A 230,686-nucleotide genomic window follows, 5' to 3' on the forward strand; every position below is an offset into this window, starting at 1 on the left:
CTCCAAGCGTCTGACGATACAGTGAGGCGGCATACTGGAACTTCCCCTGCTCAAAGGAGACCTGAGCAAGCTTGAGTTGAGCGATGCGCCGGAAATAGCGATTTCCCGCCGCCTCACAGAGCTTCTGCGACTCCAACAAAGCCTGCTGAGCCTGCTGAAATTTGCCCTGCCTGATCCATTCCTCAGCCACAATGCACAGGCTGAGACCGCGCCAGATGGATTGTGTCTGAGCCAATCCATCCAACGCCTGCCGCGCATAACTGATGCTGGCCTGCGTATCGCCCTGTCTCAAGGCCAGCAAGGAGCGAAAGGCCAGCACTTCACCAACTTTCAATACATTGGTGTCGCTACGGAAACCATGCTCTGCTATGTGCAAGAGCTTCTGCAACAAGGGCATGGAAGAGGCGTCGGGCTGCCATGAAGCGCTTTGAAACAGCAGCGTGGTAGCATAACTCAGACAGAGAACCGGCTTCTGCCCCAGGATGGAGGCTGGAATCTGCTCAAGCCAGCGCCGCAGGGTATAGGGCTCATGTATTTCGCCCGGAAAAGTATGTTCCTCAACCGAGCGAGCAACCAGATTCGCAGCCCGCTCATAGACCCCACCCGCCAAAGCAGCCTCAATAGCCTCATGCAGAAAACCATGCATCTCGTACCAGTCAGAGGCACGCGCAGAGAGCTGACGCAGGTGATCCGATCCCAGGCGCTGGCGTGCTTCAGCACGCATGGCCTCGGCGAACAACGCGTGATAGCGATACCACTGCTGCGTGGACAGCAAAGGGAAGGGAGCAACGGCATCATCGAGGGCTTCTTCGAGGAACAGATTGCCGTTCTCCAGCCGTTTGAGCATGTCCTGGCCGTTAGATCTCCCAGTCACAGCATCACACAGCGGGCCCGTTAGACGCGTAAGGAGGCTGGTCTGGAGCACAAATCGTTGCACCTCCTCCAGTTGCGAGTCGAGTACCTCAGCCACAAAGTATTCCTGTAACGATGCATTGCGGGCAAGGAGCGCCACAGCCTGCTCTCCCTGCGCCTGAGTTGTGGTCCTCTGCAGAGCCAGTTTCATCAAGTGCAGTCCAGCTGCCCACCCCTGTACCTGGGACTGAAACTGCTGAATGGTCAGGGGGGCCAGGTCGAAGGGATAGAACCGGTGAAGAAAGCTGGTCGTCTCATCCAACGAAAAACGCAGATCGGAGGCGCGCACCTCACACAGCAACACGCCGCGAGTACGCAAGCGGGCCAGAGAAAAAGGAGGATCACTACGCGTGACCATAATCAGATGGAAAGTAGCAGGCAGATGATCAATGAAGAAAGACAGCGTTTCATGGATCGTTAGATCGCTCACCGCATGATAATCCTCTAAAACCAGCATGCCCCCTACCAGACTTCGCGCCAGCGCATTAAGCAAAGAGGTCAGTACTCTCTCAAAGGAGGAAGGAAGAAAAGGGGGCTGCGGGATCATAGCCAGCAATGCGTTTTGCGCCTCTTGCAGATCGACCTGAAAAACCTGGCAGGCCGCTATCAGATAGCGCCAGAAGCGCAAAGGGTCATTATCAGACCCCTCCAGTGAGATCCAGCCAACAGGAGGGAAAGCAGCATCGATGCGGCGCGCCGCCAACCACTGGCAGACCAGCGTCGTTTTGCCACATCCCGCTGGCGCCGTAACGAGTGTGAAGGCCCCCTCGCGTCCGGCATCAAGCAACGCGAACAGGCGCGAACGGTCCAGCAAAGAGCTCTGTAAGCGCGGAGCAGAGAGCTTGGGAAAGAGAAGTGGAGCTGTCTCACTAGAGGAGACAGCACAACCGTCCTCCACTTGTGCAGCAGCTAAGGTCATATCCCCGGCAGTCTGCTCGGCTTCTGATAACTCCAGGGCATGCTGATCCACGTTGGGCAAACCTTCCAACCGATGAGCGATCTCTTCTAAGCGTGCCAGCGTAAGATCAGCCGATCTGCCAATATACCGTTTGATGATACGCCCATGCAGGCGCCGATATGCGTACCAGTAGCTTCCTCCACGCTGCGCCCGCTGCCTGCGCACCGTATAATGCATGCCCCATCGACTATGAAAAGCAAAGGAAGCAATCTGCTCCAGCCAATCGCTGCAGAGAGACTGCTCTGTAGCCTGCTCATCAATGAAAATGAGATAGCGCTGTGCTGGCTCAGACCAGCGAAGCTGAGCATGAGCGTACCTGGGCATACATAGCTACTTTCTACGCGCAAACGATGGTACACAATAGAACTTGATAGGTGTTGCCCAACGAGTATAGCACAGCTTAATTTGTTAGGCAACAAAAAGATCATCCAAATCTCAAGCATTTTATCCGGCTTATACATCCCGCGTACAAACGGTATGCAGAGAAACATGTAAACGTACAATCGCCGTCGATGTCTCCCGATAGGGGCTACGTCTTCATCCTGGAGAAAATCCTGTTAAAGAAAGATGAGAGGAATATTGAACAAGGAATATATTTAAGAAGGGAATAAGAGCTAACAATAGATTCTAACCATTCAAACAGGAACAGGTTCATCCACCCATCTGATAGGATTATGCCTTGGCTGAAAGATTGGAAGTATTGGAAAACCTTTTCTTTTCTGTCACTAAATCCTATAATACAAGCAAATCTTTCATTCCATTCATACACACTGATGTTAAACATTGAAAAAGAGTAAGGCATGAACATTAATATACATGAGGATCAGACACTTCAGGCTCTCATAGATCGGGTTATTCCCGCTGATGAGTATCCTTCCGGCTGGGAGGCCGGTGTTGGTGACTTCATTGAGCGCATCCTCTCCACAGATCTCACGGTCAGGATCCGGTTTGTTGAAGAAGGGTTGGGTCTACTACAACAGGAGTCCCGTGCCCGTCACAATGATACCGACTTCGCCAACCTTCCACATGAGGCACAGGACAAGATCATCGAGGACTTGCTAGCAGGCAAGACTGCCATTGATTGGATGATATCGGCCACCGAATTTATCATGTTGATCATTCGGCTCACTATCCAGGGATTTTATAGTGATCCCGATAATGGAGGAAACCACGATGCTATTTCATGGAAAATGATCAATTATCACATGGGTCCAAGAGATGCCTTCTGGCCAACAATTGACGCGACTCCACCACAGACCATATCCTGGGATACTATTTCTTCATCCTATGAAATCATTGTTGTTGGGGCCGGTGCTGGTGGTGGTGTGGCCGCTTGTGTGCTGGCTGAAGCCGGGCATCGCGTGCTCCTCATCGAGCGTGGAGATTGGTTAACTGCAACCATGCTACGGCCCGATCATCTGCGCAACCAGCGAACAATGCTGGGGTATGATACGCCAGCCGGGCCACCTGCGGATGGAAATCCGCGCGTGCATTCAACCTCTGCGGGTGACGCTATCGTGAACCCCACAGATCCGCAGTGGAGTAATAATGCGATGACAGTTGGTGGAGGAACAAGAGTCTTTGGCGCTCAGGCATGGCGCTTTTGTCCGGAAGACTTCCGCATGGCCACCACCTATGGCATCCCTGAGGGGAGTTCTCTCGCCGACTGGCCAATAACGTATGAGGATCTTGCACCCTTTTATGATCGAGCAGAATGGGAGATCGGTGTGTCTGGTGATCCTTCAGGTGATAGCATCGCTGGCCCTCGCGCACGTGGCTATCCTATGCCACCACTCCATAGCAATACCGCTACCACCGTATTGCGCCGCGGTGCGGAGGCACTTACCCAAAAGACCGGCCCTGTTCCATTGCTTATCAATTCAGTGGCACGCGATGGCCGAGGTGCCTGCCTTCGTTGCGGCGCGTGCGTCGGCTTTGGTTGCCCCGGTGAGTTTAAAAATGGGACACACAATACCGTCATTCCACGAGCGATTGAGACCGGTCGCTGTGATGTCCTCATCAGCACCCAGGTCGAACGGCTCCTCACCGATACAAACGGCGTCGTCACAGGCGTTGCTATAGTGACTGATGCCAATGGATATATCCAGCGGCGCACAGTGAATGCAGGCCAGGTTGTACTCAGCGCTGGTGCTATCGAAACTGCACGCCTCCTGCTCAACAGCACCTCAACCCAGGAACCCAATGGAATCGGCAATAATTACGATCAGGTTGGGCGTAACCTGCAGGGGCATGTCTATACTGGTGCTCTTGGCATATTTGATACACCTATTCAGGATTGCTACGGACCAGGGCCAACTATATCTACCAATGATTATCGTCATCACAATGATGGCATTATTGGGGGCGCAATGCTGGCAAACGAATTTGTACCGACTCCACTCAACGTCTGGAGCACGCTCACCACATCGCATATTATTTCCCTCTGGGGAATCGCCGGCAAACAGGGGATGCGTGATCTTTACACGCGACTCTCTCTTATCCAGGGACCGATCCAGGAGATACCCAACCCAGAAGCACGTGTCACACTCGATCCCAAAGTACGTGACAAGTTTGGTATGCCAGTGGCCCGTCTTAGTGGCAACATTCATCCAGAGGATTATAAAGCAGCCGATTTCATTGCGAATAAGGCAGCCGAATGGCTCACAGCGAGTGGTGCAAAGACTGTCATCCCATTATCCAGGAGTAAAAGCGAAGGACCAAGCGGAGGCCAGCATCAAGCCGGTACATGTCGGATGGGAACAGATCCAGCTACATCAGTGACGGATAAATGGGGAAGACTCTGGGGACACCAAAATGTGCATATAGCTGATGGGTCAATTCATGTCACCAATGGTGGCGTGAATCCGGTTCTCACCATTCTGGCCAATGCATATCGCATCAGTGATCACCTTGCAATCAAACTTGCGGCAGAGGAAAACGTCATAGAGAACACGTCAAAAAATAGTGTCAACGTAGTGAGAGAATAGAAGAGCTTTTCTAAAAAGAAGGATGTGAGGAAAGGAAGAGACGGAAGATTGAGGAGCAAAGTTCTCTGTTAAGCTGCTTGCAACAAATGAAGGAGGTCTGGTATGTCTGCACTCACCGAATACAGATATAATCGGCTCACATGGCCAGAAATGAATGATGCCATCAAAATGCAAAAAGTGGTCATTTTACCAACCGGTTCAACAGAACAGCATGGCCGACACCTGCCACTCGATACAGATGTTTTTCTAGCTGAAGAGGTCTGCCTGGAAGTGGGTCGTCGGGCATCGGACCGTGTGCTGATACTACCACCTATTTCTTATGGGCTCAACATGCATCATATTGACTTTCCAGGTACCATTCATATTGAGCCAGATGTGTTTATCAACTTCTGCTTGAATATCACGAAAAGCGTAGCTTATCATGGTTTCCAGAAGATTCTCCTTATCAATGGTCACGGCTCCAATACTGCGTTGATTGACATTATCGCACGCAAAACCATTCTCGAAACGCAGTCGATATGCGCGGCACTGACATATATTCCTTTAGGAATGGACGCATTCAATCAAGTAAAGGAAAGTGAGACGATTGCCCATGCCGATGAGTATGAGACCTCACTCTACCTTTACCTTGCCTCAGAGCGTGTACAGGTACATGAGATGCGAGTAGACGATGATGTGACTGGTAAGTATATGAGCTCTGATAGCACGTCTAACTTCCCTGTTCGCATGAGCGATTATTGGGGGAGATGGACAAAGCATGGGGTACATGGTGATCCCTCCAGAGCAACGAAGGAGAAAGGAAAGATCATCTTTGATGCGGTGACATCCCGTCTTATTGAGATCGTCGATGAATTGCGTGCCTGGCCAGTCGCTGAACGTGTTGATCAGCATATTTCCCCGATCCAAAGTCAGATTCGCTGGTAAAGATTCTTGTGGAGGATGTTATGAAGATACGAGAGATCCATGCTATCGGCTTACGTGGTGGTACCCCTGAGGGAGGGTGGAGTCATGAATTGAAACCAGATGAATGCGTGCATACGCTCCTTGTTGTGCGGACAGACGAGGATCTTTTCGGTCTGGGCAGTGTGTTTTCTAATGATGCACTTGTACGCAGTGCCCTGGAAGTGTTAGCGCCTTTGTATACAGGTGAGAATGCGTTAGAGCCAGAACGTGTAAGTGAGAAGTTGCATCAACACACATTCTGGCTTGGGCGAGGTGGAACAATTACCCATACGATTAGCGGTATCGATATTGCCCTCTGGGACCTTCTTGGCAAAGCAACGGGGCAACCTGTTGGGCGCCTGCTAGGGGGATATTATCGTGATCGTGTCCGCCCCTATGCCTCCTTACTTATCCAGGATCCAGATCCGCTAGCTGAAGAGTTGTTACATTATAAGATGCAGGGGTTTCGAGCATTTAAGATTGGCTGGGGGGATTTTGGACGCCAGAGCGACACACGAGATGAAACAATCGTGCGCGCCGCGCGCGAAGCCATTGGAGAAGATGCGCTTCTGATGGTGGATGCTGGTGGTAGCGATGCCTTCTGGAATCAGGGGTACAAGTGGGCGTTGCGCACGGCACAGATGCTGGCAGACTATAAAGTGACCTGGTTCGAAGAGCCGCTGAGGCCTGATGCCATGGAGGATTATGCACTATTACGGCGTGCGGCACCGCTCCCTATTTCTAGTTGTGAAGTTCTGACACGCCGTCAAAGTTTTCTTCCATGGTTACAGACCGGTGCCGTTGATATTGTGCAGCCTGATGTGACCAAAGTCGGTGGTCTTAGTGAGTCACGCCGCATCGGTTGGTTTGCTCAAGCATATGGTATTCGGCTCATACCGCATGGGTGGAATACTGCAGTAGGGCTGACTGCTGATTTGCATCTCGCAGCAGCTTTATCTGATACCGATCTTATAGAATATAAGACGGGTTCGCCCTACATAGATGAGATTGCCGTTGACGATTGGCATCTGGATGCAGAAGGGATGTTATCCATTCCCAGGACACCGGGCCTCGGTCTGAAACTGGATGTAGATGCGCTGATAAAATACACTGCCAGCGAGGCACTGGCTCCAGAGCTACGTGGCCTCCTTCAATCCTGACCGGATGGAAGGAGCCAGTATCGATCTATTGGCTCCTTATTCTCATTCTTCTGGTTAAACTTTAGAATATGCGTAGCATACTTATAGAGTACTACATGCTAATTCACGCAAATATTTAACAGCCAAGAAAGAAGGATCTGCAATGCGAAAGAATCATGTCAAGCAACAACTTAAGCAAGGTGAACCATCGTTGGGTGCATGGTTAAGTCTGGCCAGTACCACGGCGACGCGGGTGATGTCACGGATTGGTTTTGATTGGCTTTTGATTGATATGGAGCATAGCGCCCAGAATCCTGTGCTCATGGCAGAAATGGTGGCAACTATTGCCGATGCGGGTACGAGTGGGCCTCTCGTGCGCCTTCCCTTCAATAGAGTTGAATGGTTCAAATGGGCCCTGGATGCCGGTGCATGGGGTGTCGTCGTACCTATGGTTAATTCGCGTGAAGAGGCGCAATATGCGGTAGATTGTGCAAAATATCCTCCCTTTGGGAATCGCAGTATCGGCGGGACATTTGCTCCCTATGGATTTGGCACAACCAATCGACCCCAGTACAATCAGGCTGCCAACGATGAGACGCTCCTGGTCGTACAGATTGAAAGCAGGGAAGGACTCGAGCACGTGGATGAAATCCTGTCAGTTCCAGGGATTGATGTTGCATTCGTAGGGCCAAACGATCTTCATGCGCAACTCGGTTTTCCTCCCAGTTATGAGGGGACAGAGCCTGAATTTGTCGCTGCGCTGGAGACCATCAAAGCCGGAGCCATAAAGCATCATGTTGCTCTGGGCATTATGAGTGGGGATGGGAAAGCTGCAGCCGCGCGAGTGCAGCAGGGCTTCCAGATGGTCTGTGTCACCGCGGATGTGGGTAGCATGATAGCTGCAGCAACCCAGAATCTGGAAATAGCGCGGAGAGCTGAGAAGTAGCCGAGGCGGGAAAGGAGATGCTGTTTTATGACTCCACAGGTTTGGACAGGCGTGGTGCTGCAGCCGCAGCCTCTGGCATTACTTGAGGACATCGCCACTGTCATCACCAGCGCCATAGGGGAGAGCGCTGAGTGGTATAGAGAAGCCATGAATGCTGACGTTATTTTCGTGCGAGGGTCCATCTTCGTGACCGGTGAGGTAATGGATCATATTGGTCCACGTTTGCGTCTCATTGTCCGCGCTGGAATTGGGGTCGATCGGGTTGACCTTGCTGCGGCGACCGAACGTGGTATTATGGTGATTAATACGCCTGATGGTCCCACAGAATCTACCGCGGAACATGCCGTTGCGCTTATTCTGAATCTCTGCAAACAGGTCGCGGTGGGTGACCGTCGTCTTCGCTCGGGTCGTCCATTTCCGCCACTCACAGAGCTGATGCCAGGGCTAGAAGTTGCCGGGGCCGTCCTGGGACTTATTGGTTTAGGCCGCATTGGGACGCGTGTGGCGGCGATCGCGCAGGTCCTTGGTATGAAAGTACTCGCATACGATCCCTTTATTGATCCTGCACGAGCAACGGATCTTGGTGTGGAACTCCTTCCCGATCTTGCTACATTGCTTCCTCGTGCCCGGGTCATCTCGTTACATTGTCCTGCTATGCCAGAGACGCACCATATCATCAATGCAGAGACGCTGAACCTGATGACACGAGGGAGTTATCTTGTCAATGTTGCGCGTGGTGCATTGATCGATCATGATGCGCTTTTCGATGCCTTGCAATCGGGCCAGCTGGCAGGAGCAGGACTGGATGTCTTTGATCCCGAGCCGCCAATAGCTAATCATCCCCTGTTTAGCTTACCCAACACCATTTGTACCCCGCATATTGGCTCATATACGACAGAAGGCTTGTTCCGTATGCAAATGATGGCCTGTGAGCAAGTGGTAAGTGCCTTGCATGGAAATCGACCAGTCAATCTTGTCAATTCAGGCGTGTGGGGGCACCAGCGACGCTGAACCCACAAGGACTTCGACAGAGAGGCCAGTAGTCAATCATACTGGCCTTCTTTTATGCAAAGGTTAGTAAATAGCTCCGCCTGGAAGCACTTCATCGTCAGGGTGCTGTATCGCCACTTCGATAGCAATCTTGGCTGCGCTCAAAACATCCGCATAACTCATGGCTGGCTTTGAAGAATCAGTGATGATGTCCTCTGTATAAGGAACATGGATAAAGCCACCGCGTGCGCTAGAAGCCCTGGTGTAGTGCCGGAGAAGGTAGAAGAGTCCATTGCACAGATACGTGCCAGCAGTATTAGAAACAGAACCGGGTATGCCGGTATGTTGCCAGGATGCTTGAATTCGCTTAATGGGAAGTCCGGAAAAATAGGCATCCGGGCCTTCCGGAACGATAGGGGTATCTATCAGTTTCTTACCATCGTTATCGGGTATTGAAAAGTCGAAGCAGTTAATGGCCACTCTTTCTATAGCCATGCCTTTTCTTCCACCGGCGAGACCAAAAGCAATGACCAGGATCTCGTCATCAAGACTCTCTTCATAAAGCAATTTGGCATAATCATATATTCCCTGAACGGTAACAGGCAAGAGATGCAACTGAAGTGATGCGCCGTCAATACAGTAGCTATCAAGGTCTTCAATCAAGCGGGCCGTGGGATTTGTTTTTTCCTTTCCAAACGGTCCGAAGCCAGAAATGTGTACTTTCATGATTTTCAATCGTGCGGATACCCCTGACTTCAGGCAGGGGAGGAAACACGCCTCCTTTTTTCAATACAGTTCTTCAAGAATGCCCCCGAAGGGGAGGAGAAGAAATATGCGGTTTCTCCTCCTAACCAGAGATGGCTGGTACCCTTTTCCGCACAAAGTAACGTGTGCCTCGCCGAGGATACCGGGCTGCATATCCGCTGAGCACTGCCTCGAACCCCGTCTGGCTGATGAACTCAGTAGTTGTAGAGCTTGGGACTGGCAAGCATCCCAAGGTACGTTCTTGAACACTCCCGATATCATAGCCCGATAGCTTTCCGAAGAAAGCCCTGGCTGGGGCTGGTCAAGTCCAGGCTTGCAATAGCCGGGCAGAAGTCACCCCTATTTACAAGTCTCCGCCTTCAGGCGTGGGGTACTTGACGCGATAACTAACCTTCCATCTTTTTGTCTTCTCTCGTCTGTGATAAGTGGATGCACATCTATATATATTCCTCGTGAAGCTGCAGTGATAACATCAACTGCTTCGGCATCGCACGCCGACTGTTCGAACTCCGGACATATATGAGACATATATGAATAGCATACGGTATGCAGGCAGTCTCAAATCGTATTTCGGCTGGTCTCCAATGGTGGTTCAGTCTGGAGTAACGCTCGACTCGGGTGGGGAAAACGCGTGGAGGGACATATATCTCGCCTCAGAGAATCAGGCAGGAGCGCATGAACAGCTTTGTTCCCTCCAACTTCACCGATATATTCTTCCAAACGGGAACATCTATATTATAACATGGAAAGAATACCAGAATTCTCCAATCTTGTTCAAAGTCTCCAGTAGCTCTTCGCCCATGAATATACCTGGTGACGTGTGGGCTAAAAGTCCTGGTTTGATGAAATTGCTCCCTTTTTACTGGTAATAAACTGTATAGTGGAGCAGAAAAAAGAACAAGGAACATTGAAGAGCACCGAGATAGTGCTTCTCACAAATACAGTGTGCCTGATACCTTCTGTGAGGAACGAGAAGTGGCAGAGCCGGTCATGTCATATTTGTACGTGCGCCCTGCTATTTCCTGCTAACCTGGAATAGGCAAAATAACATATTTGGATGACGAAGCATAGAGGCAGGCGCGTATCTAGCTATCTGGTGCATTTTTCTCTGATCCTGCTTTGGGATTATTTTTCATGAGTAAAGAACATGTTACACCGCCACGGCGGCAGTTCATTGATCCAACGACAACATTTTATGGCAACCGGCTCGTACATGCTTCTCAGGCATCGAAGCCTGTATTACCGTCTCCTCTGTTGACAGAGGAGCAGGCCGGTCCGGTCCAATCGGCTGCAACCGCAGAGCCAGCGTCCTCGCTTTGGACCCTCATTCAAGACAGCCAATTATCGGATGCCTGGCAAATCGGGCCGTATGGAACGCCAGTACAGAACCAGCGGGATACAGAGCGGCCACGGATGCATTCGTCTCAAACACGAAACCGCCGACCGGCACAGAAGGCCAGACGACGGCCATCCCGTAAGAAGCATGCGCTCCCCTGGCTGATAGTGTGCAGTATTATCACGATCGTTGTGCTTGTACTCACCCAGGGCAACGGTACGGTAGGCGCCTGGAGTGCCGACGAGTTCCGAGAAATCGCCGGTCCAGTTGCGGCGGCACAGGTTGAGGCCTGGTACCTCGATCTGCAAAATAAGTTCAATCAACTACAGTATCAACTGGGTCTGCAACATATCACTGCGCCCTCACAACTACCATTGACAATGGCAAAGTCCGCTCCGCCTCCAGCACGAGTTGCATGGAAGGCCATGCCCCTGCCTTCCATGCAACCACTCATCTCCCCTGTCCTCAAGGGTGAAGGAAGCTGGAATATGCTGGAGCAGGCGCCGGGCCCCTATGCCTACCTGCCTATTGATGCCAGTGCATTTATCCGGCCTGATCCTCACTACCCCTATGCTATTGTTACGCTCTTGCAGTTCGATATGCGCTTTTCGCGGCTGCATATCGTTGCTGGCACGCAGGAACCGGGCGGACCACTCCACGCTTATGGCACAGGAAGCATTGCTCAAGCTGATCAAGCAGGCAACACGCTCCTGGCCGTTTTGAACGGAGGGTTTAAGTACGCAGATGGTGCCTATGGCCTCATGACCGATGGTAGAGTCTATGTGCCGCCACAACCAAACGTCGCTACGATTGCCATTACACGTAACGGGAAACTGATAATAGGGTCCTGGGGCGTCGATCCAGAGCTCAATAGCCAGAATAAGAACCTGCTCGCCTGGCGTCAGAACGCTTCACTCCTGATCGATCACGGGGCGATCAATCCTCTAACAAGGGATGGCGCGGCTTGGGGAGGTACAATATTGAATAAGGAATATACCTGGCGTTCAGGCCTTGGCATCACCGCCCAGGGGAATCTAATCTATGCGGCCGGCAATGCGCTGCTGCCGGAAACACTGGGAAAAGCGCTATCGGCGGCCGGTGCGGTTATGGCAATGGAAACAGATATTAACCCATTCTGGACCCGCGCTTTCTTGTATCAGCGCAATAACAACGGGACGCTAACCATCAACAAGCTCAATACCCAGATGCAAGGCACGGGCAACGAGTATCTACAGGCGGATCAACGCGACTTCTTCTATCTGACGCGCTATACTCCAGCCACTATAACGGCAACTAACAGGTATCCGTCACGATAAGGCGAGGCTTGAGATGGACTTCCCCCGTGTCCATGTGGGAGCAGCATTGCAGAGACGCGGCCGGTAAAGGTTTGCTCGCCAACCATTTCCGTTATAGACTTATCCTTGTGGGGCAACAGGAGAGATAGGACTGGCATGCACGTTTTTAGAAGGCTTTGTGTTTTTCCATCTCTACCATCTCATTCGTCGCACGGCAGGGAAAATAAAGACTTCCTTCGCAGAAACATGGCAATACTTGCCACGTTCTCCCATGCAAACAGAGGAAAGAGCAGTTGATGTCAGACACAAGAGAAGGAACGCAGTCAATGCGATCTACTCCTGCAGAAACATTCCCAAACATCCTACCAGTCCACCCAACGACCTTTATCGGACGGGAGCAGGAGATCGCTCGGTTTTGTGCCTTACTCCCGATTACCGCGCAATTCCGTACGACCCTGGTGTTCGTGAAGCTCCACGGCTCCTTTCAACTGGCTAGCTCCCAGGTGAGCGCTCTTGGTCGATCACCCAGCTTCGTACAAACCGCGCCCACTCCTTAAGATTTGACAAGGATTTACACACACGCATAGCAAGGGGTTCGGCAGGAACATCTCACTGTGTGAGATATCGCAGCTAATAGCCCATAAGGAACGTCTATCGGGCTATTAGCCGGAGTGAAGCAACGGTCGCTGAGCGCATCGATACGTTCCCAGGCACAGGGAATCATTGTTTCCCTTGGCGATGGCGCATCGGGTTCTGGTCACCATCTCCCATCTCCTTAAGGAGCACGAGCCGTATCACGAACGAGGGGAACTAATGCGCCTGGTAATGGGCTTCGGCAGCTTTGAGGGCTGCGCCGGGTTGGGAGAGTGTGTAGCCGCATTGAGGCAGGACATGTTCCAGGGTACTCAAGACAGTGTAAACATTCTGGCGGCTGGCGTTGTAGCCCATCAGTCCGATGCGGATGAGGCGGCCTTTCAGCTCACCGAGTCCGCCTCCGACCTCGATGCTATATTCGTTAAGGAGGGCCTTGCGCACCGCTACCTCATCGACGCCTTCGGGAATGAGGATGGCCGTGAGCACTGGAAGCTGATAGCCGGGCTGGGCAAGCAGTTCCAGGCCCATAGCTTTGATGCCGGCCTTGAGGGCATCTCCATGGAGCTGATGGCGCGCAAAGCGGGCTTCGAGTCCCTCGGCATGCGCGATGCGCAAGGCTTCGTACATCCCATACACAAGGTTGCTACAGATCGTATGGTGGTAGGAGTGATCACCGTTCCAGTAGCGATTGAGCGCCAGGAGATCGAGATAATAGCTCTGGACGGGCGTGCGGCGCTTCTTGATTACCTCAACGGCGCGCTCATTGAGCGTCACAGGGGCCAGGCCGGGCAATGCGCCGATACACTTCTGGCTGCCAGCATAGGAGGCGTCAATATGCAGAGCGTCGACCTGCACGGGCAGACCGCCCAGAGCACAGACGGTATCGACCACAAAGAGCGCGTTGTGAGCGTGGGTCACACGCTCAAGGTCTATGAGTGGCTGATGCAGCCCTGTCGAGGTCTCCGCGATGGCGGTGGCAAAGATTTTCGCCTCGGGATGTTCCTTGAAAGCTTGCTCAAGGACTGCGGCATCCAGGGGCTGGCCTGGCTCAGTTGCCAGCACAACGACATGAGCCCCGGCGCGGCGCGAGATATCAACAATCTTGCCGCTGAAGTAACCCAGGCTTCCTGCGATCAGGGTATCACCAGGCTCAAGCAGATTGGTCAGCACGGCCTCGGCCCCCGAGAAGCCCGAGCCAGATACGCAGCAGGTCAACTCGTTCTCGGTCTGGAAGAGCCAGCGCAGCAACACAGCGGTCTCCTGCATAATCGCAAAGAGCTCTGGATCGAGATGTCCCAGTTGGGGTGCGGCGCCCACACGCAGTACACGCGGATCAACATTGCAGGGACCAGGCCCTAGCAGCAGACGATAGGAAGGATTCAGTTCAGGAGGCGTAGCCCCCTCTGAGGAACTTGTATAGGTGTGGGCACATATTTGTGACATAGGGAACATTCCTTTCTCGTCATGTTCTAATGTGGTACCAGGTGGTTTTCAACTACCCGGCACCACACCAGAACGGATTATCCATTGACCTGGTTGGGTGGACGCTGGCCCTGGACGTGGGCCACAATGTTCTCAGCGGCCATCATTGCCATGCGCGTGCGCGTTTTGAACGAGGCGCTGGCAATATGGGGCACGAGAACCACGTTCTCCATACTCAGAAGCTCAGGTTCAACGGCGGGTTCGTGCTCGAAGACATCGAGACCAGCCCCGGCGATCCGCCCTGATTGGAGGGCGTGTACAAGAGCCTTCTCATCCACCACGGGTCCGCGCGCGGTATTGATGAGGATTGCCGACGATTTCATCAGCGCCAGCTCGCGCTCGCCGATGAGGTGGTGGGTAGTGGGTGCGTAGGGAACGTGCAGGCTCACAAAGTCAGACTGGCGCAAGAGTTCCTCCAGTTCAACATAGGTAAGCCGATAGGAGGCCTCGATATCTGCCGGAAGACGACGCGTATTGTAGTAGCGCACGTGCATATCAAAGCCTCCGGCACGCTTTGCCATGAGTTGGCCGATACGGCCGGCTCCAATGATCCCCAGCGTCGAGCCGTGGACCTCGGCCCCGCAGAAGAGAAGAGGACCCCAGCCAGTGAACTTGCCTGCACGCAGGAAACGCTCAGCCTCGGGTACGCGCCGGGCGGTTGCCAGGAGCAGGGAGAAGGCCAGGTCGGCGGTCGTATCCGAGAGAACACCCGGAGTATTGCTGACCATAATCTGCTGGCGGGTCGCGGCCTTGACATCGATATTGTTATAGCCGACCGCCATGTTCGCCACCAGTTTGAGGCGCGGTGTGGCGCTGGCGCAGGCCTCCAGTACGCGTGCGTCAATGGTATCGGTCAGCAGGCAGAGCAGATAGTCATGGCTGGGGGCACGACGCAGCAATTCTTCCGAGGACCAGATAACGCCCTCGTCCATATTGGCCTCAACCTCGCCAATGGAGTGCAGGAGGGAATAGGCATCGGCGGGAATTTTCTGCGTCACAAGAATCTTCGGTCGCTCAGACATGCAAAGACCTCCAGGAAAAATAGGAATGGGAAAAAGGAGTAGCTGTACTTCATTCTAACAAACGAGTCGCTGGAGGTGCAAGCTATAGTATATATTTTGAAAAAATTCCCTTGATGTTCTCCTAGGGATAGTGCATCAAATTGGAAAAGAAAGCTGGAATAGATGAGGTTTCACCACTTTTGCAGCGGAGTGAAATCTTCGAATATACCCTTCTCTGAGAAGGAAAGAGCATGCAGAGTCATGCTAAAGGAAAGCACTCGTCTCTCCCTGATTATGCCGGTGCCTTCTCGCTGTCCAGTGCAGCATGAACACATACCGTTCCACCATTAAACCATTCTCCGGTCTCCACGCAAACACAATCAAAAAACCCGCACCTCAGCCAGGCTTGAAACAAGATCAACTATCCACACGAAACCATCTATTTTGACATTCGTTCCACAAAACTTGCTGCGAAGCGGTAGAGAAAGGACCAGAGACCATTATACGTAGAAGACAGATACAAAAAATGCCTGGACATATCCAGCACCAATCTCGCTGAGGCGGAAAGTGATATACTAGAGATGAGCTGTCTCGCTGTTCCTTTTGATGGAAAGGATACCTCATGGCAGATCAGTCAGTGGTCGAACAACTCAAACAAGGAACACCCATCTGGAATGAGTGGAAAGCCAGGCAACCCAGAGACCCTTTGCTCGATCTCAGTGGAATCAATTTTGCTGAGGCCAATGTCCACCTGGAGGGGATTGACCTGACCTTCTGCGATCTTCGAGGATGTAACCTGAGCGGGTTTCAGGCACCAGCCGCTCACTTCAATTTTGCTGACTTGCGAGGAGCAAACCTGAGTCGAATGAATCTCCGCTCGGCCAATTTTGAGTTTGCAGACCTCAGTGGAGCCATCCTGGCAGGGGCACTCCTGGAAAGAGCTTCCTTTGGAGTAACCAATTTGACCGGTGCAAACCTGAGTGGCGCAAACCTCGGAGAAGCCAATTTGAGCAATGCCAATCTTCATCACACGACGTTGGCGGGTGCAGATCTATGGAGAGCTTTGTTCCTCCAATCATCACTTAAAGGGACGGATTTCAGCGCCTGCCTTCTCTCGAGTACCGTGTTTGGGGAAGTCGATCTGCGTGAAATCCGTGGTCTGGATCACATCAGGCCTGATGCAGAGGTGTATCTGGATATTCACAGTCTCTATTGGTCGGAAGGGAACATTCCTGAACCGTTTTTGCGCGCAGCTCATCTTCCCCCGTCCTTTCTTGCTTTGCTTCCGACCCTCAATTTTGAAGAAGATGATGATGACAGAGAGGGGAATGAACCTGAACCCCCTGAAGAAAACGTGAAATCACAGACTTCCTGAGCTCATTATTGCCTTGCTTTCTCTGGATCACCCAGAAAATGCGTCAATACCATGTCTGATAACATTCACAGAACGAAGACGGCCTCGGTTGCCGATTACCAGGACTGAGCCTGCAAAGAATTTTTCATAAACCCATCCTTCTGAAGCCGTGTTCTTAACCGCGAAGCTTTGTCAGCTCTTTGATCAGCACATTCATGGTATACATGATCTGCTCTTCCGTGTGAGTGCAAGAGATGAAAAAGCGCAGGCGCGCGGTAGCATTTGGCACGGATGGATAGACCATAGGCTGGACGCTGATACCTTCCTGGAAGAATACCTGGGCAAGATACATCGCATCCCTGGAGCCACCAACAAATACCGGGATCACGGGGGAGTTTTTGCTTGCAGGCGTGTTCAGATGAGCTTCCCGCGCTAACTGTGCAAAAAGATTGGCCCGTGCCTGAAGGCGAGTGACTCGCTCGGGTTCCGCTCTGAGACATTGGATAGCAGCCAGTGCTGCTGCGGCATTTGCCGGTGTGATACCCACACTGAAGACGAAACCCGGATCGGTATATTTGAGATACTCTATCAAAGCATGACTACCCGCGATATAGCCTCCACAGCTTGCCAGTGCCTTACTCAACGTGCCCATCCACAGGTCAACCTGGGTCGTTTCGATGCCGAAGTGCTCGCCAATGCCACGCCCATTCTGGCCAAGTACGCCTATCGAGTGGGCCTCGTCAATCATCAACAATGCTTTGTGGCGTTGCTTGACCTCTATAAATCTCGGTAACTCAGGGATATCGCCGTCTGCGCTGTAGATACCTTCGAGGACTACGAGTACGCGCTGGTACTGATGGCGTATATTGCTCAATATGGAATCGAGGGCTTGCCAATCGTTGTGCGGGAAAGGTATGTGACTGGCTCCCGACATTTTACTCCCCTGGAGCACACTGTTATGGATGAAAGCATCATAGACAATCAAATCTTTCGGTCGCAATAAATGACCGATGGCATTGATATTTGTCGCGTGCCCCCCTACATAAACGAGGGCATTTTCAGTTCCTACAAGTGCTGCCACGGCCTTCTCCAACTCACGGTGCAGCGGCGTCTCTCCTGAGGAAATTCGGCTTGCTGATACAGAGGTGCCATACCAATCAATCGCTGCTTGCGCCGCCTGCGACACACGTGGATGGCCTGACAGGCCCAGATAGTTATAGCTTGAATAATTGATGAGCCTCTGCCCTTTGCTGAGGGTGGTATCGCTGCTGACGCCTTCATGCACTCTAAAGTAAGGATTATCGACGCCGTGCTGCTCGACCTCTTCCATTCTCTGTCGCAACATGCGATATTCGGGGAACAGTTCAAAACGATAGTGTTCAGGTGGGACTTCATCTGATATGCATTGATGCGCGGATGGCTCCATTACCATCCTGGATGCTATATACTGGGAGAGGGTCTCGATAGTTGGATAATCCCATACCATGGTCTCTTCTAAGCGTAATCCTAGCCAGGCCTCGAGGTCGCCAACCAGACCCAATGCTGCTAGCGAGTCAAGCCCGTACTCTGAGAAAGGCTGTGTACTATCAATGTGCGTCCGATCAACCCCGAGAGACTCGGCAAGATGCGCGATGAGCCAGTTCTGGATCGTTTCTGGCGTGATCTCGTCTTCTTGTGTTTTTCCTTGCGTGCTCATGTTATCCATGGCAGTAAAAGCGTAGCGTTGCTGTTTGCTAGAGTCCAACATGCGCATATCCTCATTATTGACGTGTTTCCCTCCCGCTTAGCGGGAAGGAGTGTATCGAAAAGAGCTTGTTTTCTGTAGTTAGCTTGAAAAGCTGGGCGGCCAGCTTTTCAATATACGAGTCAGGAATGGAATGCTTAGAGATCTGTAGCGGTTTGAGTAAGCGATGAAGACTGAATACCAGCCATTCTCCGCTCGCGAAAAATTCCCCCAGCAGTTTGTGGTTATGCAACCATATCTGTAGGCAGGCAGAGGCGGCATGGAGAGTGACCTGATCTTTTGCCAGTTCATACAACCTGGGTGATTGGTTCAATGCCTGACCATAGGTTTGCGCAAGCTCGAGTAGAAGTTCATCCTGGGCGTGAACCTGCGTCAAGACATCTTTGGCAAGTTCTATGATCCTCTCCAGCACCTCGCGCGTCACTGCACCTTCCGGCTTCAACGATTGTAGCGCCTTCAATGTAGGCTCTAAGCCTTGCATAATATCGTCTTGCCCGTGATTAAAAAGCTCAAGATGTTTTGCATCAAAACGTTGCAGTGGCTTTTCCAGGCAGAAAATCGCTTCGAGGCGCGTCCATAGGGGTGTGTTCTGGCTGCCCTCAGTTCTGGCGCGATGGTGTACCAGAGAGCGCAGTTGCAGTCCGATTGCCTGCAAGTTGACCACGGTGCTGCCATCAAACAGACTTGTAATAGCATTATCCCGCACAATTTTTTGAAAAATGCCCGCGTTGAGACCAGTTCGCAGGTAGTAGCGCGCGCCAAGGACGATAGATAAGTTGTGAATGATGCCTTCAACTGTTGTGGGCACAAAATATTTCACTACCGCGGACCAGACACTCATCTGGGCTGGAGCAATGTGAAGTAATCGCACGGCACTGATAGCGACGCACTCGCTCATCAGCACATCCGTAAAAGCCTCAATGAGCAACATACGCGCGTATGGTATCTCGAAGACGGTATGACCATATACCCTGCGCTCAAGAGCAAAATCCATCGCAGTGCGTAGCGCCGTATCCGCAGCTCCCAAAGAGAAACCTGCGACTAACGTGCGCGTAATCTGTAGGCCTTTCAGTGTAATTTCCAGGCCATAACGTGCCGAACCTATTACTGCTGAATGGTCAATAAAACAGCTGTGAAAACGGATACCGCTGATATCGGTTCCTCGAATGCCCAGCGTTTTTTCTTTCGGTAAATAGGTGAATGATGCTGCATCCAGCCTGTCTTTTTCCACCAGCAGCAGCGAGAAACCACGTGGGCCAGCGCTTTGTTGTGTACGCGCGAAGACAGTTATGGCTCGGCTATGAGTAGCATTGCCTATCAGCCACTTTTCCCCGGATAACAGATAGCCACCTGCAACGGGTGAGGCCAGGGTTTCGTTCGCCAGCAGATCACCACCATGTTGCCGCTCTGTGAGCCCAAGCGAAATCCTTCCCCTGGCTTTGACGATGCGAGCAAGCTGGTGTTTTTGATCCTCGCTGCCTGCTATCCAGATGGCTATTGCCCCCAGAAAGGTCCCTCCATGGGCTATCGCTATCGTCAGATCACGCCGGGTGACGACGCGCATCAGTAACAATAGTTCTTCGAACGAGGTCAGTTTTCCGCCATATTCCTCCGGAATGTAGTAAAGATGCACACCCCAGTTCTCAAGGAAAGCACAGGCTTCCTCAGGATACTGCTCGTGCTCATCCCGCTCAACGGCACGCTGGAACGAAAATTCATGCTCTGGATTGGTGGGATCCCCCAGGTACGCTTCAAGTTCCTGAGGGGCACGGAAATAGCTAAATGCCGACATGTGACGCTCCTACCGTTTCCAGCGACCCGGCAAGATATTTCTTTCGACAAAGATGGCGTTGAGTTTTGCCGCTGGAGGTCTTCGGGATACTCCCTGGTCTGAGCAGTGAAACTGCATGTACCTGCAGCGCATATTCTTTCCACACTGCCTGACGTATAGCACTCACGATTGCGCTGGCATCTGAACGTTGAAATGCACGTTCTACTTCCTGGGCGATAATGAGCCGTTCTTCTCCCGCTATCGTAATGGAAAAAGCTGCGCTACAGCCAGCGCGAAGCAGGACATGGCTGCGTTCAACCGCCTGTTCGATGTCGTGTGGATACACGTTGCGACCTCGAATGATGATCAAGTCTTTGAGGCGCCCCGTGACAAAAAGTTCACCGTTGTGCAAATAGCCCAGATCACCGGTACGCAGAAAAGGACCTTCTCCTGTAGTAAGGTAAGCATGAAAGGTAGCTTTTGTCTCCTCAGGTTGCTGCCAATAGCCAGTAGCAATGCTCGGTCCCGACACCCAGATTTCGCCCACTTTATCACTCTGACAAGGTATCAGAGTTGTCGGATCAACTATATTGATGGATTGATCACCCAGTGTTCGTCCACAACCTACCAGCGTTTCCCCCTCTTCATCTGCCGTTGCTGTCATAATAGTATTCAGCTCTAAGGCTGCCTTTGTAACGGTATGCAGTACAGGTGCAGCAGCTTTTAAGCCACCAGAAACGATCAATGTTGCCTCGGCCAGTCCATAGCAGGGGTAAAAGGCTTCCCAACGGAAACCACACGACTTGAAGGTCTCGGCAAATTTTTGCAGGCTGACAAGTTGGATGGGTTCTGCACCGACGAATGCGACACTCCAATTACTCAGGTCGAGGTTGGCTCGCTGCTCGGGGGTGATCTTGCGTGCGCACAGTTCATACGCAAAGTTCGGACCGCCACTGTTCGTTGCCCGTGTCCGCGAAATAGCCTCAAGCCAGCGTACGGGACGCTGCGCGAAGGCAGCCGGCGACAGAAGCGTCATCAATCGCCCGGCATAGAGCGGCTGCAACACACCTCCTAACAATCCCATATCATGGTAGGGCGGGAGCCACATCACACCTCGGCTCTCAGCCGTATGCTCCATACCTTGTTCGATCAAGGCGGCGTTGTGTAGCAAGTTACCGTGGCTCAACATGACCCCCTTGGGATCATTGGTGGAGCCGGAGGTATATTGTAGAAACGCGAGATTCTGGCTCTCCACAGCCGGCCGTTGCCATTCATTAGCCAGTTCGCAGGGAAGATCTTCGGTGCTTAACCAACACATGCGACGAAACTCCGGCGCGTATTTGAAGAGCGCGTCGACCTCGGACAGAAGAAGAGTGGTTGTCAATGCAAACTGCGGTCGTGCGTTGGCTACGATGGTCTGCAGCCTGGTCAGCGTTCGATCCTGACGATTTGGCCGGGGAGGATAGGCTGGAATAGCGACAACGCCAGCATATATGCACCCGAAAAAGGTTGTAATATAATCTAGCCCAGCAGGAAATAGCAGAAGCGCACGTTTCCCCGTCGCTCCCAGACGCTGAAGCCGCGCTGCAATAGCTCGTGCCCGCAGATCCAAATCCCCATAGGTAAGATGAACTTCTTCCCTCTCTCCATCGAGCAGGAAGGTATAACCTGTCTGCTCATATTGATGTCGCGCTCGCCAACTCAACACATCTATGAAAGTGCGCACCCCCGACGTCAAATTTTGTATATGGTGAGTCATCGCGGCCTCTCCCTGACAGTGTTTGGAGCAATTCGATCTCGAAAAGTGTCAATTGCTTTCTTGCAACGTCACTCAGATAAACGCTCACACGAGCATTTTTCAGTGATCTAAATCAGCAAAGGATTTTCATAGGGGAACCACAAGGAAAAGCGCTGACGAGAGGGTTGACGACAGCAAGTAGGCGGAATATAATACCCTGCGGTGGAACGGAAAACAGACCGTTCTCTGGGTGAAGCATCTTCTATTGAGAAGGAGTGTCACAAGTGCCAGAAATGCTAGCAACCGTGGATCAGATCTAACAGGATGCCCTTGTGCAGAACTCTTTCTCATTCCATCCCATCAACATATGCATGTCATCGCGGTGCATGAACGCATTGCTGAAAGACTACCACAACGCTTCAGTGTATAATGCGCGCAACATGCACTGCAAACCGCTTCAAAAGTTATGAAAACTGAAAAGAAAAAGGAAGGTGGAACACATGGAATCAACTGAAGGGCATGAAGAAATAGTGGAACCCATCCAACTAGATGAAGCACGCGAAGACGAAGGGTTAACCATTTTGCAGATTATGCCGGCGCTGCCAGGCTGGGGAGCTGTCTGGGGCAATACCCAGGAACCAGCTGAGAGCGAACCTGGCTTCTTTACCGAACAGGTGGTCTGCTGGGCCCTGGTGGAAGCCAGTAATGGGCGTCGTTTTGTGACGGCAATGGCTCCGGATCTGGAAACCAGTGAACTCAAACTCATGCTCGACATGGGCAACTTCCTCGGATATGCGAGCCCAACCTATTCGCTTGACTGGATGCAACGTGCCTCCGACAAGCGTACGGAGCAACAAACAAAGAAGAGCGCACCTCTCTCATAAGAGCGTAGTATACCAGGGCGGCATTCCTCGAGGAGGAATGCCGCCCTGAGCATGACCCGCTTTTGTAGACTCTACAAAAGCGGGTCATGCTCATAATACCGGCCATGGATATGCGGCTGACGTTGTTCTATCTCTGCGCGGCTTTATCACGCACGCCCCAGGATCTCTTCGATCTGGTTCATCTGGTGCTGACTTAACGGACCATACTGCATGGCTGCAACATTCTCCTCCACCTGTTGTACGGTCTTGAAACCAGGGATAGGGATACACTGCTTATTAAATGCCCAGATCCATCCCAGCGCTCCTTGTGCCAGGGTGCGCCCATCAGCAGTTAAAATATCGCGCACCTGTTCCAGGCGAGTGAGGAGCTCTGGAAAACGTGCGCTATTGAAGTAATTCCAGGTGAGCTCCGAACGCCGAATATCTTCTGGGCCAACCTGCTCGCGTGACGTATATTTTCCGCTCAACAAACCCATAGCCAGAGGACCACGGTTGATGCACGCGAGATGGTAGTCCTGACACACCGCAAGCACCTCCGGGTGGTGGTCAAAGAGATTGAGTTGGGTCTGGATGGCCAGACAATGCTCTCCTTGGGCAAACAAGCGCGCTCGTTCGGCATCATCAGTGCTCCAGCCATAGAAGCGGATCTTGCCCTCCGTTACCAACTGCTCCAGAATCTCACGGACCTGGAGCGCACGTTCAAGATCATACCCGCCCAGGTGGAGTTGATACAGATCGATGTAATCAGTCTGTAAGCGTCGTAAGCTCGCTTCACAGGCCTGGCGCACGTAGGTGTGAGGATGTTCCATGTCTCCAGTCTTCGTGCGCGTAGCTTCGTCAAACTGACTCCCAAATTTCGTGGCGATGAACACTTGATGACGGTGTGTTCCCAGTGCCTGTCCAAGGAGACGTTCGCTATGTCCACAGCCATAGACATCGGCGGTATCGAAGAGCGTTACCCCAAGCTCCAGAGCTCGATGGATCGCGCGAACAGACTCCTCATCATCGACGAAGCCATAGCCACTGATCACGTCTTGTGATGAGAAGGGCCCGCCGATGGCCCAGCATCCTAAACCAAGTGCGCTCACCTCGATAGCGCTTTTCCCAAGTGTACGTCGCATCATTGCATCGGTCATGTTGTGTTTCCTCTTTTCAGGTATGTGGGAACAAATCCCGTTGATTTGCGTACCACCGGCCGTGTCGGCATGATCAGCGGCTCTGGCGGCGTTGAGCCTTCACCTGCTGCTAGCATCTCTATCAGGCGGCGTACGGCGCCTCCTCCTATGGCCGCACGGTCCTGCCACATCTCGTCAGCGGCGGACTCGTGCCCTCCCCAAAGTCTCTCCCGTCAAAGCTGGCCAGCGACATATCCTCCGGCACCCGCAGCCCAATGTTCACTCAGCGCCCGCAGCGCTCCAATCGCCACCACATCACTGACGACCACCACGATCGTCGTGGAGTCTCGCCGCTCATCCATTTCGCGGCGTACACGCGCTGCTCTTTGGCCATTGGACCCTCCTGAGTCGAAGTCTATCACACTTTTCTTCCTCAACTCCACAAAAACGGGGGAAGTCCAAACTTGCCCACCAACACATCTGCAAATATGGCAACGCGTCGTCACATGTACCCAAACAGCACAAAGCCATCGCACCATTCATCCCTCAAAGGAGGTTCCTCTGCATTGATACGTAGATGATACGCCATTGCTATCTTCTTCTCACCAAAAAGCAGCTACACTAGAGAAAAATCAGGCAGGGCTCACGGCACAATAGCTGCCCGGTAACTCGGATACAGTCCTGATAGGACACATACCTATTCTTCACGTCATAGGGGGCGTAAGTGCGACCGCGATGGGCATGCTTTTCCAGAGAGGAAAAGCTCTCTTACAGAAGCACAACACATAGAAGTTCGAGCATGTCGTGATTGTGAGCTGGTGATATCCGGGACAATTTCCCGTTGACACAGGACTTTGTCCTATACAATTTCCCAGGAGAATGAGGATAAAGTCCCTTCTTTGTCAGCTCGGTTACATGTTATGCTGAGATTATGGTTTATATGCTGAAAGAGAGGAAATAGACCTTGAATGACCTGCAATTCTACAATTCAACCTTTGTGGATACTGCTGAAGCGCTTTTCAGCAAAGAAGAGAGCATACCGGAGGCGATGAGCATGCTGTCGGCCCAACTGCAGCATCTTCGTACTAGCCTGCCCGTTCATGCATGGAAAGAGTATATCGTCCAGGAGTTTCGTCGTCATACTTTACTGACAACATTACATAATGATCCTCTCTCGCGGCGAGCGTACATAAAACCTCGCGGCTATGCGGGGGATGCCGTGATGCTGGATTATATCTATAGCATGGATGAAGGGGCGCTTCCCCAGGATTTGAGAGAATGCACATCGTCTGCTCAACGCATGTGTGCCTCTATTGTACAGGCAGATGCAGGTCAGGCGGTATGCGCGCGCAAACGTCTGCTCGCTCAAAAAATAGATGAGGTAGCGGAGCACGTATCGCATCCACATGTGTTATCCCTGGCCTGTGGGCATCTGCGTGAGGCTGCTAGTAGCAGAGCAGCGCGCACAAGGCGCCTGGGTCGTTTTGTGGCCGTTGATCAAGATCAAGAGAGCCTGAAGATCGTAGAACAGGAATTTCGTCCACTTGGTGTAGAAACGCTGCGCGCTTCTGTCCGAGATATATTGATGGATCGGGTTGTGCTCAATGGATTCGACTTTGTCTATGCAGCTGGCCTCTACGATTATCTTGCGCTACCTGTAGCACAACGCCTGACTGCTCAGTTGTTTCGCATGCTCAATCCAGGTGGTCGTATCCTGCTCGCCAATTTTATGCCCGGCATTACCATGGCTGGTTACATGGAAGCGTGTATGGATTGGTGGCTGATCTATCGTGACAGGGCCGAATTATTGCAATGCGCCCAGACATTGCCTGAGAAACAACTGGCTCACCTTTCTCTCTTCGCGGACGACTATCAAAATATCGTTTACCTGGAGATCACGCGAAAAAAATAACTCAAAGAATTACTATAGCGCAACATGAACAGCGAAAGAGAATAGCCAGCATGGGCGAAACACTGGCGAAGCGTCTGTTTGCGATACATCAACCGTTTCTTGATAAGCACGATGTGCCTGGCAAGTTCAGCGGGGTGGAGACAACAAACATTCTTCAATTCACGGCGCTTGAGCAAATTCCAAACGCCTTCTTGAGGGTTCAATTCCAGTGCATAGGCTGGAATCGCTCCAGATGCAGTCGTTGGGCTGCCCCTTGCACCAGAAAATCCTTGGCACATTGGCAGGAATGGATGCGCGCCCCATCCCACACGAGCAGAATCTTGCCTGGAATCTCACGCAAGAGCAGGCGCAAAAAACGAACGACATCGGGCCCTTTGTAGGATGAATCTTGCCATTGCATGAACAGGTGACCTTCTGGGGCCAAGCCTCCAATGACCGAGAGATGATCACGCGTCAAGGGGACGGAGAGCTCAGGCGTTTGGCCCTGGAAGGCATAGGTACGCACGACCATCATATTCATACGGATTGGCCTTGAGCGTTTCGGCGAGGCTTCCGCCCACGAAACATGAGAATGGAAGGCGTGTAAGAACACATGATTTGGTATCGAGTCGCTCTACGAAGGAACCATGCGGCTCCCTTGCGCTGGAAGTCTCCCCTATACAACTCCCTGCATGGCGTGTTAGGCATATGAATCTCTATCGAGCGGTGCCAAAGGAACACATCCGTGTGTTTCTCTTCACCTCAACAGAGCAGATGGATGTGATGCTCCAACGAGCAAATCAGGAGAAACAATCCACCGCCATTACAGTGAAACAGCTCTGGGATGCTCACTCCATACATTGGATACAAGTCAGACGACTGGAGATCGAACTGGGAGAAGGAGGTGATCATGATCAGCCCTATGATGGACACATAACTTCCACTCATATCCAGACACTCGCCTGGACCAGATTACTTGCCAGGCGGGCATGTGGGGAACTCCTATCCTAATCCATTTCCGTTACGCAGGTTTTTGTAGAGAAGTGCCTCTGAAGACGTAGGGAGAGCCAGGAATCTGTGGGGACCTGGCCCTATTCTTGTTCATGACGAAAACGGTCAAGCTCAAGGGGACTTGAGCGAGACAAAAAGACTGTCCTCACCGGGTGAAGCAGAAGCATTCTTTCCTTCTTACGAACAGCAAAACCAGCGGTTTGTAAAAACATCTTCCATCTGCTATTCTTGTAGAAGAACGTGTACAATCCTCGACGAAACGAACAAAGAGGAGAACTTTGAAGAATGCATTCATTTTGACGGACCCTCCCGCTTCTGGAAAGAAGACGATTGCGACGCGCTTGCACATCACCTGGAGCGTTGTGCAGGTATCGAGAAGGATTATTTAGCGGTCGCTGCACCGAAAGTCGTTTTACTCTTTCTATTGATAAAATAGGCAATATCAATGTATTTTCGAACAACTGGTCAGGTAGTTTCTGGGCAGATATTCTGAATGGGACCAATTATATTCTTGAATACGCATACACTATTTCACCAAAGCGATATATGGGTCCCGAAATGATTCAAACAACAGGCATGTTCTTTTTTGAGAAAAACGGCTTTGCACAGCCCGCATGTGTGTATGCAAGGAGAATCAATACCCGGCAGGATATCCTTCCAGGGCCTTAATGGAATAAGCAGAAAGGGATATATTTTATGCAAGACATTGTGCGCACGAAGCGCAAAAAGAGACTGGCGGGGCTTGTTGCCTTGCTTATGCTGGTGAGCGCCGTCGGCCTGGTGGCCCCTTTTTCCCCCACTACTGCCAGAGCTGCGGCTTCCCCGCGTGTGACTGTCGCCGCGATCGACCCGTCGCTCGTCGCAGGACGCGGCTCCCAACTCGGTATCGTTCAGCAGGAGGCCGAGAACGCCACGACGAATGGGACGATACTCCCGTTCGACACGTCGGCTTACACGCTGTCGGGCGAGGCATCAGGCCGGCAAGCTGTGCGACTCACTCCTGGGCAGGACGTTGCGTTCACGCTCACACAGCGGGCGAACGCGGTGACGATACGTTACGCGCTCCCCGACGCCCCGACTGGCGGTGGAATCGACGCCCCGTTGACCGTGAGCGTAGACCACAACAGCCGTGAGAACACGCATCCGCAAACGATCACACTGACCTCAAAGTACTCATGGCTCTACAACCAGTATCCGTTCACGAACGACCCCAATGCAAACTTACTCCACCCGGACTGGTGGATTACCGAGTGTTCGTGCGTCCCGGCATCTACGACACCGCCACCAACCATAACGAAACCGTTCAGGCCAATGCACTTCTACAACGAGCAGCGCCTGCACCTCCATAACACCTACCAGGCGGGAGACGTCGTCCACCTGACCATGCCTGCCAATTCGAACGCAGCATGGACGGTCATTGATCTCGTCGACTTTCAAGAGATCGCTGAGCCCGCGCCACAACCGAAGGACTCCCTCTCTGTAACCACCTTCGGCGCCGATCCAAGCGGCATCCGGGACTCCGCGGATGCGTTTGATCGCGCGATTGGGGCAGCGAAAGCCTCAGGGAAATCAGTCTATATCCCAACCGGCACGTTCCAGGTGAACAGGCACATCATCGTCGATCAGGTTACTGTCGAAGGCGCTGGCAGCTGGTGGTCGATCGTCAAAGGTCATCAGGTCACGCTCACCTCACCGGCGCCCGACGGCTCTGTACACACAGGCGTCGGTTTCTACGGCAAAGAGGCAGCCGACGGCGGGAGCCATAACGTGCACCTGTCGGACTTCGCAATCGAGGGCGACGTCCGAGAGCGAATCGACACTGATCAGGTGAATGGTATCGGCGGGGCGCTGAACGACTCGACGATCGATGGCCTCTACATCCATCACACGAAAGTCGGCATCTGGCTCGACGGACCGATGCACAACGTGACGGTCGAGAACACCGCCATCGCTGACCAGATCGCGGACGGCATCAACTTCCACCAGGGAGTGACACACTCGAGTGTCGTCAATTCGCTCATCCGCAATACGGGTGATGATGGACTCGCGATGTGGTCAGAGGCGGTGGGAGGACAGCCCGGAATTGAGGACGCCAACAACGTGTTTGACCACAACACGGTACAAAACCCGGTGCTCGCGAACGGAATCGCCATCTACGGCGGCCACAACAACACCGTATCAAACAACATTGTCGCCGATCCTGTACGCGAGGGCAGCGGCCTCCACGCTGGATCGCGCTTCGGCTCGACCCCGTTCGCTGGTTACCTCAGGTTCACGAACAACACGACCGTACGTTCCGGCTCGTTCGAGCTCAATTGGAAAATCGGCCTTGGCGCTATCTGGCTCTATGCGCTCGAAGGCTCTCTTACAGCGGACATTGAGGTTACCGGCGACAACTTCCTACAGAATACGTACAACGCAATCCTGATCGTTGCTGATTTCCCAGTGAAGGATCGCTACTCCATCTCAAACGTCCATTTTCAGGACGTCCACGTCGACGGAACGGGCACGTCAGTACTGAGCGCGCGTTCCGCCGGAAACGCGACGTTCCAAAACGTCATCGCGCGCAATGTCGGCGCCGTCGGCATCAACAACTGTGGTTCCTTCCACTTCACGTCGGCGGGCTCAGAGTTCAATGTAACCGACCTCGGCGGCAATACCGGAGGCGGAACCACCGGCCCTTGGCTAGCGCCATGGGAACTACCGAACACGATCACCTGCAACGATCGACCGACGGTCGTTCCCCCACCACCCCCTTCCACCTGGTAAGTGGTGAGATCGCGAACGATGAGTTATCCCTGATTTTTCTGGCGACCCACAATGGAGCAGGCGCAAGAAAAAAGAGGTGAACCACAATGGATCTGCTCGTTTAAACTGTTGAGTCATCAAACCAATCAACAGTTTAAACGAGCAGATCCGTTGTGGTTCTGCCAGTGCGCTCTGTTTTACCTATCTTCTGGTATGATTCGAAATCTTTGGGAGCTTAACATGGTAAAATTCTCTGGTGGGCCTAAGGGATCAATTCAGCGTATTCTTTCGTTCCATTGTTCATTAGAGACAAATTAGCGCATCATTGAAGTCTTATCAGAAAAGGAGCAATTATGTGATTGCAAGACGGCACATCCATATACTCGCTCTCATTATTATTTTAGGCCTATTTATTCCATCTGCAAATGCAACGCCACCAATTCCCTCTCCCGCCATATCTTCATGCCTCATCAGCACGCCACCGCATGCCATTGGGAAGGCAACCACACCACCACCCTTGAACCTGGGTCTGGATGCCTACAGCCAGGTGGATAAGCTCTCGTATCTGGAATTGGGGGATCGCGTCGAAGGGCAATCGACGGCCGATCCTCTTGGAACTAACAATGATAAAAGCCACGTCCTGTACACAACGTCTGATGGTGGGAATGTGCTCTTCGATCAAACGGGTCCGGGGCTTGTCTCATTTATGCGCATGCAAGAAACCTATGGAGGACCCTGGAACCTCTCGCTTGATGCGTCTGCGCCAGTGACCATCCGGCCGCAGGATCTGGGCTCGATGCATACGGCGAATCCCTCGCCCATAACGCCACCCTATCCACTATCCCTCGATACCAGGGAGAGCCAGGGGAGCAGTATTCTGGCAGGTGCGCTTCCCTTTCAGAAGAAGATCCAATTGACATCGACGCATCCCAATGGCAATTTCTATGCCCTGTACCGGAAGTTGCCGTTTGGAACTCAGCTTCCTCCATTGCACAATGCTTCCCAGCTTACGGCTGTCATTCGTATGCTGCGTGAAGCTGGAGGCACCATCGCGCCACGTAGCACCTCCTGTCAGCAAGGGAGCGCCACGACTGTCTCCGGGGGTCCTACCAGCATTGCCACGCTTCAGGGTCCGAGCCAGATTCGCGCACTCACCTTCCAGGTGCCATTCAATGAGAAAGTGCGCTTTGGAAATAGCCGTTTGGAAATCTACTGGGATGGTGAGACAACGCCCAGTGTGAATGCGCCGGTGAAGTTTTTGGTTGGCGATGGTGCGGGCGTCTATCAGCCGAGCCATCGTCCGCTCGTTGGTGGATGGTTAGCCGGAGCCAATGGAGATGGTCAGACATATATGAACTATCATCTCTACTGGCCGATGCCCTTTGCTTCACAAGCCCGCATTGTTCTTGTCTCAGATAGTGCGTTAAGCCATATTTCCTGGCAGGTGCGCTACGAACCTTTCCAGGTTCCAGCGAACTGGTATGGGATCTTTCATGCGACCTATCGTGACATCAGCCATCCAACGCCGGGCCAGGACATGACATTGCTCGATGTGCAGGGGAGCGGCAAACTCGTTGGAACGGTCATCAACTTTCACAAACCAGACGGCACGCTCGAAGGCGATCCTCGTATCTATCTGGATGATAGCACCACGCCTCAGATCGCTGTTACCGGAACCGAGGAATGGGGACTGGGCGGTAACTACTGGAATCATGGCGTACAAACAACGTTGCCGTTGGGTGGAATGCCCAGTAGTATCAGCAATCCTTCCGGAACCGACGTCGATGGGTCCGCATTGTATCGTTTTCTCGTTTCCGACAGTATTCCCTTTAACCGTCATCTCGTTGCCCGTTGGGAACATGGAGGAAATGATCAGAGCACCTATCCCTATCGTAGTACGATGCTCTGGTATGGCAATGCTGCTCAGACCGCAACGTTGAGCGATACCCTCCAGGTCGTATCGAGTATCAGTCGGCAGCACCATCATTACTCGGCTCATGGAGAGAAGCTCTATACCGTGACGGCCGCTAATGAGTATAGTGTCAAGAGTACAACCAGGACCTCAACAAGCTCAATGATCACGAACAGTGCCAGCTTTACCATGGCACTCGATCCCCACAACGTTGGAGCCTACCTGCGGCGAACCTTTGATTACTGTCAGCCAAATCAGCGAGCAAACATCTATATTTATAATCAGTTCGCGGGTACCTGGTATAATGCCGGGGGCATCACCCATCAAGATGCAGCGGGACATCTACGCTGTTGGCGCGATGAGGATTTTCCTTTACCACCTTCGTTGACACAGGGAAAATCCTCAGTCAATGTGCGTGTGGTCTATCTGCCGACGACCGCACCAGCGAATAGCGGTTGGACAGCATCCGATTATCAGATGTACAGCTTTGTTATGCCGACGAACTAGTTGACACTCCCTCTGGCTAAAGCCCCGATTCTTACCCTCATGTAACATTCACTGATCCGTAACACGGAATGCCCTGAAAACTTGTAATTACATTAATTCATGTTTATACTATGAAGTAGGATGCTCATATTTTTGTTTCCCCTCAGATCTACTGTGGCTTGAATGATCTTTACAGAAGCCTGCACCTGTATGTATTTTCAAGGAGGAAAATATGCTCAAAGGACCGAGCCTGCCACTTCTCCGTGTTGCTACACCTATTATTTTCGTATTGAGTCTGCTTCTCTTCTCGGTTCCATCAGCATTTGCCGCCACCCATGCAACCACACAGGCAACCATGGTTGGTCCCATGGCAAACTACCTGGCGGTTGGTGACTCACTGGCCTATGGATACCAGCCCAATCTCAACTACAGCCATGGCTATGCAGATGACTTTTACGCCAATTTGAAGAGCCATGGTGCAACAAGCTATGCCAATATGGCTTGTCCGGGCGAGACCACAACCTCGATGATCAATGGTGGTTGTACCTATTCGGTTTTGCGCAAATATGTCTACACCGGATCTCAGCTCAATGCAGCAATCTCTTATCTGCGATCACATGCAGGCACAGTCAGTCCAGTCACGCTGGATATCGGAGCCAACGATATGTTGCACGATATCAACACATCGACGTGCACAATTAGCTCAACGTGGGACAGTGATCTGGCAACGATGGATGCCAATCTGACACAGGTCATTTTGCCGAAGTTGACCGCCGCCATGACGGTAAATGGACAGCGCAGCGGTGATCTGTTGCTGATGAACTACTATGATCCCTATCAAAATATCTGCCCAACCATGGTGTCATACTCTCAGGAGATCAATCAGCATCTGGCTGCGGATGCCAGTGGCTACGCGACCGTCGTTGATGTATTCACACCCTTTGGCGGTGCGGCGACTCCTAATCCCAACACTTGCAACTACACCTGGATGTGCAGCATCTTCAAGGACATTCACGCGACCTCGACCGGCTATAGCGTTATGGCGAACGCGTTTGAGCAGACAGCTGGCTATTAGACGTTGCCCAGAGGTATCTCCGTAATGCGCCCACGAGGGGCGCATTACGCCCTCGCCGCGAGAGGCAATACATTCCATTTACAAAAGCATCGAAGAACCTCTCTCGCACAGAAGGCTGAAAATGGTGCATGCTCTGCGAAGTTGAGCAAGTTAGGCCCTCAAATGTGAGCACTTGCTCCCACCTCTTCGCGATCCCATAGACAGACAATACAATGGAGCAAGATCCATTGTATTATGAAAAAAGGCTTTGTCACGAGCGCCACTGCTCCCTACTATCCTTCATACCCTGTTCATCGCCCAACAGTTTAGAACTGCCAACTCCCACACCACAGATGGCAAACGTATCTCTACACGCCATTCATTACCAAGAAGGAACCTGTGTTTGCTCTCGCGAACGATCTTTTTGCACTCCAAAGAAAACTGACAATGGGTTCATGGAAGATGGATTTTTTACTCATATTCGAGTATACTTCTCTTGGTGCTTTTTTATTTCTAGAAGCTCCTTTAACACGATTTATTTGATATGGCTTTATACAACCTCGTGTCTTACGAAAAGGCGAGCGCTTTCCTCAAAGTCATTAAAGGATGCGAAGAGAACGTGCAGAGACCTCATCACCGCAGGTGTTCCAGGAAGGAGAGGCAATATGAACCATGACATCGAACCATTCGGCTTTTTACGAACCTGTATCGATAGACGCTTTGTCGAAGCCAGCCGGAGGAAATTTGAGGAAGCGACTGGCCTCTTGCCCGTCGCGTACTGGCATGAAGCCTACGCCGGTGGCACAGCCAGAGATCCCTCTCTGGTTGCCAACGATGCCAGGACGGGGAACAACATCTATGCAGACCAGTATGCCGCCGAGCATGGTGCGACCATTTTCGGCTGGCAGGCCCATATCGATACGTGTGGGGGCCTACCCGGTGCCAACAACACAGAGATTGTCAAGGCGTTGGATGAACACATCCGTGCAATGATAGCTAAATATCCCAACTCCTTGCATTATCGGATTCTGGCTTCAAACAGCGGCATTGAGATCACACGAGTTCACCCGAACTGAGTAAAGCTGTGAGACACATACTTCGCGTCAGTACCTATTTCACTCTATGATCTTTTCGTATGAGATCTTCATCACCACTCTGCCTATCAATGAATTCCTCTTCGCATCACGAAAAGCTAACATGAAAGCACCTGGGAGTAACCAGGTGCTTTTTAATTAATCCTTACATCAAACTTCTTAAGCTAAAGCCCTTAGCTGGGCAGTTCTCTACTCTTCATCTGATGCGAGTCCTTTGAGGTGTAAACGCTGACGTTGTCGACAACCATAGAGGCTCCAGAGGCAGTTGCGGCGGTTGGGCCACCACCGAATGCTGCAGGGAAACCGCCGCCCATTGCCAGGTCAAAGATAATAAAGAAACCATGATCTATCGCCTTGGTCCAGGTAGTCGGATCGACTTGATTGGCATTTACCGTGAAGTAATTCACTCCATCCAGATACCAACGAACCTGTTCAGGCGAAACGCTGCGGTCAATAATCACTGAGTAGGTGTGGAAAGCAGTCTGGCAGCCAGCGCAGGGACGCTGCCCACTCCCAATACCAGTAAACTCGTTGCATGGTCCGCCTGGGGATACGCCACAGTGGAGAGTCCCAAACACAGAACTCAGCCCATTGATGTCCTCCATAATATCAATCTCGCCATCTGTGGGCCAATTTTGATGAGAGCCGAGCAACCAGAAGGCCGGCCAGTAGCCAGCAGCCGCTGCACCTGAGACATTCGGCTGCTGAATCGATGCGGTGATCAACAGTTTACCACCGACAGGTGCCATGAAGTCCGTGCGCTGCGACTCGATGCGCCCTGAGGTCCAGTTACCGCTCGCATCGCGTATTGCTTTAATGACGAGATGACCGGATCCATCCCGATAGACGTTCGATGTGCTGCTTGTCATCGTCTCGATCTCACCGGTACCAAAGTCAGTTCCGGTATCGTATAACCAATTGGACGGTTTAACGCCCGATCCAGCGGGTCCATTGAAGGTATCGTCCCAGACTTTGTGCCAATTTTTGTCCAGACTGGCAGCGTTGGCTGTTGGTGTTCCGACTCCACTGAAACTCAATGGAAGCACAGCGGAGAGCAGTGCTACTGCGAACATGTATAAGAAAAGCTTGCGTTTCATCCCTGAATTCTCCTTGTAATGTAGGAAGCGAAAATGCCTTTTCGCATGATGAGCATAAGGTGTGCTCTCAAGGCCAGAACAATGGAGACATTGCTATCCAGAATATCCGAGACCGTGTCATTAGGATCTTTTGCTGGTCGAACGACATCCTGTATGGTCAATGTGTCTTACATATACTCATCTCGCTTCCTTGCAATGAATACGTTGAAGGTAGGCAGTGTATCAGTTCTCTCAATGACTGAGTAGGGAGCGGTTTCTTTACCCGAAAATATGGTTTTCATTAAACCAATTTTCATAGCATTTTGCATATTGTACTTTTAAAAAGCATAATCAGGAAACCGGCTTATGTCAAGTTTATCAATGGTTTTCATTAACCATGCGTTTCTACAGAAAAAAATGCTGTAAAGGAAGGCGACATTAGAAGCCCCCACAAAATGATGAGCTTATGAGGCATTTCTCGCAAGCTCATACTTGAGAAACGGCAACTGAAGCCGTCTTTATTCTGCGAAAGTTACATGAGGGTAAGAACTCAGGGCTTTAGCCATGGGAGTGTCAAACTTTCACCAATATGGAACGCGCAATTTACACAGAACCGAGATTGTTGAATTCAGTGGCCACATGTAACCCGAAATTTTTCCCATGCCCTGACCTGCGTCGCATCCGAGTGGATAGTGTCTGTCACCCGGCCACCACCACCCACAGCCGTGAGAAAATGCCCGTTGATCGTTTCGATGGCATACACCCCGTTTCCCAGAGAATCCAGGCTGAATTTCTCCCATGCTCTGAGCTGCGTCGCATCCGAATGAATCACGTCCGTGATGCGTCCACCACCGCCAACGGCAGTGAGATAGAAACCATGGAATGTCTGTAAACCGTAATGGATATTCGGACTTCCGTCTCCGGAATCGATGAGCGTGAACTTCTCCCATGAGCCGATGCGTGTCGCATCACTGTGGATCACATCCGTTGTGCGCCCACCGGCACCGACCGCCGTCAGGTAGTGCCCGTTGCTGGTCAGGAAAACACAGCCAGCAATTGGTCCATTAATGGCTGATAAAACGGATCCAGCACGGTGTGACATGGTCCTGGTTGCCGCCGGATGGGTGATACTTGCCGCTGCCACACCATCCAGGCACAACCAGACGATCAGGACAGCGGCACCCAAGATTACAGATCGCATGAACGTGTTATTTCCAATACTGATGGTCATCCATCTTCTCCTGCTGTTCACGTTACAATGAAAGAGCTCATGTGCCCAGCAACAAGATGCTGGCTCGTCCCCTCTCTTTCGCACTTCAAGGACAGCTCAATAACTCCTCCCCACAGGGAAGACGCTTCGAGTGCACATCGAAACACAATCCTTTTTGAGTGGCGTGGACGTAAGTGCCAGAGATACAGGCGAACGCTGAAAACCGCAGATGAACTTCCCGATCCCCTTTGGCATTGGCACTTATTCCTTCTTCCACCCTCACTTCCAATGTACACATTCAACCAAATTGGATCAGGCATATGCTCTCTCCCATGTACCGGGCGACCTGTGTTTTTCTGAAATAGCTTTCCGCTTTTTGCACATCCAATGGTATTGATCTTGTAGACGCCTGTTACAATTTCCCCTCTCTATGGGTAGCCGCGGTGAGCTCGGCAAGGTCTGCACGTAGCTTGAGCAGTGCCAGTTCCTTCGCCTTACACTCGAGCATCACATCATAGTCGGGCCAGGGTATGTTGATCATAAATGTGCGAAACGTAAGCGCATCGATGTAGTCACTATGCGCTCCGGGTCGTTTGCCAGGATTTTGCTCTGAGTAGTGCAGCTTTGGCAAGCGGCCACCCCAGGTGGCCAGGATACGTGACCAGGGCAGTTGCGCGAAAGGGACACCGCCCTCATTTAGCTGATGGTGCAGGGAATCAACGATCAGTGGTACTCCTACCTCCTCACAGATGGGCAGCAGATCGGTAACGGACCAGGACCGTTCGTCGTTCTCCAGGCGTAGGCGGCGATGGATCTCAGTTGGCAGGGAGAGAATGTTCCGCTTAATGCGCTCGGCCGTTGCTGCGCGATCACCATACACACCACCACCATGTAACACAATATCCCCATCGATACCAAGCATATCCATCAGAGCCGAGTGATACTGCAGATCCTTCACGCTCCTCTCCCATACATCACCCTGCCCGGATGGCAGGGTAAATTGCCCCGGATGAGTTGAAAGGCGCATCCCCTGAGCCAGTTGCGCTATATCACCATAGGCAGAAAAATTCAGGTCACGCAGATTGACCGACTGATGCGAACCAAAGGGAACCAGGTCCGAAGAGAGCCGGTACATCATAATGTCATGCGTGCGATTCCAGCGCAGGATCTCGCTAACTAACGCCATATTCTCATCAACCAGCCGCTGGAGATATGGCATTCCTTGCGCGTTAAGCGTAGCCAGCCGCAGCGTGCGAAACGTTTTCTCAAGTGTCAGATTAATACAGGCATAACCAAGACGCATACATCCTCCATCTATCGGGCGCTCTGCAAAAAAGCTTTTCTATTCAGGTATGCATAAACGTATGCATAGTCAGACGCTCGAGAAAAACGTTTTGTGTAAGTTCGTGCCTATCAAGGCAAAAAGATGGATACAGCGCACCCACATCTTGCAAGTACACACTGTATCCCAGCAGTCTGCTTATGAAAACTGTATGATAGTCTTGATTCCTTGGCGGGATCGTAACGTTTCTAGCGCCTTTCCATAATCCTCCAGGGCAAAGGCATGCGTGACCATCTCATTTACTTTCACCTTCCGGCTTTCCAGATAGGCCAGTGCGCGATCAAAACAGTGTGTCTGCGCGAAGGAGCCGGTGATGGTCAGTTGCTTCTGGAAGATTTCATATGGATTCCAGTGGACCTGCGCATCTTGCGGATAGACACCATACACCACGACATGGCCACCAGGGCGAGCATATTGCAATGCTCCGTCAATAAGGTAAGGCGCTCCCGTCGCCTCGATCACGTAATCGAAGCCGCGTCGATGGTTCCGCAATAAATGCTCCCGGTGAGCCTCAGGCGCTTCGCGGTCAATCTGCACCACTTCGTCAGCCGCCAGGCGCGAAATCAGATCAAGCTTGGGACCAGCAGGGGCCGCGACAGTAAGATGGGCGGCTCCGTTCAATTTGAGCAGTTGAGCCAGAATGATGCCCGTTGGGCCCGCTCCAAAGAGGAGCACCTCACTCCCTGGCTTCAATGCGATCATGTCCATCCCATGGATGGCGCAGGCGGTCGGCTCAACCAGGGCCGCCTCCTCCCACGATAAAGTCTGGATGGGGAAAACTTTTTCGGCCTTGATGGTGACATATTCGGCCTGTCCACCCGCGATATTGCACCCATGTGAGAGAAAGTTTTCACAGAAGAGCGGCTCGTCCCTCCGACAATAAAAGCAGTGACCGCACAATTCGGTATTATCGCAGACAACCCGCTCTCCAATACGCAAGTTGCTGACAGCGGACCCGATTGCCTCGATTTCTCCGGCAAATTCATGACCAGGAATCAGAGGAAACTGAGCCAGGAACTCACCTTCATGAATGTGAAGATCGGTGCCACAAATGCCACAGGAACGCACACGAATGCGTACTTCGTCTGACTCGATCTCTGGCGTTGGCACGTCTCGATAGCTGAATTGCCTCGGTGCATCGTATACAATCGCTTTCATGGTCCCACCTCTCCATAAGCATGAATATGTTCGCAGATGGTGCGCAAACTTTGTTCGATATCTCCATCCGCCGCTTTAAATGCATCGGCATCTATAGTGAGCGGAGCCCCTAGCACGACCAGCGAAGCCCCGTATTCAGGAGTACGGATGGCCTGCTCCAGAGAGAGACCGCCAACAGCCTGCACCGGAATATGGACCGCGTCAACAACCGCTCTCAATTCATCAAGGGGGCTGGGCTGTGGCAATCCGGCGGCGGCCAGGCCGCGCCGCTCGTCGTAGCCAATATGGTGAATGACATAATCACATCCCAGATCCTCCAACATACGAGCTGCCGCGATCTTGTCTGGAGTCCCCAGATTGTCGCCCATCACTTTCAGATCATGGTCTCGACCAGCCTTGACGACGGCTTTGATCGTCTCTGGATGCGCGCGCGCCATGACTACGACATGCGTTGCGCCGGCGCGTGCCATCATCTCCGCCTCCAGCCAGCCACCATCCATGGTCTTGAGATCAGCCACAATCGGCACTCCGGGAAACGCCTCGCGTAGAGCCCGCACGCCGTGCATGCCTTCCGCTATGATCAGTGGCGTACCCGCCTCCAGCCAGTCTACGCCGGCGCGCCGAGCAAGCTGAGCCGTTTCAAGCGCTTCCGGAATCGTGGTGACGTCTAGCGATATCTGTACAATGGTTTGCATGGTCAATGTTCTCCTTCCTGCCACAGTTACTCATGGTCCATCTCCAGGGAGAGGAACTTACAGCTTCACACACGCTGGAGCCGCTCGCGGATGCACTGTCCCATCTGCTTCGTGGTGGCAGTGCCGCCCAGATCTGGAGTACGTATCTGCCCATCTGCCAGCACACGCTCGATAGTGCCCATGAGCAGCGTGGCCGCCTCGTGTTCACCAAGAAAGTCTAGCATGAGCTGTCCTGACCAGATCGAAGCGATGGGATTTGCGATACCCTGACCCACGATGTCAGGCGCGGAACCATGAATGGCCTGAAAGAGACTGGGATAACGTCTCTCCGGATTGATGTTGGCGCTGGGCGCCAGCCCCATACTACCAGAAATTGCCGCGCCGAGGTCTGTAAGGATATCTCCGAAGAGATTCGAGGCCACCACCACATCCAGGCTTTCGGGACGGGCGACAAAACGAGCACTCAGCGAGTCGATCAGCTGTTGCTCGTGGGCAATATCTGAATAATCGGCCGCGACTTGTCGAAAAACATCGTCCCAGAAAACCATGTTGAATTGCATGCTGTTGGACTTGGTAGCGCTGGTGACCTTTTTTCGCCCATACTGCCGCGCATAGTCGAACGCATAGCGAATGATGCGCTCGGTGCCTTTGCGCGTAAAGATCGTCGATTGAATAGCGACCTCGTTGTCAGTCCCCTGATGTATTCGACCACCTGCCCCGGCATACTCACCCTCGGTATTCTCACGAATACATACCATATCAATATCCTGAGGCCGCTTATTGGCAAGTGGACTCTGAACGCCGGGCAGCAGGCGCATCGGCCGCAGGTTGACATACTGGTCAAATGCCTGGCGAATGGGCAAGATCAAGCCCCACAGGGTAATGTGGTCTGGTACACGAGGATCACCTACAGGTCCAAGCAAGATACCATCAAAACCCCCATGCTCAAGTATGGAGAGTCCATCGACTGGCATCAGCGCCCCTTCACGCAGGTAACGCTCTGTCCCCCAATCAAAGTGCTGACTCTCAAATTGGGTACCTCCGTGTATCTCCGCGAGATGAGCGAGTGTCTGCTCACTCTCCGCGATAACCTCTGGCCCTATACCGTCACCTGGAATGACGGCGAGATGATAGTGTTTCATAAACAATCCCTTCAATCTGCGGTGGCACGCTCTTTCCGGCTGCCTGGTTGACGGAAGCCTTGCGCGGTATTATCTAACACAAGCACCCAATCCGGGCCTTCTGACGGTGTAGTAAACGTTTGCTGCACGACGCGTGCAAATGTACCGCACGGCGTTGCGCTCCCCTCCCGTGGATCATACCACCAGGCCTGAACGCTCTCACCCGCCAGGCTACTCAAATCCAGCGTGAAGGTTTGCCCGGCAGTGGGAATATATACAAACGCATAGCTTCTATCAGCGTTACGAGTGGCTTGCATGTGGAAAAGTTCCCAGGCCGTATCTCCTAGCCAGAAAAACGGTTCATTACGCTCTGTGACAATAAACCGCTGATTCTCACTGACATGGAGATGTCCCGGTTGGCTTGTGCTCATTTACCCACCTTTCATTGAAATATATGACAATTTCGATGGAAAACACCTGCCTTTTTAACATTGTACATGCTAAAAAAAATGGGTACAGTAAAATTACTGTAACATCTGAAGCTTTTTATTGTCAAGAATAACGCTTTTGTTGATAAATTACTATTTTATGTGGGCCCTTCACATTCCAATATTCAGGATACTCAGGACGATGCCGCGCTAGAGTCGCGCAAGACGATCAGCTGCCCGCTCATGAAGGGCATATGCGACGCCATGTTGCAGTAAAAGGTAAAGCTCCCCACCTTACTGGCAACGAAACTCACTTTGGTCGTAGCCTGAGGTGCGAGCGCAAGGTCCACGCCGAAGTCCCGAAGGGTGAATGTGTGATTATCATCTTCTGGATTGACAATGGTCAGGTCTACCTTGTCCCCCTGATATACTGTAATGTGATCAGGTGAGAACGTGTATACTTCCTTGCCGCCCAGCACACCGCCTTTGGCAAAATCTTTGTGGAGGAAATCAAATGTCGTCGCCGATTCTTTTACCAGGAGTGGAATGGTAATCAGCGTAAACGCCCGTGTGTGCGGCGTGTATTGCGCATCAGAGGTTAGTCGCTGCGTCTCACAAGCTATAAGAAGAAACACTATAATGGATATCAGACAGAAAGCCACTATCCACCTTTTCATCCTCTCCACCTTTCTTCATCACACTGCGTCTAACTGTCTTTCTCTTTATAGTATAGCGCTGTGACGGAAGCCACGCTGAAGCGATCACATATCCTCTCTATGTTGACTGGTAGGCAGATTATGGCGATCCTGGCTGTCGAAAGCGACCAGATACATAAAGATCCCATACCTGGCCGCATCCCCAGTCAATAAAGCTTGTACATAACATATGGTTAAAGGAAGATGCCACCTGAAGCTTCTATTTTCTGACCATTGACCCAGCCCATCTCTTCGGAGAGCAAAGATGCGACAACTCCACCAATGTCTTGCGCCTGACCGACGCGACCCAGCGCCGTCTGCGAGGACAGTCGCTGGTTAACTGCTTCGTTGTCGCGAACCATACCACCTCCGAAGTCTGTGGCAATGGGACCCGGGGCAACCGTGTTGACGGCGATCCCTCGCGAACCCAACTCGACAGCCATGTAGCGCGTCAGCACCTCTATCGCTCCCTTTACCGCTCCATAAACGCTATTGCCGGGTAGCGAAAAGCGCGCCAACCCTGATGAGATGTTGATGATGCGCCCACCATCTGCCATCAAGGGAAGCAGCTTCTGCGTGAGAAAGAAGGCCCCTTTGAAATGAACATTGACTAATTGATCAAATTGCTCTTCGGTCGTCTCGGTGATAGGCGAGTTGAGGCCGAAACCAGCATTATTGACGAGAAAGTCAAATGTATCTCTTTGCCACGTGTGGTTGAGCGCTGCCTTGACCGCTTCAGCAAAGTCAGCGAACGACTTTGCGTTGGATGCATCAAGTTGTAAGGCGACGGCTTTACGGCCCTGCCGCTCGATCTGGGCAACGACCTCTTCCGCTTCTTCTTTCTTGCTGTTGTAAGTCAGGATAACGTCCTGCCCTTTGGCGGCAATATTCATGGCCATGGATTTACCGAGTCCTCGGCTTCCGCCGGTAATAATTGCAACTTTCATCAAGCACTCCTTTCAAGCGCGTTTTACTTATCTTCAATAATCTGTCTGATCAGGCCAGAAGTAATCTCGCCTATTTCTCGTGCCTTCGCGTCGTCGCCGCTCTGAACCGCCTTCCAGAATGCGACTTTGTGCTCCAGATAGCGCAGGTGCTCTCGCTTCCGTGCCAGCTCTTGCTCCAGCGCTTTTCTCTGCCCTTCGAAAAGCTCCAACTGTTGATCGGCGGCCGCTTTTCCTTCTTTCAACAGAGCAAAGTACATGCGCATATCCTCGATCGACATGCCGGTTGTACGTAAACAGGCCAGCGTCTCGATTTTCTGGACATCTTCAGCGCTATATCTCCGATGGCCACTACTGCTATCTCGCTTCACCCTATCGAGTAAACCGATGCGCTCATAGTAGCGGAGGGTGTCTTCACTCAACCCGCTTCTCAGAACCACTTCCTGGAGCGTAAAGTAGGGAAGCGTTTTTGTATCTTTATCGTTTGCCATAGCAGCATTATGCAATACCTGGAGTGCTCCAGGTCAAGAGTTATATTGTGATATTCCGCTATGCTTTCCCATTTTGTGATGAAACCGGATGACCGCATTGCTCTTGAAGAATTTGAGAACGAAGAGATGGATAGCACAGCACCTGAGTGCTTACCAATACACACGCGAGATGTCGCCCGCAGAGGAATACCAATGTTATGCTTTGAGCAGTTGAAGGATCGACGCACAGCCGATACAGACGCTTTGAGAAAGAGAAAGCGAGAAAGGCTTCATTATCACATGAATGTCACAATCAAACAGCCCAGCGTCTTTTTGCCAGTCGTCATGTCCCTTGCGGCCCTTGCCCTGGTATTAGGCCACGTTGCTTTATTTGGCGTTGTTCACCAGGCCGATGAGGGAGCCGCCGCCCACATCTGGCAACTCCTCATGGTGCTGCAGCTACCAATTGTAGGCTTCTTTGCCATTAAATATTTACCACAAAAGCCCAGACAGGCCCTGCTGGTTCTGGCTATTCAGATTATTGCCGCCCTGGCGGCCTTCGCCCCCGTTTTCTTTTTCAAATTATAAAGATGGCAGCTATACAATGGTCACAGCACGTTGTTTGGCTGTGACCATTGTGCCGTTACAAGCACTTATGCTCGTATCGCCGGGGTAAAGGTCTCCCATAGCCACTCGGTGGAGAGTCTGTGCCAACCACTGATATGCTCATCCTGGCCGGTGCCATCATCTGTCTCATCCGTTGCCAGTGAGAGGCCATGGGCACCATTGGGGTAGATATGAAGTTCAAAGGGGATATGCTGGGTACGTAAACCCTGCGCGAAGAGCAGTGAATTTTCAACGGGTACAGCACTATCAGCAACGGTATGCCAGAGGAACGTTGGCGGCGTCTGGGCATTGATGTGGTGCTCAAGCGACATTGCATGCATGTCTTCGGGCGACGCATTTGGTCCCAGCACATTCTCAAATGAGCCGCGATGGGCGAAGGGACCCGATGAGATCACTGGATAACACAAAATAAGCGCATTCGGCCTGTTTTGGCCACGCGCCAGGCCAGAAACATCCGAGCAGTAGGGCTGGTCCCAATAGACCCCCAGGCTGGCTGCGAGATGACCACCAGCCGAAAAGCCGCATACAGCGATGCGGTGCTCCTCAATGTACCAGTCATCGGCATGTGCGCGAATAATGTTCATCGCACGCGATACGTCTCGGAGTGGTTGAGGATGGCGCGCGGGGGCTACGCTGTAATGCACCACAAAGGCGTGGAAGCCGGCGGCCGCGTATTGTAGGGCCACCGGTTCGGCCTCGCGCGGTGATGTGAAGCCATAGCCGCCTCCGGGACAGATCAAGACCGCCGGGCGCTTTTGGGTGCTCTCCAGCACATACGTGACCAGCGTCGGCATAAAATCGACCTCTCCCTTTGAGGTATACTGACCCTGTTCCCACAATGGTATTGTCTCTGAAAACACAGCAGGCCTTTCTTGCTAGAAAAACAGATCATTCATCGCTAAAATCATAGCACATGCTGGTGCAATAACGCATTGCGCCCACTGCTATTTCTAACATAGGACACCAGTACGCACGCCAGGACAGCACGCTAACTATCAGCGACATCTCTTGTTGTCAGTGCAAAATATATCGTAGTATCCGGAACAATATCACCCGTTGTGTAGCGTACATCGTAGTAAGCGCCCCCCGACGTCGGGGTCGCCTGTATAGCACAATCGAACGTTGCACGCGTGTCTACATCAACCGTCAGGCCACTCAATTGCCATCGATCCTGTTGCAGAGAATGCCGGGAGCCATCTGGCATAAAGATTCGAAAGAAAATATCTGGATGATCACCGTCGACTCCCATGATGTTGCAGGTAATCATGTTCTTTTCAGCGCGGGCATTAATCACTATATTCGTATGATACACCAATCTGATCCAACAGATCCTGCCCTGCTCTCCTACCCACTGAATGGTGGCAGGATGAAATTGGCCGCTTGCTGGCTTGTTATACTCCGTCTCTTCGCCACCCAGAAGAATATGCTGGCCAATCCAGGCATGTGCTACACGATGCGGACGATTGGTGATTGTACGTACGACCTGGCGTTCACACTGGAAAGATCTGAGGTGGGGTAATACATCATCCGGCACGCTGATGCCTACACCTATATAACATGGCACAAAGGCAAAGTCATGCTGATGTGCGAAGGGTCGGGTGACATCTGGAAAGGGAGCGCACTCCTTTGCCGTCGCCATCCATATCCACAGACCGATCAACGAAGCATACGATTGCATGTCCATCCCATAGGCACGATCGAACGGACCCGCCATATTTTTCATCCCCGCGTGATACATCAGTGCAACGTCTCTCCATAGGCTTGCTTCCATGTCAGATCCTAACCGCTGCAGCAGGGAAGAAAAGGAGTAGCGGCGCCACAGACCCAGCGCATAAAGGTCCACGCCATAATAGGTGGGAGCATTAAATTCTGCGAAAGCATGGTTCGGCTCGAACAGCTGATAAATTTCGCGCGCATATGCCTCACCCCTGCTTTGCCAATCTGGATCATTGAATCGGTGACCGGTAAAGTCCAGTAGAAAGGCATGCATCAGCGCGATATTCGTATATGAGGCGGGCAATCTGCGCACCAGAGCTCCCCGCATGGCCCGGCGTAATGCCCGCTCGATACCCATCACCAGTTCTGGGGGCAAATTCGCTTCATAGTCCAGCAGAATGATCACCAGGGTACTACCAATGAACTCACGCCAGTTTGGATCATAGTCGCGCCAGATCCTGGCATCCTCGCTGGGATGCGGCTCCTCCGACAGACGATACCAGGTGCCATCATATGGCTTCCCTGGCTCATCAAACTGATAGGATAGCACTGTTTGTATGGCCTGCAGTGCGCGCTCGTAATCGCCTTCTGCCTGGCGCTGGAGCAAACCAAGCGCATACCAGATCGTTTCACGGATATGGTGCACCAGAGGAACTGGCGTGGTCGTACTATCCTCGTCTTGCTCTGCCTCCATTTTGAGCAAACCCACTTCAGCGTCCCAATAGCGATCCAGCCACGCTAGTGCCATCTCCGCCATCTCACAAACCACCGGATCCAGATTCGGAAACTGCATCGCCATCATTTTTCCACCTCTCAGATATTTTTCTACAGCATATCATACATCTCGCTTCTCTGTCGCACCATCCCGATTGGGGCTATTCATTTTTGCGCGAAGGGAAAGTGACGCGAAAAGAGATGGAGCCTCGCCTTCCCATCATCCACTAGAAGTGGAAAATCTGGTAGGGCTACTATCAGTAATCAGTCACTTCTGATTTCAACAACAGATGAACAGCAGCAACGACTTCCTTCGCCGTGCATGCGTCGGAAGCCGTGCATGCGTCGGAAGCCGTGCATGCGTCGGAAGCCGTGCATGCGTCGGAAGCCGTGCATGCGTCGGAAGCCATGCATGCGTCGGAATAAGATATAAGCTAGTCGTATTTATACATATAATTTTTAGTATCTTTCAAGTACATTTAAACTATCGATATGCAACTTACCCTTTTAAAGGAGAACCGACACATATACCGTCAGCAGTATGTATACTCTTTAAGGAGAAACAATAGAAGGAAGTAAAATGAACCAAACTCGGACAACGTCTGCGGCGGAACGGGATACGCCACTACTGTTATGGTATCGTCAACCAGCCTCCCAATGGTTGGAGGCTCTCCCGGTGGGCAATGGTCACCTGGGCGCGATGATCTATGGCGGTATTAAAGAAGAGGTTTTGCAGCTGAATGAAGATACGCTCTGGGCCGGTGAGCCATACGATAGTAACAATTATGAGGCGGCCCAGCACCTGGCGGAACTGCGCGAACTGGTCTTCGCGCGCAAGTACGTGGAGGCGGACAAGGTTGCGCGCCACATGCAGGGACCGCGCAACCAACCCTATGAGCCGCTAGGTAATCTGCGTCTCACCTTTCAGCATCAAGATGTGACGAACTATCGCCGCCAGCTTGACCTGCGCACAGCCCGCGCTGAAGTGCGCTATCGCAGCGGTGACACGACCTTTACCCGCACCATCTTTTGCTCAGCCATTGATCATGTGCTGGTTATCCATCTGGAGAGCGATCAGCCGGGAGCGCTCTCGTGTACCGTGTCGCTTGATAGCGAGTTGCATGCCAGCAGCGAGGCACAGGACAGCAACCGTATCACGCTCCACGGTCGCTGCCCCAGGCACGCCTCGGTCCCCGAAGGCTCCTCTAACCGTCCCATCGAGTACGATGATCAACCAGACGGCAAGAACATGCGCTTTGAGGCCCAGCTCCATGTAACCCTGAACGATGGTCAGTGTGATACCAACGCTGATGGGTCATTGACCATCAGAAACGCCACCGCTGCCACCCTGCTGCTGACGGCGGCTACAAGTTTTCGTGGCTTTGATCAAAGCCCCAGTGAACAGATTCCTGATCTGGCGGGCCAATGCTCCACGCATCTCGATGTAGTAGCCAGCAAAGACTATAAGAGTATCCTCAATGCTCATGTGGAAGATTACCAGCGGCTGTTCGCGCGCGTGGAACTCGATCCTGGCGATGATCCTCATAACGATCAAGCAACAGACGAACGCCTGGAAGCGGTTCGCGCGGGAGGTCACGATGAGCAGTTGATCTCCCTGTATTTTCAGTATGGACGCTATCTGCTGATCGCCAGCTCTCGGCCCGGGACCCAGCCCGCCAATCTGCAGGGCATCTGGAACGATCGCATCCAGCCACCCTGGAACAGCAACTGGACCACCAATATCAATACTGAGATGAACTACTGGCTCGCCGAGACCTGCAATCTGTCAGAATGCCATGAACCCCTGTTCTCCTTTGTCGAGGACCTCAGCGTAAACGGAGCAAAAACAGCCCGCGTTCATTACAATTGCCAGGGCTGGACGGCACACCACAATGTGGATCTGTGGCGCATGACCTCACCAGCCAACGGTTCGCCAAAATGGGCCAACTGGCCGCTCGCTGGCGCATGGCTCTGCCAGCATCTGTGGGAACATTACGCCTTCACAGGTGATCGTGATTTTCTGGAATACCGTGCCTATCCCCTCATGAAGGGGGCCGCACAATTCTTCCTTGACTTCCTGGTCGAGCACAACGGCTGGCTGCTGACCAATCCATCAACCTCGCCCGAGAATGTCTTCATCACCGAGGATGGTAAAGAGGCAACCGTTAGCGCCGGTACAACTATGGATATGACGATTATTGGCGAGCTGTTCACAAATTGCATTCAGGCAAGCCAGATCCTGGCCACCGACAGCGATTTTGCCAGCGTGCTGGAAAGCCAGCGTACTCGCTTACTCCCACCACGCATCGGCAAACATGGACAATTACAGGAGTGGAGCGAAGATTTTGATGAACAGGAGCCGGGACACCGCCATATGTCACACCTGTATGGACTCTATCCTGGTGAGTCCATTACAGCCAGGCAAACACCGGAGCTCTTCCAGGCCGCGCGCAGGTCGCTGGAGCGCCGTCTTGAGCATGGCGGTGGCTACACCGGTTGGAGCCGGGCCTGGGTGATCGCGTTATGGGCACGGATAGGAGAGGGAGACCTGGCTCGTGAGAATATGCTCCAGCTGCTCAACATCTCAACGTCAGCCAACCTGTTTGATCTGCATCCGCCGCTGATCTTCCAGATCGATGGTAACTTCGGGGCCACGGCTGCCATCGCCGAGATGCTGCTGCAGAGTCATGCCAATGAGATAGCCATCTTGCCCGCCCTACCATCCGCCTGGAGCCATGGCTCCGTACGTGGCCTGCGCGCTCGCGGCGGCCTCGAAGTCGACATCGTCTGGCACAATGGGCAGGCACAATCTATCACCCTGCACGCCCATGCCGATGGTCAGCACCGCCTGCGCCTGCCAGCAAATCAGCAACCGACTGAGATTAGAGATCAACACGGCCACGGCCTCTCCTGGCAAACAAAGCAGGATCACATCATCCTGACCGTTCAAAACGGCACGCGTTACACTTTACAGCTAGCCACACAACATTAAACATCGCCCTTACAAGGCGTACGGGGTTCACAGGGCCTGACAGGCCCTGCGAACCCCGTACGCTTTTTTTTGTCTCTAGCCTTTGTTACCCTGCGCCAGTCCTTTGCTGACCAGGTAGGTGTAGCTCTTCTCCACCGCCTCCAGCATGTCGGTGGCGCACTCGTCCAGCTCGATAATCAGCCATTGGGCCGAATTCTGCGCAGCCTGGATAACACCCCCAAGATCAACTTTGCCTTCACCGGCCGCAGTCATAGGCTGCCCCTGTACGGCGGGTCCATCCTTGATGTGCAACAGCGGCGCACGCGAGCCCAGTGCGCGAACCTCGGCAATGGGATCGGCCCCACCGGTCTGAGCCCAGTAGACATCCACCTCAAAGTCGACGGTCGGTGCGACATAGTCACGCAAGACCTCATGGGCGCTTTTGCCATCAAAGCGGTTCTCGTACTCCCACCAGTGATTGTGGTAGCACAGGGTCAGGCCCGCGCGGCGAATAATCTCGTCGGCCGCGTTTAAGCGCTCCGCCACCCCTTTGACGCCCTCGATGCTCTTAAAGTCATCAGGAGACTGAGAGACCATGACGTATTTACAGCCCGACCGGGCTGCGCGCTCCAGGAGTCGCTGCCCCGCCTCACTAATAGGGAATTTCCCTATTCCAATGCTCGGTATCTGCAGCCCAAGATCGTTGATGAGGCGCAGGCGATCACTTTGCTCATCTGAGAAGAAGTCCGCACCACCCTCTACGCCAACATACCCGATGTCCGCGATCCTACGCATGACTCCTTCAAAGTCGTCCGCGGTCTGGCGGCGCACGGTATACAACTGCAGGGCGATTGGTTTTGCCATATTCAATGCTCCTCTTTCCTCTAATGACTGAGCGCTACAATAAATAGGCCTTCTAAGTTCACATGGAAGCAGGCATTGAGAAGAGAGGAGCGAAATAATGCATGTGCAGGTGCGTTCTTGTGTGGAGATAGAACGCTAGTATTTATAGTGTTGGATGGGAGCCGTCGTGCATTGCATCGTCCCTGAACTCTTACGTCCCTGCTTCTGCGCAGGTCGGAAAAACCCGTTTCCCGGCTACTATCGTAGTGTATACGGCTCGTGATAACGTTGTCAATCGGAAATTACGACAAAAAGTTTTTTCGCTCGTTCCTCCATACATCATATTGGAGGGAATGCGCATTACACGCATTCCCTCCAACACTACGGGTCGCACCAGATACTATGATTAGCGTCCGGTCCTCTGGCGCTCCCAGAGGCGCAGTGGTGTATAGATCACCACCGCCGCTACCACTGCGAGCGGGAAACCGATATCAGCATCGGATAGCATATGCGAGAGGGGTCCTTCGTACCCGATCACAGATGCCTGATTAATACCGAGCGCAGCAATCACCAGAGCTACGATCAGCGCAATAACAGCGGCTGCGCCCAATGGCAACTTGCCTGGTGTCAGATAGTCCTCGACATTGTACTGACCTTTACGTAGGATATGCTCAATGATTACGATGGCGCTGAATGCTCCCAGCCAATACGCCATCATCAGCAAGAAGCCTTCCAGGTTGAAGTTCAGGTTGGTCGAGACAAAGATGCCCACGGCTGTATACAGGATCATGCCAATAATGGTCAGGACCCAGCGTGGGACGCGCGCACCAACAACTTGCGAGGAGAGCGCGAAGCTATAGTCGGTCGGCGCATTGTTCGAGATGATGCTCAGGCCCAGCAACAAGATGATGATGCTTCCAAGTGCTCCATTGCCAACGATACTGGTAACCAGTGACCCGGCATCTGGCAGCGTGTTGCCTTTCAGTGGGGTAATCAATAACACACCCAGAATTTCCAGAACAACGTTAGCGACGAGGATCCCGAGGAAAGAATACCAGAAAACTTTCGAGCGCGACACCGTTACCGGCTGGTGACGTGTATAGTCGGCCGCGTACGAGGCCCAACCGATAGCATAACCAAAGACCGCTCCACCAAAGGTCAGCACGCTGGAAACAAGCGCACCACCAGAAACGGTAACAGGAACATTGATATTGAAGTGTTGGGCATCCATCACACAGATAATGGCGAATACGATCGCGATAGGGATCCAGGCAATGCGCGAATAACTATGCACAATAAAGTAGCCGAAAAGGCTTACCACACAGGTCAGGACCACAATGATGATCACACCTACCCAGGCCGGGATCTTCCCACCACTCCAGGCAGTTAACAGACTGGCACCCAGAGCGGAGTTGACAGCGGTCCAACCTACACATGAGAGTGCATTGAACAACGCAGGCAATTTTGCTCCCCAATAGCCAAAAGCGAAGCGACCCAACGCCATCTGGGCCAGACCAGTTTTAGGGCCCCAGGTACTCAAGAAGCCAATAACCAATGCCGCCAGGAGGTTGAAGACGAGGATGACAGCCGCCGACCCCCAGAAGCCAAGGCCGTAGTAAAAACTGAGAGTGCCCAGGGCGACAGTGGCGATCACGGTATCGGCGGTCCACCACAACCACATGGTGTCCAGCAATTTCGTATGCTGGCGCGCGTTTTCTGGAACGCGTTCGATTCCAATCACCTCAAAGCCATTCGCGGTGGTAACCGCGAGTTGCTCTTCGTCCTCTACTTTAGGCTCCGCGGCCAGGACCGCGGCCGCGTTTTTATTGGAAGCAACAGCTTCATCAACTGCGACCTGCTTCGGGGTCCGGCTACCATTATTGGTCTCAACCATACGATCCTCGCGAGCCAATTTGTCGCGCCGCACACCGCTATTTGTTCTAGCAGAGCTGCTCTTTACAGGATCTTTACGGACAGCAGATTTGACATTCGTCGAACGTTTTTTACTCTTTGCCACAAATTTCTCCAAAATAAGTTCTAAATTCTGAAATAATCGTGAAAATATTTATTGGACAGGGACAATTTTCCAGGCGTCAACGTCGAGTACTCCAAGATCAGTGATCTTAAGCGATGGCACAACACTGAGCGCCAGGAATGAGAGAAAACCAAATGGATGCGCGATTTCGACACCCATCTCGGCCACGGTGTGGTCGAGCCGTTCCAGTGTCTGAGCAACTTCGCTGGCAGGCAGCGGCGAGACGATGCCACCAAGGGGCAACGGTAGGTTATCAACCACGGCTCCATTTGCCGTGACCACCAGTCCACCTTGTAGACGCTCAATCTCGCGCACTGCCAACGCCATATCCTCATCATTTGTGCCCACAACAACGATGTTATGGGCATCGTGAGCAACGGATGAGGCCATCGCCCCCCTTGCGTAACCTCAAACCATGTAGCAAACCAACGCCGACCCGTCCACCACCATAACGCTCAACCACCGCGATCTTGAGAATGTCGCGCTCTGGATCGGAAATGATCTGACCATTATGAGACTGCACTTCCACGCGCCGATCTTCGGTCACAATCTGGTCGTGGATCAAACCGATGACGCGCGCCGTCCCACTCTGACCCGGCAAGCGCAGACGTTCAACGCTGAAGTCGCGCAGGCGGACCGTTCGCTCGACCGCCTCTGTCCAGTCCGAGGGCAACGCAGGAGCGGTGAAGAGCGCCTGACCATCCTCAGCGATCAGCTGACCACCAACATAAACCTGCCTCGGCCGAAAGTTTCGTAGATCAGGCACCACCAGCAGGTCTGCAAGGTAGCCAGGTGCAATGGCACCGCGATTGGTGAAACCAAAATACTGCGCTGGATGCAGGCTCGCCATCCTGATAGCCTGAATAGGGTCAAGCCCCTTGCCAACCGCTTTGCGAATAATGGCGTCCAGGTCTCCCTCGCGCAACAGATCCCCCGGTGTGCGGTCATCCGCGACGAAGCCGCAGCGCTCGGGCGCATGCTCTAGAATAATCGGCAGCAACTCATCCAGATTGCGGGTCGAGCCCTCACGCACCCAGAGCCACATCCCCAGGCGCAACTTTTCGAGCGCTTCAGCCGCCGACACCGATTCGTGATCGGACTGTACCCCGGCGGCGACATAGCCACATAGGTCAAGGCCCATCAATTCCGGCGCGTGCCCATCAACCGCCAGTCCACGTGGCGTGACCGTCGCGGGCTGACTGAGAGCGATCACGTCGAGCAATGTTTGATCACCTTCAAGAACGCCAGGATAGTTCATAACCTCGCCAACCGAGGCAATGAGCGGATGCGCCGCCAGAGGTGCCAGGTCCGAGGCGGTCAGACTGGCTCCCGCGCTTTCATAAGGGCTGGCGGGCACACATGAAGGCAGCGTGAGCATCAGGCGCAAGGGGAGATGTTCGGAGGCCGCCAGCATCCAGCGTAGCCCTGGTACACCAGACACATTGGCGATCTCATGAGGATCACTGATGCAGGTAGTGGTACCATGTGGTGCCAGCGCTCGCACAAACTCTCCAGGTACCAGCAACGCGTCCTCTACATGCGTATGCGCCTCGATCAAGCCTGGTACCAGGTAGTGACCACCACAGTCGATGCTCTTTACGCCCGTATATGTGCCAGGACGCCCGATCCCTGCGACTCGACCATAGGCAATCGCCACATCCGCCTCATAGACTTCGTTCGAGAAGACATTGACGACCCGGCAATTGCGGAATACGCTTTCTGCCGCCTGCTTCCCGCGCGCAATTTGAATAAACGCGCGCCTCTCAGCGGCGGAAAGAGCATCATTGCCCGATGGCCCGTTGTGCGGCTCATCCATGGACGCTCGTGATTGACTCATAATACTCGCTTACCTTCTTTCAATAACCTGATAAATAATACCCATCATCTTCTACAGCCTCCTCCGGTCAAGAAGTCCATTGCATTACCTGCACTAACATATCAGCAGTTCCGATCACTACTACGCTCTGTCCAGAGGCTCCATCCGCGGCCGTTGGCGCCAGTCCTATTGAGATTGGCTGACCTAATGATGCTCCAAATGGCGCGATCGTACTCCAACAGCGCAACATACCATCTGCTGCCAGTGCTCCCACCCAGGGAGCGCCTTTGGGACCGAACAGGCTAATGATCTCGCTCTTATGCCCCTTTAGATCACCCACCTTTCGGCCCGTCTGTGTATCCCACAGGGAGGCATTCAAATCCTTTTTACCCGCGCTGGCGATCAGCAGTCGCCCATCAGAATCCCAGTACAGATGACGTATCTCGTCTCTATGGCCGGTGTACGTTCCCATAGAGCTTCCATTCTGGGCATTCCAGAGGTGAATCGCACCATCGCTCCCACCAATCGCGATGACATCCTGCACTGGAGACCAGGCCAATGCCGTAACGCTTCCATGCCCCGGTAGTTGCCAGGAGGTAATGTTGCTGCCATTCCAGTCCCAGAGCCGCACCATGCGATCCTTGCCTCCCGACGCCAGTAGCTTCTCCCTTGACCAGTCCAGAGCCGTCACCGGGCCATCGTGCCCCCACCAGGAAGTGGCCAGGCGGGCCTCAAACTTGGGAACAGGAGAAATATTCCAGATGCACATAGAAGCATCCGCGCCCGCCGAGGCCAGAAAGCGACCATCGGCTGACCAGCTAAGCGCATTCACGGCGCTCGCGTTCTCTTTTAGTGTAGCCAGGGGCGTTCCTACGCGCTGACGGACATACCAGAGCCGTACATTGCCATCGCGTCCGGCCGAGGCTAGATGATTGTTATCACCAGCCCAACGTACAGCGGTTACCGTCGCCGTATGACCAGGCAAACGGCATAACGCGGTCATCTTAGTGGGCGGATCAAACCCTGGCGCTGCACCCATATCGCGAGAGGATGAATGCCCTGGCTGTTCCAGGTAATGACTTCCGCTCTGATGTGGTCCAGGCTGCGGCGATAGATAATGGCTTCCGCTCTGATGTACACCAGACTGTGACTGACCACCAGACTGCGGCACCGAGCGTGGGCGAGGCAATTCGCTGAGGCGCATCTGGCTGCTGGCTCGTTGAAGCGCTAACGCGAAATCAAGCATTTTAGGAAAACGCTCTTCAGGCTGGGGTGCCAGCGCCTGAGCAAATACCTGCTGCACGCGCACTGACAGGGGTGTCAGAGCGTTTACCACAAAACGCGGATAGGGCTGCGTCGATGTTGGAGGCATACTCTCCTGTTGAAAAGGAGCGCGTTTACCACTCATGAGGTGGCAAAAGAGCATCGCCAGAGCATACTGGTCTGATGCCGGAAATAATTGGCTATGCCGCTGCTCCGGCGCTATGTATAGAGGCTGTATGCCAGCTATATCCCGACCTAAAAGGGTAGGTGCAAAATCACAGACCTGAATAGTTTCGGGGGCCACAACAAGGCAATTCTCTGGCTTGAGATGACCGTGCACGATACGCTGCTCATGAGCTTGCTGCAAAGCCTGAGCGATCTGCCAAACCGCTGCCAGCGCAGTCTGTAACGAAAATGGCACGCTGGCTTCAACATAGCGTGCCAGAGACCCCCTCTCTTCGTAGCGCATCAATATGTAGAAGATGGCTTGCTCTTGATTCAACCACCCGGCATGCTGAATAGGATGAATATAGGGATGCTGCAGTGAGAGTAATCTCTCCAGGCGCACAAGCGACCCGGGCGCACATTTTTTCAGGACCTTGATCAGCACCTTACTACCTTCGGCAGCTAGTGGAACTGCAAGATACAGATCTGTGGATTCACTATGCCTTATCAGTGCCGTTATCTGCCATGAGCCGAAGACAGCCCCATTGAGAAGATATCCACAATGGGGCTCTGGACACATAAGAGTCTGCCCGGCTATCCCTTGCGAGACATGGCGCTCAGATGGGTTTAAGCAAAAACTCATGACCTATCACAATCCTATAATTTCGGCTTATTTGCATGCTGCACGATGGCACAAAAGGGGCATCTCACCACGGCGTGAAATCCATGCTTCATCCAGCACTGACACTATTACATCTGTGGTTTGTTGGTTGAAATCAGGTCCTTCACAGGCGATGGCTCCAGGTACACAGCCGTTTGCTGCTGCAGTTCTCGTAGGGCATCTTGATTGTTCGCCAACCCTCTTTCCAGAATAGTGAGCATCTGCTCGGTCTGCTGCTGGGTGATGGACCGGGTTTCTGACGCTTGCTTCAACTGCGATGTGATCTCACTCAAGGTGTTCATGCGTGATATGAGCAAAGCCAGCGCTTCCTGAAGACGACGGAAACGCCATTGCAAACGTTTCTGCAGGCGCGTGATACCTAACAAAGCAGCACCAGTAGGCAGAGAGCTTGGCATAGTCGAGGTGGACGAGATGTTTTGCCCCTCACCCAATTTTTCCAACTCACTGGCGAGCAGCCTTGCCTCATTCTCCATGACTTTGTTTTGCTGAAAGACCTGCGACCAGCGGTTAATACGCTCTACCAACAGATTTAAGCTATGGGCAACCGGAGAGAGCGGTCCTTCTACGCGGGCGCGCGCGCTCATGTCGCCTCGGGCCAGGGCGGCATGCACCTCTTGCAGATTTTGAATACCTGAGCGCAACTCTTCATAAAGTTCGGCCTGTGTCGTCGTTGTGAGCAGTTCCTGCTGGCTTTCCTGGAACGCCTGCTGTGATTGATCCAGCGCCACGCGCAGACGTTCGTTAAGCAACAGGTTATCAACCAGAGTCAGCGCCTGGCGAATAATAGGCAACAGGAACAGGCCTGCGCAGACAAACACAATCTGGACGAGCGGAGCCGTCTGGTGGAACACAACGGTTAGCAGCAACAGAGCACAGGTCAGGAGCGCGATCACCATCGGAGCAATGGCACGAATCACAGCACCAGTGCTGCGCAAGCGCTGAGTATTGGCGCCGACCGGCTGACGTTGCGCCGAAATATTGGAAATGTTGTGAAGATAGGTCAGAAGCGCCCAACCGATAAAGAGCCAGCTCATCGGCCAACCAACGTCTTGTAGTAAACCGGTATGATAGGCGCCCTGCAACTGAAAATAACCATAGAGCGAGTCCGTCCCCGCAAGAATGGTAACCCCTAATGCCAATCGTCCGATCATAGCACTGAAGGATGCTGAGCTAGAGGTACCAAACAGCAAGATAGCCGCGGCAACACAAAGCGAGAGATCTCCCAGGGGATATGCTAACGAAACAGATTTCTCGAGAAAACTACCACTGAGGGACCCGATGGTAGGACCAAGGATGAAGTACCATGAGATCGCCAGGAAAGAAACAACAGCAGTCGCGGAGTCCAGCAGCAGACGTATACGACCTACCGCTGTGCTGCGCTGTGGAACGAGCAGGGCAATACCAACCCAGCTGAATGGGTACACCGCCAGATAAAAGAAATCGTAAATCGCCGGATAAGGAAACTGCGAGGGGGGATAAAGGGCTTCATAGACAGTCCAGATGACTTGCCCAATGGTATAAACCGTGGCAGCACACCCAAGACAGGCAACAGCTAGCCAGGCGCGTTGCACCATAACATCTGCGGCATTTCGGCGTAAAGCGAAAAACCTCATCAGGACATACACACAGATGCATGTACAGATAAGAGCTCCAATAACTACAAATATGTCTCCAGTGACACGCCACCCTGTTCCTGCAGGAGTGGCTACATCGGTGCGTGTTTGCAAATACACCAGGTAAAGAAAATAAACAAGAAAGAAAATGCCCATCAACCATTCGTAGCGTCTGATGAATTGTCGCAACACTACCTGCGAAGATGCTGCATTTGACCCAGGACCGGTCCCTGCACCAGTTCCACTCCTTGTTCGTGCAAACTGAGGCTGATTACCAGGGGTGGGTACATTTTCTCTCTGACCCGGGTAAGATTTCATAAGGCCTCCATGCTATTATTAATTGAATAAGAAGACTCTATTTCTTATGATATAAGAAATTCAGTCTAAAAATCAGCAATGACGCAATAACCTCTTTGTATTTATTTCAACACATACCCGAGATATTGCGTATCTGATACATAACTATACCAAGCGCATTAAGCCTAAAAACTGCCGCAATGGCTCCTGATATAATCAAAATAACATGTTTGCAGCAACATGTTATTGAAATAGGTATTCAAGTTACTTTGCAAAAAGCAAGCACATGTTGCTTAACAAGTATAAATTTTCGAACATCTAAATTCAATATCATATATATACAATGGTTAACGAAATAGCACCATAAATGTAAACTAGCACAACCTCAACTTCCTGTCAAGAAAGGTGCAAAAATAGCCCAGACTTTTTTAAAGTTCCGGCGGCTCATAGTGCATATGATGATAATATATCTAAAAGCAACCAGGCATCTTTCTTTGCATATTCAACTATACATGCATAATCTTCAACATATCTTTTCCATTGAACACGCAATTCTCGATAATCTTTTGAGTCCATTGATGACAACGCCTGCGCGAAGAAGTCCAGACAAAGAAGAAGGATACAACAAAAAGCAGTACCACGTATAAGCAGCGTGGTACTGCTTTTTGTTGTAGATGCACATATGCGCAAAGAATCATTCACAGATCGCCGGGGGAACCGAACCTAGTGATACTCGTTGTATGCGTTCGTCTTGCGATTGACAGCGGGGGGATTCTCTTGCTTCTTCACACCGCTTTGCGCTTTCGCGAGATTTTTTTCTGCCCTGACATTCGGATGGTGCGGTTGCCCTCCCTGCCCCTCAGCATCGGTTGGAGGATGCACTTCCTCTCCGTGCTCGACATCTATCACGCTATGCACTTCCTCATCAGGCGAGACAAACAGGTTATGGCGTATATCTTGCTCTTGCTTTTTGTTCTCTTCCTTTGCCATCAACGCTTCCTCCTGTTTCTACTATAACTACATGGCAACCGCACTCAGCTTAGAGACTCGAACCATTATCCGCCCCTCCACCCATATATGCGCTACCACCCTGGTGAATATGGCTCTTTTTGCGGTTCGCCTCCTCAGTACTCTGCTCAACGGCGTCAGGAGTGTCAACACCTCCACCTGTAGCGGCACCACTTGCGTCGTACAGCGTATCTTCGCTAATAGCGTCGCCAGCATCGTTGGTTTCGGGCATCTCCGCATCGTTATCGGGCCCGTTCCGCTGCACTCTGGTGCTTTCTCTGCCAGTATCAGCTTTCGCGGTTAATCGCTCTTTTTGTGGATCCGCCTGGGACTGTTTTCTCTGTTGCTGTCCCATCTATACTCCTTTCCAGACCTTACCAGAATTCTTATCAGCATAGTGGCCGGATGCCATGCTCTCCGTTTAGCTGCCTATGGCAGACATTATGGAGAGCATGGCCGGCAACCGCTTATCTGGTCGCGACAGCTAGTACCTGTTGCGTAACGGTCGGCAGGTTTTGCTGCAGCCAGTTGGCCATCGCCGCATCCTCTTGTAGGATTTGCTGGCAGACGTTGGCTACCTGCTGCTCACCCAGAGACTGGGCAGCTGAGATGAGGGATGTATACGATGCGACCTCAAAGTTCTCTGCGGCATAATCAGCCAGGGCATTCTTCACCAGTTCATCCTTTGCCGCACCGGTTGAGTGCGCCTGCACCTGTCCAAACAGTGAGGCCATGCCAGCCTTGACGGCCGACGTCTTGCCACCAAGCGACTCAACACAGCCCTTGACCAGGTCGGCATGACGGCGTGTCTCTTCTAAGTGTGACTGTAACCGGGTCTGCACCTCTGGGTAATCCTTGGCATCCTTAATCTGATGCTCCAGGATCTTCACGAGAGAATTTTCCATACCATACGCATCATTAAGCCAGGAGATTAACATATCTTTAGCAGTCATGTTTGCCTCTCTTTCTATTGAACATTACCAGTACATTTAAACGCTCGCACTACTTCTCGTTCTTTACCTTTTTGACGGCATCCATCATTTCATGCTCAGCCTGCTGTTTGCTCATCTTTACATCATCTTTTCCAAGATCTTCAGCAGCCATCTCCTGCGCAGCATGCCTGGCGGCCTGGCGAATCTCTTGCTGCTCATGCTTACGCTCGGTCGGACTTACCGGCTCCTCTGGAGTATATGGTTTAAATTGTTCTTTATCATTACTAGCCATATTATTTATCCCTTTCATTGCTGCAAAGGTTTTCTGGTTACATAGCTATTTCATAGCATTGAATGTCTTCTGCTTGTTCATCAGACATCCATATATTTACCACGATGTAGAAGTGTATTTGTGTACAATATATAACCAGAATCGATATACAGTTGAAAAAAGCCCATCCAGCGTAAGCCAGTACAGGCCTGGCTTTACTTCTTCACCGATGAACCTTGCATCTGTCTCCAAATCCAGACGGCCAGCAGGATAACAGGAAGAGCAGAACTTGCCATTAAGGTTGTTCGGCGCGTCGTAATCTTTTCTTCTCCATGCCATCCATCACTTTCACCATTGCCAGTCTGCATCGGTTCAAACAATGCTCCCCTACTGGGTGCCGCTGGCTCGGGCTTAAAATGCCCTTTATCAATCTGTTTCGCCATCATTGGTTCGGCCAGAGCAGGAGCGATGGCATGAAAGGTCCCCATCATACGACCCATGCTGCCGACAAACACCTCGCGCTGAGGCCGCAGCACGCACTTCAGCATAGTCAGTGCTACCTTTGAGGCAGGATAGACAGGGGGCAATGCGTTAATGGCACGGCCGGAGTAGTTCGCTGCGTGGCGGAAGAAGGGCGTGTCAATCGTCGCCGGCATGACGGTACAGATGTGAATGTGGGTCTTATCCAATACCTCTAGCTCATCTCTCAGGCTTTCTCCCAGCGCACGAATACCAGATTTGCCGACGGCGTAGGCGCTATGGCGAGCAAATTCAAGTGCCGTAGCCCGCCCAATGCCACTAGAAGCCCCGGTAATAACGACCACATTCCCCTGTAAATCATTTCAGGCTGTTAGAAATCTAATGTTACGCGTATTGATAACGTTGTCATAAGTAGAAGGAGATGCATATAATGACTAGAGAGGTGCGTGGATGTACCCGTTCCTTTGTAGGAAATATTCCATCAAGGAGGATTTATATGCCCCGATCGATATTCCACATTGGCCGTCCCCTTATTGTCGTCTGCTTTATTTTGAGCACGCTCGTCTTTGCTATATTTTTCCCGGCTCAGGCACAGGCCGCTGCTGGTAAAAAGGTAAATGTCTGGCTCACCACGCCTGACCAGAGCAAGCTGCTGGCGCAGCAACCTTCCCTTTCTTTTTCGAGCCAGTCCAGTACAGCTACTCCGACCGTTAGCGTCGATGATGCTCAGAAATACCAGCGCATGACAGGTTTCGGCGCTTCTTTGACCGCGTCATCGGCGGTGGTGCTGTCCCAATCCAATGTCGCACAAAACAAAGTGATGCGCGACCTCTTTGACCCTCATACGGGAATCGGGCTGAGCTACCTGCGTCAGCCGATGGGCTCGTCTGACCTGGCACCGCCACAGGATGCCAGCAAGGGCTGGGTCGGCGAGTATACCTATGACGATATGCCTGCCGGTCAGACTGATCCTACTCTCAGTCATTTCTCGATCGCACAGGATGATCGCTATCATGTCACTTCTTTGTTACGCGAGGCCCTGCGCATCAATCCTAACCTTAAGATTATGGCTACCCCGTGGTCTCCACCCGCCTGGATGAAGCTGCCCGGCAATAGCTGGGGCCATTGCACCAACTGCGATGGCAGCGGGCAGGGATTTTACAACGGCAGCAATAGCTGGGATAATACCCCCAACGACTATGTGTCCGTTACTTTTAATGGTACGCAGATCAAGTTTTACGCCGTCGTTGGCACGGATCATGGTATCGGCGCTTTTTCGATCGATGGTGGCTCCGAAACGATGGTTGATTTCTACTCGCCCACCAATGCCGGCAATACCCTGGTCTACACCAGCCCGGTTCTGCCAGCGGGCCAGCATACACTCAAACTACGCGTCACCGGTCAGCAGAATAGCAGCGCCCACTGGAACGGCATCAATCCCGATCGCGTCGATATTATCTCGGCCAGTGGCGTGACGACCATCGACGATAGCGTGCAGGGATCGGGCCTTAATCAGTTCCTGTATGGTGGCTCCGGCACCGCCAGCATCAACCAGGGCAACCTCAACCCAAAGTATTATCAGGCCTATGCCCAGTACTTCGTCAAATTCATTCAGGCCTACCAGCGTGAGGGTATTCCGATCTACGCCATCACTCCACAGAATGAGCCGCAGAACGGCAATTATATGCCCACCATGCTCTTGCCCGCGACCAGACAGACAGCTGGCAATCCAGACATCGGCAACGAAGCGGACTTCATCGTGAACCTGGGTCAAGCCTTCCAGCAGAACCACGTCAAAACCAAAATCCTGGCCTTTGACCATAACTGGGATACCCCGGAGTATCCGAGCGCCATCCTCAATAGCCCGGCCAGCCAGTATGTCGACGGGATCGCGTTCCACTGCTACGGTGGCGATGCCAGCGCGCAGGATCAATTCTACGGGAAGAAGGATATCTATGAGACCGAGTGCTCCGGTGGACAGTGGGAGAACAATAACAATCCTACCTTTGCCGCGACCCTCAAGGACGTGATGGATCTCGGCATTAGCTCGACCGCCCATGGGTCCAAAACAGTGGTGCGCTGGGGCCTGGCGCTCGATCCCAATGGTAATCCTCATTTGGATACCTCCGGATCGTGCGGCACATGTCGCGGCGTCATCTCGATCGCCGCGGATGGTACCGTGACGAAGAACTCTGACTATTATGGTCTGGGTCACTTCAGCAAGTTCGTCGTACCCGGCGCCACGCGCGTCGCCTCGACGAGTAGCGCCAGCAGTCTGGAGAACGTGGCCTTTGTGAATCAGAATGGCTCCCATGTGCTGGTCGTTTACAACAACAACGCCAGCGCCACTACGTTCCAGGTTCAGGTGCAGCACCGTACCTTCTCGTACACGCTGCCCGCTGGTGCGGCAGCAACCTTTACCTGGTCTGGAGAAGACGACTAACGTAATCATCAAATACCTGGTAAGGGAATGAAGAAGAGGTCAGTACAGCTGCGCTGTACTGACCTCTTCTTCATTCAAAGCAAGGAATGCTGTAAGCGATGCCCGATATAAGGTGGAGCGACATGGAGATCTACAACTGATTACTGCTCTCAAACCTGCTGTACTCGATGATCAACTTACTATCCACTTCGAATAGTGAGAGTGTGTGGCGTTACTCGCAACGCCACACACAAATGAGAAGCTATGGTGTTACCTGTTGCTTATGCAACAAAGTATAGAGCTCGTTGACGAGGTTGCTTCCATTGGGGGTGCCCAGACCGGAGCAGGCATCCCAGCCGGGTCCGGCACTGTAGGCGCCGTTGTTGCCCTGTGTTATGTCGTGAAAGGCGTTATTTTGCTGCAACGCCTGGTAGTTCTGGTAGAGTGCAGGATTAAGGAAGCCAGCGGATTGTCCGAGCCGCTGGTTTAACAGGGCAAGCAAACCAGCCCAGAGCGGCGCGACCGCGCTGGTTCCACCGATGACCATATCTTGTCCATCAACACGCACTTTGTAGCCCGTTTGAGGATCAGCATCTCCCGACACATCGGGCACGCCCCGTCCAACGAACTTGCTTGGGTTAGCCGATGGAGGGACGTTAGCGTTAGCCTGCCAGCTGGGCAAGGCGAATTTTTCGCTCACGCCGCCGCCGGTCGCTGAACTGGCTCCTTCGTTCCATACGACCTCGCTTGTGATCTGCTGACCGCTCGCCTCCAGCCGGGTACCACCACATCCCATAACATAAGGATCGGACGCGGGAAAATCAACGTGCGCCTGCCCATCAGTCGCCCCGTCGCTGGAACCACTATCACCTGCCGCGACACAGACAGTGACCCCAAGTGAGGCCGCAGTCTGAAATGCCTGATCCATCGTCTGTCGGCTCTGGTCCGTCCATTGATCTTCAGCGCTCCCCCAGCTAATCGAGATCACAGAGGGTTTGTTGGTGGTGTCATGGATCGCTGTGGTGATCGCATCTACGAAGCCGCGATCTGTGTTGGGCGCGAAGTAAACAACGATATGCGCCCCTGGCGCGATGGCCCCAGCCACCTCGATATCCAGTTCCACCTCTCCATCTGCGCTATTGGGATCGCCGCCAGGCGCATTGTTGGCTCCATCAACTGATACGCTGGTAACCTGTGGAACAGCAATATTCAACTGCTGAAAGTAGGTTGTAAGATCACTGGTATTGTAGCCACCTCCCAGTTCGATGATGGCGATGGCCTCCCCCTGTCCATTCAGGTCTGAGGGAAAATTATATAGTTGGGCCAGCGTACGTGGGTCATAAGAAACAGCGTTCGCGCTCGGCCTCGCGATAGCCGGGTCATAGAAACGCAGATGATAATTGGCCTGAGGGCGATCATCAAGGCCGAGGACGCTCTCTACCGTCTGAGCAAGATCATGTGGAACCATTAATGGCCCGGTGCGCCCACGATAAGTGATATCGTCATATTCATAGTGGTGCAGTTCAGTCTGAAAAGCCGAATTGAAAGCGGAGGCTGTTCCGGTCAGGACTACGCGTCGGCTCACGGGATCTATCTCTGTAACAATAAGGTTGTGCTGGCGCGCAAAATGCTCGATTTTCGTAATATCTTCAGGTCTCGCGCTATGCACCCTGGCATATTCTTCTCTCGTGAGCCGGGTGGAACGACCCTGTATCTGCTCCTGGAGATTTTGCTCCAGTTCTTTTCTAGCTGGGTCCTTCAAGTAGAGACTGACCTCGATAGTCTCATCGGGTGCGACAGGAGCAACCCGGCGTGCGCCTGGTAATGGCTCTTTCCCACTTCCCGGCAGTTCTCGGTATCCGTAATGCGATGTATTGCTCACTTCCTCTTTCCTTACCTTTCAAAACCATCCTTTTCATGCTCTTACTAAAAAAAAGGCATATACCAATAGTTACATTGTTTTTCTAAACAAAAACAAATATACCCTATACACACCTTTTACGTTCCCTTCTATTACGCATTTCCAGCCCTATTAGATGTCGAGCTTAACGGTTATATAGATCACGCAATAGATATACACAGCCCGCTTGTTTATTATCCAAAATACGCATTTTCTTTTAAAAGATTATTGCGAGACAAGAGTGTTTAACTGCTTTCCAATATTGACAAATGATGATTTACATGTCATTCTTGAATGAGGATGACATCGTTGTCATCTCTGTATCGGATGCGTTCCGCACATTTATGGCACGAGCTAATCACCTTCAGCCATAAGATGGCAGGCGCTTGATCTGTTGATAGCTCATGCTTATGAGAGGATACGGATGCATCCATATATACAGCCATAACTATAGCGCTCTATATTTTAAGCGGCAGCAATCGGTGCGCCCGTTGCAGTATAGGTTGTTGCCAGCAAAGACAGGGAGGTCTCTGATATGAAACGTCGTACCATGCTCGGTGTGCTCGGTGGCACTATTCTCGGTATAGCTGCATCCCCTTCCCTTATCGCCTACGCTTATGAAGATAGCCGCGCACAGGCCAGCGCTTCGTACGATGCGTTGCAAAAGTATTTCTATGTTCCCAATGGCTCTCACCTGTACCACGAGCAGTACCCGGTGGCGACAGGCGATAATCCTTACTCCTACGAATGGCCCTTTTCACAGGCTCACATCGCGACACTCGATCTGGCCAATATCCCCGGTTCTACCGGTCGCTCCTATCTCACAGCTTTGCAGGACCGCTGGCTGGGACAGGAACGGTACTGGAATACGACCGGGGCCACCGGACTCCCCGGCTATGATTCATATCCTCGTCCACCTTATGGCAACGGTGGCGATAAATTCTACGACGATAACGAATGGGTGGGGCTGGCCTGCATCCAACGCTATTTGATGAATGGCGACGTCGTAGCCCTGGAACGGGCGAAACAGATCTTCGCCCTGGTGGTCTCCGGCTGGGACACAAACGCGTCGCATCCAGCACCCGGCGGCGTCTTCTGGACGCAGGCATCATGGAGCCACGATCGCAATACGGTCTCCAATATGCCTGGAGCGGAACTGGGCCTGCGACTGTACCAGTTGACCAGAAACAACTACTACTTTGATTGGGCGCAGAAGATGTATACCTGGACCAATACCTATCTACTGGCCCCCAACGGTCTGTATTGGGACCACATCGACCTGGCAGGCAATATCGAGAAGACACAATGGAGCTATAATCAAGGAGTACCGGTAGGAGTGAACGTCCTCTTCTACCAGGTGACGGGTGACGTCACCTATCTACAACGTGCCCAGAAGATTGCCAGTGCGGCTCTGGATTTTTATGGAGCAGATAATAAGCTCTATCAGCAGCCGCCTTTCTTCAACTCGATCTTCTTTAAAAATCTGCTGCTCCTGCAGTCGGTAGATCATAATCAGCGCTACGTTAAAGCCATGCAGAGCTACGCGGAACAGGTATGGCAGACGTCGCGTGACGCCACCACCGGCCTCTTCCATTTCGGTAACTCATCATCCACCCAGATGATCGAGCAGGCGGCCATGACCCAGATCTACGCAGTCCTTTCGTGGAGCCCATCACAGTATCGCATTCTTTATTAGCCTTACCTCTTAAATAGGTAAGCATAGCTTTGAGCACCTCATCATGAGGTGCTCAAAGCTATGCTTACTGTTAGATTAGTTACATAATTGGCTATGACTGGCCCTTGATATGCTATAAATTGATATACTATAAACAGAAGTGTATATGAATATATCACACTTTATCTTATCTACAGCTTGACGATCCCACTGATGACGTTTGTCTAGATGCTATGTATAATTACTTCAGCATGAAAATTTTGTTAGCTACGCATAACCCATCAAAATTTGAGAGATATAACAATCTTTTGCGAGAAGTAGCAAATCTTGAGCTCGTTTCGCTGCAAGGTGTGAGCATTAGCGAAAAAGTCGATGAACCATTTGCAACAGCAAAGGAAAATGCAATTCACAAAGCAGTAAAGTACGCAAGGATCTCTCAATTGCCCACGCTCGCCGTTGACGAGGCGGTAACAACAAACTTTCTCCTACGTTCTTTAGTCCATTGAATGACTCTCCCCGCTATACGAAAGCTGTGCAGATTACATCTGTAGCGAGTGAATTTTCCGAAAACAGGCAAAAAGGGTATCCCATGTCTAGTTTCCTTGTTGTTGCTGGAACAGCGAAGCCTAATGCGGATCTGAGCAAAAGAGAAAAGCTAGAAGTAGATCAACATACATTCCAAAGTTTCCTTTCAGAGTTTCCTGATTGGTTAATGAGCTAAATTGTTCTGGCGTAATCCTAATCAAGCACAACCTATTTCAGGCAAGTAAGGCCAGTATGCAATACTGCACATACTGGCCTTACTTGTGTAGTTATCGGCGGTACAAACAGGCTGGCAGCCTACCACCAACCCCCACACATACCATATAATAAACGAAAGTTTATTTATCGAAACATAACAATATGATCCATTGGCTTGGCAGGATAGGAGCACCCATGATTGACGCACAGCAGATTCGACATTACGCAGCCCTGTCGCTCGAGCGACTGTGGCCGCGCCTGGAAACTATTCTTCACGACGAGGTCAGCGCCGCGCCCGCAGACTGGCGCGCGTTTGAAACACGGCTACGGCGAGAATGGGATCGACTCTTCGACCTGCTGTTTGGCCTCTATGGCAGCCACTATGACTTTTTCTATCATCTTGAGGAGCTGCTAACCGCGACGGCGCGCAGCTGGTTGACACGCGCGTCCTGGCTCAAGCAACTGGACGAGCGGCGCTCTGCTACTCCCGAATGGTTCCAGTCACAGCAGATGGTCGGAGGCATGTGCTATGTCGATCTCTTTGCCGGTACCATCCAGGGTCTACGTGAACGGCTACCACTGTTCAAGAAACTGGGCTTAACCTATCTACACTTGATGCCGCTGTTTGAGTCACCAGAAGGCAATAGCGATGGCGGCTACGCGATCAGCAGTTACCGCCGGATCAATTCAGAACTGGGCACGGTCGCAGATCTCTCCGAACTGGCTCGCGAATTTCAGGAGCAGGGCATCAGCTTGGTACTCGATTTCGTCTTCAACCATACCTCTGATGAGCACGAGTGGGCACGGAGCGCTCAGGCCGGTGATTCAGAGTATCAGCAATTTTATTTCCTCTTCCCTGATCGAACCATCCCCGACAGATATGAGCAGACGCTGCGCGAGATCTTTCCTACCGTGCGCCGTGGCAGCTTTACCTGGCGCGAGGACATCCAACGCTGGGTCTGGACGACCTTCAATAGCTTCCAATGGGATCTGAACTACGCCAATCCAGCCGTCTTCCGCGCGATGGCGGAAGAGATGCTCTTTATCGCCAACCTTGGCGTAGAGTTTCTCAGGCTCGACGCGGTCGCCTTCATCTGGAAACGCGAAGGAACCAGTTGCGAAAATCAGCCGGAAGCCCACCAGATCATTCAGGCCTTCCATTCACTGGCGCGCATCGCGGCTCCCGCGCTTCTGTTCAAATCCGAGGCGATCGTCCATCCCGACGATGTGATGAGCTACATCGGTCCACACGAGTGCCAGGTCAGTTATAATCCTCTGCTCATGGCGCTGCTCTGGGAATCACTGGCGACGACCGAGGTTAAGTTACTCGACCACTCAATGGGCCATCGTTTCCGCCTACCAGCAGGGACGGCCTGGGTAAACTACCTGCGCTCGCATGACGACATCGGCTGGACTTTCGACGACAACGACGCCCGCTGGGAGTGGATCGATCCCGTTGGGCACCGGTCATTTCTGAATCAGTTCTACATGGGACGCTTTCCGGGTTCTTTCGCGCGCGGCGTCCCCTTCCAGGAGAATCCTGATACTGGCGATGCCCGCGTCTCGGGCACTTTGGCCTCGCTGGCCGGACTCGAGCAGGCCATCCAGTCTGGCGACGAGCAGCAGGCAGATCTCGCAGTTCGGCGTATCCTGATGCTGTATAGTATCGTCCTGAGCATCGGTGGCATCCCCTTGATCTACCTGGGCGACGAGGTGGGTACGCTAAACGATTATACCTACAGCACAGACCCCGATAAGGCCAACGACAGCCGCTGGATCCACCGTCCTCAGGTCAATTGGACATGGCACAGGCAGGTTGAGGAAGACATCAGTACGCCACACGGCCAGATCTTTGCTGAATTGACACGTCTCATCGCGCTGCGCAAACAGCAACCGGCAATCTTCGATGGTGAAGCCGAGTTCGTGGAGACCGGTAATGGACACCTCCTGGGCTACGTGCGCCACGGTGGCGGTCAGCGGCTCTTCGTCGTGGCCAGTTTCTCTTCACAACCTCAAAAGATGAATGCCGATCTGCTCCGCGAGTATGGAACTGGCTACCACTTCATTGATCTAATCACCGGTCAGGCATTCAACACCGAGCACGCACTACAACTGGAACCGTATCAGTGCCTCTGGCTTGAACAGGAGACTACAACTACTATAAGCTGATATCTTCACCTGTAACATAAAACATCCAGGCGACCCGCTTAAACCGTGTTAATGAGGAAATGTCATGAAAAAATCTTGTTAGTCTGGAAGGAGCTTATGTAGCATGCGTATCAGCATTGGATTGCCCGCCACAATTCCAGGGGTGCCGGGCGAGTTGATCTTTGATTGGGCCCGACAGGCGGATACAGGACCCTTTTTAAGTCTGGGAGTTATCGGTCGCCTGGTCTACCCCAACTATGAATCGCTGATGGCGCTGGCCGCTGTTGCGGGCGTGACCCGGCGCATTCGTCTGATGACCGCCGCCCTGCTGGCACCGCTGTATAACTCCGGCGTACTGGCAAAGCAGGCCGCGAGCCTGGATGCCCTTTCAGGCGGTCGCCTCACTCTGGGGCTGGGCATCGGCATGCGTGAGGAAGACTACCTGGCCGCGCCCGCCACATTTACCAGGCGCGGCAAAACGTTCGATGAACAGCTTGCTCTTATGAAGCGCGTCTGGTCCGGACAGCCACTTAGCGAGCAGGTCGGCCCAATTGGTCCGGCCCCTGTGCAACCAGGAGGTCCAGAATTGTTAATTGGTGGACGCTCACCCGCCGCCTTTCGACGCGTAGCGCGCTGGAGCGCAGGCTATATGAGCAGCGAAAGCAGCATACAGTCAGCCCTGGACAACTACAACGCGGTGAAAGAACAATGGAAAGCCACCAGGAGAGAGGGAACACCACGCTTCGTAGGCATCACCTACTTTGGTCTGGGTACCGGCGCCCAGGAGCGCGTCAATCGCTACCTATCAACATACTACGCGTTCCGTGGGCCGGCCGCCGACATGGTGGTGCAGGCAGCCTCAACCACACCCGCAAAGGTTAAAACCACCATCCAGCAATTCGCCGACATTGGCATGGACGAAATGCTGTTCTGGCCCTGCATCCCCGAACTTGATCAGATCGATCGCCTGGCAGATCTGGTGCACTAAACTGCACAGCAATAAAAACGTTTTCACACATCGTCGCTTCGCAAAGCGGATGGCTTATAATATGTCTCTCTCATGGCAATGATTCTTGGTTTTTCCGCTTCAATTGCGCTATTACACCCTCGTATTCACCCTAAGAGAGCTTGACAATACGTGCAAATCTAATCTATACTCGTTTTATGGGAAGGATAGCGATTACCTTTTTTATCACTCTTCTTGAAAACGTTTTCACACAATATCAAGAGGGTGGTAGAGGCGCTATTCTTCGTGCCCACGTTGAGATGTACTCCCTATTCCATAGAAACGCATGGATCAAGCGTTGGCTTTGCTTTTGAAAGGAGTATTTGTCAGATGACGAAAATCGGTATCCTTACTTTCTCTGATGGGCGTCCCTTTGTGGCGGAAGAGGTTGATGCGTTCAATCGAGATGCGCAGAACCGTCTCAAGAATCGGCTGGAGGCGGATGGCTACCAGGTAGTCGCGGGAGAGGAGATCGTCTGCACCAATGAGCAGGCGGTACGCGAGTCGAAGCGACTGGCCGCCCAGGGCTGTGACTGCACCATATTTCAATTCGCCGTCTGGGTCTTTCCACATCTGCCGGCGCTGGCATCGCGCTTTGCTCCAGGCCCCCTGCTACTTTTCAGCAATATCAATCCACGCTATCCAGGTCTGGTTGGGATGCTGGCCAGCGCCGGTGGCCTGAGTCAGGCCGGGACGAAATATGCGCGCGCCTACGGTGATATTGGTGATGACGCGATCTACGCGAAGATTCGTACCTTTATCCGCGCCGCTGGCGCGGTGTCAGGTCTACGTGGGCAAACCTTTGGCCTCTTTGGCGGGCGCCCAATGGGTATGTATACCGCGACCGCCGACCCGGCTACCTGGCTCTCTGTATTTGGGGTCGACGTCGAGCATATCGATCAGGGAGAGATCGTACGCCTGTCCGCCGAGGTGCCACAGAGCAAGGTTGACTCTGCTTTTACCTGGCTGGAGGAGAATATCGGCCACATTCACTACGATGACAAGCAGTTGACCCCCGACAAGCTAAAAACCCAGATTCGCGCCACCTACGCGGTGAAGCGCCTGATCGAGGAGTATCGGCTGGACTTCTCGGGCATCAAGGCACAGCCCGAGCTGACCAATAATTTCTGCACCATGGATGTCACGGAAGCTTTCCTCAATGATCCTTACGACTGGGATGGTCCGCATGAGCCGCACGTCTGCGCGACTGAGGCCGACATGGACGCAGCGCTGACGATGCAGATCTTTAAGCATCTCGCCCATACACCGGTGCTCTTCGCGGATGTGCGCCACTATCATGCCGACCTGGGTATCTGGGATCTATGCAATTCTGGTGAGCATGCCACCTACTTCGCCGGGCACTCATTCGATCCTAAAGATAATCTGCCTCATGTACATTTCTATCCCGAAAGCTTCTATTTCCCCGCCGGCGGCGCGAGCGTTCATCACTTGGCGCATCCTGGTGAGGCCACCTTCTCACGCCTGACGCGCAATAATGGAACTTACTGGCTGGCGATCTTGCGCGGCGAATTCCTGCAATATGAGGCGGACAAAAATATGGAACTGATGAAGCAGACCGATCTGGCTTGGCCACACGCCTTCACTCGCTTTACTTGCTCCGCCGACGAGTTTGTGGCAACCTATTCAAGCAACCACATTCACGCCGTCTATGGAGATTGGGTGAACGAATTACGTACCGTGGCCGAGTTGCTTGGTATCGAAGCACGCGTCTACGGTGAGCAATAGAGGGAAGACGCATGGAGAACGATCTTGTACTAGGTATTGATGCCGGGACAGCGGGTGTACGCGCCGGCATCTTCAATCTGCAGGGACAACCCCTTGGCTTCTCAGAGCAAAGCTACCAGACCTTTTATCCGCAACCGGGTTGGGCCGAGCAGGATCCTGCTCACTGGTGGGCGGCCCTGGTACAGGCTGTCAAACACTGCCTGCATGTCAACAGCATCGATGGCCAACGCGTGGCGGGACTGGCCATCGATGCTCCTTGCAATATTCTGCTGACCAATCACGCCGGTGAGCCGCTGACGCGCAGCTTGATCTGGATGGATCTACGCGCCACCGAGCAGGCAAAGAAGCTCACCGCTACCGCCGATTCTGTACTGCGCTACTGCGGTGGAGATGTTCCCGCCGAGTGGCCTGTTCCAAAAGCGCTCTGGCTGAAGCAGCACGAGGCAGCGCTATGGAACCAGAACACCTACCTGGTCGATCAGATGGGCTGGCTTACGTGGAAGCTTACAGGAGAGTGGGCGGTCTCGCTCAACTGTGCCGCGGCCAAGTGGCACTATCGGGCAAGCTCCGATGAGATGACTCCAGCGGGCTGGCCCATCACCCTGCTGCGCGCGGTCGGACTTGAGGATCTGGCCACCAAAATTCCCGGCCGGGTGTTGCCGATGGGCGCGCAGGCCGGCGAGCTCACTAACGAGGCAGCCGAACAGTTGGGGTTACGTCCCGGCATCGCTGTCTCTATGAGTGGGATCGATGCCCATGCGGGCATGGTAGGCCTGAACGTACTGGCCCCGGGCACCCTCGCATTGATCACCGGAACCTCGACCTGCCAGTTAGTGCAGTCATCGTCTCCAGTGGTTGATCGTGGCCTCTGGGGACCCTTCGAGAGCGCCGTGGTGGTCGGCGACTGGACGCTGGAGGCGGGACAGGCCAGTACCGGCGGCACGGTACGCTGGTTGCTCGATACACTGGGTGGCGCGTTACCCGCGGGAGATGAGCGCTATTCCGCCGCCGATGCCGCCGCAGCAGCCGTCAAGCCAGGCGCGGATGGCCTGACCGTCCTCGATTTCTGGCAGGGCAGCCGCACACCGATCAAAGATCCCCATGCGCGCGGCACGATCTGGGGGCTGACGTCCGCCCATACACCGGGCCACTTGTTGCGCGCCGTCTACGAGGGCACAGCCTACGGCAATCGCCATATCCTCACCCGCCTGAACGAACTACAGGTGCCTACCAACCAAATTATCGCCTGCGGTGGAGGAACGCGTAGTTCCCTCTGGCTGCAAATTCTGGCGGACGTCGCGGGACTGCCGATCAGCCTGACAGCGGTGCCAGACGCGGTATCGCTCGGTAGCGCGATCTGTGCGGCGGTCGGCGTTGGCGCTTTCGCTGATCTACGCGCCGCCGGTCAAGCCATGGTGCGGCTCGAAAAAACAATCGAGCCAGATCCGACACATCGAGCCATCTACGATGAGGGCTACACGCGCTATCGCGCCACGTACGAGGCCATGGCACCACTCTTTCAGCGCGCGGCGTTTGCCGAAAAATAGAAAAAAATAGGAAGAAGGATATAACCACATTGGCTACCAACTACTCTTTTAATGGTCTTGGCATGGGATTGGGTAACCTCTCGCGTTTGTCTAATGCCAGAACGCGCTCCATCAGCGCGGAAAACTTTACCGGTGAAAAAGGAAAAGGAGGTATGGCTACCGAGGGAACAGGGGCTTCGTGCGCCCGTGACCTGGGACAGGGATGGAAGGTCTCTCCTTCGATTGTGATCGCGCCACATAGTACCGTCACGCTGGCCGACATCGAGGGGTCCGGAGCGATCCAGCATATCTGGCTGACAACATTCCCAACGAACTGGCGCACGCTCGTCCTGCGTGCCTTCTGGGACCATGAGGAACAGCCATCTATCGAAACGCCCTACGGCGACTTCTTCGCGCAGGGTTGGGGTGAGCGCGCCAACGTCAACTCGCTGCCCATCGCCGTCAATCCTGCTGGCGGCTTCAACTCGTACTGGGAGATGCCATTCCGCCAGCACGCCCGCTTCACCATCGAGAACATTAGCTCGCAAGAGGTAGTCCTCTACTACCAGTTTACCTATACCCTGACCGAAGTGCCCGAGGATGCCGCGTACTTTCACGCCCAATGGCGCCGCAGCAATCCATTGGGCTATAAAGAGGTGCATACCTTGCTGGACAACGTACAGGGCAAAGGTCACTACGTCGGCACATACCTGGCCTGGCAGGTGAACAGTCCCGGCTGGTGGGGCGAGGGCGAGATCAAGTTCTACCTGGATGGCGACAATGAATTTCCGACTATCTGTGGCACCGGAACAGAAGATTATTTCGGCGGCGCCTGGGATTTTGAGCAGCCACGCGGCCAGTATTGTGCCTTCTCAACACCTTTCCTGGGACTGCCCCAGATCATTCAACCCGATGGCACCTATCGCAGCCAGCAGCGCTTTGGTATGTATCGCTGGCACATTATGGACCCCATTCGCTTCGATGAGGACCTGCGCGTCACTATCCAGGCGCTGGGATGGCGCAGCGGCCGTCGTTACCTGCCACTACAGGACGATATCGCCTCAACCGTCTACTGGTATCAAACCGAACCCCACGCTCCCTATCCCACCTTCCCCGATGCCGACACCCTGGAGGTCTTTAGCGGCGAGGGCCCTGCTCCGGCCTAGCAACCCTGACTACAATATCCTTTCATTACAATGTATAAATGAACAGCCAGCCACGCTGAGCGCGCCTGGCTGTTCATCTGCGTATAAATGCGAGAAACAGAGATATTGTTAGTAGGAACGCGTTAATCGCTGGCTATGCTCCTTTTAGAGATGGACGTGGACGCGTGGAATCGCGCACCTGTAGCGTGGGCGATAACACAATCTCTTGCTTACTCAAAGACGTTGGATTTTGCAATCGCTGGAAGAGACGCAGGGCCGCGCTACTTCCTAACTCGTAGACAGGCTGGGTTACTGTGGTCAGCGAAATAGCGCTGAGCGCCGCCCAGGGCATCTCATCAAAGCCCACAATGGCAATATCATCAGGAATGCGTAAATGGCGTTCATGGATAGCTTCAAGCGCTCCCAGCGTCATCAAGTTATTGGTCACAAATAACGCGTCAATCGGAGGCGTAAGGTCTAGAAGCTTAAGTGCCCCCTGGTAACCACCCATGCTCTTAAAATCGTCGACGCATTCAAGGGCGGGCTCAAGAGCTAGTCCCGCCTCTCGCAACGCTTTGCGATATCCCTCCAGGCGTTCACGACCCGTGGTCGTGCTAACAGGTCCGGTAATCACCCCGATACGATGGTATCCATTGGTAATTAAATGCGTGACCGCTTCATATGCACCACTCACATTATCGATGAGGATCGCATCCGTGGTGCGATCCTTGATACGCCGGTCGACGGAGACAAAGGGAATGTCATGATCCCGAAACAGGTGTAATTTCTTCGGATTCTCGCTGGTCGAAACCACGATCGCGCCTGCTACTCGCTCAGAGCAAAGCACCTCAATGTACTGCTGCTCTTTACGAGGATTTTCGTCCGAATTACATAATATCAGGCTATAGCCATTGCGATTGGCAACATCCTCAACGCCACGAATGAGTCCAGTAAAAAAAGGATTTTGAATATCGCTGATGAGCAAGCCAATTATCTTCGAGCGATGAGCCCTTAGAGCCTGAGCGGCTCGGCTGGGCTGATAGTTCAGTTCTTTGATGGCCGCTCGTACACGCGAAGTGACCTCTTCATTTACATATGTGGTTCCGTTGAGAACCCGCGAAACAGTCGCGATCGAGACGCCAGCATGTTTAGCGACATCCTGAATAGTTGCCATTTTCCACTTTTCCTTCTACCCCCTTCTTCACAATGAAACGGTGGCAGATGATATAAACACGAGCAAAGAGAACCCATGTAATGATAATACCTTCAGCGGTTTTTGCCAATAATGACGATCAGCGTCCTCCCAGACCACTGAGAGCGATGCCACGAATAAAGTAACGCTGGGCAATGAAAAAGATCAGGATCAAAGGCAGAACAGTCATGGTTGATGCGGCCATACTCAAGGGAACACTGACAAAAGTTTCGCTGCCACCACTGGTGAAACTCGCCAACCCCAACGTCAGGGTCAGCACTGAATCGCTCTGCAACATTACTAGCGGCCACATAAAATCATTCCATACTGTCATAATAGTAATAACAGAAAGAACCGTCAGAGCCGGCTTGCACAGCGGCAGCACGATCTTCCAGTAGATATAAAATGGACTGGCTCCGTCGAGCATAGCGGCATCATCCAGTTCACGGGGAATCGAGAGCATATACTGGCGCAGCATAAATGTGCCAAAGGCGCTTCCCAGCATGCCAGGGATCGTCATGGCCCAGATGGTGTCCAGCCAGCCAAACGTTTTCATCATAATAAAGCTCGGGACCAGCGTGACGGTTGCCGGTATCAATAACGTCGTCAGGTAGAGCACAAACAGAACATTGCGTCCAGGGAAATCCATGCGCGCAAAAGCAAACGCGGCCAGCGAACAGCAGACAAATTGTCCCACCATGACGGCCAGGGCATAAAAAATGGTGTTCGAGAGATAGTTCAGAAAGGGCACCGCCTGAAACACGTCTGCATAGTCGTGCCACTGGGGAACAGATGGCAAGAGCGAAGGAGGAAAGGTCGAAGACTCAACGACCGTCTTCAGCGAGGTCGATACCATCCAGAAAAAAGGGATCGCTACAATCAGGCTGATAATGATCAGTAGCAGATAAATGATGACCTTCAAGCTCAGGCGCTTCACCAGGACACTCCCGCGCGTATGTGTACGTGGATGTGCCAGCGACTTTTTTGACTCTATTCCTACACGCATATTACTCTCTCCTGCGTATTTAACACACTAGACTTCAAACTCGGCGGCCGCATTGACGCTGTTACGGCTGAGGCGCATCTGCAGCATAGTTACCGCAAAGATAATCGCGAACATAACATATGAGAGCGCGGCAGCTTCACCAAAGCGGTTCTGCACGAATGCGCGTTGAAAGACCAGAAAGGTGAGCACCGAGGTTCCGTAGTCGGGACCTCCATTCGTCAGATAGTAGATCTGAGTAAAGACCTGGAACGAGCCGACGAACGAGATGATGGTCACAAACAGCAATGTTGGAATGATCAGAGGAACGGTAATCTGCCAGAAGCGCCGCCATGCGCTGGCACCATCAATGGCGGAAGCCTCCTGCAAAGAATCAGGAACGTTCTGGATGGCGGCCAAAATCAAGATTGTGGTGAAGCCAAATCCTTGCCAGATGCCAATAATACAGAGCGCGATCAAGGCCCAGGTGGGATCGCTCAGCCAGGGAACCTGCGGCAGGTGGAGCAGTGTAAGCGTATCATTGATTAATCCATTATCGTAATCATAGATCCATTTCCAGATGACCGCGATGGCCAGACCAGAGGTCACAACTGGAATAAACATGATGGTGCGGAAAAAGGCTAATCCCAGCACGCGTTGATTGAGGAGTTGAGCAACCCCCATGCTAATCAAAGTACCAATCGGCACGGTTACAATCGTGTAGACAATGGTATTGCGAAAGGTCACCCAAAAAATCGGATCCTTAAATAAACTTATATAGTTGTCCAGCCCGATAAACTGCGGAGCCGTCAGTCCATCCCACTGTTGCAGGCTCATGTAGAGCGCAAACAAAACCGGAAAAGCGATAAATATCAATACACCCAGAAAGCTCGGGGTAATAAAGAGATACGCTATCAATGCATGCTTCGTGCGTTTCCGTTGCCAGAACTGGTTGCGGCCCGGTTTGGTAGCAATGATTGCCATAATCAACCTTTCTTCCCTGTAATAATAGGTTACCCGTAGCAGGCGTTGTGACGCCTGCTACGGGCTTCATGGGTCAGCAAAAATCTTTTTATCCAAATTTCTGGATGTCCTGGTTGATCGTCTGATCCAACGCCGCCAGAGATTGACTGGTCGTCTTCTTCCCATCCCAGATGTCTGTTGTCACGGTGTTCCAGGGCACGCTAAACGTGGCCCAAGCGGGACTGATTGGCAACGAATGGGTGTTCCCTGATTTCAGAACATCAAGGAAGAGATTGGCATGCTGCATCGCCGCATTCGACTGCTTGTATGCATTTGAATAGCCGATGTTCTGCAGAGGGGGTAACCAGATATTGCGCATGGTGGTGGCCTCAACACCTCCCCAGTACTTGGCGAAGCGCCAGGCCTGCTCTGGATACTTCGTTTTGGAAGAGATAGCGATGCCGGTGCCTCCAGTGTTGGTGCGTGAAAAGCTGCCACCGTTCGGGCCTATAGGAATGGGAGCGATATCAAAATTGAGTCCCGACGCCCCCGCAAATGCTCCATAGAACCAGTGCCCAACCACTCCCATCGAAACCTTTCCACTCATAAATAACTGATACCCGGCCTGTGCCGTGAGTGATTTCGAGGGAGCCGCTACATGATGGACGTTGGTGAGATCAGCGTACCATTGGATAGCCGAGGCGATTTTAGGATCTGTCAGGTTGCTGGAGTTTGCGGGTGGATTGACGGGATTCTCAAACCAGTTTCCACCATTGGCGGCCGCAAATACGTTACAGGCGGTGAGCCCCCACCACCACATCTCGGCATATCCATAGCGCGTCACACGACCACCCGAGGTCTGGGTCAATTTCTGAGCGTAAGAAAGAAACTTGTCCCAGGTCCAGCTGCTATCATCCCAGGAGGTGGGCATCTGCAGACCCGCTTCCTTTACGTGATCCTTATTATAGAAAAGAACCGTATCTGTTACCTGCTCGGGCAACACATAGAGCTTGCCATCCCAGGTAAACATATCAAGTACCGGTTTATACTCCTGAGAGAAGACCTTGTTCTGGAACTCCGAGTCGTTCTTGATAAACTGGTGCAGATCGGCGAAAACCCCTTTTCTCGCGTAGCTACCATAATCAAGCTCCCACATCATTGATAGATCCGGAGGAGAGCTGCCCGCCAGTTCAGTATTCAGCTTCTGTAAATGGTTCGCACCATTCCCCGTCTGAATTACGATCTTGATATCAGGATTCTGAGCCATGAATTTGTCGGTAATCTTCTTGGCGAGAGCAATCTCATTAGGATTTCCCTCGCGGTACCAGACAAGGGTTACCTGGCTCTTGCCACCGCTGGAAGAGGTTCCACAGGCGCTGGCCAGGGCTCCTAATGATGAAGCACCTGTCAGTGCCAACGCGGATTTAGCAGCGGTTCCTAAAAATTGACGGCGTGTCGTTCCTTGCTGTAAAGAGTGATGAGTAGCAGACGTTTGCTGAATACCTGTCGTATCCTCAACTGGGGCGGTGGGCACTTCATTGATAGGGTCCTGGAAAGTCATTAGCGTTCTCCTTTTCCTGTGAAATCATTTTCACATCCCCTTATCACTATGTTTAAGAGTATAAAGTGCAAAATCAGCGTTTGTCAAGCCTTGAAAATCTCTATTTGCGGCTATCAAGCGCTTTATTGCTGCTCATAAAGTCATATCATTATCTTTTTATCCGCTACAATAGATCTACACAGCTCACTTCATCGCTTTTTCATGTAAATGATTTCACAAAATAAAAGAAGCGATGTATGACAAAATCTGTTAATTTCCCACCTTTTCTTTTACTCTTTTTATAATGAATTTTACCTTTATATAAAATATTTTTTATTATGCCAGATAGTACTACATATATTATGCTCTCGTATATATCTCCACTTCTGCAGGGAGTATCATATGATTATGTGTTGTTTATGTGTGTATTGAGGAGTGGAGAATGAAAATATTATCAAGAACCTCTCATAGGCTGAATATACGCTTTAATGCACTTTTCAAATTACGAACAGGAAATACTGTAGATCCAACCCGGGTTGTCGTTCTGGTATTCATGCTTTGTAGTCTGCTCATGTCAACCAGTATGGGAGTCACCATTCCTGTTTTTGCCCATCTGTTTAAAGAATCCTCTTCCGGTTTAAGAAATCTAAGCTTCATGATGATGGTCCCTCATCTGGCTATGCTGATCCTGGGTCCTTTTATTGGTGAATTGGAGGATCGCTATGGCAAACGTCCATTCCTACTGCTTGGCTTTGTCGGGCTGGTTGTCGCGGATATAGGATTTCTCTGTGTTCATGCCGCTGGGGCATACATCGGCCTGCGGCTTTTCCAGGCCGTCGCCAGCGTAGGTATTATGCCAGCCATGATGGGAATGTTCGCGGATGTCGTGCCCAGTCAGCAGAGAACGCATCGCATCAGCCTGATGATGACAGGCAGCGCCGGTGGCATGACACTTGGCCCTGTCATGGGAGGATTTCTCCTGACACACTGGGGAACTATCGCTCCTTTTGGCATGGCCGCGCTCTTAAACTTTAGCGTGCTTTGCGTGGTCTGTATTATACTTCCCAAAGTATTCACCAATCAGCCATGCATACAACAGGTCTCCAGGCGCAAAGTTGCAGTATGGCGACCCTCAAGAAACATGCTCATACCTTTTATGGTCCCACTTTCCTTCTTACTGGGTCTGCTCCTGCTTGATTTTGTGTCAGCGTTTGGACAGTCATTCGTCGCCCCACAGAGAGCTCTCTATCTTTACAAAGTGCTACACCTTACACCCATGCAGTTCGGTCTGCTTACAAGCACCCATGGATTATCCATGTTGCTGGGCCTCATTGCCTTGAGCTTATGGGGAGAAAAAACAAACAAACGCACAACGATTGTGCTTGGCTTCTTGAGCCACGCCTTCCTCATCTTTTCGCTGCTATTTGTCCACCAATTTAGCTCCCTGTTTTTGATCTCGCTCTTCGCAGGCATAGGAGGAGGAATGGTAAGACCACTGCTCAGCGCCTACTACCTGGATCGCACCACACCTGAGCATCGCTCAAGCTTGATCGGCATCAAGGAGGCCGTGACCGCGCTTGGCGAGATCGCCGGTTCCCTGACCGTCGTGCTTGCCAGCGCCTGGCTCATCCCCCACAGAACCTTTTTACTTGGGGGCAGCATCATCGTCATCGCCAGCATGATCGCCTTCATCATCCTGAAGTCACATCGCATCGCCTTGCCATCACCAACCATACTCGCTCATGCCATCCACACGGATGAAGCGCTAAACGACATGCTGCCAGAAGTCGCCCTCGCCACCGAGCAGATCTGCCCATCCCACGAATCCACCAGCAGATAGATCCTGCCTTCGAGCGATGCGAACATTCCTGCGCTATCTATCATAAGAATGTTCGCCTCGCCTCAACTTCCCCGCTTATACCCTTTTTTGTGTGAGGCGTGGAGCCTGCGCCGCGGCGCAGGCTCCACGCCTCACACAAAAATAGATTCGGGCGCGTCAGCGCCCTCCGCCTCAACAGACATACCGATTTCATAGTCATGAAATCGGTATGTCACAATTTTCATTGCTGTACGATATTAGGGATGAAAATCTCAAGAGAGGAAACATCCAGGTATGCAGCACCATCCTCCCACCCAGGAGAGTGACGCCTATCCGACCGATGAGTCGGCGCTCTTTGATCGCTATGGCTCCTTTATCTTCTCGTATATTCTCAAACATATAAGCTCACGCGAAGATGCGGAGGATCTGACGTTAGAAGTCTTTACAGCCGCGCTAGAACAAAACACGCTGCGTCAACTCCCACCAGAGAAGCAACTGGCCTGGCTGACCCGGGTCGCCCACAATAAACTGATAGATGCTTACCGCAAGATGCAGCATCGCCAGAACGTCAATATCGATATATTCAGCGACATACTCTATGGTGATGACGAACCAGAACAGATCTTGATGCAGAAAGAGATTGACCATCAATTACATCAACTCATTCAGCAATTATCCCCATTCCAACAACAGCTCTTATATCTCCGCTACGCCCACAATCTGAGCTCGGCTGAGATCGGCGCCCTGCTAAACAAAGGTGAAGATACCATTCGCCAGCAGTTGTCGCGCATCAGAAAACACCTGCGCGACAGCTATCTCAGACACGAACAGAAAGGAGGCCGCTAATGTCTAACCCAGAAGATCTGATCCGGGATGAGGTTGAGTATCCAGCCCAAACCCAACAACTACAAAAACACTATATGCGTTCACAGGACAATCAGCGCTCCCTGCTGAGTATCCGCACCCGCCTGCTTGAACTGCAAACAACACAACACACTACATCAACGGCAACAGAAAAATCTCAACCCATACCAACGGCAGATCTACCCGATGAATCGTTCGATAACCCGGTGATTGGACAATTTCGCCAACCTTTAGATATTCATCCAAACAGACAAAGGAAAAACACGATGCGTACCTGGTATCGGGCAGCACTCATTGCCGTGCTATGTATAGCCATACTCGGTAGTCTATGGTATGCCCTGCTACAATTGCCCCACCAGGCAGGACAACCAGTCCAACCACACAAGACACCACAACAAGATTCTTCTATCCTTGAGATTCTCACAATGACGATGACCAGCCCTACCAGCGGATGGGGGGTGGTAGTAACAGCACAAAACGAGACGATGACGCTCGCCCACACAACTGATGGGGGAAAAACATGGCAGCCCTTTAATTCCATACAGCGCCAGGTCAGCCGGATGGTTACCTCTGCCTTAGATGACCAGACAGCCTGGATCATCCTGAATACCAGTTCTGATCCCCATGCGTATGGGTCGGCCATGCGCACGACAGACGCCGGAAAGCATTGGACCGATCTACGCCTGCCTCCCGAGGTACAAGATGTTACCTTCATTGATCACCAGCATGGCTGGGGCTGGAACATTAATCCAATCTCGCAAGTAGAAAGTTCACGCACAATATATGCTACCGCGGATGGTGGTACCACATGGCACAGCGTTAGCGTGATGGACCCCAACCGCAAACCAGGCGATACGGTCACTGGAGCGTTACCCTTTGACGATGTTCTTGATATACAATTCGTGACCGCGCAGCATGGCTGGGCCATTCTCAGTGCTCTTAACGGCATCCCACACGCATACCTCTACCAGACACAGGATGGTGGGAAAACCTGGACATTACAACAGCTGCCTCAACCGGCGTCTGGCCCAATCTCCGGCATCCATGTGCCAATGCAAGAAGATAAGTCAGCTGGCGCCAGCCTTTTTGTGCGACCGCCACAATTTTTCAGTCCACAAACAGGGATCTTAAGCGTTACATCGCAGCAGAACGCGCAAAGCCCACTCAAGCTATACTTGTATGCCACTAACGATGGAGGCCAGCACTGGTTGCCACTGGGAAATACTATCGAAAACGAGGGCAATCTGCTTATGCTGGATACTTCACACATTTTGCTAGCAAATAGAACGGCGATCACCCCGTACACACTCATAAACAACCAGTGGCAAAAGCAGCCTTCCCCAAAGATAACGGGACCAATAACATTCGCTATTGCCAATGGCAGCCATGTCTGGATTCACACCCAGCAAACGTCCGGCAAACAGATGGTTGAGACCCTGTATATGAGCAGCGACAAGGGGAATTCCTGGCAGCAGATCCTGCACAGAACTGTCCCTCCACTCACATTGACATATCCTTAATCCTCTATACAAGAATGAGGTCGTGCTGAGAGCATAGGTGAATACGATTTATGCTCCCAGTACGGCTTAAGTTAGCGAAGAGATCGAGATATTATATGTCGACCGACATGCGAATTGGCAGGAGCAAACCAAAGGTGAGGATAATCCCTGCGGCCAACGCTAACGGGAGAAAAGCGATTATGGGCACATAGGTAATGTCCCACAGCCAGCCTCCGATGAAAGGACCCAGAAACGAGAAGAGATAGCCTACAGTCAACATTCGGCCCGTCCACAGCGCGACCCTCTCTTGCTGCACCAGCAGCGCGGGCAAGGCCATGGTCAGTGTGTAGATGATAATGGTTGCACCTCCCAGCAGCGCCGCCCACAGCGGCTCCAGGGATATAGGTGTCCAGATCCATCCTGCCAGTGCAAGCAGGCAGAGCGCTCCACAGATAAGGAAAGGCATCCTGCGACCAGCCAGCCTGTCAGCAAACAACGTAATCGCCAGCACAGATGGAAGCTGCGCCGCATTCAATGCACCCAGCGATACCCATGTGAGTGAGGATGCATGAACAGCCTGGTTATATGGGGCGATCCAGGCATTGGTGCCGAAGTAGATCAGTTGAGCCCCACCAAGCAATAAACCAAGGCTCCAGGCATTAACAAGAGGAGGTCTATGCACAGGCACGGCAGGCGATGGTTTCTTCACTGATGAGGAGATCTCCCCTGTCCGCTCAACAGCATTTGCAGGCGCCAGCCATAACCACAACATAAATGTAATCGCCACAGGAATACTCCAGAAAACAAAGCTGCTGGCCCATGCGTTACTTCCCAGCCAGATCTGCATGACTGGAATAGTGAGACCTGCGCCCAGCGTCTCACCTACGACGACTCCATCCGTATACAACGCGGTCGCCAGTCCAATGCGGGTGGCGAACCATTGGCGAATCAGTGCGGGAATGGCGGTCTGAGAACAGGCGCTCCCCAAACTCAATAAGGCGGTAAAAATGTACAGGGGCAAGGCGGCCGGCCACAAAGCCCGTAGAGCGGTTCCAATCGCGACGAGCAGCAGGCCAGAGGCAACCATGAAGCGGCCTCCCAGGCGCCCGATCATGATACCTATTGGCAACGATACAATACCCATTATCAGCGTTGGTAAAGATGTGAGCAGGCCCGTTTCAGTATGGGACAGATGCAGATCGTGGCTGAGCAGGGGCAGAATAGGCGGAACCCCCAGCAGACCTGTACGCAGGTTGATACCCACCAGAATAAGCAGTGTCAGCGTCAGGCCCACACGCCAGAAACGTGGTTTCTTCACAATGTCTCGTTCGCGTACGTGGTTCATATCCTCTCCATATCTAAAGAAAGGTTACATCCCTTCAGTTGGGATGCTCCAATCCGTTTAGCTATGCCCATAACCTCACGATATACCATGTTTAATGATCTAAAGCCAAATTAGTCATTAATACGGTATCACATTATGGTATAATGAGTCAAATAATCTTTGATCATTATAAATTCTCTCAGGAAGAGGCTGAATATATGGATGAAAAGAGAAGAGAGATAGGGACAATCGCGTTGAGAGGCGAGCAACTCTGCCTGAATTTCACCAATACCGTGAGCTGGCATGCCTCGGATCATCCCCACGAATGGATCCATAGCTACAATGATCTTCTTAGCTGGAGTCGGCACACCGGCATGCTGGATGAAGATGAATATGGGCAACTGCTGCAAGCAGCGAAACACTGGCCCACAGATGCCGCAGCTGTATTATCCTCGGCACTTACCTTGCGCGAGGCGATTTATCAAATCTTTTCAGATGTTGTGGCGGACCATTCTCCTCAACAGGAGAGCCTGGCAATCTTTCAGCAGGCCTATGCGGACGCGATAGTGCATGCCCAACTCGTGTTGGAGGCCGAAGGCTTTACATTCAGTTGGCGACACAATGCGCGGAACCTTAGCTTACCACTATGGGTGATAGCGCACTCGGCACTGGAACTATTGCGTTCCCAGGAATGGAGGCGCGTGAAGAAGTGTCCGGGAGATGGCTGTGGGTGGCTCTTTGTGGACCGCAGTCGCAATCAGAGTCGTCGTTGGTGCAACGGACAGAACTGCGGAAATCGCGTCCGCGTACGCCAGCACTATCAGCGCCGCCGTACTTCCGCATTATGATCAGCGGTGCTCAACAGCGTCTAGCCTGTACTGGTGTGAAATCACACCAGTACAGACGGCTCAGGTTATTTTACCAGGGGCAGGCGCGACTGAGCGGCCGCGATCTCCTGTTCGGGATGCTCATGATCCAGCAGGCGTCCGGCAAAGTAGGCATCATAGGCTGCCATGTCGAAGTTGCCGTGACCGCTGAGATTGAAGAGGATAACACGCTCTTCACCCGCCTCTTTGGCCGCCAGGGCCTCGTCAATGGCGGCACGCACGGCGTGTCCAGTCTCGGGCGCTGGCACGATCCCTTCGGCACGCGCGAACGTCACCGCGGCGGCGAAGACGGGATTTTGTGGATAAGCACGTGCCTCGATGTGGCCCTCGCTATAGAGCTGTGAGATCAGCGGTGACATGCCGTGGTAGCGCAGGCCACCGGCATGGATCGCAGGAGGCATGAAGTCGTGGCCCAGCGTATGCATGCGCATCAAAGGGGTCGCGCCCACCACATCACCGTAATCATAGGCATAGAGGCCTTTGGTCAGGGTTGGACACGAACTGGGTTCGACGGCCAGGAAACGCGTTTTGGGTCCACCACGCAAGGTCGCGCCGATGAAGGGAAACGCCAGTCCGGCCATGTTGCTGCCACCACCGACGCAACCAATGACCACATCAGGATAATCGTCGGCCTGCTGCATCTGCAGCATAGCCTCCTGTCCAATCACGGTCTGGTGGAGGAGGACATGGTTGAGCACGCTACCCAGGGCATACTTGATGCTGCCGCCGCTCTTGCCCGCGACCTCAACAGCTTCGCTGATGGCCAGGCCCAGGCTGCCAGCGCTATCAGGATCGCTCGCCAGGATGCTACGGCCCGCGTCAGTCAGATCAGTTGGACTGGCATGCACGGTCGCTCCATAGGTCTGCATCAAGTTCTTGCGATATGGCTTCTGCTGATAGCTGATCTTGACCATAAAGACTTCGACATCCAGGTTAAAATAGCTACCAGCCAGCGCCAGAGCTGAACCCCATTGACCGGCTCCAGTCTCTGTCGATAGCTTCTTGACGCCTTCTTCTTTATTGTAAAATGCCTGCGCCACGGCTGTGTTGAGCTTGTGGCTGCCAACGGGACTCACTCCCTCATACTTGTAATAGATGCGGGCAGGCGTATCCAACGCCTTCTCGAGCCGACGCGCGCGATACAGAGGAGAGGGCCGCCACTGCGTATAGATCTGACGAATCGGGTCCGGGATCTCGATCTGGCGCTCGCCGCTCACCTCCTGCAAAATAAGAGCCTGCGGAAACAGTGGGGCCAGATCATCTAGCGACACCGGCCGCTTCGTTGCGGGATGCAATGGAGGTGCCGGTGGATTGGGCATATCAGCCACGATGTTGTACCAGCTTTTAGGAATATCTGCCTCACCTAGCAGGTATTTCGTATGTATATTGTCTGGCATAGCACTCCTCTCTTTATGCAAATGAAGAAATATCAACAGCTTCGCTTCTAACACTAGAACGAGGCGACGTTGCTTGTCAAGCATAGCTACATCATAACAGATACTACTGTACTAATTATAGAGGAGCTGAAACAGTGTTTCAGCTCCTCTATAATTAAGGTCACAAGCGCCGTAGGCACGAACCGTCAGCTGTACATGGGCAGCCCATTCGCCTTGCGCATGAGCTGAAAGTATTGATCACCACGAACGATGCTGTAGCGGCTGCCAAGACGTTGAGCGATATAGGCCGCGTCCGACGCTGGTGCTGGGTTCCAGGCCAGTAGGGAGACGGCAATAAACAGAGGTGACTTTCCATCCCAATGGGCTGCGTTTTGCTGAATAGCGGCTACGATCCCATCCCGGCTGGTTGCGTCCAGCTGGGTTGAGATAGGAAGCCTGCTGTTAATGGTCGAGCTACTCTGTGGATACCACCAGTTAAGCAAGAGTCCATTCAAATTCATTTGATTATAATAGGCCTGCGCGACATAGGCGGGCAATGGCGAACCCACATCTATGGCGTAGACGATGTTTGTGCCCGCTTTACGTAGGTATCGACCCGAGACATTCAAGAATCTGTTCAGGTTATCCTGTGGCCAGACGGACGGATTAAAGTATCCCAGGCCCGAGGGGCCAGCGACCAGCAGATCATTTCGAGTAGCCGTCCGTTGATAATAATTCAACATCACCGGTGCGATATCGAGCAGCGCGGGACTGATCGACCAGTTGAGCGGCACACTACCACGGGCAGGATCTTGATCCCAGACGTACCGCATATGGTGTTCATCGTATTGGGCATTGTCACCATCACTCATGGTAAAGGTGACATAGATGTTATTTCCCAACTTCGGCGTCGCAATTGGCTTGATAGGATAGGAAGGCGCCTGCAGTCCGGAAAACACACTCATGTTGTCAAAGCTATCCGAAGCAACAACATATACTCCATGCCTGGAAATCAGGCGTACCCCGGCAGGCTCATTATCGAACCAGCCCAGGTAAGGAGTGCCCGGTTGTACATCAGAAAGAATCCTTTCAAACAGGGCGCTATCGGCGGCATTATTGTTGGTTTCCAGCCAGAATACCATCGCCTGGTTAGCGACCGCGTACTCACGCAAGGAAAGCGAGCCTGGTATCAATTGATCGGAAGAAACCAATGGCTTGATATTGGAAACAGAAACATTAAACTCGTTCCACATCTCAGCATTTACAACAAGCTGCCTGGTACCGACTGGCGGTACAAAGCGATAGACAAAGTACCGAGGTCCGTCAGAAAAGCGGTGTGGGTCAATCCCGCTCATGTCACACCCAGATCTGCCGTGATCAAAGAGATACTGCTCCTCATCCTGTGTACATGTCACAAATTGAATGATGTTCTTTCCATCAGCACTGACGCTGATCTGACGGACAGAAGGCCCCCAGCCATCTTGAGGAAACGCGTCCGCAAAGCGCAGATAGACGGCATCACTACCCAGTTCGCGGGACAGGTCCATCGTATAGATGGCTCGATTTAAGTCATCGATAATCGGCTGGCTTTCTTGCAAGATCGTTCGGAAGCTCTGCCAGTTGTTCTGGGGAACCATAACGCTCTGCGCTGGTTGCAGACCAACCAGCATCCGATGGTTGGTCTGAGGCCAGAGGTGCTCATATTGCCAGGTATTGGCCTCCAATCCACTGGCAAATCTGCCACGAAAATCCGCCAGTAATGGGAGGTTATATGGTGCCGCACTCAGTCTGGTGGCCAGCTCCGGGCTGACAACTATGCCACTATGGATACCGGCGAATGTCGTAGCTACATTGATTGTATCCAGTACGCTGTGGTCAAAAATGACCATCCCCTGCGCTTGATGAATATACTTGTTTACTACCTGCCAGGGATCGTTATACACTTGATACGGGATATGGATATCGTTGAGCCAGGTATATTGTCCTTCGTTCGGCACGCCGTTAATGACATAGATCTGCGGCCGCTGCCGGTTCACGATACCTTGAAGGGTCTGTAACAGAAGGATAAAGTCCTGAGGAGCGTTGCTCAGTAGCGCAACATCAAGATATTGAGCCCTGGCAAAGGTGGGTAAGGCCTGATTTTGCGGCCAACGAATACCGCTGGCAACTTCCGGCCGGGCAAACGCATGCGCCGCTGAGATGCGATCAAAGCCGGCGATTCCCAGGCAAAGAGAGAGCAGGAAGAGGGCCATCAGAAAATGGTATAAGCCCTTGTGGGTAACTTTCAACATCAGGAAACCTTCCTTAAATCTTTTGCTCTTATTGCAAATTAATATATACATTATAAAAATGTGACGCTTTCCTGAGATCAAAAGCGATTTTATTTTTATGGCGTGGATTATGCGAATGCAGGAATAGTTATTAATTCCCCATCACGCAGGGCCGATGCATGAGCACAGATGCCCGGAACTGTCCAATTAGCAGCGGTGGTGGCATCAACAGCGGGGGGGCGCCCTTCGACGATGCTGCGTACAAATTCATGTACCAGGTGGGGATGCGAGCCGCCATGACCGCCTCCAAAACGAAACGAGCGCTGCGCATCGCTTTCATCATAGGGGACCGCTCGCGTAAAACGCGCAATCTCGCGCGGCAGGTGCTCAGCAAAATCGGGAGTGTGGACACGGGTCGAGCTAGCGGTACGCCCATGGCGTCCTGGCTGGAGAGGCTGCAGGGTGAAGAGAACTGAGCCTTCGTGATCGAGTTGCTCCCACTCAAAGCCCTGCCGCTCTCCATAGACAGCAAAGCTTTCCATATAACTGCGCGCGGTCTGGAAAAAGGACATCGTAACTTCTGCCGCCAGCGGCGATTGGTACAGGCGAAAGAGGGCCGTTTCCAGGGGAAATGTATTGGGGAATCGCCCGCGCAGATCAGGACGTAATTCACCGGAACCCAGGCAATGAACCTTGCTAGCATGTGTTTCGGCCAGTGCCAATAGTGGAGAGAGTGCATGCGTGATATAGTGCATCGGTGGATATCCCCGCCAGTATGAAGGATATCCCTCCAGGTCTTGTATATGCGCACCGCGCAGAAATGTAAGTGGACCCAGCGTTCCTTCATCGCGCAAATGTTTGACATAGAGAAACTCACGTGTATAGACAGAAGTCTCCATCATCATGTAATTCTTCTGTGCCCGCTGCTGGGCCGCGATAATGCGCTCCACATCTTCAATAGTAGTCGCCATGGGGACCGCGCTGGCACAGTGCTTGCCAGACGCGAGAACGGCGCATACATGTTCAGCGTGAAATGAGACCGGCGTAAGCACGTGGACGGCGTCATACTCATCGCCGGCTAGGACATCTTCAATGTGCGTATGGCGACGCGCGACACCAAATTTATCCCCGACCTCCGCCACCCTGGCCTCGTTCGCATCACAGATTGCCACGTAGTCAATATCAGGATGTCGCAGATATAGTGGAACAAACTCTTCCCCAAACCCCAGACCGACGATCGCGACACGTACTCCATTGGTCCTTGCCATACAAATACCCCTTCCCACAACATAAAAAATGCGAAAACAGAACGGCAATACAGGTATGTGATTATATAAGGGCGAATGTGGATTTTAAAATGAGCAGAAGATATATTTTAGAATAATAAAGCTTTACTTAAAAATTTAGCATATCATTATGTAATTACCTAAATAATAACATATAATGCTAAAAAGTTCCAGTGCGTACATAGAGAATTTCTAAGTTAGAACGCTTTACTGCTCAACTGGCACGCTGATCATCACAGCGGCATTGACAATGGTCAATATCATCCTTATACTTTGAAAGTGATGTAATGACCACATCACTTTAAGAAAGAGGACAACTGTGGTTGAAATAGCCAGACAACGTTTGAGCGATCAGGTTGCTCAACATCTGCGTGAAATGATTATTGAAGGGGAAATCTGTGCTGGGCAAGCATTACCATCCGAGCGCAAGCTGGCTGAACAATTTGATGTTAGCTCTGTGGTAATTCGCGAAGCACTCAAAACATTGAGCGTCAATGGGCTAGTGGAGATACGGCATGGATCTGGCTCATTTGTGACTACACCTGATCAGTGGCGAGTCGCCGAACCTATCGCAACCCTGATTCGCGCTGGGCAAGCCGATCTGTTACATGTAGTGGAGACGCGAGCGGTACTGGAGATTGAGATCAGTGGTCTGGCGGCTACGCGCCGTACAGCGTCCGATCTGCAAACGCTCGATACAATTCTAGATCGCATGGAGTCTTCTCAACATGATCCTGTCGCCCACAGCGCCGCAGACATGGGATTTCACCGTGCGCTGGCCACCAGCGCCAATAATCCAGTCATGGCACTTGTCCTGGAGCCGCTGCTAGGACCGATCCAGACCCTCATGCTGCGTGGGACACGCCTCGCGGAGGCAACATCTCGCGCCGTGGAAGAGCATCGCCGCATTCGTGATGCGGTTGCGTCCGGTGATCGTGAGGCTACGCGTGAGGCTATGCGCCTGCATATGCAGACTAGCCGTAAAGAGGTCAGCTCGCTACAACAGGTGCTTTCCAGCGCCAAAGCCTGAATACAATATCTAAAGAGAAGGGAGACCCTGATGATGAACTCAAGGATGAGCCAGGACATACACACGCCCAATGGAAAGGCGGAAAACATACACCTCACGCCTGCCCAGCGCCTCCACTTTGATGTGTATGGATATGTACTGCTCGAGAACGTCTTGACCTCCGACGAGGTAGAGCGTATGAAGCAGGCCCTCTATCGTCTCAAGGCGGAACCGGACCTGGATGCCCACCGCGTATACGTCAACAAGCGGGGCGAGCATATGTTTCATGTCGGTCACGTGGTCGAATATGATCAGGCACTCCTCGAATATGCCAGCCATCCGCGCCTGACTCCTCTGGTAAAAGAGATCGTCGGTGGAGCAATTCGCCTGGAGGAGTCGGAAGCTATCATCAATCGACGCGATCCCCAACTTATTCCTGCTACCGATGCGTATCGACGCACCCTGCCCACCGGTTTTCATACTGGCACGCGCCACGGCTGGGGCACCTATATGTCGAATCAGCACTTCCACTGTCTCTTTGTAAAGACGCTGGCATACCTGACGAATGTAGGGCCCGATGACGGAGGTACCGCCGTTATCCCCGGCAGCCACCGCCTGGGCTGGAAAGAGCGCGACATCATCGACGCCGCTTTATCAGACGAATCGCTCATCTATCAGGTCGAGGCAAAAGCGGGTTCCGTCCTTTTGTTCGCGGAATCGCTGGTCCATAGCACTACCGCTGTACGCAGCGATCGGGAACGCGTGGTATTGATCAGTGGCTATACACCGCCCATGATGCGCGAGTGGCCCGGCAATGAAATCAGTCCAGATTTCGTAGCCACCTTACCCGCAGACATCCGCCCCTTGATCTCTGGCAGCGACAGCTGGCACTGGCGCCATGATGATGCCTAGCCATTCATGGAGAAGGATATCAGTGAAAATTGCCGATATAGAAGCGATTCCTCTGCGCTTGCCGGATGTAGATGATGTCCGCTGTGACGGAACTCAGGATGCCTTGATTATCCGCGTCCATACCGACGTGGGGCTGATTGGCCTGGGGGAGGCTGATTCGTCCCCGACAGTGGCGAAAGCTATCGTCGATGCTCCTGCCAGTCACATGCTGGCGCGTGGCCTGCGTACGATCTTGATCGGACAGGATCCGTTTGATGTGCAGATGCTCTGGCATAAGATGGTTGAGGGCACCATCTACTTTGGACGCTCAGGAACTGCCCTACAGGCTATCGCTGGTGTGGATATGGCACTCTGGGATATCGTTGGACAGGCGGCGGGTCAGCCTGTCTCAAAGTTTCTTGATGGCTCCTATCGTGACCGCGTTCGCGTCTATGTCAGTATGATCATGCCAGAGACGCCCGAGGAAGTACATGAGCAGGTCGGTCAGCTGGTGGCGCAGGGATATACCGCGATCAAACTGGGCTGGGGACCGTTAGGACGCGTTTCAGATGACCTGGACGTTGCCCTGGTACAGGCGGCACGTGAAGCCGCCGGATCACGTGATCTCATGCTCGATATCGGCCTGGTCTGGGATTCCACCCAGGCGATCAAGATGGCACGCCGCTTTGAGCCATTTGACCTCTTCTGGCTTGAGGGACCACTGCCACCCGATGACCTGGCCGGCTATGCCAGGCTGGCGGATCGCGTCGATGTGCGCATCGCCGCTGGAGAACAGGAGACGACCTACCAGGGCTTTATCAATCTCATTGAAAAGGGGCACGTGAATGTGGTGCAGCCCGACCTCGCACGCTCCGGTGGACTAACGCCCACTGTACGGCTGGCCCAGTACGCCTATGACCACAATGTCCTCTGCATCCCACACGCATTCTCAACCGGTATCCTGGTGGCAGCTTCCCTGTACTACGTCGCCAGTATGCCACATGGAAAGCCAGCAGAGTTCACGGTCAGCGAGAGCTCGATCGCCCGTGACCTGCTCACGAAACCTTTCCAGCTAGAGAAGGACGGCACCGTACGCGTACCCCAGGCACCGGGTCTGGGAGTGCAGCTCAATGAAGAGATCCTGCGCCGTTATGCTCAGGTTCAAGTCAGGGATCTGTAAAAGTAACAGAAAAACGGGTGAAAAGGATGGGAAGCAATCATTGAACTCCAGTAATGTATCTTTTCAGGAACCAGCGAAAAGCTTCTTTCACATGTTGCCAACAGGCGCGATTCGGCCGGCTGGCTGGCTGTATGAGCAGTTGCAGTTGCAGGCGCAGGGACTGACTGGACATCTAGATGAGATCTGGCCCGATGTCGGTCCTAATAGTGAGTGGCTGGGTGGAACTGGCGAGGGATGGGAACGTGGACCATACTATTGCGATGGGCTCATCCCACTGGCCTACCTCCTGCAAGATGAACGCCTGATCAAAAAGGCCCAACAGTGGGTTGAGCACGCGTTGAATAGTCAAGGAGAGGATGGACAGTTTGGTCCGCGCAGCAACCAGGATTGGTGGCCACGCATGGTGATGCTGAAAGCACTGATTCAGTACTATGAAGCGACGCAAGACCCGCGTATCCCCGACTTTATGACGCGCTATTTTCGCTACCAGCTAGCCCACCTGACACAACAGCCATTGCGGGATTGGGCGATCCAGCGTGGCTACGATAACGTGCTCTGCGTTTACTGGCTCTATGCGCAAACCCATGAACCTTTCTTGCTCGAACTGGTCGCGCTACTTGAAAAGCAAACGCTGTCCTGGGCGGACTACTTTGAGAACTTCGCCTACAAGGAGCGGCAGCCGACGGGTGACAACAATCGTCTCACCCATGTCGTGAACGTCGCTATGGGATTGAAAGCCTTCGCGTTCCATGCCATGCGCGATAGAAATAATCGGCACCAGCATCTACAGGCCGCTAAAGAAGCCATCGCGACGCTGATGCGCTATCACGGGCAGGTACAGGGAGCATTCTCAGGCGACGAACACCTGGCAGGTACAGACCCGACCCAGGGTGTCGAGCTGTGCGCCATTGTCGAATTTATGTTTAGCCTCGAACAGCTGATCTGCATGTTTGGTGCGGGACAGTTCGCCGATCAGTTGGAGTCGCTGGCCTACAATGCGCTGCCCACAACCATCACAGCGGATATGCGCGCCCATCAGTATGACCAACAGCCCAACCAGGTGACCTGTACGATCGCCAAACGCAACTGGACCCTGAACGGCGATGATTCCAATATCTTTGGGCTGGCTCCCCACTTTGGCTGCTGTACCGCCAATATGCATCAGGGCTGGCCAAAACTGGTACAATCGCTCTGGATGGGGACGGATGGCGATGGCCTGGCCGCTATCGCTTACGCTCCCTGCACGCTTCAGACGCGACTGGCAAACGGAACCGAGGTCACATTAGAAGAAACCACTAGCTACCCATTTGAAGAAACGGTCCGTTTTTCGCTGCAGCTCAGTCAATCCGCAACATTCCCCATGCGACTACGCATACCAGGCTGGTGTAAAAATGCAAGCGTTACAATCAACGGCCAGCAGATCGGCATCGTCGGGCAGGAGGCGGAGCAGGGCTTTATCTCTCTTCAGCGCACCTGGCAGAGCGGAGATCGCGTCGAACTACATCTCCCAATGGAGGTGCGGGAGATCCCTCGCCCCCGGGATGCAATCGGCGTCGCGCTAGGCCCACTGGTCTTCGCACTACGCATTGGAGAGGAATGGACGCGCCTGCCAGATACTCCCGGCTTTGGCGATTGGGAAGTACGCCCGATGACCACGTGGAATTACGGCCTATCCACACCAACCGACCAGAGTCCTGCGGATCTCTATCGTGTTGAGCGTGGTCCCTTAACAATGCCGCCATTCGGGCACGAGCAAACGGCGGTCCGTATCCGTACCAGCGGATACAAGCTACCAGAATGGTCGCTGGTGCAGAACTCCGCCGGTCCCGTGCCATCAGATGCAAGACTGCCGGCGGATAGCACACCAGAAGCGATCATGCTTATCCCATACGGCTGCGCCCGCCTGCGTATTGCCGAGTTCCCACACGTCAAAAGCACCGCGCAGGCATAATTCCAGAACCGTAGGTGCCAGGCGCTTACGTTCCACCAAAGATAATATTTTTTCCTGAGAGCACACTAAAGGAAGAGCTTGTTACTAACGCTCTTCCTTTATCATACCGGATTGAGTTCGGGCGCGCGCTGCCGCAAGAGGGTCAGAGCGATTATCGGAAAGATAATCACAGAAAGTACTCCGGCGGCGATCAGAGCGGCGACGTTCGCTTTCGTGAGCAGACCCAGGTCCAGACCGATCTGCGAGGCGGCGACGATAAACGACAGCGAGGTGGCCTGCAGCAAACCCGCGACGATAGAGCGCGGCGGGCCAACCAGCGGGCGATAGAGCAGCGCTGGCAGGCCGCGAATGAGGAGCAGGGCCAGCAGGAATAGTGGCACGCGCAGAATGGTATCCGTGCTGGCGAGCAAGGCTTTCAGATCAAATTGTATGCCGCTGGTGATAAAGAAGGTGGGGATAAAGACTCCAAAGCCAATGGCTTCGAGCTTCTGCCGAAAGTGTGGGTGGGTTAGCATGCGATCGCCATCGATCTGCCGGAGGATGACCCCGGCGATAAACGCGCCCAGAATGGTTTCCAGCCCCAGTACCTCTGACAGCGCGGCGAAGGCAACCAGTAAGGCAAAGGCTCCGCGCACACGGATCTGGGCCGTGGTATCTTGCAAGCGTACCAACACGGCAGCGAGGCGTGGTGATCTTTCAACGCGCAACACGACAAAAACGCACATGATAGCCACCAGTACGAAGCCTCCCAGCAACACAAACTTCGCACCTGTGCTGGTAGCCTCATGTGAAAAGAAAAGAGAAAGCAGAATAATCGAGCCAAACTCGGCGAACATCGCGCCCGCAATGACCAGTTGACCAAAACCGGTCTCGCTCTCACCAGCATCTTTCAGGATCGGCACAACGATGCCCAGCGCGGTCGCGACCAGGATAATAGCGATAAGTAACGGTGAGACCACCTGCCCGGCCACGTAAAAGGCATAGCCCGCGAGCAAGGCCAGACCCAACGAGATCAGAAAGGCCAGCGCCACATACGTCAATAAGCGACCCCTTAAACGCTCCAGTTCGACTTCCAGGCCAGCCAGAAACAGCAGAAAAGCTAATCCTAACAGGGCGAGAATCGAGATTGGCTGATCAACTCTCACCCACCTCAGTACAGAGGGACCAATAATGATGCCACCCAATATCTCCAGCACCACTGCTGGCAGGCGGCGTAAGGGAGAAAGGCCTAACAGCAGTGGCGCCAGAAAGGCCACCGCGACAACAATCAACAATCCGGTAAAGGAGATCGTCGGCATGATAACCTCGCGCTTATATTCCACACGACCATCTCAGCCAACTCCCGGCTGCTCATGGCTGGCCTGTTCAAGCAGGGTGCGTACCTCTTTGTCGCTGGTCTGATCAAAATGTCCATACCAGCTGCCAACAGAGTAGAGTATATCAAGTTTCATGGGGCAGACGACCTCGTTGCCCTGGGCCGTCAATTCATCGCAGGTAGTAATGGCGGCAACCGGGACGGCGATAATAGAGCGGGCGGCCTGCAGTCGTTGGACGGCGGCGACGGCGGCCCGCATACTAGCGCCTGTCGCCATCCCATCATCTACCAGCACAACAGTGCGCCTACGTACGTCATAGGGCGGACGGTTGCCGCGATAGAGTTGCTCGCGCCGCTCCAATTCCTGCTGTTCGCGCACCGTCACCTGATCAATAATAGCGTTCGGAATCTTCAAAGTGTTGACAACCTGTTTATTGAGGATGCGTACGCCGCCGGAAGCTATCGCACCCATCGCCAGTTCTTCCTGACCGGGCACGCCCAGTTTGCGTACGATCATCACATCCAGAGGCGCGTGTAGTTGATGAGCCACCTCAAAGGCGACGGGTACACCACCTCGAGGTAATGCCAGCACCAGCACATCCGGACGATCGCGATATGCCAGCAATTGCGCGGCTAATTGCTGACCGGCGTCTTTGCGATCACGAAATTGCTTCATCATGATACCTCCTCTTCACCCTTCACGACTCAGCTTGTATGATCACTCCTTCCCCATTATGACACAAATGGTATATGCCCTAAAATGTGAGCAGCGCGTCCCTGAAAGCTAGATTCCTACGTTAAATTCAGAGACGCTAAAGAGAAAACACCCGCGATTATCAAGCAGCGACCTGTGCTTAAAACCACGCGAAAATGGTAGAATAAGATAACAGGCACTCATCAATACATGGTCTCAAATATAGCATCGAAGGATATTTCAACGTATGAAAATGAATCCCTTGATTGAAATGCTCTGGAAAGGCTTTGTGCAGCTACATATCGCCCTGTATCGCCTGACCAGAGGCCGCTTCATGAGTAAACGCACAATCCTGATCACGACCATCGGGCGCAAGAGCGAAAAACCACGTACCAGGGCGCTGTACGGTATACAGGACAATGGCAACTATGTCTTTATTGCCTCCTATGGCGGCTCCTCTACACATCCTGACTGGTATCGTAACCTGCAGGCTAATCCACGCGTAATCGTTGAGGATCATGGGCGCACCATCACCACTCGGGCCAGCACCGTCACCGATGAGGAAGAATATAAACGCCTCTGGTCTCGCATGACAGCCATGTACTCTGGCTACGATGACTACCAGAAAAAGACCGAGCGTAAGATTCCGGTGGTGCTGCTCGAACCAGAAAGACCATAGCAATTGCTCAGCAACAGTGGTATTTTTCTATCTCTAAGAATGTATCTTACTCTCATGCTCATCGACTGCTGCCTGCAGGAACATTCACACCTGAGTGGCTCCCGAATCCGTTTTGTGTTGGCGCATGCGGTGGCTCCCGAATCCGTTTTGTGTTGGTGCATGCGGTGGCCCACGAGTCCGTTTTGTGTTGGCGCATGCGGTGGCCCACGAGTCCGTTTTGTGTTGGTGCATGCGGTGGCCCACGAGTCCGTTTTGTGTTGGTGCATGCGGTGGCCCACGAGTCCGTTTTGTGTTGGCGCATGCGGTGGCCCACGAGTCCGTTTTGTGTTGGCGCATGCGGTGGCCCACGAGTCCGTTTTGTGTTGGTGCATGCGGTGGCCCACGAGTCCGTTTTGTGTTGGCGCATGCGGTGGCCCACGAGTCCGTTTTGTGTTGGCGCATGCGGTGGCCCACGAGTCCGTTTTGTGTTGGCGCATGCGGTGGCCCACGAGTCCGTTTTGTGTTGGCGCATGCGGTGGCCCACGAGTCCGTTTTGTGTTGGTGCATGCGGTGGCCCACGAGTCCGTTTTGTGTTGGCGCATGCGGTGGCCCACGAGTCCGTTTTGTGTTGGCGCATGCGGTGGCCCACGAGTCCGTTTTGTGTTGGTGCATGCGGTGGCCCACGAGTCCGTTTTGTGTTGGCGCATGCGGTGGCCCACGAGTCCGTTTTGTGTTGGCGCATGCGGTGGCCCACGAGTCCGTTTTGTGTTGGTGCATGCGGGGCGCGGATGCGCCCCGCATGCACCAACACAAAAACCAGCGCGGCTGCGCAGCAGACGCGCGTATGGGGGCGCTCACGTGCCTCCAGGGTGATGGTAGTAAGGCCCACACTAAGCAAATCTATCATCCAACGAGTCTCTTGAGAACATTTATCGGGCAAGGGCTATTTAGAGAGAGAAGACATATGGAAGTATCAACGATCCCTAAAAGTCTCTGGCGGCACAGCAATTTCCTTAAATTATGGATTGGACAAACTATCTCTAGCTTCGGGTCCGCCATCACGGCCCTGGCTCTACCGTTGACGGCTATTGTCATATTGCACGCGACTTCAGACCAGATGGGCATCCTGCGTGCCGCGCTCAGTCTGCCAGCACTTTTGAGTCTTTTTTTTGGCGTCTGGGTAGACCGCATGCGACGTCGTATGTTGCTGATTCTGGCTGATACGGGACGTTTGCTGCTGCTGAGTTCGATCCCGCTGATTGCGTGGCTGGGCCTGTTGCGCATCGAATACCTGTATATGATTGGCCTGCTGATAGGAGTGCTGACACTGCTGTTTGATCTCTCTATTACCTCGTTTTTGCCTTCACTGGTAACACGTGAGCAGTTGATGGATGGTAATAGCAAAACGCAGCAAAGCGATGCGCTTATCGCCATCGTTGGTCCAGGCGCGGCTGGTGCGCTCATCGGACTCCTCACTGCACCGATAGCGATCGTGATCGATGCTATCTCGTATCTGGCCTCGGTTATCTCACTGCTGCTAATCCACGCACCAGAAGAAGAGTTGCAATGTCGGCCCGTGCGCCGTTCGATCTGGCTGGAGATTGGCGAGGGGATACAGGCTCTCTGGGCTACCCCCATCCTGCGCGACATGACGATCCTGTCCGTACTGGGCGCGCTCTCTCTCAGCATTCAACAGACAATCTTCTTGCTCTTCGTGGTACAGGATTTAAAGCTGACCGCCTTTCAGGTGGGTCTGGTTTTGAGCACCAGTGGCATCGCTGGCTTGTTAGGTACCCTGCTGGTCAGTCGCACAGTACAGCGCAGAGGTCCTGGGCCGACGATTCTATTGGGCCAGAGCCTGACAGCACTGGGAGCGATAGTGATAGCGCTGACAGGTGGCTCTCTACCACTGATCCTGGCACTATTGATCGGTGGGCAGGCGCTTTTCAGCCTGGGAGTTCCATTCTATAGCATTCCGCAACTCAGCTTGCGTCAGGTCATGACACCCGCCCATCTGCTGGGACGCGTCAATGCCAGCCGTCGCTTCCTCGTCTTTAGCATCATCCCCCTGGGGGCACTCATCGGCGGTCTACTTGGTGACAGGTTGGGTCTGCGTATAACCCTCCTGATCAGTGGTCTGGGTATGCTCCTCGCGCTCTTCTGGGTCTTCTTCTCCAGCATCCGTCGTGCACACGAGTTCCCCAAAAGCGGATGAAATCATGATACTATTTAAAGATAAAACATGTTCTAAGGATGGATAGATGGTAGAAAAGCAGATCCCTTTTACCCCAACACAACTCGAGAAAATTATTGAAAATTATCCAACTCCATTTCATATTTATGATGAAAGAGGCATTCGCCAGTCGATTCGTGACCTCAAGCAGGCCTTCGCCTGGGCCGATAACTTTATCAACTTTTTCGCGGTGAAGGCGCTCCCCAATCCCTATATCCTGCAAATCATCAAAGAAGAAGGCTTCGGGGCCGACTGCAGTTCGCTACCGGAACTGCTGCTGGCCGCAAGCGTCGGCCTGACAGGCGAAGATATTATGTTTACCTCAAATGAAACTCCGGCTGAGGAATATCGCCAGGCCAAAGAGATGGGCGCCATCATCAATCTAGACGACATCAGCCATATTGAGTATCTAGAGCGGCATGTCGGCCTCCCCAATCTGATCAGTTTCCGCTACAATCCGGGGCCCCAGCGAGAGGGCAACGCTATCATTGGCAATCCGAAGGATGCTAAATATGGATTGACCTACGATCAGCTGTTTCAGGCCTACGCGCTGATGAAGCAGAAGGGAGTGCGCCGTTTCGGACTGCACGCCATGATCGCGTCCAACGAGCTCAACCCGCAATATTTTATTGAGACCGCCAGCATGCTGTTCGATCTGATCGTTGAGCTATCGCGAAAAGTGGGCATTACCTTTTCATTCGCCAATCTGGGCGGTGGTATCGGCATTCCTTACCGACCCGATCAGGAGAAGTTCGATCTAGGAGCGTTTTCTCGCCAGCTCAAAGGGCTCTATGAGCGCAAGATCGTCAACAACGGTCTGCACCCATTAAAGCTCGTCATGGAGTGTGGCAGGCTGATCACTGGTCCCCATGGCTACCTGGTCACCACGGCGCTGCATAAAAAAGAGACCTATAAGGACTATATCGGGCTCGACGCCTGCATGACCAATTTGATGCGGCCGGCTCTGTACGGCGCCTACCACCACATTACCGTCCTGGGCCGAGAAAAACAGCCGCGCACACACACCTATGATGTGGTCGGCTCACTATGCGAGAACTTTGACAAATTCGCCATCGATCGAGGTTTACCGGAGGTCAGCATTGGTGATACACTGATCATCCATGATACCGGCGCCCATGGACACGCGATGGGATTCAATTATAATGGGAAGCTGCGCTCGGCCGAGTTGCTGTTAAAGGAAAACGGCGACGTGCAGTTGATCAGGCGCGCGGAAACGCTGGCAGATTATTTCAGTACCCTGGATTTTGCCGGGCTGCCGTCATCCACTACACCAGGAACAGAAGAAATTAAGTAGTAGCGATAATATATCATGGTCCATAAAAAAGGAGAGACCAGACTAATCCGGTCTCTCCTTCTGCTAATAGCTAGCGCACAGATCAGGGCTGACTGTAGACGTGAACGTAATCAAATTTGGCGGGAATGGTATTGACTGGTCCAGCCGAGAAGGCGAACAGCCCAATCTTAATGGGATAAGCTGCCGAGGCAGGATTCAGATCCCATGAATTTCCCTTCACCCAATGCACATCATCCAGACTGCTATAGGGGGTGTAGACGTTGCCAGCCCGATAGACACGCAGCCACATAGTGACCGTTGGATTGGTAGCTGTGCTGCCATTCACGGTTGGTTTGGGATTCGAGAGGTAGTCCCAGCTCTCACCCTCCAATGGACACTGCTGAGCCGTGTAGGTCTTGATGGCGACGTTGCTGCCTGGTGCCGGCTGTACATCACAGCTGGTTTGATCTCCTGGAGCCGGGTCCAGACTTTCATGTCCAGCAATAACCTTGTTCAGCGATTCATGGTGCGTGGCGCCCACTTTGATATAGTGGTCATCATCGCTATAGACGAGCAGACCCGCCTGCTGGTAGTTGGTATTTGGATCGAAGGTCATCTTCGTTTCCATCATATAGTTACCAGCAGGAGCATTCTCTAGCAACAGATTGGTACCGTTATTCGCGTTGCGATAGAGATCTCCATTGACGGTGATCGAGAGCTGTCCATTCGCCAGCGAATGCCGCGTGGGATCTTCACGTACCCATGACCATTGCGGTCCCAGAGCACCATTGAACTCATCGGAGTACTGAGCAAGCGAAGCACCCGCTGCTGGTACCTGCTGTGGCGGTGCCACATGATGCGTCAGAGGTGCCGTCGTTATATTGTCGAAGTCGGCCGTAGCATTCTCGGTGATAAAGCCAACCTTGCCGTCGTTGTGGCGGAAAGAAGCTGGGAACGCTCGCTCCTGTACCGCAACCGGATCGCGCTGCGAGTCCGAGAGCGTAAAGCGGAAGCTTACCTGTCCTGGCTGGCTGGTCATATCATCGATGGTCAGGTAGTGCCAGTCCGTAGGATCAAAGCTAGCCGGCAACGGCGTGGATTGCTCCTGCTGGATCACATGACCGTTCTGGTACGCTGCCGTTACTAACGTCTTGTGAGTTGGATCAATGAAGGCTGAGATAAAGGTCCCCTGGGCGTTGCCCTGACCTTTTTGCACATAAGAGACAAAACCACCATAGCGCCCGTTGCTTCCAGCCTTTTCCAGCCGCAGATTGAAATCGGTACGCCCACCCTGAGGAACCGTCTTCTGGCTGACAAGCAGTGCCTGGCCATTTGCGTTCTTTTGCGCTACGTAGCCACCAGCGGTCACATCGCCGCTGACGACCTGCCAGTTTCCGCCCACCGTCTGCCAGTTGGTGCTCAGATCGCTATTGTTGGCGGTATTGAAGTTGTCACCAAAGGTTGGCGTGGTTACCGGAGCGACGTTGGTGAGCGATGGACCCTTGCCGTCGTTAACGATCGGCCAGCCGTCGGCCGTCCAGTCGATACGATCCATCAGCAACTGGCGGAACGAGATGCTCGAACCATTAACCCAGCCGTTATTCTCATCGACACCATGATAGATGATCCAGTCCTGTCCGGCAAGGTCGGTAATAATAGCGTTGTGTCCTACACCGCGCCACTTGTTGCCATTCTGCTTGAGCGTGGGATAGCCACCACCCTGCGCCCCGCTATTGACTCCAGCTGGATCGGTGGAAGGACGCTGTGTCGGAACAGGCTGACCAGTCGGCGTCACCATCGGGAAACCATTCTGATCGACAAACGGTCCCAGAGGCGAGGTGGCACGGCTCACCACGACGCTATAGGGACTCTCAGGACCATTACAGCAATTGGCCGAAGAGGAGAAGTTATAGTAGTATGCCTTGCCATTTACGTCGTGGCGTATGACGTACGTACCCTCATAACGATCCCAGTGTCCTACCTGGTACGCGGGCCCGGTCACCTGCAGACCATCAGATGCCAGCTTCTGAACCAGCGTGCCACCATAGTAACTACCGTAGTATATGTAGCGCTGACCATCGTGATCGGTAAAGACCGCCGGATCAATGGTCCAATAATAGCAATTGGGATCGGTATTGTAGACGCAGGATCGTGGCGGCACAATCGGCCCATGCTGATAGCTACCACCCGCTGAAGGGCCAACATCCTGCCACGGACCCGCTGGACTATCAGCCACCGCCACGCCTATCGAGCTGGGACCGGACGAAGTACCATATTTGGGCAGAGCTTTGGTGGCCGAGGCCGTATAGTACATGTAGTATTTATGGTTGAAGTACTGGATGTCCGGCGCCCACAGACCAGCACTGGGATCTACCCAATCAGGTCGGGAAGCCATGGCGTCACCCACAAACTGCCAGTGCACCAGGTCAGTGGAACGGTGAATGGGCAGGATATGGTAAGATCCGTCCTGCCAGCGATCCGAGGTAGCGATAACATAATAATATCCATCAAGCCCTTTAATGATAGATGGATCCGCCAGGTTCTGAGGAATAATTGGATTGCTATAGGTAGCACCAGCCTGCGTAGCCGTTGGTTGCGAGGCGGTACTCGTTGTAGCGCTGGCCTGGGCGCTACCAGACAGTGAGCAAATCAGTAGCACAACCAGCGGAATAACACTATACCCATAAGCTGGTTTCAATAGCGCTGCCTTCGCTATTGTAAATAGACGCGACATATGCAGCTCCTTTGCCTGAAAATAGATCCTCCGTGCACATTACAAATATTCTTTTTTGATTTTTACAACGATGTAAAGCAAATGTAACATGCGAAATTCACTTTTGTCAATGCATAACGATATCAAACAAGCTCTTCAAAGTGAGAAAGTGATATAATTCCTATTCGCAGGTCATTCGCCAAACCAGAAGAGGGAAGAACCACGAGGCATTGTGGTTGAAGGTAACCGATGTATCCATTACGTGTAAAAAATATCTATGATGTGGGAAACGATTATTATACGCTTTATATTGAGGACCATGGTATAAACTCGCGTAATCAGAAGGTGCGCCAATCCGTCAAGGAAGCCTTTGCGGCTTTACGCAAAGCCATCAATGCCTATCGCCTTCGTCCAGAATATGCTGAACTATATCCGATCGATGAACGTTATAGTGTCAAAGGGAACTATTGGTGCCTGCACAAACACCTATTGCTGCACTTTGCTTCCTGGTTAACGTTCTCTGCCCCGCTTGAAACACTACTACAGGAGGCCACTCTGCGAGCAGAGCAGCAGTACTACAACTTTCAAGCAGAGCCATACCGTATCTCGCAAGCTGGCCTGGAGCATGCGCTACGCATCTTTGAGTTGAAGCAAGGCTTCACGTCTGAGGATCTCAAACAGCGTTATCGCCAGCTTGCCAAAAGCTATCATCCAGATACAGGTGGTGACGAGGCGTCGTTCAAAAAGCTCCAAAATGCCTATACACTCCTGCAGGCATACCGCGCCACCAGATAGCCGTGACGATCTGCCTGCTTACCTCTCTTCGACGGAAGCGGGCAGATAAAAAATGCCTTCGTAGACAGAGACAGCGCTTCCGCCTACCTCAACTAATACGCTTGAAGTGGAGAGATCACCGCTCTCTATGGAGATGCCCTCCAGTAAGTTGCCCGGCGAACAGCGCTATAAAACAGGACGAGATCAGTATCAAACCTAGAGCCAATCTCAAGGTGCTGAGTTGAGCAAGCCAGCCAATAAGAGCTGGACCACAGAGAGACCCGAAGTAGCCCAGAGTGGTAACAGCAGCAATAGCAGGTCCTGCTTGTTTACCTGATCCGCGGTGCCCCACTTCACGCAGCACGATAGGAGCAATGCCAGCCACACCCAGACCCAGAAGACCATAGCCGATCAGAGTCATCAGGGCCGTAGCAAATAGTAATACCAGGCTCATTCCTCCTATAACAAACAATGCAGCACATCTGACGAACCAGCGCGCCCCAACACGAGCGACAAAAGCATCAGCCATAAGGCGTCCTGCAGTCATCATACAGGTATAAATGGTGTAGCCTAGAGCAGCAAAACCCAGATCGGTTCTGACCGTGTCGTGCAGGTACACGCCGCTCCATCCATTCATAACTCCTTCTATCAAAAAAGCACAGAAGGCAAGCAGCCCCAATACCAGGAGCGGTTTTCCTGGCCATGCTAGAGCGAAGAGGTGAGGAGAACGCACAGAATCGGTAAGCAACCACAACGTTGCGAGTAAGCCCGGAAGAAGAGAGAAGAGAGAAACGATTCCAAAATGGAGAAGTACTGGTATCCCGATAGCTGCGGCGCCTGCACCCAGCCCCGAACCCAACAATCCACCTATGCTCCAGAAGGCGTGAAAAGACGAGAAGATAGGGCGAGGGTAGCTTTGCTCGACAGCGATTCCCGCAGCATTCATCGCCACATCGAGAAAACTGTTGCCGATGGCAAAGATCCCCACCAACCCTGTCAGAAAAGGAAGAGTGGGAGCCAGCGCGACCAGAGGTAGAGAGAGACAATAGATTAACAGCCCGGCTTGAGCCGTACGGCACGCTCCAAAGTGAGCAGTGAGCACCCCGGCGAGAGGAAGGCCAATAATCGCTCCTGCCTCCAAACCAGAAAGCGCGATTCCCAAAGCACCCGTAGAGAGGTGGAGGTGACCACTAATAGCGGGAATACGTGCTGCCCATGTTCCAAAGAGCGCTCCCGTGATGAGAAAAATGATAGTGACGGCCATACGAGCACGATGGAGAGTAGATAACCGATCACGGCGAGGCATCCTTTTTCCTTTCCGCAGTATTTACAGCCAAAGTAAAACCAATCACTATGTTCTCACGCAAATAGGACATAAGCTTTCCCCTTTCGCGATTCTGTGAGAATTTTACATAATTGGAGCCATAGCAAAGCTTCATTGTCATACATGTACAGCCAATAGAGCATGTGGGATATTGCGTGGGCAAACGGCCCTGTCCACGCAATATCTGAATATCTGCTCAATGCTTGACTTTTAGATAAGTATAGGTTATTATTCGTCTATCTTAATTTTGGAGGTATCATTCATCATGCATTCATTCACAGCTAAGGCGTTGTTGCTAAACTAAGTGAGCTGTGTCCGCGATTAACTGGCTATCCACGGTCGTTTACAGGCGATTCATGATGTGAGTTTGCTTCTCCTGATGCGACTATATCCTTTCTAAAGACATGCTACAGTCAGCTCTTTTCTGTAGACCTCTTTTTCGACATCTACTCAGCCCACTTAGCTTCATAGGGCTTTTTTTGCTTGCCTGCTTATCACCATGGGCAAGTTTGTGCACTGCCTTCCTTTTAGCATCATCGCTCCCCCATGCATAGCCGCCATACCTGTGTGCGGCTATCTTCTGTGTGTATCGAGCACCATCATACCGTAGCACAAAGCGTGTGCGTTCATGACCCAAAGTGCATTTACGACGCTTTGTTGAACAAAAGGAATACATTAGCTGCATGCATATTCACTTAAGACACGATCCGAATGTCTTCTTCTCTGCATCTATTCAATTAGCTGCCGTCCGCGGCGAGATGAGGGAGGTTTAATGCGCGCATTTCAGACCTTAAACCGCTATCGACGGCTGCTGATCCGCTATCTCGGACCCCGCTGGCCGTGGATGGTGCTACTAACCATCATCCTATGCGCCACCATTGCTGTACAGGTAGCCACGCCACTGGTGACCAGCTACTTCATTGATCAGGCCATCTCTGACGGCGATCTCAACAAGCTGATCCTGCTGGCTCTGCTGACCATGGGACTGGCCCTGGTGGGACAGGGATTGGCGGTCGCTGAGACCTATGTGGCCGAGAGTGTGAGCTGGACGGCCACCAACATGCTGCGTGCCGACCTTATCGAGCATCTGCTACAGCTGGATGCCTGGTTTCACACATCCCATACGCCGGGCGAGCTGATTGAGCGCGTGGACGGCGATGTCGCGACCCTGGCTCGCTTCTTCTCGCGCTTTGTAGTCTATGTGCTCGGCAACGGCGCCCTGCTGCTGGGTGTGCTCGGGCTACTCTATTACGTGGACTGGCGCGTGGGACTGGGATTGAGCGCCTTTGTGGTGCTGGCCATGGCAATCATGCTGCGCATCCGTGCCGCCGCCACACCATCCTGGACCGCTGAGCGCCAGGCCAACGCCGATTTCTACGGCTTCCTGGGCGAGTATCTGGCTGGACTACAGGATATCCGTTCGAGCGGAGCGGGTGCGTTTGTGATGCGCCGCTGCGCTGAACTGATGCAGGCATGGCTCGCCATCACCCGCAAGGCGCAGATGTGGGGCTACGGCCTGGGCGCCACCAGCCTGGGAATGTTCGCGCTCGGCACGGCGACCGCCCTGGCTGTGAGCGCCATCCTGTTCAGATCAGGTACGCTGACCATCGGCATGATTTATCTGATCTTTCAGTGTACCGAGATGCTGCGCCAGCCAACCGAGCAGATCCGCAACGAGATACAGGACCTGCAACAGGCAGATGCCAGCATGACCCGCGTAGAGGCGCTCTTAAACACAACTCCGCGCGTGTTTGATGGTCCCGGCGCCGAGTTGCCAGCAGGTCCACTGTCTGTGGAACTGGATGGAGTCTCATTTCATTATTCCGAAGACGCGCCGGTGCTGCGCGATGTCAACGTGTTACTGGAACCAGGACGCGTGCTGGGCGTCGTGGGCCACACCGGCAGCGGCAAAACTACGCTGACGCGGCTTCTGCTGCGCTTCTATGATCCATCAACTGGAGCAGTGCGCCTGGGAGGCGTAGATCTACGAGAGGTTCACCTCTCAGCGCTGCGCGCGCGCATCGGGCTGGTCACCCAGGAGGTGCACCTTTTCCATGCCAGCGTGCGCGACAACCTGACCATCTTCGACGCCAGTGTGCCAGATGAGCAGATTCGCGCTGTACTAGAGAAGCTAGGAATGACCGGATGGCTACAGGAATTGCCGGATGGATTGGACACGCAGCTCCTGTCAGGTGGTGCGGGATTATCCGATGGGCAGGCACAGGTACTGGCCTGCGCGCGCATCCTGCTACGCGATCCCGACCTGGTGATTCTGGACGAGGCTTCCTCGCGCCTGGATCCGGCCACGGATCGGCTGGTTCATGCCGCGCTAGGTCGCTTGCTTGAGGGCCGAACAGGCATCATCGTGGCACACCGGTTGGATACCATCACGTATGCCGATGATATTCTGGTTATGGAGGATGGACAGGTGCGCGAGCATGGACCTCGCCTCGCCCTGGCCGCCGATCCCAGCTCACGCTTCGCCGGGTTGCTGCGGATCTCGAAGGAGGAGGTTAGCATATGAACAAGCTCCCAACCTGGCGCTACCTGTTAGAGATGGTACGCTACAAACTCTGGCTCTACCTGCTTCATGGAACATTGTGGGGCACATTCAATCTGTCCACACTGCTGGCAGGTCTGCTCGCCCGCGCCTTTTTCGATACACTGACCGGACAGGCGCACCTGCCTGGAGGTATCACGGGAGTCATCATCCTGTTGGTAGTGCTCGCGGTCTGCCGCGTGATCCTGATGCTCACCGCTGGCTCAGCCGAAATTATGATGCGCTTCACCATGAGCAATCTACTGCGGCGCAACCTGCTGCGGCGCGTCCTGGATCGTCCCGGTGCCTACGCGCTGCCCTACTCTATCGGGGACGCCATTAGCCGCTTCCGCGACGATGCCTACCAGGCCGAGGACAACATAGACTGGAGCGATGAGATCGTAGGTCAGGGCCTGTTTGCCGTGGTAGCGTTTGTAGTGCTCCTGAACATCAATGCTCGTATGGCCTTGATTACCATCGTACCGCTCATCGTGGTGGCGATCATAGCGAGACGCGCCAGCACAGCATTGGAACGCTACCGTGCCGCCAGTAGCCAGGCTACCAGTGAAGTCACCGGTGCCATCGGTGATATCCTGGCCGCGGTACAGACGGTGCAGGCTAACGGGGCCGAGGGGCGCACCGTGGCTCACTTCCAGAGACTAAACGAGCAGCGTCGTACAACCATGCTGACTGATCGCCTGGCGACGCAGGCCCTCAGCGCCATCACGAACAACACGGCCAGCCTGGGTACAGGCCTGATTATGTTGCTGGCCGCCAGCAGCATACGTGGGGGCAGTATGACGGTGGGCGACTTTGCCCTGTTCATCTCGTATCTAAGCTTCATCGCTGACTTTACCTCGGGGATCGGCCAGTTTCTAGCCGTCTACAAGCAGACCGGGGTTGCATTTGAACGCATGGGCGCCTTACTGGGCGATGCCCCACTCTCTACATTGGTGGAGCACGCTCCTATGCACTTGAAAGGTTCCTTGCCTGTCGTACCAGCACCAGTGCACCGCGAGTCAGATCACCTGGATCATGTGGAGGCACGTGGGCTGACCTATCTCCATCCTCATTCGGGTCGTGGTATCGCCGGGGTGGACCTGAGCTTATCCCGTGGCACCCTGACCGTGGTAACGGGACGCGTCGGGTCGGGCAAGACCACGCTCTTGCAGACCCTGCTGGGCCTGCTACCAATGGAAAAAGGTGAGATCCGCTGGAACGGTCAGGTAGTGGAGGACGCAGCTACGTTCTTCGTGCCACCCCGTGCAGCGTATACGGCACAGGTGCCGCGCCTGTTCAGCGAGACACTCAAGCAGAATATTCTGCTGGGCCTCCCCGACGACCACACAGCCCTCAAAACCGCCATACGCGGTGCCGTGCTTGAGCACGACGTAGAAGCGTTGGAGGAGGGGCTGGAAACGTCAGTGGGCACGCGCGGGGTTAAGCTTTCAGGCGGTCAGGTGCAGCGCACGGCTGCGGCACGCATGCTGGTGCGCGACGCCGGGCTGCTGGTCATCGATGACCTGTCCAGCGCACTGGACGTTGAGACCGAGCGCGCCCTCTGGCAACGCATCTTCGAGCACAAAGATGCCACCTGCCTGGTAGTCACCCATAGACGCATCGCCATGCAGCGCGCCGACCGCATCATCGTCCTCAAAGATGGGAAAGTCGACGCCGTGGGTACGCTGGCTGAATTGCTGGCAAGCAACGCAGAGATGAGGAATCTGTGGCAGGGCGATTACGAGGATTCAGTAAATGAGCTGATATAAATTGTAGCGTACAGGACTCCAGCTAGAACTTTAACTTTGTTCTCACCTGGAGCTCCTGCGTATCTTCTCACCATGATCTTTAATAACTAAATTCGGCATAAAGCAGGGGTGCAGGAGGGGTGGTCAGCCCTTCCTGCACCCCCTTCCACTCCCGCCCCAGGCGGGGATACGCTTCATGACCTTCGTGGTATGATAGAGCATAGATCAAACACAACCTTTGTATGTAGAGGATAATAATTTATGAACACTTCCGCGCCAATTGGCGTTTTCGATTCAGGAATGGGGGGTTTAACTGTATTGCAAGCCCTTCGTAAAGCCCTTCCCCAGGAGCGTTTGCTCTACGTAGCTGACTCTCGTCATGCACCCTATGGCGACAAATCGCTGGAGTATATCCAGCAGCGCGCGCTGACACTTACACATTTCTTGCTTGAGCATGGCGTAAAGACATTGGTGGTAGCATCCAATACTACGACAGCAGCTTCGGTAGATTTCCTGCGCTCAACCTTTCCTGTGCCGATTGTCGCGGTAGAACCAGCTCTGAAGCTGGCAGTCGCCTCTACCAGAACAGGTGTTGTCGGGGCCCTCGTAACGGTTGCTACCTCCCAAAGCACACGCTTTACTACACTACTTGAACGCTCTAGACAAGATGTCAAAGTGATCATACAGCCCGCTCCAGGACTCGTCGAACAAATTGAGATGGGCGAGCTCACAGGCTCAACCACGCGTGCGCTTATCGAGCGCTATGTCACACCACTACTAGCGGCCGGAGCCGATACCATCGTCCTCGGCTCCACGCACTATCCCCATCTCCGTCCACTTATCGCAGAGGTGGCCGGGCCAGAGGTTGTGCTGATCGATACAGGAGAAGCGGTCGCACGCCAGTTACATCACGTCCTCGAGGCTCGCGAATTGTTGAACGAAGATCCGACCCCTGGGGACGTACAATTCTGGACGAGTGGCGATACACAGTTGGCACAGCAGGTTATCTCTCTATTATGGGGTACTCCTGTTGGCGTGCAACAACTACCAGAGGCATTTATTTGAGAAAAAGGAAGGATGGTCATTGCTCATGGACCAGCAATTGCAAGCCCTGCTCACTGAGTTGTATGAGGAGGGACAGCGCAACGATGCGCAGGCACAGGAACGCCGCAAGAAGAGGCTGAATCTGGAACCTGAAACCGCTCAGCTACTCAGTGTACTGGTGCGCAGCGGCAAACGAACTCGATTGCTGGAGATCGGCACCTCCAATGGCTACAGCACCATCTGGCTGGCCTGGGCAGCTCGTCTCAATGGGGGAACTGTGATCAGCATAGATCGCGAAGCAGAAAAACATCAGCTGGCCGATGCTAACCTGCGCCGGGCCAGCCTGCGCGACGTCGTACAACTGGTACAGGGAGATGCTACCAGCATCGTCGCGGACCTGGCAGGTCCCTTCGATTTTGTCTTTTTCGACGCCGATCGCTTCAGCGCGCCCGCCCAGTTAAACCTCCTGCTGCCCAGACTCACCCCAGATGTACTGGTGCTGGCCGACAATGTCCATTCCCATCCCGATGAAATCGCCGACTACCTGGCGACCGTCCAAAACCTCCCCGACTTTGAACATATGGTTCTGCCAGTAGGCAAGGGGCTCAGCCTCGCCTATCGCCACCAACCCTCACAAAGTGTCTGTCGCTCATGAGTATGCCCTACGGCATATCAATGCCTGGGCATCTGCAATGCTCAACAGCCCATTGTATGTTGGTGCTCCAGGGCGCTGATGCGCCCTGGAGCACCAACATACAAAACCAATGCGGGGGCGCTCACGTCTCCCCGGGGTGACGGAAGTAAGACCCATCCTCAGGAAAAACAAGCATTGACGCATGTGAAATTTGTCAGTATAATTAATTCAATCACTATCTGAATTAATTATACTAACTGGGGAGGATTTGTTTGGGCAAAGTAGTCTCCGTTGATCGCAATCTTATGCGCAGTATGAATCAGAGCACACTGCTCAACCTGATTCGTACCCACGCCCCGGTATCACGCACGCAGCTGGTGCAGCTCTCGGGTCTGAGCACCGGCACTGTGGTAAGCATCGCCACCGATCTGCTGAAGCAAGAGCTGATTATGGAGCAGGGAGTTGCTAACTCAAATCTGGGGCGCAAAGCGGGATTATTGCGCGTCCACCCCAACGGAGCCTATGTGCTCGGACTGAGCCTGGTCGAGAACGATGAGATAGTGGTTGTGTTGCTCAATCTATTAGGAGAGATTGTTCAGGACTCTTGCTGGCAGGTACAGCTGCATGATTCCACAGTCAATGTGGTGCAGGTCATTGCAGAAAAAGTGAAAACATTCCTGGAGGATTGCCAGGTGCCACGCGAAAAGATCCTGGGGCTTGGCTGCGGCTTTCCGGGCAATGTCAATTCCCAGACCGGCAGCAGCGTGGACAACTGGATTCACAACTGGCACGATCTGTCCATCACTGATCCACTTTCTCAGGCTCTGCGGATGCCAGTCTATCTCGATAACGTCGTGAATTGCCTGGGAAGCTATGAAAAGCTCTATGGTCATGGCAGGCCGTATCGCGACTTTTTGGTAATCACGCTGGGCCGTGGTGTAGGTATGGCTATGATCCTTAATGATGATCTCTATCGAGGCTCACGTGGCTGGGGGGTGAATTTGGCCATATCCCCTGTGTTCCGGATGGCCGACGCTGTGAATGCGGCAATCAGGGCTGCCTTGAGGCCTATGTGGCTGACCACGGCGTCCTTGCTAGCTATCATGAACTGCGCCAGAAGCATCCAGACGACGCGTGGTTAGCCGCTGATCTCTCGCTCGACGAGATCCGGGCCGCCGCCCGCGAGGGTAACGAACACCTGCACTCCCTGCTGGCACAGACCGGGAAGTACCTGGGAACCGCCCTGGCCTCAATGGTCAATATCTTCAATCCAGAGTGCGTTATCCTGACCGGCGCCCATGTTCACCCGGACGACGTGCTTTTTGCCTCGATGAGAGAGACCATGCACAGGTACATCTTCTCTCGCCTGGACGATGACCTACCACTGGTCATCGCACCAGTGACCAGTACGCGCTGGGCCCAGGGAGCGGGCACACTTGTGTTACGGCACTTCTTTCTATCACCAGCTCAGGTGGGCACCTGAACGATCCAGGCTTTAAATTTCTAGCTGAGTAGTAAGCACAACATGGCAACAGCTCATCAGTAACAGTTGTATTGATCACCAGGGAAGGAGGAATTACAGCTAACAGGTTATAAATCTGTGACATTGCCAGCGGAAGCGATAGCTTATCTTATCTTTAAAGAGACACCATACAAGGAGGTCATGGAATGTTTCAACACTGGAAGTTTCCTCGTGCTACCACTATGTATTCTGCTCGTATATTTTTCCTTCTTATGTTAACTGTCCTGAGTCTGGGCGCCTGTCTTAGCACTACCTCTGCAGCCGAGGCTAAAGGCAACCCGGCACCATCAGCGACGAATGGACTGGCCCAGACCCCATATATGGGATGGAGCAGTTGGAGCCTGGAGTCCACCAAATATCCAGGCTATAATACAAACTGGCTCACCGCCGCCAACATCGAAGCACAGGCGGACGCTCTGCATGCGAAGCTGCAATCCCACGGGTACAACTACGTCAACATCGATGCCGGCTGGTGGATGGACTACAACTGGAACCCGACATACGATGCCTATGGACGTCCAGCCCCATTTCCCGATCGCTTCCCGAATGGGATGGCCAGCGTGGTCAACTACATCCATCAACTGGGTCTGAAGGTGGGCATCTACTATGGCGCGGGCCTGGATGTAGGTGTCTACAATAACAACTATCCCATCTATGGCACCAGCTGTCACGCGCAGGATATCGCTGTAAAACCGCTCCAAAAGACCAATGGCTGGCTGGGCTCCTACGCCATCGATTACTCGAATCCATGCGCGCAGGCCTACATCAATTCTATCGCCAACGAGTTCGCCAACTGGGGCGTCGATTTCATGAAGCTGGATGGTGTAACTCCTGGCTCCTTCATCAATAATGCGGCCACCTCCGACAATCGACCCGACGTCAAAGCGTGGTCGCAGGCTCTGGTCCAGACCCAGCGCCCGATCCAGTTCGTCATCTCTTGGGCACTGGACCATAACTATGCCGATTATTGGAAGACCTATAGCAATGGCTGGCGCGTCGATACCGACGTGGAATGCTACTGTAATACCCTTGTAACCTGGAACAACTCCGTCAAGCAGCGCTTCACCGATGTGGTCCCCTGGATCAACGATGCGGGTCCGGGCGGCTGGAACAATCTGGATTCGCTGGATGTAGGTAGCGGCAGCATGGATGGCCTGAACAACGACGAGCGCCAGACCACCATGACGCTATGGGCGATCGAGGCAGCCCCACTCTATACTGGAGACGACCTGACGAAACTAGATGACTATGGTCTTTCTCTGCTCACCAATGATGAGGTCATCGCCATCGATCAAGCCGGTCACCCTGCTCGACCAGTGGCGCAATCCAGCAACCAGCAGGTCTGGTACTCCCAAAACAGCGACGGCTCCTATACGGTCGCGCTCTTCAACCTGGACAACACCAGCGCCACGGTCACAGCCAACTGGCAAGACCTGGGCTTCGCGGGTACCGCTAATGTTCGCGACGTCTGGCAGCATAGCGACCTGGGACAGGCCACCGATAGCTATAGCACCACATTGCCGGCTCATGGCTCTCGACTGCTGACCGTCAAAATGGTTCCACATTACTCCCACACGGTTCCACCGTTCAATGGCGATAAGGCCGTATCCTACGAGGCCGAGTCACCCACCAACAATACGCTGGGCGGCAATGCGCAGATCGTCGTCTGCTCTACCTGCTCAGGCAGTGAAAAAGTGGGCAACCTGGGTGGCGGTGGCAGCGTCCAGTTCAATACCATCACCAAAAAGAAGGCCGGCATCTATACCATGACCATGTATTACACGGACGGCGATAGCCAGCGGTCTATGTATATCAGTGTCAATGGAGGATCAGGCGTGCTGCTCGACTACCATGGGCTCAGTAATAATAACTGGAATCAAGTCCAGGCGATGCAGGTCTCGGTCCAACTGAAGGCCGGCACCAATACCATCAAATTCTATAACGACGAAGGATACTCGCCCGACCTTGATCGCATCACCGTCTGATCATCATTAGCAGACCTCATTCCCTTCGTCTAGAAAAAGTTAGCGAAAACAGGCGCAAAGATTGACTTTTGCGCCTGTTTTCTAGCTTTTCTGGATAGCCATTGCTATTATATATAACAACAGCCTACGCCGTCATTCTATAAATTATCAAATATAAAGATTACATTAATATTATGAAAACGGTCACTAACCACAAGATATAAGTAGTATCAGTGTATCTGATACGGCGCAAATCTCATATTTTTACAAAATGCCCCATCCATGACAACGATGTCATAATCTCTGACAACGATGTCATAATCCCTGATACCGTTGCCATGAACATAAGTTCTTTCCTGCAGCAAAAATTTCTTTTAATCTCTGCAATTCATCCCAATTCATTAATCTCACACTATTTCTTTAATTAAAAAGTTATTTTATACACAGCAAAGTGGTGCATATTAGGCTCACATTATGTTATACTTTTCTATAAGCAAGCGTCGATCCAGTGGGTTTGTTCGTGCTCGGTACAATAATGATCGTTTGTTGTACAGCTACATTGCAAAACAACGTTGTTTGCGCGCTGCGCTGAGTGGTATAGACTTGTAGAGGTCTATGCCCTTCAGTGCTCAATGTAAGGAGCCCTATATGAGTATACGGCATTGGTTAAGGAAGCCACGTATCCTTCTCATCTCGCTATTTCTTCTTTCAATGGTCCTTGCCGCCTGTGGTAATAGCGCGGGCGGCCCTAAACAGGTTGTCTTCTGGACCAGTATTACCGATGATATCGGTATCAAAGCCCAGCGTGACATCGCTGACGCCTTTAACAAGGCGAACCCGGACCTGCATGTGAATGTCGTGCCTGAACCAACCACGGGCACGGGCGATTCAACCGCGCTCATCACGTCGGTCCGTGGCGGAGTCGGCCCGGATGCATATTTGATCGACCGTTTTACGGTCGGACAGCAGGCAGCTCTTGGCCTGTTGTCGGATCTCTACCCTTACACCAGCAAAGAGAACCAGGATCTTTCCAAACAATATCTTCCATTTGCCTGGTCTGAAGCCCTTTTTCAAGGCCATCCATACGCCCTTCCAATGGATACCGATGCGCGCGCGCTATACTATAACAAAACAGTGCTGCGTCAGGCGGGCATCGACCCATCCATCCTTGATCCAAAGAATGGGCCGATCAAGATGAGCAAGTTGAAGGAGCTTGCTTTCAAGGTGAATCATACGGATTCCCATGGCAACTATGATCGCATCGGCTTTATTCCCTGGTATGGACAGGCCTTCCATACTACGTGGGCGCTTGACTTTGGAGCTCAGTTCTATAACAATAATACCTGCCAGTTGACCCCACTGGAGCCGGCGATGTTGAATACATTCAACATGTATCATGACTGGTCGCAGGCCATGAATTATCAGAAGGTCAGCACCTACCTGGCAACGTATCAACCCGCCAACGCCCTTCCTTCGCAAAATCCTTTCTTCACCAACCATCTGGCCTTCGCTATCGATGGCGACTGGAATCTGGCCAGCATTAAACAATATGTACCCAAACTGGACTATGGCGTGACTTATATGCCCATTCCCGATGATCGCACGACTCCATTTACATGGTCGGGTGGCTTCGCGCTGGCCATTCCAACAGGCGCGCAGAACGCGGATGGTGGCTATCGCTTCATGCGCTTTATGGCCGGTCCAGAGGGACAGAGTATCTATACGAAAGAAACCAGCCATCTGCCAACCTGGAAAGACCTGCTGAATGACAAGCAGCTCTTCGATCCGGGCCATACGTTCTTTGCCAATCTCCTGCAGTACTCGGTCAGTCGCCCACCACTGCCAGTTGGTGGTCAGATCAGCGATGAGCTGAGTTCGGCTCAGGATAAGGTGGATTTCAATACTGCGACTCCTAAAGAAGCTTTGCAGGAGTACTATAATCGCGTTCAGCCACAGATGCAGCAGTATTGTCCATTTAAGCTTGAAGGCTGGAGTAACCCGTACAAATAAATTGACTGCCGAACGTTGTAAACCCACGTATCACCGCTTTGCTTGCCTGGCTTATAAACGATGATGTTGTACTGCTGGAGGTGTATGCTTCCTGCGCCCCTATATACACAAGGAGACAGTGTTGTGTTAGCAGTAAAGTCTTCTCCGAAATCTGCGCCGAGACTCAGTCGGCGCGATCGCCTCAATCTCACGAAGGGTCTGCTCTTTATCAGTCCCTGGATTCTCGGTGTGATCATCTTCACCCTCTATCCGATGATCTATTCTATCGCGTTCAGCTTCACGCGTTACTCGGGATTCAAAACTCCTGTCTGGCTGGGACTGCAAAATTACACGCGTATGTTCACCGACAGCCTCTTCTGGCTATCGCTGGAAAATACGCTTTACTATGTCCTGTGGGCCATCCCTGTGGGAATCGTAGTAGCTCTCCTGCTGGCGGTGGCTATGAACCGCGAAGTGCGCGAGGTGGGTATCTACCGCGCTATCCTCTACCTGCCTTCGATTCTGCCAGCCTTCGCGATGGCCTTTATCTTTATCGTGCTGGTCAATCCACAGTACGGTATCGTCAACTACGTCTTCTCACTGTTCGGGGCGCCCACCCAGAATTTCCTGGGCGATCCGACGGGCGCGAAGAATGTGATTATCGCGATCGCGCAGTTGGGGGCCGGCAACGCGGCCCTGATCTTCCTGGCCGGCCTGCGCGGTATACCCGATACGCTCTATGATGCGGCACGCATCGATGGCGCCAGTGCCTTGCGCCGCTTTTTCTCGATCACGATCCCTCTGCTATCACCGATTATCCTGTTCAATCTGATCACTGCCCTCAGCGGTGGGCTGCAGATTTTCCAGCAAGCCTACATTATGACCAATGGTGGTCCTAATAACGGCACCCTGTTTTACATGCTCTATCTCTACCGCAATGCCTTCGCCTATGCCCAGCTGGGTTACGCTTGCGCCCTGTCCCTGGTTCTCTTCATCATAGGCCTGGCCCTGGCTGGCGTGCTCTTTAGCGTTTCACAGCGTTTTGTGAACTATGAACTGGTTAGCTAAGTGCAAGATAGCGTGAAAAACGACATTATCACCGGGAGGATATAGCGATGAGTACACAGGTTATAGACAAAAAAGATATAGAGACAGATGAGATGATGCGCTATCGTCGGCGGGCCGCCACACAGCGTGTAATGAAGACGGCCGGGCCACGCATCTTCCTGATCATTATGTGTCTTATTTACATTGTGCCGTTTTATTGGATGGTGAGTACCGCGCTCAAGTCGACGACCGACCTATCGCAGTTTCCGCCGAGCTTTTTCCCGACGTCACTGCACTTTGAAAATTTTGCGGCGGCAGTCAGTACGATCCCCTTTGGTGTCTACTTCGGCAATACCTTGCTGATTACAGTCCTGACAATCATTGGCTCGGTGCTGGCAAACCTGGTGGTGGCCTATGGCTTCGCCTGCATTGAGTGGCCAGGGCGCGATAAGGTCTTCTATATCGTGCTGGCAACGATGTTCATCCCGTTCCCGATCGCAATTGTGCCGCAGTTTGATCTGTTCGCACGCCTGCACTGGATCAACACGATTCTGCCGCTGGTGGTGCCCCACTTCTTTGCCGGCGCCTTCTTTATCTTTATGCTGCGCCAGTTCCTGCTGCAGATCCCCAAGGAACTGATCGAGGCATCGCGTATGGATGGAGCCACTGAACTGCAGATTATGTGGAGCGTCATCCTTCCGCTGTCGCGCCCGGCGCTGGCGGTCGTGGCCCTTTTCTCTGGTATCAGCGCCTGGAATGACTTTATGGGACCTCTGATCTATCTACAGGATGATATGAAGCGCACGCTGTCGATCGGCCTGCAGGTGTTCCGTTCAACCCACGACATCCAGTTCAATCTGCTGATGGCAGCCTCCCTGCTGACGGTGCTGCCGCTGATCATCCTCTTCCTGTTTAGCCAGAACTTCTTCATCAAAGGAGCTACAGTAGGAAGTATCAAGTAGCTGGTTGCACCAGCTACTTGATGGCTGGCCAGCCTGGGGCACTGTCGCTCCCAAATCTCTTTTCTATAATTGTTCCAGATAGCAAAAACCCTGTGGAGCGTACGCTCCACAGGGTTTTTGCTATCTGGAACAATTATAGAAATTCGCTGACCAGACTATGGGGACCAGCAAAGATGGCACGGCCATCCTGTACCGTCTGACGCATCAGACGAAGCATCTTCTCTTTGTCGGAGTTCATGAGCGCGATCCAGGCGGGCGGAGCACCGGTTTGCGGATCGTGGGCGGCGCTCCAGTTTGCCATCTCCGCCAGAATGGGGATCAGATCGAGTCCTTTTTCGGTCAAGCTGAACGTTTCTTTGCGTTTGTCAGAGTCAGATGGCCTTTTTTCGATGATGCCCTTTTGTTCTAGCAAGGCAAGACGATCGGCCAGAATGTTGGTGGCAATCTTCTCATCAGAGGCCAGAAACTCTCCATAGGTTTTCTTCCCAAAGTAGACGATATCACGAATGATCAAGAGGGACCATGGATCACCAATAGCCTCTAAAGCGTAGTTAATCGGACAATCTGAACGCCGCTGTCGTTTGTGCTTCATACGTATTTTATCCTGCTGTCTGAGGATCAGCACTCTGTGGAGATTTCGTAATCTCTAAAAATGTCTGCCAAAATTACCACTTTTCTTTCCTCGTATAAGAATATTATAGTATCTACACTTGCAAATTGCAAGTAATTAAATACCTAGCAGGTCAGCATGAAGAAGAAGGAGATAAAGAACATGAGTCAGGTAATCAGCAATCAGCAGAAAAATGAAAACCACACAGTTTCGAAGCGTCGTCGAATGGTACTAACCACGATCCTCTGGCTTGTTCAGCTACTGCTGGCATGTACCTTTCTGTCCGCCGGAATCATGAAGCTCACCACACCGGTCGAGATGCTCCAGTCGATGATGCCACTGCCACTGCCAGCATTGTTTGTACACTTCATCGGCTGCGCCGAGATCGCCGGAGCGATCGGCCTGACCCTCCCCATCCTGCTACGCATCCATCCGGGGCTGACACCATTGGCCGCCTCTGGATTGGTCATTATTATGATTGGTGCGACGATATATACCGCTGTGGCGGGCGATCCCGTTGGAGCACTGATGCCGCTGGTAGTAGGTCTGCTTTGCCTGTCTGTCGCCTATGGGCGACGAGCTCTGCTCACCGCTGACCCGCTCTTCGGACGCTTATCCAATGTGTCGCGCCAGGCCGCATAAGTAATGAGATAGCAGGAGGCACCGCTCAGTATTTCAAGCATCCAGCGGTGCCTCCCCGTTAACACCTCTCGCATTGAGGGCATTCAAAGCAAGAGGGTTGCAGATAGAACGAAGCCAACAGGCATATACTTGATCGATCTCGCTTCCATTTCCGGTTTTACCATCTTCAAATAGAAGAGTTAGAAAAGATACTTGCAATTTACAAGTTTCATTTAAAAATACGAAGGATACCAGGGAAAGGGTTGAATTCTCATGCATACAACGCTTGTGGAGCAAGATACCATCAGCTTGACAGATATAGATGTCATCAGTGCTGAGTCTACGATAGCAGTTGCAGAAAAAACACCACGCACAATCACTACCGCTCTTTTGTTCCTTATCGGCTGCATTACCCTGCTGATGACGGGATTCGCGATCATTATGCCAATCTTTCCACAGCGTTTACAGGCCCTGGGACTGGGGGCCGAAACCCTGGCACTGATGGAAGGGGCCTTTGGTCTGGGCATGTTCCTGTTTAGCACCCCTATGGGAACCTGGTCTGGACGCGTCGGTCGCAAGCCGGTACTCTTTATTTCGCTGGCTGGATTCATCGTCACTAATATTCTGCTTGCCCTGGTGAATATTCCGGTCTTCTTTATTCTCATCCGCTTCGTTGAGGGCATGTTGATTGCTGGTCTGATGCCCGCTTCTATGGCCATGATCGGCGATACCATTCCACTACAGAAACAGGGACGCTGGATCGGCTATATCACGACGGCTCAGGCCACCGGAATCGCGCTGGGGCCTGGCATTGGTGGCTTTCTGGCTCAGTTATTAGGATTTACAGGCCCCTTCTTCCTATGCGCTGGTATAGCCCTGCTGGCCTCCCTGCTGGCCGTGTTCCTGGTACCGGAGACGCTGCCCAGAGAGAAGCGTGTGCAAACAAAGCAGCCGATAACAAAATCCAACGCCAGGCGCTCACAAACAAGGGATACCGGCTTTTACAGCCTGATCTGGCTAGTGGCGCCGTTCCTGCTGATCGACTTCGGACTCATCTTCACCTATCCCTTCGTGATGCCACAGTATCCCTTCTTCTTTGAGAGGGTGCTGCACTACAGTACGGTCCAGTACGGCCTGGTGATCAGCATCTTTGGTTTGGCAATGGCCATTTCGCCACTCTTCCTGGGACGCCTCTCAGAACGATTGCCGAAGAAGCCGCTGATCATCACTGGTAGCATACTCTTCGCTACCCTCAATGCCTTCATGTTCATTGCTCCTCTTTATCCTCTCTTGCTGGTGGGATCGGCGCTGGCAGGATTGGGTAGTGCCCTGGCAAGTCCCGCGCTGGGCGGCATCTACCTGGGTGTCTCAAATGAACAGAATCGTGGCCAGTTGATGGGCATACGTGGCTCGGCCATCTCGGCCGCTGTCATGCTTGGACCGCTGGCCCAGGCCCTGGTCGGCCACTGGATTACGGCCCATATCACTTTCGCTATCGGTCTCATCCTCTCGCTGGCCCTGGTCGCCATCGCCTCCATCCTGCTGAAAAGTTCACGCCAGGATAGATAAATAATGAGCAAGGAACAGCAGGGTGACATGCCCAGGCCGGGCATGTCACCCTGCTGTTCCTTGCTCATTATTATGGATGTTAAGATATACTCATGAAGTGATTTAACGAGAAAGGATGCTCATAAGTCATGACAACATTTCCAGTTAGTGTAGTTATATTTCCTCCGACCACCCAGAAGGTCCTGCAGGGGATCAAAGAGGCGGAGGAGGCGGGAATTCCGCGCGCCTGGGTCCCCTCCTGGCCGGTTGGTCCAGATGGCTTTAGTATCGTGGCGGCTGCGGCGGTCCAGACGAACCGCATTGAGCTAGCAACGGGTATCGCCATCACCTATCCTACCCATCCGCTGGCCCGCGCCAACCAGGCACTGGTAATGGGTGAGCTGGCCCCCCGGCGTTTCCGCCTGGGCATAGGCGCCAGCCATAAACCCGCCATCGAGGAGACGTATGGACTCGACTTCGGCAAACCCATCAACCACTTGAAGGAATATATCAGCGTGCTGCGCGGTATGCTGTGGGAGGGGCGTATCGACCTCGACGGCACATATTACAAGGTCCACGCGGAACTGCCCCCAGGAACCACGCCACCACGCACTCCTATAGTAGTGGCGGCCCTGCGCAGAAACATGCTGCGCCTGGCAGGCGAGATGGCGGATGGGGCGATGTTGATCTGGTCTCCACCCTCTTATGTGCGTTCGGTCGCCATTCCCACTCTGGAGGAGGGCGCTCGCCAGACCAACCGTTCCCGACCACCGCTGAGCGTGAGCGCACCTATCGTGCTGACAAAAGATTTTGGGATTGTACGCAAGATCGCGCAATCAGCCTTCTCGGTTTACTCTTCCTTCCCTACCTATCATCAGTTGTTCAAGGAGGCGGGCTATCCGCTCAATGCCGACAATACTCTCACTGATGAACTGATCCATGAGCTCTTCCTTTATGGAGATGAGGATACAATCCGCCAGCGACTCTACGCATTGCATGAGGCCGGGGCCGACGAGATTACTACCACTATCAATCCACACGACCCCTCACGCAGCCACCACACCATTCTAGAGATCCTCACCAGTCTCTAGGTGTTCTCTGTGCAGTCTCACTCACAAAAAAATGTGTGACTGCACTTGCCTGCACCATTGTATAATCCAGTAATGAGCAATCGGCTGGTAATAACTATTTAGCTATCGAGGTCACCGCGATGAGTTCAAATGAAAATTCACACGCGTCAGCGGACAAAAAAATATATGAAGTAAGCTCCAATTCTATTTTGCATGAGAGAGCGCAGCAGTATTATTGGGAAGGATTAGCGCCGCTCTCCATAAAGACCTTTTTCGGCGGGCGGGCCCTCTACACCCTTGGCAAGGGATACTACGCGGTGGACGATGCTTCATACCTGATCGTTAATCAGAACCAGCCATATGCTATCACCATTGAGGCTCCGCAGAATGTTGAATCATTCTGCCTCTTTTTTGAAGCTGGACTGGCCGAAGAAGTCTATCGCAGCCTCGTCACACCCACCCGCGACCTACTTGATAATCCGGAACCAGAACGCATTATCCCACTCCACTTTTTCGAACGCACTTATCGGCATAGTGATTCTGTATCTCCGCTCCTGCTTTCGCTGCGCACGCGGATCTCCAGAGGAAACTATGAGCAGGCATGGCTCGATGAGCGGTTCCACGAACTCCTGCAACAACTACTGCAGGTTCACCTCCATGTCTATGAAGAGATAGAGACGCTCCCCGCTCTCCGGGTATCGACTCGTCAAGAACTATATCGCCGACTCTACCGGGCCAGGGAATATGCCATAGCTTATCTAGAAAGATCTGTTACACTGCGAGAGATGGCCCTGGTTGCGGAGCTTTCACCCAATCATTTCCTGCGTATGTTCAAGCATCTTTTTCGACAAACGCCGCATCAGTTCCTCATTCAGCAGCGCATCGAACGCGCCCGAATATTACTGACCACAACCGATCTTCCGATAACTGAGATCTGCCTCTCCCTTGGCTTCGAGAGTATGGGCTCATTTAGCTGGCTCTTTCATCAACGCGTTGGCTGCTCCCCAAAAACGTATCGTACCCAAAAAAAGTGATTTTCGAGAAGCACATCGGTCTTTTCTGTGCCATACTCATCCTTAAATGGCAACACTATATATCTTCTGTACAAAGGAGCAGATTTTATGGAGAGAAAAGCCGCCCTCGATCCAACGTTAGTCAATGAGTTTGTCGCCAATGCCCACGGTGATGCCGAACGAGTCGCCACGCTTTTGGAGCAAGAGCCAATGCTGATCAATGCCGCCTGGGACTGGGGTGGAGGTGATTGGGAAACAGCCCTCGGGGCCGCCTCGCACATGGGCAGAAAAGACATCGCCCACTATTTGCTTGAAAGAGGCGCCAGGATAGATATCTTCGCGGCCACCATGCTAGGCCAGATAGAGGTCGTTCAGGCTATCCTTCAGGCATTTCCCAATGCCCGCCACTTGCGCGGCCCGCATGGTATCTCACTGCTCGATCATGCGAAAGCCGGTGGTGAAGAAGCGGCCCCTATCATAAAGCTGTTTCAAGAGTAATCATCGATATACACTCCCGAGGGGAGTTAAGCGCATGCTCAGCTCCCCTTTGCAGAAACATCAGGCGCGAAAGGCGCCAGCATGATCACTGACCCATTCACGATAGGTATGAGCCGGTCTACCGATAATCTCCTCTACCGTATGTGTAACCGGCTCGGGGGTTCTGACAAATTCGGCCCAGGCATTGAGCATGCCATCTACCATCTGAGATGGCATATGAATCAGGAACTGCTGACGCATAACTTCCGGCGAGACCTCTTCGTAACGCAATTGACGGCCAATGACCTGGCCGATAGTTTGCACCTGCTCAATCTGGGTCAAAGCCTGGGGACCAGTCAGCACATATTTCGCGCCGCTATGCTTATCATCGATCAGCGCGCGCACCGCTACCTCCGCGATATCGCGCTCATGGATCAGCGAGCGGGTAGCCTCCCCATAGGGCCAGCGTACAACGCTATCAGAACGGATTTGCTGAGACCAGTTTAAGGTATTAGAGGCAAATCCGCTGGCACGCAAAAAGGTCCACCCTATACCAGAATGCTCGATTAGCCGCTCAATCGACGCGTGAAACTCATTGATCGGATCAACTTGCTGCACTCGTTCCTCGCGCACGCCCATCGACGAGAGGTAGACGATGCGGGATACACGCCGCTTAAGCACCTCGATAACAGCCGGAGCCAGTCCAACCGGCAGCGCCGGCCACACCAAAAATACAGTTTTGACCCCATCCAGATCCCTTTCCAGCGTCTCTGGCTCCGATAGATCACCACATACAATCTCAACGCCATGCGGCAGGTCAGCGTTATCAGGATTATGCACCAGTGCACGCACGGGAACATTTAGCTCCGACAAACGAGACACCACGTTTCGGCCAACATTCCCGGTCGCTCCAATCACCAGAACCAGTCCTCTTTTATCTTCAACCGTTTCTTCTAAGCCCATGTCATATTACCCTTTTTTCATTCTCATACGCTCAAAAATCTATCATAATCCAATGCTTATATAAGTCAGAGTAGCGTATATATCAAGCTTTGACCTTGCCTGAAAGACCAGTTCCCTTCCTGTACTTTTGACCATATATCTTCTAAAATCCTATTTCAGGTCTTAGAAAGATATGCATAAGCGTTCCTCCCATAGAAAAGTTTTTTTATTAGCAAAAAGACCAGGTACGCTACATGGCGTACCTGGTCTTTTTGCTACAGCTCTATTATCGGGTATTATTCTCACGCCGAGGATAAAGAGAGGGATTAAGTGACTGCGACGGACGCGGTCGATTCGGCGGAGTGCTACCTGTGCCCGAAGAGGCTGGCATATTGCGTAGTTCGGCAATTAAACCATCCGCCAATCCCCCGCTTGGTAAAGGCCAGATAACCTGTTCGCCCCGCTTTGAGGCACGTATCGCATCGATGAGCCGCGCTACCTCGATTTCTGTTTGCTTCAAAACAGCATCCGATTGGCGTGACGTCTGCAGGCGAGTCAGCAGCATATTGGTTTGACTCGCCACGCGCCATAAAATATTGCCACGTTCAACATCCGCCCGCACATTAAATCGTCCATTGGCAGCCTGCGAGAGAACCTCGGAAAGCTTGTAAATATCTGCTTCCAGCTGTTCCTTCTGGTCAGCTATAATACGCTGTAGAGCCGCGATCTCTTCGGCGCGATCGGCCCGTGCAATGGCCTGATCGGTAGAACGTACCTGGAAAAAACATAGCAACCCAATGCCAATCTCTAGAATAAGGGGACGTGCAAAGGCCACAGATTGCCCCCAGTGCGCCACCAGAGTATCCAAGTCGGCTGAATGTGGAAGTAAGTAAAAATCACCAAGAATAAAAGCTACATGCAACACCAAAAAGAACCAGATAGCATTACGAGAAAGAAGCATGCCGGGTAAAAATAGAGGTAGTAAAAATAAGTCGAAAGTGAGCAACCAAGCATCACCCAGACCACCAGGCGCGCGCAGCAAAGCGCTCTCGATAACCGCATCCATAGCCAGAATCAACAATAGCGCTGCAACCGTCTGCTGTCCCAGACGGTTAAAAACAAGGGCAACAACCGAGGCCGCCATGCATACACCGATAGCTGTTAATGTACTTGGATCTGCTGCTTGTCCTGCTAGAAGAAGAGGAGCGAAAAAGACAAAAGGGGCAACACCACTGATAAGACCCGCTTTACGTAAACGATCTCGTGCTTTTCTATCCGGAATAATGTCATAGGATTGCGTTCCGGGTGGCGCGGTTAAACGTAGCCACCAGGATGTGTTTTCAGGGAAGCTCAATGAATCATTCATGGTATCATCCTTTTAAAAATAGAGAAGGGTTCTGACAGAGCTGCACCATACGCTGAGCACGTTCATAATCTCCAGCCGATTGAATAGCCATGATAGTCGCTGACAAATCAATAACTATCAATGCATAACCGCCTTTTTGATGCCTTTCAAACCGAGTATAGAGCTCATCAAAAATGAACTTGGACCGCTTGCAAACTACATAATAGGCGTAGTCAACAATAGCCAGAGCATATCTACATTGCACCTTTTCTGCATGCACATATGCACATGAATAAACGTAATCACGTACAGCTGTAAAATCAACGAGCGATGTATCTAGTGATATACGCTTTTTATTACGCACCACACAAAGACGAGTCAATTCTATCATATTGCGAACCTGATAGGTATTTTGAAGTACTTCAAGTGCGGAATCGGGAATCATACCTTTCAAACGAAATTCATTAAAGGTCATAGATTGACCCCAATCAGAAAGCTCAAATACACGTACTCCACCTAGAAGATTTTCCTCTTGCTCGCTACCTGAAATAAAAACGCAATGGGTATTAATCCAGGGTGACTTTAACTCATCATACTGGTCTTTTTCGCGGTCCAATTCATCAATTGGAAGAGACCAACCCAGAGAACGCACAAAAATATCACCACGTAACTGTTGATAGGCTGTATGCCTGGCATCGTCCATCTCATCAAGTTTCCTTATCTGATATAGTTGATTTTGATGCTGAATACAGGCAAAGCCACTTTCTAAATAAGATAGAGGGGTCAAGGAAGGCAAAAACGTTAATTTAGGTTCATGCCGTTCCCGTTGTTGCATATTCAAATTTACATCCTTTTGTTATAGTACAAATAACATTTTTATATTAATATTAATTGCAGATAATGTTGCATGAAATGAGAGTATTTAGTACTTTTTATCTATTCATGATTAAACATGATTCAACAAGATGGAAACTATTTAGCAGTTTATAAGCGACAGTGCTACAATTAGCAGAATTTGTAGCTAAACATATCCTTCATCAGCTACACTCATTTTCTACCACATCATAAAAATACTTGCTTCAATGTATTAGAACATGTATACTAAAACATAAAAGAATTATATTGATTGGAAGCTATAAGAAATACAGCGCTATGTATTATGCATGCAATCCTCCAATTCCACTGACTGCATTCATAGAAAAATTATGGCTTTTTGAGGGACAGGCCTTTGCTCACTTCAAAGAGCGCTCACTACCACAGGTCGATTGGAGTTGCTGATTAATTTGCATACGGACGAGATTCGTGTGTACGATCGTACCCATCATGATCAGGTGCAGCGTTTCGCTGGCAGTATATTCAGAGGTGCGCATTCTACATTTTCAATTATCGATACGACCGAGCAATCAGCGATCATGGGTGTTCATTTTAAGGTTGGTGGGGCGGCGCCTTTTCTGCCTATGCCTGCCAGTGAATTGCATAACCAGCATGTTGACCTCAGAATGTTGTGGGGAAGTAAAGCTGATAGACTATATGAATATTTACGCGCAACAGATAACATGGAGCGCCGCCTCCAGTTACTCGCTGAGGCCCTTATGGGACGACTCCAGGATGCCCGGCACTTCCCACATACCGCCATGCCCAATATCATCAAAGCTGTTACGCAGGTCCCCCCTACTCAGACCATGCAGGCCATCGCCAGCGAGGTTGGGCTGAGCCAGCGGCACTTCATTCAGGTATTCGGCGAGGCAGTGGGACTAACGCCCAAACTGTTTTGCCGCGTCCAGCGCTTTCAAGCGCTGCTGCGATCGCTCGAATATGGACGGCCGGTACATTGGGCCGAAGCGGCCCTGAATTGTGGCTATTACGATCAGGCGCATTGCATCCACGATTTTCAGGCGTTTTCTGGCCTTACTCCCTCAACCTATCTATCGTCTCGTGGCCAGTTCCATAATCATGTACCTCTGTGATAATTCACAGTACAAGCTTCTTTCCCGACCACCAGGTCAATTTTTTACAAGAAAAGCCTTCCTTTTTCAGATACACTACCACCAGGGTTGCACCTCGAAAGCACTATTCAAAATAAACACCTGGTACAGCAAAAGCAAGTTAAATGGTTCACACCTGGAAAGGGAGCTAAAAATGGAACAGGCTATAAGCCCCGCTGACTATCCAACCGTCATCCCGTATCTGATTAATCAGGATGCGCCCTCGCTGATTGAGTTTGTCAAACAGACCTTTGGTGCCATAGAACACATGCGTACCATAGGAAACGCGGGGGGAGTCCACTGTGAGGTAATCATCAGCAATTCGGTGATCATGATCGGCGGTGGTAGAGGTGATGATCGGTGGAAAGGAGAAGCAGCCACAGCCGCCCTCTTCCTCTATATCGATGATGTGCAGGGCGCCTATCAACGCGCCATACAGGCCAATGCTACATCGCTGCTGGAACCGATCAATGTCCCCCAACGCGGCTTATCGGCCGACTTTAAAGATCCCTTTGGCAATACCTGGTTCCTCTCCGCGCGCCAACACGAAACCTCTTAACACCTACAGGGAAACGCGAGACAGCAATGTGCCATTGATGATACTCACATTGCTGCCTCGCTCTCCTCTAGGTACGCGGCGCCTGACATGATTGTCTGATCACAAGCGATGTGGAAAGTTCCACATTTTTTGACTCGAGGACCTGGCCGGCTATCAGGCGCAACAGCATCTGGGTGGCCATCTTTCCCATTTCGACCAGTGGCTGCCGAATCGTTGTCAGTGGAGGAGCCATCTGGGCGGTATAGGTCACATCATCAAAACCGACCACACTCATGGCATCGGGTATGCGAATATCACGCTGGTAGAGGGCCTGGTAAACGCCGGTCGCCTGCGCGTCGTTACCCGCGAAGATAGCCGTAGGTGGCTCTGCTAGATCGAGAAGTTTGTATGTCTGCTGTATACCGTCACCGAGAAGATAGGTGCCCTCGCAAATAAGCGCAGGATCGACAGGTATGCTCGCCCGTTCCAGGGCCTCGCGATATCCCGCCAAGCGCGCGCGCGATGTCATGAGATGCAGGGGACCAGTAATGATGCCGATACGGCGATGACCTAACGAGATCAAATATTCTGTCGCGGTATAGCCTCCCAGCCAGATCGTTGAGCCGATGGTAGGGAAATTTGTGGTCGGCTCGTTGCGGTCCCCTATGGCGACGAACGGTACTTTCTGCTGTAGCAGCGTATTCGCGATCTCACCATGCTCGTACGGGAGTAGCAGCAGAACGCCATCGGTCGATTGATCCAGCAACCGACGCAGCCAGAGCCGCTCTACTTCTTCGTCCTCGTGCGTGGCAAAGACCGCCAAACGGTGCCCGCTCTCCATCAGGGCTTCCTGCACACCATGCATGATGCCCAGGTCATAGCCACCTTCAAGACGCATTAAAACCAGATCGATCAAGCCACTCTGCCCCTTGCGAAGATGGCGCGCGGAATGGTTTTGAACATACTCATGTTGGGCAATCACGTCTTGGATGCGTGCACGTGTCTTTGCGCCGACACCGGGAAGCTGGTTTAGAACTTTAGAAACCGTTGTGGTCGAGACGCCAACCTCTCTGGCTATCTCTGACATGGTTAAACGTTTAGGTGGTTCTAACTCCAACGCAGGCCATCCTCTCGATTTAAGTAAACGATAAGCTTAACTTTATTCTCATGAAGCGTAACATTTTCCTAATATACTGTCAATGTGCCACTATCGTAGTCACATCCGAAACAAGATTCTCCTCTACATGCATACATGAGGCACATCTTTTCCATCTTTCAACCCAAAAAAGCCATAGGGCTTGACAGGCTTATTTTTCTATGGTACGTTTACTCTCAAGAAACAAAGTTAACGTTACCCTTAAATGCAACCCTGTCAGGTAAAGACATTCAACATAAGGAGCGCCCATATTCTTTGCGTGTACATTGTAGAAAGCAAGGAATGATGAAAAGCGCTGGTTGTCTTAGGGAATATACACTACCCATGTTTTCCATTGCAAGATATACTGGCGGTTTTCCTATCCTTTTCGTCAAGGATTGACGAGTTCAAATCTGGAGGTTTGGAAGCTATGATGCTAACCGCTTCACAATGGACATACCAGCAACACGTCGCTACAGTGCGCGTTTTTCCCCCTCACTTACCTTATCTTTTCCTTCACAAGCTACGTTTTAGAGCCTGATACCCTGGTGAAGCGTCCCTGAAGCATCATCGACTATTGCTATCTGTCTTACATCAGATTTATGATTCTGTGCTTTAGTACTGACATCATGATGTTAGTACCATATCGTAGCGCCCATGAAAAGGAGATCTTATGAAGACTGCATTATGGTTGAATCGGAGACATTTTTTACAGAGAAGTGTAGCGTTTGGAGCGGGGATCATCGGTTTAGAGGCTCTGGCCGCCTGTGGTTCTACAGCGGCCGGTACAGGGAACACAACATCGATCACCGCGACCGTGAACACACTGCCACCAGCCAGTAATCCAGGCGCGATCCATGTGTTTAATCAGGTTATTCAGCAATTTGAAAAATCTCATCCTGGCAAAAAGATCGTCGGTAAAAACGATCCCTATGATCCAACAACCTATTTCGCCAGGGTGGCGGCCAATCAGGCGGAGGACGCGACCCAGAGCTACTTTACAGAGCCGCCTCTCCTGATTCAGAAACATGCGGTGGCTGATGTTACCAGCCTGATTAAAAGCTGGTAGTATTTCCAGAGCTACAATCCCAGCATTATCTCTATTGCGACCAGCAACAATAAGATTTATGGAGTGCCACAAAACGCCTACGCGCTGGGCATCTACTATAATCGAAAAATGTTTAAGGCGGCCGGATTGAATCCAGATAAGCCACCGACCACGTGGGAGGAGTTTCGTGGCTATGCCAAACAACTCAAGAGCTCATCGGTGGCGGGCTTCGCCGAGACCAGCACCTCAAACCAGGGCGGCTGGCATTTCACCAATTGGATGTATACAACGGGTGGCGATATGCAGTCCTCCGATGGCAAACAGGCGCTCTTTGCCAGTGACAAGGGCATCAGTGTCCTGCAGTTGCTGAAGCAGATGCGCTTTACCGATCAATCGATGACGAAACAGCAGCTCTTTACCCAGGCCGATACCCTGCAACTGCTGGCCACCAACAAAGTCGCCATGGTTGTTATGGCCCCCGATCAGCTCAATACCTTGAAAACACAATACCAGGCGAACCTGGAAGACTTTGGCATTGGACCCATGCCACAAAACGGTGGGAACGCGGCTCTGACCGGCGGCAATATCTTCGTCTTCAATCCTAAGGCGTCGCAGGATGTCATCAAAGCGGCCTTTGATTATGTCATCTATTCGAATTTCGATCTGTCCGTCATCGAGGATAGCTACGCGGCCCAGTCGGCCTCCGGACAGGTGGTTGGTGCCCCTACCAATATCCTGTTCATGGGAGATTTCCAGAAGAAGCTGGATGCCTTAAACGCCAAATATGCCAATGTGCCGCTGCAGAACTATAAGCCGTTTACCGATGCGCAACTCACCCTGCGGGCGGAACCGCGCAATCAGACACAAAAGATGTACTCGGCTCTGGATAGCGTCGTGCAATCGATCCTTACCAACGCGAGCGCTGATCCGCAAAAACTGTTGCAGCAGTGCGCGCAACAGTTTCAACAGGTCCTTGATCAATCCTCTGGCTCTTAAATATGGCGGGGAGAGGATCAGTTTCACCGCATTCCTCCCCCGCAAGTCCCGATGACGAGAAGAAGGAGATTGACATGGGACGTCCGTTATCTTCGCCGCCTTTCTCACCTTTACCAGGTACGTTAGAGGTCAGGCCAGAAGGAAAATTGTTACCCGGCAATGTACAACAGAGGAAGAGAAAAATAAGCATCCAACAAATCGTCAGGCGCAATAGCGCAGGCTATCTCTTCTTGCTGCCCGCACTGCTTACCTTTGCTCTCTTTGTCTGGTATCCGGTCATACTGGGGATCGCGATGAGTTTTCAGAGCGTCGATATGATCAATCCAGCGCTCTGGATTGGCTGGGCAAATTATCATACCGTGCTGCTCGATCCGCTTTTCCGGATCGCCTGGCTCAATACGCTGGCCTTCACCGGTTATGCCTTGCTCTTTGGCTACGCTATTCCTGTTATCCTCGCGCTCATTATTAACGAGATGCGCCACGGCAAGGGCTTCTTTCGCCTGGCCTTTTATCTGCCGGTGATGCTGCCACCTATCGTCACGGTCTTTCTCTGGCGTTGGATCTACAATCCCGATGGCGGCCTTTTAGATGCGCTGCTCAATCTGCTGCATCTGCCGACCACCGCGTGGCTGGAGACGCCAGGGATCGCGCTGCCCGCGCTGATGGTGATTACGACCTGGAGCAATGCGGGTTCGGCGATCCTGATCTATCTGGCCGCTCTGCAGGGTGTACCGGCCTCTCTCTATGAGGCGGCCGAGATCGATGGCTCGAACATCTGGCGCCGACTCTGGCATATCACGCTGCCAACAATTCGACCGATCATGCTTTTGATGCTGATCCTGCAGATTATAGGAACAATGCAGGTATTTATCGAGCCTTTCACCATCACCGATGGAGGCCCTCAGAATACAACGATCAGCGTCCTGCTCCTGATCTATAAATACGCTTTTCAGCAGGCTAATTTTGGCGCGGCCAGCGCGGCGGGCATGATGCTCTTCGTGGTCCTCGCTGTTTTCGCGCTGATCTACATGCGCATGACCAACCGCTTTATGCAAGGAGAATAGGCACATGGCAACGTTATTGCGCGATCCTCAGGCGGGATCGTTTCGGGAGCGTGGCAGACGAACCACTCTCGATGAAGACGCTAACGACAGGACGCTCGTTTCACCCTTTGCTCTCAAACGTCCCGGCGGCCGCTCCATCTACTGGCTTGTGTTCACGCTGCTGTCCCTTTCCACCATCATAACCCTGGGACCAATCTACTGGATGTTCAGCGGCGCGCTCAAGTCCAGCAGCGAAATTTTTCAGGCGCCGCCAACGTTTTGGCCCCAACATCCGCAATGGACGAACTATAGCAATGCCTGGAATATCCTTGATTTTCCGACCCATTTTACGGCCACCCTCCTGCTGGCCGTGGGGGCCGTACTGCTCCAGATCATTGTCTCGGCGACCGCTGCCTATGCCCTTTCCAAATTGCATGTAGCGGGTAAAGGCATCATCCAATTCAGCTTTTTCTGTACCCTGATGGTTCCCCCGGTCGTCTATTTAATCCCACAATTCGTTAATATCAGCGATCTGCCGCTGATCCATATCTCGCTCTTCAATTCCTGGCTGGGGGTGTTATTGCCAGAGGCCGCCAATGCTTTTAATATTCTGGTGCTCAAAAGTTTTTTTGATGGCATTCCCGCCGAGCTATCGGAGGCCGCGTGGCTAGATGGCGCCAATGCCTTGCAATTCTTTATGCGCGTCATTCTCCCGCTCTCGCGTCCCGCGCTGGCTGTCATTACTATCTTCACGGTCATCGCCTCCTGGAAAGATTTTCTCTGGCCCCTGCTCGTCCTGTCCGATGACCATCTCCAACCACTGATAGTTTCGCTCTATCATCAATCAGGCACCAATTCTAACTTACCTTTTATGTATCTGATCGCAGGCCTGGTACTGGCCAGCATTCCTCCTATTGTCCTCTTTTTAGTGTTTCAGCGCCAGATCATTCGCGGTATCAATCTCACTGGTTTAAAAGGATAGCTTCTAGAAGAAAGGACTTCGCAAGATGCATGATGCAAAGAAGGAAAAGCGCCGGAAAATCCTCAGCGTTTTTGTCGCGCTGCTCCTGTTACTGGTGACGCTTGGCCTACTATCGAACGTACCTCGCACGGCGAGCGCGGCTATTTTGCCACAGGAGAACAGCGGCGTGATCTCCCATGCCGCCACGGGTGGCAGCGGAGCCACACTGCCCTATGTTGAGATGGAGGCGCATAGCGCCAGCACCAATGGCACCGTCACCGGACCCGACTACCAGTTAGGCGATCTGGCATCGGATGCTGTCGATCGAACGATGGTTCAGTTGACACAGGGCAAATGGGTCCAATTTACCCTGCCACAGTCCGCCAACGCGCTTAACCTGCGCTACAGCATTCCCGATGCGGCCGGCGGTGGTGGTATCAACGCCTCATTGAGTATTTATATCAATGGGGTCAAGCAATCCAAAGATCTGCAGCTGACCTCAAAATATAGCTGGCTGTATGGGCAACCCAATTTTTCAGATTGCAACAGCAACGACTGGTCAAATAGCCCCGGCGGCACGGCGCACCATCAATTTGACGAGGTGCATACCCTGCTGCCTCAGATAGCGGCAGGAACGACCGTGAAACTGCAGGTGGACTCGGAAAATACCGCGGCATGGTATGCCATCGATGTGGCCGACTTTGAGCAGGTAGCGAATCCCCTGCCCAGGCCCTCTGGCTATATCTCGGTGACCGACGCACCCTATAACGCTGATCCAACCGGAGCGGTCGACGCGACGAGCGCTATCCAGAATGCCGTTAATGATGGTTCGGCCCAGGGCAAAGGCGTCTGGATTCCACAGGGGACCTACCTGGTGACCAGCCACATCCTGGTGGATAACGTGACCGTGAAAGGCGCGGGACCATGGTATACGGTCCTTGGCGGCGCGCCCGTTGGTAGCACCGGGACCGGCGTGGGCATCTATGGACACGATACCTACGATGGCAATCCCAGCGCCAATGTCAACCTGTCTGATTTCGCCATCGAGGGCCAGATCACGAACCGCGTCGATTGCGTCCAGGACAATGGCATCGGTGGCTCGCTCAACAATTCAAGCATCTCCAATGTCTGGATCGAGCATACCAAAGTCGGCATGTGGTTCGATGGTCCCTTCAGCGGCCTGACGGTCAGCAACAGCCGCATCGATAGCACACTGGCCGATGGCATTAACTTCCACCGCGCCATCAGCAATTCGAGCGTCAAGCAGAGCATTATTCGCGGCACTGGCGACGATGGACTGGCGATGTGGTCAGATCTTGGCGGAGCATCAGCCGGCGACAGCAGCGATAGCTTTGATCACAATACCATACAATCGCCCTACCTGGCCAACGGCATCGCCATCTATGGCGGTACGAGCAACAACGCCACCAACAACGTGGTCAGCGGTTCGCAGTACCGGGGTGGCGGCATCATGCTAGACTATGAGAACTTTGGCAACCCCACATCCCCATTTAGCGGCTCCACCACCATCTCCAATAACACTATCAAGCAGACCACGGGATTTGGAGATCAGGGCATCCAGCAGTTTGGCGCTCTCATGTTCTGGGCCGACAACGGCTCTATCAATGCCCCCTTTACGGTCTCAAACGATGAGATCGATAACAGCAACTACGCGGCAATCTCGTTCGACGGCGGCAATCCCATCAGTACGGTGAACCTGAGCAACGTCAATATCAGTGGCGCCGAGTTTGCCTTCTCGAACAAGGTAAACACGATTACGGGATCGGCCACCAATGTGACGGCCAGCGGATTGACAGTGGGTGGACTGGAGAGCTGCGAGAGCTCACAATCCTGGCAAATCACGCTCGGTTCTGGCAATTCTGGCTGGAGCCCGTCATCACAGATCTGCGGCTTCCCCACCGGAACGCCGACGCCCGTTCCCACCACCACACCGACTCCTACGCCGCCCCCACCGACTCCTACACCAAATCCTACTCCAAGTCCAGTACCGGGAGGAACCTTGGTCACAGCCATCAATGCCGGAGGTGGCACGTCGGGCAGCTATGTGGCGGACACCGACTATAATCAGGGCAACGCCTTTAGCGATACCTCAACCTCAATTGACACCAGCGGGGTAGCCGGGGCGGCTCCACAGAGTGTCTGGCAGACCTGTCGCTGGAATAGCTCATTTACCTATACCATCCCTGGACTGACAGCGGGCAAAGCCTACACCCTGCGACTCGATTGGGCGGAACTGACCTTCCAGTACGCCGGTGCGCGTGTCTTTAACGTGGCGGTCAATGGCACTTCGGTCCTGAACAACTTCGATGTCTATGCGACAGCAGGCTACAAGAAGGCCGTAGCTAAAACCTTCGCGGCTACAGCCAATAGCAGCGGTCAGATCGTCATCTCCTTTACCCAGGCGGGCGCCGACAATCCCTTCATCAACGCCATCGAGGTGTGGGACCCGGCTGGTGGCCCACCACCAACCCCCACGCCGACCCCAAAGACGCTGGTTAAAGCCATTAATGCCGGTGGAGGCGCGACTGGCAACTTCGTCGCGGACACCGGCTACAATCAGGGCAACGCCTATAGCGATACTTCGACCGCGATCAACACCAGTGGCGTGGCCAATCCCGCGCCGCAGAGCGTCTGGCAGACCTGCCGCTGGAATAGCTCATTTACCTACACGCTCACTGGCTTAACCGCGGGCAAGACCTATACGCTCCAACTGGATTGGGCGGAACTGACCTGGCACGCCTCCGGGCAACGCGTCTTCAACGTCGCCGTCAACGGCAACACGGTCCTGAGCAACTTTGATGTCTATGCCATCGCCGGCTACAAGACCGCGCTCACCAGGCAATTCACCACCACAGCCAACGGCAGTGGGCAGATCGTCATCTCCTTTACCCAGGCCGGCCCCGATAATCCCTTTATCAACGGCATCGAACTCTACGCCTGAGTCATGAAAGTTTAGGCTCTCTAAAGAGTTGCCCCGCACTTTTAGATAAGTAGGGGCAACTCTTTAGATGGTTCGTGTACATTTATTTGATGTCAATATGGTAGGTATAACCTTTGTCTACAGCATGTTTGTTTGGATATTCCAACGTGTAATTGGCCCAGTGCAGAGCCCATTGCCCAGGCTGATCAAACAAAGGCTGGAAGTAGAATAATTCAAAGATCGGCGGGGCTTTTTGCAAAAGATGATCCTCCACATAGTGCTGGTCGGTGACATGCTGCTTACCAAAGTAAACCCCAAAGGTATCCATCCCCTTCAGTCCATCCACATTAACATAGCCAGCCATGTCATTTTCTATACTGATGCCTGACATGATCAGACGCGTCGCGGAAGGTGTGACGACAATGCGTTCCCAGGTTAGCTTCCCATCCTGACCGATCCTCCCCGTCTGGACAGTTTGCGTCTGCCCCACGTCAATAACTTTGTACTCAGGCTGGATCTTGATGCTGAAATTAAAGAATACAGTGTGCTTCTCTTGCAGCAACATCGAGGCTGTTTGCTGAGCTGTTGGAGTAACGTTTTTCCAGAGCGAAATCTCATCAATAAAATGCAAGGACAGATTGCCGCTCCGCTGCGTCAGATTGGCAGTCTCAAATGTCATAATGGTTTCATTCTCTGTGGGTATTGGTTGGTCACCATTGATACCTGGGAACTTTAATCCATGAGCGGTGCTGAGCTGTGGGTAATCGGTAATCTGGTAAAGCTTGCCAGTTACGGCTGGCGTGTACGTGTATTTGATGATCGCGCGGTTGCCATCGATGTAAGCACTGTCCACGGTGAATTTCAATGTACCCAACGTTCTGGTATTGATAGTCTGATTTTGCCGAACCGATTGCTCATAATGGTGTTGACAGATTACCACCCAACCTGTATCCCTGGAGTTGCAGGTAGGATCAACAGGCACGCTGGTTGCAGGGGGAGGAGCAATCGTCGTAGAAATAGCTAATCGACTACCAACAAGCCATAGCATGCTGGCAATGATTAAGCCTGCCGCCAGTGCTGCGAATATCAGTTGCCAACGTGGTCCGCGCGGAGCCCTGGCTGAATGCTGCGGATATACGATCGGTAGCCCTGGCTGATCTGGTACCATTGAAGGCTCCTTGTCTTCGCTAGAGGGTTGCTGCTCTATACCGGCTGAGATACGCTGCCAGAGGCGATCGCGCTGACGATTATATTCGTCATAGATCAGAGAAAGGTCGTTGATGAGTTGCTCATCGGCGGAATCGGATTGCTGTGCGCGCGGATAATGGATGGAGCGTTCAATCTGTTCATCGATCTGGTCGGGTGTAAATGTTTCATGCTGGTACTGATCATTATTCATGGCTATCAACAGCCTCCTTTCCCAGTCTGTAATGGGTGCGCAGACGATTAAGGGTGCGTGAGAGCAAGGTGCGAACGGAGCCCTCGCTCTTGCGCCAGCGCACAGCGATCTCGCTACAGCGTAATCCATCGGCAAAGCGTAAATAGAGCAATTCTTGCTGCTGTTCTGGTAACTCCGACAAAGTCTGCCGCAGTGTGTTTAGCTCCTCGTGCTGTATGCTCAGGTGCTCAGGCGTATCTTGCTCATCCTCATGTGTCTGGGTATGGCACTGCTCCAGGTAGAGCGTCGGTGTACGTTGATGGCGGCGATAGCGGTCCACGCTTTTATTGTGTGCCGCGCGACGTAGCCAGGCCAGTTGCTGCTGTTCACTAAGCGTCGCAATGACAGGGCTCTCATATGCCGCCAGAAATACTTCCACCAGAATATCCTCGGCCTCCTCTTTGGAGGCAATGCGCTGCGAGATAGTGTTGAAAAGCAAGAGCCAGTAACGCTGGTACAGCTGCTCGATTAAACTATGCTGCGCAGGAATATCATGCATATTCTTCACCTCATGCACTGTTTAACCTCCCTGAAAAATTTCTCGTACTGTAGTCGCAAAAAAGCAACAAACGTTACATCTATCATTCCGAATACATCGGCATAAAGGGAGGTTTGCTTTGAGACACATGGGAGTAGTGGTGGCCTTTGCCACCAGGAGAGGGAGATTGGTTATGGAGAAAGGATCTGAGCCGGAACTATGTCCGGCTAACGAGCGAAGCGCTGGGCGTTGCGAGCGCGTGCTTTGGCGGCCTCCTCGGCACGATCCTTAGCGGGCGCGTTCGTCTCCAGCGAGTTGAGCAGAGCTCTGGTAGAAGCAGCTATCTCCTCGACGGCAGTCCGAAATGCAGCTTCGTTGATTTTTGATGGCTGGTTAAAGCCGCTCACCTTGCGCACAAACTGCAGCGCGGCCTGCTGAATCTCTTCCTCGGTCACCGCTGGCTCAAAATTGAAGAGAGGCTTGATATTTCTACACATAAATAGTTACCTTATTTGATTTATATGAATGATACAAAACAGGTTCTGGCTGCCTATTCTTCCTCCTCTTGAAGAAAACGGAAAACAAGCTACCTGCACGCGGCAGGTAGCGAGGCGCATTATTATTTGATGCCCAGAGCGCAGACGGTGGAGACCGGCTTCATAGATTTAAACTCTAGCCTGGTTTGTTGAAAACCTGCATGTTTCAGTGTAGATAGAAGCCCGGCACCAATGTCTTTGACTTCCTGGTCCGTTTTGGCCCAGACCGGCTGAAGGATGAGGGCAACTCTTCCGCCGCGTTTGAGGACACGATACATCTCTTTGACGCCGGTCAGTTGATCGGGCCAGATCTGTATCGAGTTGGCGGACAGCGCCACGTCAAACTGGTTATCTTCAAATGGAAGGGTGAGCGCGGAGCCCTCTTTCAAAGCGACATGCTTGCTCTGGATAGCCTTCTTATTGCGTCGTGTGGCTTGCTTGACCATCAGTGACGAAGCATCAACCCCGGCCACAAATCCTTCCGGTACCCGCGCCGCCATCTCGCGAATCAAAGCGCCAGGGCCGAAACCAACTTCGAGGATATGATCATTGGGGCGAAGATCAAGCAGTGAGGTTGTCCACAGGTTGCGCTGCCTGGTCATGTATGCCATAATCATGGCGCCCAGCCGACCGGCCAGCCCCTGGGGATGTGCGAACGCCGCGTCTAGCAGTGTCATGAGTCGTCTGTCCTCCTTCTCTTTAGTATTCGCTTTTCTTTTTCTCTATACAATTTATCTTCTCGGTAGTTATAAAACGAAAAATGCGCTTTGATTCATCTGTCGATTCACAAGTCGATTACGAGAAAGGCATTGGAGGTGCGTCCCGGAGTATCCTGTGGTAGAGCTCAGAGGTGCTATATCTCAGCGACGGATCACGCACAAAAACACGTACAGTGGGATGGTCAAAAATGGAGAAACTGGGATCGGAGTCGCTATCATTTAAGGTGATCCCCAACAGATGAGGATGGTTTTCAAAGCGAGCGGCCAGGCGAAAACCCAGTTGGCCCTGAAAGAGCATGTGATAATAGTGACTGGTAACAGGATAGTGCTGGGGCAGGCGCATCGCCGGTTGATCCCAGCGGTCTGATGTCATTATGAGCACATTGCTGTTAGCCAGCGCGGCTGTCAGGGCCCTGATCTTTGCAGGATTATCATAGCTATACATATCCAGACCTGACACAGCGAGGTGAAATTCTTGCTGAGGATTATGATTGTCGGTCGCGACCGGTATAATGACATCGCCCTGTTCATAGATGATGGTGCTACCAGGCGTGAGGTGTGTAAACATCCAATGGGATGCCTGGATTAAGGTGCTGGGCTGGCTATAAATGTTGGCCATCGCCAGGCCCTGAAAAATCGTTGTCAGCAAGACCAGTCCGATTAAAGCATAGGCTGGAATCGCTACATGAGCCTGGTTGGTAGAGGTTCTCTGGCTCGTGCGCATAGTAGTAGCCAGAGCAGCCAAAGACGCCGCTGCAATAATAATCAGCGCTGAGTAGAGCGGTAGCATGTAGCGCGCATACTTCACGTAGAGGTCCCCCGCCATACCACCATAAATCAGTACCCAGGACAGCATGATTAACCAGCATCCGACCCGCCTCTTTACGACCCTCCAGATCAGCCAGAGCAGACCACCACCAGCACTCAGTGCCAGCATTGGACCCAGTCCCCAGAGAAAGATATTCTGTATCTCATAGAGGTAAGGGATCGTATCCTCAAACTGGATGGTGTAGGGCATGAGAGCCTTACCTGTAGACATGTTTCCTTGATCGATCACCTGCTGCAAAAAAATACGCCAGTCCAGCAGAGCATATGGCATCGACAACATAAAGGTCAGGCAGGTCGCGAGGATTACCATCACCAGAGCAACCAGGACAGTTACACGTCGCACTCGCCACCAACGCAGCAGCAGCGCGATCCCCACCGGAACCACCAGGGGAGCGGCGCTGGTTTTGGTGGCCAGGGCCAAACCATATCCAAACCCGATCAACAATGCTACGCGCAGCGGCGTCCGCGTCTCCACCAGAGTGACGCAGCCCAGCAGGGTCAGTGTCACAAAAAAAAGCAGCATCACATCTACCGTACAATAGTGTGACTGCTGCACCTGGAGCGGCGAAAAGGCGACCAGCAGCGTAGCCACTGTTGACACCGCACGCGGTGAAAGGATAGCGTACCGATCATATATGCATAACCGGTATGCGAGCAGACCAGTAATAAGAATAGTGCCGCTATCCATGATTGCCGAGATACAGCGTCCGGCAAGATTGAGGTTAGTGTAGGTAAAAAAATCAGGAAAGAAGAGCGCAATAGCGTGCCCAAGCAGGGACAGTAGATAAATGGGGAAGGAACCATAGGCAAAGAAATGTGGATTGAGTGGCGATCGCAGCGGATCAAAAAATTGAGCCACACTCGCAGACCACGCGACGCTCAAGGCATGGGAAACAATAAAAGGCTCATCAGGATGAAACAATTTTCCCTGGTCCCAATTTAAACCATATATCCGGAGTAGCAATCCCAGACAGGCCAGTATCCCCAACATCAATGGTTGGCAGTCGATCAACCGCTTCGTTAATTGCAGGGTTACTGGCTTCTCAATCAGTACCATATGCTTCATCACATCACTCCCTCCACGTAGCCCGGCCGCCGGTTCTTGTTGATCAACACATACCATCTAATTTGTCATTATGCGCACAGCACTAAAATATCCCTAAAATCTCATTCTTCTCATTTAAAGTATAAATTACATTGAAACTCAAAACATGCAAATGCTCTAACTAGGGATGTGGGCGGATAAGCCGTTGGAGATAAATTCTATCATGGATTCAAAGACGCTCTCTGGCAACTCATCATTATTCACTTTTTGTCCACCCTGGGGAGGCCAGATTAACCAGCGCAGAGCGATGAAGTGACCGATACCCATCAATGTATACGCGATCGCTTCTGGATCAAGTTTGCGAATAGTGCCATCATCCATCGCTTCCTGCAGGCCGCGTACATAACCCTGGCTGATCTTATGGTAGTAGGCATAAAACGCCTCGGGCGCCACACGCTCCGCCTCCTGGACGATACTGTAGATGCGTCGATGCCTGGCGACAAACGTGAAGAAGGCCCGGAAACCGCGCCGCTCAACCTCGATGCGATCAGGCGCGCCCGCGATAGCTACACGCATCTCTGCCCGCAGGCGCTCGCCAATATCGGTGACCAGTTCTTCGAAGATGGTACGCTTGCTATGAAAATAAATATAGTAAGTGCCCTGCGCGACGCCCGCGCGCCTGGTAATCTCTGAGATGCTGGCCTCGTAATACCCCAGTTCGCCAAAGACCTCTTCGGCGGCGTCCAGTATCTTGCGTCGCGTCGCCTCTCCACGCGCTGTGACGGGCATCAAAGGATTCTCGGTCTCATTGCCTTTACTCATCATCTTCCCTTTAGCTTCATTATAATATGATACATGGGTCATGTATCATATTATACAATACCTGCTCTATCTCTCTGGTATGTGGATCAAAGCGGCCGCGTACACAGTTCAGCCTCTTCAACAAATACTTTTTAGATCAACGCGAGAGCGGAGGTCCAGGGTCGCGGGCTCGAAATATGCAGCTTTCAGGACACATTATATGGCAATTTATACGACTATCACAAATTGTGAGAACAGTAGAAGATTTGACCCATTTCTTATACAATATCAAAGAAGAGATTCAACAAAGAACAATGTGGTTCGATACGGAGGTGATCTATGGCGTTCATTACCCTTGGCGAGTGGCTGGCGCACCGTGAACTTCTCAGTCCTCATAAAGTGGGATTGATCGATGAGGAAACTGAGTCACATTTTACTTATCGCACGCTCAATCTACGTGCCCGTGCCCTGGCCGCTTATCTCCAGCAGCAGTATCATCTGCAACAGGGGGAGCGTGTAGCGGTCGTAGCCTTCAACGCACCTGAGTACCTGGATGCTTTTTTTGCCTGTGCACTGTTGGGAGCGATCCTGGTTCCACTCAACTGGCGCCTGACCGTACATGAGTTGGGAATCATCCTGAACGATTGCCAACCAGCGGTGCTGCTCTATGACTCCGCCCATGCGGAACTGGCTCGGTCCCTGCAACGTACTTGCCAGGTTCGCTCTCTGCTCGCCTTCGATAAATTTCCCGGTGAACAGGCCGACCTGTCCAGCCAGGTCCACCCTTTTACCACGACACATGGCGAGGAGATAGCCCTCATACTCTACACCTCGGGCACAACCGGCCTGCCCAAAGGGGTGCTGCTCTCACATCGTATGATTACCTGGAACGCTATCAATACTCAGATCAGTTGGGGACTGCGCGACACAGATATTGTGCCGACCTTTGCCCCTTTCTTCCATGCCAGCGGCCTCAATGTGTTGACGACTCCCCTCTATCACCTGGGTGGAACCGTCGTGCTGCTGCGCGGCTCCTCGCCCAAGGCCATCATGTCGGTCATCGAGCGACGGCGCTGTACGGTTGTGTTCGCGGTCCCCACCGTCTTTCAACAGATGTTGCAGCATCCAGCGTTCACCGGTTGCGACTTTTCCTCCGTGCGCTTCTTTATTACCGGTGGATCCCCTTGTCCGCCGCGCGTTATCGCGGGTTACGCCGAGCATGGTCTGGGATTTCGCCAGGGGTATGGGTTGACCGAGGTGGGGGTGAACTGCTTTAGCCTGGCCCCCGAACATGCCGTCAGCAAAGCTGGCTCGGTCGGACATCCCGTCTTCCATTCGCGGGCCCGCATCGTGGATGAATTCGATCATGATGTACCAGCCGGCGAGATTGGGGAGCTGATCCTGGCCGGGCCACACGTCTGTTCTGGCTACTGGCAGCAACCAGAGGCCACGGCCAGCGTCTACCGCGATGGTTGGTGGCATACAGGGGACCTGGTGCGCCGGGACGCGGACGGCTTCTACTATATCGTTGGACGCCAGAAAGATATGTTCATCTCCGGTGGCGAGAATATTTATCCAGCCGAGGTGGAAAACGTGATCATCGCCCATCCGGGGGTGTTGGAGGCGGCGGTCATTCCACAACCTGACCCGCGCTGGGGCGAGGTGGGACTGGCGGTAATCGTGCCCCGCGTTCCCGACAGCGTCACCCCAGAGGAGGTCCTGAGCTTTTGTGCGGGGAAACTCGCCCGCTACAAGCTTCCTCGCGCCGTTCGCATCGTGGAGGCCCTGCCCCGCAATGCCATGGGCAAGATAATGAAAACCGAACTGGTGAAAGAGTTTCAGGTAACATAGGAAAGCACCTCTCCGTTCGCCTTCCAATTTTGCCCGGCTGAAAAAGAATCCCACCTACATACCGCAAAACCTGCGGTACGCATCCCATCACGCTCCGGCGATTGGGAAGTGGCCAATATTTGTAGAGGTCATTATGTTAACCATCAACATTGAAACGGCCCGTCGCTTCATCCTCGGTAAGCAGGGCCTGTGGCCCGGACGGCGCTGGCGCGGTATCGAGGGAACCGAACAGGCCATGCATGCCATGGAGTATTTGCAACTCGATCCGCTGAACATCATTGCTCGCAGTCAGGATATCATGCTGCACAGCCGCGTGCTCGATTACACGCCTGGTATATGGGAAAACGTAACGTATCAGCAACGCAAGTTCTTCGATTGGGGTAGCTGGCTAGCTGTCCGAGCGATGGATGAACTGCCATATTGGCGCGTTGTCATGCGCCGCGAACGCAATAGCGGCTTGCGGCTCCCCGCTATTGCCCGCGACCACGCTGATGCCATCATCGAAATGCGCGCCGTCTTGCGCGAACGTGGCGTGGTGAGCAACCGTGACTTCGCCATGGCGACTCGCACCCGCACGCAAAATTATCGCGGTCGCAAAGACAGCGCGCTGGCTTTGTATTATCTGTGGTGCACAGGTGAAGTGATGACGCATCATCGCGACCGTTTTGAGCGCGCATATGCGCTTACCGAAAAGGTCGCGCCCGCATATCTTATCCGCGAGAGCAGCGACGACGAGGCGGATCGATTCTTACTCAAAAAGGACATCAGCTTTGGTGGTCTGTCGCGGATCAGCCGTACGAGTGATTCATTTCGGCGCGGTGATCCAGCTAGCGCTGCAAAAAAGTTGCTTGGGACGATGGTAGCCGATGGCGATATCGTCGAGGTGCGCGTTGAAGGCTGGAAAATGATACACTACGCTCTCGGGAGCGACATTACCATACTGCACGATTTGAACGCGGGACGTGTGCCGCTGGCCTGGATGCCGTTGGAGACGAACACGAAAGAAGAGGTTGTCTTTCTCGCGCCACTCGATCATGTCAGCGCGCGCGGCCGAGCTAAAGTAATATTTGATTTCGACTATGTGTGGGAGGTATACAAGCCTGAGCACCAGCGCAAATTCGGCTATTACACGCTGCCGATCCTGTGGGGCGACCGACTCATCGGTCGCTTCGACAGCAAACTCGATCGGCTGACCAACACCTTTGTTATCCTGGGCCTGTGGCTGGAGGATGAAACCCTTGGCAGCGATGAGGTTTTCGCGGAAGCTTTAGCCCGTGGATTCGCGCGCTTCATGCGCTTTCTCGGCGCAAGCAAGCTGGATGCAACAGCAATTCGCGAACCGCTGTTGCATCGACGCATATGCTCGTGATAAGGAAGCGCGCACTCGATCCTTTATAATGCCCTAGTGGGCGGTCCAGCCGCAGTCGATCATCTGCGCGCTGCCGGTGATGGCACTGGCGGCATCGCTGCAGAGAAAAGTTGCCAGTTGAGCGACCTCGGCAGGCTCCAGCAAACGCTTGATGGCGCCTTCGGTGACCATGATCTTCTCGACCACTTCGCTTTCCGGGATGCCGTGGACCTTGGCCTGCGAGGCGATCTGCTTCTCAACTAGCGGCGTGCGTACATAGGAGGGACAGATGGCGTTGCAGGTAACACCATATTCGGCGGCCTCTAGCGCGGTAACGCGTGTCAGACCAAGCAGACCATGCTTGGCCGTCACATAGGCGGATTTAAAGGCGGAGGCGCGCACGGAATGGACCGAGGCGATATTGATGATGCGTCCCCACCTGCGTTCGTACATGTCAGGCAGAACCGCCTGCGTCAGCAGGAAAGGCGCGGTCAGCATGATCTCGATAATCTGGCGCCACTTCTCTTCGGGGAACTCCACAATCGGCGCCACATGCTGAATACCGGCGTTATTGACCAGGATATCTACCGGCCCCTCGGCCTGGCGCGTGGACTCGACCAGCGCTTGTACATCTTGCGCCGAGGACATGTCGGCGGCCTGGAAACGCGCACCCGCAAGCTCGCTGGTGGCCGCCTTGCCGCGCTCGACGTCCACATCCGACAGAGTGACCTTCACTCCCTGGGCCGCCAGATCCTGGGCGATCGCCAGGCCAATGCCGGAGGCCGCCCCGGTAACAATAGCTACTTTTCCACTCAAGCTAGTCATAGCAACAAAGACTCCTTCTCGTTGACGGTAAAGAAATAGCCCGTAAGACTATCAATATAAATATGCTCATCCACCCATGTATAGTTCTTGTACGGATGAATTGGCGGTCAGGGTTGTCGCCTCGCCATTAAGTACAATGCTGCCACCCTGTAAAATATAAGCATCATGGGCCACCTCCAGGGCCTGGTGGGCGTTCTGCTCTACCAGGACGATGGTCAGCCCTTCCGCCTTATTCAACTGCTCGATAACATCAAAGACGGTCTCGACGATGATCGGAGCCAGCCCTTGCGACGGCTCGTCGAGCAGGAGCAGACGTGGATGAGACATCAGAGCACGCCCGATCGCCAGCATCTGGCCCTCGCCTCCACTCAGGCTGGCGGCATGGGCATGCAGGCGCTCCTTCAAGCGCGGAAAGAGATCCAGGATGCGCTCAATATCCTGCTCCATCTCGGCACGCGAGCGGCGCGTGTAGGCCCCCATTACCAGGTTCTCGCGCACGGTGAGGGAGCCAAACAGGTCGCGCCCTTCCGGTACCAGGGCCAGCCCCTCACGCAGTCGTTTTTCCGCCGAAAGCCGCCCCAATGGCTGGCCCGCGAACTCGACACGGCCGGATTTGACCGGAATCAGCCCGCTGAGCGCGCGCATCAGGGTAGTTTTGCCAGCCCCATTGGAGCCTAAGATAGCGACGATGGATCCCTGCGCAACCTCGAATGAAACGCCATGCAGCACTTCCAGCGAGCCATACCCAGCATGCAACTGCTCAACCTTCAGCATACGAACCTCCCTGTGAGAGCTGTTCCTGCTGTACCTTTTTGCTGGCTGCACGCCCCAGGTACGCCTCCAAAACAGCGGGATCGCTCAACACGGTGGCTGGATCACCCTCAGCCAGCTTCTTGCCATAATCCAGCACACAGACTCGGTCGGATACTGCCTGCACGAGCCGCATATTGTGTTCGATCAGGAGCAGCGTCGTGCCCACCTCTTTTTGCCAGTAACGCAGTCGGGTGGCCAGTTCCTGCACATCCTGGGGAGGCACACCCGCCGCCGGTTCGTCGAGCAATACCAGGCGCGGATGCAGTACCAGAGCACGCGCCACACCGATCAGCTTCTGCGTTCCAAAGGGTAACGAGCCCGCCGGACGCCGGGCATAGCTCTCCAGTCCCAACAGCTTCAGGGTCTCCAGAGCATGCTGGCGAGCTCCGGCATCCTCGCGTTTACCCGGTCCAAAGGGCAGGATGCCGGAGAGGATGCCCGCGCGCAAACGCGTATGCTGCGCTGTCAGCAGATTATCCAGCACGGTCATGCTGCCGAACAGCTGCAGCTGTTGAAAGGTGCGCCCGATGCCGAGCGTGGCCCTTCTATGGGCAGGCAAGCTCAACAACTCTTGATCTGCGAACCGAATGCTGCCAGCCGCAGGCTTGATCAGTCCACTGATACAGTTAAGGACCGTAGTCTTGCCAGCTCCATTGGGACCCACCAGGGCGAAAACCTCGCCCTCATGAATCTGCAGGTTCAGCTCATTAATAGCTGTCAGGCCGCCAAAGCGCACGGTCAGATTCTGAATCTCCAGCAAGTGATGTGTCGGCACAGCTTCAGTCATTGGCACCCTCCCTTTTCTGGCCTCTCTGCAGCCAGCCACCAGCGCGGGAGCCCAGACTACTCAATCCGCTGGGAAAGAAGATCAGAACGAGCAGCAACAGGAGCCCGTAGATACCTGTATACAGGGTCGAGATCTGCAGCTGAAACGAACCGATGCTCATGGGACTTGGCAACTGGCCCAGCAATAGTGGCAGGAAACCGACAAAGATGGCACCCAGGACTGAACCAACCAGGGAGCCAAGCCCACCAACAACGATCATGGCCAGAAAGGCGATGGTCTGGTCAGCACTGGACATGCTCGATGAGGCGGTGGTGGCCCAGGTAGCGTACAGGGCTCCAGCCAGTCCGGTCATGGCGGCGCTGATCACAAAGGCCTGCAACTTATAGCTCGTCAGGTTGATGCCAAAGGCTTCGGCCGCCGTCTCGTTGTCGCGAATCGCCACCCAGGCTCGTCCGACCCGCGAACGCAGCAAGTGATAGCTCAGGGAGAGCAGGATAACGACGATGGCGAAAATAACATAGTAGAGCGTATGATCATCGTTCAAGAAGTCTGGCAAGTTGCTCAGATCGTAGTTCTGGCGACCCGCTGTGGTATCCCAGAAATTCAGCAGCGCGCCAACGGTCGTCACCAGTCCCAACGTGGCTACCGCCAGGTGCGCGCCCGAGATACGCAGGGCCGGACTGCCAACCACGATGCCCAGCACGGCAGAAACGAGCACCGCCGCCAGAATGCCCACCAAATAGGGCTGGCCGAGATCGCTGCACAGCCAGGTCAGAATATAGGCGCTGACACCGAAGAAGGCGGCGTTGCCCAGCGAGGGTTGGGCCGCGTAGCCAGTCAGGATGTTCTGCGCCAGCGCCGCCAGGATAAAGATGCCGATCAGTGAGACATGATGCAACTGGAAACCGGAGCTGAACCCAAATATTTGGTCATAGATCATCGGCAGTACAATAAGCACGAGGATACCAACGATGCTGACTAGCCAGCGCGGACGACGTAAAAAGGCTAAGCCTGAAGCGGCCTTCCTGCGTGACTCTGGCTGTATAGCTATCTCCTGATCCATGGCTGGCTTCTGTGCCATAGTTTCTGCACTCCTCTGCTATACACGCCGCAGAAGCGCGCGACCGCGCAATCCCTGTGGCCTAACCAGCAATACGATCACAAAACCGGCGAAGATCAATGTGTCGCGCATCGCCGGATTGCTGATATCCAGTGATCCGAGTGTATGTCCGGCTAGAAAGTAGGCCAGCAGATTACTGACCAGTCCGACGAGAATGCCACCAATGAGCGCACCCGGTAGACTGTCTAGCCCACCCAGCACGGCTCCGATAAACGCAGGCAGCAGGATAGGATTCATGAACTGCACATCGATCTGGCTGTTCTGACCCGCCAGTAGAATACCGCAGACCGCCGCTAGCAACGCGCTCAGGGCCCAGATCAGCATGAAGATGCGTCCAACGGATGCGCCCATCAGACGCGTCGCCGGGATGCTATCGGCCATGGCGCGCATGGCGATCCCTAAGCGCGTGTGCATCAGGAAGAGGTTCAAGGCCAGCATCAAGGCGGTGGTGACCACCAGGATGACCAGGTCGATAGCTGAAATATAGAGTCCCCCCAGGTGAAGAGCCTGGCCTTCGAATGGGGTTGAGAAGTGCTGCACCTCGGCCAGCTGCGGCCAGAGGGCCTGGGTGACTGTCTCCAGCACCAGTGCCAGCGCCAGGGTAGCGATGGCTTTAGTAAATACAGGTGCATGCAGGACGGGACGAGCAAAACCACGCTCCAATACAATTCCGAGCAGCGGCGCAAATATCAGAGTCAGGCACAGCGCCAGCCAGAAATTGAGCCGTAGACCCGTCACTAGAATATACATTAAACAGGCGCACAGGGCGGCGATGGCCCCATAAGCAAAGTTCAGCACCCCCGTGGTGCGGTAGATCAAAACGATCCCCAGTGTTAATAGCCCGTACAGACTGCCTGTTACCAGTCCCGCTATGACGACTTGCAAAAATGCGACCATTGCATCTGCCCCCGTCGGCTATAAATCCATTCATTAGCGCAAACATGACAGGTGAGTCATGTCTTATGTATCATGCCATGAAGATAACCCTGCTGTCAAGAGATGTTTTTTCTCCCCCTTGACATTTCAGATACATATCGGTTATATGTGAAACATGACTCATGTATCATATTCCTGACCACATAGATGTGGTGTTAACAAAGGGAGCAAAGACGGCATGGATCTTTTTGCACGATTGCGGATCGGGAAACGCTACGCGGCGCTGCTGATAGCTGCGGTGGCCCTGCTTACACTGGCGGCATGCGGGAGCAATGGAGCGTCAAACACATCGGCGGCCAGCGTACCCGGTGTCAGCAACGACACGATTACCATCGGCGCGGTGCTAGATACGACAGGTCCGCTGAAGGTGATCTGCGCGCCTATTCTGGCTGGCGACCAGCTTTATTTCAATAAGATCAACGCGGCTGGCGGCATCAACGGTCGCAAGATAAAACTGGTGCAGGTAAGCGACGATGGCGACTCGACCAAAACCAAGGGCGCGGTACGCCAGTTGTTTGAGCAGGACAACGCCTTCGCGCTGTTCCAGGTCTGTGGCTCGGGCAATGCCAATGTCGCCGAGACCTACACCAATCCCAAGGGTATCCCGATGGTTGATCCCATTGGTGGCGGCTCAAAGTTCAAGGATGCGCAGGGAAAAGCGTTACCCTGGGTCTGGATGACACAGCCCAATTATGGGGATGAAGGTCATGTCATCGGCTATTATCTGACCAATAAGCAGCACGCGAAAACGGTTGGCCTGCTATACGAAGATGATGTGCTGGGCCTGCAGCAGAAAACCACCCTGGGCGAAGAGCTGCAAAAAAATGGCGCCCAGCTGGTCGCTTCGGTGGGATACAACGCGGCCCAGACCGACTTTACGGCAGCGGTCCAGACCTTAAAGAGCAAGCATACCGACGTCATCGTCCTCAATGGACTACCCGGTCCCACGGCGAAGTTCATTGCGACAGCTGCCAGCCAGGGCTATCACCCATCTATGGGCTATCTGGCCAACTACCCCATGGCCGATAACTCCTGGGCCAAGGTCCTGGGCTCCGCAGGAGAAGGTACGTACGTCAGCGGCTATACCAGCACGACATCACCGGTCGGTCAGGAGTATCTCAAAGCCACCGCATCCGACCCGGTGTTTAGCGCGTACAAGTTCTATGGCTATATCAATTCTAAGATCTTCTCAGATGCGCTGAGTAAAGCGGGCAAGAATCTGACCCGCGATAGTCTGCGCAACGCATTGGATCACGATTTCAATAACTACGACACTGGATTTGGCCCTAGTCTGACCTGGACGCCCGACCAGCACGGCGGCGTTAGCGATTTCATGTTCCTGCAGATCAAGAACTCACAGCTCACGCCAGCCAGCGACTTTATCAAAGCCTCACAGGTCTGGCCATAACAAGAGTCTCGCAAGATATGCGCACCTGAGCGCATATCTTGCTCCCATAGCCTCCTATCCTCCAGCCTTGTTATTTTTCTAAGGGGTCAAATCTATGCCTACACAACCTGTCAGTGATACCTTTGTAACTACCAGCAGGCTTACTCACCATTATGTCCAGTGGGGTGAAAAGGGACCCGCCATCGTCTGCGCCCATGGCCTGACGGCTAACGCCTTCTTCTTTCAGGCCATCGCTGAAGATCTGGCACGTGACCATCGCGTCTTTGCCTACGATCTGCGCGGACGCGGTAAAAGCGACCGGCCAGAACATGGCTATAGCGTACCCATCCACGCCGCTGATCTATCCGCGCTCATCAGTGCGCTGGAGCTTGAACGACCCATCGTCCTTGGACACTCACTTGGCGCGCTGGTCTCCCTCTATTTCGCGGCCCACTACCCAACACAACTCAGCCAGTTGATCCTGGCCGATGGGGAGCCCCCTCCCCTGGAGCAGGGTCGAGGATCAACCAGCCTGGTTGACAGCAGCCATCAACCGCCTGGGGACGACAGTCCCATCGTATCAAGAATACATTCAACGCCTGAAGGCGGCCCCTTTCCTTGGACCCTACTGGAATGAATATGTAGATGTCTACTTCGAGCATGATGTAAAGCGGCAAGACGATGGATCGGTAATCTCCCGTAGCTATCGAGAAGGTATTCTGGAGGAGGGATTAAACTATGCCGAGGCCAGGCCCGAAGAGCAATGGGGCAGAATACAGGTACCCACCTTGATTCTACGTGCTGGACAGCAACTGTTGTCGCCCGGCGATCAGATTCTCTCCGAAGCGGCCGCGTCTACTATGCACCAATCAATCAAAAACAGCCAGCTCGTAAATTTCCCAACTCTCAACCACTACACCCTGCTATTCAACATAGAGCCGGGGCCGCTAGAGGCCATACGCTCCTTCATCGCCTGAGGGTCCCCGCACAGTCTCGCACTTGTAGCGCTTGCTTTGTGAGATATGGTGCAATCGCTTCATATCTCACAAAGCAAGCCGTATCTTTTTTGCGCAAGATGGGAGAAGTTTTTCCTTTTTTCCATGCTATGATGAGCAGGAAATAGAAGAAACGGATCTCTCATAGGTGGTCGATCTTCTCCTGTAACCAGCTACTACAAAAAGGATATAAGCCGATGAAATATACCGCTTCTACACCAGTAGCAGATATTGGTCTTGCCGCGCCCGCAGTACGAGCGCTACACGGGGCTGGCTACCACACACTCCAGGAGGTAGCCGGAGTCAGCGCAAAAGAACTGGCATCGTTGCATGGCTTTGGACCAAACGGTCAGAAAAAGCTTCACCAGGCTCTGACGGACGCCGGCCTGCGCGATTCAATAGACGCAAAACCAGCTTCTGAATAACCAGTTGAAACTGCGGCTATGTTCTCTGCTCTGCCTGGCGTTCATGATGACGCCTGGCTTTAGCGCGATTGCCACACTCTTTCATCCCACACCAGCGCCGACGATGGTTTCTGCTGGCATCTATAAATAGCCAGCCGCACCCATCGTCTCCCGGACACTCTTTGATGTTGACCAGTTCTGGAGCAATGAGTAATTCAGCAGCTGAGCGTGCCACCGGCCAGAGCATGCGATCAAGGTTATACCGATTATCATCCCAGGTCCAGGAAAAGCCTTCGGACTCGGGGCGAATGCGAGCGCGGGCCATTCCCTCGGCCAGCGTCACATTTAACACCTCCAGATCTTGCTGACCCACAGCTCTCTTCTCTATGTAGGCGGAAAACATACGATAGAGCGCCTCGCGTAACATATGCGCCCGCTGCAGCGTGATGGCTGCAATGGCTGGATGCTGCTCCGCTTCTTGCAGCAACCACTGTTCTTCATTAGCATTCACGATGTCCACCGAGCTCCCCCAGACAACCAGATTGGTATAGCTGGTGAGATATTCAATCCGCTGCTGACTATGACGTGGATCTACCGTGTTGACGAAATCGAGACAGAGCAGGCCGCCCAGGCGATGCGGCATCTTTGGTCTGCCGTTCTCCTGACTAATAGATTCATCAAGATCATCCATATAATCTATCCTTCTATATAACCATCCAAATCAGTTTTAGTAGTTAATTTTCTTATACATCCAACTGAAACTGATTACTTTAACAACCGGTATATATTAAATAGATGGTTTTATAAAGCTTTATTTGAAAGAGGGCAAAAATGGTTCAGGGAGCCACACACCCACGACATGGTACGCGCACGGAAGCCTTATGGCACCATGCCGATTTTATGAAGCTCTGGATAGGAGAGACGGTCTCGTTGCTAGGATCGGAGGTGACGACGCTGGCACTGCCGCTGACGGCGATTCTCCTGTTAAAGGCCACACCGTTTCAGATGGGGATATTAAACGCGGCCACTTTCGCACCCTTCCTCGTTATTCCACTTTTCGCGGGTTTACTGGTTGATCATACCTCACGGCGTCGCTTGCTGATCATCGCCAACCTGGGACGAGCGGCCCTGCTGGGACTGATTCCCCTGCTCGCGTTGCTAGGTCAGCTGCGCATAGAGTACCTGTTTCTCATTACCCTATCGACTGGCGTACTCGGCGTCTTCTTCAAACTGGCCTATGAGGCTTACCTTCCGCGCCTGATCTCCTCAGAACAGTTATTGGATGGCAACAGTAAATTAAGCCTCAGCGGATCTTTTTCTGAACTGGCAGGGCCCGGTTTAGCCGGCGCGCTCGTGCAACTGATCACAGCTCCCCTGGCTATCCTGGTCGACGCAGCCTCCTTTCTCTTTTCAGGTCTTACCCTTCTCTTCATTCGCCAGCCAGAACCAATATCCTTACCCGCGAAGGGATCGCTACGCATCTTCCACAGGATCGGCGAGGGGCTACGCTTAACTGGAAAAGATCGTTATCTGCGCGCCTTTGCCGGTGAGGCCGGAACACATAACCTGTTCTGGCAAATGATGCAGGTAATTCTGATACTATACGCGATTCGGCAACTGCACTTTAGCTCTCTGCTCATCGGCTTTATCTTTGCTATTGGCAGCACTGGCGCTCTGCTGAGCGCCCTGTTCACGCAGCGCCTGTCCGCGAAGCTAGGGGTTGGTAGAACGATGATCGGAGCACAGCTTATCAGCGATCTCGCCACGCTGCTCATTCCACTCACTGCTTTAATCGGCAACACCATCGGGTCGGTGACCTGCATCTTACTGGCATTCTTTTTTCGCGGCATCGGCAATACGATCTGCAATGTGCAGGTTAGTAGCGTGCGGCAGATCATGATTCCCGATCATCTGCGCGGTCGCATCAACGCGGTCTATTCCTTGCTGGTCAGTGGCGCGGTGGCGCTTGGAGCGCTGCTCGGGGGCGTGCTGGGTGAGCAGCTTGGCATGCCACAAACGCTCCTGATAGGTGCGATAGGGATCCTGTTATCCTGGCTCTGGCTACTCCTCTCGCCACTCTCACACCTCAAGCGCCTCTCCGACATTGAAAGCATGCACGAGTAACCATCAGCCATTGCTCAAGCAATATAGCAGCGGCTTAATAATCACCAAATCAAGCTCTTAGGCTGGTATCGATGGTATTAGGTACCATCGATACCAGAGTACAGTTTATCACTTTTTAGCGATATTGAACCGTTAAAACGGGCACATAGGAGCCGCCGGAGTCACCACTGTAGAAATCCATTACATCCATCTGATAGGTGTTGTTAGTGGCCTTCTGGAAGTGCACACGGAACTGGGTATGCCCATTCAGATTGATGTATGGGAAGGCACTGGAGGTGATGCTGTCACTGGTCGCTTGATTGGTCTGGGTAGGCACGGCATTGAAGTAGCCAACGTTGGTCTGCCCGGCACTGGCGTTGTAGTCCGCCTGTTCCAGGGCATTATTCCTGTTGAACCCACCCAGCGGTGAGATATCCGCGCTGATCGAGCCCAGGTCCCCTTGGTAGTAATAGGGATCGTAGCGGTACAGGGTCAGCGTGGCACTGACGATGGTCGAGCCAGCCGGTATCTTGCTGGTGTCAAACGAGACGATGCTGACCTCGGCCTGGTTAAGCGAGGTCGAGCCGGCCTGCAGATAGGCCAGCGAACCCATCGGGACGCCATCATTGGGATAGATATAGCCATCCTCGGCAGCCAGGGATGAGAGGGTGATGCTATGGGTCGGCGCAGGCGTTGGTGTGACACTCGGGGTGGGCGTTGGTGTATTGGTCGGTGTAGGGGTGTTGGTCGGTGTACTGGTTGGCGTCGGAGTGGGGCTCTGGCCGTTCTTGGGATGGTTCATGAAGAAGGTGTACATGGCGTTGGTGGCGCTGGGCCCCTTGGGATCGGTATAGGAACCACTGCTGCTGCCACCCGACCAGGCGTGGCCCATGCTGCTGATCTTCCAGTACTCCTCGATCTCGCTGCCACTGTTATTATTCCAGGTCTGTACGGTGTAGGAGTAGCCACCGGACACCTGGCCGTTAGTGTTAGTCGAGGGGCTACTGAAGCTGGCGTTATATGTGCCGTTGGAGGCCAGATGATCTGTCTGCATCCACTGTTGGATGACCTGGTCGCCATTGACCGGATAGACGGTGTAATCGCTCTGCCCCTGGAAGTCGATGGTGGGCACGACGCGGGCGGCGCTACCCATGGCGTTATAGGCGGCCTGCCCCTGCTGCGTCGGACTGGGTCCACCCTGCGACTGCGCCGTGGTCGCCGCCGTCAACGAGGTCGCGGCCTGGTATTCCAGTCCGGAGTGTACGCCGATAGCAGCAAAGATATCTGGATAGGTGGCACCCATAATCACCGACATAGCAGCTCCGGCGGACATTCCTGCCACATAGACGCGGTTGCTGTCGATCGTCCACTGCGAGGTAGTCTGCTCTACCGTCTGAGCGATCCCGGCGATGATGGCTGGCTCACCACTACCACGCGCCTGGTCAGCGGTCTGAAACCAGTTCCAGCACGAGGACGAGTTATAGGTGCTGGTCTGCTGTGGGTAGACGACGATAAACTGCTTCTGGTCCGCCAGTGCATTCATCTGCGTGCCGTTGGCGAAATCGGTCGGGTTTTGCGTACATCCATGCAACATGACGACCATAGGAACAGCGGCACCAACCTGGTAATTGGCGGGGGTATAGACATAATAGGGACGACTACCAGCCGAGCCATTGTAGGTGTACTGGGTAAAAGTGCCACTGCTGGCATGCACCTTCTGTAGAAACGGAACAGTAAACATTAGTGCGGACATCAGGACCAGTGCCGTCAGGGCTGCAAGGCTACGAAGTAATTTCGACATGAAAGCCCCTCTCTCACAACCATGTGTTATGAGGTAGCTATCCGCCGCCTCGGCGTGCGGATAGCTGCAAACGCCGCTCAACGATGAGCGAATACAGGATCAGGCTAAAGAAGGTCGACAAAATACTTTCTGGAATAGATTAAACAGGCAGGATATACAGTTGCCACATTACAAGGACATGACACATGATTCATATATCAGATAAAAGCCCATATTGTCAAGGGAGTGGTTATGGATCATGACAGGATGTCAATTACCCGCAACCGCTCCTAGAGTACTGCGAAATTGGGTTGCGATGACGATAAACTCGTCGAGGGCGGATGGATTACTCAGGGTATCGCGGCTGGCAACCTTCTCCGGAGACTGGCCCTGAAACAGCTTTTTGATCGGTACCTCTAGCTTCTTGCCGCTCAGGGTGCGCGGAATCTCCTGAACCGCTATCACAGCGTCGGGAACATAGTGGGGTGAGATCGCAGAACGCAGGCGCGTTTTGATCTTTTTGATCAGCTCTTCGCTGAGCGGCTGCGCGTCTTTTAAGACGACAAATAGTGGCATGTAGTACGCACCGCCGGGCAACTCGACACCGATCACCAGGCTATCGACCACCTCAGGCAAATCTTCCACCGTGCGATAGATCTCGCTGCTGCCCATCCTGATGCCTCTACGGTTGATGGTTGAATCCGAGCGACCAGAGATAATCACGCTCCCTCGATCGGTCAATTGTATCCAGTCGCCATGACGCCAGGTGCCAGGATAGGCGGCAAAGTAGCTATCGTGGAGGCGTTGCCCCTGTGGATCGTTCCAGAAATAGATGGGCATCGAGGGCAATGGCTCACGAATGACCAGTTCTCCGACTTCATTCACCACCGAGCGTCCCTGTTCATCAAATGCCTCTACTTTAGCACCCAGCGCCCTGGTCTGGATCTCGCCTGCATATACTGGAAGTAGAATAGAGCCACCAACAAAGGCCGAACAGACGTCGGTACCGCCGCTGATCGAAGCCAGCCAGAGATCCTGCTTGACCGCCTGATAGACCCAGTGAAAGCCTTCCGGCGGCAGGGGCGATCCGGTTGAGCCCAGGGCACGCAAGCGCATTAGCTGATAGGTCTGAGCTGGCGTAATCCCGGCCTTCATACAGGCAGTCAGGTAACCTGCGCTGGTTCCAAAGACGGTGATACCAGCCTCCTGCACCAGCTCCCATAAAACGCCAATATCGGGATAGTTTGGGCTGCCATCGTAGAGCACGATAGTGCATCCGACCAGTAGACCGCCGACCAACAGATTCCACATCATCCAACCGGTGGTGGTAAACCAGAAGAAACGATCTTCCGGCTTCAGGTCCATGTGCAGGTGCAAAAACTTGATATGCTCCAGCATGATACCACCCTGGCTCTGCACAATCGCCTTCGGTAGCCCGGTCGTTCCCGAAGAATAAAGCACCCAGAGCGGATGGTTAAAGGCTACCTGAGCATAGGTCAACGTCTCATCATAGGTCAGGAGCTGATCCCATAGCAGTGTATCGGGATCGCTACCAGTTTCGGATGCGGCATAAACAGAAGGGATAATGATAGTTTTGCGCAGCGTCGGGAGTGCCTGGCGCAGTTCCGCCACCGTTGAGCGCCGATCCAGCACCTTGCCGCCGTAGCGATAGCCGTCGATGGCAAAGAGCACGCATGGCTCGATCTGCTGAAAACGATCCACCACACTTTTGGTGCCAAAATCGGGGGCGCAGCTGGACCAGATAGCTCCGATGCTAGCGCAGGCCAGAAACGCGATCACCGCCTCGGCACTATTTGGCACATAGGCGACAACACGATCCCCCACGCCGACTCCCATAGCCTTCAGCCCATTAGCGACCGAGCCAACCTGTCGCTGCAGTTGCTGCCAGGAGACCTCGCGCAGGGGTTGAGACTCAGAACGTACCAGCAAGGCTGGCCTATTCGAGGTGGCATGCCGAAATACTTGCTCCGCATAGTTCAGGCGAGCCCCTGTAAACCATTCCGCATCCGGCATCTGGCGCGCCGCAAGAACCTGCGTATAGGGCTCGGATGCCTGTATCCGCATGTACTGCCAGATAGAGCCCCAGAAATCTTCCAGCCTGTCAACCGACCACTGCCACAGTTGCTCAGACGTCTCCAACTGCAAACCTTTTTCGCGCTTCAGCCAGCGCATATAATCGGTAAGATTGGCTCGCTGCTTTACCTCCTCCGGCGCTTCCCACAGTAATGCGCTCTCCTCGGGAATGTATTCCATGGCTTCATGTCTCCTTCATGGTTCAAATGTCGAGCATCGTTGCCCCATCGCATCTAAATATGACATGTGAGTCATGTATCATATTTAGATGCGCATTGTCAAGCTATCGCGGATCACATGCGAATCATGAAGGAGACATGTAGCTGCAAAACTTCCAGAAAAGGTTAGCCGACCATATAATAGCCAATACCGGGCTCAGTAAGGATATGGGCGGGCTGAGAAGGATTCGTTTCAAGCTTGCGGCGCAGGCGACCGATGTAGACGCGCAGGTATTCGGCCTCGCTGCGATACTCGGCACCCCAGACGCGCCTGAGCAGGGCCTCGTGGGTAAAAATCTTGCCAGGATGCAGAGCAAGCTCTTGCAGCAGATCAAATTCGGTTGGCGACAGCTTGACCAGGGTGCTATCTTTCCAGGTGCGCCGCTGCTCAAAGTCGATCTCCAGATTGCCGAAGCGGCGCGTCCCTACTGAGATAGGATGGTCGGCCCAGTGATTGCGCCGCAGGACCGCCTTAATGCGCGCCATCAGTTCGCCGATACTGAAGGGCTTGGTCAGATAGTCGTCGGCGCCCTGCTCAAGGGCCGCGATCTTATCAGCATCCTCTCCCAGGGCGGTCAGGATGATAATCGGGACGGTGCTGCTCTGGCGAATGCGTCGGCAGACCTCCAACCCATCCATGCGTGGCATCATGATATCCAGGATGACCAGCGCGAAATTGTGCTTCTCAAACAGGGCCAGGGCCTCTAGCCCATTGTCGGCCAGCGAGACCTTGAAGGATCGTAGCTCCAGGTTGCGCTGCACGAAATCCTGGATGCCCGGCTCGTCATCGACGACGAGAATGTGCTTTTCCTGTGGCATACATTGACACTCTTTCTTTGTGTGCTAAAAGACCTCTTCCAGCTTGAAGGGGCGCGACGGCGCATTGGGCTGGTGGAGCAAACGCGCCGGCAACCAGATATGGAAGATGGCGCCGGTCGCGCCATCGGCGCGGTTCTCGGCCCAGATACGCCCCCCATGAGCCTCAACAAACCCACGGCAGATAGCCAGTCCCAGTCCAACGCCACTGCTGCTGCGCTCGCGTCCACTATCGACCTGGTAAAAGCTCTCAAAAATACGCTCGGTCAGATCAGATGGCAAACCAGGACCATTATCCTCCAGGCTAACACAGATCCCGTTCTCTCCCGTTTCCTGCGTGTAGCGCACGACAATGATTATCTTGGCGTGCGCGCCCGCATAGCGCCTGGCGTTCTCCAGAAGATTACGCAGGACCATCTCGATACGGCGCTGGTCTATATAGACGACTGGCACTTCTTCAGGTAGTGAGAACCGTATCTGAAGCTGCCTGTTCTCGTCATTCTCGATGACCCTGTTCAACAAAATATCCAGTCGACACAGACTCGGGGAAAGCTTGAGGGTGCCAGCCTCCAGTTGTGACATCTCCAGCAAGCTAGTCACCAGCTCAGCCATGCGGTCCTCCTCTTCAACTATACGAAGCAAGAAGTCGCGCTGCATGGCTTCATCCACCTCGATGTCAGTCTCCAGCAGACTGGTGGCATAACCTTTGATAGAGGTCAAAGGCGTGCGCAATTCATGCGAGACGATGGCCAGGAGATTCTGCTTGACGCGCTCAGCCTCGTTCTGCCGGGTGACGTCACGCATGAGCTTGCCGCGCCCGATAACCTGGCCAGCCTTATCGCGTACCTGGAACAGGCGCATGCGGATGTGACGCCGCGAGGGGACGAGCTGGCCGAGCTGGTTGTAGTAGCCATGTACCTGAAACTCTATCGTCTGAGGCCCACTGTCGCCCTCGGCATGGTACAATGCCTCTCGATATACCTCTGGCTTCTCTATCAAAGCCTCCATGCGCTCCATCAGCTGCTGGCGCTGAAAGGCGTCCTCGTCAATGCCAGGAGTCGACATACCAACAAACTGCGTGAAGCGCTGATTGGCGTAGACTACCTCTCCGGCAGGGTCTTCCAGCAGTACCCCCTCGTCCATGCTCCCCAGCAGAGCATCCAGCGTTTGTAGACGTGTATAGCTCTGCTCGTCGCTTTTGCGAAAAAGCGTATGGATCTCCTCCTCCATCTCGGAGAAGGCGTTCATCAGCCGCCCGATCTCGTCTTTACGACTCTTCTCGCGCACCAGCAAGCGGTGATCAGTCACCTTCCTGGCCTGGTCCGGCTTGATCAGGGCCGCTGCCTGAGCCAATCGGGAGATGGGAGCCACGACCCAGCCATGCATAACAAACCAGAAGACGCTGGCACCAACCAGCAGCATGATCAGGGCCAGAATCAGGCTATGCTGAAAGCTGATGACAGTGGCAAATGTCTCATCAACCGGTCGGCCAACCGCGACCGTCCAATCGGTTTCACGAATCGGCACGTAGCTATAGAGCCAGTCGCGCCCCTCTTCCCTGGCAATAACGTTGCCCGGCTTACCATGCAGGGCATTACTCAGACCGGGGATGCTCTGCACCAGGGGAACGCTGGCGGACGTCCCTGGCGCGTTGACGATAGAGATGCCCTGTTTATCCATGATCCAGATGCGCATCGCGCCGCTGTTCTGCACCTGTCCCTGCACGGATCGCAGATGGGGATCTAACTGTTGCTGCTGCAGGGTCAGCATGATTATTCCGACCGGATGATGCTGGTTGTTGATGATGGGAGTCGCCAGCGCCACGCTATAGCTATGGGTCAGCTGATCGCTGCGCCCTACGAGTAGATAGTCCTGATGGGAATCATACAACTGGCGCAAATACGAGGCGATACTGGCATCTGGAGGCTGACTGGAACTGGACTGTGGATAGGTGAGCAGTAGCTTGCCCGCTGCGCTGTAGACGCGATACTGGCCAATCTCGGAATGGACGCGGGTAGAGATGCTAAATTGCGCGGCAAGCTGAGTAAGATTGAGCTGAGACGCGGCAGGACTCAGGGCCTGCTCCTGAGCCTCCTTCACCGTTCCCTGCACATAGGTCTCAACATCCTGAGCCAGAGCCTGAGCCAGACTCAGGTCCGACTGCTGCGCGCTCTGCTGCAGAGCATCGTATTGAAAGAAATAGAGCTCGGCTCCGCCAAGCACCAGCGGAATCACAAACAGGCCATAAAAGACGAGTAGCTGCAGGGTGATTTTGCGTTCCAGTATTTTTAGCATGGTTTGGCCTCGCTCAAGAAACTGTGCCTTAGTGGTTATAGTATGCGTCAATATGACAAGCAATTCAACTCTTTGTTCGACTACCTCCAGAATATTTATATTTTTGTTTACGCTAACCTATCTTCCGTTTACGGCTTTGTTACTCACCACCCGTATACTTACCCTTATGCAAAGCGATCATCGACCCATATCTCAAAAGCGAAAGATTCGCGCCTACGGCGCTCACATGGTGCAATGGGTACGCAGTTGCGCACCCATTGCACCATAGAAAAATCGAAATAAGCTGGTATCCTAAGGGCAGTATGCAAAACAAGGAGGTTCAATGACAACTCTGCGTTTCGATACCGCTGAGGATACCACCAGAGATGAGTCGATGGCGCCAATCATCGCGGCCAGCACGATCGGCTCCGCAATCGAGTGGTTAGATTTTTTCTATTACGGTTTTCTGGCCGTGACGGTATTTCCCGCTGTGTTCTTTCCGGGACTCAATTCCTACACGGGCGTGTTCGCTTCGTTTACGACCAATTTCGTGGGCTTCGTAGCGCGACCGCTGGGCAGCGTCTTCTTTGGTCGCTTTGGTGATCGGGTTGGACGCAAACCAACGCTGGCCACCACGCTGCTCCTGATCGGCATCGCGACGATGTTAATCGGTGTGCTTCCCGGCTATAAGACAATTGGAGTACTGGCTCCGCTGCTGCTGGCGCTGCTGCGCTTTTTACAGGGCGTGGGGGTCGGCGGTGAATGGGGTGGCTCGGTCCTGCTGACGATGGAGTTTGGCAATCCACAACGGCGGGGCTTCTTAACCAGCTGGCCACAGACGGGAGCCTTTGTAGGTCTGGGGCTGTCTGTCGCTTCACTACTGCTCTTTAAAAATCTCTATCCCGGGGAGGCATTCCAAAGCGTGGGCTGGCGCATGCCATTTCTCTTGAGCACAATGTTGCTGCTGGTAGGACTCTATATCCGACTACGCATCCCTGAGACGACCGCTTTTTTACGCGTTCAGGAACAGCAACGTTCGCAGAGTATCGTGCGTCAGGTATGGCGCGGCTACTGGCGAGAAATTGTGCTCTCCGCGTTGGTGCGCTCGGGAGAGCAGGCGCCATTCTACATCTTTACGACCTTTATGCTCTCGTATGGCGTCGCGACGCTGCATTGGGAGGCCGCGTTGCTCTATCGAGGTCTGATCCTGGCCGCGCTGGTGGCCTGCGTTACCATTCCAATCGCGGGTGCGCTTTCGGATCGCTTTGGGCGGCGGCTGGTCACCATCTATGGGGCGCTATTGATGTGCGCCTGGGCCTTTCCTTACTTTTTATTTTTTAATACCGGCAATCCCGTGTTGATCATGCTGGCGATCGCGTTCTCGCTGGGAGGCTGCCATGCCTGCCTCTACGGGCCTCAGGCGGCCTTGATCGCGGAACGCTTTCCAACGCAATTTCGCTATACGGGCGCCACCCTTGGCTATCAGCTCGCATCAATCATCGCCGGGGGGCCCGCCCCAATCATCGCGACGTATCTACTCAGCCGGGCGCAACCCTTCAACGCCAGTTATCCAGCATGGGTACTCATCGCCCTGTATTTGATCGTGATGGCCCTGATCTCGCTACTGGCAGCTCTCTATCTGAAGGACTATACGGGCCGGGCGGCGGTTGAAGATCCGGCATAGTGAAAGGAGGTGCAATTCATACGACATAGTGCCAGGTGCATCAACGAAGATACACCCTCTGATCTCAGGAATATGGCCTTTTCAACCTGAAGTGTAATCCAAAGGAGGACTGTTATGAGCACGAATATAGCATCTATGGATGAACCAACTCCACAACAGATGCGTACGGTCATTATCTCCAGTACGGTGGGCACAGCCATCGAATGGTATGATTTTTTCCTCTATGGCACGATGGCCGCATTAGTATTTCCGAAACTCTTTTTCCCGGCCTCCGATCAAGTTGTCGGTACCCTGCTCTCATTGTTAACCTTCCTGGTTGGTTTTATCGCTCGCCCCTTTGGTGGCGCTATCTTTGGACACCTGGGAGATCGCATCGGACGTAAGTCGACGCTGGTAGCGACGCTGCTGCTGATGGGTGTCTCCACCTTTATTATCGGTATCCTGCCCGGCTACTCCACACTCGGCGTGTTCGCGGCCCTGCTGGTCACCCTGATGCGCCTTTGCCAGGGACTGGGAGTCGGAGGCGAATGGGGCGGCTCGGTCCTGCTGGCGATGGAATATGGCCATAAGAGCAAGCGCGGCTACTGGGCCAGCTGGCCACAGCTCGGTGCTCCACTGGGATTGGCCCTCTCCACGATCGTGGTGGATATCGTCCAGTCAGCGATGGGCAACGCGAGCTTTCTGTCCTGGGGTTGGCGCATCCCCTTCTTTGTCAGCGCGCTGCTTATCTTGATCGGCCTCTACATTCGCCTGCGCGTGATGGAGACTCCCCTCTTCGCGAAAGTCAAAGAGCAGAAACGCGAGGCCGAGGCTCCGCTGCTGCATGCGTTCCGCCATAGCACGCCTGAGATCCTGCTCAGCGCGGGCTCTCGCTTCGTCGAACAGGCACCATTCTATCTCTTTGCTACGTTCGTGGTCACCTATGGGGTTGATAAGCTGCTCCTCAACAAAACGATGATCCTGAATAGTATCGTGGTCGCCGCCGTCCTGGAGATGATTACCATCCCCATCTTTGGCGCGCTCTCAGATCGCTTTGGGCGCCGTCTCTGGTACCTGATCGGCTGCGTACTGATGGCTGCCTTTTCCTTCCCATACTTCTTATTAATGAATAGCGGCTCAACGGCACTCTTTGTAGTCGCAGTTGTTCTGTCACTGGCTATCTTCCATTCCTGGGTCTACGGTCCACAGGCCGCGATGATCGCCGAGCGCTTCAGCACGCGCTCACGCTACAGTGGCGCCTCGCTCGGCTATCAACTGGCCGCCCCGCTGGCGGGAGGACTGGCCCCGATTATCGCGCTGCTGCTGCTCAACGGCAAAACCAATCTGTCGGCTCTGGGACTCAATGGTGTCATCCTCAACATCGGCTCCGGCTCATGGGTGGCCGTCTCGATCTACATGATCGTGCTGGCCGTGATCTCTTTCGCCTCAGTGCTCGGGCTCAAAGAGTTGGCGCATGCCGACATCTCCAGCGTCGAAGAAGACAAAATATCTTCTGACATGCTGATCCTGGCCACCGAAGATTAATCTCGTCACCTCCCTCTGTATCCATAGCCCTGCTCTATCTCACACATGGAGCAGGGCTTTTTTGACATTCCATTGTCAAGCCAAAAGCCCGGATTGCCAGAAAGTTGCATATCCTTCCCATTATACAGAGTGTTGTAACTTTTCAGTCCATTGTCAGCGTGTCTACATTGTGGATTACATCACATTGTGAACTGTTTCACATTATAAGAGCAATTATCACAAGCGGAGATGCATCATTCTATCTGTAAAGAATGATGCATCTCACTTTTTATTATACATACTAACCGAGTGTGAGGTATTCCAGGAGGCATCCTTAGAGGATACTACCAGGCAAGATATTATTCTTATAATGCGGCATGCGAAATATAGAAAGAGGAGAGAGATGATTAAATACTCTATAGCGAAGTTAAAGAGAGGACTGACAACGCTACCACTATTCCTATCTATGGCACTGGTCCTGCTGCTGTCCGCCTGTAGCAATGCAGGCTCCTCAGCATCAACGCCATCAGCAGGAACGACACCAACCGCGACGGCACAGGCAAACGCGACTCCGACCTCGTCCAGCACAACAACAGCGGATTCAAGCTCGACAGGATCCAACAGCGGAAGTAGCAGCAAACCAACCGTGCCTCTGACGGCGATCCGCATGCTCGACGCGCAGAACGGCTGGTCTCTGACAGCTAGCTCGATCCTGAGAACATCTGATGGCGGCGCCCATTGGAAAGATGTAACGCCAGCTAACGCGGGCCTCAACAAGGACGCCAAAGCCACCTTCATGAATGGCCAGTACGCCTGGATCGCCATCCCACCAGCCAACATGCAGGAGGGCGCGGGCATCACGATTCTACGCACCAGCACAGGGGGCACCAGCTGGCAGAGCTCAAAGATCAACGATCCGCGGGTGTCGATCATTGATATGCCTCACTTTTTGAATGCACAGGAGGGCTGGCTTGAGGCTTCCAGCACACCCGGCGCCGGCCATGCCGGATCAGACATCTGGCATTCAACAGACGGCGGCCAGACCTGGACGCAACTCTCCAGCAATGCCGACTCCAGCGGACTCAGATTGGGCTATGTCACTGGCATCTCGTTGAAAAACTCACAGACCGGGATCGCGACCGGCAACCTGGGCGCGGGTGGTGACAATTCAGTTCCTTCGATCGCCCTCACGCAGAACGGGGGGAAGAACTGGCAGATGCTGTCTCTACCGCACCTTCTGGGCGGCTATACCGAGATCAATACAAACTCGCAGCCACCGGTCTTCTTTGGTAATACCGTTATCATGCCGGTCAGTGTCAGCGCGCAGGATAATCCTGATCTGCTGGTCCTCTATCGCTCGAATGATGGTGGCCAGCACTGGACGCAAACGAGCGTAGTCCATATCGCGGCCACCAACACCTACGTCCTGGATGCAAACCATGCCTGGGCGACCGATACCAAAACCGGCAAGCTCTATAGCACCACTGACGGTGGCGACCACTGGAACGTCGCATCCAATGCCGCATACAATCTACAAGCATTGAGCTTCACCAATGCCAGCACCGGCTGGGGTGTCTCTAGCCAATCCCTCTACCACACCACCGATGGCGGACAGACCTGGCAGCAGATACAGTACACCATTCAATAACATCCTTGTATCACGCATTGAATAACCAGGGAAGGAATGAAGTGCTCCATGCTTTATTCCCTCCCTGGTTAAAGGTCAGAGATCAACTACTATTTCGTCCTGAGGGCGTGAGCAACAAAGCAGTACATTCCCATCAGCCGGGGGTTCAAGTGGCTCGGGTTGATAGCTGACGCGACCAGAGATCAAGCTACTTTCACAGTTATGGCAGACACCCGTTCTGCATGACCACCTCACCGGGACATCGCAGGCCTCGGCTAGTTCCAGTAAACTCTGGAATGATGAGTCCCAGGGGACAGTCAGGCCGCTGCGGGCAAATGAAATCATCGGTCCTGTACCCTCAACTCCTGCTGGCAGATGCGGGGTACGTAAAGACGTTTTAATCACGCCTGGATTCAGAGGTGTTCCTGGGCCAAAATTCTCTGAATGAAGATGATCGGCAGCAACACCCCAGTTGGTAAGGCTGGCGGTGAACTCCTGCAAGAATCTGGGTGGGCCACACAGGTAAAAATCCGCTTCACACGGTACACCAATCTCCTGGAGCACGGGTACACTGAGGTGCCCTGGAGCGTCAAAATCCAGACCTGGACGATCCTGCGCGCCTGGTCGGCTATAGTATATATGGCGATGGCCGTTGGGTAGCTTCTCCAACAAAGCGCTGGCTTCCCGTGCAAAGGGATGCTCACTTTGATTGCGCGCCCCATAAAGCCACCATATCTCTCGTGGAGAGGCTTCACGGGCCAGAGCATGCAACATTGACAACACCGGAGTTGCCCCAACACCCGCGCTGAGCAGCACAAGCGATTGCTGGTTCTGGGGATGGAAGGTGAAGGTGCCGCGCGGCGCGCTTACCTCCAGCACATCACCAACACGTACACGCTGATGAATGTAAGCGCTGCCTATGCCGTGCTCCTCAAGCTTGACACTCACTCTGTAAGTACTGGCATCTGGAGGGCCTGAAAGCGAATAGTTGCGCAACACTGGCGGCGCATGAGGATCAGGGCGCAGGCGAAGAACGACAAACTGACCCGGAAGGGCCGCAGCAAGGGAACGCTCATCAGCTGAGACAAGTACCAGTGATAGCACACTAGTGCTCTCGCGCTCAATGCGCGTTACCTTCAAAGGGCGAAAGCCTGCCCACGCGGGTAAGAAACCACTGTTCTGCGTCAAGCCAGCATTTCCTCCTGCGTTCCCTGTTGTTACCTGTTCAAGCAGAGATTGAAATGAATGTTGCCAGCCAGCGCTCAATGCAGGGATACGCAGTGATCGCTCTAGGAGCTCACGCGAGTGATCAGAGAGGTAAAGCAACGCGTCGATCTCAGAAACGGTCATGCGTTCAGGACCATCAGCCACTTTGACAATCTCATCACCAGCCTCAACCTCTCCCTCTTCCAGCACGCGAAAATAAAAGCCTGGTTTTTTATGCGCGACCAGCAACGCAGCCATCCTGGGTTCATTCATACGAATGCCCACCCTATAACACGTGACACGCGGCTGTGTGACCTCAAATAAGGCACTGCCTATTCGATAGCGATCACCAATGCAGACCTCATCATCAGGTAAGCCATCGACTGTAAAATTTTCACCAAATTGCCCAAAGACAAAGTCGTTGCGCCCCAATTGCTGCTCCCAATATCTGTAAGCGGCAATCTGATATACAAAAACGGCACGATGTTCACCTCCATGTCCAGCCAGATCTCCCTGCCCATCGCCATCGATATTGAGTCTTCTCACCATCCTCTTGCCTGACACGGAAGTCTTCCAGATAGCAGTATGTACCGTCTCTCCGCGCCAGGCAATGTCGCGAGGCAGTCCTACATTCACTGATAGTAGTTGAGCCATTCATCCATCCTTTCCATGCAGACAAGCTTTGAGAGCCACTCAAAAAGACAATCAACTCCATCACGCAAGGTAAATATCCCTGGTAACATACTACCTTCCTCTTTTCCACAGGCTGGCTCATACTCACTAACCTTCTTTATTACCTAAAAGTCAACCTCTATGGTATACTTGCAAACAAACCTATGTTTTAGGTAATATCGCCCCGCTCATTTCCGGAGTGTATGCATGCCCAGACGAACGCCGTATCTCTTGCGCTGGTCAGAATCAAAACACAACTATGAAATCAGCAGCGAGCGTGTTCCTGTTGCATCTAGCGTTGCTCCTGATAGCCCAGCATGGCGTGAATGGCTGGATGGCATTCATAGCTTCGCCTTTCACAGCAGGTCGGGCATACATTACACGGTGCGCAGGGAAACTATTCAGCAGCGCGGCTCCTACTGGTACGGGTACCGTTTCCTGCATGGACGCACCGTCAAGCGCTATCTCGGTCGGACGTCCAACCTCTCCACTACGCGTCTTGAGGAGATTGCCGGGCTCTTTGAGGATACGGCAGCAATTAACGCGCTACAACCTCACCTGCCATCCGCACCACTGCTGATCTCCAGATTGCATCCTCCGCGTCTGCCACTGGGACTGGTCGAGCGACCGCACTTGCTGGCCCAGTTGGACGGCTGGCGCGCGCATAAGCTCACGCTTGTATGGGCTCCGGCTGGCTTCGGCAAGACAACCCTGATAAACTCCTGGCTGGCGCGCAGCCAGGCTCGCTCCGCCATCCCAAACATCGCCTGGATAGCGCTGGAAGCAAGTGATAACGATCCGGTCCAGTTCTGGCGATCGATTATTGAGGCCTGCCAGAACTGGCAAGGGGAGGTAGGAAAGGTCGCGCTGGCATACCTGAATGCCTCCTTTCAACCACCTTTTGTCTCGCTGCCCCTGGAAACGATATTGACGTTCTTCCTCAACGATCTCGCTAACCAGGTCAGCGCAGGCGTCCTGGTCCTGGATGATTATCATGTCATCACCGAACCTCGTCTGCATGAGGCCCTGACCTTTTTTATTGAACATCTACCCACCTCGCTCCATCTGGTGATTATGACAAGAAGCGAGCCGCCACTTCCCCTCACACGCTGGCGCGCCCAGGGAGATATGCAGGAGTTGCATACCATGGAACTGCGCTTCTCGCCTCAGGAGAGTGCTGCTTTTCTGCAATGTACCATGGGAGCCACATTTTCAGAGCGCACGGTCGTACGACTCAATGCGCATCTGCAGGGCTGGGCCGCTGGTCTGCGCCTGCTGATCCTGGCTGGACAGCCAACGCAGGCTGAGGTAGAGCGCCATCTCACCAGCCTGGATGAGCAACAGCGGCCTAACCCTTTTCACCAGCAACTCCTCGACTACTTCGTCGGCGAGGTGCTCGGCGCGCAACCCGAGCCCCTACAACGCTTCTTGCTACGGACCAGCTTGCTTAATCGCCTGACAGGCCCGCTCTGCGCCACGATTACCAGCCGCGAAGATAGCTCCACGCTGCTAGGAACAATAGAGCGGGCGGGACTGTTTCTGGAAGCGCTCGATGAGGGGGCAGAGCCATGGTATCGCTATCACACTCTCTTCGCCGAGACGATGCGCGTCGAGGCCCGGCGACGTCTAAATGAAGAGACCATTCACACTATATATAGCCAGGCCAGTCACTGGTATGAACAACATGCCCTGCCCTCGGAGGCGATAGAGGCGGCATTGAGCGCCCACGAAGCCGAGCGGGCGGGCACATTAATCGAGCAATTCGGCAGCGAGGGGCAACGCTTTGATCTGCCCGCGCTACACCGCTGGCTGCAACAAATTCCGGAATCTATCCTCTCCATGCATCCCGCCCTCTATCTCTACTCCGCCATCGCCCATCAGTTCATCCAACCGGGTCCGCTCTCAGAAATGGAGCAGAAGCTCATTAGCGAGCTACTCTCCCGCGCCGAGGCCGGCTGGCGCTATCAGAACAAACCGGCCTGGGTCGGCCTGGTCTACGCTATGCGAGCGTTGGGAGCCTCACTGCCCGGGTCGATTCCTACGCCGGAAATAGAGACTAATGCTGCCACAGCGCTGGCTTTACTACCCCACACCCATTCCGATGGCGGCTCGCTGCCATCAGGAGTAGCAGAATGGCGCATCATCTGTCTGGGCCTTGTCGCGGCGGTGGCTACGCACCAGGGACGCGTAGATGAGGCGCGGCAGCAGTTGCTGGAAGCGCTCGCGCTCAGCCAGATCGGCGATCAGCAGTTCACAGGAGAGATTCGCCTGCGACTGGCAGCGGCCTGCATGGCCCTGGGCAAGCTACACCAGGCAGGGGAATACTATCGCCAGGCACTCGCTTCCGCCAGCGAGCATAACGAGCACGAGGAACAAGGGCTGGCAAGGCTTGGTCTGGCCCGACTTGCACTTGAATGGAACGACCTGGCGGCCGCGCAACAACACATAAACACAGCAATTGAGCTTGCTCACCAGGGAGGAGAGGTCGGGAATAAAGGCGCCACCTATCTCATGGCGTGCCTGCACGCGGCACGCGACCAGCACGGTCCCGCCCTGCTTCGACTGGCCGCTCTCATTGCTCATCTGCAAGCAATAGCAACACCCGCTGCACAGGAGCTCCAGTTGGATGCGCTAGCCCTCCAGGCTCGCCTCCAGCTGGCAGCAGGTGATCATCTCTCCGCCCGGAGCAGCCTCCAACTGTTAGAGCAAACGGCCCACGAACCATCTTTTGCCCAACAGATGATGATAGATATCATTCAGGCGCGCCGCCTGTTACTAGAAAAACACATGGGTGACGCCATAGACAGACTCGAACAACTGCTGGCTACCGCCCAGGCTCGCCAGCATGTGCGTAGCGAGCTAGAGATTCTGCTGCTGTTAACCAGGGCCTGCGCGGAAAAAAAGCAGAAGGACCAGGCGTGGCAGTGGCTCTGGCAGGCTCTCTCCCGCGCGCACGGCGAAGGATTCTTACGCGTCTTTCTTGACGAAGGGAAAGAGCTGTCCTCATTGCTGCGCTCTCTGCTGCCGACCATTCGCGAAAAGACACTGCGCGCCTACGGGCAGATGATCATGCGCGCCTCCATACTGCCCCCAGAAATCGATGCCCCCTCGTCCTTTGATAGCCTGACGCTGGCGCCACTTTCGGCCCAGGAGCGGCGTGTGCTACACTTCCTGGCCACTGGACGCACCAACCCCGAAATCGCCGACGAGCTGGTGATCTCCGTCAACACGGTGAAGGATCACGTCAAACACCTGTATCAAAAGCTCGGCGTCAACAATCGCCACGAGGCACGCAAGGCGGCACGCCAATTGGGACAAATTTAGAGTAATATCCGTTCCGCGCGCAAACCACCCATAAAACCACCTCATGGGGCGATGCCTACGCCCCCTGCGCCCATTATACTTTCCATATGCTTTTAAATGTACAGAACAAGCAAGAATGAAAAGAGGTATGGTTAACTCATGATGCATAAGAGCAAGCCTACAGATACAACACTTATCGGACAGGAATCTCCCTTTGGCATCGTATGGGGGCCGCTCTATGGGCATATGGGCGTCAAGGCCAGCGTGTTCATGCCGCAAATCCATCAACTCGGAGCTCACCTGACCAGGCTCTTTCTCTTCTGGGATCAGATAGAGCCTGAGCGTGGCTGCTTCATCTGGGATGCGGTCGATACCTTTCGGCAGCAGTTAGGACCCCATGACGAGGCGTGGATCACGATAAACTCCAGCTCTTCATGGGGCACAAGGCACGCCACCAGTTTCCAGCCGCCCTCGCCTGCCCTGAATGCGGAAGATTATTATTGCTTTATCAGCACACTGGTCTCCCGCTGTCAGGGGCGCGTACGCTACTGGCAGGATGATAACGAGCCAACCAATCCCCTGCTCTGGGAGGGCACGGTTGAAGACTATAAAAAGCAACTCAAAACATTTTCGCGGGCCGTGCGGGATGCTGATCCCAATGCTGTCATCATCCTGGCAGGAGCCGTGGATGCCTTTCACGCAGCCGCCAGCGTCATGAATCCTGACGCACCAGCCGAACAGAACTTCTTTGAACAGTTACTGCGGGAGAACGCCGCGGACTTTGATGTATTCGACCTTCACCTGTATGGAGAACCCTATGCTATTATCGAGAACGTTACGGTTGTGCGCCAGAAAATGGCGACGTTAGGCTATCAGAAACCCATCTTTGTGGGCGAGTACAACGGCCCCAGCTTCTTCAACTTCGCTGAAAATCTGCCTATTCTGCAGGGCATCTTCATGAATATGATGGCGAATTCACAGGCGAATGCGCTGGAGCAGGCCACGCAGGGGAACGCCATAGCCGAGCTGTACGCGCAGATGTCCAACCTGCCACCACAGGCGCAGATGTTCATGGAAGGCTGTCCGCCCGAACTGGAACAGAAGCACCATCGCATCAACTGCCGTGAACTGGTGACACGCTGCGTGATGGCGCTATCCGCGGGCGCCCAAAAGGTCCTGTGCTGGAATCTGGCCAATGAAAAAATTGATCCCAATAATCTGATGCATCTGCTCTTCGACAAGCATAAACTGGTGGATTATGAACGTGGAGAGTTCAAGCAGCCCTATCCGGCCGCGGAGACCTTCCTGCTTATGACGCAGAAGCTGGGCGGAGTTGAGGAGGTGCGGCGCATCGAGCTAGCGAAACGCCCGGACACCTACCTGTTTGAAGTCAAGCGCTGGGAACAAAAGCCGATGTTCATCATCTGGGAGCGACGAGACACCTTCTCCGGAGAAGACGAGCCGCCCATCCCCTTTACCTGGGCCTGGCCCACCCCGCAGGCGCGAGCCAGCGACGTATTCGGTCAACAGGTTTCAGTTCAAGTACAGGATGGACAGATCCACCTACCCATATCGATCACGCCTGTATTCGTCGAAGCCTGAACGACACCTGTCTGAACATGAGAGCTGACCGTGTGCTTCGGCATACACGGTCAGCTCTCATGTTCACTAAAAAAGGAACAGCAGGTCACTGTAACCTCAACACGTACATCCTTATAGGAAATATCACTTTGTTGCGCTCACCATCCCCAGGCTCAGTTTCTGGCGTAGCATGTTGAAGTAACATATCAAAAGAGAGGAAACAGTGACCAATGTCTAAACGCATTCTCCTACTTCCACTGGTGGTCTTCGCTCTATTGCTGGCGTCATGCGGCAATTCAAGCTCAGGCTCCTCGTACTCTACAAGCAATTCTAATAATGCACAGGCTAGCAGCACTCCAACAGCGACACCGACCTCATCCTCATCTTCACAAACTTCAGGTTCGGTCATCAAGACAACAAAAGCTACTGTCAACGGTTCATCACAAGTTATTCTGACCAACGCGCAGGGCATGACCCTGTATTACTTCACCCCTGATACAGCCACAACCTCCGCCTGCACCGATAGCTGCGCTTCAACCTGGCCTCCAGCTTTCTCTGGCGGCACAGACGCGGTTCCTCATGTGTCCTCGCTCCAGGGAACATTTAGTCTGCTGGACACATCCGGCAAAAAACAGATCGCCTACAACGGTCATCCTCTTTATACATATGCGGGAGATAGCGCAGCCGGGCAGACCAACGGCGAAGGAATCGGCGGCAAATGGTTCGTGGCCACATCCACATTAAAGGCACAGGGCTCCCCCCAAACTCCTTCCAGTAAAAATGGTTATTAAAAATACGTTGATTGAAGTCACAAGGTCGCCTGATCGCTATGCGATCAGGCGACCTTGTGACTTCAATCAACGTAAAATACATTCTAATGCGCCTGCGGCACCATCACATAGACGTTACCACCTTCGACTTTGGTCTGCAGTTGGGGGAGAGGAGGCAATTCATACCGGTAGTTGAGGTTCTGGTGGATGCCAGTTTCTGCGAAGATAGCGCTATGGCATGGGCAATGGAAGCTACGATCGGCATCATTCCATTGCACGATACAGCCCATATGTGTACAGGCGGCAGAGAGAGCGGTAATACTGGCGTTGGGATCGGCACTGTTTTTGGAACCCTGTGGATTGCGCAGCACATAGCCGGTAAGGGTGGGCGCGCTAAAGCGGACCGCTGACTGGCCTAAATCGGCCAGCCGCACCACGAAGTGCCAGGTGATAGGGATACCAGACTCGATCTCAAGCCGGGTGGCGGGATATTGCGGGGGGAGTGGAGTCTCGGCCACTTTTTTAGCCGCTATCTGCTGCTCAACCACATGTTCCGCGCCACCACCAACTACCAGCGCGGCGGCCGCGACAGCGCCTCCCATCAACAGGCGGCGCCGTGACACGAAGCGCACCGGCCTCCAATGCACCTTCTTCCTATCATCATCTCGCGACTCGGCAACGGGGCTGGCCTTCTTTTCGTCAGGGTGTGGATTGCTAGCAGGCGATGACATCTCCTCAGTATTGAGCTCCAGCAATTGCTGCTTCAGGTGCTCGACAAATTCTGGCTGCGGCTCAACGTTTTCGGGCGCGGCCGCTCGAAAAAACGCCGCCATCTGATAAATGCGCGCCTGTTCAGGAGTTAATTCAGCTGGAGGATGCGCCACCTGGCCAGACTGCAATCGCTCTATATAGCGCTCCAGCTCCAGGTAATCTTCAAATCTTTCCTGATCATCGCCCGCCATGATTGCTCTCCATTACATAGGTATGTAGTTTAATGCTGACAATTTGATTGAATGCATTATATTGCACAATGCTCATGTGCTTCAAAAAATCGTAACATCAAGTTCCGCCGCCCGCTTGAGTGCGCGAAACTGCAGCACCTTCACATTTGCTTCTGTCAGACCAAGCTTCTGGGCCGTTTCCTTGACCGAAAGATTGAGCAAGAAACGACACCTAAGCACTTCGCGGTAATGTTCTGGCAACAAGCGTAAAAGCGCATGAGCTTTTTCTACAGGTGATTCATTTATCTCCGCCAGAGCTGGTTCGGCAGGACCCTCCCAGCCCTCATCCAGCAATGCCTCCAACGAGCTGGTCGACGCGCGATAGTAGTTGCGCCAGTAGTCCGCAATGGTCGTGCGCGCTACCTGGAAGAGCCATTTCTGCATGCTCTGCTGGCCCCGTTCTGCTTTCATGCTGCGGGCAGCTTTCATAAATATTTGCGCACACAGATCTTCCGCTTCTTCCCGATTACCCACCTTACTGTAAACGTAGCGGTAGATCACTCCAAGATGCTCCTGGTAAAAGGTTTGAAACACCTCTTGTGCTTGCCCATGTGAATCGCTAGGTGTATTCACACTGCCTCTCCGACTATTCCTTTTTAACATAAAAGAAGTTGCATAGTTCTATATAAAAACATACGTTGCCAGGTTACACTTTCAGCACAGACATACCCTATTCCGAATTCCCACTTTCCTTTCATAGAATCTCTACCATTAAGAGGATCTGAAAGAGGGAATAGAAATGCTGCCCAACGTTGTTGATAATGGTGTAAGCATAATGGCAGAGGTCGTTGGTAAGAGATATATACTACGGTTAGGGTCTCATACAAACAACTCCTTAGTAAAAGAAAGCGGTCTTCCTATGTTGTGCACCTCATCCTCTTCTTCTGTGCCGTCTGCTCAAGACTTTGTACAGTTCACATTAATACCTCCACAGAATGTGGTTCAGATTGCGGCCTCAACGTTACGTGCGCAATTGAATGATTCAACTATCCTCCTGCGTTCGGAGCCTGAAAACGCTGCAGAACCGCTTATCCTCCCTATTTCTAACACGCATAGTCTGTCACTCTCTAACCATGGCTGGGAAAGCATAGCGCTCAGTCTACAACAGGCACAAGGACAGGTTGAAATCAGCACCACAATCCAGGAGCAGATGCTTCTTGTCAGCTATGATCGCCTGTCAGCGTCCGGAGAACTCTATCCCACCCGCATGATGATCCGCGGTGGCGTCGTTTTGTTACAGACATCCGATTCCCCAGACCACCAAGAATCCAACTAATAACAACAAAACGGAGAAGAGGTGGCGCCAGGCGGCGCCACCTCTTCTCCGTTTTGGATATCCCAGGCACGGCCCTCCTCTTTTTCAGAACATCAAGACGAATATAGATCAACTAAAACCCATCATTATACTCTACTTATAGATGATGAGCTACAACGATAAATACTTGACAACAGCGTAACCATCACCGTATACTTTATTTAATAATCAAAAGAATCACTTAAAAACATGGCCCTCCGGCATAGCTACAAAAAAACCTATCGTTCGTCCCACTTAAGTATGCATTTCAGGCACATCATTTATAGAAAATGGGGTCGCCTGCCATGCATAAAATGACGAATTGTGACGAAAAGAAGTCTCAACGAGGCTTTTTTGAAAGGACACTGGTAGCAATGGCGAAAGTACTTGGCATTGATCTGGGAACAACCAATTCGGCAATGGCTGTGATTGAAGCTGGTGAACCAACTGTATTGGAGAACAGTGAGGGATCGCGCATCACCCCTTCAGTTGTCGCGATGACCAAAGGTGGCGAACGACTGGTAGGGCAGGTGGCAAAGCGGCAGGCTGTGACCAATCCAGAAAACACCATCTATTCGATTAAACGCCTGATGGGACGCAAGTTCAACGATCCCGAGGTGCAACGCACCATCAAGATGGTCCCCTACAAGATCACACCTGCTCCCAATGGTGATGTGCGCGTGGTAATGGGTGGACGCGAATATAGTCCGCCAGAGATTTCCGCGATGATTCTGCAGAAGTTGCGCGTCGACGCAGAGGCAAAGCTAGGCGAGCGCATCACCCAGGCTGTCATTACGGTTCCCGCTTACTTTAATGATACCCAGCGTCAGGCGACAAAAGACGCCGGTACCATCGCCGGCCTGGAGGTTCTGCGTATCATCAACGAGCCGACGGCGGCCTCCCTGGCGTATGGACTGGATAAGAAACACGATGAAATTATTGCCGTCTATGACCTTGGTGGTGGTACGTTCGACATATCGATTCTGCAGCTGGGCGAAGGTGTCTTTGAGGTTAAGGCGACCAATGGCGATACCCATCTGGGCGGCGACGACTTTGATCAGCGCATCATCAACTGGCTGGTCGATGAGTTCCGCAAAGATCAGGGCATCGATCTGAGCAAGGATCGTATGGCACTGCAGCGCCTGAAGGAGGCGGCCGAACGCGCCAAGGTTGAATTGTCTTCATCGCAGCAAACAGAGATCAACCTGCCCTTCATCAGCGCGGATGCCAGCGGTCCACGCCATATGGTGATCACGCTGACGAGACCCAAACTGGAACAGCTGGTAAGCGACCTGATTGAGCAGACACGGGGGCCGGTGATGAAGGCATTGGAAGATGCCGGCGTCAAACCCAATGAGGTCAACGAAGTCGTCCTGGTAGGCGGGCAGACACGCATGCCGGCGGTCGTCGACCTGGTGCGCAAGATCTTCGGCAAGGAGCCGAATAAGGGCGTCAATCCCGATGAAGTGGTGGCTGTGGGTGCCGCCATTCAGGCGGGTGTGCTCCAGGGAGAGATGAAAGATGTGCTGCTGCTCGATGTGACCCCGCTCTCACTGGGCGTTGAAACCATGGGTGGCGTGATGACAAAACTGATCGAGCGCAACACAACCATTCCGGCACGCAAGAGCGAGGTCTTTAGCACGGCGGAAGATAATCAGTCGGCCGTGGATATCCATGTCCTGCAGGGCGAGCGTGAACTGGCGCGCGACAATAAGAGCCTGGGGCGCTTCAGGTTGGAAGGGATCGCCCCGGCGCCTCGCGGCGTGCCCCAGATCGATGTCGCCTTTGATATCGATGCCAATGGCATCCTTAATGTAACGGCGCGTGATAAGGCGACCGGTCGCGAACAAAAGATTACGATTACAGCCTCCAGTGGTCTCTCCAAAGAAGAGGTGGAAAAGCTGGTGCGCGACGCGGAGCAGCATGCCCAGGAAGACCAGCGGCGCCGTGAAGAGATTGAAGCGCGCAATCGCGCAGATAGCATGGCGTACCAGGCAGAGCGTACCCTGAAGGACGTCGACGACAAGATTTCCTCCGATCTGCGTAGCTCTATCGAGGGGAAAGTAAAGATGGTGCGCGATGCTATGGCCAGCAATGATACGACGCGAATGCGTTCGGCGACCAGCGAACTGGAGACCGAGATGCAAAAGATTGGTCCAGAGGTATACAGCCAACCTGCAACGGGAACCGCAGGAGCAGGAGCCGGGCCTTCCTCAACAGGAACACCACCTGATAGTGGCGATAGTGGTACCGTCGAAGGTGAATATCGCGAAGTCTAAAAGCTCATTTCGTCATTGCTCACATCGAAAGCTTGTCATTGCGAACAAGCTTTCGATGTGAGCAACATATGTTTTCAAAGGTGTAGAGAAAGAACGATGAACATTGAGCATTTTACGGAAAAATCGCGGGAAGCGGTGAGCTCGGCGGCACAGATTGCACGTGAGCACAATCATAACCAGGTTGAGGTAGAACATCTGCTGGCCGCACTACTGGCGCAAGAGGGTGGCATCGTCCAACAGATCATCACAAAGGCGGGAGGCAACCTGTCCGCTGCACAAAAAATCATCAATGACGAGCTAGAGCGTATGCCAAAGGTGTACGGTGGCAGTGAGCCAGGCATCTCTCCCCGATTGCGCAAGCTGCTGGAAGATGCCTGGAATGAGATGAATGCCTTCCATGACGAGTACCTCAGCGTAGAACACCTGCTGCTGGCCATGTTCAACATCAAAGATGGTGCGGTGGCACGTGTGTTACAGGCGGCAGGACTCACACGAGACAATGTGCTACAGGCACTCGCCTCCATCAGAGGCGCGCAGCGCGTCACCGACCAAAATCCCGAGGGTAAGTATGAGGCGCTGGAGAAATACGGGCGCAACCTGACCGCGCTGGCCCAGCAAGGAAAACTCGATCCGGTCATTGGGCGCGACGAAGAGATCCGGCGCGTTATCCAGGTGCTCAGCCGGCGTACGAAGAATAATCCGGTCCTTATTGGCGAGCCCGGCGTCGGCAAGACGGCGATCGTCGAAGGGCTGGCGCTGCGCATCGTGCGCGGCGACGTTCCTAAGACCCTGGCCAATAAGCAGATCATCTCTCTCGATTTAAGCGCGTTGGTAGCCGGCGCCAAGTATCGCGGCGAGTTCGAGGATCGTCTGAAAGCCGTTCTCAAAGAGGTTACAGGCTCTGATGGCAATATCATTCTCTTTATTGATGAACTGCATACCCTGGTCGGCGCGGGCGCGGCCGAGGGTGCGATGGACGCCTCGAATATGCTGAAACCGATGCTGGCACGTGGAGAGCTGCACTGCATCGGCGCCACAACTCTGGATGAGTATCGCAAACATATTGAAAAGGATGCGGCTCTTGAGCGGCGCTTCCAGCCGATCATCGTTGAGCCGCCTTCGGTTGAAGATACGATCAGTATTTTGCGCGGACTGAAACAGCGCTACGAGATCCATCATGGGGTGCGCATTACCGATGGGGCGATCGTCGCAGCGGCCGTGCTGTCAGATCGCTATATTACCGACCGCTTCCTGCCCGACAAGGCAATCGACCTCATCGATGAGGCCGCCAGCCACCTGCGTGTTGAGCTGGATAGCACACCAACTGAGATCGACGCGCTGGATCGGCGCATCCGTCAGCTTCAAGTAGAGCTCGAAGCACTCAAGAAAGAGACCGATCAGGCCAGCAAGGAGCGCATGGCCGGCGTCACACAGGAGATCACATCCCTGCAAGAGCAGCTGGATGCACTGGAGCAGGCTTTCGAGCGTGAACGCGCTCCCGTTGAGGCTATCCAGCGCCTGACCAAAGAGCTAGAGCAAGCTCAGGTTGAACTGGAGCGAGCCGAGCGTGAATATAACTTTGAGAAGGCCGCCGAGCTGCGCCATGGCACGATCCCAAAACTGGAACAGAAGATTGCCGAAACCGAAGCACAGCTTAGCAGCATCAAGGAAAAGCGTCTGCTTAAAGAGGAGGTCGACGCCGAAGATATCGCCGAGGTGGTCGCTAAGTGGACGCATATCCCGGTCTCCAGGTTGATGGAGGGTGAGATCGAGAAGCTGGTCCACATGGAGGAACGCCTGCGGCTACGGGTAGTGGGACAGGAACTGGCGCTGACAGCGGTCTCCAACGCCATCCGCCGCGCACGTGCCGGCCTGCAGGATCCTCACCGTCCACTCGCCAGCTTCCTCTTCCTGGGTCCTACCGGCGTCGGAAAGACGGAACTAGCTCGCGCCCTGGCGGAATTTCTGTTCGACGATGAGCGCGCTATCATTCGCATCGATATGTCCGAGTACATGGAAAAATATAGCGTATCGCGCCTGATCGGAGCGCCCCCAGGATACGTTGGTTATGAGGAGGGGGGCCAGCTCACAGAGGCGGTGCGCCGTCGACCCTATAGCGTGGTGCTGTTCGATGAGATTGAGAAGGCGGCCCCCGAAGTGTTCAATACACTGCTGCAGTTGCTCGACGATGGTCGCCTGACCGATGGGCAGGGACGAACCGTTGACTTTAAGAACACGGTCATCATTATGACCAGCAACGTAGGAGTTGACTGGCTTAAGGAACTAGAGGGAATGGATGAGGATGAGGTGCAACGCCAGGTGCGTCAACGCCTGCGATCAGAAGGATTCCGGCCAGAGTTCATCAATCGCATCGACGAGATCGTAGTCTTCCATCCAATTACTCGTAAGCAGATGAGGGATATAGTCACCATTCAGCTCAATCGTCTACGCCCACGGCTAGCCGATCGTCATATAACGCTCCAGATAACGGATGCCGCTCTGGATCTGCTGGCGAATATAGGCTACGATCCACAGTTTGGCGCTCGCTCGCTCAAACGTGTTATCCAGCGTGAACTCGAGAATCGCATCGCCAGTGAGATTCTCAACGGCACCATCCATGATGGCGACGCCATCAAAATTGACGCACGAGACGGTAAAATTGTGGTTGAAGCGGTAACACCTCAAAAACAACAGGCTACCTATGCAACCTGATCAAGCTAATCAAGAAGGCCATAGGACTGGCATCCTATGGCCTTCTTGTACAGAAATAAAGAGTACACACCCATTCCTTAATCCTGAGAAGCCTCTTCTTTTTCATTATTGTTTAGCGGAATGGTAAACCAGAATGTAGAACCCTCTTCCGGCACACTCTCAACCCCTACCTGCCCGCCATGCTGCTCGACAATCGCCCGGCAAAGGGATAGCCCGATGCCCAATCCAACATGAGGGACCTCATCATCTTCATTCGGTTCCACGCGGGGCTGAGCACGATAAAAACGCTCCCATATACGCTGTTGTTCCTCCAGTGAGAGACCCGGACCCTCATCACTTACCGAGACGCGAGCAAAATCTGCTTCAGCCGTCAGGCAAATCGTCACCAGCGTTGATGCTCTTGCATATTTTAACGCGTTTGAAAGGTAATTTGAAACAACCTGTTCCAGGCGATCGGGATCTCCATATACCAGCAACATATCAGAAGAGCGATTCCAGACAATACGCTTCCTGGCGTTCATGCCTTCAAGGCGTTCAACCGCCTGGTCGACACAATCGACAAGGTTACAGTCAGTTCGTTTTATACGGAACGTATTGCGTTGAATACGAGATGCATCCAGAAGGTCATCAACCAGCCGCGTTTCTATGACCGCCGATCTTTCGGCATAGTGTAAAGTCTTGAGCAGCGACTTTATCTGCGGATGCAGATGCACAGCCTCTGGAACGGAAAGCAGGTGTTTCTGAATTTTTCGGCACGCGAACTGGATATTGCCCTGGATACCAGTCAGTGGTGTCTTTAACTCATGGCAAATGATGCCTATGAATTCTTCAAGCTGATGTTGAGCATTTTTGCTGATATTTTCCTGCTCCTGAGCATGGCGGCGCGCTCGTTCGCGTTGATAGACAATAATAGAGATCATCATACCAGTCAGGGCAAACAGGGCGATCGAAACCAACTCATTTAGATTCAATCTCTGGAAGGCTACGTGCGGAAACAATCGACCAAGCAGCAAGGGCTGGAAAAACAGATCCAGAATCAAGCCGGTCCCCACCAGAAGCAAACAGATAGAAGGTCCAATACCCCATACTACTGCTGCAACCGTCACAACCAGCAACAAGATGGTATTAATATGGGTTGAAGTAATTGGAAAACCCTGGTTCCACACCAGAGGCGCAAGCGCCAGCATGAGGGCAGCCAGTGGCAGTGTAATTAGATAACCGATAAGGGGACGGCGCCATGCCGAAAGCGATGCCGTCATAGGGCCACGCGTGAAAGAAAGCCTGGCGGGCCGCTGGCTTGGAGATCGCTTCATTTCCTGGTTTCCTTTGTATCTTCTACGAATCGATCATCTGGCTTTTCAATATGCTCAGCAGGTCATCCATACAACACTTATCATATAAGAGATTCTACCATCGTAGAACAAGCAAGAGGAAACTCAGCCGATGGAGGGTTTAACCCTCCGCCCTTCAGGGGAAAGACGGAGGAAGAGTTGTGAGAACCGTTAGGGCAGATAGGTCGCGCTGACCGAGTAGATGGTGGGCAGAAAGTCAGCGATCAATTGCCAGTGATCACCGCGATCGTTGCTGGCGAAGAGTTGTCCTGTATTGGTGCCAACATAGACGCCGCAGGGATCAAGCACATCCGTGCACATACCGTGACGCAACACACCCAGGCGCACATTAGGCCCCTTCGGCAGACCCTGCGTCAGCGCCTCCCATTCCTCGCCCGCGTTCTGCGTGCGATAGACGGTAAAATGCTCGCTGAGGTTGTGGCGTCCCTCGCCTTCAACGATCGAATACAGCGTTTCTGGATGGTGTGGATCAAGGGCGAGAGGAAAACCGAAGTCAGAGGTCAGGTTGCTATGCACGTCGATCCAGTCGTCACCGGCATTCAAGCTCTTGTAGAGTCCGCAGTGATTCTGCTGATAGAGTACATCCGGCTCTGTGGGATGCTGCAGGAGGCGATGGATACATTGACCGAACTCTGGATAACGGTCAGGCTGAAAGTCGGCGCGTGTATTCTTATTAGCGAACTTCCAATTCTTGCCCCCATCATCGGTGCGCAGGCAGCCCACGGCTGAAATACCTATCCACATGCGTTCGGGATTGGCATAATCGGCCACGATGGAATGCAGACAGAGGCCACCCGCGCCGGGCTCCCAGCGTTCACGGGTTGGGTGCTCAAGCAGGGCCGTATTTGGCTCCCATGTCTCGCCGCCATTCGTGCTGATCCACAGACACGCCGGATCGGTACCGGCGTAGATAACGCCGGGCTCCTGCGCACGACCCGGCTCGATATACCAGATATTTTTCAGGTTTAGACCACTATCGGGCGCGAACTCAATACCCCGACGCGGCTCCTGCCAGGTCTGGCCAAAATCATCACTATAGCGTATAAAGGATCCGAAAAAATCACCATTTTCAGCAGCAAACAGGCGATAATCGGCACGAGGATCAAAGATCGCGTAAAAAATACGGCCACCATTGAGCGTAGTATTCTCGACCGTCCAGTTGACCCGGTCAGATGAGGAAAGTAGGAAGAGCCCCCTCTTCGTACCCACCGTCAGCACTACCGTACCCGAGGGGTACTTTTTCCGTTGCATCATGTTTCAATCTCCTTTACGAAAGTGGAACTGTTGTCAGCCTCCGGCCACCGAGGGAATGACGAGGATACGCGCCCCAGCGGTAACGGGCGTATCCAGGCCTCCTAGATAGCGAATATTGGCCTGGTCAATAAAGATGTTGACATATGAACGCAGTTCACCGGTCTCGTAGCAGAGATGGAAACGAAGTCCTGGAAACTGTTGCTCCAGGTCCGCAATAATATCGCGAATCGTGGCCCCTTCTACGTTCAGGCAAGACTGCTGATTGGTTTTCTCGCGCAGTATCGGCGGGAGAATTACCTGAGCAGTTGGCATAGCCATATTCCTCTTTTACGTTGATAGCCTTCCCATGCCTATGATAGACAGCGCAGTGCGCTCCCTATTAGTCAGTATAATCGCGACAGATCAAAAAAACTTCTTCCATCTTGCTCTTTTCACCTCACCTTCCACGTCCTCGGAAATACTTCTTCCTTATCGCTTGACAACGTTCTGTAGCTAACTTATAATTACGTCATAATCAAGTCGTTATAACGACTTGATTATGACGTAATTATAAGTTAGCTACAAGTTAATGCGGGGTCAGTATATATATCTGTTCCCTTGCCCAGAAATGATTGAATGCATGGATTCTGTAGATCGCGCGCATCTAGATGCTGAACATAATACACACTTAAGTTCCCGGACGCCATTGCCTAAGTACCACATCATTAAAGAGGTTATGCTCGGGCAGATTGCTGACGGTAAATGGGCGGTTGGTGCTCTGATCCCTTCGGAGCCAGAGTTGTGCCGGGAGTTTGGCGTTAGCCGTATTACTGTACGCCGTGCGATCGCCGAACTGGTCCAGGATGGCAAATTGCGCGCCGTGCAGGGGAAAGGGACGTTTGTGGCTTCTCCCAAGCTACAGGAGCACTTTGTCCAACGCGCGTTCGGCTTTTTTGAAGATATGCAGCGGCGCGGGCTGGTTCTGACGACAGAGGTGTTGCGGCAGGAAATCATCCCATCTCCAGTAGAGGTCGCTTTACAGCTTGGGATCTCCCCACGCGAACCAGTTCACGTGATTGTGCGTGTACGTTCGGTAGCAGGAGAGAAGATTCTGGTCTCGACCACCTATATCCCTGAATATCTATGCCCCGGCCTGGAACACGATGATATCTCTACCGGTTCACTCTATCAACACCTGCAACATCGCTACCAGTTGAGCATTGCCCATGGCAAACGCAACCTGGAAGCGGTCTCGGCTGGACAATGGGAAGCTCGCTTACTCGATATCGCGCTTGGTAGCCCCCTGCTGCGCCTGGATAGTACCGCATACCTGGCGAATGGGCGAGCATTTGAGTATTCGCAGGCGTTACAACGTGGCGATCGCGCACGTATCGAGGTTGAATTTCTGCCCGCCAGCGAAGAATAACATCCTAAAGGAGTAGATTATGGCTGACAGGGTGATCTCAGCGCAAGACGCTATCCTGGCCTTTGATGTGGGAGGGACGCGGATGAAAACCGGGATTATCCGTGGCGATACGCTGATCAAAGGAGAGGTTGTAGCTCTCAATCATACGGCTGGAGACCAAACAGATGATGTGCTGGGTAGCATTATACGCTTGAGTCGGGCAGCGCTGGCACAACATACTATTTCCGCTATCGGCCTCTCACTTCGTGGCATCGTCGATCCGCAATCAGGCATCATACTTGATGTTAATGAAGCGCTACGTGAGTTGATCCATGTTCCTCTGGGCGAGCGACTCTCTCAGGAGCTTGGACGACCTATCTTTGTTGAAAATGATGCTCGGATGTATACTCTGGGCGAGTTTATACATGGGGCGGGACGCGGCTATCAAAATATGCTCTGCCTGACGCTGGGTACCGGCGTCGGGAGCGGCGTGGTGATTGGCGGACGCCTGCTACGCGGTCAGCGTAGTATCCGGGGTATTCTTGGCGGACACCTGACGATTCAGGCCAATGGACCACGTTGTAGCTGTGGCAATGTGGGCTGCCTGGAGGCACTGGTGGGCACGAGCGCATTAATACGCCAGATCGAGGAAGGACTGGCCAAAGATCCCTCTTCTCTCTTACATACAACCGCACACACACCACGTCATCTCTTTGCAGCAGCAGCCCAACATGATCGACTCGCTCTCGCGATTGTTGATACATTTGCCCATCACCTTGGCTGTGGCATCGTCTCCTTGATCCATGCCTATGATCCAGATGTGGTGGTGCTAGGGGGTGGCTTTATACACTCACATCAGCTGTTCCTGTCAGCAGTACAGGCATATGTCAACTCTCACGCCTGGACAATTCCACGTGGCCGCGTGGCAATAGTACCGGCTGCACTGGGAGATATGGCGGCACTCTTTGGCGTCGCTGCGTCGATCTCCCAGCCAGATATTTATCTTTAAACATGGTCTATAGCAAAAGGAGTTTTTCGATTATGAAGGATTTGCGTTCTCTTAGTGGCATGGATCTGCGACTCAATGAGGAGCAGTTACGGCTCGATTTCGGTGCGGATATCTTCCATCCCGACGGCGAGGTGCGCACTCTGCAACAGGCACGGCCGATGCTGGCGGACACACAGGCACAGGGACCTGATCATCTCTACACTATTTATATGGACATCGGTCGTAAGGAGGATTTTTCGGCGATTGAGCAGCAAGGTCTCCTCTACGGTTCGGTTGTCTACAATCATGGTACGCTAGGCAATGAGCGTTTACGTAGTCAGGGTCATATCCATTCAGAAAAACCTGGTACGGGCCTGCGCTACTCCGAAGTCTACGAGTTCTGGACCGGCCATGGCCAGGTCTACCTGCAAAAGGAGTGCGCTCCGGATGTGACACGCGCATACCTGGTGCCGTTTGGTCCGGGTGATAAATTGGTGATCCCTTTCGGCTGGGTCCACCTGGTAGTGACAGAAGGTGACGAGCCGGTCTCCTTTGGCGCCTGGTGCGCGCGTGAAAATAAGCTGGAGTACGAGCACCTGCGGGCCCTTGGCGGACCAGCCTATTTTTTCCTTGCTGATGGCACGCTGGCTCGCAATCCCCGTTATACGACGATACCAGAAGTACACAACGCCACGCCTGCGGACTTCCCCCTGCTCGGCATCCCTGCCGATCGGCCTATGTATACCTCCTGGCTGGAAAACCCCGAACTCTACAGATTTATGGCCAACCCTGAACTCGTTGGTGATATCTGGCGCGACTTTTAACGTTGATCCGTCATCCCAGGATGATCGCACTATTCAAGAAGGTCTCTTTATGTCTAGCAAGAATTATGTTTACCGCACCGAGCCGATACATGTGTTTCCCGAGCTCCAGATAGAACGTGGCCATAATGGCCTGGCGCAACAAATTTTCACACGCTTACAAGACGACAACTCGCTGACGTTGATCAGCATAGATGGCTTTGTTGGCCTGCCATGGACGCCCTTTATCACGCACCTGCGCACAGCTCTTGATCAGCTTGGTATTCAGGCGCACTGGCTCTCAACGGATAGCTGCTTTCTCCCTGAGGAGCGGCTGGATCAAGCGTTGGAAAGCTCTCTGACAAACGATCCTGTATTCGGCAGGTTGTATCATGGCACGCTTACAGAACTCTGGGATGCCTCGGCTGTGCAACAGTTGCGCACGTCGCTGGAAGATCTGGCTGGTATCCGTATTGTCTATGGATATGGGGCCTCGCTCCTCGTCCCACAGGGGATGCATATCTATGTTGATGTACCGAAAGACCGGGGGCAGGCCCTGGCCAGCCAGGGAGTGGTCTCCAACGTAGGCTCCCATACACACCTCTCCTTTGGCCAGACCTATAAGCGTTTCTACTTTGTTGATTGGCCAATGTTGAATCGCATTAAGCGTCAGGAGCTCAGTCGGCTAGATCTCTATGTGGATGGCACATTCTGTGATGCGCCACGGACAGTCTCAGGCGATGATTTTCGCAACGCTCTGCATGCGCTGGCGCAACAACCATTCCGCGTTAAACCCTGGTTCGCGCCCGGCCCCTGGGGTGGGCAGTGGATGAAAGAGCAGTTTGGCTTGCCTCCTGAGCAGCCCAATTATGCCTGGTCCTTTGAGCTGATCGCGCCAGAGAATGGATTGCTGCTGGGCAATGGTGAGCAATCGATCGAATGTGCTTTCGACTATCTGCTGTGGCTTGAAACCGATGCCGTGCTGGGCGTTGCGGTTGCCGCGCGCTATGGTAGCTACTTTCCGATCCGTTTCGATTATCTAGATACGATGGGAGGAACAAATCTTTCCTGCCAGGTGCATCCACGCGTTGACTATATTCGCAATGAATTTGGTGAGCCCTTCACGCAGGATGAAACATATTATATCGTAACCTGTGATCCCGAGGCACGAGTCTATCTGGGACTACGTGAGGAGACTGATCTGGAGAGCTTTAAGGCTGCGGCATACGCGGCCCGCGATCAGCAGGTGCCGTTTGATATCAATACCTATGTCAATAGCCAGCCCAGCCATCCACATGATCTCTTTCTGATCCCCAGCGGCACGGTCCATTGTAGTGGCGCCAATAATCTGGTACTGGAGATTAGCGCCACACCATATATCTTCACCTTTAAGATTTATGATTATCTCCGTAGTGATCTGTCAGGGAAGCTGCGCCATGTCCATCTAGACCATGCCTTTGCCAATCTTGAACCCGCACGCCGTACGGACTGGGTAGGCGAGCATCTATGTCCTTCTCCCACACTCCTGCGCGAAGGTATTGATTGGGCAGAATATAGCATTGGCAATATTGAGCAGCTCTTCTTCGCTATTCATCGGCTGGAGTTCCGTTCTCAGATCAATGATCACACCGCTGGCAAGTTTGTCGCGCTCAACCTGGTTGAAGGGGAGCGCTGTGAGATTCTCACTCCTGGCAACTCCGCGGTTGAGCTACGCTTTGCCGAGAGCATTATTATTCCGGCCAGTGTTGGCAACTATACGCTGCGCAACCTGTCACCAGCGACCCCATGCAAAGTGGTAAAGGCCTTTGTCAAATAGCGATGCAACACACATTATTTTGAATGGAGCGGATCATTATGTCTACACAGCAAAGAGAAGATACGGCTTTTGTTCTTTACGATCGTTATCAGCAGCTTGGCTTGCAGCTGAATCCACAGACCGGCCTGATCCAGGGTCTGCTTCAGGGTGATAAAACACTTCCCGTACGCCTTTCTGTAGATATCAGTACTGATGGCTATGAGGCACGAGGCCTCCCCTTTGGCCTCATCTATCAGGATACCCATCAGATTACGGATGTGCGGCGCACCAATGAAGCGCCCATCTATAGCCTGGATGGCGATCAGGAAACGTACACGGTCGTTACGGAGGCTGAGAATTGGCAGATGCGCTGGCATTATACGTTCCGACCACGTCATCCACGTCTGGAGCTCTCATTTGAGATACGTCCTCTGCTGGCTACAGAGGCAGATCCAGCCACGTTGCGCAATGTTGAGCTCACAATTACATTACAGCCTGATGATCTGAAGAGCTGGAACTTTGAGGCCCCAGGCAATGCGGTTCGGCCAGGAATTTCAGCGGCGGAACTTGAGCGGGCCATCAGAGTATCGTCTGTTGCTGGTGTGGATGGCTCCACTGGATTGATGGCGCTCCATAATGCAGCGGAACGCCAGGTAGTGGTGGTCTGGCCATTCTGCCGTACTGAAATTGGCTCTATTAGCGCGCAGACGAAAGACGCTACGCTGCAGATCATGCTCAATACTACCTTAGCTGGTCGTCTGACCTCCAATGATACACTCATCTATCGCGCCATTGAATTCGATGCGCTAACAAGCACCTGGGAAGAGACACGTGACAATGTTGCGAGCTGGTATAGGACGCTTAATCTAAGTACACCCAATGATCGTCCTGAGTGGATTACAACGGCCAGTATCTTTGAGGTTCAGGTTGGCTATGCACCCTTCTGGGGCGGCTATCGTTACGCGCCATATCCAACGGTCCAGGATCTCTACGCTGACCTGGAACGTATTAAGGGACTGGGCTTCAACACGCTGGAGATTATGCCACGCCAGCCGTATCCTAGCTATAATGTGCATGACTACGCTGATATCTCGACATCCTATGGGGATGAAGAGCAGTTGCGCGCACTGGTACAAAAATGTCATCAGCTCGGCATCCGTGTCCTGCTAGATATTCTGATGCATGGAGTGATCGATCAAGAGGTGATGGCACAGGTAGCGGAGACGGTTCGCTCAGGTCCATATGCCACTCGCCTGGATGATGACATTCCAATAGAAGAGAAGATGTTTGCAGCGGATAGCGATGCTTACTTAATTGCCTGGTGTCGCCATATTCTGGACTTTGAGCCGCATTGGAACGGTGGATCACATCCTCGTCATCCACTGGCTGATGAGCATCGCGAGTGGTTTATGCGCGATTCGGCGCAAAATATTATTGGTATGTATACCAAAGCCTTTGATGTCGCTAATGTTTCCTGGCAGAATTATTTCTGTGAGGCGACGGAGATGCTGGTGCGTAAGCTCGATATTGACGGCTTCCGCTTTGACGCACCAACCTATAATGATTTGCCGAACTGGTCGACAGCGACCCAGAAGCGGGCTAGCTACTCTCCACTGGGAGTTCTTTCGCTCTTTGAGCAATTGCGCCCTCACTTGAAAGCTCTGAAAGATGATATCTTACTCTACACCGAGCCATCCGGCGCTTTGTTTCGCCAGGCACTTGATGTCACATATAACTACGATGAACACTGGCTGATCAATGCAGTACTAAGATCGGTGCCCGGACAGCCAGATCAGCATACTAAAACCAGAAATGGCAGGGAACTGGCGGCATGGTTCCGTGATCGCAACGCGGTCTTGCCTCCGGGATCTTTGATTACCCACCATATTGACTCGCATGATACATTCTGGTGGCCTGGCGCGGGTAAGAAGTGGCGCCGTGAACAATTTGGCATTGAGGCGACACGTGCATTGCTGGCGATTTTCTCGCTCAGTGGGGGTGCCTATATGACCTTCGTCGGTGGTGAAGAGCAACTTGAAGATGAGATACGCCTGGTCCATCATCTGCGCAATGATCTGCCTGAAATTCGTGAGGGGAGCGTACACTACACTGCCGTGAGCGTAGAACACGAGGCTATTTATGCGGTGGCTCGTCATCAGGGGGAATACAATTCGCTTCTACTCGTCAACGTATCCAATCAGCCCATCCAGACAAGTGCCCAGATCGATACGCACCAGTTAGGACTAGAGCACGGATCATATTCATACCATGATGCCTGGCAGAGCACACCTGAGTCTCAATCAATCCAGGATCTGCACAACCTCCCATTGACCTTCGAGCCCTATCAAGTACATCTGCTGGTTATACGCAAGGATCAATAAAACGATCCCTTCTATGGTGGTACACCCGGGGTGCGTGAGCGCGCATACGCGGGCGCCTCTCGTTTCTTCAAGTGCTGGTGCATTGCGCGCAATGCACCAGCACTTGAAGAAACTATTGGTGTCGGGTCTCAGGGTGGGAGGCCAGAGATTTATCGGTACTATAGCAGCGCCAGAACTCTTCCGCATAGGGGAGTACAGCGGCAGACTGATCTCCCCCATCATCAGGGCATGGATCATCGACTCATGGGTGCCGGCCGTCGCTTCGATCTTTGTGCGTTTATGGTGACGCCAGTCGAGCAGGCCAGCGATCATCCACAGCGGCAGCAGAAACGAAATCAGAAAGCGACGTGTGGCCTCCTCAATGCCTACGGTGCGCTCCACCTCTTCAGCAAGCGCCGAAGGGCTCACCGCTCCCTTTTCGGGTTTTGCAGCCCGCTTGCGCGAGCGCACAACGTTAAATAAAACTCGGCCCAAAGTAAACATTAGTCGTTGTATCATAATATTGCTCTTTTCCTTTTTTTCTTTTCTCTATCTGATTTCAGACACGCTCTGGCCTCAGATATGTTGATCAGCTAAGCAAAGAAGCACTAGAGATCTCGGTACATTACGTACAACCATTGCCTCTGCATAGATAAAAGAAGGGAAGAGCAGACTACTGCTAATGTTGAGTATAAAATGAGGCTATAAAAGTGCTAGGATTATACAGGCGAAGCTGGTACAATTACTGCAGAGGAATTTGGCTGCATACATGCAAAGGAGGGCATGAAGGTGATACGTCATCATGGAAGACGACGCTTGCAGACACTGGCGCGCTTAGGGGCGCTAACGCTCATCATTGCAGCAGGCACACTGTTGTCAATCAGCAATGAGCAAAAAGCATACGCAGACTATAGTGTAACCGTGTATCCGAGTCAACAGTTTCAAACGATCCAGGGCTGGGGCACAAGCATGGCCTGGTGGGCCAACTGGGCCGGTAGCCTGAACGACAGCCAGCGTATACCACTCGCCGATAAGCTATTTGATCCCAACAGCGGCATCGGACTCAATGTGCTGCGCTACAACTTTGGCGCCGATGGTCCGGGTAATGTGTGCCACAATTCGATCGCCAACGGCAAAGCCGGCATCTACACCAACATTCCAACCTATGAGCCGACCAGCGGCAGCTACGACTGGACCCAGGATGCCAATCAGCGCTGGGTGCTGCAGGCCGCCCAGGCCAGAGGAGCCAACGTCTTCGAGGGCTTTGTCAATTCACCGCCTGCCTGGATGACCACCAATAACTGTACCTCTGGCGCCAGCGGCAACTCGGAGAACCTCAGCAGCAGTCACTATGACGACTACGCCAGCTATCTGTCCACCATCGCCCAGCATTTCCATGATACCTGGGGCCTGACGCTTCAGACGATTGAGCCGTTCAACGAGCCAACGCCGGGCTATTGGAACTACAATGGTGATCAAGAGGGAACCAATGTTTCTACCAGTACGCAGAATACAATTGTGAATAAGCTGGGCGCGAAGCTCGATCAAACGGGGGCCTCGGCCTATTCGCAGGTGTCGGCACCCGACGATACCTCAGTTGACCGCTCCAATAATGACTATAATTCCTATGATAGTAGCGCAAAGGGCTACATGGCGCAGTACAATACGCACACCTATGGCGGCAGCACTGGCGATCGGGACTACGCTTACAACAACATCGGCCAGGCCGGCAATAAACGGCTATGGATGTCGGAATGGGGAACGGGCGCTCAAAGCAGTCCGATCGCTGCTGGCATCACCCTGTCACAAGAGATTCTCACCGATGAGCAGCATCTGCATCCCTCCTCCTGGGTCATCTGGCAGGCAGCGGATAACTACTTTTCATCAGGGGGATCGGGCAACGGTGGCTCAATCAACGACCTGTGGGGACTGGCGAGCACTGATAGCAATGGCAATATCATCTACCCTTCCCGCTACTATGCCATGGGCAACTATAGCAAGTTTGCCCGTCCCGGCTATAAGATGATCGGAAACAGCGATAGCAATACCTTCAGTGCTTACGATGCAGGTTCACAAACCCTGGTCCTTGTCTCAACCAACAGCTCTTCTAGTAGCACCAATGTTACCTATAACCTGTCCAACTTCAATAGCGTAGGTAGCTCGGCAACCCCCTACCAGACAACAGCCAGTCAGAATCTGGCTCAGATCGCTAACGTCTCTATTACCAATAGTGCTTTTACCAGTACGCTGCCGGCACAATCCATCACAACTTTCGTAGTTCACAACGTCGCCTACAGCGGATCGGGAGGGGTGACAGAGGTGGATGACTCGGTACAGGGGACGGGACTCAATCAGTTTAACTATTCAGCCAACTGGGGACACTGTACCGGCGGCTGTGGCAATGACACATCGGGCCTGTACAATGGCAGCAACAGCTGGAGTGGCACCGCCGGGGCTACAGCCAGCGTGCAGTTTAACGGTTCGCGTATTCGCCTCTTCGGGGTCAAAGATAGCAACGAGGGTATCGCCACTGTCTCCATCGATGGTGGAACGGCCAGGGAGGTAGATTTCTACGCCGCTCACCGCGCCGGCAATCAGTTGATGTGGGAGAGCCCACAGCTCTCATCAGGTGCGCATACGCTCAAGATCACGGTCACCGGTCGTAAAAATCCACAGAGCAGCAATGTCTGGCCCGCGCTCGATCGAGTCGAGATCGACCCACCGGCAGCAACCAATCTGCTCTCCAATGCTGGCTTTGAAAGCGGCAACCTGCCTCCGTGGAGCGGCGAGCTCCATCCATCACTGGCAGGAGTCGAGACCAACTATCCACATAGCGGCACCTATGATGCTTACCTGCATCCAACCTCTTCCAGTGATGTTGGTATGTTCCAGACCATTACGGCCCCGGCCACACGCACCTATACCCTGACCGCCTATGCCGCCAATAACACCGGTAATGTACAGTTCGGAGCCGACGTCAATGGGACACAGGTGAGAAACCTCAGCATCACTGGTAATGTTGGCTACCAGTTCTACAGCACTACCTTTAGCGCCACGGCAGGACAGAGCATCAAAGTATGGTACTATGCCCACGCCATCAATGGCTGGGCCACCATCGACGACGTCAGCCTGACCTGAGTCTGATCACGCGTAATAATATATCGAGATGTATGGCCGCCTGAAGAATAAAAGTTCTTCGGCGGCTATCTTCATTCCATCTTGCTAGATGGTAGAGTAGAAAGAAGACAAATAATGTTTTCTTATTATAACAGGCTATGAGCCCGTGAAACCGCTCACAGAAGACAATTACCGCCTGTATATTTTACTGCTTGACTCTTTCTGTAGCCCTTCTACGTACAAATAGTGAAGCACTAGATCAGTTTGTGCAATTAATTGGTTTTAGGGAGGTTATGGTAGTGTTAATCACCACAAATCAAAGGAGATTCGGTTATCGAGTAAGTGGTAGCATTCTATTTTTAACGATGCTATTGCTCGTTTCCTTTATCCTTAACGCTTGCGGGAGCACAAGCACGAATTCAAAAAAGGCGAATCCTTTATGGGTGGGCGAAGTTGGTGATGAGTATATCGACAACTTTAATCCTTATGCGTCAGCATCCGGCGGTCCGCCAGCTGATATGATCTATGAATCATTATTATTTACGAATTATGCCAACGGGACAATGAATCCCTGGCTGGCCACCAAATATCAGTTTAGTGATAATAATAAGCAGCTTACCTTTACGCTCAAGGATAATGTAAAGTGGAATGATAACCAGCCCTTTACCTCTAAAGACGTCAAATTCACATTTGATGCGATGAAGCAGTACCCAGGTATGGATGTAAGCGCTATCTGGAAATACCTGTCGGATGTTATGACACCCGATGATCATACTGTGACGCTTCATTTCAAAACCGCGAATACACCTATGCTCTGGTATCTGGGACGTTTGCAGATGCTACCCGCCCATATCTGGTCAAAAGTTGGCGATCCAACCAAATACGTCGATAAGACTCCGGTGGGTACGGGACCATTCAAGCTGAAGACCTTCACACCACAAATGGTAACGTTGACAAAGAATACAAGTTACTGGAAGCCTGGTAAACCAGCGTTCAATGAGATCAATTATCCAATCTATAAATCGAATGATACACTGGTCCTACAGCTTATCAGCAATAAATTGGATATGGCGCAGGTGTTTACACCTAACCTGGAGAAGAACTACGTTCAGAAGGATACAACCAACCATCATTTCTGGCTGTATCCAAACGCGACGCTCATGTTCTATCCCAATAACGCCAAGAAACCATTCAATCAGGTAGCGGTGCGCAAAGCTATCAGCCAGGCACTCGATCGCTCAAAGATGTCAAAAGTCGCGGAGAACGGCTATATGCAGGTCGCCAATCCGACCGCCCTCATTTTGCCAGCGGCAAAGGATTACATGGCTCCAGAGTATACTAATCTCTCGTTCAAGCCGGATGTGCAGCAGGCGAAAAAGACCCTGGAGGACGCTGGCTATACACTGGGTAAAGATGGGGTGTACGTCGGCAAGGATGGGACACGCCTGTCGTTCAAGATCGACGTGCCCAACTCATATAGCGATGAAATCCTGCTCTGCCAGGTGGCGTCTGAGAACCTGAAGGCTGCCGGCATCGATGCCAGCGTGAATACGCTCTCGTATACCGATTGGTACAATAATAAACAGAATGGGCAGTATGACATTACCGTCGACTCCGATGGCGGTGGCCTGACTCCATACTATTATTACAACCGTACGCTCAATAGCGCGCGTAGCGCACCCATTGGTACATCATCACAGTCCAATTTCGCTCGCTGGCAAGACCCACATACGGATGCACTACTGAACCAGTATGCCGCAACCAGCGATCAAAGCGCACAGAAACAGGCGATGCAGGGAATTGAGAAGATCTTTGTTGAACAGGTGCCAACGATCCCTCTGCTCGACGCTCCTGTGTGGTTTGAGTACAACTCGTCACGCTTTACCGGCTGGCCATCAAATGATAACCCATATGTAACGGCTGCTTCTCCCTTACAGATTATGCTAGCTATCAAGCCTCGCTAGAGGTGCCATATTTCCGGCGCGCCGGAAATATGAGTCTCTTCCGAACAGGAGGGTGCTTGAGGCACCCGATACGGTTTGAAGTGTTGGTGCATCGGGCGCGCAATGCGCGCCCGATGCACCAACACTTCATCAGCCCTTTTCAAGGAGTTAGCGGATGCGCTACTTACTACGTAGAATCAGTTTCTATATTGTTACTGCCTGGGTTTCGCTTACCATCAATTTTTTCTTGCCCCGGCTGGTACCTGGGGACCCGGCTCAGGCTATTCTTGCTCGCTTTCGCGATAAAAATCCAAGCCCGGAAATGATTCAGGCTCTGGAAATTCAATTTGGTATTTCTCATGACCCCCTCTGGGTACAATATCTTCAATATATTAACAATCTCTTTCATGGCAATCTGGGCGTATCAACCAACTATTTTCCGACCACGGTATCGACGATCATCGCACAGCGCATGCCCTGGACGCTAGGATTGGGCCTGCTAACCCTGCTGATCAGTTTTATCCTGGGTACATTGCTGGGCGTTTTAAATGCCTGGAAACGTGGTACGAAGGTCGATACGATCATTTCACCAATGATTATGATGCTCTCTGGTATTCCATATTTCTGGCTAGCTTTTATCTGCCTGTACGTCTTTGGTTTTACGTTCAACTGGTTCCCGCTAAATGGCGGCTACGATGAGGGACTGGTGCCTTCCTTCGATCCCGACTTTATCGTGAGCGTCCTCTCACATGCGATACTGCCAGCCCTGACGATTATTGTGTCTTCCCTGGCCGGCTGGATGCTGACGATGCGCAATACCATGATCACGACACTATCGGAAGACTATATACTGATGGCACAAGCGAAAGGCTTGAGCCGGGGGCGAGTGATGTTGCTCTACGCGGCCCGCAATGCTATCCTTCCTAGCATCACCAGCTTTGCGCTCGCGCTGGGCTTTATCGTTTCGGGTCAGTTGCTGACCGAGACCGTCTTTTCCTATCCAGGTATTGGCTTCGCCTTCGTTCAGGCGATCGGCGATAAAGACTATGCGTTGATGCAGGGCGTGTTCCTGATTCTTTCGCTGGCCGTACTGGCCGCCAACTTTATTGCCGATCTCACATATGCAGCACTTGATCCACGAGTGCGCGTAGGAGGAAAGTAAGATATGGCCTCAACCCCTCCTTTTAACGCCGCGCCAATGCCGGACAATAGCAATGAACAATTTATCGCATTGACCGAAACCACCGATAAACAGAGTGGTAGTTCATCTGGAGGCAAGCGTCCCAGATCCAACCTTCTATCGCGCTTCTGGCACATCCTCATCATCAATCCCAAGATGATGACGGGCTGCATCATTGTGGGCATTTTTGTCCTGCTGGCCATCTTTGGTCCAATGATCGCTCGCTATGATCCAACAGCTCTGACACTGGATATATTGGAGCCTCCCTCTTCGGCCCACTGGCTGGGTACAACGCAATCTGGACAAGACGTTTTTGCGCAGTTGATGATCGGGACACGTTCCTCTATTTTATGGGGTTTCGTGGCAGGCGTCATCGTAACATTTATTTATACCGTTGTTGGTCTGACTTCAGGCTACTTTGGTGGCCTCGTCGACGATATCCTGACCTTTATTACCAACGTGTTCCTGGTCTTGCCAGGCTTTCCGCTGGCCCTGCTGCTGGCTGCCTACATTCCTTATAAGGGACCACTGACGGTGGCTATTGTCATCGCGATCACTGGCTGGGCGGGACACGCACGCATTATTCGCGCCCAGACGCTCTCGATGCGTCAGCGCGACTTCATTGAGGCCGCACAAGCCAGCGGCATTAGCACGGCGAAGATCATCTTTGATGAGATGCTGCCCAATATGCTGGCAATCATCGCCGCTGGCTTTGTCGGGACCATGCTCTCCGTCGTACTGGCGGCTGCGGGTCTGGAATTTTTGGGCCTGGGTGATATCCGCAGCGTCAGCTGGGGTAGTATGTTCTACTGGGCACAGAATGGACAGGCACTGATTCAGGGAGCATGGTGGTGGTTCGTGCCACCCGGCGCCTGCGTGGTGCTCTTAGGCGCTGGCTTAACCTTTATTAATATCGGTATCGATGAGGTGGCGGATCCACGCCTGCGCCAGCATCGCAGACGCTTCAAACACAACCGACAAGAAGAGAATCAAGCGGTGGCAGTTTCAACGGCAGAAAAGGAGCGCGAATCATAATGGAGCAGGATAATAGTGATACAACGACGTTGCTGGATGTGCAACACCTTTGTGTTGATTATGAGGCGGAAAATGGGGCCGTGCACGCCGTCAATGATGTCAGCTTTAAGCTCCGACGTGGCGAGATCCTTGGGCTGGCCGGTGAAAGCGGTAGCGGCAAATCTACGCTGGCCTATGCGGTAGCCCGGCTGCTGCGTCCACCGGCCGTGATTACTCAGGGACAGGCGCTCTACTATGCCCGTCCCTCCTCCGAGAAAACGAACGGCGCTGGATGGCTTCGGCGACCAGCGGCCAGTGATGCTACAATTGTGGGCAACGCGCCGCTCGATGTTTTACATGCTTCGGCGTCGCAGCTACAAAAGCTGCGTTGGAGCGAGATCGCAGTCGTTTTTCAAAGCGCTATGAACGCGCTGAATCCGGTGATGACGATCAAGGACCAGATCATCGACGTGCTGCATACGCATCGTCCAGGAATGGATAGGCAGGCGCTGCGAGAACGAGTGGGTGAGCTGTTACAATTAGTCGGCATTTCGCCGGATCGTCAGTACAGTTATCCTCACGAGCTAAGCGGTGGCATGCGCCAGCGAGCCATTATCGCCATCGCCCTGGCGCTCAATCCCGAACTGGTAATCCTGGACGAGCCAACCACCGCCCTGGATGTGGTGGTGCAGCGCGAAATTTTGACCGAGATTCTGCGCCTGCGCACGCAATTGAATTTTGCGGTGATCTTTATTACCCATGATCTTTCGCTCCTGCTGGAGGTCGCTGATCAGATCGCCATTATGTACGCGGGCCGCATCGTTGAGACTGGTACGCGGGGAGATATCTATCGGCATCCGCGCCATCCCTATAGCTATGGCCTGCTCAATGCCTTTCCGTCGCTGGTTGGTCCAAAGAAAAAAATGTATAGTATTCCGGGCTCGCCCCCCGATCTACGCCATGTCCCATCCGGTTGCGCCTTTAGAACACGCTGCCCCATGGTCTTTGACGCCTGCCCGAAATATATCCCGCCCCTGGTCTCACATAAAGACGAGCAACAGCCTCAAGCAGAGACGCAGGAAGAAGATCGGTCAAAGGTGGCCTGCCATCTCTACGATAAAGCCTACCGGGAGCAGGCGCCCACTATTGAGAAGATCGAACAGGGCTATGCCCTGGCTTCAGAGAAACGTGGAAGGAGAGCATAGTGCAAAAAATCGATCAGCCGGAGAATCATTTAGCCGAAGAAGAGCAGCCGGATGCCATTTTAGAGGCACTGCATATACGGAAGTATTTTGCCAGTCGGCAAGGGAGTCCATTGCGGGCGTCAGCCTTTATCCACGCAGTAGAGGATGTCTCCCTGGCCCTCTATCCCGGTAAGGCCACCGCCCTGGTCGGTGAAAGCGGCAGCGGCAAATCTACCATGGCGCGTCTGCTTGCGCGCATGTATGATCCAACGGAGGGCGAGATTCGCTTTCGGGGACAGCCCATCAACCTTAAGAAGCGCAGCTATGGAGTGCTGCGTGAATATCGCCGCCATGTGCAGCTTATCTTTCAGGATCCCTTTTCCTCGCTCAATCCGGTCCATACCATTCGCCACCATCTGGCGGGTCCCCTGCGTGTATATCGCCGCGCTCGGTCGCGCACGGAGGAAGAAGAGCTGTTGCTTGAACTTTTGCGGCGCGTGAACCTGGAGCCAGCCGAACAATTCATTGATAAATATCCACATCAACTCAGTGGAGGTCAGCGGCAGCGTATCGCGATCGCGCGTGCCCTGGCGGTGCAACCCGAGGTACTGCTTGCCGACGAGCCCGTGTCGATGCTCGACGTTTCTATCCGGCTGGACATCCTCAACCTGCTGCTCAGCCTGAAAGATGAAGAGAGGCTGGCCCTGCTCTTTATCACGCATGATATCGCCAGCGCCCGCTACTTCGCTGAGGAGACGGTGGTTATGTACGCGGGCCAGCTCGTCGAGGGCGGCCCCAGTGATGAAGTCATCCAGCATCCGGCCCACCCGTACACGCAGCTCTTGATCTCTGCCGCGCCCAATCCGGCCCGTGTCAATCTCGACACCAATGAAGCGCCCGAACTGGTTGAGCTACCGGCGCGTGGCGAGATCCCCGGCCTGTTGCATCCACCCAGCGGATGTCGCTTTCATACACGCTGCCCCCATGCCATGCCCGTTTGTAAGCAGCGCTTCCCAGAGCGTACCGACCTGGGAGGCGGCCACTGGACCAACTGCTTCTTATACAACACTCCCGAAAAGTAGAAGAATAGTTTTAGAGGTTATACAGAGAGCAGCGGTGCCGCGGCACCGCTGCTCTCTGTATAACCTCTAAAACTATCTCTGACGAGATTACTTTGTTTACTTTTTTTGCTCTGCCTCGTGAACAGATATAGTAACAAATCATAATATGTTACATAAATGCGAGAAAAGAAAATATTACTTAAAGAAGAGATCAGGAGATATAAAACCCATGAAAGCAGTTGTATTTCATGATATCGGTGATATACGCTTAGAGGATGTAGCAGAGCCAAAGATAGAGCAGCCTACTGACGCGATCGTGAAGTTAACCTCCAGCGCGATCTGCGGAACCGACCTACATATGGTGCGCGGCACCTTTTCCGGTATGGTGCCAGGAACGATCCTGGGACATGAAGGCGTCGGCATTGTGGAACAGATCGGCTCCGATGTGAGAAACCTGAAGGTCGGCGATCGGGTGGTCATCCCCTCCACCATCGCCTGTGGCTATTGCTCTTACTGCCGCGCTGGCTACTACTCCCAGTGTGACAATGCCAATCCAAATGGAAAGTCAGCTGGCACCGCCTTCTTTGGTGGTCCTAAAGAAACCGGCCCATTTAATGGACTGCAGGCTGAGAAGGCTCGTGTCCCATTCGCCAATGCCAATCTGGTTAAGCTTCCACAGGAAGTAACCGATGATAAGGCAATTCTTATCTCTGACATCTTCCCAACCGGGTACTTCGGAGCCGATATGGCGAATATTAAACCGGGTCATACTGTGGCGGTCTTCGGCTGTGGACCGGTCGGATTGTTCGCTATCGCGAGCGCTAAATTGATGGATGCCGGACGCATCTTCGCCATCGATACCATTCCCTCGCGCCTGGAGAAGGCCCGTGAATTAGGGGCTGAAGTTATCGACTATAACGCCGAAGATCCCGTGGAAGCTCTTAAACGCCTGACCGGTGGTATTGGTGTCGATAGCGCCATCGATGCGGTTGGCGTAGATGCAAATAAACCCCAATCGGGTCCCGCAGCCGAGCAGGCACGGCAGCAGTCCGAGACCTACCAGCAAGAAGTGCAGAAGGTCGCGCCGCAGGCCAATCCGCAGGGAGATAACTGGCATCCCGGCGATGCGCCCTCTCAGGTCTCTGAATGGGCTGTGCAGGCACTGGCCAAGGCCGGTACGCTATCCGTCATTGGCGTGTATCCGCCTACAGATCAGTTCTTCCCGATTGGTATGGCAATGAACAAGAACCTCACCATCAACATGGGCAACTGTAATCACCGCAAATACGTTCCTCACCTGGTTGAGTTGGTGCGTGTAAACGCTATAGACCCGACCACGATCATTACCCAGGTTGATGAGATGAGTAATGCCATCGATGCCTATAAAGTCTTCGATCAGCGCCAGGAAGGCTGGCACAAAGTAGAGCTCGTACCCGGCATGTAGCTGATAACAAACCAAAAGAGAGCATTGGAGGGGCGCCCGTAAGGGTACCCTTCCAATGCTCTCTTTTGGTTTGAGACAGGGTTTAGTGCCACTTCCATTCTACGATCTCTTTGGGATCGGAACCGTTAGCCTGGATGTAGTCGTGGTGGGCGGCCAGCCGGTATTCATACTGGCTGATCATGCTGTTAGCGCACACGGCTACACGCGGATTTCTGGCGGCGGCATGGCGGATCGCCTGGATAACCAGGTCATAGCGGCTGGTGCCATTGCGCACATTCATGTCGAATGGCGTGGTCGTCGTTCCTTCCTCACGATACCCGTTGATGATCAGGCGATCAATATTGTGACGTCCAAACAACAGCGTCTGTACCGCCGATGGATAGCCGTGGAAGTTGATGATTACGGGGCAGTCTTTGGTGAAGAGCGCCTCGAACATATCCTGCTGTAAGCCATGCGGATGTTCTGATTTATGCTGCAGCACAAACAGGTCGGTTACGTTAACGACGCGCACCCGCAGATCGGGCAGTTCGTCGCGCAAGATCTGCGCGGCCGCCAGAACCTCCAGCGTCGTGTTATCACCAATACCAACCAGCACGACATCGGGATCAACACCTTCGTCAGTGCTGGCCCAGGGCCAGATCGACGCACCAGCCCGGCAATGGGCGATGGCCTCGTCCATTGAGAGCCACTGCGGCATGCGCTGCTTGTTAGCGATGATGAGGTTGACTTTACCGGTACTCTGCATGCAGTGATCCATCGTGCTGACCAGGCAGTTAGCATCCGGTGGCAGGTAGACACGGGCCACATTGGCCTTCTTATTGAGCACCGAGTTGATAAAGCCCGGATTCTGATGAGAGAAGCCGTTGTGCTCCTGTCGCCACAGGGTCGAGGTCTCCAGGTAGTTGAGCGATGGCGGTGGCAGGCGCCAGGAAAACTCGCCGGAGATCTTCAAAAACTTGGCGAACTGGTCCATCATCGATACGATGATGTTCAGGAAGGCCTCATAGGTCGGAAACAGACCGTGACGACCGGTGAGGATATAGCCCTGCAGCCAGCCCTCACAGTTATGTTCGCTGAGCACCTCAACCACCTGTCCTCCCTGCGCGGCCACCTTCTCGTTATGCGGCGGCACCGGCCACTCATATTCGCGTGGCTTCACATCCAGTACCGCACCCAGCTTATTGGATTGCAGTTCATCGGGACTGAAGATGCGGAAAAGATGGGGATTGCGTCGAATAACCTCGCGCAGATAGAGCGCGACCTGTTCCATGCTACTGATATTGGTGCCACCACGGCGTGAAGGCATGCCCCGGTCCACCTCGACGGCAAAGTCGCTGATCGGTGGCAGGTCGAGCTCCTTCATAATCTTGCCACCGTAGGTATGAGGATTCTTCCCCATGCGACGATCTCCGACCGGACATTGCTCTAAGATCTCTGCTTTCGGTCGCCCCTCATCTGTCACCAGTTCTTCAATATGGTATGAACGCAACCACTGCTCCAGCAACGCCAGATGCTCAGGATTGGTCTTGGGGTCTTCAATGGGAACCTGGTGGGAACGGTACGATCCAACGATCGGTTCACCATCGAGCTCTTTAATGGCAGTCATGCCCTTGGGGGTGCGCATAATGATCAGCGGCCATTGTGGCTTGACCTGCGGCGTCCCCTGGCGGGCCGCCTGCTGGATGGATCGGATCTCTCCATATGCCCAATTCATAGCGGCATACATCTGCGCATCCAGATCATCATTCTCGTCACCCTCAACGAACCGAATCTGGTATCCATAACCGGTAAAGAGGCTGCCAAGCTCCTCATCTGTCATAGTGCCATAAATGGTTGGATTAGAGATTTTGTATCCATTGAGGTGCAGAATCGGCAGTACCGCACCCGATTCAACCGGATTGATGAATTTATAGCAATGCCAGGCGGTCGCTGTTGGGCCAGTCTCGGCCTCACCGTCACCCACGATACAGGCAACTATCAGGTCTGGATTATCCATGGCCGCGCCAAAGGCGGTCGCCAGCGCATATCCTAACTCTCCACCCTCGTGAATGGTACCAGGCACACCAGGATAAAGATGGCTGGGAAAGCCTCCGGGCCAGGAAAAACGACGGATAAAATTATGCAATCCCTGTTTGTCAAAGGTGAGCTGGGGGTAGAAATCGTGCAGCGATCCTTCGAGGTAGAGGTTAGACAGATTGGCTGGAGCCCCATGGCCCGGCCCGGTCACCAGGAACATGTCCAGGTCATGCTGCATAATCAAACGATTCAAATGGGCATAGACAAGGTTGATGCCAGGGCTCGTCCCCCAGTGCCCCAGCAAGCGGTCTTTGATGTGCTCGGGCTTCAAAGGCTCCTCAAGCAACACATTATCCCTTAAATAGATCTGTGCTGCGGCCAGGTAATTGGTAAAACGGCGATAGCGGGCAATCGCATCTAATTGAGCCGCGTTTTGCTCGCGGACACTGGCTGTCTCGATAGGCTTTATGGTAGGAACGTCATTAACTAGCTGTTTAGCCATAGACCCCCATTTCTCTTTCGTGCTAGGAAAAGAGGCTGCATATCTCGTGTAACACTCTTTTCTATCTATCTTTGCCGTATGCGTTCGAGTTCAAAGCAGAGATGAAGAAAAACTCCTCCCGATGTTTACACGGAATACAGCAGCAAAAGAGGAACATACATGCGCACGGCCTGATCTATCTGCCAGAAGCAGAAGAACCAGGCCATGCACATAATGACTTGCTACGACAATACACTAGTTGGTAGCGACGGCGACATCATCCACATAGAATGAGGTCGGATTCTTGCTGCCATTGGTGGCCGCGAATGTGATCTCGATGGTCTGCCCTTTATAGGAGCTGATATCGAATGATGATTTCTGCCACAGGCCCGTCGTGCTACCATCGCTCAGTTTTTGCGGCGTAGCCAGAACGGTTCCACTCGTGTTGCGGATCTGGATGGATAAGAAATCATAGGAATGCGTGGGTTCGGTCGTGGTAACGTACCAGTAGTAGCTCAGGGTCGCCGCTGTGCTGCCAGCTGGTATAGTGATCGTCTGATAGATCGTGTCCTGGCAGTTATTGTAGCCGCAAAGGTATGCCTCATAGGAACCGGTATGAGGATTTGAGCTATCAACGATCTCGTATGCACCGCTGGAACTCTCGACCCAGGGTGAACTGCCACTCTCAAAACCACCATTCTTCAACAAGTTACCGGTCGGTGTTGGCGTTGGTGTAATGGTGGGTTGAGGCGTAGGAGTGCTGGTAGGATGGGGTGTCGGGGTGCTGGTAGGCTGCGGTGTAGGTGTAGGATTAGAGCCAGAACCACCCGAGGCCAGCCATTCTGTTCCGTTGGGGAAGAGAATATTGTCCTGCGCCGCCGGATCATTCCAGCCATTGTAACAGGTATTTCCAGAAGAGCAGGTGCCGTCATCAATCGCGGAGCTATCACCCATGGCCAGCACGCGTCCGCTTCCATAGCTGCTGCCCGAGAAGAAGGCGCCAGTTGTGCCGGTATTCGAATAGCTGGCGCGATAGATGATACCATGGGCGGCAGGATTGTCGGTCTTGTTCAGCGTCTCCGTGGTGCCGTTACGAATAATACTTCCCTGCGCCGTCCCAAAGGGCCCATTCAAAAGAGGATCACCATTAGGGGTGTCGTTGCTGGGATTTTCAGAGGAGATATTGAGAGCATCAAACTGGATACCAAAGACATCGCTCTTGACTCCATTGTTGTTCATTAGATCGTTGAAGATCTTGAGCGAGTCATTGCCATCGTTGTTGCGATCGCTACCGGTGTGGTCGGCAATCATAAACAGGCCGCCACCATTGTGGACAAAATTCAGGATGGCGGTCTTCTCGCTACTGGTGAACAGGGTATTTGGCTCAGGAATCACAAAGGCATTGAAGTGGCTCAGATCCTGGGGATTGCTGCTATTGCCATAGGTAATGGCACTGGTGTTCGTTTTGAGGCTATAACGACCCGTTTTCTGCAGCGCCACGCCCCAGGCGCTGATGCCACCGGTCCAATCCGTCTCTACCTGAGGATTGGAATTCTGAGCCAGCGGATCTGGCTGGCTGGTGCTGATGACCCAATCGGCGTTGCCAGCGGTCTCAGCGTGCGCATTATCAAATAGAACGTTGTAGGTCGCTGCTGCACGGGCAACATGATGAGATAAGGATTGGGGAACAAAAAGGATCGTACCAAGGCTAAAGAGAAAAACGAAGAGTAGAACGAAGAGTATGCGTAGACGTACATGTGGTTGCGACATAGCATCCTTCCTTTTCGCAGTCACGTTTGAACCATATAATGCCAGCACATACGTCTGCTAACAACTATGCGCTGCATATCCACTATAGGTTCTTTTCGCTCCTGTTGTTGGCAACAGACAGGAGGCACAACACGAAGGGTGATGACGAGCGAGAAAATGCTTATCTATGCTTTAGATCCGCATAGCATATAGCTTTCCTTCTATTAAGAGTATATATGGTATTAAGCAAAAAATCATCATTTGAAAGGGCTAGATTCAGGATAAGCTGTAGTTTCTAATCTTTTTTAATAGAACTATGCGGGATAGATATGCACTAACATGTGTACAAAAAGAGCTGACCCACTTTTTGAAAGTGGGTCAGCCAGGGAACAATGATACTATTCTTGATGGTTTCCGATGACAATGATACCCTGTCGGGTAATACTATTCTCCAGCTTGAATATGTGCGCCGCACCGGGAGGAAGCGGTTGTGGATTAAGCCCTCCGTTTACCTGTCCTAATTGTTCTTCCGTCAATTCCATCCTGGAAAAGTCAGTTTTTTCGTATCCTGCTCACTCAGCCTTTTCTCCATTGTTCATACTCCTTATAGGATCTCACGAGTCTACGCCGATATTCACCTATTTCCAGTATACACCTCTATTATTACGCAAACTATGATATATTCCACTAAAGCTCTTTATAATACCTCACAGTTGATAATTATCCTACCGCTATTAGACTGGCGGCCAGTATTTCAGATTGTTGCACACCTTGCTCCGCTCCTGGCGGGTACGCAAATGACACCTGTCGCAACAATATAAGCAAGACCGTAGCCAGGATGGGAAACAGGGCTTGACTTCAAGTTGACTTGAATATGTACACTTCCTGTTAGCTCCACTTTATGGCTTAAGCGAGAGCATTCATCGTCTGATACAGAACGTTGATACGTGCAGTTTTTGATAGAGAAAGGTAGAAGGTAATGAAGATTCTGGTAATTTCTGGCAGTCTACGCGCCAGTTCGAGCAATACACGCCTGGCAAAAGCAATTATGGATCTGGCGCCTGCAGGGATCGAGACACACCTATATCAGGGACTGGGAGACCTGCCTCATTTTACACCTGATCTGGATGGGGATGACCCGCCAGCGTCGGTGGTCGCGTTACGCCAGCAGCTTCAGGCGGCTGATGGCGTACTTATATGCACACCAGAATACGCCTTCGGTGTGCCGGGCACGCTGAAAAACGCGCTCGACTGGACCGTATCATCGGGTGACTTCTCTGAAAAGCCAGTGGCCGCGATCAGCGCATCTCCTCTATGGGGGGTGGGGACAAGGCCCACGCCTCGTTGCTACTGACATTGACCGCCCTGGGAACCCATATCCTGGAAGAAGGAAAGATCATCATCCCCATGATCAACAAAAAACTGGACGCCGAGGGCAACATAGTAGATTCCACCCTGATCGGGAATTTTAAAGCCCTCTTCAACGCCTTCCAGCGTTCAATCTCTTTATAGAGATAAAACAAAGGTTGTTTTGAGGAGTTGGTGCACCAACTCCTCAAAAACAACAGTAAAGAGATAGGGGCATCAGAAGGTGAAGGCTTCGTAGAAGTCCCCGATCTGAGCCAGCCCATCACGGGGCCGTGCTGGCGGTCCATACGCCTTCCCCTGCGCGGCATCATTGTTCTGAGCCGGCGTGCTGGTATCAAACTGATGGTTAATGCTCGCCAGAGTGGGCAATCCAAAACGGCGCTCAATGAACTTCAGAACAGAGCTATGCTCATATAATTGCCCGGAAACGTAGCCACGTTTAGCATGGGGTGAAATCACCAGTGTAGGGACACGGAAGCCCATACCATAAGCATCTACCTGCGGAGGGGCAACATGATCAAAATAGCCGCCGCCTTCATCATAAGTAAAGAAGAGAGCAGAACTTTTCCAGGAACTTGAGTTCATGAGAGCCTGGATAATCTGCTTCATTGCACTCTGTCCCATCTGAATATCTGCGGGTGGGTGCTCGCTAATGGCTGATTCAGTGATCAGAAACGAGACCTGAGGCAACGTGCCCTGCTTCAAATCGTTATAATAGGCGCTTTCTGGTAAGTAAAGCCTGGAATCATTCACCCACTTTTTAAAGTAAGCAAGTGCATTGTATCCCTCAAGCTGTGTCGGCGAACTACCGGTACCAGAACCAAGGTTGTAACACTTCCAACTGATCTTGTACTGGTCAAGTACATCCGCGATGGTTGGCCAGTCGAGCTGTCCACCATTGATATTGTTGGTGGTATTACCGCCACAGGTACCGCTCCACAACGCCAGGCGATTGGGGGTAGTGGGGCCAAGCTGATAGCAGAAGTAGTTTCCGCACAGGGTAAACTGATTGGCAAGCGAGTAGTAGTACGGCAGATCAGAACCATTGTAATAGCCCATAGCACCGATACCATCCGTAGTATAGACGCCATCCATAGCACCATTATTCCACTCGCTATGAATAGATTGCCAGGAATGGGAAACATCATTACTGATGGGCAGCGGAAAATGATAGGGTTTTACAGAGCCGCCATTGCCATCTGGTTGCGAATAATTCTGAGGAACACCAAAGCTACCGGCTCTGGGATAGTAACCATAGTATTCATCAAACGTACGATTTTCCTGGCAGGCAACCAGCACGTGATTGATCGGATTGGAAGCGGCACTCCCGTGCGCGGACGTCTGCTCCACGGCCGCGAGAATCCCTTCCAAAGCAAAACCCGCTCCGGCAGCCGTGCCGAGCTGCTTTAAAACCTTACGGCGGGATTGAGGTTTAGTAGTCCATTGCTGCTGGTTCATACACCTCCTCATCATATAAGTGTAATTTATATTTGCTTTATAAAAATAGAGCCTGCACTTTATCTTTATAAAGCAACACTCTATGAACCATCATATAATCAGTATATTTATTCACCGTTAAGGATTATGCAAACATACGGTTAACGTGATGTTATAGCGCTGTAATGTGAGCTTGTTATCGATGCAATATTGGGCACGAGAAAGATAAAGACAGCTATAGCGGCATTGATGATACTCATCAACTGTATGGTATGATAGCTGATGGAGACAAGTATGCTTCCGCTGGCCTCTCACCTTTGATGAGCAGGTCTCTATCACCTTTATTTCAATAGGATTCCTTTGCACACAAGCTCTTCACTTACCACAAACGTTGATGCACAAATCTTATGCAAAGAATAGGATGGAATCTATTTATGCCAACCACGATCGCATTTCAGCAACGCTATGGTCCATGGGCCCTGGTCACAGGCGCGGCATCAGGGCTTGGGAAAGAATTTACCAATCAACTCGCGGCACACCAGTTGAATATCGTCGCCATCGATATCCAACCAGACAAACTTCAGGAACAAGTTGAGTTCCTACAGCGAGAGTATGGTATACAGACAAAGGCCCTGGTTGTTGACCTATCCGATCCCTCATTTCTCGCTGATATACAAAGGGGAACAGAGGGTCTGGAGATAGGATTGGTCGCCAATGTGGCGGGGCTCTCTTCGGTTGCTCCGCTGCTCGATGTGCCATTGGAGACGTTGCAGCGGCAGATCGCCATCAATTGCTACGCGCCCCTGACGCTCTCGCACCACTTTGGACGCCTGATGCGCGAGCGTGGACGAGGAGGAATCATCTTCTTTTCATCCGCCTCCGCGCTGCAGGGGACGGCGCTCGTCACCAACTACGCGGCCACCAAAGCCTACAATCTGATTCTAGCTGAGGGGCTCTGGGATGAGCTGAGCGGCTCGGGAGTCGATGTGCTGGGCTTCGCACCTGGAGCCACCAATACCCCCGGCTTCCATCACGCGCAACCACGCTATAAATCGGTTACCATGCCCTATATGGAAGCCACCCCAACGGTCGCAGAGGCGATAGCCGCCCTGGGACGCACCCCGAGCCACATCGCCGGACGCGGCAATCGAGCCGCCGCCATTTTAACCACGCGTATCCTACCACGCAAGCAGGCCATCAAACTCTTCGGCGATAACATGCGCAAACTCTATCCCCATCACCTCACACCGGACAAAATAGAAAATTAATAATACCATTGCTCGCTCTTGGTACTTAGAGCGAGCAATGGTCAGGATGGGTCAACCAGAGGAGGTTCGGTGATATGGCCACCCAGATCGCCAAGTTCAGGGACATCGATACCTTGAATGCCCAGAAGAATAACGAGTTCGCCACCATGATGCAGGTCATGAGACATGATGCGCCAGATCGTCCATTGGCGCGAGATCGCATAGGTCTTTCCCCAGTATGTATGCTGATAGGTCTGGGCCAGATCACTGATAGTCCAGGTATGAAGCGTGGTCTCGATCATATGCCAGGTCACTTCCAGGCGTCGAACCAGTTCCGCCGCATTTTCGACGATTCGCGACTCCTCCTCCCATCCCTCGACCTGGCGAGCTACTTCCTCGCTGCCCGGAGCATGCATCCGTTGGAACCAGCCTACCCGTCCCAGGCTCAGGTGGCTGGCGATCTCTCCCACTGATCGCAGGTGCGGCGCGGCCCGATAGGACAGTTGCGAAGGAGAAAGCGGAGCGATAGCCCGCACCAGGCTGCGCTGATGACCATCCCATCCCTCATACACACTTGCCAACGAAGATGTACCAGTTATCATCAAAGAAGCTCCTTTCCTATGTACGCCTTCCACTACTACTGGTATAAAACAAAAAGCGCGCCCACACCACTTTATTAGGAAGTATGGGCGCATACGTGCAGTCTAACTACAGACTACTAACTAAGATTTGGGTTGACCACGCAGATTAATCTGGAAATAGATCTCATCATTATGGTTCCCATATACCCCATCGACAACATCGCTTCTGGTGTTCCCACTTCTAGGTACCGTAAAGGTAGGCGAATGACAGAAATCATCATCCGCGCAGCCAGGATTGCTAGAGATGGGAAGCGATACTGCGGACATGAGCTGAGTTCCATCGGTATCATTGCTGGTCCCCGGATAAACGTTCAACGAATTGCCATCCTTGCTCATTGTGATCACGTAAAAATGCCCCTGGCTATCCTGCGTAATACGCGCCTTTGTACCCAGCGAGATATCTAGCTTTACATCTTTCACTATCTGACCATTCTCGATAATGGCATGATGTGGCCCATTATACAGATTATTATAGAGAATATGCACTCTGCCCTGGGTATCAATGTAGCTATCCGTCAAGTAGGTTACATCGTAATCAGTAGTATTCTTCGGCTGTACCTCCGTAACCTTGAAAAAGGACATCTGTGGATCTGCCACGGTAACATCTTTGATATAGAAGTATCCGATCGCATTAAAGATGTAGTCAAAGCCAGAGGAAGCGGTCAGTCCAAGCTCTTGCCGCTTGACGTCACGCATGGCTGTAATTGTCAGATCGTTGTTCTCACCCAGGAAGAAAAAGGCATAGGTATAGCGACAATCCAGGGTATTCGTATGGAAGGTCCATTTACCGTCAGACGCAGAATAATAGGACCAGAGGAATTGACCCGGAATATCCTGAGAGGTCTGATAAATCACCATATCACCTTTGGCATCAATAGTAGCACCACTATAGCCCTGATCTGTTGACCAGTTGCCAGTGATGTCCTCTTGCTCAAAGGTATTACCCAGATCCTTTGAGTATAGATGCACTAACTTCCCCTGTGTGCCCGGCCACGTAAACAGGTGAAGTTCGTCGTTGGGTCCAACAAGAATATTGATCGGTTCGGTCCCCGCGTCGCCATTCTTCAATTCTTCCCAATGGCCATTGGAGGTCAGATGCATCAGATGCCAGGTACGATTCTGTAAATCTGTACCCGCACTAATATAGACGGTAAAGATATCTTTAGAAGTGCGTACTATCCGGCTCTTTTGCACTCCCCAACTGTTAGGTACATATGTAGAACCATCAGCTCCAAATGCGCGATTAGTGACCTGCACAAGGTTCGACAGGACAGGGTTGCCAGGAGCGGTTGGTGTCGCCTTGACAGGCGCTGTCGATGTAGCAGTCGCCGTTGGTGAATTAGCCGTACAGGGTCCGGTAGAAACCGGTGTGTCCGTCGGCGACGGGGTATCCGTCGGAGGCGGGGTATCTGTCGGCGTCGGCGTAGCAGTTGGCGTTGGCGTATCCGTTGTTGTCGGGGGGGCCGTCGGGACAGGGGTCGGCGTCGGTGTGGCAGTCGATTTTGCTGGCTGCGTCGGATTGGTTGGTTGCGTCGGATTTGGATTCGAACCCTGGGTCGAAGGCAGATTGGTTGGTTGCGTTGTTATTCCATTGTTAGAACCCGGATCAGGTTGCGTCGTTACGGGATACGAAGGTTGATCCGCTACGGGACCGTTTGAAGTCGAGGGCGGATAATCGGTTGAAGTCGGATAATCAGTTGAGGGTGGATAATCAGTTGAAGTTGGATACGTGTCTGTTGGCGTCGATGTATCCGCTCCCGATGGATTTTTTGATGGATCGGTCGCAGTGGTAGTAGGCACATCCGTATTGGTTGGAGTCGATATAACCGGGGGTACAAAGGGTTTGGCCGGCCCATCGCTGGTATGGACCATGCTGGCCTGCAAGCCATGCCAGAGTGGCGAATTGGCCCTGGCCGGCATAAATTCGCTGAGGCCGGATGCAAGCGAAATAAAAAATATAGCCAGAACCAGCACAGACGCCATCAGGCGCTGACGAGTCTTCCAGAATAGCGGAAGAGTGGCTGGCACATTTTTCCCTCTGGCGAGTTGGCGTTGAAAGGATGAGAAACCATCTCTGGAAACGCTTAAATACTGAAACAACGCCCTACGAAAAGCAAATAAAAGCCTATTCAATATGCACTATCCCTTCTTCCTTGAATAGCTTACCACTGGGCACTCAATTTATTACAGCATTGCCCTATCTGATGCATGCGCTTTGTTTGTTATGCGTAGTTGCCATGAATTAAAAATAGTTTTCTTTATCATTGTATGCATTAATTCTATTATATGCGCTTCAAGGGATTCTTTCAACCTCCACACCTTTAAAGTTTTTTGCATTATCATTACACATGAGCTCAATTACACCGTCTGCTCGCATAAAATTTATATTTATCTATATTACCATCTTTTTCTCTCAACTATTATGTCTACAGATGAAAGTACTTTGAAATGTACTCAACTACCCCCACCAAATATTTTTCCCTGTGGGGCTGCCTGTGGCGGCCCTACAAGAGAGAGAAGGCCAGGGGAGACCCCTGGCCCCCCACAGGGGCTCACCGCCTCTGTGAACCCCGCATCACCAGTTTGACGGATTTTTGAAAAATCCAGGATAACTCATAACATCTTTGGTGACGCTATGCCGGATTGTGTTACATCGTTAATAGCGGAATACGGCTGCGGCTAACTGGCCGCCAATAGCATCGGGTTGATCGAGGATATAGACGGCGCCACCATGCAAAACACATTGGGTGGCCGCCCGCTCCAGTAAATCATCATCCCCGGGCATGGCGGTTTCATGCACCTCCATAGCCTCGGTGAGCGGATTGAAGCGGCCCCATTGCTCGCGGTCGCGCGCGATGAACAAGGAGGCGATACGCCCCTCGTGGGCGGCAGGCACGACCAGGGTAATATTGTTGGAGGCCATCTCTGTTCCTGAGTTCTCCTGATACTGTGCCAGCGCCTCCTGCTGTCCCCGTTCCAACACCGGCCCAACCAGTGACAAGGTTTTCTGATGCAGTTCCTGGGGCGATAGCTCATCCGGGTTGCCCGCCAGGCTATTTTCAAGCAGGTGAGGATATGTATTGGCCTTGCGATACAAGGCCGTCAGGTATTCTACCCCCGCCAGCACCATCGGGACGGTTTCGTCATGCAGCAGTTCACGCAGACCGTGGTTGATCTGCTGGAAGTAGCGTGTCAGCTGCTCTTTTGCCTCGTCACTTTCACCTTTGCCATGAAAGACCAACGTGTGCCGTCCACTTTTGCCTACCAGCGCACCTGAACCAGTGCTATGGTACTGCAGTTCTTTCTCCGGCTGCTCATACTGCAGCGTCGCCGCGAGGCTCTCGGGAACCTGCTCTGGCAGGAGGACGTCCTGTATCGTGTAGCGCGTCCCCTCCAGCAACCTGATCTCATTTTGTGACAACGCCAGCACATAGAAACGTCCGTCGTTGGCTAGAAATGATAGCAGGGGCTTGAGATAGAAGTGTGAGCTGATCACCTGCTGCTCCTTGACGCGTTCTGGCAGGCGATAACAGTGAAACTGCTCCAGGCTACGGAAGATAGCCATTCCCTGACCTGGTTCCAGCCAGAATTCGTGATCATCGGGCAACTTTGATAGTGGCTTCAGCAGTTCATCTTTTATACTTGCGAATTGTGTATGTTGCTCCAATTGCTTCTCGATCTCACGCAGTTGATTGCGCAATCGAACCGGATTCTGTTGTGTCTCTGGCCCAACCTGCTCAACAGGCATAAACAATGAAATACAGGGATCATAATGCTCTTCCATCAACGTCTTGACTTCAAATCTGGATGGTATCTGCATGAGTTTTTCTCCTCTTGCGTTCATAAAAACAGACCACCATTACGTCTTCCACAGCATGCACGACGGTTCATTCAATGAACGAATCAGATCATCACGATGGGACAGTATGACCACGATCACCAAACTCTCTGTGCGCGTCCTATCTATCCCCGAACAAAAAAAACCAGGCCGAAGCATCTCTGATTCAGAGATGCTTCGGCCTGGTTCTTATGCTGGCAGCAGACTACCTGGCGGGTCGATCAAGCGCGATAACGGGGATCTCACGCGACGTCTTCTGCTGATATTCCGCGTAGGGAGGGAAGACTTCCGCCGCGCGCTTGTATGCCCTGGCACGCTCTTCTCCGGTAAGAATTTTCGCGGTGGTAGTAAACTTCTCGTTCCCTACTTCCACGGTCACTTCCGGGTGGGCGAGAATGTTTAGATACCACTCGGGATGTTTGGGATTGCCACCTTTTGAGGCCACTGCCAGGATGCGGTCCCCATCTGGTACATACATCAAAGGAATAATGCGCTCCTGGCCCGTTTTGGCTCCCTTGGTGGTCAGCAGGATCAATGACGCCCAGCCTCCAACCTTACCACCGTTGGCGCGAAACTCCTTGATAACCCCTTCATTTCTCTCTTGCCATGGATTCATGATATTTGCCTTTCCATCTATTTAAAGATAAAGAAAAAAGTTTTAGTGTGTTGCGCTTTCTATTCTATCATATGAGACTGGATGTCCCGCCAGATCAGCTTAACAACCTCCTTTACGGCACATTCAACAACGGGCGAAATAGTGGTGCCAGCGCAAAAGCATTCGCCCTCGATACCATAGATGAGCAGGTCTGGCGGCAACCTGTTGAGTGCCCGCGCCAGTTGTATGGCTTCCCAGACCCCAAAGGCATGCGAGGAACAAAATCTGGGACCAGCAAAAGCCATGCTTGTTACGTGGGGATCAAGTCGATGCAGCGCTCCGGGGCACGCTCCTGACGCAACGGCGTCGATCAGAATGACGCGCTCAGCGTGCGCCCAGGCGTCTAGCAGCCACACGCCATCACCATCAGACTCAAGGCAGGTCACGCCATCAGGGAGTTGCATCTCTTTCAACATCCGGAGAGCCAGCAATCCCGCGCCATCATCGCTGCGATAGCCGTTGCCGATCCCGATCACCAGCATGCGCCCGGACATACTTACTCCCTTTCTGCCGCTGTCCCCTGCTTTATGCGCGTTCGATATGCACACGCAAAAAATGCGTCGCGCAAGAGATGCAGGGATCATAGTTGCGGATCGCCTGCTCACATTTCCAGGTCAATTCATCGTCGGGCAGTTGGATGATGCGCGCCACATAGCCTCTGAGGTCCTGTTCGATCATCTTTTGATTCTGTGATGTTGGCGGAACGATCCTGGCGTCCCGAATAATGCCATGCTCATCAATGGTATATCTATGGTAGAGCAGGCCGCGTGGCGCCTCGGTACAAGCATAACCGGTCGCGTTCCGTGGCTGCAGCGACACGCACGACTGTTCAGGCATCTCGTATTGCTCGATAAGGCGCAGGGCTTCGTCGAAGGCATAGAGCACCTCGATGCTGCGCACGATAATGCTCTTAAAAGGATTGCGGCAGGTCGCATCCATATCCACGGATCGCGCTGCTTCTCGCGCCAGAGAAGAGAGACGGTTGAAATTGAGATTGTAGCGCGCCAGTGGTCCAGTCATATAGGCGCCCCGTCCTTTCAAGCGTGAATGGAGCGCGTTTGAATATGGCACCTGCTCTTCAATAAAATGATCGTCATACTCTCGGGCGGTGATATCGAGACCCTTATTGGAGATTACCCGCCCCTCATTCATTGGATATTCATCTGGATGACCGAGGGCAACAAATTCGTAATCCTGCTGAAAGTCGGGAAAGGGAAGTTGCGCCACCCAGCGCACCGTTTCCAGCGCGTTATCTCTACCTCGACGCAGCTGTTCTGCCAGGGATACGAACTCCTGCTGCATGGGCACTTTATAAAAACCGCCGACCTTAACGTTGACGGGATGAACGGCACGACCACCAAGAAACTCGATGATGGCATTGCCCGCCTTCTTCATCTGCAGACCGCGCTGCACAACATCGGGATAGTCCTGCGCCATCTGCCACACTGATGAGTAACCGAGAAAATCAGGAGAGTGCAGCATGTAGATATGCAGTGTATGGCTCTCGATCCATTCTCCGCAGTAGAGCAGACGCCGCAGGGCACGTAGTCGTCCCTCCACCCTGACCCCGCAGGCATCCTCCATGGCGTGTACGGCGCTCATCTGGTAGGCCACGGGACAGATGCCACAGATGCGGGCGGTAATATCGGGCGCATCACCGAAGGCGCGTCCACGCAACAGCGCCTCAAAAAAGCGCGGCGGCTCGATAATCTTTAATTCAACATCCTGCACCAGGTCATCTTTCATCTTGATGAAGAGGCTCCCCTCGCCCTCGACGCGAGCCAGGTAATCAATAATGATATTTCTATTATTATTCATAATGACGTGCTCTCCCGACGAAACGGCTCGGCATACGCGTTGAAGGTCTGTAGCTGGCGCCTGATCTCCGCGTTCGTCATTCCCATGCGCCGAAACTGGCGGCTCAGCGACACCAGATTAGGGGTTTCTTTGGGACCATAGCAACCATAGCAGCCGCGATTGAACGAGGGACAGATTGCTCCACAACCGGCATGCGTCACAGGACCTAGACAAGGTGTACCGTGCGCGACCATGACGCAGACGTTGCCCTGTCGCTTGCACTCTACGCAGACACTATAGGCGGGAATGTCGGGCCTGCGCTGCCGCAAAAAGGCATTGATGACCTCCAGCAACTGATGCTTGTTTATGGGACAGCCCTGCAGTTCAAAGTCGACGGTGACATGAGAAGAGATGGGCGTCGAGGTGCTTAGCGTCTTGATGTACGCGGGAGAGGCATAGACTAGATCGGTGAACTCGCGCACATCCTGAAAGTTGCGCAGGGCCTGGATGCCACCAGCGGTCGCGCAGGCCCCGATGGTCACCAGGTATTTTGAGACCTGCCGCACTTGCTGGATACGCTCTACTTCCTCCGGGGTAGTGATCGAGCCCTCGACCAGCGAGAGATCATACGGTCCGCTCACTACGGCGCTGGACGCCTCATGGAAGTTGGCGATCTCCAGCGTCACGGCCAGTTCCAGCAGTTCGTCCTCGCAGTCCAGCAGGCTCAGTTGACATCCATCACAGGAGGCGAACTTCCAGACCGCCAGTTTAGATTTCTGTCCCTGGCCCATCTTAGATCTCCCGTTTGAATAACAGGTCTCGCACCTGTCTGTAGGCCAGCACCGGCCCATCCTTGCAAACAAAGGTGGGACCATACTGGCAGTGTCCACAATGACCGATGGCACATTTCATATTGCGCTCCATTGATATATATATCCCCTCACATGGGACGCCACATCTCTCTAGCTCATTGACGACAAAGCGCATCATGATCTCTGGCCCACAGACAAACGCCAGCGTGTTCAGCGGATCAAAAAAGGCGCGTCCGATCAATTTGGGAACGACGCCAACGCTGCCGCGCCAGCGCTCACTGGCTCGGTCGACCGTAACGACAACATCCAGGTCCAGTCGGCCACGCCAGTGCTCACAGTCCGCGCGATAAAGGATATCCTCGGGCGTGCGCGCACCATAGAGCAGTGTCACGCGGCCAAAGTCCTCGCGGTGGGCAATAACGTGATACATGACGGAACGCAGCGGCGCCAGTCCCACTCCTCCGGCTATCAGCAACAGATCTTTGCCCCGCGCCTGCTCAAGCGGCCAGGAATGTCCAAAGGGACCGCGCACTCCAAGCACAGCTCCGGGTTGCATGGCACAGAGTGCGCTTGAAACGTTACCAACCGCGCGAATGGTATGGACCATCTGCTCCGGATGATCCGGATCACCGCTGATCGAGATCGGTATTTCGCCCACACCAAATGCATATAACATATTGAACTGCCCGCACGAGAAAGGAAGTGGCTTGCTGTTGTCCGTCTCCTCAAGCTCAAAAGTCACAATATTGGGAAGTTCATCCTGCCTGCGCCGGATGCGATACCAGCGTGGCAGCATAGGATCAATGCTGTCTGTCAGTATCATCAACTACCTCCCATCCCTGTTTGATAAATATCAAGCAGTTGCAGGCGCGTTGTTTGTAGCCTTCGCATAACGATATATGCCACTCGCTTGACGAGCCGATATCCAAATACGTGATCGCTCTCACACATGTAGCGCAGGGACTCTCCATGCAGCGCAATGGCCTTGACCTTCTCAATCACATGGGCGCTAAAATGCCAGCGATACGGCTCGAATAACCATGACCAGCCCAATACCTCACCCGCCTCGATGGTCTCGATGGAGATAGCACCGCGATCGGCTGCAAAGGTCTCCAGCGCAACTTTTCCCTCGATAATCACATAGAAATATTCGGCCGACTGGCCTTCATGAAAGATATACTGATTGGGCTCATACTCAACCGGCGTGGCCAGGTCAGCCAGTTGATGGAGATAGTACAGGGGCAAACCTTTGAAGAAAGGATGGGCAATCAGGATCTGTTCACACGTTGGCATGGCTACGACTCCTTTTGCTCACTGTCATAGATGGCGCGCGCCTCCTCCGTGATGTCGATACCCACCGGACACCAGGTAATGCAGCGGCCACAGCCGACACAGCCAGATGAACCAAACTGCTCGTACCACGTTGAGAGCTTATGCGTCATCCACTGCCGATAGCGTGATTTGGGCGAGGTACGTACGCTACCTCCATACAGATATGAGAAGTCCACGTTAAAACACGAGTCCCACTTGCGTACGCGTTCGGTCTCTTTATCCGCCAGGTCGGTAGTATCCTCTATAGTGGTGCAAAAACAGGTGGGACAGACCATGGTGCAGTTGGTACAGCTCAAGCAGCGTTGAGCCACTTCATCCCAACGTGGATGTTCCAGGTTGCGCGCCAACAGATCTTTGATGCCCTCTGGAGAGGTCGGCATCTGTCGTCCCATCGATCGGGCCGTCTGCTCTACTACCTGCTCAGCCCGTGCGATATCTTCGTCTCCAGCCGGCTGGCACTCTAGAGCGTGCATGATGTCTGCGCCCGCTTCACTTCCAATTTGAACTACAAAGAAGTGGTTGTGTGCATCTATGATTTCTGTCAGCGCCAGGTCATAGCCAACAGTTACGCGCGGCCCCGTCTGCATTGAGGTGCAAAAGCAGGTTCCACCAGCCTGCCCGCAATTGAGAGCGACAATAAAAAGATCCTTTCTGCGCTCCTGGTAGATTGGATCGATATAGGCATCCTGCAAAAACACACGATCCTGAATGGCAATGGCGTGCAACTCACAGGAGCGCACGCCAAGAAAAGCATATTTAGTAGGAGGCTGATTCTCTTTAGCTATGCGAATTCCCTGTTCGTCACGCCACGCGCTCCAGAGACGCATAATTGGAGGTTGCAGAAACTGCTTCCATGAATGCGGACCAACAGCATAGCCAAAGCAGGCATCGTCCTGGCGCCTCTTAAGGCGATAGCTGCCACCATCCTGTTCATCCGTATAACCTCTGGGAAGATCACCCATAGAGGTCAGCATATCATAGACGATGACCTCATTGCGCACGGTTGGCCCGATCACCTGGTATCCTCTATGGCGCAAGGCAGCAATTAACTGCTCCAGCCGCTCACACGGCATGAGCAGTTGTTCATTGATGAATGGTGAGGAGTGCATGCTGTTACGCCTCCTGTCCAGCTCAAACCCGGCAAGGTTTCATGGGAATAACCACACACGTAGCCCAACAATTTTAGCCAGAGACGCTCTTACTACTTACACGCTCTCCTCCATCATTTTGAAACAATGACCCATCGAAACAGGGAGGTAGAATCACCCACAAGATCTTTTACAAGAGAAAAGCGGTAGAAAAGAGGTCTCGTCTGTTGTGAAAGATCATTGGGACGCTGTTATGCTGTGTGTACGGTAATAGTGTATGGATAGGGAGCAAGTTGGAACTGCTCTGCGCGCGGCCCACTGATAACGACCTGGGCCGGCGAGACAATCGCCTCGACCGTTTCGGTGGGTAGCCAGGGGCGACCAGTTTTTACCACCACCAGCTGACCGGAGATATCTCCCAGGTAGCCAAAACCAGGGGAGACCTGATCTGCAACGGGATAGGAGATGATCCCCTGCCGCTGCTCCAGCTGAGCGGCAATGGCCGGTACATCCTCCACCGGCAGGCCAATCTCACTCACGCGCAGAACATCCTGGGATCCAAATTCTCCTGGCGTTTCGTGCTCCAGGCCGTTATGCACCATGTATTCCAGGATGTTATTGTCCGCATCCTCAAAGTAGAATGAGCGCGCATTGAGGCCATCAAAAAAGATCTCGTCTGCGCCCGTCTTGAGCGGCAAAAGTGGTACTCGCTGCGCGATCCAGTCCTTGGCCTGCTGAAACTTGTTGCGCGGAATCGTAAAGGCGATATGATAGAGCACCTCTTGTCGCGTCTCCTGCAAGGTGAGACGGGTCGTGCCAGCCTGAACCGTAAATGAGGTCGTCGTCTCAGCGACCACAGGTAACTCCAGCACAGTGTTATAAAAAGCTTTCTGCTCGCTCAGCTTCCTGGTCTGTATGGTAAGTTCTTGAATATACATGAATTTTATCCTTCCAGCCTAGTTATTATGTTAACTTCTCTCCTCACCACCCCTTATTTATAATAGTATCTCTCACCTCCTCGACGGTGACATTGTTCAAAAGACGGGGATCCTCCTGTACAAACGGTCAATTCATAGCCATTGCCACCCCGGTTTCTCTGCCGACGCATGGCAAAAGTTCTGGCCGTTATGCAACAGTATGGCTCCAGGTATTCTCATAGATGCAAAAATACCCACTCATGTATTTCACCCACATCAGATAGAAGTTACCAACGTAATATACATACGTGTCAAGAAGAGAGTCTTTGACAGGAAAAGTAAAAGGAGTTCATCTGTTATGGCTAAACAAGCGCAAGCAATACGTATTCACAATTATGGCGGTCCGGAAGAGCTTAAGCTTGAGCAGGCGCAGATTCCTGAGCCCCAGGCCGATGAGGTGCTCGTGCGCGTTCATGCGGTCGGAGTAAATCCGGTCGATTGGAAGATTACCGAGGGCTGGCTGAAAGACTTCCGCCCGGTACAGTTCCCCTACATACCCGGTCGCGACATCGCGGGCATCGTCGAAGAGGTTGGACCCGGGGTAACGGCGTTCCAGAAGGGGCAGGCGGTCTTTGGGCAGAGCGCCAGGGGTGGCTACACAGAGTATATTCCAGCTTCGGTCAATACCCTGGCTCTGAAACCTGACGCACTTAGCTTTGAAGAGGCCGCGGCCATCCCGGTGGGTGCGACGACCGCCTGGCAGGGTCTGTTTGACCATGGCAATCTTCAGCCTGGACAGACCGTTCTCGTTCAGGGTGCCTCCGGCGGTGTTGGCCTGTTCGTGGTCCAGTTCGCCCACTGGAAAGGGGCCCACGTCATAGCCACCACCTCGAGCTCAAACATTGACTTTGTGCGCTTGCTAGGAGCCGATACTGTTATCGATTATAAATCTGAGTCGGTCGATCAGACCGTGCACGACGCGGACCTGGTCTTTGATACCGTAGGCGCTCCAACCCTGGCCTCGTCGCTCAAAGCGCTGAAAAACGGCGGCACGCTGGTGACGATCGCGGGGCAGCCGGAGGAGGCGCAGGTGAAGGAGAAGAATGCGCGCGTTGAGCGTTTCTCCGCCCAGGTTTCGCACGATCTCCTGGAAACCTTCACGAAGTTGATACAAGAGGGCCAGTTGAAAGTCGAGCTTGAAGCGACATATCCGCTCGCTGATGCGGCTCAGGCGCATCAGCGCAGCAAGACCGGCCACGGCCGTGGTCGCATCGTGCTCAAAGTTACCGACTGATAGCAAACAACGATGCCGGACGTATGTAGCGAGCTACACACGTCCGGCATCACCTTATAAACAGCTATCTTACAAGTTCACCGTCATATTTTGCCGACCGGCTTTTTGCGCATTGCTGGAATGTTCATGGCAAGGCGGCAATCTCCCCTGACAATGGAGCCAGAGGGCTGGCGTCTCTTCCGAGATGTCTAGTAGGTAAATGGTTGTCTCACAACTATTTATGATCATACGCGCCATCTTCTGTAGAAAATGGGGAGCATTCTCATCGAGGTGCTTGATCAGTTCATCCGCCTTCCATCCCCTGGTATCAATATTAGCGAGGGTCATAATCTCCAGGTTGATATCGATGACATGATCGGGATAGCGGCTGTTGAGCCCTTGCAAACATACGCTGAGAATATCTTCTAAATACATCAGCAGGCCTCCTGTGAAATATCTTCATGAGCACGCTTCACAAACTCGATCGCCTAAGCCCTACACGCTCACCGGCCATCGATAGAGGACAAGATGTATGCATTCCCGCACGTTTTCATCCGCCATCAGCAATTGTCGCAGCTACCCGCTACATCACAAATCAGGCCTGCCAGCGCGCATCGGCCTGCGCGTGTGGCGAATCGCTGACGATCTGCATCAGTTCGATGGCATTGCCATCGGGATCGTTAAGCCAGTACTGCAGGTTATGATCTATACCTTGCTTGGCTTCGCCGGTAATCTCTACACCCCGCCCTTTGAGCTCCTGCAGGGTTGCCGCCATATCATCAACCAGCAGGCAGAGATGATTGTAGCCAACGTTCTGTCCACGCGGCCGATTCTCACCGGCACCACCAGGAAATAGCTCAATAAAATTACCTGGTGAAACCTGAAGATATACGATCCAGGGCGACGGTGTACCTTCACGATCAAGCCTGAAGGCCTCTTTCAGGCCCAGCTTCTGACAATAAAAATCCAGTGACTTCTGCAGGTCGGAAATGTAAAATGCGAGATGTCCGATACCAGTAAGCATTACAGTGATCCTTTCTGATCGACATGAATATCTTCTCTTCTATGAGTTGAACACGAAAAAATACTCCTGTCAAGCAATTGACCATTTATTTATACCCATTATCAGGCAGAAAAGCAAGACATTAATCATATTTATTTCGTTCCCACGAAAAAAAGACTTCTTTCTCTACTGACTCCAGAACGGGCTCTGGCTCGTATCTATATATAGTTGGGAATAAATACAATGAGAGAAAGTGTTTGTGTAAGAGTAAGACACATTGGGAAAATATAAATGGACAATGTCGGAGTATTTGTGTGCTCTTCAACAGGCTTGTCTCTCCCTAATACACATTCAGGAGGACCAGACTTTTGACCAATATTCAACATATTACTGATACAACAAAACTTAATAATGGCATTCAGATGCCCTGGCTTGGCTTTGGCGTCTTCCAGACTAAAGAGGGTGACGAGGTCATCAACGCAGTACGTGATGCTCTGGAGACCGGCTATCGCTCGATCGATACGGCTGCCGCGTACGGCAATGAGACCGGTGTGGGCACCGCCATCAAGCAGAGCGGCGTATCACGTGATGAGCTTTTTGTCACGACGAAAGTATGGAACTCTAATCAGGGCTATGATACGACTCTGCGCGCCTTTGATGAGAGCCGCAAGAAGCTGGGCCTTGATGTGATCGATCTGTACCTGATCCACTGGCCGGTCAAGGGCAAGTATAAAGATACCTGGAAAGCCATGGAGAAGCTATACCGCGATGGTAGCGTACGCGCGATCGGCGTCAGTAACTTCCATGTCCACCACCTCAATGACCTGCTGGAGAACAGCGAAGTGGTGCCAGCCGTCAACCAGATCGAGCTGCATCCACTGCTCAGCCAGGTTGAGCTACGCAACTTCTGCCAGCAGAAAGGCATCCAGGTCGAGGCCTGGAGTCCTCTGATCGCAGGCAAGCATAACCTTCCAGTACTGGACGAGCTGGCCAAAAAATATCACAAGTCACCGGCACAGATCATCCTGCGCTGGGATCTGCAGCATGGCATTGTGACCATCCCGAAATCCATCCACACCGAGCGCATCCGTGAGAACGCCAACGTGTTCGACTTTACACTCTCTGACGAAGACGTACAGCGACTGGATGGTCTGAACCGCAACGAGCGCACCGGCGCCGATCCAGACAACTTCAATTTTTAGGTGTCAGACACACTTTTTTTCGGGACGTGATAGCCTCCGTTCGGGCGGCCGCATACGCGGCCGCCCTTGTTTTTCTGTTGTTGCATTGGGTGCGCTAATGCGCACCCAATGCAACAACAGAGGAAAGTCGGCGTGCATCCGATGCAACAACACTGGGAAGTTAGCGTAAACTCGCACATGTCCACTCGTTGCAACAACAGAGGGAAGCTGGCATGCACCTGATGCGCCAGCGCTAGGAAGCTGGCGTACACCCGAACATGGGCGTCCGATGCAAAAACAGAGAAAGTCGGCGTGAACTCGCACATGCGGAGAACCCGGGCGGGAAAAGGCGTGCATGGCAGCTATATACTGTCCTGCTTTTTTGCCCACACTACCCGTGCAGGCAATCGCCGCTCAAGCCAGAGCAGGCTCATTCCTGACACAGATACCAGTGCCGCCAGGAAGAGCCACGGCAGCGATGGCGTCACGACATAGAGGTTCGAGAATAAAGCCGGGGTCAATGCGCTGGCGACGCCCCATGAGAACTCATACGTTGCCAGGTAACGTCCACGCAGGGCTACAGGACCAAGGTCGGCGACCAGCGAACTGGTGGTCGGCCCATACAATATGGATGCCAGTGTATGAATAGCTACTACCAGAAACAGGTAAGGAACCACCAGGAAAGGAGGTATAAATAGCGCCAGGGCAAAACAACCACACGAGATCCCCCACATAAGAGCAGCCAATCCAAGGGTTCTGGTACGGCGGAATGGCTCCATTAAACGCACCATAAACGTTTGACAGCCGATCACCAGCAGTGAATTGAGCAACAAAGCCGGACCAGGCAACCAGTCAGGAGCGTGTACAGCCTCGGTTACATAGACCGGGAAGGCCGTTGCCAGCATCATCGAACAGAGAGGAAAAGAGATGCTGCTGATCAAAAAAAAGATGAACTGGCGATGCTGAAGAATAGCTTTATACGGCACCTTCTCTACCTGCTCATAGTCTCTTTGCCCTGGTTCTGACAAATGCAGCAACAGGCTCGCAGCCAGCAGGTAACAGAGGGAACTTGCGCTAATCAGCATATGGTAGATATCTGGATTATGCGTTGCCAGCACAATGCCTGCCAGTAAACCACCAATCCCTAGCCCGACATTGCGTATGACTCCGACCAGTCCGAACCAGCGGGCCAGTTCACGGGGAGTAGCAATATCAACGATGAGCGACGCGCTGGCCGCGAAAAAGATCCTCCCGCCAGCCGTGACCAGCAGAGCCATGATGAAAAAGACAGGCACCGTATGCACAAAGAGATAGCCCAAAAGCCAATCGCCTGGATCAACTGACTGATGGCGGTTATCCGTCGCGCCCCAAAACGATCTACCAGGCTGCCAGTAATTAGCGATACCGGCAGCGCGCAGACGGTCGCACAGGTCAGGGTCAGCCCGATAATCGGCAAGGGAAGGTCAGTCGTGACCTGAAAATAGAGGATTGAGAGCGGTATAAACAATCCCGCTCCCAGAGCGTCGATGACCAATACCACTAAGAAACCATACCGTCCCTGCGTCTCTGGCAAGCCCAGCTGGTCCTTCCATCTATACATGAAATTCCTCCTGACAAACAAAAAAAGAAGAGGAGCTGGTAGCATACCTGTTCGGCAGCTTGCCAGCTCCTCTTCTCTAAAAAAGGGCATTCCACAAAATGAATGCAGCTGTTTAGATTTCACATGCTTCCCGCATCACATTATGCCCTGGGAAGCCAGAGGAAAGGGGTAGAATACCCACAAGAGAGGCCATATATACAACATCGGGCGCGATCGATTCGCTTTATTTGGCGCCCTGTATATGAAAATGCCTCTCGGCTGGAGATTACAATAAATTCCTTTCGTCATACAATTATAGCACATCAATGTTTCTTTGGAAAACGCACATGATACAAAAATGAGCGCTACCTGGCGATCACTATCAGCCTGGCAATCATGAGGAGGGAAAAAGATGCCGCGTACATTGGAAGAGAAACTGACCGCTATTGCCACGCACTTTGCGTTGGGACCCGTCATAGACTTTGAGCGCACCAGCGGCACCAATGACAATTATCTGGCGAGCACACCATCTGGTGGTTATCTCTTCAAGATCATCACAAACTCTCCCTTACAAAAAGTCTTAGATGGTCTGCCATTTTTGCAACGCCTGCAGGAATACCATTTTACCGCCAGCGCATACTACCTGTCGGCACCCGATGGCAACCAGTTCTATCATAGCCCCGATTGCGACGCGGTCGTACTGACCCGGCTACCAGGATCCATGCCACAGCCATCACAAAAGGTTAGTCAGGCTATTGGCGCCCAACTAGCCAGACTCCATCTCGTTCCCAGCCAGAACTTACCCACCAAACCCCACTGGCTGGATGCAAGCTATATATCAAGATCTCTGCATAGTGCTATTCAGCTCTATGGACCTGAGCGTCTGCAACAGACCTTGCGCATCGTTCATTCACTGAGCGATTTTCAACCTGAGACATTTCCACAAAGCATCGTCCATGGTGACCTGGATACGACCAATTGTCTGTTTGATGGCTACTGGCTGGTTGCTTTTGTCGACTGGCAAGAGATCGGCGTGGGCGCGGCCATCATGGACTTTGCCATGACGGTGTTGGGATTCTGCTTTGTGGATGCACCCGAGGGCTCTGATTACTGGGCCTGCTTTGATCCCGAGCTGTTTCAATCCCTCTTCTCCGGCTACCAGAGCATTCGCCCCTTTTCGGACTATGAACTGACGCATCTAGATGCGGCATTCACCCATACGGGTCTGACGCAGCCACTCTGGACCATGCTCAACTGGGAGCAATACCATCCAGGTGAGGAGATGGTTGAGACCAATCTGCTGTATTGGAAATATGGCCTACCCGATATCCGCTTATCCTCCCTGATCTAACCGATTACGTGTGGGTGAGCGCCGACG

At 53.0% G+C, this 230,686-nt stretch carries 183 protein-coding genes and 2 pseudogenes (1 of these 185 running past the window's edge); 94 read left to right on the forward strand and 91 right to left on the reverse strand.

What is annotated here, in order from left to right; translation table 11 throughout:
- On the reverse strand, positions 1-2,194 hold the 5' portion of the coding sequence (locus tag AABA21_RS00810; RefSeq protein ID WP_338246837.1) for a winged helix-turn-helix domain-containing protein. The gene continues 959 nt to the left of window position 1, outside the view; only the first 2,194 of its 3,153 coding nucleotides appear in the window; it begins with the start codon at positions 2,192-2,194; its stop codon lies beyond the left edge, outside the window.
- Positions 2,195-2,670: 476 nt separating this feature from the next.
- Here AABA21_RS00810 and AABA21_RS00815 point away from each other — a divergent pair, with 476 nt between their 5' ends.
- From AABA21_RS00815 to AABA21_RS00835, 5 genes are all read left to right on the forward strand, one after another.
- Positions 2,671-4,857 (forward strand): GMC family oxidoreductase, encoded by a 2,187-nt coding sequence (locus AABA21_RS00815; RefSeq protein ID WP_338246839.1) that lies wholly within the window; start codon positions 2,671-2,673, stop codon positions 4,855-4,857.
- Between the two features lie 102 nt (positions 4,858-4,959).
- On the forward strand, positions 4,960-5,781 hold the full coding sequence (locus AABA21_RS00820; protein WP_338246841.1) for a creatininase family protein: 822 nt from the start codon (positions 4,960-4,962) through the stop codon (positions 5,779-5,781).
- A 20-nt stretch (positions 5,782-5,801) separates the two neighbouring features.
- Positions 5,802-6,959, forward strand: a complete 1,158-nt coding sequence (locus AABA21_RS00825; RefSeq protein ID WP_338246843.1) for a mandelate racemase/muconate lactonizing enzyme family protein — start codon at positions 5,802-5,804, stop codon at positions 6,957-6,959.
- Between the two features lie 142 nt (positions 6,960-7,101).
- Positions 7,102-7,884 (forward strand): HpcH/HpaI aldolase family protein, encoded by a 783-nt coding sequence (locus tag AABA21_RS00830; RefSeq protein ID WP_338246844.1) that lies wholly within the window; start codon positions 7,102-7,104, stop codon positions 7,882-7,884.
- 27 nt (positions 7,885-7,911) lie between these two features.
- The gene (locus tag AABA21_RS00835; RefSeq protein WP_338246847.1) at positions 7,912-8,895 is read left to right on the forward strand and encodes a hydroxyacid dehydrogenase; all 984 of its coding nucleotides are present in this window, start codon (positions 7,912-7,914) and stop codon (positions 8,893-8,895) included.
- A 63-nt stretch (positions 8,896-8,958) separates the two neighbouring features.
- Here AABA21_RS00835 and AABA21_RS00840 read toward each other — a convergent pair whose 3' ends face one another.
- Positions 8,959-9,600: a pyroglutamyl-peptidase I gene (locus AABA21_RS00840; protein ID WP_338250982.1), complete on the reverse strand. Its 642-nt coding sequence runs from the start codon at positions 9,598-9,600 to the stop codon at positions 8,959-8,961.
- A gap of 1,173 nt (positions 9,601-10,773) precedes the next feature.
- On the opposite strand from AABA21_RS00840, the gene AABA21_RS00845 reads away from it, so the two are divergent.
- Complete coding sequence (locus tag AABA21_RS00845) at positions 10,774-12,291, forward strand: hypothetical protein (protein ID WP_338246849.1); 1,518 nt, start codon at positions 10,774-10,776, stop codon at positions 12,289-12,291.
- Between the two features lie 305 nt (positions 12,292-12,596).
- On the forward strand, positions 12,597-12,827 hold the full coding sequence (locus tag AABA21_RS00850; protein ID WP_338246851.1) for a hypothetical protein: 231 nt from the start codon (positions 12,597-12,599) through the stop codon (positions 12,825-12,827).
- Between the two features lie 253 nt (positions 12,828-13,080).
- Here the strand turns inward: AABA21_RS00850 and AABA21_RS00855 are convergent, their stop codons facing one another.
- Positions 13,081-14,307, reverse strand: a complete 1,227-nt coding sequence (locus AABA21_RS00855; RefSeq protein WP_338246852.1) for a pyridoxal-phosphate-dependent aminotransferase family protein — start codon at positions 14,305-14,307, stop codon at positions 13,081-13,083.
- A 77-nt stretch (positions 14,308-14,384) separates the two neighbouring features.
- Positions 14,385-15,368, reverse strand: coding sequence for a 2-hydroxyacid dehydrogenase (locus AABA21_RS00860; protein ID WP_338246854.1), 984 nt, complete (start codon positions 15,366-15,368; stop codon positions 14,385-14,387).
- Between the two features lie 601 nt (positions 15,369-15,969).
- Here AABA21_RS00860 and AABA21_RS00865 point away from each other — a divergent pair.
- Positions 15,970-16,722, forward strand: a complete 753-nt coding sequence (locus AABA21_RS00865; protein WP_338246856.1) for a pentapeptide repeat-containing protein — start codon at positions 15,970-15,972, stop codon at positions 16,720-16,722.
- 154 nt (positions 16,723-16,876) lie between these two features.
- Here AABA21_RS00865 and AABA21_RS00870 read toward each other — a convergent pair whose 3' ends face one another.
- The 3 genes from AABA21_RS00870 to AABA21_RS00880 are packed head-to-tail and all read right to left on the reverse strand — an operon-like array spanning position 16,877 to position 21,975.
- Positions 16,877-18,448, reverse strand: coding sequence for an aminotransferase class I/II-fold pyridoxal phosphate-dependent enzyme (locus AABA21_RS00870; protein ID WP_338246858.1), 1,572 nt, complete (start codon positions 18,446-18,448; stop codon positions 16,877-16,879).
- Between the two features lie 13 nt (positions 18,449-18,461).
- Positions 18,462-20,237 carry an acyl-CoA dehydrogenase family protein gene (locus tag AABA21_RS00875; protein ID WP_338246859.1) on the reverse strand — a complete coding sequence of 592 codons (1,776 nt, stop codon included), beginning with the start codon at positions 20,235-20,237 and terminating at the stop codon, positions 18,462-18,464.
- Entirely contained in the window at positions 20,224-21,975 is a 1,752-nt protein-coding gene (locus AABA21_RS00880; protein WP_338246861.1) for a fatty acyl-AMP ligase, read from the reverse strand. The genes AABA21_RS00875 and AABA21_RS00880 overlap by 14 nt, the downstream gene beginning before the upstream one ends.
- Before the next feature lie 479 nt (positions 21,976-22,454).
- Between AABA21_RS00880 and AABA21_RS00885 the strand changes: the two genes are divergently transcribed.
- Positions 22,455-22,838, forward strand: coding sequence for a hypothetical protein (locus AABA21_RS00885; RefSeq protein WP_338246863.1), 384 nt, complete (start codon positions 22,455-22,457; stop codon positions 22,836-22,838).
- Positions 22,839-22,984: 146 nt separating this feature from the next.
- Here the strand turns inward: AABA21_RS00885 and AABA21_RS00890 are convergent, their stop codons facing one another.
- Both AABA21_RS00890 and AABA21_RS00895 read right to left on the reverse strand, forming a co-directional pair.
- Entirely contained in the window at positions 22,985-23,974 is a 990-nt protein-coding gene (locus AABA21_RS00890; protein ID WP_338246865.1) for an aldo/keto reductase, read from the reverse strand.
- A 212-nt stretch (positions 23,975-24,186) separates the two neighbouring features.
- A complete protein-coding gene (locus tag AABA21_RS00895; RefSeq protein WP_338246867.1) occupies positions 24,187-24,375 on the reverse strand; it encodes a hypothetical protein in 189 nt (62 codons plus the stop codon).
- Positions 24,376-24,917: 542 nt separating this feature from the next.
- Here AABA21_RS00895 and AABA21_RS00900 point away from each other — a divergent pair.
- Complete coding sequence (locus AABA21_RS00900) at positions 24,918-25,865, forward strand: class I SAM-dependent methyltransferase (RefSeq protein WP_338246869.1); 948 nt, start codon at positions 24,918-24,920, stop codon at positions 25,863-25,865.
- A gap of 199 nt (positions 25,866-26,064) precedes the next feature.
- Here AABA21_RS00900 and AABA21_RS00905 read toward each other — a convergent pair whose 3' ends face one another.
- On the reverse strand, positions 26,065-26,385 hold the full coding sequence (locus AABA21_RS00905; RefSeq protein WP_338246871.1) for a transposase: 321 nt from the start codon (positions 26,383-26,385) through the stop codon (positions 26,065-26,067).
- A gap of 167 nt (positions 26,386-26,552) precedes the next feature.
- On the opposite strand from AABA21_RS00905, the gene AABA21_RS00910 reads away from it, so the two are divergent.
- From AABA21_RS00910 to AABA21_RS00935, 6 genes are all read left to right on the forward strand, one after another.
- Positions 26,553-26,855, forward strand: coding sequence for a hypothetical protein (locus AABA21_RS00910; RefSeq protein ID WP_338246873.1), 303 nt, complete (start codon positions 26,553-26,555; stop codon positions 26,853-26,855).
- Positions 26,856-26,976: 121 nt separating this feature from the next.
- Positions 26,977-27,291 carry a hypothetical protein gene (locus AABA21_RS00915; RefSeq protein WP_338246874.1) on the forward strand — a complete coding sequence of 105 codons (315 nt, stop codon included), beginning with the start codon at positions 26,977-26,979 and terminating at the stop codon, positions 27,289-27,291.
- Positions 27,292-27,551: 260 nt separating this feature from the next.
- Positions 27,552-29,624 carry a glycosyl hydrolase family 28-related protein gene (locus AABA21_RS00920; protein WP_338246876.1) on the forward strand — a complete coding sequence of 691 codons (2,073 nt, stop codon included), beginning with the start codon at positions 27,552-27,554 and terminating at the stop codon, positions 29,622-29,624.
- A gap of 334 nt (positions 29,625-29,958) precedes the next feature.
- Positions 29,959-32,022: a DUF2961 domain-containing protein gene (locus AABA21_RS00925; protein ID WP_338246879.1), complete on the forward strand. Its 2,064-nt coding sequence runs from the start codon at positions 29,959-29,961 to the stop codon at positions 32,020-32,022.
- Positions 32,023-32,233: 211 nt separating this feature from the next.
- The gene (locus tag AABA21_RS00930; protein WP_338246881.1) at positions 32,234-33,076 is read left to right on the forward strand and encodes an SGNH/GDSL hydrolase family protein; all 843 of its coding nucleotides are present in this window, start codon (positions 32,234-32,236) and stop codon (positions 33,074-33,076) included.
- A 644-nt stretch (positions 33,077-33,720) separates the two neighbouring features.
- Complete coding sequence (locus AABA21_RS00935) at positions 33,721-34,131, forward strand: hypothetical protein (protein WP_338246883.1); 411 nt, start codon at positions 33,721-33,723, stop codon at positions 34,129-34,131.
- A gap of 191 nt (positions 34,132-34,322) precedes the next feature.
- Here the strand turns inward: AABA21_RS00935 and AABA21_RS00940 are convergent, their stop codons facing one another.
- The 10 genes from AABA21_RS00940 to AABA21_RS00985 all read right to left on the reverse strand — a co-directional run bounded on the left by AABA21_RS00940 (position 34,323) and on the right by AABA21_RS00985 (position 43,309).
- The gene (locus tag AABA21_RS00940; protein ID WP_338246885.1) at positions 34,323-35,222 is read right to left on the reverse strand and encodes a glycoside hydrolase family 16 protein; all 900 of its coding nucleotides are present in this window, start codon (positions 35,220-35,222) and stop codon (positions 34,323-34,325) included.
- A gap of 631 nt (positions 35,223-35,853) precedes the next feature.
- Positions 35,854-36,426, reverse strand: coding sequence for a fascin domain-containing protein (locus tag AABA21_RS00945; RefSeq protein ID WP_338246887.1), 573 nt, complete (start codon positions 36,424-36,426; stop codon positions 35,854-35,856).
- A 421-nt stretch (positions 36,427-36,847) separates the two neighbouring features.
- On the reverse strand, positions 36,848-37,738 hold the full coding sequence (gene uvsE, locus AABA21_RS00950) for a UV DNA damage repair endonuclease UvsE (protein WP_338246889.1): 891 nt from the start codon (positions 37,736-37,738) through the stop codon (positions 36,848-36,850).
- 177 nt (positions 37,739-37,915) lie between these two features.
- The gene (locus tag AABA21_RS00955) at positions 37,916-38,935 is read right to left on the reverse strand and encodes a zinc-dependent alcohol dehydrogenase family protein (RefSeq protein ID WP_338246891.1); all 1,020 of its coding nucleotides are present in this window, start codon (positions 38,933-38,935) and stop codon (positions 37,916-37,918) included.
- Positions 38,932-39,630, reverse strand: coding sequence for an orotidine 5'-phosphate decarboxylase / HUMPS family protein (locus AABA21_RS00960; protein WP_338246893.1), 699 nt, complete (start codon positions 39,628-39,630; stop codon positions 38,932-38,934). The genes AABA21_RS00955 and AABA21_RS00960 overlap by 4 nt, the downstream gene beginning before the upstream one ends.
- Before the next feature lie 65 nt (positions 39,631-39,695).
- The gene (locus AABA21_RS00965; protein WP_338246895.1) at positions 39,696-40,772 is read right to left on the reverse strand and encodes a tartrate dehydrogenase; all 1,077 of its coding nucleotides are present in this window, start codon (positions 40,770-40,772) and stop codon (positions 39,696-39,698) included.
- Positions 40,773-40,783: 11 nt separating this feature from the next.
- Complete coding sequence (locus AABA21_RS00970) at positions 40,784-41,182, reverse strand: putative collagen-binding domain-containing protein (protein ID WP_338246897.1); 399 nt, start codon at positions 41,180-41,182, stop codon at positions 40,784-40,786.
- Positions 41,183-41,373: 191 nt separating this feature from the next.
- Positions 41,374-41,856 (reverse strand): cupredoxin domain-containing protein, encoded by a 483-nt coding sequence (locus AABA21_RS00975; RefSeq protein ID WP_338246899.1) that lies wholly within the window; start codon positions 41,854-41,856, stop codon positions 41,374-41,376.
- A 212-nt stretch (positions 41,857-42,068) separates the two neighbouring features.
- On the reverse strand, positions 42,069-42,821 hold the full coding sequence (locus AABA21_RS00980; protein WP_338246901.1) for an SDR family NAD(P)-dependent oxidoreductase: 753 nt from the start codon (positions 42,819-42,821) through the stop codon (positions 42,069-42,071).
- A gap of 23 nt (positions 42,822-42,844) precedes the next feature.
- Positions 42,845-43,309 (reverse strand): MerR family transcriptional regulator, encoded by a 465-nt coding sequence (locus AABA21_RS00985; RefSeq protein ID WP_338246903.1) that lies wholly within the window; start codon positions 43,307-43,309, stop codon positions 42,845-42,847.
- 279 nt (positions 43,310-43,588) lie between these two features.
- Between AABA21_RS00985 and AABA21_RS00990 the strand changes: the two genes are divergently transcribed.
- On the forward strand, positions 43,589-43,876 hold the full coding sequence (locus AABA21_RS00990; RefSeq protein ID WP_338246905.1) for a hypothetical protein: 288 nt from the start codon (positions 43,589-43,591) through the stop codon (positions 43,874-43,876).
- A 65-nt stretch (positions 43,877-43,941) separates the two neighbouring features.
- Here AABA21_RS00990 and AABA21_RS00995 read toward each other — a convergent pair whose 3' ends face one another.
- Positions 43,942-44,775, reverse strand: a complete 834-nt coding sequence (locus tag AABA21_RS00995) for an alpha/beta hydrolase (RefSeq protein ID WP_338246906.1) — start codon at positions 44,773-44,775, stop codon at positions 43,942-43,944.
- A 128-nt stretch (positions 44,776-44,903) separates the two neighbouring features.
- The gene (locus tag AABA21_RS01000; RefSeq protein WP_338246908.1) at positions 44,904-46,424 is read right to left on the reverse strand and encodes a hypothetical protein; all 1,521 of its coding nucleotides are present in this window, start codon (positions 46,422-46,424) and stop codon (positions 44,904-44,906) included.
- 501 nt (positions 46,425-46,925) lie between these two features.
- Between AABA21_RS01000 and AABA21_RS01005 the strand changes: the two genes are divergently transcribed.
- Positions 46,926-49,337 (forward strand): glycoside hydrolase family 95 protein, encoded by a 2,412-nt coding sequence (locus tag AABA21_RS01005; protein ID WP_338246910.1) that lies wholly within the window; start codon positions 46,926-46,928, stop codon positions 49,335-49,337.
- 75 nt (positions 49,338-49,412) lie between these two features.
- Here the strand turns inward: AABA21_RS01005 and AABA21_RS01010 are convergent, their stop codons facing one another.
- From AABA21_RS01010 to AABA21_RS01060, 11 genes are all read right to left on the reverse strand, one after another.
- Positions 49,413-50,180 (reverse strand): sugar phosphate isomerase/epimerase family protein, encoded by a 768-nt coding sequence (locus AABA21_RS01010; protein WP_338246913.1) that lies wholly within the window; start codon positions 50,178-50,180, stop codon positions 49,413-49,415.
- Positions 50,181-50,565: 385 nt separating this feature from the next.
- Positions 50,566-52,176 (reverse strand): purine-cytosine permease family protein, encoded by a 1,611-nt coding sequence (locus AABA21_RS01015; RefSeq protein WP_338246915.1) that lies wholly within the window; start codon positions 52,174-52,176, stop codon positions 50,566-50,568.
- Between the two features lie 48 nt (positions 52,177-52,224).
- Positions 52,225-52,584, reverse strand: coding sequence for an adenine deaminase C-terminal domain-containing protein (locus AABA21_RS01020; protein WP_338246917.1), 360 nt, complete (start codon positions 52,582-52,584; stop codon positions 52,225-52,227).
- Positions 52,553-54,031, reverse strand: coding sequence for an adenine deaminase (locus AABA21_RS01025; protein ID WP_338246919.1), 1,479 nt, complete (start codon positions 54,029-54,031; stop codon positions 52,553-52,555). Before AABA21_RS01025 ends, AABA21_RS01020 begins: the two co-directional genes overlap by 32 nt.
- 67 nt (positions 54,032-54,098) lie before the next feature.
- Positions 54,099-55,883: a protein kinase family protein gene (locus tag AABA21_RS01030; RefSeq protein WP_338246921.1), complete on the reverse strand. Its 1,785-nt coding sequence runs from the start codon at positions 55,881-55,883 to the stop codon at positions 54,099-54,101.
- Between the two features lie 305 nt (positions 55,884-56,188).
- Positions 56,189-57,694, reverse strand: a complete 1,506-nt coding sequence (locus AABA21_RS01035) for a hypothetical protein (RefSeq protein WP_338246923.1) — start codon at positions 57,692-57,694, stop codon at positions 56,189-56,191.
- Positions 57,695-58,753: 1,059 nt separating this feature from the next.
- The gene (locus AABA21_RS01040) at positions 58,754-59,020 is read right to left on the reverse strand and encodes a hypothetical protein (RefSeq protein WP_338246925.1); all 267 of its coding nucleotides are present in this window, start codon (positions 59,018-59,020) and stop codon (positions 58,754-58,756) included.
- 49 nt (positions 59,021-59,069) lie between these two features.
- The gene (locus AABA21_RS01045) at positions 59,070-59,393 is read right to left on the reverse strand and encodes a hypothetical protein (RefSeq protein WP_338246927.1); all 324 of its coding nucleotides are present in this window, start codon (positions 59,391-59,393) and stop codon (positions 59,070-59,072) included.
- A 112-nt stretch (positions 59,394-59,505) separates the two neighbouring features.
- Positions 59,506-59,991, reverse strand: a complete 486-nt coding sequence (locus AABA21_RS01050; protein WP_338246930.1) for a YciE/YciF ferroxidase family protein — start codon at positions 59,989-59,991, stop codon at positions 59,506-59,508.
- Between the two features lie 49 nt (positions 59,992-60,040).
- A complete protein-coding gene (locus AABA21_RS01055; RefSeq protein ID WP_338246932.1) occupies positions 60,041-60,262 on the reverse strand; it encodes a hypothetical protein in 222 nt (73 codons plus the stop codon).
- A 194-nt stretch (positions 60,263-60,456) separates the two neighbouring features.
- On the reverse strand, positions 60,457-61,065 hold the full coding sequence (locus tag AABA21_RS01060; RefSeq protein WP_338246934.1) for a hypothetical protein: 609 nt from the start codon (positions 61,063-61,065) through the stop codon (positions 60,457-60,459).
- Between the two features lie 152 nt (positions 61,066-61,217).
- On the opposite strand from AABA21_RS01060, the gene AABA21_RS01065 reads away from it, so the two are divergent.
- Entirely contained in the window at positions 61,218-63,164 is a 1,947-nt protein-coding gene (locus AABA21_RS01065; protein ID WP_338246936.1) for a glycoside hydrolase family 30 protein, read from the forward strand.
- Between the two features lie 241 nt (positions 63,165-63,405).
- Here the strand turns inward: AABA21_RS01065 and AABA21_RS01070 are convergent, their stop codons facing one another.
- Entirely contained in the window at positions 63,406-65,025 is a 1,620-nt protein-coding gene (locus AABA21_RS01070) for a S53 family peptidase (protein WP_338246938.1), read from the reverse strand.
- A gap of 553 nt (positions 65,026-65,578) precedes the next feature.
- Here AABA21_RS01070 and AABA21_RS01075 point away from each other — a divergent pair.
- From AABA21_RS01075 to AABA21_RS01100, 7 genes are all read left to right on the forward strand, one after another.
- Entirely contained in the window at positions 65,579-66,739 is a 1,161-nt protein-coding gene (locus tag AABA21_RS01075; RefSeq protein WP_338246940.1) for a glycoside hydrolase family 76 protein, read from the forward strand.
- 230 nt (positions 66,740-66,969) lie between these two features.
- The gene (locus tag AABA21_RS39190; protein WP_420917084.1) at positions 66,970-67,224 is read left to right on the forward strand and encodes a non-canonical purine NTP pyrophosphatase; all 255 of its coding nucleotides are present in this window, start codon (positions 66,970-66,972) and stop codon (positions 67,222-67,224) included.
- A gap of 430 nt (positions 67,225-67,654) precedes the next feature.
- Positions 67,655-69,628, forward strand: a complete 1,974-nt coding sequence (locus AABA21_RS01080) for an alpha-amylase family glycosyl hydrolase (protein WP_338246942.1) — start codon at positions 67,655-67,657, stop codon at positions 69,626-69,628.
- Positions 69,629-69,731: 103 nt separating this feature from the next.
- Positions 69,732-70,595, forward strand: coding sequence for an LLM class flavin-dependent oxidoreductase (locus AABA21_RS01085; RefSeq protein ID WP_338246944.1), 864 nt, complete (start codon positions 69,732-69,734; stop codon positions 70,593-70,595).
- A gap of 348 nt (positions 70,596-70,943) precedes the next feature.
- Positions 70,944-72,359 carry an L-fucose/L-arabinose isomerase family protein gene (locus AABA21_RS01090; RefSeq protein ID WP_338246945.1) on the forward strand — a complete coding sequence of 472 codons (1,416 nt, stop codon included), beginning with the start codon at positions 70,944-70,946 and terminating at the stop codon, positions 72,357-72,359.
- A gap of 11 nt (positions 72,360-72,370) precedes the next feature.
- The gene (locus tag AABA21_RS01095; RefSeq protein WP_338246947.1) at positions 72,371-73,906 is read left to right on the forward strand and encodes an FGGY-family carbohydrate kinase; all 1,536 of its coding nucleotides are present in this window, start codon (positions 72,371-72,373) and stop codon (positions 73,904-73,906) included.
- Positions 73,907-73,968: 62 nt separating this feature from the next.
- The gene (locus tag AABA21_RS01100; RefSeq protein WP_420917121.1) at positions 73,969-75,051 is read left to right on the forward strand and encodes a glycoside hydrolase family 172 protein; all 1,083 of its coding nucleotides are present in this window, start codon (positions 73,969-73,971) and stop codon (positions 75,049-75,051) included.
- Between the two features lie 133 nt (positions 75,052-75,184).
- On the opposite strand, the gene AABA21_RS01105 is transcribed toward AABA21_RS01100, so the two are convergent.
- From AABA21_RS01105 to AABA21_RS01120, 4 genes are all read right to left on the reverse strand, one after another.
- Positions 75,185-76,204: a LacI family DNA-binding transcriptional regulator gene (locus tag AABA21_RS01105; RefSeq protein ID WP_338246951.1), complete on the reverse strand. Its 1,020-nt coding sequence runs from the start codon at positions 76,202-76,204 to the stop codon at positions 75,185-75,187.
- Between the two features lie 118 nt (positions 76,205-76,322).
- Complete coding sequence (locus AABA21_RS01110; RefSeq protein ID WP_338246953.1) at positions 76,323-77,228, reverse strand: carbohydrate ABC transporter permease; 906 nt, start codon at positions 77,226-77,228, stop codon at positions 76,323-76,325.
- Between the two features lie 27 nt (positions 77,229-77,255).
- The gene (locus AABA21_RS01115) at positions 77,256-78,188 is read right to left on the reverse strand and encodes a carbohydrate ABC transporter permease (RefSeq protein WP_338246956.1); all 933 of its coding nucleotides are present in this window, start codon (positions 78,186-78,188) and stop codon (positions 77,256-77,258) included.
- 88 nt (positions 78,189-78,276) lie between these two features.
- A complete protein-coding gene (locus AABA21_RS01120) occupies positions 78,277-79,728 on the reverse strand; it encodes an ABC transporter substrate-binding protein (RefSeq protein ID WP_338246958.1) in 1,452 nt (483 codons plus the stop codon).
- 532 nt (positions 79,729-80,260) lie between these two features.
- Between AABA21_RS01120 and AABA21_RS01125 the strand changes: the two genes are divergently transcribed.
- From AABA21_RS01125 to AABA21_RS01135, 3 genes are all read left to right on the forward strand, one after another.
- Positions 80,261-81,547 carry an MFS transporter gene (locus AABA21_RS01125; RefSeq protein ID WP_338250984.1) on the forward strand — a complete coding sequence of 429 codons (1,287 nt, stop codon included), beginning with the start codon at positions 80,261-80,263 and terminating at the stop codon, positions 81,545-81,547.
- A 273-nt stretch (positions 81,548-81,820) separates the two neighbouring features.
- Positions 81,821-82,372: an RNA polymerase sigma factor gene (locus tag AABA21_RS01130; protein WP_338246960.1), complete on the forward strand. Its 552-nt coding sequence runs from the start codon at positions 81,821-81,823 to the stop codon at positions 82,370-82,372.
- Positions 82,372-83,910, forward strand: a complete 1,539-nt coding sequence (locus tag AABA21_RS01135) for a WD40/YVTN/BNR-like repeat-containing protein (protein WP_338246962.1) — start codon at positions 82,372-82,374, stop codon at positions 83,908-83,910. Before AABA21_RS01130 ends, AABA21_RS01135 begins: the two co-directional genes overlap by 1 nt.
- A 91-nt stretch (positions 83,911-84,001) precedes the next feature.
- On the opposite strand, the gene AABA21_RS01140 is transcribed toward AABA21_RS01135, so the two are convergent.
- On the reverse strand, positions 84,002-85,234 hold the full coding sequence (locus tag AABA21_RS01140) for an MFS transporter (protein WP_338246963.1): 1,233 nt from the start codon (positions 85,232-85,234) through the stop codon (positions 84,002-84,004).
- A 197-nt stretch (positions 85,235-85,431) separates the two neighbouring features.
- Here AABA21_RS01140 and AABA21_RS01145 point away from each other — a divergent pair, with 197 nt between their 5' ends.
- Positions 85,432-86,061, forward strand: coding sequence for a CGNR zinc finger domain-containing protein (locus AABA21_RS01145; protein ID WP_338246965.1), 630 nt, complete (start codon positions 85,432-85,434; stop codon positions 86,059-86,061).
- A 65-nt stretch (positions 86,062-86,126) separates the two neighbouring features.
- Here AABA21_RS01145 and AABA21_RS01150 read toward each other — a convergent pair whose 3' ends face one another.
- The 3 genes from AABA21_RS01150 to AABA21_RS01160 all read right to left on the reverse strand — a co-directional run bounded on the left by AABA21_RS01150 (position 86,127) and on the right by AABA21_RS01160 (position 91,014).
- Positions 86,127-87,497 (reverse strand): TrpB-like pyridoxal phosphate-dependent enzyme, encoded by a 1,371-nt coding sequence (locus tag AABA21_RS01150; RefSeq protein WP_338246968.1) that lies wholly within the window; start codon positions 87,495-87,497, stop codon positions 86,127-86,129.
- Between the two features lie 185 nt (positions 87,498-87,682).
- Entirely contained in the window at positions 87,683-89,767 is a 2,085-nt protein-coding gene (locus AABA21_RS01155) for a GxGYxYP domain-containing protein (RefSeq protein ID WP_338246970.1), read from the reverse strand.
- Positions 89,768-89,874: 107 nt separating this feature from the next.
- Positions 89,875-91,014: a Gfo/Idh/MocA family protein gene (locus AABA21_RS01160; RefSeq protein ID WP_338246972.1), complete on the reverse strand. Its 1,140-nt coding sequence runs from the start codon at positions 91,012-91,014 to the stop codon at positions 89,875-89,877.
- Between the two features lie 337 nt (positions 91,015-91,351).
- Between AABA21_RS01160 and AABA21_RS01165 the strand changes: the two genes are divergently transcribed.
- From AABA21_RS01165 to AABA21_RS01180, 4 genes are all read left to right on the forward strand, one after another.
- On the forward strand, positions 91,352-92,062 hold the full coding sequence (locus AABA21_RS01165; protein ID WP_338246974.1) for a FadR/GntR family transcriptional regulator: 711 nt from the start codon (positions 91,352-91,354) through the stop codon (positions 92,060-92,062).
- Positions 92,063-92,092: 30 nt separating this feature from the next.
- Entirely contained in the window at positions 92,093-92,953 is an 861-nt protein-coding gene (locus AABA21_RS01170; RefSeq protein ID WP_338246976.1) for a phytanoyl-CoA dioxygenase family protein, read from the forward strand.
- Between the two features lie 22 nt (positions 92,954-92,975).
- Positions 92,976-94,112, forward strand: coding sequence for a mandelate racemase/muconate lactonizing enzyme family protein (locus tag AABA21_RS01175; protein WP_338246978.1), 1,137 nt, complete (start codon positions 92,976-92,978; stop codon positions 94,110-94,112).
- 91 nt (positions 94,113-94,203) lie between these two features.
- Positions 94,204-96,063, forward strand: coding sequence for a beta-L-arabinofuranosidase domain-containing protein (locus AABA21_RS01180; protein ID WP_338246980.1), 1,860 nt, complete (start codon positions 94,204-94,206; stop codon positions 96,061-96,063).
- Between the two features lie 101 nt (positions 96,064-96,164).
- On the opposite strand, the gene AABA21_RS01185 is transcribed toward AABA21_RS01180, so the two are convergent.
- A complete protein-coding gene (locus AABA21_RS01185; protein WP_338246982.1) occupies positions 96,165-97,385 on the reverse strand; it encodes a cation:proton antiporter in 1,221 nt (406 codons plus the stop codon).
- Between the two features lie 9 nt (positions 97,386-97,394).
- A complete protein-coding gene (locus AABA21_RS01190; RefSeq protein ID WP_338246984.1) occupies positions 97,395-98,057 on the reverse strand; it encodes a phosphoribosyltransferase in 663 nt (220 codons plus the stop codon).
- Between the two features lie 262 nt (positions 98,058-98,319).
- Between AABA21_RS01190 and AABA21_RS01195 the strand changes: the two genes are divergently transcribed.
- From AABA21_RS01195 to lysA, 3 genes are all read left to right on the forward strand, one after another.
- Positions 98,320-98,751 carry a nitroreductase family deazaflavin-dependent oxidoreductase gene (locus AABA21_RS01195; protein ID WP_338246986.1) on the forward strand — a complete coding sequence of 144 codons (432 nt, stop codon included), beginning with the start codon at positions 98,320-98,322 and terminating at the stop codon, positions 98,749-98,751.
- Positions 98,752-99,694: 943 nt separating this feature from the next.
- Positions 99,695-100,945 carry an MFS transporter gene (locus AABA21_RS01200; RefSeq protein WP_338246988.1) on the forward strand — a complete coding sequence of 417 codons (1,251 nt, stop codon included), beginning with the start codon at positions 99,695-99,697 and terminating at the stop codon, positions 100,943-100,945.
- A 46-nt stretch (positions 100,946-100,991) separates the two neighbouring features.
- Positions 100,992-102,278 carry a diaminopimelate decarboxylase gene (gene lysA, locus AABA21_RS01205; protein ID WP_338246990.1) on the forward strand — a complete coding sequence of 429 codons (1,287 nt, stop codon included), beginning with the start codon at positions 100,992-100,994 and terminating at the stop codon, positions 102,276-102,278.
- Between the two features lie 82 nt (positions 102,279-102,360).
- On the opposite strand, the gene AABA21_RS01210 is transcribed toward lysA, so the two are convergent.
- Positions 102,361-104,991: a family 43 glycosylhydrolase gene (locus tag AABA21_RS01210; RefSeq protein WP_338246992.1), complete on the reverse strand. Its 2,631-nt coding sequence runs from the start codon at positions 104,989-104,991 to the stop codon at positions 102,361-102,363.
- A 228-nt stretch (positions 104,992-105,219) separates the two neighbouring features.
- Between AABA21_RS01210 and AABA21_RS01215 the strand changes: the two genes are divergently transcribed.
- A complete protein-coding gene (locus AABA21_RS01215; RefSeq protein WP_338246994.1) occupies positions 105,220-105,765 on the forward strand; it encodes a J domain-containing protein in 546 nt (181 codons plus the stop codon).
- A gap of 115 nt (positions 105,766-105,880) precedes the next feature.
- Here the strand turns inward: AABA21_RS01215 and AABA21_RS01220 are convergent, their stop codons facing one another.
- On the reverse strand, positions 105,881-107,050 hold the full coding sequence (locus AABA21_RS01220; protein WP_338246996.1) for an MFS transporter: 1,170 nt from the start codon (positions 107,048-107,050) through the stop codon (positions 105,881-105,883).
- 790 nt (positions 107,051-107,840) lie between these two features.
- Here AABA21_RS01220 and AABA21_RS01225 point away from each other — a divergent pair.
- The 10 genes and pseudogenes from AABA21_RS01225 (at position 107,841) to AABA21_RS01270 (ending at position 120,517) form a co-directional block, all read left to right on the forward strand.
- Positions 107,841-109,592, forward strand: a complete 1,752-nt coding sequence (locus AABA21_RS01225) for an ABC transporter ATP-binding protein (RefSeq protein WP_338246997.1) — start codon at positions 107,841-107,843, stop codon at positions 109,590-109,592.
- Positions 109,589-111,376 (forward strand): ABC transporter transmembrane domain-containing protein, encoded by a 1,788-nt coding sequence (locus tag AABA21_RS01230; protein WP_338247000.1) that lies wholly within the window; start codon positions 109,589-109,591, stop codon positions 111,374-111,376. The genes AABA21_RS01225 and AABA21_RS01230 overlap by 4 nt, the downstream gene beginning before the upstream one ends.
- A gap of 240 nt (positions 111,377-111,616) precedes the next feature.
- Positions 111,617-112,420 (forward strand): glutamate racemase, encoded by an 804-nt coding sequence (gene murI, locus AABA21_RS01235; RefSeq protein ID WP_338247002.1) that lies wholly within the window; start codon positions 111,617-111,619, stop codon positions 112,418-112,420.
- Positions 112,421-112,445: 25 nt separating this feature from the next.
- Positions 112,446-113,054, forward strand: a complete 609-nt coding sequence (locus AABA21_RS01240; protein WP_338247004.1) for an O-methyltransferase — start codon at positions 112,446-112,448, stop codon at positions 113,052-113,054.
- Between the two features lie 428 nt (positions 113,055-113,482).
- Positions 113,483-114,013: pseudogene (locus tag AABA21_RS01245) on the forward strand (ROK family protein); the annotation flags it as partial.
- A gap of 29 nt (positions 114,014-114,042) precedes the next feature.
- Complete coding sequence (locus tag AABA21_RS01250; RefSeq protein ID WP_338250986.1) at positions 114,043-114,516, forward strand: ROK family protein; 474 nt, start codon at positions 114,043-114,045, stop codon at positions 114,514-114,516.
- A gap of 185 nt (positions 114,517-114,701) precedes the next feature.
- A complete protein-coding gene (locus tag AABA21_RS01255) occupies positions 114,702-116,540 on the forward strand; it encodes an alpha-galactosidase D (RefSeq protein ID WP_338247006.1) in 1,839 nt (612 codons plus the stop codon).
- A 627-nt stretch (positions 116,541-117,167) separates the two neighbouring features.
- On the forward strand, positions 117,168-118,529 hold the full coding sequence (locus AABA21_RS01260; RefSeq protein WP_338247009.1) for an ABC transporter substrate-binding protein: 1,362 nt from the start codon (positions 117,168-117,170) through the stop codon (positions 118,527-118,529).
- Positions 118,530-118,652: 123 nt separating this feature from the next.
- Positions 118,653-119,576, forward strand: coding sequence for a carbohydrate ABC transporter permease (locus AABA21_RS01265; protein WP_338247011.1), 924 nt, complete (start codon positions 118,653-118,655; stop codon positions 119,574-119,576).
- A 47-nt stretch (positions 119,577-119,623) separates the two neighbouring features.
- Entirely contained in the window at positions 119,624-120,517 is an 894-nt protein-coding gene (locus AABA21_RS01270) for a carbohydrate ABC transporter permease (protein ID WP_338247014.1), read from the forward strand.
- Between the two features lie 133 nt (positions 120,518-120,650).
- Here the strand turns inward: AABA21_RS01270 and AABA21_RS01275 are convergent, their stop codons facing one another.
- Complete coding sequence (locus AABA21_RS01275; protein WP_338247016.1) at positions 120,651-121,109, reverse strand: winged helix-turn-helix transcriptional regulator; 459 nt, start codon at positions 121,107-121,109, stop codon at positions 120,651-120,653.
- A 180-nt stretch (positions 121,110-121,289) separates the two neighbouring features.
- Between AABA21_RS01275 and AABA21_RS01280 the strand changes: the two genes are divergently transcribed.
- The 5 genes from AABA21_RS01280 to AABA21_RS01300 all read left to right on the forward strand — a co-directional run bounded on the left by AABA21_RS01280 (position 121,290) and on the right by AABA21_RS01300 (position 125,877).
- Positions 121,290-121,769, forward strand: coding sequence for a DoxX family protein (locus AABA21_RS01280; RefSeq protein ID WP_338247019.1), 480 nt, complete (start codon positions 121,290-121,292; stop codon positions 121,767-121,769).
- A gap of 252 nt (positions 121,770-122,021) precedes the next feature.
- Positions 122,022-123,317: an MFS transporter gene (locus AABA21_RS01285; RefSeq protein ID WP_338247021.1), complete on the forward strand. Its 1,296-nt coding sequence runs from the start codon at positions 122,022-122,024 to the stop codon at positions 123,315-123,317.
- A 128-nt stretch (positions 123,318-123,445) separates the two neighbouring features.
- Positions 123,446-124,387 (forward strand): LLM class flavin-dependent oxidoreductase, encoded by a 942-nt coding sequence (locus AABA21_RS01290; RefSeq protein WP_338247023.1) that lies wholly within the window; start codon positions 123,446-123,448, stop codon positions 124,385-124,387.
- Between the two features lie 119 nt (positions 124,388-124,506).
- Positions 124,507-125,400 carry a helix-turn-helix domain-containing protein gene (locus AABA21_RS01295; protein ID WP_338247026.1) on the forward strand — a complete coding sequence of 298 codons (894 nt, stop codon included), beginning with the start codon at positions 124,507-124,509 and terminating at the stop codon, positions 125,398-125,400.
- A gap of 87 nt (positions 125,401-125,487) precedes the next feature.
- Positions 125,488-125,877 (forward strand): ankyrin repeat domain-containing protein, encoded by a 390-nt coding sequence (locus AABA21_RS01300; protein ID WP_338247028.1) that lies wholly within the window; start codon positions 125,488-125,490, stop codon positions 125,875-125,877.
- A gap of 60 nt (positions 125,878-125,937) precedes the next feature.
- Here AABA21_RS01300 and AABA21_RS01305 read toward each other — a convergent pair whose 3' ends face one another.
- The 3 genes from AABA21_RS01305 to AABA21_RS01315 form a co-directional block, all read right to left on the reverse strand.
- Positions 125,938-126,819 carry an NmrA family NAD(P)-binding protein gene (locus AABA21_RS01305; protein WP_338247030.1) on the reverse strand — a complete coding sequence of 294 codons (882 nt, stop codon included), beginning with the start codon at positions 126,817-126,819 and terminating at the stop codon, positions 125,938-125,940.
- A gap of 265 nt (positions 126,820-127,084) precedes the next feature.
- Positions 127,085-128,164, reverse strand: a complete 1,080-nt coding sequence (locus AABA21_RS01310; RefSeq protein ID WP_338247033.1) for a hypothetical protein — start codon at positions 128,162-128,164, stop codon at positions 127,085-127,087.
- Positions 128,165-128,168: 4 nt separating this feature from the next.
- Positions 128,169-128,978, reverse strand: coding sequence for a hypothetical protein (locus AABA21_RS01315; RefSeq protein WP_338247035.1), 810 nt, complete (start codon positions 128,976-128,978; stop codon positions 128,169-128,171).
- Positions 128,979-129,408: 430 nt separating this feature from the next.
- Here AABA21_RS01315 and AABA21_RS39640 point away from each other — a divergent pair, with 430 nt between their 5' ends.
- Positions 129,409-130,110 (forward strand): helix-turn-helix domain-containing protein, encoded by a 702-nt coding sequence (locus AABA21_RS39640; RefSeq protein WP_338247036.1) that lies wholly within the window; start codon positions 129,409-129,411, stop codon positions 130,108-130,110.
- A gap of 172 nt (positions 130,111-130,282) precedes the next feature.
- Positions 130,283-130,687, forward strand: coding sequence for a VOC family protein (locus AABA21_RS01325; RefSeq protein WP_338247039.1), 405 nt, complete (start codon positions 130,283-130,285; stop codon positions 130,685-130,687).
- Between the two features lie 67 nt (positions 130,688-130,754).
- Here AABA21_RS01325 and AABA21_RS01330 read toward each other — a convergent pair whose 3' ends face one another.
- Positions 130,755-131,783 (reverse strand): LacI family DNA-binding transcriptional regulator, encoded by a 1,029-nt coding sequence (locus AABA21_RS01330; RefSeq protein ID WP_338247041.1) that lies wholly within the window; start codon positions 131,781-131,783, stop codon positions 130,755-130,757.
- Positions 131,784-132,474: 691 nt separating this feature from the next.
- On the opposite strand from AABA21_RS01330, the gene AABA21_RS01335 reads away from it, so the two are divergent.
- From AABA21_RS01335 to AABA21_RS01355, 5 genes and pseudogenes are all read left to right on the forward strand, one after another.
- The gene (locus AABA21_RS01335) at positions 132,475-132,870 is read left to right on the forward strand and encodes a hypothetical protein (protein WP_338247043.1); all 396 of its coding nucleotides are present in this window, start codon (positions 132,475-132,477) and stop codon (positions 132,868-132,870) included.
- Positions 132,871-132,888: 18 nt separating this feature from the next.
- Positions 132,889-133,845, forward strand: a pseudogene (locus AABA21_RS01340) (extracellular solute-binding protein); the annotation flags it as partial.
- A 74-nt stretch (positions 133,846-133,919) separates the two neighbouring features.
- Positions 133,920-134,909, forward strand: coding sequence for a carbohydrate ABC transporter permease (locus tag AABA21_RS01345; RefSeq protein WP_338247045.1), 990 nt, complete (start codon positions 133,920-133,922; stop codon positions 134,907-134,909).
- Between the two features lie 4 nt (positions 134,910-134,913).
- Positions 134,914-135,870 carry a carbohydrate ABC transporter permease gene (locus tag AABA21_RS01350; RefSeq protein ID WP_338247047.1) on the forward strand — a complete coding sequence of 319 codons (957 nt, stop codon included), beginning with the start codon at positions 134,914-134,916 and terminating at the stop codon, positions 135,868-135,870.
- 25 nt (positions 135,871-135,895) lie between these two features.
- Positions 135,896-138,811, forward strand: coding sequence for a malectin domain-containing carbohydrate-binding protein (locus AABA21_RS01355; protein ID WP_338247049.1), 2,916 nt, complete (start codon positions 135,896-135,898; stop codon positions 138,809-138,811).
- 82 nt (positions 138,812-138,893) lie between these two features.
- Here the strand turns inward: AABA21_RS01355 and AABA21_RS01360 are convergent, their stop codons facing one another.
- The 6 genes from AABA21_RS01360 to AABA21_RS01385 form a co-directional block, all read right to left on the reverse strand.
- A complete protein-coding gene (locus AABA21_RS01360) occupies positions 138,894-140,189 on the reverse strand; it encodes a hypothetical protein (protein WP_338247051.1) in 1,296 nt (431 codons plus the stop codon).
- Positions 140,182-140,727: an RNA polymerase sigma factor gene (locus AABA21_RS01365; RefSeq protein WP_338247053.1), complete on the reverse strand. Its 546-nt coding sequence runs from the start codon at positions 140,725-140,727 to the stop codon at positions 140,182-140,184. Before AABA21_RS01365 ends, AABA21_RS01360 begins: the two co-directional genes overlap by 8 nt.
- A gap of 206 nt (positions 140,728-140,933) precedes the next feature.
- On the reverse strand, positions 140,934-141,203 hold the full coding sequence (locus tag AABA21_RS01370) for a DUF2277 domain-containing protein (RefSeq protein WP_338247054.1): 270 nt from the start codon (positions 141,201-141,203) through the stop codon (positions 140,934-140,936).
- A 122-nt stretch (positions 141,204-141,325) separates the two neighbouring features.
- On the reverse strand, positions 141,326-141,919 hold the full coding sequence (locus AABA21_RS01375; protein WP_338247056.1) for a class I SAM-dependent methyltransferase: 594 nt from the start codon (positions 141,917-141,919) through the stop codon (positions 141,326-141,328).
- A 118-nt stretch (positions 141,920-142,037) separates the two neighbouring features.
- Entirely contained in the window at positions 142,038-143,855 is a 1,818-nt protein-coding gene (locus AABA21_RS01380; RefSeq protein ID WP_338247058.1) for a phospholipid carrier-dependent glycosyltransferase, read from the reverse strand.
- Positions 143,856-144,011: 156 nt separating this feature from the next.
- Positions 144,012-144,659: a TetR/AcrR family transcriptional regulator gene (locus tag AABA21_RS01385; RefSeq protein WP_338247060.1), complete on the reverse strand. Its 648-nt coding sequence runs from the start codon at positions 144,657-144,659 to the stop codon at positions 144,012-144,014.
- Between the two features lie 315 nt (positions 144,660-144,974).
- Between AABA21_RS01385 and AABA21_RS01390 the strand changes: the two genes are divergently transcribed.
- Together AABA21_RS01390 and AABA21_RS01395 are read left to right on the forward strand one after the other, a co-directional pair.
- Complete coding sequence (locus tag AABA21_RS01390) at positions 144,975-146,486, forward strand: acyl-CoA synthetase (protein WP_338247063.1); 1,512 nt, start codon at positions 144,975-144,977, stop codon at positions 146,484-146,486.
- A gap of 133 nt (positions 146,487-146,619) precedes the next feature.
- Complete coding sequence (locus AABA21_RS01395) at positions 146,620-147,855, forward strand: winged helix-turn-helix domain-containing protein (RefSeq protein WP_338247065.1); 1,236 nt, start codon at positions 146,620-146,622, stop codon at positions 147,853-147,855.
- Positions 147,856-147,888: 33 nt separating this feature from the next.
- On the opposite strand, the gene AABA21_RS01400 is transcribed toward AABA21_RS01395, so the two are convergent.
- The 5 genes from AABA21_RS01400 to AABA21_RS01420 all read right to left on the reverse strand — a co-directional run bounded on the left by AABA21_RS01400 (position 147,889) and on the right by AABA21_RS01420 (position 152,276).
- Positions 147,889-148,659 (reverse strand): 3-hydroxybutyrate dehydrogenase, encoded by a 771-nt coding sequence (locus AABA21_RS01400; RefSeq protein ID WP_338247067.1) that lies wholly within the window; start codon positions 148,657-148,659, stop codon positions 147,889-147,891.
- 66 nt (positions 148,660-148,725) lie between these two features.
- Positions 148,726-149,433 carry an ABC transporter ATP-binding protein gene (locus AABA21_RS01405; RefSeq protein WP_338247069.1) on the reverse strand — a complete coding sequence of 236 codons (708 nt, stop codon included), beginning with the start codon at positions 149,431-149,433 and terminating at the stop codon, positions 148,726-148,728.
- Positions 149,420-150,259 (reverse strand): ABC transporter ATP-binding protein, encoded by an 840-nt coding sequence (locus tag AABA21_RS01410; RefSeq protein ID WP_338247071.1) that lies wholly within the window; start codon positions 150,257-150,259, stop codon positions 149,420-149,422. The genes AABA21_RS01405 and AABA21_RS01410 overlap by 14 nt, the downstream gene beginning before the upstream one ends.
- On the reverse strand, positions 150,252-151,340 hold the full coding sequence (locus tag AABA21_RS01415) for a branched-chain amino acid ABC transporter permease (protein ID WP_338247074.1): 1,089 nt from the start codon (positions 151,338-151,340) through the stop codon (positions 150,252-150,254). The genes AABA21_RS01410 and AABA21_RS01415 overlap by 8 nt, the downstream gene beginning before the upstream one ends.
- Positions 151,341-151,358: 18 nt before the next feature.
- The gene (locus AABA21_RS01420; RefSeq protein ID WP_338247076.1) at positions 151,359-152,276 is read right to left on the reverse strand and encodes a branched-chain amino acid ABC transporter permease; all 918 of its coding nucleotides are present in this window, start codon (positions 152,274-152,276) and stop codon (positions 151,359-151,361) included.
- Between the two features lie 217 nt (positions 152,277-152,493).
- On the opposite strand from AABA21_RS01420, the gene AABA21_RS01425 reads away from it, so the two are divergent.
- From AABA21_RS01425 to AABA21_RS01440, 4 genes are all read left to right on the forward strand, one after another.
- The gene (locus AABA21_RS01425) at positions 152,494-153,723 is read left to right on the forward strand and encodes an ABC transporter substrate-binding protein (RefSeq protein ID WP_338247078.1); all 1,230 of its coding nucleotides are present in this window, start codon (positions 152,494-152,496) and stop codon (positions 153,721-153,723) included.
- A gap of 94 nt (positions 153,724-153,817) precedes the next feature.
- A complete protein-coding gene (locus AABA21_RS01430) occupies positions 153,818-154,339 on the forward strand; it encodes an alpha/beta fold hydrolase (RefSeq protein WP_338247081.1) in 522 nt (173 codons plus the stop codon).
- A complete protein-coding gene (locus tag AABA21_RS01435) occupies positions 154,239-154,679 on the forward strand; it encodes an alpha/beta fold hydrolase (protein WP_338247082.1) in 441 nt (146 codons plus the stop codon). The genes AABA21_RS01430 and AABA21_RS01435 overlap by 101 nt, the downstream gene beginning before the upstream one ends.
- 215 nt (positions 154,680-154,894) lie before the next feature.
- On the forward strand, positions 154,895-155,122 hold the full coding sequence (locus tag AABA21_RS01440) for a helix-hairpin-helix domain-containing protein (RefSeq protein WP_338247086.1): 228 nt from the start codon (positions 154,895-154,897) through the stop codon (positions 155,120-155,122).
- A 16-nt stretch (positions 155,123-155,138) separates the two neighbouring features.
- On the opposite strand, the gene AABA21_RS01445 is transcribed toward AABA21_RS01440, so the two are convergent.
- Entirely contained in the window at positions 155,139-155,792 is a 654-nt protein-coding gene (locus tag AABA21_RS01445; protein WP_338247088.1) for a CGNR zinc finger domain-containing protein, read from the reverse strand.
- Between the two features lie 140 nt (positions 155,793-155,932).
- Here AABA21_RS01445 and AABA21_RS01450 point away from each other — a divergent pair, with 140 nt between their 5' ends.
- Positions 155,933-157,225, forward strand: coding sequence for an MFS transporter (locus AABA21_RS01450; RefSeq protein ID WP_338247090.1), 1,293 nt, complete (start codon positions 155,933-155,935; stop codon positions 157,223-157,225).
- A gap of 115 nt (positions 157,226-157,340) precedes the next feature.
- Here AABA21_RS01450 and AABA21_RS01455 read toward each other — a convergent pair whose 3' ends face one another.
- From AABA21_RS01455 to AABA21_RS01470, 4 genes are all read right to left on the reverse strand, one after another.
- Positions 157,341-159,005 carry an extracellular catalytic domain type 1 short-chain-length polyhydroxyalkanoate depolymerase gene (locus AABA21_RS01455; protein WP_338247091.1) on the reverse strand — a complete coding sequence of 555 codons (1,665 nt, stop codon included), beginning with the start codon at positions 159,003-159,005 and terminating at the stop codon, positions 157,341-157,343.
- A gap of 249 nt (positions 159,006-159,254) precedes the next feature.
- A complete protein-coding gene (locus AABA21_RS01460; RefSeq protein ID WP_338247093.1) occupies positions 159,255-161,258 on the reverse strand; it encodes an acetoacetate--CoA ligase in 2,004 nt (667 codons plus the stop codon).
- 164 nt (positions 161,259-161,422) lie between these two features.
- Positions 161,423-162,115: a response regulator transcription factor gene (locus AABA21_RS01465; protein ID WP_338247095.1), complete on the reverse strand. Its 693-nt coding sequence runs from the start codon at positions 162,113-162,115 to the stop codon at positions 161,423-161,425.
- Between the two features lie 24 nt (positions 162,116-162,139).
- Positions 162,140-164,407, reverse strand: a complete 2,268-nt coding sequence (locus AABA21_RS01470; protein ID WP_338247097.1) for an ATP-binding protein — start codon at positions 164,405-164,407, stop codon at positions 162,140-162,142.
- Positions 164,408-164,729: 322 nt separating this feature from the next.
- Here AABA21_RS01470 and AABA21_RS01475 point away from each other — a divergent pair, with 322 nt between their 5' ends.
- The 3 genes from AABA21_RS01475 to AABA21_RS01485 all read left to right on the forward strand — a co-directional run bounded on the left by AABA21_RS01475 (position 164,730) and on the right by AABA21_RS01485 (position 169,221).
- Positions 164,730-166,070 carry an MFS transporter gene (locus AABA21_RS01475; protein ID WP_338247099.1) on the forward strand — a complete coding sequence of 447 codons (1,341 nt, stop codon included), beginning with the start codon at positions 164,730-164,732 and terminating at the stop codon, positions 166,068-166,070.
- A gap of 114 nt (positions 166,071-166,184) precedes the next feature.
- On the forward strand, positions 166,185-167,594 hold the full coding sequence (locus AABA21_RS01480) for an MFS transporter (protein WP_338247101.1): 1,410 nt from the start codon (positions 166,185-166,187) through the stop codon (positions 167,592-167,594).
- 382 nt (positions 167,595-167,976) lie between these two features.
- Positions 167,977-169,221, forward strand: coding sequence for a WD40/YVTN/BNR-like repeat-containing protein (locus AABA21_RS01485; RefSeq protein WP_338247103.1), 1,245 nt, complete (start codon positions 167,977-167,979; stop codon positions 169,219-169,221).
- 75 nt (positions 169,222-169,296) lie between these two features.
- Here the strand turns inward: AABA21_RS01485 and AABA21_RS01490 are convergent, their stop codons facing one another.
- On the reverse strand, positions 169,297-171,060 hold the full coding sequence (locus AABA21_RS01490; RefSeq protein ID WP_338247105.1) for an MOSC domain-containing protein: 1,764 nt from the start codon (positions 171,058-171,060) through the stop codon (positions 169,297-169,299).
- Positions 171,061-171,285: 225 nt separating this feature from the next.
- Between AABA21_RS01490 and AABA21_RS01495 the strand changes: the two genes are divergently transcribed.
- The 3 genes from AABA21_RS01495 to AABA21_RS01505 all read left to right on the forward strand — a co-directional run bounded on the left by AABA21_RS01495 (position 171,286) and on the right by AABA21_RS01505 (position 176,753).
- Positions 171,286-174,402, forward strand: coding sequence for a winged helix-turn-helix domain-containing protein (locus AABA21_RS01495; protein ID WP_338247107.1), 3,117 nt, complete (start codon positions 171,286-171,288; stop codon positions 174,400-174,402).
- 138 nt (positions 174,403-174,540) lie between these two features.
- Positions 174,541-175,983, forward strand: coding sequence for a glycoside hydrolase family protein (locus AABA21_RS01500; protein ID WP_338247109.1), 1,443 nt, complete (start codon positions 174,541-174,543; stop codon positions 175,981-175,983).
- 209 nt (positions 175,984-176,192) lie between these two features.
- Positions 176,193-176,753, forward strand: a complete 561-nt coding sequence (locus AABA21_RS01505) for a COG4315 family predicted lipoprotein (protein ID WP_338247111.1) — start codon at positions 176,193-176,195, stop codon at positions 176,751-176,753.
- Between the two features lie 83 nt (positions 176,754-176,836).
- Here AABA21_RS01505 and AABA21_RS01510 read toward each other — a convergent pair whose 3' ends face one another.
- Together AABA21_RS01510 and AABA21_RS01515 are read right to left on the reverse strand one after the other, a co-directional pair.
- Complete coding sequence (locus AABA21_RS01510; protein WP_338247114.1) at positions 176,837-177,694, reverse strand: QcrA and Rieske domain-containing protein; 858 nt, start codon at positions 177,692-177,694, stop codon at positions 176,837-176,839.
- 81 nt (positions 177,695-177,775) lie between these two features.
- Positions 177,776-178,336, reverse strand: a complete 561-nt coding sequence (locus AABA21_RS01515) for an RNA polymerase sigma factor (RefSeq protein WP_338247116.1) — start codon at positions 178,334-178,336, stop codon at positions 177,776-177,778.
- A gap of 136 nt (positions 178,337-178,472) precedes the next feature.
- Here AABA21_RS01515 and AABA21_RS01520 point away from each other — a divergent pair, with 136 nt between their 5' ends.
- The 3 genes from AABA21_RS01520 to clpB all read left to right on the forward strand — a co-directional run bounded on the left by AABA21_RS01520 (position 178,473) and on the right by clpB (position 184,018).
- Entirely contained in the window at positions 178,473-179,009 is a 537-nt protein-coding gene (locus AABA21_RS01520) for a hypothetical protein (protein ID WP_338247118.1), read from the forward strand.
- A gap of 392 nt (positions 179,010-179,401) precedes the next feature.
- Complete coding sequence (gene dnaK / locus AABA21_RS01525) at positions 179,402-181,306, forward strand: molecular chaperone DnaK (protein WP_338247120.1); 1,905 nt, start codon at positions 179,402-179,404, stop codon at positions 181,304-181,306.
- Positions 181,307-181,402: 96 nt separating this feature from the next.
- A complete protein-coding gene (gene clpB, locus AABA21_RS01530; RefSeq protein ID WP_338247122.1) occupies positions 181,403-184,018 on the forward strand; it encodes an ATP-dependent chaperone ClpB in 2,616 nt (871 codons plus the stop codon).
- Positions 184,019-184,095: 77 nt separating this feature from the next.
- On the opposite strand, the gene AABA21_RS01535 is transcribed toward clpB, so the two are convergent.
- From AABA21_RS01535 to AABA21_RS01545, 3 genes are all read right to left on the reverse strand, one after another.
- Complete coding sequence (locus AABA21_RS01535) at positions 184,096-185,331, reverse strand: sensor histidine kinase (protein ID WP_338247124.1); 1,236 nt, start codon at positions 185,329-185,331, stop codon at positions 184,096-184,098.
- A gap of 189 nt (positions 185,332-185,520) precedes the next feature.
- Complete coding sequence (locus AABA21_RS01540; RefSeq protein ID WP_338247126.1) at positions 185,521-186,624, reverse strand: WD40/YVTN/BNR-like repeat-containing protein; 1,104 nt, start codon at positions 186,622-186,624, stop codon at positions 185,521-185,523.
- A gap of 33 nt (positions 186,625-186,657) precedes the next feature.
- Positions 186,658-186,936, reverse strand: coding sequence for a MoaD/ThiS family protein (locus AABA21_RS01545; RefSeq protein WP_338247127.1), 279 nt, complete (start codon positions 186,934-186,936; stop codon positions 186,658-186,660).
- A gap of 403 nt (positions 186,937-187,339) precedes the next feature.
- On the opposite strand from AABA21_RS01545, the gene AABA21_RS01550 reads away from it, so the two are divergent.
- The 5 genes from AABA21_RS01550 to AABA21_RS01570 are packed head-to-tail and all read left to right on the forward strand — an operon-like array spanning position 187,340 to position 193,972.
- On the forward strand, positions 187,340-188,029 hold the full coding sequence (locus tag AABA21_RS01550; protein ID WP_338247129.1) for a GntR family transcriptional regulator: 690 nt from the start codon (positions 187,340-187,342) through the stop codon (positions 188,027-188,029).
- Positions 188,030-188,048: 19 nt separating this feature from the next.
- Positions 188,049-189,017: an ROK family protein gene (locus tag AABA21_RS01555; RefSeq protein WP_338247131.1), complete on the forward strand. Its 969-nt coding sequence runs from the start codon at positions 188,049-188,051 to the stop codon at positions 189,015-189,017.
- Between the two features lie 32 nt (positions 189,018-189,049).
- Positions 189,050-189,820: a glucose-6-phosphate isomerase family protein gene (locus AABA21_RS01560; RefSeq protein ID WP_338247133.1), complete on the forward strand. Its 771-nt coding sequence runs from the start codon at positions 189,050-189,052 to the stop codon at positions 189,818-189,820.
- Between the two features lie 49 nt (positions 189,821-189,869).
- Positions 189,870-191,612: a class I mannose-6-phosphate isomerase gene (locus tag AABA21_RS01565; RefSeq protein ID WP_338247135.1), complete on the forward strand. Its 1,743-nt coding sequence runs from the start codon at positions 189,870-189,872 to the stop codon at positions 191,610-191,612.
- Positions 191,613-191,650: 38 nt separating this feature from the next.
- A complete protein-coding gene (locus AABA21_RS01570; RefSeq protein WP_338247137.1) occupies positions 191,651-193,972 on the forward strand; it encodes an alpha-amylase family glycosyl hydrolase in 2,322 nt (773 codons plus the stop codon).
- Here the strand turns inward: AABA21_RS01570 and AABA21_RS01575 are convergent.
- Positions 193,892-194,470: a hypothetical protein gene (locus AABA21_RS01575; RefSeq protein ID WP_338247139.1), complete on the reverse strand. Its 579-nt coding sequence runs from the start codon at positions 194,468-194,470 to the stop codon at positions 193,892-193,894. The two genes, AABA21_RS01570 and AABA21_RS01575, sit on opposite strands and share 81 nt — an antisense overlap.
- 270 nt (positions 194,471-194,740) lie before the next feature.
- On the opposite strand from AABA21_RS01575, the gene AABA21_RS01580 reads away from it, so the two are divergent.
- From AABA21_RS01580 to AABA21_RS01610, 7 genes are all read left to right on the forward strand, one after another.
- A complete protein-coding gene (locus tag AABA21_RS01580) occupies positions 194,741-197,089 on the forward strand; it encodes a glycoside hydrolase (RefSeq protein ID WP_338247141.1) in 2,349 nt (782 codons plus the stop codon).
- A gap of 422 nt (positions 197,090-197,511) precedes the next feature.
- Positions 197,512-199,032, forward strand: coding sequence for an ABC transporter substrate-binding protein (locus AABA21_RS01585; RefSeq protein WP_338247143.1), 1,521 nt, complete (start codon positions 197,512-197,514; stop codon positions 199,030-199,032).
- A gap of 154 nt (positions 199,033-199,186) precedes the next feature.
- Positions 199,187-200,173: an ABC transporter permease gene (locus AABA21_RS01590; RefSeq protein ID WP_338247144.1), complete on the forward strand. Its 987-nt coding sequence runs from the start codon at positions 199,187-199,189 to the stop codon at positions 200,171-200,173.
- A 3-nt stretch (positions 200,174-200,176) separates the two neighbouring features.
- Complete coding sequence (locus AABA21_RS01595; RefSeq protein WP_338247145.1) at positions 200,177-201,226, forward strand: ABC transporter permease; 1,050 nt, start codon at positions 200,177-200,179, stop codon at positions 201,224-201,226.
- Positions 201,226-202,410, forward strand: coding sequence for an ABC transporter ATP-binding protein (locus tag AABA21_RS01600; RefSeq protein WP_338247146.1), 1,185 nt, complete (start codon positions 201,226-201,228; stop codon positions 202,408-202,410). Before AABA21_RS01595 ends, AABA21_RS01600 begins: the two co-directional genes overlap by 1 nt.
- Entirely contained in the window at positions 202,410-203,471 is a 1,062-nt protein-coding gene (locus AABA21_RS01605; protein WP_338247148.1) for an ABC transporter ATP-binding protein, read from the forward strand. Before AABA21_RS01600 ends, AABA21_RS01605 begins: the two co-directional genes overlap by 1 nt.
- Positions 203,472-203,679: 208 nt before the next feature.
- Positions 203,680-204,894 (forward strand): zinc-dependent alcohol dehydrogenase, encoded by a 1,215-nt coding sequence (locus AABA21_RS01610; RefSeq protein ID WP_338247149.1) that lies wholly within the window; start codon positions 203,680-203,682, stop codon positions 204,892-204,894.
- Positions 204,895-204,976: 82 nt separating this feature from the next.
- On the opposite strand, the gene AABA21_RS01615 is transcribed toward AABA21_RS01610, so the two are convergent.
- Together AABA21_RS01615 and AABA21_RS01620 are read right to left on the reverse strand one after the other, a co-directional pair.
- Positions 204,977-207,412: a phosphoketolase family protein gene (locus AABA21_RS01615; protein WP_338247150.1), complete on the reverse strand. Its 2,436-nt coding sequence runs from the start codon at positions 207,410-207,412 to the stop codon at positions 204,977-204,979.
- A 234-nt stretch (positions 207,413-207,646) separates the two neighbouring features.
- On the reverse strand, positions 207,647-209,161 hold the full coding sequence (locus tag AABA21_RS01620) for a hypothetical protein (RefSeq protein WP_338247151.1): 1,515 nt from the start codon (positions 209,159-209,161) through the stop codon (positions 207,647-207,649).
- Between the two features lie 958 nt (positions 209,162-210,119).
- Here AABA21_RS01620 and AABA21_RS01625 point away from each other — a divergent pair.
- Positions 210,120-210,494, forward strand: coding sequence for an NADPH-dependent FMN reductase (locus tag AABA21_RS01625; protein ID WP_338247152.1), 375 nt, complete (start codon positions 210,120-210,122; stop codon positions 210,492-210,494).
- Positions 210,485-210,652 (forward strand): hypothetical protein, encoded by a 168-nt coding sequence (locus AABA21_RS01630; RefSeq protein ID WP_338247153.1) that lies wholly within the window; start codon positions 210,485-210,487, stop codon positions 210,650-210,652. Before AABA21_RS01625 ends, AABA21_RS01630 begins: the two co-directional genes overlap by 10 nt.
- A gap of 72 nt (positions 210,653-210,724) precedes the next feature.
- Here the strand turns inward: AABA21_RS01630 and AABA21_RS01635 are convergent, their stop codons facing one another.
- On the reverse strand, positions 210,725-211,966 hold the full coding sequence (locus AABA21_RS01635; protein WP_338247155.1) for a phospholipase C: 1,242 nt from the start codon (positions 211,964-211,966) through the stop codon (positions 210,725-210,727).
- 413 nt (positions 211,967-212,379) lie between these two features.
- Between AABA21_RS01635 and AABA21_RS01640 the strand changes: the two genes are divergently transcribed.
- Complete coding sequence (locus AABA21_RS01640) at positions 212,380-213,213, forward strand: SDR family NAD(P)-dependent oxidoreductase (RefSeq protein ID WP_338247157.1); 834 nt, start codon at positions 212,380-212,382, stop codon at positions 213,211-213,213.
- A 41-nt stretch (positions 213,214-213,254) separates the two neighbouring features.
- Here AABA21_RS01640 and AABA21_RS01645 read toward each other — a convergent pair whose 3' ends face one another.
- The 11 genes from AABA21_RS01645 to AABA21_RS01695 all read right to left on the reverse strand — a co-directional run bounded on the left by AABA21_RS01645 (position 213,255) and on the right by AABA21_RS01695 (position 224,293).
- Positions 213,255-213,794, reverse strand: coding sequence for a DinB family protein (locus AABA21_RS01645; protein WP_338247159.1), 540 nt, complete (start codon positions 213,792-213,794; stop codon positions 213,255-213,257).
- 120 nt (positions 213,795-213,914) lie between these two features.
- A complete protein-coding gene (locus AABA21_RS01650) occupies positions 213,915-215,861 on the reverse strand; it encodes a hypothetical protein (protein WP_338247161.1) in 1,947 nt (648 codons plus the stop codon).
- Positions 215,862-216,489: 628 nt separating this feature from the next.
- A complete protein-coding gene (locus AABA21_RS01655) occupies positions 216,490-217,653 on the reverse strand; it encodes a baeRF7 domain-containing protein (RefSeq protein ID WP_338247163.1) in 1,164 nt (387 codons plus the stop codon).
- A 223-nt stretch (positions 217,654-217,876) separates the two neighbouring features.
- Positions 217,877-218,287, reverse strand: coding sequence for a nitroreductase family deazaflavin-dependent oxidoreductase (locus tag AABA21_RS01660; protein WP_338247165.1), 411 nt, complete (start codon positions 218,285-218,287; stop codon positions 217,877-217,879).
- A gap of 59 nt (positions 218,288-218,346) precedes the next feature.
- Positions 218,347-218,820 carry a hydrogenase maturation protease gene (locus AABA21_RS01665; protein ID WP_338247166.1) on the reverse strand — a complete coding sequence of 158 codons (474 nt, stop codon included), beginning with the start codon at positions 218,818-218,820 and terminating at the stop codon, positions 218,347-218,349.
- Positions 218,821-218,851: 31 nt separating this feature from the next.
- A complete protein-coding gene (locus tag AABA21_RS01670; RefSeq protein WP_338247168.1) occupies positions 218,852-220,144 on the reverse strand; it encodes a Ni/Fe hydrogenase subunit alpha in 1,293 nt (430 codons plus the stop codon).
- Complete coding sequence (locus tag AABA21_RS01675; RefSeq protein ID WP_338247170.1) at positions 220,141-220,914, reverse strand: NADH-quinone oxidoreductase subunit B family protein; 774 nt, start codon at positions 220,912-220,914, stop codon at positions 220,141-220,143. The genes AABA21_RS01670 and AABA21_RS01675 overlap by 4 nt, the downstream gene beginning before the upstream one ends.
- Before the next feature lies 1 nt (position 220,915).
- Positions 220,916-221,758, reverse strand: coding sequence for an FAD/NAD(P)-binding protein (locus tag AABA21_RS01680; protein ID WP_338247172.1), 843 nt, complete (start codon positions 221,756-221,758; stop codon positions 220,916-220,918).
- Positions 221,758-222,228, reverse strand: coding sequence for a cyclic nucleotide-binding domain-containing protein (locus tag AABA21_RS01685; RefSeq protein WP_338247174.1), 471 nt, complete (start codon positions 222,226-222,228; stop codon positions 221,758-221,760). The genes AABA21_RS01680 and AABA21_RS01685 overlap by 1 nt, the downstream gene beginning before the upstream one ends.
- A gap of 2 nt (positions 222,229-222,230) precedes the next feature.
- Positions 222,231-223,376 carry a 4Fe-4S dicluster domain-containing protein gene (locus tag AABA21_RS01690; protein WP_338247176.1) on the reverse strand — a complete coding sequence of 382 codons (1,146 nt, stop codon included), beginning with the start codon at positions 223,374-223,376 and terminating at the stop codon, positions 222,231-222,233.
- 230 nt (positions 223,377-223,606) lie between these two features.
- Entirely contained in the window at positions 223,607-224,293 is a 687-nt protein-coding gene (locus AABA21_RS01695) for a VOC family protein (protein WP_338247178.1), read from the reverse strand.
- Between the two features lie 337 nt (positions 224,294-224,630).
- Between AABA21_RS01695 and AABA21_RS01700 the strand changes: the two genes are divergently transcribed.
- Complete coding sequence (locus tag AABA21_RS01700; RefSeq protein ID WP_338247180.1) at positions 224,631-225,566, forward strand: NADP-dependent oxidoreductase; 936 nt, start codon at positions 224,631-224,633, stop codon at positions 225,564-225,566.
- A 69-nt stretch (positions 225,567-225,635) separates the two neighbouring features.
- Here the strand turns inward: AABA21_RS01700 and AABA21_RS01705 are convergent, their stop codons facing one another.
- On the reverse strand, positions 225,636-225,980 hold the full coding sequence (locus tag AABA21_RS01705; RefSeq protein ID WP_338247182.1) for a hypothetical protein: 345 nt from the start codon (positions 225,978-225,980) through the stop codon (positions 225,636-225,638).
- 160 nt (positions 225,981-226,140) lie between these two features.
- Positions 226,141-226,569, reverse strand: coding sequence for a VOC family protein (locus AABA21_RS01710; RefSeq protein ID WP_338247184.1), 429 nt, complete (start codon positions 226,567-226,569; stop codon positions 226,141-226,143).
- Positions 226,570-226,925: 356 nt separating this feature from the next.
- Here AABA21_RS01710 and AABA21_RS01715 point away from each other — a divergent pair, with 356 nt between their 5' ends.
- Complete coding sequence (locus AABA21_RS01715) at positions 226,926-227,750, forward strand: aldo/keto reductase (RefSeq protein WP_420917123.1); 825 nt, start codon at positions 226,926-226,928, stop codon at positions 227,748-227,750.
- Between the two features lie 341 nt (positions 227,751-228,091).
- On the opposite strand, the gene AABA21_RS01720 is transcribed toward AABA21_RS01715, so the two are convergent.
- Complete coding sequence (locus tag AABA21_RS01720; RefSeq protein ID WP_338247188.1) at positions 228,092-229,033, reverse strand: MFS transporter; 942 nt, start codon at positions 229,031-229,033, stop codon at positions 228,092-228,094.
- A gap of 687 nt (positions 229,034-229,720) precedes the next feature.
- Between AABA21_RS01720 and AABA21_RS01725 the strand changes: the two genes are divergently transcribed.
- Positions 229,721-230,659, forward strand: a complete 939-nt coding sequence (locus tag AABA21_RS01725) for a phosphotransferase (RefSeq protein ID WP_338247191.1) — start codon at positions 229,721-229,723, stop codon at positions 230,657-230,659.
- Positions 230,660-230,686 lie beyond the last annotated feature (27 nt).

Source organism: Dictyobacter halimunensis (genome assembly GCF_036245075.1).

Excerpts from the sequence above, each read along its gene's own strand:
- AABA21_RS01140 (WP_338246963.1), bottom strand. The coding sequence starts at position 85,234 with ATGAACCACGTACGCGAACGAGACATTGTGAAGAAACCACGTTTCTGG.
- AABA21_RS00960 (WP_338246893.1), bottom strand. The coding sequence starts at position 39,630 with ATGCAAACCATTGTACAGATATCGCTAGACGTCACCACGATTCCGGAA.
- AABA21_RS01535 (WP_338247124.1), bottom strand. The coding sequence starts at position 185,331 with ATGAAGCGATCTCCAAGCCAGCGGCCCGCCAGGCTTTCTTTCACGCGT.
- AABA21_RS01080 (WP_338246942.1), top strand. The coding sequence starts at position 67,655 with ATGATTGACGCACAGCAGATTCGACATTACGCAGCCCTGTCGCTCGAG.
- AABA21_RS01545 (WP_338247127.1), bottom strand. The coding sequence starts at position 186,936 with ATGCCAACTGCTCAGGTAATTCTCCCGCCGATACTGCGCGAGAAAACC.
- AABA21_RS01290 (WP_338247023.1), top strand. The coding sequence starts at position 123,446 with ATGACAACATTTCCAGTTAGTGTAGTTATATTTCCTCCGACCACCCAG.
- AABA21_RS01655 (WP_338247163.1), bottom strand. The coding sequence starts at position 217,653 with ATGCAGATACCATCCAGATTTGAAGTCAAGACGTTGATGGAAGAGCAT.
- AABA21_RS01620 (WP_338247151.1), bottom strand. The coding sequence starts at position 209,161 with ATGTCGCAACCACATGTACGTCTACGCATACTCTTCGTTCTACTCTTC.
- AABA21_RS01230 (WP_338247000.1), top strand. The coding sequence starts at position 109,589 with ATGAACAAGCTCCCAACCTGGCGCTACCTGTTAGAGATGGTACGCTAC.
- AABA21_RS00840 (WP_338250982.1), bottom strand. The coding sequence starts at position 9,600 with ATGAAAGTACACATTTCTGGCTTCGGACCGTTTGGAAAGGAAAAAACA.
- AABA21_RS00985 (WP_338246903.1), bottom strand. The coding sequence starts at position 43,309 with ATGGCAAACGATAAAGATACAAAAACGCTTCCCTACTTTACGCTCCAG.
- AABA21_RS01260 (WP_338247009.1), top strand. The coding sequence starts at position 117,168 with ATGAGTATACGGCATTGGTTAAGGAAGCCACGTATCCTTCTCATCTCG.
- AABA21_RS01560 (WP_338247133.1), top strand. The coding sequence starts at position 189,050 with ATGAAGGATTTGCGTTCTCTTAGTGGCATGGATCTGCGACTCAATGAG.
- AABA21_RS01065 (WP_338246936.1), top strand. The coding sequence starts at position 61,218 with ATGCCCCGATCGATATTCCACATTGGCCGTCCCCTTATTGTCGTCTGC.
- AABA21_RS01465 (WP_338247095.1), bottom strand. The coding sequence starts at position 162,115 with ATGCCACAGGAAAAGCACATTCTCGTCGTCGATGACGAGCCGGGCATC.
- AABA21_RS00825 (WP_338246843.1), top strand. The coding sequence starts at position 5,802 with ATGAAGATACGAGAGATCCATGCTATCGGCTTACGTGGTGGTACCCCT.
- AABA21_RS01515 (WP_338247116.1), bottom strand. The coding sequence starts at position 178,336 with ATGTTAAAAAGGAATAGTCGGAGAGGCAGTGTGAATACACCTAGCGAT.
- AABA21_RS01215 (WP_338246994.1), top strand. The coding sequence starts at position 105,220 with ATGTATCCATTACGTGTAAAAAATATCTATGATGTGGGAAACGATTAT.
- AABA21_RS01540 (WP_338247126.1), bottom strand. The coding sequence starts at position 186,624 with ATGATGCAACGGAAAAAGTACCCCTCGGGTACGGTAGTGCTGACGGTG.
- AABA21_RS01675 (WP_338247170.1), bottom strand. The coding sequence starts at position 220,914 with ATGGGCCAGGGACAGAAATCTAAACTGGCGGTCTGGAAGTTCGCCTCC.
- AABA21_RS01090 (WP_338246945.1), top strand. The coding sequence starts at position 70,944 with ATGACGAAAATCGGTATCCTTACTTTCTCTGATGGGCGTCCCTTTGTG.
- dnaK (WP_338247120.1), top strand. The coding sequence starts at position 179,402 with ATGGCGAAAGTACTTGGCATTGATCTGGGAACAACCAATTCGGCAATG.
- AABA21_RS01625 (WP_338247152.1), top strand. The coding sequence starts at position 210,120 with ATGAAGATTCTGGTAATTTCTGGCAGTCTACGCGCCAGTTCGAGCAAT.
- AABA21_RS00875 (WP_338246859.1), bottom strand. The coding sequence starts at position 20,237 with ATGTCGGCATTTAGCTATTTCCGTGCCCCTCAGGAACTTGAAGCGTAC.
- AABA21_RS01045 (WP_338246927.1), bottom strand. The coding sequence starts at position 59,393 with ATGGGACAGCAACAGAGAAAACAGTCCCAGGCGGATCCACAAAAAGAG.
- AABA21_RS00905 (WP_338246871.1), bottom strand. The coding sequence starts at position 26,385 with ATGAATATGATGGTCGTGCGTACCTATGCCTTCCAGGGCCAAACGCCT.
- AABA21_RS00940 (WP_338246885.1), bottom strand. The coding sequence starts at position 35,222 with ATGTTCGCAGTAGCACTGCTCTCCGCTGTGCTTCCATTGAGTTTCAGT.
- AABA21_RS01400 (WP_338247067.1), bottom strand. The coding sequence starts at position 148,659 with ATGACTAGCTTGAGTGGAAAAGTAGCTATTGTTACCGGGGCGGCCTCC.
- AABA21_RS01495 (WP_338247107.1), top strand. The coding sequence starts at position 171,286 with ATGCCCAGACGAACGCCGTATCTCTTGCGCTGGTCAGAATCAAAACAC.
- AABA21_RS00865 (WP_338246856.1), top strand. The coding sequence starts at position 15,970 with ATGGCAGATCAGTCAGTGGTCGAACAACTCAAACAAGGAACACCCATC.
- AABA21_RS00935 (WP_338246883.1), top strand. The coding sequence starts at position 33,721 with ATGAACCATGACATCGAACCATTCGGCTTTTTACGAACCTGTATCGAT.
- AABA21_RS00890 (WP_338246865.1), bottom strand. The coding sequence starts at position 23,974 with ATGACCGATGCAATGATGCGACGTACACTTGGGAAAAGCGCTATCGAG.
- AABA21_RS01200 (WP_338246988.1), top strand. The coding sequence starts at position 99,695 with ATGGAAGTATCAACGATCCCTAAAAGTCTCTGGCGGCACAGCAATTTC.
- AABA21_RS00830 (WP_338246844.1), top strand. The coding sequence starts at position 7,102 with ATGCGAAAGAATCATGTCAAGCAACAACTTAAGCAAGGTGAACCATCG.
- AABA21_RS01615 (WP_338247150.1), bottom strand. The coding sequence starts at position 207,412 with ATGGCTAAACAGCTAGTTAATGACGTTCCTACCATAAAGCCTATCGAG.
- AABA21_RS01130 (WP_338246960.1), top strand. The coding sequence starts at position 81,821 with ATGCAGCACCATCCTCCCACCCAGGAGAGTGACGCCTATCCGACCGAT.
- AABA21_RS01005 (WP_338246910.1), top strand. The coding sequence starts at position 46,926 with ATGAACCAAACTCGGACAACGTCTGCGGCGGAACGGGATACGCCACTA.
- AABA21_RS01305 (WP_338247030.1), bottom strand. The coding sequence starts at position 126,819 with ATGGGCTTAGAAGAAACGGTTGAAGATAAAAGAGGACTGGTTCTGGTG.
- AABA21_RS01180 (WP_338246980.1), top strand. The coding sequence starts at position 94,204 with ATGTTGCCAACAGGCGCGATTCGGCCGGCTGGCTGGCTGTATGAGCAG.
- AABA21_RS01575 (WP_338247139.1), bottom strand. The coding sequence starts at position 194,470 with ATGATACAACGACTAATGTTTACTTTGGGCCGAGTTTTATTTAACGTT.
- AABA21_RS01485 (WP_338247103.1), top strand. The coding sequence starts at position 167,977 with ATGATTAAATACTCTATAGCGAAGTTAAAGAGAGGACTGACAACGCTA.
- AABA21_RS01335 (WP_338247043.1), top strand. The coding sequence starts at position 132,475 with ATGAAGACTGCATTATGGTTGAATCGGAGACATTTTTTACAGAGAAGT.
- clpB (WP_338247122.1), top strand. The coding sequence starts at position 181,403 with ATGAACATTGAGCATTTTACGGAAAAATCGCGGGAAGCGGTGAGCTCG.
- uvsE (WP_338246889.1), bottom strand. The coding sequence starts at position 37,738 with ATGCGTCTTGGTTATGCCTGTATTAATCTGACACTTGAGAAAACGTTT.
- AABA21_RS01370 (WP_338247054.1), bottom strand. The coding sequence starts at position 141,203 with ATGTGTAGAAATATCAAGCCTCTCTTCAATTTTGAGCCAGCGGTGACC.
- AABA21_RS00855 (WP_338246852.1), bottom strand. The coding sequence starts at position 14,307 with ATGTCACAAATATGTGCCCACACCTATACAAGTTCCTCAGAGGGGGCT.
- AABA21_RS01270 (WP_338247014.1), top strand. The coding sequence starts at position 119,624 with ATGAGTACACAGGTTATAGACAAAAAAGATATAGAGACAGATGAGATG.
- AABA21_RS00870 (WP_338246858.1), bottom strand. The coding sequence starts at position 18,448 with ATGTTGGACTCTAGCAAACAGCAACGCTACGCTTTTACTGCCATGGAT.
- AABA21_RS01590 (WP_338247144.1), top strand. The coding sequence starts at position 199,187 with ATGCGCTACTTACTACGTAGAATCAGTTTCTATATTGTTACTGCCTGG.
- AABA21_RS00980 (WP_338246901.1), bottom strand. The coding sequence starts at position 42,821 with ATGAAAGTTGCAATTATTACCGGCGGAAGCCGAGGACTCGGTAAATCC.
- AABA21_RS01255 (WP_338247006.1), top strand. The coding sequence starts at position 114,702 with ATGTTTCAACACTGGAAGTTTCCTCGTGCTACCACTATGTATTCTGCT.
- AABA21_RS00930 (WP_338246881.1), top strand. The coding sequence starts at position 32,234 with ATGCTCAAAGGACCGAGCCTGCCACTTCTCCGTGTTGCTACACCTATT.
- AABA21_RS01295 (WP_338247026.1), top strand. The coding sequence starts at position 124,507 with ATGAGTTCAAATGAAAATTCACACGCGTCAGCGGACAAAAAAATATAT.
- AABA21_RS01460 (WP_338247093.1), bottom strand. The coding sequence starts at position 161,258 with ATGGAATACATTCCCGAGGAGAGCGCATTACTGTGGGAAGCGCCGGAG.
- AABA21_RS00920 (WP_338246876.1), top strand. The coding sequence starts at position 27,552 with ATGCAAGACATTGTGCGCACGAAGCGCAAAAAGAGACTGGCGGGGCTT.
- AABA21_RS01450 (WP_338247090.1), top strand. The coding sequence starts at position 155,933 with ATGGTTCAGGGAGCCACACACCCACGACATGGTACGCGCACGGAAGCC.
- AABA21_RS00885 (WP_338246863.1), top strand. The coding sequence starts at position 22,455 with ATGGAATCAACTGAAGGGCATGAAGAAATAGTGGAACCCATCCAACTA.
- AABA21_RS00970 (WP_338246897.1), bottom strand. The coding sequence starts at position 41,182 with ATGAGCACAAGCCAACCGGGACATCTCCATGTCAGTGAGAATCAGCGG.
- AABA21_RS01280 (WP_338247019.1), top strand. The coding sequence starts at position 121,290 with ATGAGTCAGGTAATCAGCAATCAGCAGAAAAATGAAAACCACACAGTT.
- AABA21_RS01455 (WP_338247091.1), bottom strand. The coding sequence starts at position 159,005 with ATGTCGAAATTACTTCGTAGCCTTGCAGCCCTGACGGCACTGGTCCTG.
- AABA21_RS01390 (WP_338247063.1), top strand. The coding sequence starts at position 144,975 with ATGGCGTTCATTACCCTTGGCGAGTGGCTGGCGCACCGTGAACTTCTC.
- AABA21_RS01385 (WP_338247060.1), bottom strand. The coding sequence starts at position 144,659 with ATGATGAGTAAAGGCAATGAGACCGAGAATCCTTTGATGCCCGTCACA.
- AABA21_RS01300 (WP_338247028.1), top strand. The coding sequence starts at position 125,488 with ATGGAGAGAAAAGCCGCCCTCGATCCAACGTTAGTCAATGAGTTTGTC.
- AABA21_RS01360 (WP_338247051.1), bottom strand. The coding sequence starts at position 140,189 with ATGAATAATGATCAGTACCAGCATGAAACATTTACACCCGACCAGATC.
- AABA21_RS01380 (WP_338247058.1), bottom strand. The coding sequence starts at position 143,855 with ATGAAGCATATGGTACTGATTGAGAAGCCAGTAACCCTGCAATTAACG.
- AABA21_RS01120 (WP_338246958.1), bottom strand. The coding sequence starts at position 79,728 with ATGACTTTCCAGGACCCTATCAATGAAGTGCCCACCGCCCCAGTTGAG.
- AABA21_RS01345 (WP_338247045.1), top strand. The coding sequence starts at position 133,920 with ATGGGACGTCCGTTATCTTCGCCGCCTTTCTCACCTTTACCAGGTACG.
- AABA21_RS01640 (WP_338247157.1), top strand. The coding sequence starts at position 212,380 with ATGCCAACCACGATCGCATTTCAGCAACGCTATGGTCCATGGGCCCTG.
- AABA21_RS01610 (WP_338247149.1), top strand. The coding sequence starts at position 203,680 with ATGAAAGCAGTTGTATTTCATGATATCGGTGATATACGCTTAGAGGAT.
- AABA21_RS01445 (WP_338247088.1), bottom strand. The coding sequence starts at position 155,792 with ATGGATGATCTTGATGAATCTATTAGTCAGGAGAACGGCAGACCAAAG.
- AABA21_RS01415 (WP_338247074.1), bottom strand. The coding sequence starts at position 151,340 with ATGGCACAGAAGCCAGCCATGGATCAGGAGATAGCTATACAGCCAGAG.
- AABA21_RS01210 (WP_338246992.1), bottom strand. The coding sequence starts at position 104,991 with ATGTCGCGTCTATTTACAATAGCGAAGGCAGCGCTATTGAAACCAGCT.
- AABA21_RS01325 (WP_338247039.1), top strand. The coding sequence starts at position 130,283 with ATGGAACAGGCTATAAGCCCCGCTGACTATCCAACCGTCATCCCGTAT.
- AABA21_RS01225 (WP_338246997.1), top strand. The coding sequence starts at position 107,841 with ATGCGCGCATTTCAGACCTTAAACCGCTATCGACGGCTGCTGATCCGC.
- AABA21_RS01700 (WP_338247180.1), top strand. The coding sequence starts at position 224,631 with ATGGCTAAACAAGCGCAAGCAATACGTATTCACAATTATGGCGGTCCG.
- AABA21_RS00990 (WP_338246905.1), top strand. The coding sequence starts at position 43,589 with ATGAATGTCACAATCAAACAGCCCAGCGTCTTTTTGCCAGTCGTCATG.
- AABA21_RS01520 (WP_338247118.1), top strand. The coding sequence starts at position 178,473 with ATGCTGCCCAACGTTGTTGATAATGGTGTAAGCATAATGGCAGAGGTC.
- AABA21_RS01105 (WP_338246951.1), bottom strand. The coding sequence starts at position 76,204 with ATGGCAACTATTCAGGATGTCGCTAAACATGCTGGCGTCTCGATCGCG.
- AABA21_RS39190 (WP_420917084.1), top strand. The coding sequence starts at position 66,970 with ATGAAAATTTTGTTAGCTACGCATAACCCATCAAAATTTGAGAGATAT.
- AABA21_RS00955 (WP_338246891.1), bottom strand. The coding sequence starts at position 38,935 with ATGAAAGCGATTGTATACGATGCACCGAGGCAATTCAGCTATCGAGAC.
- AABA21_RS01155 (WP_338246970.1), bottom strand. The coding sequence starts at position 89,767 with ATGTTGAAAGTTACCCACAAGGGCTTATACCATTTTCTGATGGCCCTC.
- AABA21_RS00975 (WP_338246899.1), bottom strand. The coding sequence starts at position 41,856 with ATGAAAAGGTGGATAGTGGCTTTCTGTCTGATATCCATTATAGTGTTT.
- AABA21_RS01125 (WP_338250984.1), top strand. The coding sequence starts at position 80,261 with ATGCTTTGTAGTCTGCTCATGTCAACCAGTATGGGAGTCACCATTCCT.
- AABA21_RS00815 (WP_338246839.1), top strand. The coding sequence starts at position 2,671 with ATGAACATTAATATACATGAGGATCAGACACTTCAGGCTCTCATAGAT.
- AABA21_RS01170 (WP_338246976.1), top strand. The coding sequence starts at position 92,093 with ATGATGAACTCAAGGATGAGCCAGGACATACACACGCCCAATGGAAAG.
- AABA21_RS01470 (WP_338247097.1), bottom strand. The coding sequence starts at position 164,407 with ATGCTAAAAATACTGGAACGCAAAATCACCCTGCAGCTACTCGTCTTT.
- AABA21_RS01220 (WP_338246996.1), bottom strand. The coding sequence starts at position 107,050 with ATGCCTCGCCGTGATCGGTTATCTACTCTCCATCGTGCTCGTATGGCC.
- AABA21_RS01240 (WP_338247004.1), top strand. The coding sequence starts at position 112,446 with ATGGACCAGCAATTGCAAGCCCTGCTCACTGAGTTGTATGAGGAGGGA.
- AABA21_RS01570 (WP_338247137.1), top strand. The coding sequence starts at position 191,651 with ATGTCTACACAGCAAAGAGAAGATACGGCTTTTGTTCTTTACGATCGT.
- AABA21_RS01135 (WP_338246962.1), top strand. The coding sequence starts at position 82,372 with ATGTCTAACCCAGAAGATCTGATCCGGGATGAGGTTGAGTATCCAGCC.
- AABA21_RS01115 (WP_338246956.1), bottom strand. The coding sequence starts at position 78,188 with ATGGCAATCATTGCTACCAAACCGGGCCGCAACCAGTTCTGGCAACGG.
- AABA21_RS00860 (WP_338246854.1), bottom strand. The coding sequence starts at position 15,368 with ATGTCTGAGCGACCGAAGATTCTTGTGACGCAGAAAATTCCCGCCGAT.
- murI (WP_338247002.1), top strand. The coding sequence starts at position 111,617 with ATGAACACTTCCGCGCCAATTGGCGTTTTCGATTCAGGAATGGGGGGT.
- AABA21_RS01100 (WP_420917121.1), top strand. The coding sequence starts at position 73,969 with ATGGGATTGGGTAACCTCTCGCGTTTGTCTAATGCCAGAACGCGCTCC.
- AABA21_RS01315 (WP_338247035.1), bottom strand. The coding sequence starts at position 128,978 with ATGCAACAACGGGAACGGCATGAACCTAAATTAACGTTTTTGCCTTCC.
- AABA21_RS00820 (WP_338246841.1), top strand. The coding sequence starts at position 4,960 with ATGTCTGCACTCACCGAATACAGATATAATCGGCTCACATGGCCAGAA.
- AABA21_RS01490 (WP_338247105.1), bottom strand. The coding sequence starts at position 171,060 with ATGGCTCAACTACTATCAGTGAATGTAGGACTGCCTCGCGACATTGCC.
- AABA21_RS01160 (WP_338246972.1), bottom strand. The coding sequence starts at position 91,014 with ATGGCAAGGACCAATGGAGTACGTGTCGCGATCGTCGGTCTGGGGTTT.
- AABA21_RS01050 (WP_338246930.1), bottom strand. The coding sequence starts at position 59,991 with ATGACTGCTAAAGATATGTTAATCTCCTGGCTTAATGATGCGTATGGT.
- AABA21_RS00945 (WP_338246887.1), bottom strand. The coding sequence starts at position 36,426 with ATGCGATCTGTAATCTTGGGTGCCGCTGTCCTGATCGTCTGGTTGTGC.
- AABA21_RS01685 (WP_338247174.1), bottom strand. The coding sequence starts at position 222,228 with ATGCCAACGTGTGAACAGATCCTGATTGCCCATCCTTTCTTCAAAGGT.
- lysA (WP_338246990.1), top strand. The coding sequence starts at position 100,992 with ATGGTAGAAAAGCAGATCCCTTTTACCCCAACACAACTCGAGAAAATT.
- AABA21_RS01110 (WP_338246953.1), bottom strand. The coding sequence starts at position 77,228 with ATGCGTGTAGGAATAGAGTCAAAAAAGTCGCTGGCACATCCACGTACA.
- AABA21_RS01670 (WP_338247168.1), bottom strand. The coding sequence starts at position 220,144 with ATGAATAATAATAGAAATATCATTATTGATTACCTGGCTCGCGTCGAG.
- AABA21_RS01665 (WP_338247166.1), bottom strand. The coding sequence starts at position 218,820 with ATGTCCGGGCGCATGCTGGTGATCGGGATCGGCAACGGCTATCGCAGC.
- AABA21_RS01420 (WP_338247076.1), bottom strand. The coding sequence starts at position 152,276 with ATGGTCGCATTTTTGCAAGTCGTCATAGCGGGACTGGTAACAGGCAGT.
- AABA21_RS01635 (WP_338247155.1), bottom strand. The coding sequence starts at position 211,966 with ATGAACCAGCAGCAATGGACTACTAAACCTCAATCCCGCCGTAAGGTT.
- AABA21_RS01430 (WP_338247081.1), top strand. The coding sequence starts at position 153,818 with ATGCCTACACAACCTGTCAGTGATACCTTTGTAACTACCAGCAGGCTT.
- AABA21_RS01405 (WP_338247069.1), bottom strand. The coding sequence starts at position 149,433 with ATGCTGAAGGTTGAGCAGTTGCATGCTGGGTATGGCTCGCTGGAAGTG.
- AABA21_RS01680 (WP_338247172.1), bottom strand. The coding sequence starts at position 221,758 with ATGATACTGACAGACAGCATTGATCCTATGCTGCCACGCTGGTATCGC.
- AABA21_RS01595 (WP_338247145.1), top strand. The coding sequence starts at position 200,177 with ATGGCCTCAACCCCTCCTTTTAACGCCGCGCCAATGCCGGACAATAGC.
- AABA21_RS01035 (WP_338246923.1), bottom strand. The coding sequence starts at position 57,694 with ATGGTGCAACGCGCCTGGCTAGCTGTTGCCTGTCTTGGGTGTGCTGCC.
- AABA21_RS01705 (WP_338247182.1), bottom strand. The coding sequence starts at position 225,980 with ATGTATTTAGAAGATATTCTCAGCGTATGTTTGCAAGGGCTCAACAGC.
- AABA21_RS00910 (WP_338246873.1), top strand. The coding sequence starts at position 26,553 with ATGAATCTCTATCGAGCGGTGCCAAAGGAACACATCCGTGTGTTTCTC.
- AABA21_RS00845 (WP_338246849.1), top strand. The coding sequence starts at position 10,774 with ATGAGTAAAGAACATGTTACACCGCCACGGCGGCAGTTCATTGATCCA.
- AABA21_RS01010 (WP_338246913.1), bottom strand. The coding sequence starts at position 50,180 with ATGGCAAAACCAATCGCCCTGCAGTTGTATACCGTGCGCCGCCAGACC.
- AABA21_RS01550 (WP_338247129.1), top strand. The coding sequence starts at position 187,340 with ATGCTCGGGCAGATTGCTGACGGTAAATGGGCGGTTGGTGCTCTGATC.
- AABA21_RS01000 (WP_338246908.1), bottom strand. The coding sequence starts at position 46,424 with ATGCAGTTTCCGAATCTGGATCCGGTGGTTTGTGAGATGGCGGAGATG.
- AABA21_RS01355 (WP_338247049.1), top strand. The coding sequence starts at position 135,896 with ATGCATGATGCAAAGAAGGAAAAGCGCCGGAAAATCCTCAGCGTTTTT.
- AABA21_RS00965 (WP_338246895.1), bottom strand. The coding sequence starts at position 40,772 with ATGAAACACTATCATCTCGCCGTCATTCCAGGTGACGGTATAGGGCCA.
- AABA21_RS01150 (WP_338246968.1), bottom strand. The coding sequence starts at position 87,497 with ATGCCAGACAATATACATACGAAATACCTGCTAGGTGAGGCAGATATT.
- AABA21_RS01350 (WP_338247047.1), top strand. The coding sequence starts at position 134,914 with ATGGCAACGTTATTGCGCGATCCTCAGGCGGGATCGTTTCGGGAGCGT.
- AABA21_RS01565 (WP_338247135.1), top strand. The coding sequence starts at position 189,870 with ATGTCTAGCAAGAATTATGTTTACCGCACCGAGCCGATACATGTGTTT.
- AABA21_RS01695 (WP_338247178.1), bottom strand. The coding sequence starts at position 224,293 with ATGTATATTCAAGAACTTACCATACAGACCAGGAAGCTGAGCGAGCAG.
- AABA21_RS00880 (WP_338246861.1), bottom strand. The coding sequence starts at position 21,975 with ATGACTCACCATATACAAAATTTGACGTCGGGGGTGCGCACTTTCATA.
- AABA21_RS01725 (WP_338247191.1), top strand. The coding sequence starts at position 229,721 with ATGCCGCGTACATTGGAAGAGAAACTGACCGCTATTGCCACGCACTTT.
- AABA21_RS01095 (WP_338246947.1), top strand. The coding sequence starts at position 72,371 with ATGGAGAACGATCTTGTACTAGGTATTGATGCCGGGACAGCGGGTGTA.
- AABA21_RS01025 (WP_338246919.1), bottom strand. The coding sequence starts at position 54,031 with ATGAGTCAATCACGAGCGTCCATGGATGAGCCGCACAACGGGCCATCG.
- AABA21_RS01190 (WP_338246984.1), bottom strand. The coding sequence starts at position 98,057 with ATGATGAAGCAATTTCGTGATCGCAAAGACGCCGGTCAGCAATTAGCC.
- AABA21_RS00835 (WP_338246847.1), top strand. The coding sequence starts at position 7,912 with ATGACTCCACAGGTTTGGACAGGCGTGGTGCTGCAGCCGCAGCCTCTG.
- AABA21_RS01410 (WP_338247071.1), bottom strand. The coding sequence starts at position 150,259 with ATGACTGAAGCTGTGCCGACACATCACTTGCTGGAGATTCAGAATCTG.
- AABA21_RS01020 (WP_338246917.1), bottom strand. The coding sequence starts at position 52,584 with ATGGCCTCATCCGTTGCTCACGATGCCCATAACATCGTTGTTGTGGGC.
- AABA21_RS01555 (WP_338247131.1), top strand. The coding sequence starts at position 188,049 with ATGGCTGACAGGGTGATCTCAGCGCAAGACGCTATCCTGGCCTTTGAT.
- AABA21_RS00850 (WP_338246851.1), top strand. The coding sequence starts at position 12,597 with ATGCGATCTACTCCTGCAGAAACATTCCCAAACATCCTACCAGTCCAC.
- AABA21_RS01480 (WP_338247101.1), top strand. The coding sequence starts at position 166,185 with ATGAGCACGAATATAGCATCTATGGATGAACCAACTCCACAACAGATG.
- AABA21_RS01040 (WP_338246925.1), bottom strand. The coding sequence starts at position 59,020 with ATGGCAAAGGAAGAGAACAAAAAGCAAGAGCAAGATATACGCCATAAC.
- AABA21_RS01055 (WP_338246932.1), bottom strand. The coding sequence starts at position 60,262 with ATGGCTAGTAATGATAAAGAACAATTTAAACCATATACTCCAGAGGAG.
- AABA21_RS01145 (WP_338246965.1), top strand. The coding sequence starts at position 85,432 with ATGGATGAAAAGAGAAGAGAGATAGGGACAATCGCGTTGAGAGGCGAG.
- AABA21_RS01710 (WP_338247184.1), bottom strand. The coding sequence starts at position 226,569 with ATGCTTACTGGTATCGGACATCTCGCATTTTACATTTCCGACCTGCAG.
- AABA21_RS01500 (WP_338247109.1), top strand. The coding sequence starts at position 174,541 with ATGATGCATAAGAGCAAGCCTACAGATACAACACTTATCGGACAGGAA.
- AABA21_RS01475 (WP_338247099.1), top strand. The coding sequence starts at position 164,730 with ATGACAACTCTGCGTTTCGATACCGCTGAGGATACCACCAGAGATGAG.
- AABA21_RS01690 (WP_338247176.1), bottom strand. The coding sequence starts at position 223,376 with ATGCACTCCTCACCATTCATCAATGAACAACTGCTCATGCCGTGTGAG.
- AABA21_RS01075 (WP_338246940.1), top strand. The coding sequence starts at position 65,579 with ATGAAACGTCGTACCATGCTCGGTGTGCTCGGTGGCACTATTCTCGGT.
- AABA21_RS01375 (WP_338247056.1), bottom strand. The coding sequence starts at position 141,919 with ATGACACTGCTAGACGCGGCGTTCGCACATCCCCAGGGGCTGGCCGGT.
- AABA21_RS01195 (WP_338246986.1), top strand. The coding sequence starts at position 98,320 with ATGAAAATGAATCCCTTGATTGAAATGCTCTGGAAAGGCTTTGTGCAG.
- AABA21_RS01660 (WP_338247165.1), bottom strand. The coding sequence starts at position 218,287 with ATGAATCCATGGCAAGAGAGAAATGAAGGGGTTATCAAGGAGTTTCGC.
- AABA21_RS01365 (WP_338247053.1), bottom strand. The coding sequence starts at position 140,727 with ATGCATGATATTCCTGCGCAGCATAGTTTAATCGAGCAGCTGTACCAG.
- AABA21_RS01505 (WP_338247111.1), top strand. The coding sequence starts at position 176,193 with ATGTCTAAACGCATTCTCCTACTTCCACTGGTGGTCTTCGCTCTATTG.
- AABA21_RS01510 (WP_338247114.1), bottom strand. The coding sequence starts at position 177,694 with ATGGCGGGCGATGATCAGGAAAGATTTGAAGATTACCTGGAGCTGGAG.
- AABA21_RS01645 (WP_338247159.1), bottom strand. The coding sequence starts at position 213,794 with ATGATAACTGGTACATCTTCGTTGGCAAGTGTGTATGAGGGATGGGAT.
- AABA21_RS01285 (WP_338247021.1), top strand. The coding sequence starts at position 122,022 with ATGCATACAACGCTTGTGGAGCAAGATACCATCAGCTTGACAGATATA.
- AABA21_RS01085 (WP_338246944.1), top strand. The coding sequence starts at position 69,732 with ATGCGTATCAGCATTGGATTGCCCGCCACAATTCCAGGGGTGCCGGGC.
- AABA21_RS01310 (WP_338247033.1), bottom strand. The coding sequence starts at position 128,164 with ATGAATGATTCATTGAGCTTCCCTGAAAACACATCCTGGTGGCTACGT.
- AABA21_RS01440 (WP_338247086.1), top strand. The coding sequence starts at position 154,895 with ATGAAATATACCGCTTCTACACCAGTAGCAGATATTGGTCTTGCCGCG.
- AABA21_RS01395 (WP_338247065.1), top strand. The coding sequence starts at position 146,620 with ATGTTAACCATCAACATTGAAACGGCCCGTCGCTTCATCCTCGGTAAG.
- AABA21_RS01425 (WP_338247078.1), top strand. The coding sequence starts at position 152,494 with ATGGATCTTTTTGCACGATTGCGGATCGGGAAACGCTACGCGGCGCTG.
- AABA21_RS01600 (WP_338247146.1), top strand. The coding sequence starts at position 201,226 with ATGGAGCAGGATAATAGTGATACAACGACGTTGCTGGATGTGCAACAC.
- AABA21_RS01275 (WP_338247016.1), bottom strand. The coding sequence starts at position 121,109 with ATGAAGCACAAACGACAGCGGCGTTCAGATTGTCCGATTAACTACGCT.